Annotated in this window: 157 protein-coding genes and 4 pseudogenes (2 of these 161 cut by a window edge); 140 read left to right on the top strand and 21 right to left on the bottom strand. The window is 45.1% G+C overall.

The window, feature by feature from the left end; translation table 11 throughout:
• The 6 genes and pseudogenes from ASG89_RS19395 to ASG89_RS19375 all read left to right on the top strand — a co-directional run.
• Window positions 1-5620, top strand: partial view of a pectinesterase family protein gene (locus ASG89_RS19395; protein ID WP_057312603.1) — the 3' portion only. Its footprint begins 965 nt before the window's first position; 5620 of the gene's 6585 nt are visible here — the last part of the coding sequence; its start codon lies off the left edge, out of view; its stop codon occupies window positions 5618-5620.
• Between the two features lie 79 nt (window positions 5621-5699).
• Window positions 5700-7265 carry a glycoside hydrolase family 43 protein gene (locus tag ASG89_RS19390; RefSeq protein WP_057312602.1) on the top strand — a complete coding sequence of 522 codons (1566 nt, stop codon included), beginning with the start codon at window positions 5700-5702 and terminating at the stop codon, window positions 7263-7265.
• 34 nt (window positions 7266-7299) lie between these two features.
• Window positions 7300-8643 (top strand): annotated as a pseudogene (locus tag ASG89_RS38680) (glycoside hydrolase family 28 protein); the annotation flags it as partial.
• Between the two features lie 240 nt (window positions 8644-8883).
• Window positions 8884-10431, top strand: coding sequence for a glycoside hydrolase 43 family protein (locus ASG89_RS38675; protein WP_057312681.1), 1548 nt, complete (start codon window positions 8884-8886; stop codon window positions 10429-10431).
• Window positions 10432-10524: 93 nt separating this feature from the next.
• Window positions 10525-11619: a glycoside hydrolase family 105 protein gene (locus ASG89_RS19380; RefSeq protein ID WP_321166520.1), complete on the top strand. Its 1095-nt coding sequence runs from the start codon at window positions 10525-10527 to the stop codon at window positions 11617-11619.
• A gap of 267 nt (window positions 11620-11886) precedes the next feature.
• A complete protein-coding gene (locus ASG89_RS19375) occupies window positions 11887-13320 on the top strand; it encodes a DHA2 family efflux MFS transporter permease subunit (protein ID WP_057312600.1) in 1434 nt (477 codons plus the stop codon).
• Between the two features lie 125 nt (window positions 13321-13445).
• On the opposite strand, the gene ASG89_RS19370 is transcribed toward ASG89_RS19375, so the two are convergent.
• Window positions 13446-14462: a LacI family DNA-binding transcriptional regulator gene (locus ASG89_RS19370; RefSeq protein WP_057312598.1), complete on the bottom strand. Its 1017-nt coding sequence runs from the start codon at window positions 14460-14462 to the stop codon at window positions 13446-13448.
• 175 nt (window positions 14463-14637) lie between these two features.
• Between ASG89_RS19370 and ASG89_RS19365 the strand changes: the two genes are divergently transcribed.
• The 5 genes from ASG89_RS19365 (at window position 14638) to ASG89_RS19345 (ending at window position 20842) form a co-directional block, all read left to right on the top strand.
• Complete coding sequence (locus tag ASG89_RS19365) at window positions 14638-15978, top strand: maltose ABC transporter substrate-binding protein (RefSeq protein ID WP_063868001.1); 1341 nt, start codon at window positions 14638-14640, stop codon at window positions 15976-15978.
• Between the two features lie 23 nt (window positions 15979-16001).
• Entirely contained in the window at window positions 16002-17315 is a 1314-nt protein-coding gene (locus tag ASG89_RS19360) for a carbohydrate ABC transporter permease (protein WP_057312594.1), read from the top strand.
• The gene (locus ASG89_RS19355; protein WP_057312592.1) at window positions 17312-18136 is read left to right on the top strand and encodes a sugar ABC transporter permease; all 825 of its coding nucleotides are present in this window, start codon (window positions 17312-17314) and stop codon (window positions 18134-18136) included. The genes ASG89_RS19360 and ASG89_RS19355 overlap by 4 nt, the downstream gene beginning before the upstream one ends.
• 27 nt (window positions 18137-18163) lie before the next feature.
• Window positions 18164-19951 (top strand): glycoside hydrolase family 13 protein, encoded by a 1788-nt coding sequence (locus tag ASG89_RS19350; RefSeq protein ID WP_057312590.1) that lies wholly within the window; start codon window positions 18164-18166, stop codon window positions 19949-19951.
• Window positions 19952-20062: 111 nt separating this feature from the next.
• The gene (locus tag ASG89_RS19345) at window positions 20063-20842 is read left to right on the top strand and encodes an aminoglycoside N(3)-acetyltransferase (protein ID WP_057312589.1); all 780 of its coding nucleotides are present in this window, start codon (window positions 20063-20065) and stop codon (window positions 20840-20842) included.
• A gap of 95 nt (window positions 20843-20937) precedes the next feature.
• On the opposite strand, the gene ASG89_RS19340 is transcribed toward ASG89_RS19345, so the two are convergent.
• Window positions 20938-21840 carry an AraC family transcriptional regulator gene (locus ASG89_RS19340; RefSeq protein ID WP_057312587.1) on the bottom strand — a complete coding sequence of 301 codons (903 nt, stop codon included), beginning with the start codon at window positions 21838-21840 and terminating at the stop codon, window positions 20938-20940.
• Window positions 21841-22008: 168 nt separating this feature from the next.
• On the opposite strand from ASG89_RS19340, the gene ASG89_RS19335 reads away from it, so the two are divergent.
• The 5 genes from ASG89_RS19335 (at window position 22009) to ASG89_RS19315 (ending at window position 28780) form a co-directional block, all read left to right on the top strand.
• Complete coding sequence (locus ASG89_RS19335) at window positions 22009-24711, top strand: UxaA family hydrolase (protein WP_057312586.1); 2703 nt, start codon at window positions 22009-22011, stop codon at window positions 24709-24711.
• Between the two features lie 31 nt (window positions 24712-24742).
• Entirely contained in the window at window positions 24743-25708 is a 966-nt protein-coding gene (locus ASG89_RS19330) for an aldo/keto reductase (protein ID WP_057312584.1), read from the top strand.
• 224 nt (window positions 25709-25932) lie between these two features.
• Window positions 25933-26769 (top strand): amidohydrolase family protein, encoded by an 837-nt coding sequence (locus ASG89_RS19325; RefSeq protein WP_057312582.1) that lies wholly within the window; start codon window positions 25933-25935, stop codon window positions 26767-26769.
• A 51-nt stretch (window positions 26770-26820) separates the two neighbouring features.
• Window positions 26821-27498: a GntR family transcriptional regulator gene (locus tag ASG89_RS19320; RefSeq protein WP_057312580.1), complete on the top strand. Its 678-nt coding sequence runs from the start codon at window positions 26821-26823 to the stop codon at window positions 27496-27498.
• Between the two features lie 178 nt (window positions 27499-27676).
• Window positions 27677-28780, top strand: a complete 1104-nt coding sequence (locus ASG89_RS19315; protein WP_057312578.1) for a mandelate racemase/muconate lactonizing enzyme family protein — start codon at window positions 27677-27679, stop codon at window positions 28778-28780.
• 232 nt (window positions 28781-29012) lie between these two features.
• On the opposite strand, the gene ASG89_RS19310 is transcribed toward ASG89_RS19315, so the two are convergent.
• Window positions 29013-30101 carry a Gfo/Idh/MocA family protein gene (locus ASG89_RS19310; protein ID WP_057312576.1) on the bottom strand — a complete coding sequence of 363 codons (1089 nt, stop codon included), beginning with the start codon at window positions 30099-30101 and terminating at the stop codon, window positions 29013-29015.
• A 357-nt stretch (window positions 30102-30458) separates the two neighbouring features.
• On the opposite strand from ASG89_RS19310, the gene ASG89_RS19305 reads away from it, so the two are divergent.
• From ASG89_RS19305 to ASG89_RS19265, 9 genes are all read left to right on the top strand, one after another.
• Complete coding sequence (locus ASG89_RS19305) at window positions 30459-31601, top strand: ABC transporter substrate-binding protein (RefSeq protein WP_162259715.1); 1143 nt, start codon at window positions 30459-30461, stop codon at window positions 31599-31601.
• Between the two features lie 23 nt (window positions 31602-31624).
• On the top strand, window positions 31625-33424 hold the full coding sequence (locus ASG89_RS19300; protein WP_057312573.1) for a sensor histidine kinase: 1800 nt from the start codon (window positions 31625-31627) through the stop codon (window positions 33422-33424).
• 16 nt (window positions 33425-33440) lie between these two features.
• Entirely contained in the window at window positions 33441-34973 is a 1533-nt protein-coding gene (locus ASG89_RS19295; RefSeq protein ID WP_057312571.1) for a response regulator, read from the top strand.
• 251 nt (window positions 34974-35224) lie between these two features.
• On the top strand, window positions 35225-37933 hold the full coding sequence (locus ASG89_RS19290) for a beta-galactosidase (RefSeq protein ID WP_057312569.1): 2709 nt from the start codon (window positions 35225-35227) through the stop codon (window positions 37931-37933).
• A 123-nt stretch (window positions 37934-38056) separates the two neighbouring features.
• A complete protein-coding gene (locus tag ASG89_RS19285; RefSeq protein WP_235549831.1) occupies window positions 38057-38926 on the top strand; it encodes an ABC transporter permease in 870 nt (289 codons plus the stop codon).
• Window positions 38927-38975: 49 nt separating this feature from the next.
• Window positions 38976-39884: a carbohydrate ABC transporter permease gene (locus tag ASG89_RS19280; RefSeq protein ID WP_057312566.1), complete on the top strand. Its 909-nt coding sequence runs from the start codon at window positions 38976-38978 to the stop codon at window positions 39882-39884.
• 41 nt (window positions 39885-39925) lie between these two features.
• On the top strand, window positions 39926-41503 hold the full coding sequence (locus ASG89_RS19275) for a DUF3502 domain-containing protein (protein ID WP_057312564.1): 1578 nt from the start codon (window positions 39926-39928) through the stop codon (window positions 41501-41503).
• A gap of 82 nt (window positions 41504-41585) precedes the next feature.
• Complete coding sequence (locus ASG89_RS19270) at window positions 41586-42602, top strand: LacI family DNA-binding transcriptional regulator (RefSeq protein ID WP_057312562.1); 1017 nt, start codon at window positions 41586-41588, stop codon at window positions 42600-42602.
• Window positions 42603-42892: 290 nt separating this feature from the next.
• A complete protein-coding gene (locus tag ASG89_RS19265; RefSeq protein WP_057312560.1) occupies window positions 42893-44056 on the top strand; it encodes a DUF4317 domain-containing protein in 1164 nt (387 codons plus the stop codon).
• A 305-nt stretch (window positions 44057-44361) separates the two neighbouring features.
• On the opposite strand, the gene ASG89_RS19260 is transcribed toward ASG89_RS19265, so the two are convergent.
• Window positions 44362-45012: a hypothetical protein gene (locus ASG89_RS19260; protein WP_057312558.1), complete on the bottom strand. Its 651-nt coding sequence runs from the start codon at window positions 45010-45012 to the stop codon at window positions 44362-44364.
• Between the two features lie 436 nt (window positions 45013-45448).
• On the opposite strand from ASG89_RS19260, the gene ASG89_RS19255 reads away from it, so the two are divergent.
• The 6 genes from ASG89_RS19255 (at window position 45449) to ASG89_RS19230 (ending at window position 54645) form a co-directional block, all read left to right on the top strand.
• Window positions 45449-47203 (top strand): sensor histidine kinase, encoded by a 1755-nt coding sequence (locus ASG89_RS19255; RefSeq protein WP_057312555.1) that lies wholly within the window; start codon window positions 45449-45451, stop codon window positions 47201-47203.
• Window positions 47196-48764: a response regulator gene (locus tag ASG89_RS19250; RefSeq protein WP_057312553.1), complete on the top strand. Its 1569-nt coding sequence runs from the start codon at window positions 47196-47198 to the stop codon at window positions 48762-48764. Before ASG89_RS19255 ends, ASG89_RS19250 begins: the two co-directional genes overlap by 8 nt.
• 181 nt (window positions 48765-48945) lie before the next feature.
• Window positions 48946-50295: an ABC transporter substrate-binding protein gene (locus tag ASG89_RS19245; protein ID WP_057312552.1), complete on the top strand. Its 1350-nt coding sequence runs from the start codon at window positions 48946-48948 to the stop codon at window positions 50293-50295.
• A 249-nt stretch (window positions 50296-50544) separates the two neighbouring features.
• Window positions 50545-51450 carry a carbohydrate ABC transporter permease gene (locus ASG89_RS19240; protein WP_057312550.1) on the top strand — a complete coding sequence of 302 codons (906 nt, stop codon included), beginning with the start codon at window positions 50545-50547 and terminating at the stop codon, window positions 51448-51450.
• Between the two features lies 1 nt (window position 51451).
• Window positions 51452-52300, top strand: a complete 849-nt coding sequence (locus ASG89_RS19235) for a carbohydrate ABC transporter permease (RefSeq protein ID WP_057312549.1) — start codon at window positions 51452-51454, stop codon at window positions 52298-52300.
• A gap of 41 nt (window positions 52301-52341) precedes the next feature.
• Window positions 52342-54645 (top strand): glycoside hydrolase family 2 TIM barrel-domain containing protein, encoded by a 2304-nt coding sequence (locus ASG89_RS19230; RefSeq protein ID WP_057312548.1) that lies wholly within the window; start codon window positions 52342-52344, stop codon window positions 54643-54645.
• Window positions 54646-54693: 48 nt separating this feature from the next.
• Here ASG89_RS19230 and yicI read toward each other — a convergent pair whose 3' ends face one another.
• Entirely contained in the window at window positions 54694-57015 is a 2322-nt protein-coding gene (gene yicI / locus ASG89_RS19225) for an alpha-xylosidase (protein WP_057312546.1), read from the bottom strand.
• A gap of 131 nt (window positions 57016-57146) precedes the next feature.
• Here yicI and ASG89_RS19220 point away from each other — a divergent pair, with 131 nt between their 5' ends.
• The 14 genes from ASG89_RS19220 to ASG89_RS19155 all read left to right on the top strand — a co-directional run bounded on the left by ASG89_RS19220 (window position 57147) and on the right by ASG89_RS19155 (window position 79661).
• Entirely contained in the window at window positions 57147-58070 is a 924-nt protein-coding gene (locus ASG89_RS19220; protein ID WP_057312544.1) for a helix-turn-helix transcriptional regulator, read from the top strand.
• Between the two features lie 41 nt (window positions 58071-58111).
• Entirely contained in the window at window positions 58112-59860 is a 1749-nt protein-coding gene (locus ASG89_RS19215) for a sensor histidine kinase (protein ID WP_057312680.1), read from the top strand.
• On the top strand, window positions 59853-60977 hold the full coding sequence (locus ASG89_RS19210; protein WP_057312542.1) for a response regulator transcription factor: 1125 nt from the start codon (window positions 59853-59855) through the stop codon (window positions 60975-60977). The genes ASG89_RS19215 and ASG89_RS19210 overlap by 8 nt, the downstream gene beginning before the upstream one ends.
• Window positions 60978-61137: 160 nt before the next feature.
• Window positions 61138-62853 carry an extracellular solute-binding protein gene (locus ASG89_RS19205; RefSeq protein ID WP_057312540.1) on the top strand — a complete coding sequence of 572 codons (1716 nt, stop codon included), beginning with the start codon at window positions 61138-61140 and terminating at the stop codon, window positions 62851-62853.
• 75 nt (window positions 62854-62928) lie between these two features.
• On the top strand, window positions 62929-63819 hold the full coding sequence (locus ASG89_RS19200) for an ABC transporter permease (protein WP_057312538.1): 891 nt from the start codon (window positions 62929-62931) through the stop codon (window positions 63817-63819).
• A gap of 17 nt (window positions 63820-63836) precedes the next feature.
• Window positions 63837-64721 carry a carbohydrate ABC transporter permease gene (locus ASG89_RS19195; RefSeq protein ID WP_057312536.1) on the top strand — a complete coding sequence of 295 codons (885 nt, stop codon included), beginning with the start codon at window positions 63837-63839 and terminating at the stop codon, window positions 64719-64721.
• A 267-nt stretch (window positions 64722-64988) separates the two neighbouring features.
• Window positions 64989-69827 (top strand): S-layer homology domain-containing protein, encoded by a 4839-nt coding sequence (locus ASG89_RS35145; RefSeq protein WP_063867997.1) that lies wholly within the window; start codon window positions 64989-64991, stop codon window positions 69825-69827.
• Between the two features lie 188 nt (window positions 69828-70015).
• Window positions 70016-71809: a sensor histidine kinase gene (locus tag ASG89_RS19185; RefSeq protein WP_057312535.1), complete on the top strand. Its 1794-nt coding sequence runs from the start codon at window positions 70016-70018 to the stop codon at window positions 71807-71809.
• The gene (locus ASG89_RS19180; RefSeq protein WP_057312533.1) at window positions 71787-73385 is read left to right on the top strand and encodes a response regulator; all 1599 of its coding nucleotides are present in this window, start codon (window positions 71787-71789) and stop codon (window positions 73383-73385) included. Before ASG89_RS19185 ends, ASG89_RS19180 begins: the two co-directional genes overlap by 23 nt.
• 273 nt (window positions 73386-73658) lie before the next feature.
• Window positions 73659-75002, top strand: coding sequence for an ABC transporter substrate-binding protein (locus tag ASG89_RS19175; RefSeq protein WP_057312532.1), 1344 nt, complete (start codon window positions 73659-73661; stop codon window positions 75000-75002).
• 75 nt (window positions 75003-75077) lie between these two features.
• Window positions 75078-75983: a carbohydrate ABC transporter permease gene (locus ASG89_RS19170; protein ID WP_057312531.1), complete on the top strand. Its 906-nt coding sequence runs from the start codon at window positions 75078-75080 to the stop codon at window positions 75981-75983.
• Between the two features lies 1 nt (window position 75984).
• Window positions 75985-76821: a carbohydrate ABC transporter permease gene (locus tag ASG89_RS19165; RefSeq protein WP_057312530.1), complete on the top strand. Its 837-nt coding sequence runs from the start codon at window positions 75985-75987 to the stop codon at window positions 76819-76821.
• Between the two features lie 30 nt (window positions 76822-76851).
• On the top strand, window positions 76852-78006 hold the full coding sequence (locus ASG89_RS19160; protein WP_057312529.1) for a glycoside hydrolase family 88 protein: 1155 nt from the start codon (window positions 76852-76854) through the stop codon (window positions 78004-78006).
• A 29-nt stretch (window positions 78007-78035) separates the two neighbouring features.
• Entirely contained in the window at window positions 78036-79661 is a 1626-nt protein-coding gene (locus tag ASG89_RS19155) for a glycoside hydrolase family 43 protein (protein ID WP_057312528.1), read from the top strand.
• A gap of 31 nt (window positions 79662-79692) precedes the next feature.
• On the opposite strand, the pseudogene ASG89_RS37760 reads toward ASG89_RS19155, so the two are convergent.
• Both ASG89_RS37760 and ASG89_RS19140 read right to left on the bottom strand, forming a co-directional pair.
• Window positions 79693-80469, bottom strand: a pseudogene (locus ASG89_RS37760) (helix-turn-helix domain-containing protein); the annotation flags it as partial.
• A gap of 335 nt (window positions 80470-80804) precedes the next feature.
• A complete protein-coding gene (locus ASG89_RS19140; RefSeq protein WP_057312522.1) occupies window positions 80805-81371 on the bottom strand; it encodes a helix-turn-helix domain-containing protein in 567 nt (188 codons plus the stop codon).
• Between the two features lie 217 nt (window positions 81372-81588).
• Between ASG89_RS19140 and tdh the strand changes: the two genes are divergently transcribed.
• From tdh to ASG89_RS19100, 8 genes are all read left to right on the top strand, one after another.
• Window positions 81589-82683 carry an L-threonine 3-dehydrogenase gene (gene tdh, locus ASG89_RS19135; protein WP_057312521.1) on the top strand — a complete coding sequence of 365 codons (1095 nt, stop codon included), beginning with the start codon at window positions 81589-81591 and terminating at the stop codon, window positions 82681-82683.
• On the top strand, window positions 82661-83836 hold the full coding sequence (locus tag ASG89_RS19130) for a glycine C-acetyltransferase (RefSeq protein ID WP_057312519.1): 1176 nt from the start codon (window positions 82661-82663) through the stop codon (window positions 83834-83836). Before tdh ends, ASG89_RS19130 begins: the two co-directional genes overlap by 23 nt.
• Window positions 83837-83969: 133 nt before the next feature.
• Window positions 83970-84983, top strand: a complete 1014-nt coding sequence (locus ASG89_RS19125; RefSeq protein ID WP_057312517.1) for a M14 family zinc carboxypeptidase — start codon at window positions 83970-83972, stop codon at window positions 84981-84983.
• Between the two features lie 213 nt (window positions 84984-85196).
• A complete protein-coding gene (locus ASG89_RS19120) occupies window positions 85197-87404 on the top strand; it encodes a helix-turn-helix domain-containing protein (RefSeq protein WP_057312515.1) in 2208 nt (735 codons plus the stop codon).
• Between the two features lie 138 nt (window positions 87405-87542).
• A complete protein-coding gene (locus ASG89_RS19115; protein WP_082593420.1) occupies window positions 87543-90701 on the top strand; it encodes a glycosyl hydrolase in 3159 nt (1052 codons plus the stop codon).
• Between the two features lie 233 nt (window positions 90702-90934).
• Window positions 90935-92464: an extracellular solute-binding protein gene (locus tag ASG89_RS19110; protein WP_057312511.1), complete on the top strand. Its 1530-nt coding sequence runs from the start codon at window positions 90935-90937 to the stop codon at window positions 92462-92464.
• A 72-nt stretch (window positions 92465-92536) separates the two neighbouring features.
• Window positions 92537-93445 (top strand): ABC transporter permease, encoded by a 909-nt coding sequence (locus ASG89_RS19105; RefSeq protein WP_235549822.1) that lies wholly within the window; start codon window positions 92537-92539, stop codon window positions 93443-93445.
• Between the two features lie 8 nt (window positions 93446-93453).
• Entirely contained in the window at window positions 93454-94326 is an 873-nt protein-coding gene (locus tag ASG89_RS19100; RefSeq protein ID WP_321166519.1) for a carbohydrate ABC transporter permease, read from the top strand.
• Between the two features lie 49 nt (window positions 94327-94375).
• Here ASG89_RS19100 and ASG89_RS36490 read toward each other — a convergent pair whose 3' ends face one another.
• On the bottom strand, window positions 94376-94639 hold the full coding sequence (locus ASG89_RS36490) for a hypothetical protein (RefSeq protein ID WP_235549821.1): 264 nt from the start codon (window positions 94637-94639) through the stop codon (window positions 94376-94378).
• Window positions 94640-94834: 195 nt separating this feature from the next.
• Between ASG89_RS36490 and ASG89_RS19095 the strand changes: the two genes are divergently transcribed.
• From ASG89_RS19095 to ASG89_RS19075, 5 genes are all read left to right on the top strand, one after another.
• Window positions 94835-95578 carry a phytanoyl-CoA dioxygenase family protein gene (locus ASG89_RS19095; RefSeq protein ID WP_057312509.1) on the top strand — a complete coding sequence of 248 codons (744 nt, stop codon included), beginning with the start codon at window positions 94835-94837 and terminating at the stop codon, window positions 95576-95578.
• A gap of 169 nt (window positions 95579-95747) precedes the next feature.
• A complete protein-coding gene (locus ASG89_RS19090; RefSeq protein WP_235549820.1) occupies window positions 95748-96560 on the top strand; it encodes an SDR family oxidoreductase in 813 nt (270 codons plus the stop codon).
• 42 nt (window positions 96561-96602) lie between these two features.
• Window positions 96603-96932, top strand: a complete 330-nt coding sequence (locus ASG89_RS19085; protein WP_157276714.1) for a hypothetical protein — start codon at window positions 96603-96605, stop codon at window positions 96930-96932.
• A gap of 93 nt (window positions 96933-97025) precedes the next feature.
• Window positions 97026-97238 (top strand): alpha/beta-type small acid-soluble spore protein, encoded by a 213-nt coding sequence (locus ASG89_RS19080; RefSeq protein ID WP_057312504.1) that lies wholly within the window; start codon window positions 97026-97028, stop codon window positions 97236-97238.
• Between the two features lie 186 nt (window positions 97239-97424).
• Window positions 97425-98627, top strand: coding sequence for a multidrug effflux MFS transporter (locus ASG89_RS19075; protein ID WP_057312502.1), 1203 nt, complete (start codon window positions 97425-97427; stop codon window positions 98625-98627).
• Window positions 98628-98719: 92 nt separating this feature from the next.
• Here ASG89_RS19075 and ASG89_RS19070 read toward each other — a convergent pair whose 3' ends face one another.
• Entirely contained in the window at window positions 98720-99502 is a 783-nt protein-coding gene (locus ASG89_RS19070; RefSeq protein WP_082593417.1) for a helix-turn-helix domain-containing protein, read from the bottom strand.
• 150 nt (window positions 99503-99652) lie between these two features.
• On the opposite strand from ASG89_RS19070, the gene ASG89_RS19065 reads away from it, so the two are divergent.
• The 14 genes from ASG89_RS19065 to ASG89_RS35135 all read left to right on the top strand — a co-directional run bounded on the left by ASG89_RS19065 (window position 99653) and on the right by ASG89_RS35135 (window position 130786).
• Complete coding sequence (locus ASG89_RS19065) at window positions 99653-100426, top strand: phytanoyl-CoA dioxygenase family protein (RefSeq protein ID WP_057312498.1); 774 nt, start codon at window positions 99653-99655, stop codon at window positions 100424-100426.
• A gap of 238 nt (window positions 100427-100664) precedes the next feature.
• Window positions 100665-106112 (top strand): family 43 glycosylhydrolase, encoded by a 5448-nt coding sequence (locus ASG89_RS19060; RefSeq protein ID WP_162259714.1) that lies wholly within the window; start codon window positions 100665-100667, stop codon window positions 106110-106112.
• 30 nt (window positions 106113-106142) lie between these two features.
• Window positions 106143-107195 carry an S-layer homology domain-containing protein gene (locus tag ASG89_RS19055; protein ID WP_057312494.1) on the top strand — a complete coding sequence of 351 codons (1053 nt, stop codon included), beginning with the start codon at window positions 106143-106145 and terminating at the stop codon, window positions 107193-107195.
• Window positions 107196-107796: 601 nt separating this feature from the next.
• Window positions 107797-110601 (top strand): family 43 glycosylhydrolase, encoded by a 2805-nt coding sequence (locus ASG89_RS19045; RefSeq protein ID WP_057312489.1) that lies wholly within the window; start codon window positions 107797-107799, stop codon window positions 110599-110601.
• Window positions 110602-110812: 211 nt separating this feature from the next.
• A complete protein-coding gene (locus ASG89_RS19040) occupies window positions 110813-111844 on the top strand; it encodes an ABC transporter substrate-binding protein (RefSeq protein ID WP_057312488.1) in 1032 nt (343 codons plus the stop codon).
• Between the two features lie 105 nt (window positions 111845-111949).
• Entirely contained in the window at window positions 111950-113470 is a 1521-nt protein-coding gene (locus ASG89_RS19035) for a sugar ABC transporter ATP-binding protein (protein ID WP_057312487.1), read from the top strand.
• The gene (locus ASG89_RS19030; protein WP_057312485.1) at window positions 113457-114497 is read left to right on the top strand and encodes an ABC transporter permease; all 1041 of its coding nucleotides are present in this window, start codon (window positions 113457-113459) and stop codon (window positions 114495-114497) included. The genes ASG89_RS19035 and ASG89_RS19030 overlap by 14 nt, the downstream gene beginning before the upstream one ends.
• Entirely contained in the window at window positions 114481-115509 is a 1029-nt protein-coding gene (yjfF, locus tag ASG89_RS19025) for a galactofuranose ABC transporter, permease protein YjfF (protein ID WP_057312483.1), read from the top strand. The genes ASG89_RS19030 and yjfF overlap by 17 nt, the downstream gene beginning before the upstream one ends.
• 51 nt (window positions 115510-115560) lie before the next feature.
• Complete coding sequence (locus ASG89_RS19020) at window positions 115561-117348, top strand: sensor histidine kinase (protein WP_057312480.1); 1788 nt, start codon at window positions 115561-115563, stop codon at window positions 117346-117348.
• An 11-nt stretch (window positions 117349-117359) separates the two neighbouring features.
• Window positions 117360-118562 (top strand): response regulator transcription factor, encoded by a 1203-nt coding sequence (locus tag ASG89_RS19015; protein WP_057312478.1) that lies wholly within the window; start codon window positions 117360-117362, stop codon window positions 118560-118562.
• Between the two features lie 4 nt (window positions 118563-118566).
• The gene (locus ASG89_RS35140; protein ID WP_157276713.1) at window positions 118567-120468 is read left to right on the top strand and encodes a substrate-binding domain-containing protein; all 1902 of its coding nucleotides are present in this window, start codon (window positions 118567-118569) and stop codon (window positions 120466-120468) included.
• Window positions 120469-121425: 957 nt separating this feature from the next.
• Complete coding sequence (locus tag ASG89_RS19005) at window positions 121426-122022, top strand: TlpA family protein disulfide reductase (RefSeq protein ID WP_162259713.1); 597 nt, start codon at window positions 121426-121428, stop codon at window positions 122020-122022.
• 117 nt (window positions 122023-122139) lie between these two features.
• Window positions 122140-126297 carry a family 16 glycoside hydrolase gene (locus ASG89_RS19000; RefSeq protein ID WP_057312474.1) on the top strand — a complete coding sequence of 1386 codons (4158 nt, stop codon included), beginning with the start codon at window positions 122140-122142 and terminating at the stop codon, window positions 126295-126297.
• A 259-nt stretch (window positions 126298-126556) separates the two neighbouring features.
• Window positions 126557-130786 carry a PA14 domain-containing protein gene (locus ASG89_RS35135; RefSeq protein WP_063867995.1) on the top strand — a complete coding sequence of 1410 codons (4230 nt, stop codon included), beginning with the start codon at window positions 126557-126559 and terminating at the stop codon, window positions 130784-130786.
• A gap of 67 nt (window positions 130787-130853) precedes the next feature.
• On the opposite strand, the gene ASG89_RS18990 is transcribed toward ASG89_RS35135, so the two are convergent.
• Genes ASG89_RS18990 through ASG89_RS18980 form a run of 3 tightly spaced genes read right to left on the bottom strand, consistent with a single transcriptional unit; the run spans window position 130854 to window position 134230 of the window.
• The gene (locus ASG89_RS18990; protein ID WP_057312473.1) at window positions 130854-132407 is read right to left on the bottom strand and encodes an extracellular solute-binding protein; all 1554 of its coding nucleotides are present in this window, start codon (window positions 132405-132407) and stop codon (window positions 130854-130856) included.
• A gap of 52 nt (window positions 132408-132459) precedes the next feature.
• The gene (locus tag ASG89_RS18985; protein WP_057312471.1) at window positions 132460-133311 is read right to left on the bottom strand and encodes a carbohydrate ABC transporter permease; all 852 of its coding nucleotides are present in this window, start codon (window positions 133309-133311) and stop codon (window positions 132460-132462) included.
• A 13-nt stretch (window positions 133312-133324) separates the two neighbouring features.
• The gene (locus ASG89_RS18980; RefSeq protein WP_057312469.1) at window positions 133325-134230 is read right to left on the bottom strand and encodes an ABC transporter permease; all 906 of its coding nucleotides are present in this window, start codon (window positions 134228-134230) and stop codon (window positions 133325-133327) included.
• 506 nt (window positions 134231-134736) lie between these two features.
• On the opposite strand from ASG89_RS18980, the gene ASG89_RS18975 reads away from it, so the two are divergent.
• Entirely contained in the window at window positions 134737-140652 is a 5916-nt protein-coding gene (locus tag ASG89_RS18975) for an S-layer homology domain-containing protein (protein ID WP_057312466.1), read from the top strand.
• 45 nt (window positions 140653-140697) lie between these two features.
• On the opposite strand, the gene ASG89_RS18970 is transcribed toward ASG89_RS18975, so the two are convergent.
• Window positions 140698-142977 carry a helix-turn-helix domain-containing protein gene (locus ASG89_RS18970; RefSeq protein WP_057312464.1) on the bottom strand — a complete coding sequence of 760 codons (2280 nt, stop codon included), beginning with the start codon at window positions 142975-142977 and terminating at the stop codon, window positions 140698-140700.
• A gap of 654 nt (window positions 142978-143631) precedes the next feature.
• On the opposite strand from ASG89_RS18970, the gene ASG89_RS18965 reads away from it, so the two are divergent.
• From ASG89_RS18965 to ASG89_RS18915, 11 genes are all read left to right on the top strand, one after another.
• Window positions 143632-144492 (top strand): DUF421 domain-containing protein, encoded by an 861-nt coding sequence (locus ASG89_RS18965; protein ID WP_157276712.1) that lies wholly within the window; start codon window positions 143632-143634, stop codon window positions 144490-144492.
• Window positions 144493-144748: 256 nt separating this feature from the next.
• Complete coding sequence (gene hutH, locus ASG89_RS18960; RefSeq protein WP_057312462.1) at window positions 144749-146317, top strand: histidine ammonia-lyase; 1569 nt, start codon at window positions 144749-144751, stop codon at window positions 146315-146317.
• Between the two features lie 30 nt (window positions 146318-146347).
• Entirely contained in the window at window positions 146348-148024 is a 1677-nt protein-coding gene (gene hutU, locus ASG89_RS18955) for a urocanate hydratase (protein ID WP_057312461.1), read from the top strand.
• Between the two features lie 15 nt (window positions 148025-148039).
• Complete coding sequence (gene hutI / locus ASG89_RS18950) at window positions 148040-149347, top strand: imidazolonepropionase (protein ID WP_057312460.1); 1308 nt, start codon at window positions 148040-148042, stop codon at window positions 149345-149347.
• Window positions 149344-150312 carry a formimidoylglutamase gene (gene hutG, locus ASG89_RS18945; protein ID WP_057312457.1) on the top strand — a complete coding sequence of 323 codons (969 nt, stop codon included), beginning with the start codon at window positions 149344-149346 and terminating at the stop codon, window positions 150310-150312. The genes hutI and hutG overlap by 4 nt, the downstream gene beginning before the upstream one ends.
• Before the next feature lie 260 nt (window positions 150313-150572).
• The gene (locus ASG89_RS18940; RefSeq protein WP_063867993.1) at window positions 150573-152405 is read left to right on the top strand and encodes an FAD-dependent oxidoreductase; all 1833 of its coding nucleotides are present in this window, start codon (window positions 150573-150575) and stop codon (window positions 152403-152405) included.
• A 39-nt stretch (window positions 152406-152444) separates the two neighbouring features.
• Window positions 152445-152858, top strand: a complete 414-nt coding sequence (locus tag ASG89_RS18935) for a tannase/feruloyl esterase family alpha/beta hydrolase (protein WP_057312455.1) — start codon at window positions 152445-152447, stop codon at window positions 152856-152858.
• Window positions 152792-153499 carry a tannase/feruloyl esterase family alpha/beta hydrolase gene (locus tag ASG89_RS18930; protein WP_082593412.1) on the top strand — a complete coding sequence of 236 codons (708 nt, stop codon included), beginning with the start codon at window positions 152792-152794 and terminating at the stop codon, window positions 153497-153499. The genes ASG89_RS18935 and ASG89_RS18930 overlap by 67 nt, the downstream gene beginning before the upstream one ends.
• Window positions 153500-153699: 200 nt before the next feature.
• Window positions 153700-154554 carry an AraC family transcriptional regulator gene (locus ASG89_RS18925; protein WP_057312452.1) on the top strand — a complete coding sequence of 285 codons (855 nt, stop codon included), beginning with the start codon at window positions 153700-153702 and terminating at the stop codon, window positions 154552-154554.
• Window positions 154555-154647: 93 nt separating this feature from the next.
• Window positions 154648-155487, top strand: a complete 840-nt coding sequence (locus tag ASG89_RS18920) for a sugar phosphate isomerase/epimerase family protein (RefSeq protein WP_057312450.1) — start codon at window positions 154648-154650, stop codon at window positions 155485-155487.
• Window positions 155488-155511: 24 nt separating this feature from the next.
• Window positions 155512-156528, top strand: coding sequence for a hydroxyacid dehydrogenase (locus ASG89_RS18915; protein WP_057312448.1), 1017 nt, complete (start codon window positions 155512-155514; stop codon window positions 156526-156528).
• 146 nt (window positions 156529-156674) lie between these two features.
• On the opposite strand, the gene ASG89_RS37755 is transcribed toward ASG89_RS18915, so the two are convergent.
• Window positions 156675-156866: a hypothetical protein gene (locus ASG89_RS37755; protein ID WP_235549819.1), complete on the bottom strand. Its 192-nt coding sequence runs from the start codon at window positions 156864-156866 to the stop codon at window positions 156675-156677.
• Window positions 156867-157059: 193 nt separating this feature from the next.
• Between ASG89_RS37755 and ASG89_RS18905 the strand changes: the two genes are divergently transcribed.
• The 10 genes from ASG89_RS18905 to ASG89_RS18860 all read left to right on the top strand — a co-directional run bounded on the left by ASG89_RS18905 (window position 157060) and on the right by ASG89_RS18860 (window position 169627).
• On the top strand, window positions 157060-157977 hold the full coding sequence (locus ASG89_RS18905) for an aldo/keto reductase (RefSeq protein WP_057312668.1): 918 nt from the start codon (window positions 157060-157062) through the stop codon (window positions 157975-157977).
• Between the two features lie 146 nt (window positions 157978-158123).
• The gene (locus ASG89_RS18900) at window positions 158124-159914 is read left to right on the top strand and encodes a histidine kinase (RefSeq protein WP_235549818.1); all 1791 of its coding nucleotides are present in this window, start codon (window positions 158124-158126) and stop codon (window positions 159912-159914) included.
• Window positions 159907-161553 (top strand): response regulator, encoded by a 1647-nt coding sequence (locus tag ASG89_RS18895; RefSeq protein ID WP_057312441.1) that lies wholly within the window; start codon window positions 159907-159909, stop codon window positions 161551-161553. Before ASG89_RS18900 ends, ASG89_RS18895 begins: the two co-directional genes overlap by 8 nt.
• A 244-nt stretch (window positions 161554-161797) precedes the next feature.
• Window positions 161798-162667 (top strand): ABC transporter permease, encoded by an 870-nt coding sequence (locus ASG89_RS18890; RefSeq protein ID WP_082593440.1) that lies wholly within the window; start codon window positions 161798-161800, stop codon window positions 162665-162667.
• 11 nt (window positions 162668-162678) lie between these two features.
• Window positions 162679-163644 (top strand): carbohydrate ABC transporter permease, encoded by a 966-nt coding sequence (locus ASG89_RS18885; protein ID WP_235549817.1) that lies wholly within the window; start codon window positions 162679-162681, stop codon window positions 163642-163644.
• A 52-nt stretch (window positions 163645-163696) separates the two neighbouring features.
• On the top strand, window positions 163697-165232 hold the full coding sequence (locus ASG89_RS18880; protein WP_057312439.1) for an ABC transporter substrate-binding protein: 1536 nt from the start codon (window positions 163697-163699) through the stop codon (window positions 165230-165232).
• A gap of 9 nt (window positions 165233-165241) precedes the next feature.
• The gene (locus ASG89_RS18875) at window positions 165242-166156 is read left to right on the top strand and encodes a phytanoyl-CoA dioxygenase family protein (protein ID WP_057312438.1); all 915 of its coding nucleotides are present in this window, start codon (window positions 165242-165244) and stop codon (window positions 166154-166156) included.
• Window positions 166157-166340: 184 nt separating this feature from the next.
• A complete protein-coding gene (locus ASG89_RS18870) occupies window positions 166341-166916 on the top strand; it encodes a hypothetical protein (protein WP_057312437.1) in 576 nt (191 codons plus the stop codon).
• A gap of 7 nt (window positions 166917-166923) precedes the next feature.
• Window positions 166924-168519: a sugar-binding protein gene (locus ASG89_RS18865; protein ID WP_057312436.1), complete on the top strand. Its 1596-nt coding sequence runs from the start codon at window positions 166924-166926 to the stop codon at window positions 168517-168519.
• A 43-nt stretch (window positions 168520-168562) separates the two neighbouring features.
• Complete coding sequence (locus ASG89_RS18860) at window positions 168563-169627, top strand: peptidylprolyl isomerase (protein WP_057312435.1); 1065 nt, start codon at window positions 168563-168565, stop codon at window positions 169625-169627.
• Window positions 169628-169703: 76 nt separating this feature from the next.
• On the opposite strand, the gene ASG89_RS18855 is transcribed toward ASG89_RS18860, so the two are convergent.
• The gene (locus ASG89_RS18855; RefSeq protein WP_057312434.1) at window positions 169704-170621 is read right to left on the bottom strand and encodes a hypothetical protein; all 918 of its coding nucleotides are present in this window, start codon (window positions 170619-170621) and stop codon (window positions 169704-169706) included.
• 136 nt (window positions 170622-170757) lie between these two features.
• On the opposite strand from ASG89_RS18855, the gene ASG89_RS18850 reads away from it, so the two are divergent.
• From ASG89_RS18850 to ASG89_RS18795, 12 genes are all read left to right on the top strand, one after another.
• Window positions 170758-171735, top strand: a complete 978-nt coding sequence (locus ASG89_RS18850; RefSeq protein WP_057312432.1) for a hypothetical protein — start codon at window positions 170758-170760, stop codon at window positions 171733-171735.
• Window positions 171736-171805: 70 nt separating this feature from the next.
• Window positions 171806-173560 (top strand): sensor histidine kinase, encoded by a 1755-nt coding sequence (locus ASG89_RS18845; RefSeq protein ID WP_057312430.1) that lies wholly within the window; start codon window positions 171806-171808, stop codon window positions 173558-173560.
• A gap of 71 nt (window positions 173561-173631) precedes the next feature.
• A complete protein-coding gene (locus tag ASG89_RS18840) occupies window positions 173632-173841 on the top strand; it encodes an alpha/beta-type small acid-soluble spore protein (RefSeq protein ID WP_056615159.1) in 210 nt (69 codons plus the stop codon).
• 143 nt (window positions 173842-173984) lie between these two features.
• Window positions 173985-174752: a sugar phosphate isomerase/epimerase family protein gene (locus ASG89_RS18835; protein ID WP_057312428.1), complete on the top strand. Its 768-nt coding sequence runs from the start codon at window positions 173985-173987 to the stop codon at window positions 174750-174752.
• Between the two features lie 166 nt (window positions 174753-174918).
• Window positions 174919-175365, top strand: coding sequence for a chemotaxis protein CheX (locus ASG89_RS18830; RefSeq protein ID WP_057312426.1), 447 nt, complete (start codon window positions 174919-174921; stop codon window positions 175363-175365).
• Window positions 175366-175383: 18 nt separating this feature from the next.
• Window positions 175384-175740, top strand: coding sequence for a response regulator (locus ASG89_RS18825; protein WP_057312424.1), 357 nt, complete (start codon window positions 175384-175386; stop codon window positions 175738-175740).
• A gap of 336 nt (window positions 175741-176076) precedes the next feature.
• Entirely contained in the window at window positions 176077-176481 is a 405-nt protein-coding gene (locus tag ASG89_RS18820; protein WP_057312423.1) for a hypothetical protein, read from the top strand.
• A 21-nt stretch (window positions 176482-176502) separates the two neighbouring features.
• Window positions 176503-178074 carry a methyl-accepting chemotaxis protein gene (locus ASG89_RS18815; RefSeq protein ID WP_082593403.1) on the top strand — a complete coding sequence of 524 codons (1572 nt, stop codon included), beginning with the start codon at window positions 176503-176505 and terminating at the stop codon, window positions 178072-178074.
• Between the two features lie 16 nt (window positions 178075-178090).
• Entirely contained in the window at window positions 178091-178534 is a 444-nt protein-coding gene (locus ASG89_RS18810) for a chemotaxis protein CheW (RefSeq protein WP_057312421.1), read from the top strand.
• A complete protein-coding gene (locus ASG89_RS18805; RefSeq protein ID WP_057312419.1) occupies window positions 178527-181028 on the top strand; it encodes a chemotaxis protein CheW in 2502 nt (833 codons plus the stop codon). The genes ASG89_RS18810 and ASG89_RS18805 overlap by 8 nt, the downstream gene beginning before the upstream one ends.
• Window positions 181029-181044: 16 nt before the next feature.
• Complete coding sequence (locus ASG89_RS18800; RefSeq protein WP_057312417.1) at window positions 181045-183195, top strand: EAL domain-containing protein; 2151 nt, start codon at window positions 181045-181047, stop codon at window positions 183193-183195.
• A 189-nt stretch (window positions 183196-183384) separates the two neighbouring features.
• On the top strand, window positions 183385-183933 hold the full coding sequence (locus ASG89_RS18795; protein WP_057312415.1) for a GNAT family N-acetyltransferase: 549 nt from the start codon (window positions 183385-183387) through the stop codon (window positions 183931-183933).
• Window positions 183934-184101: 168 nt separating this feature from the next.
• Here the strand turns inward: ASG89_RS18795 and ASG89_RS35700 are convergent, their stop codons facing one another.
• Window positions 184102-184296 carry a helix-turn-helix domain-containing protein gene (locus ASG89_RS35700; RefSeq protein WP_162259712.1) on the bottom strand — a complete coding sequence of 65 codons (195 nt, stop codon included), beginning with the start codon at window positions 184294-184296 and terminating at the stop codon, window positions 184102-184104.
• Between the two features lie 307 nt (window positions 184297-184603).
• Here ASG89_RS35700 and ASG89_RS37175 point away from each other — a divergent pair.
• The 11 genes and pseudogenes from ASG89_RS37175 to ASG89_RS18745 all read left to right on the top strand — a co-directional run.
• Window positions 184604-185197, top strand: a pseudogene (locus tag ASG89_RS37175) (family 16 glycoside hydrolase); the annotation flags it as partial.
• 3 nt (window positions 185198-185200) lie between these two features.
• Window positions 185201-186508 carry a right-handed parallel beta-helix repeat-containing protein gene (locus ASG89_RS37170; RefSeq protein WP_414813279.1) on the top strand — a complete coding sequence of 436 codons (1308 nt, stop codon included), beginning with the start codon at window positions 185201-185203 and terminating at the stop codon, window positions 186506-186508.
• 183 nt (window positions 186509-186691) lie between these two features.
• Window positions 186692-187702: a glycoside hydrolase family protein gene (locus ASG89_RS18780; protein ID WP_057312411.1), complete on the top strand. Its 1011-nt coding sequence runs from the start codon at window positions 186692-186694 to the stop codon at window positions 187700-187702.
• 175 nt (window positions 187703-187877) lie between these two features.
• Window positions 187878-190166 carry a chondroitinase-B domain-containing protein gene (locus tag ASG89_RS18775; protein ID WP_157276709.1) on the top strand — a complete coding sequence of 763 codons (2289 nt, stop codon included), beginning with the start codon at window positions 187878-187880 and terminating at the stop codon, window positions 190164-190166.
• Between the two features lie 155 nt (window positions 190167-190321).
• Window positions 190322-192103: a MerR family transcriptional regulator gene (locus tag ASG89_RS18770; RefSeq protein WP_057312409.1), complete on the top strand. Its 1782-nt coding sequence runs from the start codon at window positions 190322-190324 to the stop codon at window positions 192101-192103.
• Window positions 192104-192192: 89 nt separating this feature from the next.
• On the top strand, window positions 192193-192393 hold the full coding sequence (locus ASG89_RS35695) for an AraC family transcriptional regulator (RefSeq protein ID WP_082593398.1): 201 nt from the start codon (window positions 192193-192195) through the stop codon (window positions 192391-192393).
• Window positions 192394-192447: 54 nt separating this feature from the next.
• Window positions 192448-193161, top strand: a complete 714-nt coding sequence (locus tag ASG89_RS18765; RefSeq protein WP_057312408.1) for an MOSC domain-containing protein — start codon at window positions 192448-192450, stop codon at window positions 193159-193161.
• A gap of 53 nt (window positions 193162-193214) precedes the next feature.
• On the top strand, window positions 193215-193970 hold the full coding sequence (locus ASG89_RS18760) for an IclR family transcriptional regulator (protein ID WP_057312406.1): 756 nt from the start codon (window positions 193215-193217) through the stop codon (window positions 193968-193970).
• Between the two features lie 154 nt (window positions 193971-194124).
• The gene (locus tag ASG89_RS18755) at window positions 194125-194898 is read left to right on the top strand and encodes an SDR family NAD(P)-dependent oxidoreductase (RefSeq protein ID WP_057312404.1); all 774 of its coding nucleotides are present in this window, start codon (window positions 194125-194127) and stop codon (window positions 194896-194898) included.
• A gap of 46 nt (window positions 194899-194944) precedes the next feature.
• Window positions 194945-195853, top strand: a complete 909-nt coding sequence (locus ASG89_RS18750) for a fumarylacetoacetate hydrolase family protein (protein WP_057312402.1) — start codon at window positions 194945-194947, stop codon at window positions 195851-195853.
• 102 nt (window positions 195854-195955) lie between these two features.
• A complete protein-coding gene (locus ASG89_RS18745) occupies window positions 195956-196156 on the top strand; it encodes a hypothetical protein (protein WP_057312401.1) in 201 nt (66 codons plus the stop codon).
• Here ASG89_RS18745 and ASG89_RS18740 read toward each other — a convergent pair.
• Complete coding sequence (locus ASG89_RS18740; protein WP_082593396.1) at window positions 196147-196893, bottom strand: helix-turn-helix domain-containing protein; 747 nt, start codon at window positions 196891-196893, stop codon at window positions 196147-196149. The genes ASG89_RS18745 and ASG89_RS18740 overlap by 10 nt on opposite strands.
• A 168-nt stretch (window positions 196894-197061) precedes the next feature.
• On the opposite strand from ASG89_RS18740, the gene ASG89_RS18735 reads away from it, so the two are divergent.
• From ASG89_RS18735 to ASG89_RS18695, 10 genes are all read left to right on the top strand, one after another.
• The gene (locus ASG89_RS18735; protein ID WP_057312399.1) at window positions 197062-197979 is read left to right on the top strand and encodes a nucleoside hydrolase; all 918 of its coding nucleotides are present in this window, start codon (window positions 197062-197064) and stop codon (window positions 197977-197979) included.
• Between the two features lie 29 nt (window positions 197980-198008).
• Window positions 198009-198869, top strand: coding sequence for an AraC family transcriptional regulator (locus ASG89_RS18730; RefSeq protein ID WP_057312397.1), 861 nt, complete (start codon window positions 198009-198011; stop codon window positions 198867-198869).
• A 77-nt stretch (window positions 198870-198946) separates the two neighbouring features.
• Window positions 198947-200329 carry an ADP-ribosylglycohydrolase family protein gene (locus ASG89_RS18725; protein ID WP_057312395.1) on the top strand — a complete coding sequence of 461 codons (1383 nt, stop codon included), beginning with the start codon at window positions 198947-198949 and terminating at the stop codon, window positions 200327-200329.
• Between the two features lie 34 nt (window positions 200330-200363).
• The gene (rbsK, locus tag ASG89_RS18720; protein WP_082593395.1) at window positions 200364-201263 is read left to right on the top strand and encodes a ribokinase; all 900 of its coding nucleotides are present in this window, start codon (window positions 200364-200366) and stop codon (window positions 201261-201263) included.
• 351 nt (window positions 201264-201614) lie between these two features.
• On the top strand, window positions 201615-202961 hold the full coding sequence (locus ASG89_RS18715; protein WP_057312393.1) for a hypothetical protein: 1347 nt from the start codon (window positions 201615-201617) through the stop codon (window positions 202959-202961).
• 1019 nt (window positions 202962-203980) lie between these two features.
• Window positions 203981-204997: an NAD-dependent epimerase/dehydratase family protein gene (locus ASG89_RS18710; protein WP_057312391.1), complete on the top strand. Its 1017-nt coding sequence runs from the start codon at window positions 203981-203983 to the stop codon at window positions 204995-204997.
• Window positions 204997-206070, top strand: a complete 1074-nt coding sequence (locus tag ASG89_RS18705) for a dihydrodipicolinate synthase family protein (protein ID WP_414813277.1) — start codon at window positions 204997-204999, stop codon at window positions 206068-206070. Before ASG89_RS18710 ends, ASG89_RS18705 begins: the two co-directional genes overlap by 1 nt.
• A gap of 75 nt (window positions 206071-206145) precedes the next feature.
• Complete coding sequence (locus tag ASG89_RS18700) at window positions 206146-206943, top strand: polysaccharide deacetylase family protein (RefSeq protein WP_057312389.1); 798 nt, start codon at window positions 206146-206148, stop codon at window positions 206941-206943.
• A gap of 128 nt (window positions 206944-207071) precedes the next feature.
• A complete protein-coding gene (locus ASG89_RS35690; RefSeq protein WP_082593394.1) occupies window positions 207072-207242 on the top strand; it encodes an aspartyl-phosphate phosphatase Spo0E family protein in 171 nt (56 codons plus the stop codon).
• Between the two features lie 199 nt (window positions 207243-207441).
• A complete protein-coding gene (locus ASG89_RS18695) occupies window positions 207442-207894 on the top strand; it encodes a VOC family protein (RefSeq protein WP_057312387.1) in 453 nt (150 codons plus the stop codon).
• A 155-nt stretch (window positions 207895-208049) separates the two neighbouring features.
• On the opposite strand, the pseudogene ASG89_RS18690 reads toward ASG89_RS18695, so the two are convergent.
• Window positions 208050-208409, bottom strand: a pseudogene (locus ASG89_RS18690) (spore germination protein); the annotation flags it as partial.
• 284 nt (window positions 208410-208693) lie between these two features.
• On the opposite strand from ASG89_RS18690, the gene ASG89_RS18685 reads away from it, so the two are divergent.
• Window positions 208694-209326 (top strand): SGNH/GDSL hydrolase family protein, encoded by a 633-nt coding sequence (locus tag ASG89_RS18685; protein WP_057312383.1) that lies wholly within the window; start codon window positions 208694-208696, stop codon window positions 209324-209326.
• 174 nt (window positions 209327-209500) lie between these two features.
• Complete coding sequence (locus tag ASG89_RS18680; RefSeq protein WP_057312381.1) at window positions 209501-211354, top strand: heparinase II/III domain-containing protein; 1854 nt, start codon at window positions 209501-209503, stop codon at window positions 211352-211354.
• Window positions 211355-211447: 93 nt separating this feature from the next.
• On the opposite strand, the gene ASG89_RS18675 is transcribed toward ASG89_RS18680, so the two are convergent.
• Both ASG89_RS18675 and ASG89_RS18670 read right to left on the bottom strand, forming a co-directional pair.
• A complete protein-coding gene (locus ASG89_RS18675) occupies window positions 211448-212278 on the bottom strand; it encodes an AraC family transcriptional regulator (protein WP_057312378.1) in 831 nt (276 codons plus the stop codon).
• Window positions 212279-212383: 105 nt separating this feature from the next.
• Complete coding sequence (locus ASG89_RS18670) at window positions 212384-213148, bottom strand: phytanoyl-CoA dioxygenase family protein (RefSeq protein ID WP_057312376.1); 765 nt, start codon at window positions 213146-213148, stop codon at window positions 212384-212386.
• A gap of 286 nt (window positions 213149-213434) precedes the next feature.
• On the opposite strand from ASG89_RS18670, the gene ASG89_RS18665 reads away from it, so the two are divergent.
• The 6 genes from ASG89_RS18665 (at window position 213435) to ASG89_RS18640 (ending at window position 219588) form a co-directional block, all read left to right on the top strand.
• Entirely contained in the window at window positions 213435-215081 is a 1647-nt protein-coding gene (locus ASG89_RS18665; protein ID WP_057312374.1) for a GGDEF domain-containing phosphodiesterase, read from the top strand.
• Between the two features lie 106 nt (window positions 215082-215187).
• Window positions 215188-216156, top strand: coding sequence for a quinone oxidoreductase family protein (locus ASG89_RS18660; RefSeq protein WP_057312373.1), 969 nt, complete (start codon window positions 215188-215190; stop codon window positions 216154-216156).
• Window positions 216157-216288: 132 nt separating this feature from the next.
• Window positions 216289-217353 carry a Gfo/Idh/MocA family protein gene (locus tag ASG89_RS18655; RefSeq protein ID WP_057312371.1) on the top strand — a complete coding sequence of 355 codons (1065 nt, stop codon included), beginning with the start codon at window positions 216289-216291 and terminating at the stop codon, window positions 217351-217353.
• A gap of 30 nt (window positions 217354-217383) precedes the next feature.
• On the top strand, window positions 217384-218244 hold the full coding sequence (locus tag ASG89_RS18650) for a sugar phosphate isomerase/epimerase family protein (RefSeq protein WP_057312369.1): 861 nt from the start codon (window positions 217384-217386) through the stop codon (window positions 218242-218244).
• Between the two features lie 33 nt (window positions 218245-218277).
• Window positions 218278-219150 (top strand): sugar phosphate isomerase/epimerase family protein, encoded by an 873-nt coding sequence (locus ASG89_RS18645; RefSeq protein WP_057312367.1) that lies wholly within the window; start codon window positions 218278-218280, stop codon window positions 219148-219150.
• A 135-nt stretch (window positions 219151-219285) separates the two neighbouring features.
• Window positions 219286-219588, top strand: a complete 303-nt coding sequence (locus tag ASG89_RS18640) for a hypothetical protein (RefSeq protein WP_057312365.1) — start codon at window positions 219286-219288, stop codon at window positions 219586-219588.
• A 522-nt stretch (window positions 219589-220110) separates the two neighbouring features.
• Here ASG89_RS18640 and ASG89_RS18635 read toward each other — a convergent pair.
• Complete coding sequence (locus tag ASG89_RS18635) at window positions 220111-220947, bottom strand: AraC family transcriptional regulator (RefSeq protein ID WP_057312363.1); 837 nt, start codon at window positions 220945-220947, stop codon at window positions 220111-220113.
• A gap of 131 nt (window positions 220948-221078) precedes the next feature.
• Here ASG89_RS18635 and ASG89_RS18630 point away from each other — a divergent pair, with 131 nt between their 5' ends.
• From ASG89_RS18630 to ASG89_RS18610, 5 genes are all read left to right on the top strand, one after another.
• The gene (locus ASG89_RS18630; RefSeq protein ID WP_057312361.1) at window positions 221079-224225 is read left to right on the top strand and encodes a glycoside hydrolase family 2 TIM barrel-domain containing protein; all 3147 of its coding nucleotides are present in this window, start codon (window positions 221079-221081) and stop codon (window positions 224223-224225) included.
• A gap of 756 nt (window positions 224226-224981) precedes the next feature.
• Window positions 224982-225863 (top strand): NAD(P)-dependent oxidoreductase, encoded by an 882-nt coding sequence (locus tag ASG89_RS18625; RefSeq protein ID WP_057312359.1) that lies wholly within the window; start codon window positions 224982-224984, stop codon window positions 225861-225863.
• A gap of 34 nt (window positions 225864-225897) precedes the next feature.
• Complete coding sequence (locus ASG89_RS18620) at window positions 225898-227049, top strand: glycerate kinase (RefSeq protein ID WP_057312358.1); 1152 nt, start codon at window positions 225898-225900, stop codon at window positions 227047-227049.
• Between the two features lie 145 nt (window positions 227050-227194).
• Window positions 227195-229276, top strand: coding sequence for a right-handed parallel beta-helix repeat-containing protein (locus ASG89_RS18615; RefSeq protein ID WP_057312357.1), 2082 nt, complete (start codon window positions 227195-227197; stop codon window positions 229274-229276).
• Window positions 229277-229307: 31 nt separating this feature from the next.
• Window positions 229308-230686 carry the 5' portion of an AraC family transcriptional regulator gene (locus tag ASG89_RS18610; RefSeq protein WP_057312355.1) on the top strand. The gene runs 958 nt beyond the window's last position, so 1379 of the gene's 2337 nt are visible here — the first part of the coding sequence; the start codon lies at window positions 229308-229310; the stop codon falls past the right edge of the window.

Raw genomic sequence — 230686 nt, 5'->3', positions numbered from 1 at the left:
AGTCCTCAGCATGTATGTGAATGAGAATACGACGGTACAGTGGTCGATTGCGTCGGAAAGTATGCTGATGACGTCGCATCAGAAAGGCCGTCACGGCTATGCGGGAATTTGGGGCGGCAACAACGCCACGTTCCATCACAATCTGATTGCGCATAACGTCAGTCGGAATCCCCGATTTGCCGGGTCTCCGAACTTTCCTACGGATATGTATAACAACGTAATTTATGATTGGGGCTTTTTCTCTTCCTATGGCGGGGAGCAGGGCCGCTATAACTTGCGCAATAATTACTACAAATTTGGACCGAGCACGTACCGTAACGCCCGCGAGATGATTTTCCTCGATGTGAGCGCGGACACCCGCCTCTTTGTCGGCGGCAATATCATGCATGGCTCTCCTGCCGTTACGGCGGACAATTGGAAGGGGGTAGGAACTCTCGCGAATCCAGCTTCGAAGCTGAATTCACCGGTTGTTATGCCGCAGCCAGTAACGCCTGAGTCGGCAGAAGATGCCTATGCGCACGTGCTTGCACAAGCTGGAGCGTCTGTACCTAAGCGGGATGCGACGGATGCCCGTATTGTTCAGGACGTCCGAAATGGAACTGGGCGCCATATTAACTCACAGCGTGAGGTTGGCGGATACCCCGAGTTTGCGCAGGCGGTCTCAACGCAGGCGGACAGCGATCATGACGGCATGCCGGATGCGTGGGAGCTGGCTCATCAGCTGAACCCTAACGATCCTGCAGACCGCAATGCAATGCACGCGACAGGCTACCGCAACCTGGAAGTCTACTTGAACGGCATCACTGGTAACGGATCGGTGAATCCGACGGCGGCTATCGCGTCTCCTTCGGATCATACACTTGTGACAGCTGGCACAGATGTTGAGATCACAGCGGGCGCAGCGGATGTCGACGGTTCCGTGGCGAAAGTGGAATTTTATCTGAACGATGTAAAGTTGGGCGAGGATGCAACCGCTCCGTACACGTATACGTGGAAAAATGCCCAGGACGGCACGTATTTCCTTACGATCCGCGCCATTGACAACACGGGTACGTCCACGCAGTCGAGCAATGTTGCAGTTCATGTGAATAAATCGGGCAGCATCGCGCCGTGGCAGTCCCAAGATATCGGGACCCCTGGCATTGCTGGCCACACGCAAATAGGGGCATCGGCGACAGAGGTTACGGTGAAATCGGCGGGGGATATCTGGGGAGCTGAGGATAACTTCCATTTTGCTTATCAGCCGTTGACTGGCAACGGCGAGATTGTGGCTCGTGTCGACAAGATTACGGCAACCGATGACGAGGCCGAAGCCGGTGTGATGATTCGTGAGAACCTGAGCGCTTCTTCCAAATTTGCGGCGTTGATGGTCTCCTATGTGAAATACGGCAAGAAGAGCATCGTATTCAACCGTACATCGGAAGGCGGTACGGTGAACCGCGTGGAGCCGGAGGATTTTATCAGTACGCCCTATTGGGTGAAGCTCGTTCGATTAGGCAACCAGTTCACTTCCTTGGTTTCGGAGAATGGAACAGACTGGTTCGTTGTTGATATGACCACGCTGCCGATGGCAGAGACCGTCTACGTCGGTCTGGCGGCAGATGCCGCCAAAGTGGACGATGATGTGAATAAATACAACGCCTCGGATTTCTCAGAAGCAGCAGTACATTCGCTGGATAAGGACTTTCCGACGGCGCCTAGCGGATTGACGGCGTCAGCAGGGACCAGGTCTGTAAGCTTAGCTTGGACTGGAATTTCAAGTGCGGCTGCCTATCACATCTATCGCAGCGAAATGCCGGGCGGCCCTTATGCGAAGATTGCAGAGGGGATTGCTGCACCGACTTATACGGATTTGAACTTAATTCCGGGCAAATCTTATTACTATGTCGTTACGGCTCAGAATGCCATCGGCACCAGCTTTAACTCTCCGGAGGTAAGTGCAGTTCCAGATGGTGAGCCGGAGACGATCTATTATGTCGACGAAGATTTCGAGGTGGAGACGCTGGATACGACACCTGCGGGCTACACGTTCTCGCCGATCCCTCAGGATGCCGATCACAAAGTCGTCGTGACCGATGCTCCTGCGAGCATGACAGGCAATACGTCCAAGCAAGCGTTAATCCTGTATGACAATGGTGTTGGCAGTACAGAGCTCATCCGTAAATTTGCTCCACAAACAGGGAAATTCGTCCTGGAGGTCGATATCGCCTCGTCAGGATGGCCGGGAACTTCGAGTGTGCTTAATCTGCAGGATGAGTCAGGCAGCAAGACGGCGCTGTCGTTCCAGCTGCGCAAGCCGACTGCGCCTGCTGCGGAAGCGAATTATACGCTTGTGTATAAGAAAAATAGCGCAGATTATAAGTTGATCGACCCGCCTGCGAACAATCAATGGCTCAACTTGAAGGTGGTTGCCAATGTCGGGGCGCAAACAGCGGACATTTACATCAATAACAACTTAGTTGAACAAGCGCCGTTGCAAGCGGATCTTCGAACATCGGGCATTGCCCGCATTTCGGCGAAGACGCCGGGAACAGGCAAAGGGACGATGTATTATGATAATTTGAAAGTCTACGTAGAGCCGGTTGAGACGCCAAAAGGATTGACAGTGACTGCTGGCAACAGCAAAGTGCAATTGGCATGGTCCGCAGCCGACGGAGCGTCCACCTATAATGTCAAGCGGAGCACAACGGACGGTGGACCGTTTGCGACGGTCGCTGCAGGACTCACCGACGTTTCGTATGTCGATGAAACAGTCGTCAACGGCACGACTTACTACTATGTCATCACAGCTACAGGCGTGACAGGGGAAAGCGGCGTTTCCAATCAAGCAGCGGTGACGCCTTCGGTATCGGCCGTGAAACCAGCTGCGCCTGCAGGGTTAACGTCGGCAGGGCGCAATGCACAGGTGGATCTGGCCTGGGAAAACGTAACGTATGCGACGAGCTATACGGTTAAAAGAAGCACAAGCCCGACAGGTCCGTGGACCTCGGTGGGCAGCGGCATCACGACGATGTCCTATCGTGACGGTGGTCTTGATAATGGAACGACTTACTACTATGCCGTTTCGGCAACGAGTATCGGCGGTGAGGGGGCAGATTCGGCCGTCATTACTGCTACACCTTACGGCCACCTTGCCACGCCAGTTGTAATGGCACAGCCGATGCAACAAGCGGCTAGCCTCCAGTGGGGAGCGGTCGCTGGCGCCGAGTTCTATACTGTGCAGCGTTCGCAGCAGGCGAATGGGCCTTTTGCAGTCGTTGCCGATCATGTAACTGGAACTTCCTATGTAGATAACGGATTAGTGAACGGTTCGCCTGCCTACTACCAGGTGACTGCAGCGAATAGCCATGCGAACAGCTTAGCTTCGGATGCGATTGGTGTACGTCCATCGGCCGAAGACGGTACATTGGCTGGTCCGGCGGGTCTAGCTGCAGACCCAGGGAACGGCAGTATCACGCTCAGCTGGACAGCAGTACCTGGCGCGGCTTCCTATACCGTGAAACGAAGCGATTCGCCGGATGGGGCTTATGCCGCCATCGCGCAAGGCTTGACCGCAGCGCGCCTTACGGACACGGGGCTGATCAATGGCAAACCGTATGTGTATCGCGTGACAGCGTTGAATGACGCTGGCGAAGGGCAAGGCTCCGCGACCGTTCAAGAAGCGCCAGCATTGGTTCTGACCGTTGCGGCGGATGGAAGCGGGCAATATGCGAAGGTGCAGGACGCTATTAATGCGGTACCGGCGAATAGTGCTGCACCAACGATTATTAAGATCAATAACGGTGTTTATCGTGAAAAGCTGGATCTCCCGTCCTCGAAGGTCAAGGTACGGATGATTGGCGAAAGCCGAGACGGTACAGTGCTTGTCTACGGGGATGCAGCCAGCACGTTGGATGCGAATGGCAATGCGGTGGGAACGTCTGGCAGCTACAGCTTCCGCGTACAAGCGAGCGATTTCACAGCAGAGCATTTGACGATTCAGAACGATGCCGGCATCACGGCCGGCCAGGCTGTTGCGCTGTACGCGAATGCGGATCGACTCCTTTTCCGCGATGTTCGGTTATTAGGCTACCAAGATACGCTCTACGCGAACAACGGCCGGCACTATTATGTCGACAGCTATATTGCGGGCACAGTGGACTTCATATTTGGAAATGCTGCGGCAGTGTTTGAAAACAGCACTATGCACAGCTTAGGTGGCGGCTATGTGACGGCGGCATCGACGGCGGCAGGTAAGCCGGGCTATGTGTTCCTGAATAGCCGGATTACTGCGGAGCCGGGCATTACCGGCGTTGCGATGGGCAGACCTTGGCGTGCTGATGCCAACGTCATCTATATCAACAGCTACCTCGGTGAGCATATTGCGCCAACCGGCTGGAATAACTGGGGAAATCCGCTCAACGAGAAATCAGCACGCTACGGTGAATTCGCCAGCTATGGCCCTGGAGCGAATGCGAAGAGCCGCTTCAGCTGGGCGAAGCAATTGACGCCGGAGGAGGCAGCGCTTTATCTGCCGGCTAACGTGTTTAGCGGCATCGACGGTTGGAATCCGCTCGCGCAGGCAGCGCTGCCAGACGGCAACCGTGAGCTTGCGAGTCTAACAGTGAACGGCGTCTCCGTACCTGAATTCTCGCCAATGAAGACGATGTATCAGATAGATCTTACAGCTGTAGGCATCGTTCCTGTCGTTGCCGCAACAGCATTGTCAGGGGAATCCCGTGTTGTCGTGCTTCAAGCGTCAGCAGTGCCGGGTACGGCGGTTGTTCGCGTCACAGCACAAGACGGCAGCGAACGGACGTATCAAGTTGTCTTTGCGACGCCGGATCAAGAGGCGCCAACAACGAATGACGACGCTCCTGCGGGTTGGGTGAATCAGGAGGTTGTCGTGATACTCTCGACTTCCGATAACTTGTCGGGTGTTTCGGCAACGTATTATGCCATCGATGGAGGTCCTTTGCTAACGCTGAAGGAAGGCAATTCGATCCGCTTCCAGGCAGAAGGAAAGCATACACTGACCTATTATAGTGTCGATGCGGCAGGGAATACCGAAGCTGCGCATACGTCCAATATTTGGATCGATCGAACGCTGCCAACGGTGATCGCATCGGTATACGGGAAGCCGCTCGGCAGTGCTCTCGACATCTCGGACAGTCAGCCATTTGCACTTCAACTGCAGACATCAGACGTTTTGTCAGGTGTGAAGCAGCAATCCGTGACGGTGGATGCGCAGCCTTACGAGCTGGGAACTACGCTGGATTGGGCGGGTCAGCTCGGAAACCATGTGATTGTGGTGACGGTTGTGGATAACGCCGGCAATACATTTGCAGCGCAGTATACTGTCAAAGTCGTCACTAGTGCGGAGTCGATCCGCAATCTGATCGAACGCTATCGTCAATCAGGCGATGTGCGAGGGCCAATGCTGGCGCAATTAAGCAACAAATTGGATCAAGCAGAAAGTGGGTGGAGGAAGGGACATGGGAATCAGGCGGAGAAGCATTTGCAGGATTTCCTAGAACATTTGAATAACAAAGCCCTGCAGCAGCATGTCTCCGAACAAGCGAAGGCGATTCTCGGCACGGACGTGAATGCCCTGATTGCCAGTTGGACGAAAGGTAGTTAGAGGGAGTGATCAAACTCTGGGGTCCTGATGAGACTCCAGAGTTTCACTTCATGTTATAGGTACTAAAGGAGCTGAACTTATGCGAATGTTTCGCAATCCAATTCTGCCAGGATTCTACCCGGATCCTTCGATTTGTCGTGTTGGTGAAGACTATTACATGGTCACGTCGACGTTTGAATATTTTCCCGGCGTGCCGATTTTTCATAGCAAGGACTTGGTCAACTGGAGGCAAATCGGGCATGTGCTCGATCGGCCTTCGCAGTTAAATTTGGACGGAACGCCTGCGTCCCGCGGGATTTATGCGCCGACGATCCGGTACCATGAAGGTATATTTTACATGATCACCACGTTTGTGGAGAGCGCCACTGGAGCGCGGAAAAATTTCTTCGTCACCGCCGCTGATCCTGCTGGAGACTGGTCGGAGCCGTATTGGTTAAACGATGCGCCTGGTATCGATCCCTCCTTGTTTTTTGACGATGACGGGAAGGTGTATTACACCGGAAATCGTGTCCCTCCTGAGGGCCAGCAATATCCGAAGCATATGGAGATCTGGCTGCAGGAGCTGGATCTGGAGACGAAGCAGCTGACGGGGCCGAAGCTGAGCTTGTGGGACGGCGCCCTGAAGCAGATTCATGCGCAGGAAGGACCGCATTTGTACAAAATCAACGGCTATTATTATCTGGTCATTGCCGAGGGAGGAACCGGTTTTACGCATTCCGTAACGATTGCCCGCAGCAGCTCTCTTGCAGGACCTTATGAGAATTGCAAAATGAACCCGATTCTAACCCATCGGCACCTCGGAAGCCAATACGGTATCGTCAATGTCGGTCACGCCGACCTTGTGGAAACGCAGCACGGCGAATGGTGGATGGTCTGCCTTGCCTCGAGGCCTTATGGGGGGCCTTACCGGAATATGGGCCGGGAAACGTTCCTCGTGCCTGTTGCGTGGGAGAACGGATGGCCGGTCGTTAATCCTGGTCGGGGTATAATCGAATGGGAGATGCCAAGTCCGAATTTGCCTGAAAAGCGTTGGCCGTCTTTGCCGGTCTGTGATCATTTCGACGCGCCAGTGTTGGAGGAGCGGTGGAATTTTATTCGAACACCGCGAGGGCAGTTTTGGAATCTGACGGAGAATCCCGGACATCTTCGCTTGAAGCTCAAACCTGAGTCGATGACCCAGGAAGTCAATCCAAGCTTTGTCGGCCGAAGGCAGCAGCATATCTCCTATGCTGTACGTACGGCGATGGCATTCACGCCGAAGGGAACGACGGAAACCGCCGGCTTCGTGGCGCTGCAGAATCACAATTTTCAATATCGGTTCGAATGTGCCATGTTGAGCTCTGGTAAAGCCGTCGTTCGCGTCATCTGTCGAGAAAATGGCATTGAAACGGAGCTTGGTTCCAAAGTGATAGAGGCAGGAAAGATGTTCTTGAAGCTCGAAGCCATTGGGCAATCGCTGCGGTTCGATGTTGCGAAAGAAGCGGAGCAGTGGGAGACGGTGGTCGAGCAGGCGGACGGGACCGTGCTAAGTACGGATAAAGCAGGCGGCTTCGTCGGGGCGTATATCGGACTGTTTGCCAGCGGGAATGGAGAGGCGAGCTCGAATTACGCGGACTTCGATTATTTTGAATACGTAGGTTTATAGTTAGGGTAAATATCTTGGAGATGAGAGAGGTACGATGATGACAACGATGCTGGAGAAGATTGCTGCTCCCAAATGGGAGATGCCGGAAGTGCTGCTTCCGGAAATTCCTGATTTTACGGTGAACTTGACGGATTTCGGTGCGGTAGGCGATGGACGAACCGACAATACGGAAGCTTTTCGCCAGGCGATTGAGGCGTGTTCGCAAGCGGGTGGAGGCAAGGTGAACATTTCGGCAGGGTTATGGTTAACTGGACCGCTTACACTCACGAGTCGATTGGAGCTGCATACGGAGATTGGGGCCGTCGTGCTGTTCAGCAAGCGATTTGAGGATTATTCGCTGATCGCGTCCACTTTCGAAGGGAAGCCGTCGGTCCGTTGTCAATCCCCGCTGAATGCGGAGGGCGTGGAACATATTGCGCTGACGGGGCAAGGTGTTTTTGACGGAGGAGGCGAAGCGTGGCGGCCTGTAAAGCGTTGGAAAATGACGGATCTCCAGTGGGAGCGTCTAGTCGGCTCTGGCGGCATCGTCGATGAAGCGGACGAGATGTGGTGGCCGTCCAAGGCGGCGATGGCGGGGCGCGCCAATGTCGAGCGGTTGATACAGGAAGGTCAGCAGGATGTGGAAGCTTACTTGCCGTATCGCGATTATTTGCGTCCGAATCTACTTAGCTTCCGGAGATGCAGCCGTATTCTGCTTGAGGGTCCGACGTTTCAGAACTCGGCGGCGTGGAATCTGCATCCGTGGGGGTCTGAACATGTTACCATCCGCCATGTCACGGTAAGGAATCCATGGTTCGCCCAAAACGGGGACGGACTTGACCTAGAGTCCTGTCGCTACGCGATCATCGAAGGGTGCACGTTCGACGTAGGGGACGATGCGATCTGCTTGAAATCGGGCAAAGACGCACCCGGACGCGCGCTAGGCATGCCGTGCGAATACGTCACGATTAAGCACTGCACTGTCTATCATGGACACGGCGGTTTCGTCATCGGTAGCGAGATGTCCGGCGGTGTCCGGCGCGTTCATATCAGTGATTGCACATTCATGGGGACGGATATCGGGCTTCGCTTCAAAAGCGCCCGCGGGCGCGGAGGCGTCGTCGAGGATATTCTAGTCGAACGGATTCGTATGACGGATATTGTCGGTGACGCCATCTCCTTCAATCTCTTTTATGCTGGGGTAGAAGGTTCAGGGATTATGCAGGAAAATCGGTATGCGGTTACGGAGGAAACACCGGTGTTCCGCGATATTACGTTTAGGGATATGGATTGTACAGGCGCGGAGCATGCCTTTTTAGTTAATGGACTCTCGGAAATGCCGCTTGAAGGCGTGTCCGTCTACAATTACAACGCGACAGCACAGACGGGTGTCGTATGCAACAACGCGAAGAAGCTTAAATTGGAAGACCTCCAGTTGCACACCGAGGAGGGACCGCTGGTGAAGCTGCACCAGTGCCAAGACGTAGAACTGACACGTTTAAGCGGAACGGGAGCGCAGGGGCAAGACACGATGGTGGCGGTGTCCGGTAATTTGTCTTCTGGGATCATCTGCCGCGATCCGCTGACAGCACCGACTCTTCGCCTTGTACGGGAAGGGGACGAGGTTCAGACCAAGGTTGTGCAAACTTCAGCTTGGTATGCCGATCTGGGTAATGGGCGGTTTCGTAATCCAATTCTGTACGCAGACTACTCGGACCCGGATATCGTGCGTGTCGGGGAAGATTTCTATATGACGGCTTCCAGCTTTGCCAGCTCGCCAGGGCTTCCAGTTCTGCACTCGAAAGATCTCGTGAATTGGACGCTGATCGGGCATGCGGTGGATAGACTTCCCGGGGGCTATGACGATGGCGTTCGGCATGGCGATGGCGTTTGGGCGCCGAGTATCCGATACCATGAGGGGAAATTTTGGATCTTTTTCAGCGCGCCGGATGAGGGCATTTATATGACGACGGCTGTAGATCCTGCGGGGCCTTGGACACCGCTGCATATGGTAAAAGAAGTCAAAGGATGGATTGATCCATGTCCGTTCTGGGACGATGATGGCCGGGCGTATTTGGTTCATGCGTTTGCCAATAGCCGCTCTGGGATCAAACATAAGCTCAAGATGTGCCGTATGCATCCGGAGGGAACATCGTTGCTGGACGATGGAGAGATCGTATTCGATGGCACGCAGGCGCATCCTACGCTGGAGGGACCGAAGCTTTATAAGCGTGGCGATTACTATTACATCTTTGCACCGGCAGGGGGCGTGCCGACAGGTTGGCAGGCTATTTTCCGTTCAAAGCACATTATGGGGCCTTATGAGGATAAAATCGTCCTGCACCAAGGCGACACGGAGGTAAACGGTCCGCATCAGGGCGGCTACGTCGACCTCGATTCTGGGGAATCGTGGTTCGTTCACTTCCAGGACTGCGAAGCGTACGGGCGAATCGTTCATTTGCAGCCGATGCAGTGGGCTGACGACTGGCCGATCATGGGTATTGATACGAACGGGGACGGGATCGGCGAACCTGTGCTTGAGCTTGCGAAGCCGAATGTTGGGCGTGAATGGCCGTTTGCCGTTCCGGCGACGAGCGATAACTTCGACAGCCAGGTCCTTGGCTTGCAATGGCAGTGGCAGGGGAATGCTAGGCCGGAATGGTACTCCCTGCACGCGAAGCCAGGGCATTTACGGTTGTATGCGCAGGAGCTTCCAACAGGCGTACGCACGCTCTACCCGGCGCCGAATGTGCTGTGTCAGAAGTTCCCTGCCCCGGTTTTTACGGCGACTACGAAGCTGACGTTTGCTTCAGCGAACCAGAACGAGCTCGCTGGATTAACAATATTCGGTCATGATTATTGTTATCTTGCGTTGCAGCCTGCTTCGAGTGGAATGAAGCTTGTTTTCGTGCAGGGGCGGGGGAGTATGAAGGGATCATCTGAGGAAATACAGGCTGAACGATCGCTTCCGGCCAGTGTGAACACGGTGTACCTCCGCGTCAATGTCGTACTGGAAGCCTTATGTACGTTTGAGTATAGCTTGGACGGCATCTCTTATTCGCCGATTGGCGACTCCTTCGAGGCGGTTCCCGGCGGCTGGGTGGGGGCCAAAGTCGGTCTGTTCTGCATCCGTCAGGGTACAGGAACTGGCAACGGTTACGCTGATGTAGATTGGTTGCATTATTAACTTTCATGTTTGCGTACTCATTTAATATAAATATTTGTCATGCGCTTAGAAGGAAGGCGAAAGGAACAGATGAACAATAACGTAAATTGGTCAGTGAAAACTGCAAAAACCATTATGAGAAACTCAAATGAACAAGGTTTTCATCCAGAGTTGGAGCAACGTTGGATGTATGTGAATGGCATGACATTAAAGGCTTTGCTTCATGTAGGTGAGCAGACGGGAGATGACTCATACGAGACATACGTTAGAAAGCATATGAATTTATTCGTACAAGAGGACGGTTCTATCCGTACGTATACGCTGGAAGATTATAATCTTGACCAAATCAACCAAGGTAAAGTGCTTTTTTCTCTTTGGAAAAATACGTCTGAACAGAAATATGCCAAGGCTGCTGCCAACCTGATTCTTCAACTAAAAGGGCATCCCAGAACAAGTGAAGGAGGTTTTTGGCATAAAAAGATATATCCTTATCAGATGTGGCTCGACGGTCTCTATATGGCGATACCCTTCATTGCCGAGTATGCGAAGATTTTTGATGTTCCGGCGCTTTTCGATGAGGCGGCAAGACAATTGCTGCTTGTTGAAAAGAATACGCGTGATGCACACACTGGCTTGCTATATCATGGCTGGGATGAAAGCCGTGAGCAGCGTTGGTGCGATGCCTTAACAGGGAAATCGAGGAATTTCTGGAGCAGGGGCATGGGCTGGTATTCAATGGCGATCGTAGATACGCTGGAGCATTTTCCGATCGATCATCCGCAGCGGGGGACGCTTATGGGTATTTTTGAAAGGTTGATAGGCGCGCTAGAGAAGGTGCAAGATCCAAATACAGGTTTGTGGTATCAGGTGTTAGATCGTGGAAAAGATGGATTAAACTATTTGGAGGCATCGGGAAGTAGTATGTTTGTCTATAGTGTATCTAAAGGTGTACGATTAAAATATCTTTCAAAATCATTCATTTCGGTAGCTCAAAAAGGGTATCAAGGTCTCATTAGTGAGCTTGTAGAGGAAGATGATCTAGGTGTACACGTGAACAGCATTTGTCATGGGGCAGGTCTTGGTGGAAGTCCTTATAGAAGTGGCAGCTATGAATATTACCTGCAAGAGGCAGTAGTTAGCGATATATTCATGGGAATGGCGCCTTTTCTGCTGGCTAGTGTAGAGATGGAAAGATTACAAATGGAGTAGCAACCTATGTATCGAGGATTGAGAAGCGGGCGCTGATGAAGCTGTATCATGAGTTTTATTAAAGAAGGCAATAGCAGTGACTAGGTGATCAAACGGGCAAATGCCTGTTTGATCTTTTTTTTGTTTTTACGATAGAATCGAAGGGTAGAAAATTGTTTAATTTGTTTTTGGACTTGTATAAGTGCTCACTCTGTTGTATTTTATATCGGAACGGTGTAGATAGAGAACTATTCAAAATAGTTGTCAGGAGAGGGAAGTGAAATTAATATGAAGAAATATAATACGAGGGCTATAATGGCGTCTCTGCTCATTTGCGGCTTCGTAGGCATGTTCAGCGAGACAGCACTCAACATAGCAATTAGTAATTTAATGGACGTTTTCCAAATTTCAGCCGCGACTGCGCAGTGGTTAACGACAGGCTTTTTGCTGACTCTCGGAATTCTGATGCCGATGACAGGTTTACTGCTACAATGGATGACTACTAGGCAGCTATTCATTGTTTCGCTTGTAAGCTCGATCGTTGGGACATTGATTGCAGCGCTTGCTTTCAATTTTGAAATGCTGATGGTCGCTCGCGTTCTGCAGGCAGCCGGCATGGGTTTATTGATTCCGCTCATGTTTAATACGATTCTCGTAGTTTACCCTCCAGAGCAGCGCGGGGCAGCGATGGGCTTCGTTGGTCTCGTCATCATGTTCGCACCGGCGACTGGCCCTACTGTGGCGGGTCTTTTAATTGAATATTTAACATGGCACTACATTTTTTGGCTGTCTCTTCCTTTTTTGGTCATAGGGTTGTTGATAGGATTGAAATTCCTGGAAAACGTCACTGAGGTCACAAGACCGAGGATTGATCCATTGTCCATTATTTTGTCATCACTAGGCTTCGGCGGCGTAGTCTTTGGTTTCAGTAAGGCAGGCGAAGGGGATGGAGGCTGGACTAGTGCGATCGTGCTCTCATCGATCGTTATCGGCCTAATCGCGCTTGTATTGTTCACACTTCGCCAGATGTTCATGCGTGGGCCGATGATGAACTTGCGAGTCTTCAAGTACCCTATGTTTATTGTGGGGCTGCTTCTTGTGCTTTCGTGTATGATGATTATCTTATCGAGTATGATTATTTTACCGATGTATCTGCAGAACGGGATGAAACTATCCGCGTTTGCTACCGGGCTCATGCTGCTGCCAGGCAGTGCGTTGAATGGTATCTTGTCGCCGCGCATGGGACGCTTGTTCGATAAGTACGGGCCTAAGTGGCTTGTTATCCCCGGCCTTGCCATCGTAGCGGTGATGTTATGGTTTTTTTCCAGTATATCAGTTGCCTCTTCTGTAGCCTTTATCGTTACCTTGCATATTGGTCTCATGATTGGTATATCCATGGTATGGATGCCGGCGCAGACGAACGGGCTTAACCAACTGCCGCCAGAACTTTACCCGCATGGAACGGCAGTCATGAACACGCTGCAACAGGTCGCAGGTGCGATCGGAACGGCAGTCGCAATCAGCATTCTTACCAAGGGCATGGAAAAGTATTTGATCAGCTCCCCGATGCCGAGTGAGCCGGCCGAGATGGCTAAAGCCATGATGTTCGGTTCCCAGAACGTGTTCATGTTCGCAATGACGGTTACACTCCTCGGGCTAGCCGCGGCGTTCTTCATCCGTCGTGTCGTCGTTAAGCATGCGACGATGAATGCGATGCATTGATATTCCATTAATAATAGGAGTATTCACTAATAGATTCAGAAAAAGGAACACGAACCCATTACGGGATTAAGTGTTCCTTTTTTTATTTCATCTTTTACAGGAATCCAAAGCACTTTTTCTCATGTTTACTGTCTACGGGTCGATTCACGAATAATCAAACTAGGTTCGATTGATCTGATTTCTACGGGTGTATGAGGATCGGCAATCCGTTGCGTCAGCATGGTCCCCGCGGTGACCCCCAGCTCGAAAGTGTCCAGATCGAGGCAAGTGAGTGGTGGAGTTGTATAGGGGGCAAGCGGGTAATTGTCGAACGTAACAATTCCGATCTCATCCGGTACAGACAGCCCATGCTCACGTATGGCCTTTAATACACCGAAGGCGGTGTAATTGTTAATACAAACAACCGCATCAGGCGGAGAGGCTTGTGCCAGCAGTTCCTGCATCAGGCGGTAGCCGTTCTCTTCGTTAGCGAAACCCGTCTTAAGGTGGTCGCCACGGATCGTTTTACCGACTCGTTGAAGCGTCCGCTTCACGCCTTCGTATCGGTTTTTGAAGAGGGGACTATGCGTCTCACCGCCAATAAAGGCGAAGTTGTTGTATCCCTGCTGTAATAGATGTTCGGTGATCATCCCCGCTCCCTGGATATTATCGATATCTACCCAACTCACCGAATCGACACCTGCTAAACCGCCAAGTGATACGAAGGGGAATCGCAAATCATTCAATTGCTGAGCTAGCGACGCGGTTAGAATCGTGTTATCCATAATGAGACCGTCTACTTTTTTATTCAAAACGAGTCGTTCCAAGAAGTTATTTTCACTCTGGGCATGAGAATTGCAGATGGTTAGTTCATAATTTAGTGTGCCAATCACATTTTCTATCCCACCGATAATGGTATAAAAGAAATGATTCAAGAAATCATGTTTTCGTGACATATCAATCAGCACGCCGATATTGAAGCTGCTTTGTTTAGCCAATTGGGTTGCAATACTGCTCGGGATGTAATTCATTTCTTTCATGATATCTCTAATTTTTATCTTGGTTGCTTCCGGTATCGTAGGAGAATCGTTCAATACTTTCGATACGGTAGATTTCGCGACATTGGCAGCTTTGGCAATATCATTAATTGTAATTTTACTCATAGTTCCCCCAACGCTCAAAAAAATAGTTTGATTTACGAAAACGGATATGTTATTTTAAATCTAGGAAACCGGTTTCCTAAAAGGTCATTGTTTATTTTTCTCTACACTATAGCACATCAATAATCAGAATGGTATTGTCGCTTTTCATCTGATAATAGAAGGGGTAATGCTGCGAATGAAGAAGAAAATGTTAGTTCTGCTAACTGCCACACTAGTTGTGAGTTCACTCACAGGTTGTTCATCCATAGCGGGTGATAATCCATCAAGTTCATCTCCCGTGAAACCTGCCAATGAAGCAACCAAGCAGCCTGAAGGAACAGATAAGGGTAAAAATGATAACGCTGCCAATACGAATGCTGCTATCAAACCGGAGCCTGGTGCCTCTCTGCTTGTATGGGAGGATGGTGCTGAAGTTGCTTTTGTTAAAGAATTAGCTGCTGCTTTCAAACAACAATATAATGTCGATGTGAAAGTGGAGTCTGTCCCTGCCCCTGATCAAGCAGGAAGGCTTGCTAATGATGGACCGGCAGGACTTGGTGCAGATGTGGTGATGTTCGCTCACGATAAACTTGGGAATGCAGTAACGGCTGGCCTGGTTCTGCCTAACGATGTGTTCCAAAAGGAAATGGAAACGGCCATGGACAAAACAGCGCTTGAGGCCTCCTCGTATAATGGGAAGCTTTACGGGTATCCCAAATCGGTAGAAACGTACGCCCTCTTTTACAATAAAGACATAGTGAAAGAGTTGCCGAAGACATGGGATGATATTATAGCTTTTTCTAAAACGTTCAATGATCAAGCCAAGAAAAAATATGGCATCATGTGGGAGACGAAGATTACGTATTACAACTACATTTTCATGGCATCGTTCGGTGGTTATATGTTTGGCAAAAATGGAACGGATGCGAGCGATATCGGACTGAATAGCGATGGAGCTGTGGAAGGTATTAAATATTACCAAAGCCTGCATGATATTCTTCCTGTTAAGGTCGAGGATTTGAGTTACGATGTGAAAACGCAATTGTTTCAAGAAGGCAAGCTAGCCTTTAACATTGACGGACCATGGTCCATCGGTTCATTTAAAGATAAAGTCAACTTTGGCGTCATGCCGTTGCCTGATTTCCCAGGCGGGAAGAAAGCCATATCGTTCTCTGGTGTCCGCTCCTACTATGTGAATTCCTATACGAAATATCCGAAGGCGGCGAAGCTGTTCGCCCAGTTCATTACGAACAAGGACAATGCGCTGAAGAATTTTAAAGCAACGGGCATCCTTCCTGCTAATACAGAGGCGTCCCAGGATCCCCTCATTGCGAATGATCCGCTGTTAGGTGGATTTATCAAGCAATTCGCGCAGTCGCAGCCTATGCCAACACTCCCTCAAACGGCTAATGTATGGACACCGATGGAAGGGGCATTTACCGCAATTTGGAACGATCATGGGGATGTGCGCAAGAAGTTGGATGAAGCGGTGAAAACGATTAAAGAACAAATTGCATCAACTCCGGCCAAAAAATAAAAAAGGAAAGAAGCGCAATCGACATGCAGAACAAGTACACCGGCAAAGCCGTAGGGCTCTCCCTCCTCTTCATGGGTTTCGGACAATGGTACAATAAGCAATTGTTCAAAGGATTTCTATTGTTTATCTTTGGCCTTGCGGGAGTCGCATTCATGGTTTCCCAGGGATTCCAACGTATTGTAGGGTTAATCACACTGGGGGATACCCCGCGTTCCATCGTTCTATCGGGGGATGTCTACACGCCGGTTGCAGGAGATCATTCGGTATTTCTAATGGTGGAGGGACTCATTTCTTTGCTTGGTGTGATGTTCATTCTACTTGTGTATGTCCTGAATGTGCGTGATGCGTATAAGGTGGCCGGATTGAGAGAGAGAGGGGCTCAGCCCCACTCTTTCGCTCAGACGCTTCGGCATATCCGATACCGGCATTTTCCTTATCTCATTCTCGCCATCCCTGCCATTTTCGTTGTTTTCCTAAATGTGATGCCGCTTATCTTTAGTATTCTAATTGCCTTTACCAATTACGCTGCCCCGGTACTGCCTCCGGCTAATCTTCTGGATTGGGTAGGATTTCGCATATTCCAGAACCTGCTCACACTCAAAACGTGGAGTAGAACTTTCTATGGTGTGCTGACTTGGACGGTGATATGGGCTGTTTTGGCAACGGCAACGACCTACGTAGCAGGCACATTGGTAGCGGTGTTGGTTGCTCAGAAGGATGTCCGTCTTAAGAAAATGTGGCGAACGCTGCTCATCGTTCCTTTCGCAATTCCTAACTTGGTGTCGTTGCTTGTTTTCCGAAACTTGCTCAACAGCGAATTCGGTCCGATTAACCAGTATTTAAAATGGTTCGGCCTGCAAGGGTTACCTTGGTTAACAGACCCTTTATGGGCGAAGTTTACCGTGCTTATGGTGAATTTATGGCTGGGTATGCCGTTAATCATGGTACTTGTCTCGGGGATTTTGACGACGATACCAAGAGATTTATATGAATCAGCGGAAGTAGATGGAGCCAGGGCTTGGGATAAATTCAGGCAAATCACACTGCCCATGGTCATGTTCTCGGCAGCTCCGGTACTCATTATGCAATTTGCCTCCAACATTAATAACTTCAACGTTATCTTCATGCTCACAGATGGCAATCCGCTTATATCCAACTATCAATACGCGGGAGCGACAGATTTGCTTGTGACATGGCTGTATAAGCTAACGCTTACGAACAACCAATACAACTTCGCTTCGGTAATCGGGCTAATTATTTTCATTTTGATTGCTGGTATTTCCATTTATAATTACCGCAAAACGCAATCCTACAAGGAGGATGATATCATTCAATGAAAATTCGCCTCGTGGTGACCTATTTGATCCTGACCGTTCTTTCATTGGCGAGCGTGTATCCTGCCTTGTGGATCGTCATGTCTTCCTTGAAAACAGGAAACAGCTTATACAGTGATACCTTCATTCCACGTTCGCTCACACTGGATCATTACAGTGACTTGTTTACAAGTCCGATCCACCGTTACCCCATATGGTTTATGAATACGCTGAAAGTAGCTTTCTTCTCCACATTATTTGGGAGCTTGCTGACCACGCTTGGTTCGTACGCCTTGGCCAGGTTTCGGTTTCCCGGCAGGAAACAGGGGTTAATGCTACTGCTTATTCTAAATATGTTTCCCGGATTTATGGCGATGATTTCCATCTTCATCCTGTTGTCCCAAATTAAAATGTTGAATAATCACTGGGCGCTCATCTTGGTATACAGCTCAGGTGCATTCGTTATGAATATGTTCGTGGCAAAAGGGTTCTATGATACAATTCCGCGCAGTTTGGAGGAAGCGGCTTTAATCGATGGGGCCACGCATAGCGTCGTATTCTGGAAAATTATTTTCCCCCTATCCAAACCTATGCTGACCTACGTTAGCCTCGTTATTTTCTCAGGAGCTTGGGTTGATTTCATCTTTGCTAGGCTCATTCTGCGATCACAAGAAAAAATCACATTAGCTGTAGGGCTCTATGAAATGGTCAGCCAAAAGAACTCAACAGAATTTACGATGTTTGCGGCTGGCGCGGTACTCTTGGCAGTTCCGATTATTATTCTTTATTTTTGGCTGCAGCGATACTTAATAGACGGTCTTACGGTCGGTGCATCCAAAGGCTAAGTCACGCGTACTAGAAGGAGATCATGAATGTTCGAGTCTATATATCATACAAGCGAGGCCCCTTATGCTTTCGCCTTGAATCAAACCCAACTTAAGGTCCGTATTCGGATGAAAAAAAACACGACACTATCTTGCTATATCCTACATGCGGATCGTTACCACTCGCCGGGAACAGAACTGCCGCAGGAGATGGAGAAGGTCGGGTTTACCCGGCATTTTGACTACTATGAAACGATTGTAGAGCTTCCCAAGCGGAGACTGCGGTACTTATTTATGGTTCGAACACGAGAAGGCAATGATGTTTGGTACGGGGAGCGTGGCGCTTCCATGCACCGGACGGAGGCAGGTTACTTCCAATTTTCCTATATTTGTGATGCGGATATTCCTCAGGTTCCATCGTGGTTGCCTGAAGCTATCGTCTACCAAATATTTCCTGATCGCTTTCATAATGGCGATCCTGCTAACGATCCTCCAGGTTCTCAGTCTTGGACGTCAGAGGCTAAACCGAAAAGCGACTCCCTATTCGGAGGGGATATTCAGGGTATCATCGAAAAACTGCCTTATTTGGCCGAGCTCGGAGTGAATACGATTTATCTGACACCGATTTTCAAATCACCCACGAATCACAAATATGATACATCGGATTATTACCAGATTGATCCCTCTTTCGGAGATATTGGACTATTGAAGTTACTGAAATGGTCAGCTAAGCAGCATGGGATGCGTCTAATTCTGGATGCTGTATTTAATCATTCAGGAGACCAATTTTTCGCATTTCGCGATGTATTGAAATCAGGGGATGCTTCACCATACAAGGACTGGTTCCATGTTCATAGCTTTCCTATTGTTCAGAAGCCGATTCCAAGTTATGAGACATTCTCTCATGCCGAATCCACAATGCCGAAGTTGAATACATCCAATCCGGAGGTTGTCGAATACCTGCTGAAGGTGGCGCGCTACTGGATCGAAGAAGTGGGGATCGACGGTTGGCGGCTTGATGTGGCAAATGAGGTTGATCAGCAATTTTGGCGCCGGTTGCGGACAGAAGTGAAGGGCATTTGCGGCGAACTTGCTCTAATTGGCGAAATTATGCACGAAGCAGGACCATGGCTGCGAGGAGATCAGTTCGATAGCGTGATGAACTATCTGTTTCGTGAAGCTGTACTTGATTTTTTTGCCCGCCAAACGGTAGGTGCGACCCGCTTTCTGGAGGAAATCGTTCACATTCAGATGAGCTACACGGATCAGGCGAACTCAGCTAATCTTCAACTGCTGGGAAGCCATGATACGGAGCGGTTTCTCACCGCCTGTAGCAAGGGGGGCTGGGGTTGGAATAAAACAGAAACGGCAGTTGCTCGGATGAAACTGGCAGTTTGTTTTCAATTCACTTATCTCGGGATGCCGATGATCTATTATGGCGATGAGATAGGAATGACGGGTGAAACCGATCCGGATTGCCGCAAACCAATGATCTGGGAGAGCTCAGCGCAGAACGGAGAGATGCTGACTTTATATCGCAAACTCATCGCGATTCGCAAGCGTTACGTCGCACTCACACGCGGCAGCTTTCGACTATGGTTCGTTGATGAAGCACGGAACGCGTTGGGCTTTCTGCGCGAGTATGACAGTGAACGCGTTGCGGTCATCATCCATCATTCCCCGAATCCGCAGGAATTGGCGGTTACAGTTCCATGGTCAGCCTCCAATAATCAGGTTACGGATGTTCTTAATGAAGTAGATTACGCGGTTAGCGAATCGGATAGACATTTGACTGTGCAGCTTCCGGCATTTGGTTGTGCAATTTTGACGGCTTAGATAGTAAAGACTATGTCACTTAGTACTCATAAGTCTGGACACTTGTAATAAAGTGTTCAGACTGTAGGTACCTTTTTGTATACGAGACTAGGTAGCGGAAGGATTACTAGAATGATATTAACCAAAGACGATTTAATCACACAGTTTACAAACTGCGGATTAACAGAAGGACAGACTATACTTGTACATACTTCGTTAAATAGTCTGGGCTTTGTAGTAGGAGGGGCTGAAACGTTAATTAGTTCACTTCTAGAAATAGTGGGAGTAGAAGGAACTTTAATGATGCCGTCTCAAACGTGGAAAAATCTAGATCCATCAACTGGGGTTCATGGGGAAGTACCACAGGAATGGTGGCCTATAATTCGCGAAAATTGGCCTGCCTACGACAAAGATATTACACCCGCAATTGGAATGGGTATCGTAGCCGAAATGTTTAGAAAGTGGCCAGGAGTATTAAGGACAGATCACCCGGCAAGGTCACTAGCAGCAGTAGGAAAACATGCAGAATATATGACAAAAGAACATGATTTAAGCAATATTTTTGGTAAAAACTCTCCAATAGATAAATTGTATGAATTAGATGGATATGTATTATTAATTGGGGTCGGATATGATAAAAATACATCGCTGCATTTAGCTGAAACTAGAGCAAACTTTCCTACTAAAAGATATATTGATGAACGTAGTGCAATAATCAAAGATGGAAAGAGAGAGTGGGTTACTTACACTACTCAAGCAGTAGATGACGTAGATTTTGTAAAGTTAGGACATGAATATGATAAAGAAAATAACATTAAGATTCATCAAGTTGGTAATGCTGATGTAAGATTTATGAAGCAAAAACCGTTAGTTGACTGGGCAGTTGAATGGATGGAGAGAAATAGGTGTTAGTTAATATTCTAACAAATTCTGAAATAATAATAACGGAGCACCGCTGGTTTGCGGGCTCCGTTTTTTAATTCTGGAATATCACATTTTTCACATTTTTATGTCATATTGTCTATTTGGAAGCTAAGTTCTTTCATCACTTTTCTTCGATATAGGCCTGGGGTTACACCAGTGAATTTCTTAAATAATTTATGAAAATAAGGTAAGCTCTCGTATCCGCAATTGTGTGCGATCGTATCAATACCTAAGTCAGTAGTTAAGAGCAGCTCTTTGGCAGTTGAAATTCGCTTGGCATTCACATAGTCGGTGATGTTCATCCCTGTTAATTGTTTAAACACCCTAGATAAATGAGCTGCTGAGACTGAAGTCTGCTTTGCCAAATACGAAAGTCCAACGATTTGGTCAGTGTGAAACTGATCTAAGTGTTGAAGTATGTTTAGTAGCCAGGAGGGGCCGACATCGGACTCGGCTAGCTGATGATGGGGGTCTTTTAATATCAAACGATTAATGATGATCAGAAGGCTATTTAAATGTAGTTGAACCGCGTATCTAAAACCAGCTTCGTGTCGTTCCAATTCTTCATGCAGCTGGTTGAGTTTTTCTTCAAGATGAGGGCGCATGGCTGTTGGGACAACAAGCTTATAGCTCTTATATTTTCGGGCTCGCTCAAAAACTTGCATATTCGTAAACGAATCACCTGCTGAATAATGTCCGATCAGTTGCGGATCAAAATAGACAGCAGTGGCTGTAATAGGAGATTCCGAATCTGGCAATGCCTGATGAATGGTATTACCAGGAATGATGAAGAGGTCTCCTTCATTCATTTCATAGAGCATTTGGTTTAAGAAAAACGTACCTTTTCCACTATAAACATATACCATTTCATAGCGATCATGAAGATGTTCGGGTAGTTCTCGATTTGGTGTTTTTATGTCCTTAAATACAATGTCAAACGGCAGGAGGTGGTCGTTAAAAAAATTCTTAATAAGTGGATTTTGCATTTGGTTCACCTCCCCAGATCATCTCGCTTCATAAAAATATCTTACTTATAGAATATCAAAATAGAGTATGTTTTTGCAAAGGTAAAGAATTAACAAATGCCATAATCTTGGTACAATATGATGTATACGCACCGAAATAGAAATTTTCATCAAAGGAGCCAAACATCGATGGACGTCGTTTACCAATTTGAAGAAGTAGCGAGACTTCCCTTGCCCGGGGATAACTGCGCCGTTGCGATTCGCCAATTGAACGCGGGTACCGTCATTCAATATGAAGGCCAATTCCTCACACTGGATTACACAGTTATGGAAGGCCATCGATTTGCGGTGAAAGCGATTGCTCCTGGCGAAGAGCTGCTTTCGTGGCATTTGCCTTTCGGCGTGGCGCTTAAACCAATTCAGCCTGGCCACTATGTGATCAACGAAACTGTACTGGGAGCGCTTAGCGTGCGCCAGTTGACATTTGCGGTGCCAGATGAGCCCAATTTCGGTGATCAAATTCCTCCTTATATCTTTGACGAGGAGAACTTTCGGCCAGCTCCGGCATCCCCAGCATTTACGGAGACGCCTACTTTCATGGGGTATCGCCGTCATGAAGATCGCGGTGTTGGCACTCGGAACTACATCGTTCTACTCGGCACCACTTCGCACACGGGGAGCTACGTGAATGAGCTTGCCGCCCGCCTACAAGCCGAATGGAAGAACGATTCAAATATTGACGGGATAGTTCCCGTCGCGCACACGGAAGGCGGCACGAAGAAGCCGAATAATGTGGAATTGCTGCTACGGACGCTCGCGGGTTTCATGGTGAACCCGAACGTTGGTGCGGTATTGGTCGTCGATTATGGCAATGAATCGGTTACGAACAAGATGGTGGAGGCTTATGCCCACGAGCACAACTACCCGATCGAAGACGTGCTGCACAAGTTCGTATCGCTCACAGGCAGCTTTGAAGAGGAGCTGGTTAAAGGTGAAGCGTTAGTAAAGGAATGGCTGCCAACGGTCAATGCCATGCAGCGTACGCCTGAATCGATCAGCCACTTGCGGTTCGGCTTGCAGTGCGGCGGTTCAGACGCATTTTCTGGTGTATCTGCGAATCCACTGCTCGGCTGGATTTCGGAACAATTGGTTCGTTACGGCGGTGCGGCTAGCCTGGCCGAAACCGATGAGTTGATAGGCGCTGAGCCCCATGTCCTGTCGAAAGTACGCAACGTGGAAACCGCGCGCAAATTTCTGGAACTTGTGAACCGATTTAAGGAGCGCACGTCCTGGCACGGCACTAGCGCGGAGGGTAACCCGTCTGGCGGCAACATGTATCGAGGCTTGTACAACATCTATCTCAAATCCATAGGCGCCGCTATGAAGAAAGATCCCATAACGCGGATTGATTATGCAACCGAGTACGGGGAGATCATGAAGGATGGCGGCTACTATTTCATGGACAGCCCTGGCAATGACCTGGAGAGCATCGCCGGACAGGTGGCAGCAGGCTGCAATGTCATCTTCTTTACGACGGGAAATGGTTCGATTACGAACTTTCCATATGTGCCAACAGTCAAGGTGGTAACGACAACTCGCCGCTTCCAATTGCTCTCGAACGACATGGATGTGAACGCGGGGCAGTATCTGGAAGGCAAGTCAATGGATGAGCTGGGCAAAGAGGTATTCGAGCTGGCGATCCGAATTGCCTCTGGCCAGCGAAGCGTCGGCGAGAAGGCGGGTCATGCCCAGGTACAAATTTGGCGCAATTGGCAGCAGAACGATGCCAGCCAGCTGAAGACGCTGCTTCACACCCCCGTCCCGACAGGGGCTCCGATAGAAATTCAAGATGATACCGTAGCGATGGTTAACCCGATTCAATTTTCCTTTACTCAATATCGCGATCGGCAGTCCAGTGACAACATCGGCTTGATCGTCCCGACCAGTCTTTGTGCCGGACAGGTAGCGGGCATGATCACACGGAGTTTGAACAAACAAGGAGCAGGACAGCCCGAGCTCTCGCGCTTTGTCACATTGGCGCACACGGAAGGCTGCGGCACCTCGGGAGGGCCAGCCGAATCGCTGTTTGCCCGCACGATGATCGGTTATATTACGCATCCAATGGTTGAGCATTGTTTGCTGCTAGAGCATGGCTGCGAGAAAACGCATAACGACTACATGCGCCATCAGATGGAAGTGATAGGCGTTGATGCGAGCCGGCTCGGTTATGCCAGCATCCAGCTCGACGGCGGAATTGCCAAGGTGAGCGAGAAGGTCGAAGCCTGGTTCGCCGATCGATTGGCTGCGGCCAATCCTGCAGAAAAGGTGACGGTCGGTTTGGAAGGGCTGCGAATCGGGATCGTAAGTGTTGGTGCTATTACCGAAGATGCCGGCGAGCAGCTGGCGCTACTAACCAAGATGATTGTCGTCGCAGGAGGCTTGGTCGTCGTTCCCGAGAACAGCGAGTTGCTTGCATCAGCTGCTTTCGGTCAACATCTATTTACTACATCTCAAGTTCGGCCGACTATCGCCTATGGGGAACACGTCCGCCGAAACGGCTTCCACGTTATGGAGACCCCGACAACGCATAGCGTAGAGACGACAACAGGACTCGCTGCTACAGGTGTGGAATTAATCATCGCGCTAATTGGTGACCGTCCGATGCAGACGCATCCTTTCGTCCCGATGCTGCAAATAACGTCGGAGCAGGCCGTGCTGCATAACTATCAGCAAGATATCGACCTGGAGCTCACGGGCAACCCGAGCTTGTGGGGGAATCAAATTCTCGAACGCAGCAAACAAATTTTGGAACATACTTATGTGCCGAGTCTCTATAAGCAAGGTAATATCGATTTTCAAATGACGCGGGGCTTACTAGGCGTGTCGTTATAATACAGACAATATCAAAAAGCGAGGAATGCATATGACGAATGCTTTATTATCCAAACGGCCGCTTGGCAGTACTGGCTTGCTTATATCACCGCTATGTCTTGGGGCCGCTCCGCTCGGGGATATGCCGGAGACCTTTCAGTATAGCACGTCGGAAGAACAGGCATTGGTGACGCTGCGCACCGCTTTCGAAAGCCCAATCAATTTTATAGATACAGCTGCGGCATACGGCGAAGGCGAGAGCGAACGGCGTATCGGCAAAGCCATTCAAGCGAATGGTGGACTTCCGGCAGGTTACGTGTTGGCCACCAAAGCCGACCGCGACTTTAAGACTGGCGATTTCAGCGGCGAACAGATCAAACGTTCCATCGAAGGAAGTCTCGAACGCTTAGGACTGGATCATCTGCAATATGTTTACATCCATGATCCTGAAAATACAACCTTCGAGAATGTTATGGGATCTGGCGGACCGCTAGAAGTACTGCAAAAATTTCAAGAGCAGGGAGTCATCGATCACATCGGTATATCTGGTGGACCGATCGATATGCTCATTCGTTATGTCGAAACGGGAGCATTCAGCGCTGTTGAAACCCACAATCGATATACGCTGCTCAATCGGGCTGCCGAACCTTTGCTTGATGTCGCGAGTCGCAGGGATGTGGCGGTCATTAACGCCGCTCCTTATGGCAGTGGCATATTGGCCAAAGGACCGGATGCCTATGCGCGTTATGCCTATAGCGATGCTCCGCCAATCGTATTGGAGCGAGCGCGCATGTACGCCAAGGTTTGCCAGGAATATAATGTTCCGCTGGCCGCTGCAGCACTTCAATTCTCGCTTCGCGACCTGCGGATTGCCAGCACGGTCGTCGGCATGTCGAAACCAGAACGGGTAGCCCAGACCATAGAACTCGCGAATTACCCGATTGCTCCTGAGCTGTGGTCGGCGTTTGATGCCATCGGCTACGATACGGAAGATCCTGAAGAGAATCGATTCGCGTAGTGGATAGAGGTGCGGCAGTCGATTCATAACCGAGTTGCCCAAGTGATTCACATGAATTGAATCCATAATCTCGTCCCTAAGATAATTCCTTTGGGGCGGGATTTTTGTTCCTCCAACAAGGCGTTGACAAAAAATAAAATGCCACCTAATATAAAATCATACACGATATATTAAATGAGATTCAGTGACAATTAATTCGAGTAGTAACGAAGGAGGATCCACAATTGAGAATTGATGCGCATCAGCATTATTGGAAGCTATCTCGTGGCGATTACGGATGGCTGACGCCAGAACTGCCCGTACTATATAGGGATTACATGCCTGATGATCTAACGAAAGAATTGATCCATAACGGAATTACTAAAACCATTGTTGTTCAAGCGGCGCCATCGGTAGAAGAGACATTGTTTCTATTAAGCCTCTGTGAGCGATATGATACATTAGCGGGTGTAGTAGGCTGGTTGGATTTTGAGGCTGAAACGTTTCAAGAGATGTTTACTTCATTACGTGCCAATCCATATTTCGTAGGGATTCGGATTATGCTTCAAGATATAGATGCAGCCTCCTATGTATTCCGCCCTCAGGTGATGGCCAACTTGAAGTTCTTAGCGGAGCAGGAGTTTCCTGTTGATTTGCTGATCAAGTCCAATCAATTGCCTACAATCGTTACAATGCTGGAGCTCATTCCGAATTTAAAAGCCGTCGTCGATCATATTGGAAAACCGCAGATAGCGATCCAAGAAAAAGAACCATGGCAAGTGTTAATCTCTGAGGTTGCAGCCTATCCGAATGTTTATTGCAAATTGTCAGGTATGGTAACGGAAGCTGATTTTACGAATTGGAAAGAATCTGACTTCACGGGTTATATCCGTCATGCTATTGAAGCATTTGGTACGAACAGAGTGATGTTTGGCAGTGATTGGCCCGTGTGTTTATTGGCTGCGAGCTATGCCCAGGTGTTTGATATTTTGAATAACAATTTGCCAATCGAGTTAACAGAAGAAGAAAAGGAAGATATTTTCGGTAACAATGCAAGTCGCTTCTACAATTTGATAAATTGAAAACGCTCCAGTATACATGATATATTCGGGGAAAGGAGTGGGATGGACGAGATGGGAAGTAAAATCAACCGTGTAAATGTAACGGAAGAAATCTATCGGATTGTAAAAGAAGATATTTTAACTCATAAATTACCTGCCGGTGAAAAGGTCAATATCGATCAGCTTGCCCGCACGTTAGAAGTAAGCAATATACCGATTCGCGAGGCACTTTCCAGGCTGCAATCGGAAGGATACTTACATATGGTTCCTTTCAAAGGGATGTATGTGAATCTGATGAGTCTTCAGCAATTAAACGAACTATTCGAGATCAGATTGCAGCTTGAGCCTCTTGCTGTAGAAAAAGCTGTCCTCCAAATTCCGGATGAAAAGCTTGCGAAACTAAGCGAAACCTTGAATGCGCTTCGTTCGAATCCGATCTCACGCGCAAATGACGGTCTTGCATCCGTTGTGGAAATGAACGCATCTATTCATGGTACGATCCTTGCATACTGCGATAATATCAGCTTGCAGAACTTGGTGCGAGGATACATTGAGCAGATTCAAAGATATCTAACGTTCATTAAAATCAATCTGGATGTAGACAATCGAGAAGTGGAGTGGGCTGAGCATAATGCCATTTTGCAGCGACTGATTCAGAGGGATGTCAATGGTGCTTCTACAGCCATGTATCTTCATATCAGCAATTCTCAAAAAAGGGCAAATGTCCAGTTTATGAAAACGGAAGGATAGGGGATGCAGTTACAAGGAACAGTGGTGATGATTACTGGCGCTGGTTAGAAAGACTGGCGGGCATCCCTTGGTTATTAATTGAGGTAGTAGTTGGGTTACTAGTAAGTAAAAACGACTATTAATCCATGCAATTAATCATACACGATATACTATAAATTATTCTAGGAAGGGTATTACGATGAAAATTACCAAAGTTGAAAGCTTTATCCTGCATGTCCCATTAAATCCGCCTATTACAGATGCCATTAATTCGCCTACCCATTGGGGATTGCCGGGTGTTCGTATTTTTACAGATGAGGGCATTGTCGGCTATGGGTATACAGGAACGTGTGCGCATGGCGATACAATGATCACGGATACGATTGATCACTACTACGCGCCAGTCCTACTTGGCAAAGATCCATTTCAGGTGAAAGAAATTTGGGATGAACTCCGTTTTGGTAAAATGCATTGGATCGGTCGCGCAGGTATCACGCATATGGCGCTTGCAGCTGTGGATATTGCGATTTGGGATATTATGTCCAAAGCAGCAAACAAACCGCTGTGGCAATATCTTGGCGGTCATAAGTCCAAAGATAAAGGCATTAAAGCCTACAATACGAATGGCGGCTGGCTGAACTGGACAAAGGAAAGATTGCTTAAAGACATTAGTTCCTATGTCGAAGAAGGCTTTACAGGGGTAAAAATGAAAGTCGGGAAGCCGAACACCCAGGAAGATTATGATCGCGTTAAAGCCGTTCGTGAATTAATTGGCAGAGATATTATCCTCATGATCGATGTGAATCAGCAATGGAATATCAATACGGCGATGACTTGGGGGAAAAAGTTGGAAGAGTTCGACTTGTTCTGGCTGGAGGAGCCGCTTAATCCGGACGATATTCTCGGACATAAAAAGTTGGCGGATGAACTCAACGTTCCGATTGCATTAGGCGAGCATGTCTACAATAAATATGCATTCCGCGATTATATTCACAATGGTGCGGTCGAGTACGTGCAAGTCGATTGCACGCGTGTTGGCGGTATTACCGAATGGCTTCAAGTAGCAGGGCTTGCGGCAGCCTACGATCTGCCAGTCGTTCCGCATGTCGGCGATATGGGACAAATTCATCAGCATCTTGTCGGTGCTACGCAAAATGCCATTATGTTGGAATACATTCCTTGGATTCGCGACATTTTCCTTGAGCCTGCAACAGTGAAAAATGGTCATTATATCCTTCCGGAAATGCCAGGTGCGTCGACAGAGGTGATTCCGCAGTATTTTGAGAAGTATCGGGTGAAATAAAGTGAGTGTACAAATACGGGATTCATAAGATCATGCATTTATATAGCGTTCAAATGACTGCTGTGTAGTCATTTGAACGCTATATGTGTTCTGTAACTCCAATCGGCCCCTGCCAATGCGAAATTATCGAAGATATCGGCATGAATCGCAGCCCATTCGCAGGCAAGAAAGTCATTTTCGAAGAGAAAGACACTTTTCAAAAGATGTATATCCTAGTGAGTGGGACGATTCCTCAGCAGAGAAGTGCCCATGGTTGCCGAATCGACACTACCGTCTCCCCAGATCTAATAGCTTGCTCAATCAGCATACCGATATAGTGGTCCTGAGAAGCTTCCGGAAGACCATAAAATCCGGGTCCTCCCTTGGCATAGACCGCCATTTTTTTCAAACAGTCTGCAATAGCAATCTCATCGTCATATAGCCTGGCAGGCATGTAAGGGTTTTCGTAAACCCAGCGTTCTCCCGCCATAATTCCTTTGAGGAAGTAGCCTTCAGCATTCTCATACTCACCTTTATTGATGCGCTTTAATTCCATTTGAATCTGGTTGCAAGAAGGATCTTGTATGCTAATCCGATTATCAAATATTTCCCCACGTTCCCCTCGAATACATAGATGGTTTGAACGGGTCCATGAACGATGTTGATCCTTGGTGAAATCGTAAATCCCCAGTTTTCCACCAAAATCCAACCAAGCTATATCTCTCTCTGACTTGATTAGCTTATCCTCTGTAGGCGGACCACTGCGGTTCGGCCCAGCGACCCAATCGGATTCAAATCTCATTCCCTTAATACGGACTTCTTCAAAGGACACTCCTAACATTTTCCGTATTAAGCTTACTGCATGATAATACTGAGATATGGATACAGTCACTTGATTAACCTTGCCTAATTGTCCTGACATAATAATCTTATGACGGGCTTCTTGTATAGGATGGAATTGATATTGTTCCGCAACTTGAATTCGAGCGCCTTGTCGAGTAAGTTTGTCGTGTATCTGAAGTAAACCATCTAAATTAGGTGCAGGAGGTGTTTCTGTAAGTACAGGAATTCCTCGTTTCGCCAGTTGCAGCATATAATCGATAGCGGCCGATGGATGGATTGATAGCACAACAAAGTCTGGTTGTTCATTTACCAAGAGCTGATCTAGTGTCCGATAAGTAGACACATGCCATAAGTCTTCCATCGCCTTTCCCTTGGATTCGTCACGAATGACCATGCCACTAACATTAAATTGTTCAGGAAGAGCCTGTGCAATTCTTAGAAAATACTGTGCGCGAAAGCCTCCACCGCCTATAATGCTGAATGTTATTGGTTTCCCCATCAATTACACCGCCTTCTTCAGTCTTAGCTTCGTTTTATCAAATATAAATTTCATAGTCAAGCTTTAGAATTAGTATAACTTGGTTCATAAAGTATAGAGGAAATTCATGCGTTAATGCGAATTATAAATAGACCAAATAGGATCAGAAATTGGACAACTCGTTCGAATACTTATGTAAACGCTATCAATAGAAAGAGTGATTGGATGAAATCTCGTTTCGTATCCCTTAGCCTATCGCTTGTCTTGGTGTTAACAGCATGCCAGTCACAGAACATAACCAAAATTCCCATAAGCCAGCCAAAGGTTGAAACACTCTCATGGGTCCACCATTTTGATGAGGAAGGGGCTCGGAAATGGTTGGAAATAGGGACACAGCTATTCAGTAAACAGCACCCTTCGTATTCATTCGCACTTACAGGTGTCGATGGAGGTAATTATCTGAGCTTGTTGCGTACGCGGGCGATTTCGGACAATATGCCGGATATGTATATGATCGATAATTTGGATACGGCTATCGATTTTATTCGTTCAGGCTATGCAATGGATTTAAGCAATCAGCCGAGTCTAGCCAATATCGATGAACGTTACCTAAGTGGCGTGAAGACAAGCGATGGGCGTATATGGGCTCTGCCGATTGATGTGAATGGGGTAGGTGTGATTTACAACAAGGAGGCATTTGCCAAAGCTAATATTAAGGAGCCGCCAACAACATGGCAACAATTTATCGAAGCCTGTCAATCCCTGCAAAATGTGGGGATCATCCCGATCGCAGCAGGCTATAAGGATGCTTGGACGATTAGTTGGGATCTCGCGGCGGATATGTTAGCGAATCAATATGCAGCCAATCCCACATGGTTTGCGGATATCGAAGCTGGTAAAACCTCCTTTAAGGACAATCAAATCCAATTCAAAGAGATTTTGCAGCGATTCGGCGAGCGTCTGAAATACGTCAATCGTAGACCATTTGAAACAGATTGGAATCAAGCGCAAATGCTTCTTGCCGAAGGGAAGGCAGGGATGATCATTAACGGCACTTGGACTGTGGATGGGGTGAAATCCAAAAATCCAGCGAGCAATTTGGGTTTATTCGCATTTCCTTACTCGACAGATCCGCAAAAGGCAATATTCGGTTTGAAATCGACAGGCGGTATAGTTGTGAATCCAAAATCACCCCATAAGGAAGCGGCTTTACAAGCATTGGAGCTGTTTGCTACACAACAAATGGGCAACATTTTCCAGACGAATAAGAAAGCGCTATCTGTCATTAAAGGGTTACCCAAAGATTTTGATCCGACCTATATCGAATTAGATTCAACTTATATCCAAACGGGTAAAACGTACGACTGGTCCTCCCTTTATATTGATTTTGTGAATCAAGATCTACAGAAGGTGTTCATTAATGCCATTACGAAATTCATTATTGACCCCTCACACAATGTGGACACCTGTATACAAGAGCTGGATCATGCGTTTAATCAACAACGTCGAGCATCCAAATGAGAGTGGGTAAGGAGCATGGATGAATGAGAGCTTTTCAGCCATTATCAAATCGTATCAAGGATTTTCGAATTCGCACGAAGTTTTTTCTTTCCAATATGATCCTCATTCTGTTCATCTCGACAACCGTTGGCGGGGTTGCGATTTACGCCTCAACCAAGTTTATTGAAGCCAATACCAAGGATCTCTCTATGCAGGTCATCCATCAAGTATCTGACAATATAGAGAGCAAAGCGAAGGAAGCCTTTACCTCCTCCGTTTATCTGCTCAGTGATACGAGTATTCGACAAATTGTGTCTGAACAAGGGGAAGATGTAACCAACGAGAACTATCCTGCCTTTCGTAGTCGTATGGAATTTTTACTTGCACAATATGGCAATGGTAATCCGTATCTGAATGCCATCATGATTCAAACGAGATCAGGGCAATTGTATTGGTGGGAAAATAAAAAGGGGTTAGATCATACACTGAATCATGATACCGTATCGGCAATGACGTTGAGTGCGGAAGCGTATCTGCATACACATAAGCTTAGTAAGGGATGGACACCTTCTTTACGTGAGCGAAATGAAGTGTTTCTAATCCGAGAATTCGTCGATGTGAACCACATAGATCGCAGCTTAGGAACAATTATTTATAGTCTTGATGCTAATTTTTTCCTTTCCTTGGGCAGCGGGAGTTCCATTATTAAGATGAGTAATGTTGCAATCCTCAACCCTCTAAACGAATTGCTGGTCGGCGGCGGAAGTCCAGAAACAGATAAACTTATCCGGAACAGTTTATCGAATGTGCTTAGCGAAGGGGATGCGGCCATGGCTACCGTGGAATATGCAGGCACGGACAGCCATTTATTCGTACAAGAACGAACCCCGACCTTGGAATGGCGTGTGCTATGTTTTATTCCAATGTCTGTATTACTGTCGGGTACGCAAATCATCGTTATGGTGATTGTACTTGTATCCTTGCTGGCCGTACTCATCTCGACAGCCATTGCCGCCATACTCTCCAACTCCTCTACGCGCAATATCAAAATTCTGGAGCAGACGATGCGACGCGTAGAAGACGGCAATTTAGATGTACGCATTGTTCCACTAGGTAAAGATGAAATTGGCAGTTTATCACTTCGGTTTAATTTCATGTTAGCGCGGATCAATGAGCTCATTAATATCGTATACAAGGAGCAAATCGCGAAGCAGCAAGCCGAATTCACTGTGTTACGGAGTCAAATTAATCCTCATTTTCTATATAACACCCTCGGAACGGTGAAATGGTATGCTCGCATGAACGAACAACCTGAGATTGAGCGAATGATCAGCTCCGTTATCGATTTATTGAAGTCATCCGTACGGCGTGTTGGTGAATTTCATACCTTGGACCAAGAAATAACGCAGTTAAAGAACTATATTTTTATACAAAAAATCGGGTATGGGGAAGCTTTTCAAGTCGATTATGAGATAGATGAGCAGTTGTTGGCCTGTGAAGTCCCCTATTTTATCCTGCAGCCGTTGGTCGAAAATGCTATTCTGCATGGAATCGAGATGTCGAAGGGAATTGGCATAATTCGATTAACAGCGAAGGTTGTTGAGCGAGATTTACTTCTGACCGTAGAAGACAATGGCAAAGGTATGGATACCGTACAAGTCGCGAATATCCTGCAAGTCGGCTTTCAAAAAGAATCAGTCCCAGGTGTTACAGGTATCGGCATTCACAATGTTCATGAGCGGATTCAGCTCTATTATGGACCGCAATATGGGCTTAGTTATGCGAGTGCTATAGGATTAGGTACCCAATCCATTGTGCGTATTCCTTTTAAAATAAAACGTTAGGAGGGGAAGGCGCCGTATGCTGAATGCCATGATCGTTGAGGACAATGCGATCTATCGCTATGCGATAACATCGATAATTCGTTGGGAAGATTACGGCTTTCATATCGTGAGTGAAGCTCTAAATGGTGTGCATGCGCTAGACTTATTGCAGCATCAACACGTTGATTTAATTCTGACAGACATATCCATGCCCGAAATGAATGGGATAGATTTGATTCAGAAGGTGAAACAACAGGATGATTCGATAAAAATTGTCGCGCTCAGCTCCTTTGATGATTTTCGTTTCGTGAAGGAGGCTCTGAAGCTGGGTGCTGAAGATTATTTGCTGAAACATGATCTGGAACCTGAATCCCTGCAGCACTTACTCCGGCAAATGAAAATGAAAATTGAAGATGGGCTTCATCAGAAGAGACAAGCAGCCATCCGAAATGAGAATTTGCAGGAAATGTGGCATTTACTAGGAAGAAAGCTCATATTCGGGGAATTGAAGACGGGGGAGGAGATGGAGGAGCAAGCGAGAGCGATACGATTCCCAGTCCCCACTGGCCCCATTGCCATAATGCTTATCGAGGGTGAGATTGACGCGATTTCCACGCGTGCCTTGCAATCGGAATTAGGTGAAGCCCCTATACAAGTTCCGATTTCAGAGCATCGCACCGTGTTTATGAGGCATTTTCCCAATGAGCATAGCGAACAAAAATGTAGAGAAGAATTGTTGCGGCAAGCTGCTTTATTCATCGAAAATAAGGGAGAACGTAGTACCTTGACTGTAAGCATCAGTTCAATCGGGCATGGATTAACGGATTGGACAAGGCTGTATCGTCAAGCAGAAATGGCTCTCGAACACGCCATCTATGATGGTGTCGGTCTAGTTTATTCCTTTTCAGGTAGTAAGCCTAGAGTAACAGAAGGTGGAGAGGTCTCGATAAAAGCCTACGCTTCTGCCGTACAAAGCGGTCAATTTGAAGCGGTAGAAAAGCAAACTGAGCTTTTCTTTGACTTGCTTTTGGCAAGAAGACTATCGTTGGAGGAATTGAAAGGCGTCATCCATGAAGCCGCCATATTAACGAAAGCTGATGCGATTGGCAGAGGCAAGTTTTCTTCAAGTGCGGAGTCAACCTATCGACAAGTGAATCGTGTACTCGAAGCTTTCCCAACATTACCCCAACTGAAGCAACTATTTCAGAAATGGCAAAAAGAATTGAGTTATGAATCGATGGGAAATGCGCCATTTCGCAAAGAGATACAAGCTGCTATTGCTTATATCGAAGAGCACTATGCGGATGATATCACCGTAACCAAGTTAGCTGAAAGTCTTCACCTTAGTTCTAATTATGTATCCAATTTGTTTAAAAGTGAGACAGGATTAAGATTCGTAGAATATTTGAATCGCTATCGAATTCGTAAGGCGAAGTTATTACTTCAGAATCCTACCTTGAAGGTATATGAAGTAGCAGAAAAAACGGGCTTTCAAGAAACTTCCTATTTCTGTAAAGTGTTTAAAGAGCTTGAAGGGAAAACAGTCAAAGAATTTAGATGTGAGTCCTAAAAGATAAGTGAATAATATAAGAAATCAGTGAAATTTGGAAGGCGAAGAGTTGTGAATTGCATTATAATTCACAACTCTTTGTTTTTTTTAGTTGTGGTGAACACTGGTGTTTTCTTATGTATTTAGAAGTTTATTTGAATGTAAGCGCTTTATATTTTAATTATACTGGCAATAGGGACAACATGAGACCTGCTTAGCGAATGAAACGGGTTTCATACGAGAGAAGAGCCCAACTGACGGGAGGATCACGTGTGCAGCAATCCATCAGCGAACATCAGATCATTCAATTATCGCCCGAGGCGATACGCATAGATGGCAAACCAGAAGTTATACTCTGTGCCTCTTTGTTTTACTTTCGACTCCCTCGTGGTGTTTGGAAAGAGCGATTACGTAAAGTGAAAGCCTTTGGTTATAACGCAATTGATGTATATTTTCCATGGAATTATCATGAAACCGAAGAAGGGGTATGGGATTTCGGTGGAGAGAAAGATGTTGCGCAGTTCCTTCAGGAAGCTTCGGACACTGGCTTATGGGTCATTGCAAGGCCGGGTCCTTACATTTGCTCTGAATGGGATGGTGGTGCATTGCCTGCCTATCTATTTGTTGAAGAAAACATGCGTATCCGGGACAATGACCCGCTTTTCTTAACGCATGTGGAGAGATGGTATGCACAGATTCTCCCCATATTACGGCAATATGAACACGGCCAGGGTGGTTCCATTATCGCTGTTCAGTTGGAGAACGAACTCGATTTCTATCCTTGTGAGGATCCCAAAGGTTATATCTCAGCTCTGAGAGATCTGGCCCACCAACATGGCATCAAGGTTCCTTTGATCGCATGTGCAGGGCAAGGAGGTTTGTTTCAAGCTTCCGGGTTCGCTGAAGGTGTTGTGCCCACCTGCAACTTTTACCCGAATGATCGCGATCCATCTTTTGAGGAAAGAGTTCACTACTATAGAGAAGAATTAGCAAGCAAGGGTTATCCTTTGCTAGTAACCGAAACCAACCGTTCACACTTCTTGCTGCGACGATTACTTTCCGCTGGGGCTAAGTTATTAGGACCTTATTTGCAAGCATCAGGGACAAACTTTGGTTTTACGAATGCCGCCAACAATTGGGGAGACCCACTCTCCTTCCTTACATCGGATTATGATTTCCATGGGATGATTACGCCAGAAGGGCATATCCGAGAAGAAGCGTACGAAGGCAGGTTGCTGCATCACATCATTCAAACCTATGGCGCTTCGCTAGCTGAGGCAACACCAAGTGAGCTGAATCATCTTCTTTTAAAAATGGGCGGCGAGCTCGTATTCGAATTGAACGTCTCGGTGTTAGAATGCCCGATCTTGCCACTTCGTGTGCCTTTACGTACATGGGAGATTGCTGGTGGCGGGCAACTCGATTATGCAACGGCAGAACTAATGCAAGTGAAGCATCTAGCGCATGAGCCGCATACGCTTTTCATTTTCCATACGGAGGGTGAAGGAGAAGTTCAATTTACCTTTGAGTCGGAGATTGAACTGAAGAATGCTGAGATGACAGGTTATGTTTCGCCATCCAAACGAAGTGTAACCTTATCCTTTCATTCTTCGGACAATGAAGCCAGAGCTTGGATTCACCTATCGGATGGGCATATTCTTGAAATCATCGGGATGAGCCGATCTCGTGCGCTTCGTTTGGAAAGTATCGATGCGGATGGGCAGCTGCGAATTGACATGATTGCGGTGGAAGTGAAGGAAAGTAAGGAAGTGGAGACGACATGGTGGTTAAGCAAGGTTGACCACGGATCTTTCTTTTCTGAGGAAGCGTTAACCCTAGGTGAAGATGCTGATCATTTAGAAAAACTCGGGATTTATCGAGGCTTCGCTTGGTATAACGCACAATTGCCGCAGACGGATGACAATTATCAGGGCTTCATTCTACAACGCGCTAGTGATGTTGTTTCTCTTTATACGGGAGAAGGGTATATGGGCACGGTAGCACCAGGCGGAACAAGCCGCTATCTGCCAATTCCTGATGGTGTACTGGTCATGCCTGATCTAACAGCCCGCACAGAGATTTGGGGACATACCAATTTCCACGACACGACACTTCCCGGCCTTCATTTGAACAGCCTGAAAGGACTTACCGGCATTGTGGGCGTCACGTCGACAAGGGAATTAAACCAAAACTGGCGATTCAAGATCATGCAAGCCGGTAGTATCAAAGACGAATATGCAGTTACGGATGTGGATGACGGGCAATGGCCGATCGTGAGCATAGGAGGCTGGCTATCCGCAGATCTACCTGCCCATCACTGCTATCGCAAGCACGTGAAGCTGGCGAAGCAAGCCGATCGATGGATTCTTCATATGCCAGGCAACTTCAGCCAAGCTTATGCTTATGTAAATGGACATTCACTCGGACAAGTGAATCCACATGATCCTTTTCTAGATCTTTCACCATTCGTAAAGGCGGGAGAAACAGCGGTTATTACGTTATTTTTGGATAAAACTTACGTCGCTATGAGCGGACATATCACCTTGTACGAAGGTACGTCGGCGAACCAGTGGACCGTAGTGGGTTGTCAGGAACAGGGCTTACTGCAACATGCGCAGTTCTCACGCATCGAAGCGCAGCCTGTTACAGAAGCGATAGCGATGAAACCTGGAGCCGTCGCATGGCTCTACAGCGAGCTCGATGATAGCAACCAAGGCTTGGGATGGCGCGTGTATGCCAAAGGCCAAGATATGAAGTTGACGGTGTTCTTCAACGGACATCTAGTCGGACGTTTATGGACCGAAGGCGGTGCGAATCGCCCCCAATTTCGTGGCGGAAGCGATGAATCTTTTTATTTGCCTGGGCCTTGGTTCCATGAACAAGAAGCGGGGAATGAACTTGCTATTTTGTTGGAAGCAGTAGCGATGGATGGGGATGCCATATTGGAACCGTTACGTTTCGTACCCGTCTCCGATAGTTAATTTGAAAGGAGCTAACGTATGAAAACTGCCACGACCTCAAAGACAATAGATGTCGTTTCACCTGTTGTCAGAAAGCGAACGACACCGCTGCGAAAATTTTGGTCACATCGAACGTTATTACTAATGTGCGTACCCGCTATTCTTTTTTTCTTAGTGATGTCGTATCTTCCTATGCCTGGGCTGTATCTGGCCTTTATCAACTATAACTACTCGGCCGGTATCTTCGGCAGTGACTTCGTTGGATTTGATAACTTCAAATTTCTAGTGACTTCAGGTGCGTTATGGAAGCTAACGTCCAATACCATCCTGTATAATCTTGCTTTTATCATATTCGGAAATATCCTACAGATCGGCATTGCTATTCTACTCAATGAGCTTCGTAAAAAGTGGTTCAAGAAAGTCTCACAATCTCTTATGTTTCTGCCTTACTTCATCTCATTCGTGCTTGTTGGGCTCATTGCTTATAACATTCTCAGTTATGATTACGGTTTGCTCAATGGCATTCTGAAATCGATCGGATGGGATCCTGTCAAAACATACTCGAACCCAAGTATTTGGCCCTTTATCATTGTTATCACGTATTTGTGGCAGTCCACGGGATATGGCTCTATCGTGTATTTTGCCGCCATTATGGGCTTAGACTCCGAAATCGTGGAAGCATCTGAAATTGACGGGGCCAATGCCGTTCAGCGAATTCGTTATATTGTGCTCCCATGGCTAAAGCCAACCTTCATTATTTTGTTTCTGTTCTCATTGGGGGGCATCCTCCGAGGCAATTTCGGCTTATTCTACAACTTAGTCGGCGCCAATAATACAGCGCTGTTCGATGCCACAGATATTATTGAGACATTCGTATTCCGCTCATTAATGAACAATTTTAACTTCTCTTTAGGAAGCGCTGTCAGTTTATATCAATCTGTATTTGGCTTCTTCATTGTCATTACAGCCAACTGGCTTGTGAAAAAGGCTTCACCTGAGAACACCTTATTTTAAAAAGAAAACGTGCTTATTTAAATAATGAATAGCTGAGGAGGGACTTCCCGTGGAGCAAGTCATCGCTCGCCAGAGGGGGACGGATGTATCGTCCGTGGCTATACGACTATTCGGCTACATCTTTATCGCTGTATTCGCACTATGCTGCCTAATTCCATTTCTTGTTGTACTCGGCACTTCGTTCACATCAGAGAAATCGATTACGCTGCATGGTTATAATTTATGGCCCAAAGAATTTAGTAGCTTTGCTTATAAAATCGTGTTTGAGAATCCCGGAATTATTCTTGGTTCATACGGTGTGACGCTGGGAATTACGATCGTGGGAACAACCATTGGGCTGTTCGTCGTCGCGATGACGGGATATTCCTTGCAGCGACCAGATTTTCCTTATCGCAACCGGATCTCCTTTTTCATCTACTTCACAACGTTGTTTCATGGGGGTGTTGTCCCATTCTACTTAATTATGACGCAATGGCTGCACCTCAAAGATAACTACTTAGCGGTTCTGCTGCCAGGACTTATGAGCCCATTTCTCATTATTATGATGAAAAGCTTCGTCACATCGATTCCTCATGCGATTACGGAGTCAGCTAAAATGGATGGAGCAGGTGATTTTAGAATCTTTACGAAGCTAATTTTGCCGATGACAACACCTGCTTTAGCAACAATCGGATTGTTTATTGCACTGGGGTATTGGAATGAATGGTACAATGCCATGCTGTTCCTATCACCGGATTTGAAATATCGACCACTTCAATTATTTCTCTATAATGTGGTCACCAGTGCTGATTTTATTAAGAATTCATCCGTTTCTTCCAATGTGCAACCGAGAGATATGCCGCTTGAGTCCATGAAAATGGCCACAGCGGTTGTTGCAACGGGCCCTGTCATCCTGTTCTACCCATTGGTACAGAAATATTTCATCAAAGGTATCACCGTTGGTGCTGTTAAAGGCTAACGTTATGCATACATCAAAAATGATAATGGGGAGGCAATTCCATGTTCAAGAAAAAGAAAGCGCTTAGTATTGCACTCGCTGCGACGCTCGCAGTAAGTTTGACGGCTTGTACGTCATCTAACAGCACTTCTTCAGATTCGACGGCACCTGCAACAGCTGCTGGTGGTAAAATCGATACATCTGAGTTTCAAACGATTTCTTATGTCATGTTAGGCGACAAGCCGAAGAATGGTCAGTTTGAGAAAGTCATGGAAAAACTCAATGCCATTTTGAAACAAAAGGTTAATGCCAAACTGGAAATAAAATGGGTGGAATGGGCCGATTGGCAAACAAAATACAATCTATTACTCGCCTCTGGGGAGCCTGTTGATTTAATTACTGTAGCAACCGACTGGTTGGATACGTGGCAAAATGCGCAAAAAGGCGCCTTCCAGCCATTAGATAAGCTCCTGCCAACGTATGCACCAATCACGTGGAAGGAAGTTCCGCCTGAGAACTGGGCAGAGACGAAATACAAGAATCAGATCATGCTAATCCCGGAAGATCATTATACACAATGGGTGAATCATGGTTTTCAATATCGTGGTGATTGGGCGAAGGAATTCGGTATAACGTCGCCAATTACAGATTGGAAGACTTTGGAGAAATACTTACAGGCTGTCAAGGATAAGAAGCCAGGTGTTATTCCTTGGGATACGAATGGAACCTCAGGAGGAAATATTGGCGGGTATATCAATTCCTATACGGATGCGATTGAACTCCCTATAAACACAGGTTTATTCGCATTAGTCTATGGCAAATCATTTAATGATAAGTATAAAGCGTATAGCCCTTTCCTGGATGATACGTTCATGGATTTTGCTAAAATGATGAAAAGCTGGGGGGACAAGGGCTTCTGGCGCGAAGATGTCTTGAACTACAAAGGCGACAACCGTGCGTTGCTCGAAGCGGGGAAAACGTCCGTAGATCAGCATCATACGCAAACTTACCTCGGCGAACGTATCAAAATGGATAAGCTGCAGCCAGGATCAGACCTACAATTCTTCCCATTCTCGGCGACTAAAAATAACCTTGTCTCAATGTCGATCACGCATGGCGGTACGTCCATTGGGGCGAAAAGTAAGCATCCAGAGCGTGCTTTGATGGTTTATGAGCTTATTCGTCAGGACCCGGAAATTTATAAACTGATGAACTATGGTCTTGAAGGCGTGCAATATGTTGTAGAAGATGGAAAGCGTTTCCGTCCGGATGGTTACGATGTCCAACGTGATGATTTCTACTCCAACTTCTGGGGTGGCCGTATCGATAAGAACGAAATCCCGAATGGCGAAGACTGGTCTGGCAAAGGCGCTTTGTATGCATCCTACGATAAAATCAAGAAAGCTTATCCGTATGGCCGATTTGTTTTCGATAAAGCACCCGTCACGAATGAGTTAACGGCAATTACACAAGTAGTCGGATCCAAGGGACCTGCGATCCTCTATGGTAAAGCTGGTGACCCTGTGAAAGCAGTCGAAGATTTCCGGGCGAGTTTGAAAGCTGCTGGTTTTGACAAAGTCATGACAGAAGTCCAAAAGCAATTGGATGAATTCAAAAAAGTGGTAGAAAGTACGAAATAAGAGAAATTCCACATCGAAGGTCTGTTTCAGAACAGGCCTTCGATCTTTCGCTTTTCATTTCGATGTAACGGAGAGTGAGCTCCTGGGAACCATTACAGTCTACGATATTGCTAGGGAAGCGAATGTTTCCGTCGCGACAGTTTCCCGAGTTCTCAATGATACAGCACCAGTAAGTGCATCTACTAGGCAGAAGATTATGGCCATTATTGAAAAACATAAGTTTCAGCCCAATGCCTTAGCACGCAGTCTGGTCAATAAGAAAACAGGCATGATCGGCGTATTGTTTCCGGATAGCAGCAATATGTTTTTCCCAGAAGTGTTCGGAGGAGCAGAGCGAGCTGCGCAAAAGCTGGGGTACACCCTTTTTTTATGCAACACCTTTAGCGATTACAGCAGAGAATCCGAATATTTAAATTTGCTATGTGAAAGGCAAGTAGATGGACTCATTCTCATGGGGGGCCGTATTAATGCACGACATTGCCCCGCATCGCTTGTGCAGGAAGTGGTGGATATTCAGAGGAGAATCCCCATTGTAATGATCAATGGCTCACTGTCAGGACATCCATGTCATCGTGTGAAAACAGATGAATATTTAGGCACCAAGCTAATTGTTCAGCATTTGATTGATCAAGGTCATCAGCAGATCGGTTTCTTAGGCGGAAGTGCAGCCACGACAACCACGATGGAGAAGTTGCAAGCTTACCGGCGTACGCTAGAGGCGAGTCAACTCCCTTACCGCAAGGAATGGGTACGCATGGGGAGTTTCTCTATGTCTTGCGGGCGCCAATTAATGGAAGCATTCCTTGCCATGTCCAATCGCCCTACAGCTGTTTTATGCATTAATGATTATGTGGCCATAGGTGCTATGAAAGCAGCCCTGTCACGCGGAATACGGATCCCAGAAGATATGGCGATTGCTGGGTTTGATGATACGCAATTGTCATCAGCGATGAATCCAGAACTTACGACGGTTTCGCAGCAAAGTGAACAACTGGGCAAGCAGGCGATGTTAATATTATCTAAATTGATTCAGAAAGAAAAAGTGGCGAAACTTACGGTATTAGCGCCTAATCTCATCATTAGGCAGAGTACACAATGAGAACAAACAGCTTAACGGAATAGTAGAAACAACAAAAACGGAGTGCCGCGGGTTTGCGGGCTCCGTTTTCTAATGAATGATGTATCATCACAATTATGATCATTTTTTGAAGATAGTATCTCAAAATTGTTGAGAAATTTATCATAATGAATTAACATACAGGAAGTAGTTCATGTTTGCAGTTCACTCTTCATTTGGCACGGAAATAAGGGAGTAACGGTGGAAGCCCTTCTCATGAAGGGCTTTTTCTAGTAAGGCTAATTCACTGCTTAGGAGTTGACTGTAGGTTCATGATAAAGAAAGAAATCGCACATATTCGCAAGCACTTTAGATTGGATAACGAAATGCTTAAAATTTACGATATTTTTAACGTGTATATCATGAAGGAAACCAACGAGATCTATCATTACGAGCGCCAACCGTTCGCCCTAGTGGACAGAGAGAAGCAGGAATTGTATATGGCTAATTTCAAAAAACTGTTGACGGGCGAATTAGATCAGAAGATGTACGAGTTAAGGTTTCAGGAGGAAGCAGAACAGCCTACACAAGTGCTTCTCCATCAAGGTTTGGTGACCGGTAATCCGGAAGAATGGCAAGATCTGATGCTATTGTTGGTGGATAAAATGTTGGCTGATACCATCTACGAACAGGATACAGTGATAACATTTGTTCGCGGCCAATATTCAAATCCAACCAAGAGCAGGAACGAAGATGCCATGGAGAGCGAGAAGAACGAGATGTTCTCGAATTTGTTCATTCTGTGCAGCGTGAATTCCACGGAACAACAGAAGAAAACGCTCATGTTTGACTATGTGGAGAGAGAATTTAAGTATAATGTTTTCGTGGATCCGATCATCAAATTGAACACGCCGGAACAAGGTTTTTTCTACCCAAGTGTGACTGACAACTATTCCGATGTGAATCGCATTTTGTATTGCTCAGGGAGAGCGCATGAACCGAATTGGCAGTTTATCGATCAAGTTTTGAATGCCGAGAAGACCGTGACAGCGTTAGAAGAAAGGGCCATTTTTGAAGACATCGTAAATGAATTGGCAGGCGATCAACTGGATGCCGCGACGATCGCTCATGTGTACGAGGAGATTCATCGGGTCATCGAGTCTAATGAGGAAGAAGAGCCTCCGAAGTTGGACTACAAAGATGTGGAACGCATTCTGGCGACGAGTGGTGTTGAAAACGTAACGGCGGAAAGGGTGGAACGAGCGTTCCAAAACGTCGTCGACGACAAAAACTATGAACTCAAAGCGAGCAGCGTTATGCCAAAGTTCACGTCGAAATCGATTAAGATTGATACGAAAGTAGCTACGATTACGGTTAGCCCGCAAGATTTAAAGTACGTGAGACAGGTGAGTTATCAAGGAAAACGATGCATCATGATCGAGGTTGATGAAGACGTCGTGATCGAAGGTTTTACGCTCAATACGGAGACGTTGTAGAGTAGGGAACTTTCACGCAGACGGTGCATGTGGAGTGCTGTTCACTATTAGTTTGGAACGGAAATAATGAGTGAGAAGTTAATGTGGGATTGCCCTCTTTAAACAAGAGGGTATTTTTTTGTCTTCATAAGGGAGTGGGAGCAGGATACCACATCAGCACTTAGAAATTAGGAACCGACTTCAAATAAAATCCCGCCATAGGCGGGGGTGGTGATGGTGGTGGTATCTTCTTATACTTCAATCTTTACTTAATCTAATACTTAACATACTTATGGTGACGAAAATGACGCTTTATTTAATGAGAGTCACCATCTGTTCCCACAACTAGAACACCAATTAATTGGGGTGTTTTTACCAATCAGCCCTCCTAGTAAGCCTACAGCACCAAAAACCAATCCCCCCACTGTAGCTTTCCCTAAGCTAAATCCCTTTTTTTCGGTACTGATGTTGGTTGAACTACATTTCGGACATTTAAGGGTAAAGTTTGTGCTTGGGTAATTAATATCTGTTACTGCGAATTTATCTGTGGCTTTCTGTTGCATTCTTTCACTAACATGTCTACTTGAAAGGGCTTGAATAACTTTATCTATCTTTTTGGGGTGGTACTTTAATATCGTCATATATTCTCTCATCATTGGAAATAACCAATCTTGTACTTCATCACTTCTAAGAGTACCGGAATTTATTTTTTGTGTATAACGCTGAACAAATATTGCTTTATGGCTCAGTTCTTTTCTTATATAATTTAATTCCTTTTCGCAACTTTGTATTTTATCTGCGGAATATCCTGCTTCTTTCATGTCGATTATCAGTTTTTGTTGTTTATTAAAATCAAGATGAGCGGGGTTTGTTTTATAAGAGTTCAACCTATTTTCAATACTGTTAATTAGATTTTTCTTAGAATCATCATTATGATTATTCTCTGTTTTTTCTGGAAGAGTATCTATTTCGTTCATCCCCTTTTGGTAAAATCGTGATAGTTAAAATTGGTTATGTATGTTTATCGTCAAGTTATAGTAAGATTTTTAGATGAAGATATACCTACAATAGAAAAAAAACTTAGCATCTTGACTAAGGTTCATGAATTGGTTAGTTAGCGGATACTCCCGCTTCTACTGGGAACATTTTTGTTATTAATGTATACTGTCACATGTGGAGTGTACAGTTTTCTAATTGAATATGGAAGATCTTGAGAGGTGGCGGCAGACTAGGAGAATTTCCATCCTAGCTACCGCTATATTTAGTTTTAACAACGCTTCAAAAAGTCTGAAAAGTACATAAGAATGCACGAATTTTTCTATGGGCATGGAATCCATAATAAGATAATCTAAGAAAAGACACTGACGATGCGGTCAGTGTCTTTTCTCACTTTGCGTGAAGGGGCTGAACACCTTGATTACAGACCGATTTCGTCGCATATCCTTCAAGGATATGAAGATTAAACATAAGCTTATGGTCGTCATGATGCTATTAATCGTATTTTTTTGCCTAGTGGTCACTTCATGCTTGCAATATGTCTTTCAAGCTTATGATGAAATGCTATATGTACAGTCTGCTCGAAGCATTAATAATTCAATTGGCGATATAGAGAATGAAATTAGCAATATTGAAAAGCTATCGCTGACGATCGCTACGGACGCTAGAATTCAAGATCAGCTTAAAAAAGTAAAGGAAATGACCAATGAATACGATCGGGCACAAGCGTTAACAGATTTCAAAAATAAGATTTTCGTCTATATTTTGACTGAAAAGAATATATCCTCGATTCGTTTTATTAATGATTTCGGATACGATTTGATGGTTGGCCAAAGTGCACAGATACCAGAGGAACGCAAAAAGGATGAGGTTATCATCAAAGCGAGGCAAGCAAAGGGAGCTAATGTGTGGGTAGAGCCCGATGCCGCTCATCCATATCTATTGGCCGCAAGAGAGATTCGTTCGACAGGAGCGGACTTGCTGGAGCCGTTGGGTACGCTTATTTTCCAAGTGAATTTAGATACCGTCGTGCAGCACCATCAAACAGCTATTCAAGAAAGCGGAATGCTCTACATCTGGAAAGGTAATGAGCCCATTTATACACCTGATCAAGCCTATCAGCCTGAAGCAGCTATTCGTGACGCCAAACAAGGCTATACGATTCAAAAAAATAATGGAATGAGCTCTTTTATTGCCTACACCACTTCTCATGAAATGGGATGGACCTATTATAGTGTGCTCTCCTATAACGACATTTTCAAGAAAAAGAATGATCTGCGATTTGCTCTTCTTGTGGTTGTGCTTCTCCTATTCCTAACGGTAATTGCGATTAGTTATCGCTTTGCCAGAGGGATCACGAAGCCAATCGAGCGATTAACTCAGCAGATGAGGTATGCAGAAAAAGGCGATTTTGAATTAATTGTTCCTAATTCCCCAGAAACGGTCCGATCCGATGAAGTCGGTTATTTGCAAAAACGTTTTTTTATTATGATTCAAAGAATTGATACATTGATCGAAGAGAACTATACCCGGCAAATGTTATTGAAGGATACGGAGTACAGGGCTTTACAAGCGCAAATTAACCCGCACTTCTTATACAACACGCTAACCTCGATCAATTGGATGGCAAGGACAAGCGGACAAGCAGCCATCTCAAATATGGTGGAATCTCTTAGCAGATTGCTGCGGAACGCCATCAGCAATAATATACAAGTCATTACTCTCGGTGAGGAGATTGGACTCCTTCACGATTATATGCATATTCAAAAGGTGAGATTCGAGAGCGAACTCCAATTTGTTCTTGATATCGATGAGAGATACTATAAATACCGAATACCGAAAATGTCTATTCAGCCAATTGTCGAAAATGCGATTAAACACGGTTTGGAAAATATGCTAGGCAACTGTACGATCACAGTCACTGCTGCTCAATCAGAGGAATCCATCGAAATATCCGTTATGGATAACGGTCCAGGTATGGACGAAAACGCACTAGAACAATTGAGAATATTCGCCATGCCTTCTAAAGGGACGGGGATCGGGCTCAAAAATATTCATGAGCGCTTACGGCTTATGTTCGGGGAATCGGCTGGACTTTATTTCGATAGTAAGGCGGGGAAGGGCACTCAGGTTACGATTAAGATTCCGAAGGAGAGTGAGGCAAATGTATAAAGTTCTATTAGTAGACGACGAGAAGTTATCCAGAGATAGCATAGCTGCTTTGATTCATTGGGATGAACACGGCTTGCAGTTGATTGGAGCTGCCAAAAATGGATTCGAAGCTTTAGATTGGGTCGACAAGGAGATGCCGGATATCGTGATCACCGACATCAAAATGCCTGTCATGAATGGTCTTGAACTCATTGGAAAGATTAAGGAGAAAAGAAGCGATACCGTGTTTGTCGTGCTTTCTGGCTATGACGAGTACGATTATATGAGCGAAGCTATGCGTTACGGCATCAAGCATTATCTGCTTAAGCCATGTAATGAGCTGCAAATCATTGATATTTTGAGCGAAATCAAAATAGAAATCGCCAATGTGAGCAGGGAGCGCGAGTTTTTCACAAAACTGAACAATAATTTTTATCGGGTGCTGCCTCACGTGAAAGAACAATTCCTGAGAGATATTGCCCTAACAGGTACCTATAACCAGCAGGACTTCGAAGAATTTATGGCCATGTTTCATATCCATGCGCAATCGTTTCAACTAGTTCTTGTTCAATTAGGCGAGAGCCGTGGCTACCTAGAGAAGTTCGCATTGAAAAATATTGCCGAAGATTTGTTTACCGCGGAGAAGCTTTATTTAAGTACGGTTGTTGAAGACAGTGTACTTCTATTGATACAAAGCATGGCGTTCGAGAATCTGGCGACGATTTTAAATGAAATCAGAGATATTTATAAGTCTTATTACCGATTAGAACTTTTTATGGGCGTTAGCGGAGCCGGAGGCTTCAAGGACATTCGAAGTATGTACAAAGAGGTACATGACGTACTTCGCTATCGTTTCTATTTTACAGAAGGATGTATGCTCACTAGTAGCGATGTCAAGGTTACGACAAAGGTCGCGTGGCAGGTTGATTTTAATTCGTCATTTGAAGCCATCGCCTCTTCCGTAAAGGCAGGAGATGTAAAAGATGTCACCCATAGACTTCAGTCTCTCTTCGACGTTTTTGAGAAGAATCGCATGGAGATCAACGAGGTTAAATCGCATTGTATGGAATTATACATGATTGTTATTCGTCAGGGCCAGCAGGCTCCGTCCACAGATAAGATGTTCCAGGTCGTCAAATTTCAAGAATTAGATACGCTGCATGCGACCTTTGAGTTTCTTCATGCGGTATCGGAAGAAGTAGCTATATCCAATTATCATCAATCGTCCACCAATCAAAACCAGATGATCTCGTCTGTCATTCGAATTATCGATGAGCATCTCAGCAACCCCGAATTATCGTTAACTTGGATTGGGAAAGAACTTCTTTATATGAACGTAGACTATTTGGGCAGATTATTCTCGAAAGAAACCGGGGTGAAATTTTCGCAATATGTCCTGGAACGCAGAATGGAGCAGGCGATCCGTTTGATTGAGCAAGCAGGTGATTTGAAAATATACGAAATATCCAAATTAACTGGTTTCAGAGAAGACACACAATATTTTAGTAAAGTGTTTAAAAAATATACGGGATTCACGCCTTCGGAGTTTAAACGGAATATCGATGAAGGAGTAAGGATGTAACTGAAACATGTGAAAACTCGAATTTTTGCATATAGGTCATCGAGTTATTGCATTGTTCCCATAGCTTCGCAGAGGTACGATGGTATAAAGACAAATGGTATTCTCAGGGCCCGAAAATAGCCATTGGTTATCGATCACATAGTTTCCCACAGGAATGTATATGACAGGAGGGTTTTTTGAGATGAAATATAAAGCGATAACACCGATTGTGGCAAGTATAGCTGTAACGATGGCACTAGCAGGTTGCTCCAGCGGAACGAAGGATGCAGGTACGGCAACAGCAACTGCAGCAGCAACAACATCAAGCTCGCCAAGTCAAACTGAGAGCGCTAAAGCAAGCTCTCTGCGCGTGCTATGGTGGGGATCTCAGCCTAGACACGATGCAACCAATAAAGTGATAGACATGTATAAGAAAGACCATCCAAATGTGTCTTTTCAGCCTGAATTTCAGGGGTTTGATGGTTATTGGCAGAAAGTAACGCTGCAAGCTGCGACCAACAATATGCCCGATGTGCTGCAATACTATGTAGGTTCTGCGGATACACAGCAGTTTATGGACAAAAATTTAATTGCGCCTCTGGATGATCTAGTGGTGAATAAGCTTATCGATGTAAGTGATATCAGTGAGAGTGCCTTGTCTAGCGGTAAGCTTGGAGGAAAATTGTATGGTATACCTCTTGGTGTTAATGCCAAAGCGATGGTTGTAGATCCAGAGGCATATCAAAAAGCAGGATTGACGATTCCGGAGAATGGCTATGCAACATGGGAAGATCTCGGGAAAGACTTGGTCAAGTTGAAGGCGGTTACCGGATCATACGGCGCTGACGATCTTCTTGGTGAAAACTTCATGTTCCCGTATTATGCTAGGCAGATGGGGCAGGTTCAATATGCAGATAAAACGGGCATTGGTTTTGATGAAAAGACCTATGTAGATTTCTATACGATGAAAAAGAATTGGAGCAAAGAGGGTTTGATCCCGCCGATTGATGTATTCCTCTCGATCAAATCACCGGAAGAATCCAATCTCGTAAAGAAGAAATCAGCTGTCAATATCATCTATACGAATCAGTTTGAGAGTATCTCCAAGGCGGCTGGTAAGGAGTTAAAACTTATCCCTCTTCCGGGACCTAACGGGGCAAAAGCAATGGATTTGCGCCCAGGCAATCATTTTTCAATTCCGAACAACTCAATCAATAAAGAAGAAGCAGCCAAATTCATCAGTTATTTCGTTAACAATGTAGAGGCGAATAAAGTTCTTAATGCGGATAGAGGTATGCCGGTGGCGGGTAAAGTAAGGGACGGCATTAAAGATGGATTTACGCCAGCGCAAAAGGTAGCCGCTGCCTATATTGATCAAGTTGCCAAAGCAAGCGCTCCAATGGATCCTCAACCACCTGCAGGCTCAACGGAGATTGAGAAGCTCATGCTGGATTTGGAGCAGCAAATCCTATATAACAAGACGACTCCAGAGCAAGCTTATGTAACGTTGAAAAGCGAATCCGTTAAAATTTTGGACAAGAATAAGAAATAATAACATCCAGTGAAATAAGATGAACTATGATCTTCAAGAAAAGGCAGCTTAACATGCTGCCTTTTTTTGTTTTGCCATTCCTATCAGCGAGCAGATAGGAGAATATCTCGACTTTTTGCACAGAGGTCATCGAGTTATTTCATTGTTCCCAAAGCCTTGCAGAGGTACGATTATACTAGGACGATTGATATTCCAAGGGCCCGGAATAGCCATTGCTTACAAGAAAGTAACGGAAGAGGTGGACGAGAAGTGAGAAAAACAGCTGTGCGCTCGGATTTTGAGAACGCGGCAGGTTATATGTTCATTTTGCCGTGGATTATTGGGTTTTTAGCTTTTACCTTAGTTCCTTTGATTTGTCTGATTTACTTTTCGTTTACGAAATATGATCTGTTATCTTCCCCCAAATGGTTGGGATTAGACAATTATGTTGAAATATTAACGAATGACCCCAAATTTATACAATCGTTGGAGGTGACTTTCATTTACGTACTTATTGCGATTCCTGCACGTCTGATCGTAGCACTCGCGATTGCCATGCTGCTGAATACGAAACATCGCCTTGTCGGGGTTTATCGCACAGTGTTCTATATTCCTTCTATCATCGGGGGGAGTGTTGCAGTTGCCGTCATGTGGAGACTGTTGTTCTCTAGAGAGGGGGCCGTCAACTCAATCATTGGGTATCTGTTCGGTAAGACCCCTGATATTTCTTGGGTCGGGGACCCGAGTACCGCGTTAGGTTCAATTGTACTGCTCAGCATGTGGCAATTTGGATCGCCTATGGTTATTTTTCTGGCGGGCTTAAAAAACATTCCTGCTTCGTACTATGAAGCTGCAGTAGTCGATGGTGCGAACGGTTGGCAAAGATTCATTCGGATTACCTTGCCGCTGCTCAGTCCTGTCCTATTCTTTAATTTAGTCATGCAAATAATCGGTGGTTTTATGACGTTTACACAAGGCTTAATCATTACAGGTGGAGGTCCTTTGGATAAAACGTTGTTCTACCAGCTGTATGTATATCGGAGAGGGTTCGAATTATTTGAAATGGGTTACGCCGCAGCTTTGTCCTGTATTCTGTTAGTGATTGTGGCGATCCTAACAGCCATCGTATTCAAAACATCAAATTCGTGGGTTCATTATGAATCAAAGGGTGAATGAAATGACATCAACTTGGAAATCGATACTGCCGAAGCTAAGTTTCCAGATCTTGTGCGTACTCATTGCTGTACTCTCGTTATATCCCGTAATATGGATGATTTCTAGTTCCTTTAAAGAAAGCGCTAGAGTTTTTGCCGAATCGCATTCCCTGTTACCGCAAGTATGGAACTTCTCTAATTATGCACGCGGCTGGAAGGGATTTGCCGGGATATCTTTTGCCACCTTTTTTACAAATACGATTATTATCGTCTTACTGTCAACATTAGGCGCCTTGCTATCTTGTTCTTTGATTGCTTATGGCTTTGCACGGATCAAATTTCGGTGGAAAGGGTTCTGGTTTGCAACCGTGATGGTGACCATGCTGCTGCCGTCTCAAATTATTCTAATCCCGCAGTATATCATATTTTATAAAATACATTGGATCAACACCATCCTTCCGCTCGTAGTCCCATCCTTTTTCGGAAGCGCGTTCTTTATTTTTCTTATCATGCAGTTTATTCGGACCATTCCGTATGAACTCGATGAGTCGGCGAAAATGGACGGCTGTAATCGTTTCGGTATTTATCTCAAAATTATTATTCCACTAATTGTACCGGCGCTGGTTACATCAGCGATCTTTGAATTTTATTGGACATGGGATAAATTCTATGAAGCGATGATTTATTTAGGGAAGCCAAAGATGTATACCGTAAGCGTAGCGCTGCGAATGTTTGCGGATCCTAGTTCACAAACCGATTGGTCAGCTATGTTCGCGATGGCAAGTTTATCCTTGCTTCCACCTGTTATCGTATTCTTTATTTTCCAGCGATACATTGTGGATGGTATAAGCACCACGGGATTGAAAGGTTAATAAGGGCAAGTAGAAGAAGTCACCGAAAGGATGTTATGAACATGACCCGAGTGGTAACAAACTTGATGCATGATTGGGAATTTACTTTAAAAGAGCCACTAGATCAAAACTTCGAGCCCGTAAATTTGCCTCATGATTGGGCAATTAATGCTCCTATTAATCGAACAATGGCCCAAGGGCTAGCGCAAGGATTTAGAGACCGTTGGGGGATTGGCTGGTATAGAAGAGTTATTGCTTTAGAAGAGATGAAGGAAGGTTATGTGTATCAGCTGCAGTTTGACGGTGTTTATGAAAACAGTACGGTCTTGGTCAACGGCAAAGAAGCCGGCGGGCAAAAATATGGATATTCTAGCTTTACGCTGGATATTACGGACTACCTCCATAAAGGGGAGAATCGAATCCTGGTTAAAGTGGATAACATGTCTTTTCCAGCAGATAGATGGTATTCAGGGGCAGGAATTTATAGAACCGTTAAGTTGCTTGAATTGAATGAGAATCATCTTAAACCGGAAGAGATCCAAGTGAAGACAGAAATGCATGGGGATGCAGCCATCGTTACCATTTTCACAGGAGTTTCTTCCCATGTAAAAGCAAGTATTTCTGATGGAACTATACGCTTCACTGGCGAGTCGGATAACGGAATGATCCGTGTTGAGATACCAAGTGTAAAGCTGTGGAGTCCTGATCGGCCGCATTTGTATCATTTGGAATTATCTCTTTTTGAAGGGGAGCGCCTAGCTGATGCATATGGATTGCGGATTGGCGTCAGAGAGATCGAGATGCTTGCCGGCAAAGGAATGTTTATCAATGGTGAATTGACAAAGATTAAGGGGTTATGCATCCACCAAGATGCGAGCTGTCTTGGAATAGCTGTACCTCCGGAAATTTGGAAAGAAAGGCTTATCAAATTCAAAGCGATGGGATGCAATGCCATTCGAACGGCCCATCACATGCCTGCATCTGAAATTCTAGATCTGTGTGATGAATTGGGACTGCTCGTTTATGAAGAGCCGTTTGATAAATGGACGGGAGGTTCCTATCGAAGATATTTTGAAACAGAATGGCAAAATGACCTGACATGTATGGTGAAAAGGGATCGAAACCATCCATGCATATTTATATGGGGCGTTGGGAACGAGGTTGAAAATCAAGGGCAGGCATCCATGATCAACATTTTGAAAATGCTTAGAGATCATCTGCTAACTCTCGATGATACCAGACCGATCTCTTATGCCATGAATCCGCACTTTAAATATGAGAGTAGTGTCGACCTCTCTCAAGTGAAGGATATTCAACAATTTGTAGATGAAGAAAGTGATACCGAAATTTATAATCTAGAAGAGCGAATCGAGCGTATCCGAAGAATTTCCGAACATGTAGATGTGCTAAGCTGCAATTATCAAGAGCAGTGGTACCCCGCCATTCACGAGGCTATGCCAGATAAATTAATTTTGGGATCAGAGACATACCAATTTTTTAGAGGCCACCCAGATCAGATGCAAAATTATAGCGATGAAGTTCCTTGGATGGATGTCGAGAAGCATGAGTATGTGATAGGCGGTATGCTTTGGACAGGCATTGATTACCTAGGTGAATCGATGGGGTATCCCGCCAAAGGATGGGCAGGTTCATTATTCTCGACGAACAATGAGCGTAAGCCGCTGTCTTACCTTTATGAAAGCTACTGGTCAGAGAGACCGATGGTATATTTGGCTGTTATGGATTATTCTTTGCAGGATGAAGGTGCGAAAGAACATTGGGATACGCCACGATATGCGAATCATTGGAATTTCCCGCAGTTTAACAAAACCGTTATTCCCTATATGATCGCAACGAATTGTGATGAAGTGACTCTGGAATTGAACGGCAAGCAGTTTTATGTACAGAAACCATCGGCTTATCCGAACAAAATGATTACAGGCTATCTTCCTTATTTACCTGGGACAATTACTGTGAGAGGGTTTAGTAATGGGGAAGAAACGTGTCAATATACATTAGCAACAGCTGGGCCAGCTGTTAGACTTGCCTTTGATACCGCTGATTTCAGTTTGGAAGCAAAGCAAGGTTATCAGCAGTTATTCACGGTTCGGGCAAAAGATCGTGAAGGAATCTCCGTATTTCGTGAAAGTTCAAAAGTTACTTTCAGGGTTACTGGTCCGGCTGAGATCGTTGGCGTTGACAATGGTGATCTATGCTCGAGTGAGACGTATGACAATCATTGGATGCATTTGTACCGAGGCTGTGTCAGTACAGTTATCAGATTAACCGGAGATAAGGGACGTGTAGTATTATCAGCGTTCTCTGAAGGCATGTATCATTCAGATCTTGTAATCAGTGTTGTTTAAGTAAAAACGGCTGACCCTGTTTGACAAACAGGGCCAGCCGTTTTTTTATTACAATTTTACAGCTATCTTCGATATGCCGGATTCGGGATTAAGCACAATGCCGGTTGCAGTACTTGTCCAAGATGCACCTTCTACGGATGTGACGGAATTGAAGCCTCTGAGGACAATGGTGTAGGGTTTAGTTCCGCCTTGAACAGAGATGTCGATAAGTTCAACATGGCGGACTGCTTTTACGGTTAATTGCAGATTAGCTTGCACGTCATAAATCGACGTTTCCGCGACTGCTCCATCCTCCAGTTCAAACAAATGAAGGGACACTCCGTCCACATAATCATAATCGGGCTTCTGATCGTTTACGCCTATGGCAAGCAGCGTATTAGGCTTAACTAACAGTGGAAGTGTCATATAGCCATGTGTTTCTTCCCGCCATTTACCGCCTTCAACCACTTGTCCGCTGAAGAAATCGGTCCAACGTCCTTCGGGAACATAATACATGACCGTTCCTTGATCATTAAAAATGGGGGCTACAAGCAGATTGTCACCCAACATGTATTGCGTATCCAGGTGATGTGTGGACGGGTCCGACGGGAAATCCAGCACCATTGCGCGCATCATTGGAATCCCAATTTCTGTGGATTGGATAGCACTTGCAAACAGATAGGGCATTAACGTACTTTTTAACTTTGTAAAATGTCGGAGCACATCTACGGCTTCTTCGTCAAACAGCCATGGAACACGGTAAGATTCATTGCCGTGCAGACGACTGTGAGAGGACAGCAGGCCAAAAGCTACCCAACGCTTATAAATATCAGGCGGTGCCGTTCTTTCAAAACCGCTGATGTCATGGCTCCAGAATCCAAAACCGGATAAACCGAGCGAAAGGCCTCCGCGAAGCGATTCCGCCATGGAGTCGTAATTGGCAGAGCAGTCGCCGCCCCAGTGTACGGGGAATTGCTGTCCTCCGGCCGTTGCGGAGCGGGCAAACAACATGGCCTCGTTCTTGCCGAGTTTTTCTTCTAGCACTTCAAATACGGCTTTATTGTATAGGAATGTATAGTAGTTATGCATTTTGAATGGATCCGAACCGTCGTGGTATTTGACATTGGTCGGGATGCGCTCGCCGAAATCGGTTTTGAAGGAGTCCACGCCCATATCAATTAACCGTCTTAAATGACCTTTGTACCATTCCGTTGCTTCCGGATTCGTGAAATCGACAAGCCCCATGCCGGCCTGCCAGAGATCCCACTGCCAAACGTGATCATCCAAGGTTTTGACCAAATATCCCTTGTCCATGCCTTCTTGAAAGAGCGGTGATTTCTGGCCAATATACGAATTGATCCAGACACAGATTTTGAGTCCTTTGTCTTTTAAACGCCCCAACATACCTACCGGATCAGGGAACATATCGGCATCCCACTCAAAGTTGGTCCATTGATATTCTTTCATCCAGAAACAATCAAAATGGAACACATGCAGCGGAAGGTCGCGTTCAAACATTCCGTCGATGAAACTGTTCACGGTAGCTTCATCATAATCCGTTGTGAAAGAGGTCGTTAACCATAGACCGAACGACCAGGCCGGCGGCAAAGCGGGTTTGCCGGTAAGTTTCGTGTAATTATTCAGAATATCTTTTAGAGTTTTACCCCCAACAATGAAATACTCCACACTTTCGCCAGGTACGCTGAACTGGACTTTGGACACAACCTCAGAGCCGACTTCGAACGATACGTGCTCGGGATGATTGACGAAAACGCCATATCCTTTACTAGATAAGTAAAAGGGCACATTTTTGTAGGATTGCTCACTACTTGTGCCGCCATCTTCGTTCCAAATATCCACGGTTTGCCCGTTTTTCACTACATTTGTAAATCTTTCTCCGAGTCCGTAAATATGCTCACCAATGCCAAGGTCAAGCTGCTCGCGAAAGTAAATCTCTTTGTTAGCTGTCGTTATATGCCCTGCACCTTTACTGTTGGTACCCGTTAGACGACGCTCCTCGAAAAAAAACTCGGTCCCCCACGTATTATGTTTGTTGACTTTGACGCTTAATCCGCCGGATTTCATGGTCACATGATCGGTGCTGTTATCGATTGAAACCGGGGTCTGCTGATTATCGAACAATTCAAAAGCGGGTCCTTGTGAACGTTTGCCTGCATGATGGGTCCAGCGCACACGGATGACATCAGGTAAAGGTGAGCTCAATTCACAAGTCAGCATCGCGCCATTTAAGGTATCCCCTTTTCGCTGAATCTTCCGTGCGGCAGCATATACAGTCAGACTGCTATCTTCTTGATGTACGTCGCGGACATCGACAGGATTAAGGACGGTGTACCCTTCTTTTGCCATCCAATAACCGTTAGAAAATTTCATTGCCATCATCCCTCCAAAGTGTTGTAATATAATTATATTGATTTAAAAGCTCTATTCCTTTCGTTATATTGTGAAATAATATCAGTATTTTGACATGTGATTTGATATTCTATAAAGGGGGAACTATCGCCATGCAGCAAGCCAGTTTAAAAGAGGACCGCATTCACGGTGATCCGCTGTATCCGATCCGAGTTTATGAAATCTGCTGCCAGCCAGGGGAAGAACTGCTTGAACTCCATTGGCATGATGAATTGGAGTTTCTCATGCTTAATAAGGGGAAGGCGGTATTCCGTGTTTCTATGGAGGACTATGAATTGGAAGCCGGGGAAGCGATTTTCGTGAATTCCGGTCAGCTTCATTCCGGTCGCATTTCTGCCAACGAAGAATGTTTCTTCACTGCCGTGGTGTTTCATTCGGATATTTTGGGAGGCGAGCGGTTCGACCTTATTCGTGAGAAATATATTAACCCGCTAATCCAGCAGAAATATGACGTTCCTGCCCACATCAGCTATCATACTGCCGGCGAGCGAGAGATATTGGCAATGTTGTTGCAAGTGTTTGACTTGAATATAAATGAAAGACCTTTATATGAACTTTCTACAAAAGGATTGCTTCAATTGATGATTTCAAAGCTAATTATGCTTGGAGGTCCTGCTTTTCGTGAACTTCCGCATTCTGTCAATCCTACACACATTGATCGCTTAAAGCTGATAATCGAATATATGCAAGTAAACTATAGCAGTCCGATTCGTTTGGAGGACCTCGCGGCGTTAATTTCTTTCAGCGAGTCTTATTTCTGCCGATATTTCAAGGGTTTTACAGGGAAAAGTCCACTAGAGTACTTAAACCAGGTGCGGGCGCAGCGAGCAGCTTTAATGCTGAAGGATACCAACATGAAAATTACAGAGATTTCACTTGACGTCGGCTTCAACACCTTGAGTTATTTTATCGGCGTGTTCAAAACGCATTTTGGTTACACACCTTCTGAATATCGAAAAAGATTAAGGACAAGCGAGGAAATAAGTGGACATTCAAGAGTCATTGTTTCTAGTTAAATTAAGCCTGATGGGGGGAGTGATGATCGTTGTTTGCTAAAATGCAGGAGAATGTGAAGTCATTTCTGTATGATTATTTAACCTTAAAAAAGAGGATTTTTATCATTTTCTTATGCAGTACACTGATTCCTTTTATTTGTATCGTTCTGATTTCGTATTACACGATTTATTCCATTCTGACCAACAAAATTCAGAGCGGTATTCAAAGTAATTTAAAACAAGTAGAGCTCTCCTTAGAAAGCACGATAAGCAATTTGAATCATGTCTCTCAGCAGCTTGCGTTTGCAGGAAGTGTGGGTAAGAAGTTGGATCAAATGTTATCGATTCCAGCTAGTCAATCTTTCGAACGCTCGCAAATGATAAGCGAATTAAAAGATGAATTAAGCTTAGTCACCTTTACCAATCCCAATATTGGTTTAACCTTGTACTATTTTCAAAATGACCATACCTATGATCTCGAGAATTCGGGTGTAAAGGAGAATTTCTCCCCTGAAAAACTGCCATTGCTTGCAGAATACTCAGGAATTTCTTACTACGGTCCTCATTTAAGCAACAATCAATTTGATAATAATTTTGTTTTATCTGCACGAAGGAAAGTGGATTTACCTCTTCGTGATGATGTCTATGTCTACATTGAAACAGGGTTTCATCTAGCGCAGAACATTCTGAATAATGATCAATTTGGGGGAGCGAATTTCCATGTTTTCCTAGATAATAATGGCAGAATTGCGTATAGTGAGCTTCCAGATACATTTGTAAAAGATACAATATTCCCTAGTTTCTCCAATGAAAAAACCTATGGCACACATAATGAGTTTTATTGGTTTAGGCAGGCAAGCAATCAAGGATGGAGTCTCGTGTCGGTCATTCCGAAAGCGGAATACAATAAAGAGATGAATCAATGGATTGTTCAAATTTTGCTGTTTGCGCTCCTTTTCCTAGGAATGAGCGTACTCATGGCCTGGCTTTTATGGAAAATGGTATATCGCCCGTTAAATGGCTTTAATAGAGAAATCAAGTTGATGGCACAAAACCGAGTCCAGACTGTTACGGTACGAACAAAAATACCGGAGTTTGATTTTCTATTGCATCAATTTAGGCAAATGAGAGAACAAATTTGGAATTTGTTTGCCGAAGTCGAGCGAAAAGAGAAGCGAAGAGTGGATCTTGAGGTAGAGAAATTGCTCTATCAAATTAATCCTCATTTTTTAATGAATACATTGGATACGGTGCATTGGTTAGCCGTCATGAACGGACAGAATGAGATCGATCGTCTTGTATCCTCCTTAAATAAGCTGCTGCATTATAATTTAGGCAAGCTGGGACAGGCCTCTACCATTCATGAAGAAATAGAAGCCTTAAAGCAATATTTGATTTTACAGCAAATTCGTTATGATTTTAAGTTTGATGTCCAGATGAATGTCGATGAAGAGGTATGGAACATGCCGGTCCCTCGCTTTATTCTCCAACCGCTTGTCGAAAACTCGCTTTATCATGGGTTAAGTGATGACGGATATATCAAGGTAGATGTTAGTTTAACGAATGCGATTCATATCTCGATTCATGATAACGGTTCAGGCATGTCGGAAGAAACGATTTATAACCTATTGCACAATCCGGAAGTTGAAAACAAAAAAGTTGGTATGGGGATTGGCTTAAATTATGTTAAGCGAATGCTCGAATCCCAATATGGCGATCAGGCGGACCTGAGTATTACGAGTGTTATCGGAAAAGGGACAACCATCCTTGTTTCCTTACCTAATCTGGAGGTGAAATCCCGGCATGATTAAAGTGATGATTGTCGATGATGATAAATTGGTTCGCAAGGGCCTTATATCCGCCATGCCTTGGCATGATTTTGACATGGAGGTTGTCGGGGAAGCCAGTAATGGCGAGAAAGCTTTGGAATTTATAGCAGCGAATGCGATAGATTTATTGCTGACTGATTTGGCGATGCCTGTTATGTCTGGGATCGAATTGCTGAAAATCGTGAGAAAGCAATATCCGAGTATTTATACGGTCGTGCTAACCTTCCATCAGGATTTTGAATATATCCAAGAGGCACTGAGACTTGGGGCTATTGATTACATTGCCAAGGTTCAACTTGAAAAGGAGCGCTTTGAGGAAGTGTTGGAGCGGATATACAAACGGATTAAGGAGGAGCAGAAGCAGGCACCTAATCCAACGGATATCTTCTATGATAATGAACCTTCGCATAGTGTAGGTTCCGCCGCTCATGAAGGGGATAATCACCAACTGGAAGCAGCTCCAAAAGACTTAAACGTAGTGAAAGAGCAATGGTCGGGTCACGAATGGGTCTATCAAGATAACTTATTTACAACTCATATCCATGATTTGAAACAGCTGCGTTTGCCTCAAACAAAGCTGATCGGGTTGTTATATGCGTTACTCGATAAATGGAATCTTTTATTTCATCCTGTTGATTTGGCGGAAATTCAATTGCCTGATTCATTTGAAAGCTGGCTTCAGGTTGAAGAATGGCTGAAGGCTACTCGTGAAATGATTCGCAAGGCGATTGATAAACCTTCTTTTTCACAAGAGGTAGTAGAGTGTGTGATGAAAGCTGTTTACATTGCAAATGAAGAGATGAAAGAGCAAATTACGGCCTCGAGTGTTGCGAAGCGGGTTAATATGAGCAGAAGTTACTTTAGTCAGTGCTTTAAAGAAATTGTAGGCATTAATTTTAGTGAGCATTTACGTCACAAACGCTTAGAGAAAGCCAAGGAGTATCTACTATACACGAACAAAACGATTCTCTGGATTGCAGAGAACGTTGGATATATGGATGAAAAGTACTTTAGTCGCACCTTTCGGGAGCAAACAGGCCTGTTACCAAGCGAGTATCGGCTGAAGAGTGTAACGGGTAGAGAAATGTCCGAAAACTAGAGGGTCAAATGCCGTAAATTCATAAGATAGAGGGGATTATCTGCGAATTCTCGGTCATTTACCCCTCTAAATGTGTAACCGTTTTCCATCCTAGTAGTGCGATGTTTCATGATACTTTTAGGAAGTAGATAAATTCTAAAAGCGAAAGAAGGGGCTTTAAATGAGACGATCTAAAAAGAGCATGATGCTGTTACTTGCAGGGATGCTAGTCGTATTATCCGCATGCTCAGAAACGGCGAAACAATCACCTGCAGCTTCTACATCTTCTACTGCACCGGCGCAAACGGGAGCAGCGCAAACGGCAACTGAGGCAGGTCCATTCACCAAATCTGCCAATCCAATTACGATTAAAATTGGTAAAGATGTAGATGCATCCGATAAGACCTTGCCAGCGGGAGACTCCCCTGAAAACAATCCGTATACCCGTTATATAAAAGAAAACTTGAATATTGATACCAAGATTGTTTGGCAGGCTGCCAGTGGTAAGGATTATGACCAAAAAGTGAATTTATCCATAGCCAGTAATGATTTGCCGGATGCGTTGGTTGTGAAAGATACACAGTTCAGACAAATGGTTAAAAGTGGTCAACTGGCAGATCTGACCGAAGTTTACAATAAATATGCCTCACCTGCAATCAAACATATCATTGAAACAACGAAAGGACTTGCGCTTAAGTCGGTTACAGTAGATGGGAAGATGTATGCCATTCCTAACGTCACGACAGAATCGGATATGGTTCATATGATGTGGATTCGTAAGGATTGGTTGGACAAATTAGGCCTTCAACCACCTAAAACGATCGACGATCTAGAGAAAGTGGCAAAAGCGTTCGTAGAACAAGATCCTGACGGGAATGGAAAAGCCGATACCATTGGGATAACAGGCCCGCAATTAGGCGGTTTACTGAATGCAGATTTTATCAATCCTAATAATAATAACTATGGTTTCGACCCTATCTTTTCTTCGTATCATTCATACCCAGGATTTTGGTTAAAAGGTGCTGATGGTAAAACAACCTATGGCTCCCTTCAGCCAGAAACGAAGCAAGCTCTCTCGAAGCTGCGTGATCTCTATGCCAAAGGCTTGATTGATAAGGAAATGACCATTCGGAAGGATGCGCAGGAACTGATCAAGAATGGAACTTCAGGCATTTATTTCGGATTATGGTGGGCAGGCGGGTATGGTCCATTAGCTGATGCCATTAAGAATAATCCGAAGGCAAATTGGCAAGCTTATACGGCACCATTGGATGTGAATGGTGAATTTACACCTCACATGGGGAATCCCTCCAATCAATATCTAGTTGTTCGGAAAGGTTATGAGCATCCAGAGGCCGCCATTCAAATGGAAAATCTTTTGCTGCGCGATGAATCCAAATTCGATGTTAAAGTGGCAATTGGAAACTATCCGCTGCGAATCGTTTTTGCTCCAATGGATGAAATGGATGTTACGTACAAGATGATGAAAGAGGTTCTTGCAGGCACCAAAAAGCCGGAGGATCTAGATCTGCCAGGATATAAATTACTAAAAGCCGATGCTGAAAAAGTGAAAAAAGTGAAGCTGGAACCCTATGACAAATATGATATTCAATACTGGGACCCTAACGCGGATTTAGGGACATGGAAACGTATGTATTCCACATTTGTAGGGATATCCCCGCTGCAGCAGCCGTTTAAGAAAACGTATAGTGTTACCTACGCACAGACGAAAACGATGGAAAGCAGATGGGCTTCACTCGATAAATTAGAAAAGGAAACATTCCTCAAAATTATCATGGGAGCTGCGCCACTGGATACCTTTGATAAGTTCGTACAAGACTGGAAGAAGCAAGGCGGAGATCAAATTCTGGCTGAAATCGATGAGAGCATCAAATAGTAAGAAAGCATGGATGGCGTCAGAGAACCCTGGCGCCTTCCCCTTACAATAGAGAGAATGGAAGTGATCGGTAGGATGGTTACGAAGGGGTTTGCCAAACATTACTATCTCATGCTTCTTCCTGGATTTATATGGTTGACGCTGTTTAGTATCGTTCCTATGTTCGGTATTGTCATTGCTTTTCAAGATTTTAATCCAGGCCTGGGCATGTTTCATTCTGATTGGGTCGGATTGGAAAATTTTAAGTATATGTTCACGCTTAATGATAGCAAAACAGTATTTTTTAATACGTTATTTATTGCCGTTATGAAAATTATCGCGAATATGATTGTTCCGCTTATCTTCGCTTTATTGCTGAATGAATTGCGCATTGCATTATTAAAGAGATGGGTGCAGACGATTGTTTATTTACCGCACTTTTTATCTTGGGTTATTCTATCTGGCATTCTATTGGATATTTTGTCTTATAAAGGACCTGTTAACGGGATCTTAGGCCTATTCGGTATAAGCCCTACGTTGTTCTTTGCCAAGGCGGAATTGTTTCCCTTTATCATCGTCGGAAGTGATGTTTGGAAGGAATTTGGATTTAATACGATAATTTTCTTGGCGGCTTTAACGGGAATCAATCCTTCTCTATACGAAGCAGCTGCAATTGATGGCGCCACTCGCTGGCAGCGATTACTTCATGTCACACTTCCTGGCATTATGACAACGGTTATTTTACTTTCAGTGCTCAGCCTAGGCAATGTCTTAAATGCTGGATTTGACCAAATTTTCAACCTCTATAATCCACTTGTCTATTCAAGCGGCGATATTATTGATACCTGGGTTTATCGGACAGGTTTATTGAATCTCCAGTATGGATTGGCAACGGCAATGGGACTATTAAAATCAGTCATCAGTTTTCTTCTCATTACAACTTCCTATTTCCTAGCTGCTAAGTTTGCAAATTATCGTATTTTTTAATATAAAGGAGCATGAAAATGGTCAAAGAAACAACAATCGGCTCCAGAGTATTCGATCTTTTCCTTATCGTGCTGCTGGTTGGCATAGCGCTATTATGTGTTCTTCCTTTATGGTATACCCTTGCTATCTCGTTAAGTGATAATGCAGCAGCATCCTCGGGGCGAGTTGGTTTATGGCCGGTGGGGTTTAATTTGAACGCTTATCAAGAGATCATGGGTGACAGTAAATTTTTCAATTCGTTTTGGATTTCCATACAACGAGTCGTGTTGGGATCGAGCCTTAACTTCGTGATTATTATTTTGATGGGTTACCCCTTATCCAAAAATGCGAAAGACTTACCGTTTAGAAATGTGCTGATGTGGATTTTGGTATTTACGATGTTATTTAACGGAGGCTTAATCCCTTGGTATCAAACGGTTAAGTCACTAGGCTTGATCAATAATATTTGGGCGCTTGTCCTAGGAAACAGTGTGCCGATTTTCAGTGTAATTCTCGTCATTAACTATTTCCGTAATTTGCCTAAAGAATTGGAAGAGGCGGCACTTGTAGATGGGGCAGGACCTTGGTATATGCTCCTTAAAATTTACATTCCGCTGGCAGTTCCCGTATTGGCAACCGTAACCTTGTTCAGCATCGTCTATCACTGGAATGAGTTTTTTAATGGCCTTGTGTTGATGTCGACTGCGGATCATTATCCGCTGCAAACCTACATTCAGCAACTGGTCGTGATTGTGGACGCCAATACCATGACCGCGGAACAAATCCAGAAGATGAGTGAACTATCTAATCAGACCTTGAACTCGGCTAAAATCTTTATTGCTATGATTCCGGTTCTCATCATTTATCCGTTTTTACAAAGATTTTTTATCCACGGAATTACGTTAGGATCTGTAAAAGAATAAACAAGTAGAGCCGGTTATGCTATGTATGCTGCAACTCAACTGAACTGTGATCCGAAGATAACACTTTGAAAAAGTGCTCATCTTTCGGATCTTTTTTTTTTTGACAGAAGGTACAAATGAAGCAAGATCGCCATGTCTCGTCCACATCGCTTTAAAAAGTGCACTCACGGCTTAAATTTCCGCACTCCCAAAAAGTTGCAACTTGTTTATAATGAGGGCGAGGTTCGTAAGGTTTTACCATTTTTTATAATCATGAGGAGGTTCGATATGAAGTTTAAAAGCGCAATTCACCGGCAGCGGGTTGGCACGCGGATTATGGCTGCCTTTCTAGCAATCATCATACTGGCAACCTTTGCGCCGATTGCAGCGCAAGCGGCTGTGGTGCCGATAGCAACGGATACGGTCTCAATCACCGAAACGACAGGCAGCAACGGATTCACTCATCCAGGTGTCGGCTTGACCAAGCTGATTTTGGATAACATGAGACAGCAGATTATCGACCAGAAGGAGCCTTGGTATTCGTATTACAAAGCAATGACGGTGTCGTCCAATGCGTCGACGACGGTCACGTCGAGTAACGCAAGTCCAACGGATCCAACTAAGCCGGCATCTGTCGAGGTTAACGGGAAGGGCCCTTTTGTTGCAGATGGATTGAAAGCGTATACACAAGCGCTCATGTTTTACATCACAGGTGATGAGGTGTATCGAGCTAATGCGATGCAGATTATCCGGATTTGGGAGCAAATGGACCCTACGAAGTATACGTACTTTACCGACTCTCATATTCATATGGGTATTCCGCTCAACCGGATGGTAACGGCGGCCGAAATATTACGTTATTCGAGCACGCAAACACCAACCTTGCAGTGGACGGCCAAGGATACGGACGATTTTACGAACAATTTAATTGTGCCAGTTACGGAGACGTTTTTGCATGGTAACAACTATTTTATGAACCAACATACTTATCCGCTGCTTGGCGCGATGTCGGGGTATATTTTTACCGATAACCGGGCGCGTTACAACGAGGGAATTGAGTGGTTTACCGTGAATAAAACTGCGGTAGATCAAGGTATTAACGGCTCGATCAAGCAGTTGTTCCGCTCCGTGGACACGAATGCAGTGACAGGCGAACATTTGGCAGAGCCGGTTATCCAGCACGTGGAAATGGGAAGGGACCAGGCGCATGGCGGCGGTGATTTGACGAATGCGGCTATTTTGGCGCGTTTATTAAACGCTCAGGGTACCAAAGTAGATCCGGTGGAAGGTACAGTATCTACCGCGCCAAATGCAGTGGATTGCTTTGATTTTTTGGATAATCGAATTTTAAAAACAGCAAATTACTTCTGGCAATATATGCTGGGCTACGAAACTCCATGGACACCGGTTGCTTATAAAATGGATGAAAACGGCGTCACGCAAGGTATTTATCGCGTTATTTCTGACTCCTATCGAGGGCGGATGACGACGACGCAGTTTTGGGATATTTATTATTACTATACCTATGTAAAAGGTGTTAACGTTGCAGAGGCTGCACCGTACTTCTATGAAGCTTTCACGAAGCGTATTCCGTCTAACTATTACTACCAGGGGACGCTTAGTCAGGCTTGGGAAAGTCCGGATGGCGGAGGCGATTTCTGGATTTATACACCGAAGGCAGCGGAAGCCGAAGGGGCGACTTATCTGCCCAAGGAAATGACCAGCGATGCGATCGTAGAGCTGGAGGATCGGTACACAGCCCTCGACAACCACTCGGAAACAAAGCAAGAAGGGTCTACTTCTTATATAGAAGTAACGGCAACGGCAGAGGGGAGCACGATCGCTCCACTAAACTTCTCGTATGCAGATCGCTCAACGTCACGGATCATCGGTATCAAGTTTCGGACGAATGGCACGGCTACGTTAGGGTTAAGCAAAGAGCGGAATTCTGCTCCGTTTTATAACGTAAGACTCCCTAACACGAACGGGGAATGGCGCTATGTGCTTTACGACATGGGCATCAGTCAAGTCACCTTAAGTCAAATTGACAGCGTATACAGTATCATGTACATGACGGTAAAAGGTGACGGCACGACGGTGGACCTCGATCATTTTCACGTGAAAGCGGGCACGCAGCTATCTGCACCGTCATTCAAAAGCGGCAAGTCGGCGACGACAATTATCTCCTCAGTAGGGATACCTATCTCGCTGGATTTCTCTGCGACAGATAGCAATCCGACAGATACAGTGATGTATGAGATGATGAACTCCCCGGCGGGAGCTAGTCTGAACGCGGGTAGCGGAGTCTTCACGTGGACGCCGGGAGTGGCGGGGAACAGCTCGGTTATCGTAGTGGCGAGCGACGGAACTTCGGTGACTACGAAGGAGCTTAACCTCGTTGTGACGAGCGACCGGCAGAGTGCGGTGAATGCGGCGATTGCGCCGTACAATCCAAGCGCTGGCTATGTGACGGCGTCACTAGAGACGTATCAGAATGCTTACAATGATGCGATGGCGCAGATCCAGACGGCAACGGATGCTGTGTTTTATACGAAGCTACAAACACTGCGGAGCGCAATGGTAGGGCTGCAGCTGTTGACTCCGCATTTGAGTGATGGCAGTCTCGATTACACCAAAATGGTTAGCTCCACCTTCGGTACATCAATTACCGATTTAATCGATAACAACGACAACACGTTCTCGGTGTATCAGTTGGCGGGGGATTTGTACCATACGATTGATTTCGGTTCGAATTTCAAAGTGACAACAAGCGCTTTCGAGATTCAGGGGAGAAGAAGCTTTCCAGAGCGGATCTCGGGACTGACGTTATTTGGCTCCAATGACGGTGAAACATGGACGCGACTAACGGAGGGGATGACGGATAATTCCGAAGATCTACAAATGCTGAACGTGAAAGAGGAGTACAAGAATTCGAAATTCCGCTTTATTAAAATGCAAGTGATTCAGCAACCGCCAAGCACGACGACGACCCCAACGAATATGCTAGAAGTCGCCGAATTCAGAATGTACGGTGAGCGGTATGAGACGGTCAGCACAATAGAATCGGTTAGCCTGAGCTCACCTCAGGCATTTATGAATCGGATTGTGCCAGGTAACACAATTAAGCTGGCTTGGACAGCGAAAGAGCCGATTTCTCAGGTGACCGTGAAAATAGGTGGGCAGGATGCTGCTGTCAGCTCTACGGACAACATCAACTGGTCGGCAACACTTGCAGCGAATACGACGATGGCGACAGGCATCGTGAAGTTCGCCATTAACTTCAAGAAACAGGATGGAAGCGATGGAGATACGGCGTTCTTGACAACGGATAACAGCAAACTGTTTCTTGTGGACGATTCGAAGCAGCTGGTTAATGTGACAGGAATTACGTATTTAATAGATCCGACTACTACAACTGGCAGACCAGGCAATACAGTGGAAACGCTTAAGCAGACGAACTACTTGTTTGATGCGAATGCCAGCACGTCTTCCGATTTCCGTAACGGCTCGAACGGTGCCGGGGGTTATGTGACGTTTGATTTTAAACAAGACTTCCGTGCTTTATTGTCGATGGTTGAAATTATGGCTAGACAGGATCAAGTGGCACGAATCAAAGGCGCCGTGGTGCAGGGCTCGAATGACAAAGCGACATGGGTGAATTTGACGGCAGGAGCAGCTTCTACCTCTGAATGGCAAAGCTTTAAGGTCAGCAACACGACGCCATACCGATATATCCGATTGTATAATTCTGCCTCTTGGTTCGGCAACATGGCGGAAGTGCGCTTCCACGGCAGTGTCATCGATGTGAATCAAGCGCCTGTCATTACGCCGATCACGTCCACCAGCATTGAGCTGGGGCAAACCGTGACGTATACCGTGTATGCTTCGGATGCGGAAGGCGAGGCGATTACCTTCTCCGGGGTTGATATACCGGCAGGTGCATCCATTGGGGCAGGAACGGGGCATTTCAATTGGACGCCGCAAATGGTAGGAATTTATCCGTTAACCTTAAAGGCAACGGATAGCAAAGGCCACGCCTCGACTGCGCAAACGTCCGTCATTGTAAGGCCGATCGGGGTACCGGACGTACTCGTGAATGACATTCAGATTTCTAGTGTGACGAATGCGGTCTATGTGGGCGATACCCAACAGATGGGGGCTTTGGTTAGCCCGGTTGATGCGACAAATCCGGAGGTAAACTGGTCCGTAACTTCAGTGGACGGTCAAGCGTCGATTGATCCAGTAACGGGTGTGCTCACTGGCATTTCGGCGGGGCGTGTCACGGTAACGGCAGCGGCCACGGATGCTTCAGGTGTGTTCGCGACTTATGATTTGACGGTATGGGATCCTGCTGGAAACGGTGGATCGGATACGCCAGATTCACCGGATACGCCAAATACACCAGAAACACCGGATTCAACGCCGGCCACAGGTCCGACACCGAGTCCGACACCTGGGCCGGAGACGAAGCCAGAACCGGATAAGGAGCTTGAGGATACATCGGAAACCCCATTTTCGTCTATCGTAGATGAGGAAACACTGGTTGCCGACATCAAGATGAAGCTTGAGCAACAGGAAGGGGGAGTAGCTACGTTCAGCGACACGAACACGCATTGGGCACAGGATACCGTGAACGTGTTTACGAAGCTCGGTGTTATTCAGGGCTACGCCGACGGATCGTTCCAGCCGGATGCAAGCATTACCCGCGGGGAATTTGCGACCGTAATTGCGAAGCTGTTCAATTTAACCGCTGACACGCCGGCATCCCTGTCTGACGTGCAGCAGCACTGGGCGGCCGGAGCTATTAATGCCCTAGCGGGAACGGGTATCATTAGTGGCTACGGTGACGGTACGTTTAGACCGAACCAGGAGATTACGCGCGCGGAGATCATCGCGATCATTGCGAAGCTGGTCGAGTTGAAACCGACAGCGACTAGCGCCGGGTTCACCGATATCGACGGCGCATGGAACAAAGCGCAGATCAGTGCTGCAGCGCAGATGGGCATCATCAGCGGCGTGGCTGAGGGTAGCTTCGCGCCAGGTAAAGAGGCGACACGCGCTGAGGCGCTGACGATTCTGCTGCGCGTATTGGAATTAAATAGCGAGTTGAAGGCGCTACTGCACTAGGATGTGGGCACGCTAACTGTGTGGCGTGCCTTTTTTAATACAATTTCGATGCGACTGTCTTTATTAACCGTCAGAGCAATCGTGCTCTGACGGTATTTTCTTCCACATAAAGTTCCAACGGTAGTATCGCGGACGAATTCTGTTAAAATAGACATATTCTAAACTTGAAAGCATGAGGCGGCTATCTGATGGCATCAAACCCTTTTCGGTTGCACAAAAGCATTTTTGCCAAATTCACACTATCATTCATTTCAGTTGGGCTGATCCCCCTGCTCATTCTCAGCTATATTTCACTGCAGACGTTCAGCGGGTTTATGGAGCGTTATGCGACGAATAATTATGAGCAAATGCTGTTGTTTGCCAGCCGAAATGTGGATGATATGTTTGTTAAGTACAACAGTATTTCCAAACTCATGTACTCTTACGGGGTTGGTGGGCAGTACGGCCAATTGGGACAAGCGATAGCAGCACAAAATAAAGAAAAAGATTACCGTCTAACGACGACGATTAACGATTTTTTGCAAACGATTTTATATACCGAACGTAATTTGCAAAATGTCTTTTTTGTTCAGCCAGACGGGACCTTTCAAAGTTTGACGAAGAACAACGTTGCTCTGGATTACCAATATCAATACCCAAGGACTGAGTGGAAGGAGCAGATGAAGGTCGTTCGTAACGGTCTCGGCTTTTTTTCGACGCATAAACAGGATTATTTTATTGGGGCAACGGATCAAGTCATGACGTTCAGTCGCAATCTAACTGATGTCTTGGGGTCATCCAAGGTTGAAGGCGAGATTGTCGGGACCTTTTACATGGACGTAGGGCTAGGCGTATTTAATGAAATTTTCAAGCAAATGGTTCTGAATAATCGAGATACCGTTTATGTCGTAGATAAACAGGGGATTATCCTATACAGCAATCAGATGGAGCACATCGGTACTGTATTTCACGCGAATACATCGGATGACTTCTTGCATCTGCAACAGGAAACAACGGAGAATAGTATCCAAATTGTCGGGGAGTTTTATAAAAAAGAACTGTTTCTCAAAGTAGAGCAGCTTATTCGGACGATTACGTTCGTCATTGGCTTGTGTATGGTGTCATTGATTGTGGTCGCAGTCTGGTTCTCTAATCGCTTCTCTAACCCGATTCGCAGTATTACACGAGAAATGGCGAAAGTGGAGTCTGGTAATTTCGATACAAAGGTGACCGTTAAGTCAGCGGATGAGTTGGGGCTCCTGTCTCATGGCTTTAATAAAATGGTATGGCGGCTGAAGGAATATATTGATGTTGTGTATGTTGCGCAGATTAAGCAGAAGCAAGCGGAGCTGAACGCGTTGAAAAGCCAGATCAGACCGCATTATTTGTACAATACGCTGGAAGTTATTCGGATGAGCGCCGTTGCGGAAGATGCGAATGAGGTGGGTGACATGATTTTGTCGTTATCACATCAACTTAAGTATGTACTCGATTACGGCGAAGAAACCGTTGCAATCCGGGCTGAGAAAGCAAACGTGGAGCAATACTTTCAATTGATGGCCATCAGATATGGCGATCACAGGTTAGGTCTTGACTTCCGGTTCGATGCGGACCTAATGGACTATGCGATCCCGAAACTATCCCTGCAGCCGATTGTCGAGAATGCTATTTATCACGGCATTATGCCTAGAGCAGGGAAAGGTACGGTTCGCATTTCAATTGAGAAGCTGCCAGATAACCTGCTTAGTGTCACAATAGATGACGATGGAGTAGGCATGAGCGAGGAAACGCTCACGCTGATTCGTCAGAAGCTGGCGAAGGGCAGTTCGCTGGATACGGGAAGCAGCATTGGGCTCATTAATGTCCATGAGCGCATTGTGGCGTTGTATGGGCATGGTTATGGCGTACAGATCAATAGCAGTCAACATATTGGGACTACCGTCCGTCTTGTCATACCTTTAACGAAAGAGGTGAGCGTCCGTGTTGAACGCCATTCTAGCTGATGATGAACCGATCATTATCAAAGGGTTAAAAAAGCTCATTCCATGGGAAGAGCTCGGCATTGCAATCATAGGTGAGGCGATGACTGGCAGAAGTCTGATGGAGCAGATTGTACTCAAACAGCCTGATCTCGTTATCACGGACATTAGTATGCCGGATGGCTCAGGTATCGATGTCATAAAGGAAGTGCAAAAACAGCAACTGCGGACGAAAATTATTTTCATCAGTGCCTATCAAGAGTTTTCCTATGCGAAGGATGCATTAGCTTTTGGTGCAGTCGATTATTTGGTGAAGCCGATTGAGAAGAGTCTGCTGCTCGAGGCAGTTGGCAAAGCAATGACGCAGCTGCAGGAGGCGAATAAAGACCAATCCTCCAAAGGTAAGCTTGCTGTGTATGAACAAAAGGATAAGAAAACGCAGCTCGAGGAGTTGTTCGACAGACTCACCCAAGGCGATATTCGGTGGGAAGAAGCTCAGCGTAAGCTTCAGAGCTTGAACACACATTTTCCAGGTGCATGTTTCAGCGTGCTATATGTGGAACTAGCTCATGTTCAGTTACAAGATGGCAGGTGGGGGGAGCATGAGAAGCGTCTATTAGTGTTTGCGGTATCTAATCTGGTGGATGAGCTGATCCAACTATATGGCAGCGGTCTCGTCATTCAAAAAGGTGAGAATTTATGCGTCATTGTGAACCACATGCGTGTTGAAGATGATATGCAGCGTCTAGCTAGTGAAATGCGGGATAAGCTGTTATTTTATCTTAAAATTCATTTGACGATCTGTATCGGTTTGCCAGTAATTAGCCTTCAGGACATCAGGGAATCCTATATGTCGGCCATTGAGACGATGAACTATAGCTATTTCGAAAAGGAAGGGACGATTCTGTCCTGGTCACAGAATGAACGACATAGCGGCTCAGATCATGTATTGGCAGATGCAAAGCAAGCCGTGATTAAAGCAGTCATTGCCAAAGATAAGCAGCAAGTGCAGGAACTGTTGGGAAGCTTCTTTGAACATGCAACAGTGGGCGCCAACGGTCGCAAAGAATCGGCGGTATTAATCGTATACGCCATGCTTACGGACTTAATGGAGGAAATGTCGGCTGTCGGGATTGACCTTAAGGTGTCGGCGGAACAACGGATTGACTGGCAACAGCGGATGCATCAATTTTACCGTTATCGTGATCTGACAGATTTCATAACCGTTACAATTTTGGAAATACTGGAACAAGTAAGCACGGCAGGCGGCAGCCGCGAAGCGCAGCAGATAAAGATTGTTAAGGAATACATTGAGGAGCATTATAGTGAAAATATAACGTTAGAAAGTATGGCTTCCCAAGTTTTTATGAATCCATATTATTTTAGCAGCTTCTTTAAGAAGCACACGCAAGAGAATTTTAAACAGTACGTCACGAACATCCGAATGAAAAATGCGGTTCGATTACTTTTGCAAACGGATTTGCTCGTTTATGAAATTGCTGAGAAGGTTGGTTATCAAAATCCACGGCAATTCAGCGATATGTTCAAGAAAAGCTATGGCAAGCTGCCCCATGAGTACAAGAGTCAAATCAAAGGGTGAATTGTCGGAATTTCTGTTATTCCTGTAGGCAGCTTCTGCTTTAGCTTCGATTCGAAGCATGGGTGGAAGCTGTTTTTCCATGTAGATCATAGATTGTGTATTCATTTTCACCTTCTTAAATTCATGCATATCGAGCTTAAAAAACTTCATTCTAAACGATTTGGGCGTATGTTAGTCTTAAATCAAGGAACAGAACAACACTTGATGAGTCGAAAGTACCAAGCTGGCGTTGTTCGCAAGAAGCTATTTACTAAAGGGAGGTTACTTTCTAACATGGTTAAAACATTTTCCAAAGTACTCGTAGGATCGACAGCTTTAGCACTCATTGTGGCAGGCTGCGGCAATAACAATGATTCCACAACTCCAACATCAAGCGCAGCACCGGCAGGCACAGCAGCAGCAACTGCGGCTCCGAAGAAAGATGTAACATTCAGTGTCATTTATGCAACAGGTGACCCCGCAACTAAGCAAGCGGTTGCCGATTCCATAACCGCGTTTACGAAAGCTAATCCTCATATCAAAATTAAAGATCTAAGTGAAACGACAACAGCTTCTTACTTAGATTTCATTAAAACAAAGGATGCAGTTGGGGAATTCCCGGATTTAATAGAAATGCGTGATACCCAATTGTTTGCGGATAGCGGAAAAATCGCTGAATTGCCTAAAGATTTGCAAAGCTTGTTCGACAGCGTACCTCAAGTAAACGGTAAGGTATATAATGCACCGATCGCTTTGCCAGCGCCACAAGGTATTATTTATAGCAAAAAAGCTTATGCGGATGCGGGTATCACTGAAGAGCCCAAAACGTATGCTGATTTTATTGCCGCGCAAGAGAAACTGAAAGCGAAAGGTATCTCACCAATCGTGGTTGGCGGTAAAGATATTTTCCACTGGGGCTTTTGGATCAATAAATTCTTTATGGACGAAATGCTCGCGCAAGATCCTCACTGGAATTCCAAGCGTTCGCAAGGAAAAGCAAGCTTCACAGACGCTGGTCCGATGAAAGCGATGACATTATTTACGGAGCTTTTCACCAAAGGTTATGTAGACAAAGGATTCATGAGTACGGCTGATAACCAAACAGCTTCGATGCTAGTAACGGGTAAAGCGGCCAGTCTTTATTCCGGGCCTTGGATGTTCCCGCAGATCGCTCAAGCAGATCCGAAGTTTGATTTCGGCTGGTACCCTGTACCTGATCAAAATGGTGTTGTCAATGTTGTTGGTCTTGCACAGCCATCCGGTTGGTCATTCTCAGCGAATGCCATTAAAGATCCTGACAAAACTGCTGCAATCAGTGAATTTATCAAATTCTTCTTCAGCAAAAATCAATATGCGAGCTATTTGAAAATAGCCAGTGCAATTCCAGCTACGAAAGAAAAAATTACGTATGAAGCAAGTCCGCAGCTTCAAGAAGTTCTTACGATGATGGCAGATCCCAAAGTCGTTAAAACCCTACAGATTAATAGTTTCTGGGGTGAAGACCAAATGCCGCCAACATGGCGTAACTGGTTCTATAAGCTAGCGCAAGATTGGTTAGTTAAGGGTGATTTCAGTGTAGATTATATGAAAAAAGCGGATGCGGAATGGGATGCTGCTATTAAAGCAATGAAAAAATAAAACTCGGCTTCAGATGGATGAACCTCTGCCCACAGCGGAGGTTCTCCTTCTCTAAGTCGATTGGAGCGTGAGAGAATGGCAACCACCATACAACAAGTAAAGAAAAAGAAGTCGTGGCTTTCCTACACTGTACTATTTTTGTTACCAGCTTTTATTTTATACACCTTGTTCGTTATTGTTCCTACTTTCGGCAGTGTGTATTTAAGCTTCACCTCTTGGGATGGCATAAGTAATGAGATCCGTTATATCGGTTTCGATAATTTTGTGGAAATGTGGCATAGTGATCGCGTGCATAACGCTCTCAAAAATACACTCATTCTTTCCATCGTATTGGTCGTTTTAGAGAATGTAGTTGCGTTAGCGCTTGCCATGCTGGTTGATCAAGTGAAATGGTTACGAAACCTATTTAGAAGCGTGTTTTATTTACCAGTTCTGCTTAGTGGTATCGTGTTGGGCTTCGTTTGGACCATTATTTTGAATTATAACTTTGGTGTGCTTACACAAATTCTTGATAAATTAAAATTATCATCCCTAAAGCTTGATTGGCTTGGAAATCCAGATTATGCACTCATTTCTATCATCATATTTACGATTTGGAAGGCATCTGGCTACTATATGATCATTTATTTAGCTGGCCTGCAAGGAATCCCGTCTGAGTTAACCGAAGCGGCAAGCATTGATGGTGCCAACCGCTGGCAGCAATTTAGACATATCACGTTTCCTCTTCTTGCGGGCGCCTTTACGGTTTGTATGATGTTATCAATGATTGGATCTTTGAAAATATTCGATCAAATTGCCGTTATGACCGATGGTGGCCCTGGATTTTCGACAGAGACATTGACGTACATCATTTATAAAGTAGGTTTTGGAGAACTGAGACAGGGTTACGGAACGGCACTTTCACTTGTTCTATTCATTCTGATCCTCATTGTTTCGGTTATTCAAATCAAAGTACTTCGCAATAGGGAGGTTCAGATGTAACATGCAAGCAGACAAAAAAATAAACGGCTTAGATGTGCTCCTCTTTGCAATAACGTTACTTATCGCAGTCATTTTCTTTTTTCCCATTTATTTTACACTGATTTCAGCTTTCAAAAGCAATGGCGAGATATTACGGGATGCGATCGCATTTCCAACCAGCATCTACGTGGAAAGCTTTAAGTATTTATTAACAAAAACTGATTTTCCCCGTGCGATGTTAAATAGTATTGGGCTAACGTTGGTTTCAATTATCGGCATGATTGGTATCATCCCAATGGCGGCTTATGCGATTGAGAGAGCGAATAAGTTGTGGACCTATCTCGTTTATGTTTACTTTTTAGCTGGTATGATGATTCCTTTCCAAGTATATATGATTCCTTTGTTTAAGGAGATGAAATTACTAGGTCTATATGGGAGTATGGGGGCCCCAATTCTCATCTATATTTCTGGTTCCGTTGGTTTCGGATGTCTGTTATACACCAGTTTCTTAAAGGGAATTCCTCGTGAGATTGAAGAAGCCGCCGATATTGACGGGTGCTCCAAATACGGTATATTTTGGCGCATTGTATTCCCTCTGCTAGGACCATGTACAGCTAGTATGGTTGTGCTTCAAGGGCTCGGTATTTGGAATGACTTCTTAATGCCAAGTCTTGTACTTCCATCCGATAAGCCCAAAACGATGATTGTTGAGATATTTGGGTTTGTAGGGGAGTACGCTTCCAGGTGGGATATGGTGTTTGCGGGTACGGCGATGTCTATCGTCCCTGTTCTAATTGCCTTTGTCGCGCTGCAAAAGTATTTCATCAAAGGCGTTGCGGCAGGAGCCACAAAGGGCTGATATCAAATGAAGGAAAGTAGGCAGAAACCTATGTTAACAGGTCAAGATCAAGTATGGCTGGATGAAGTCATTGATAGAATAACAACGAAAATGGACTGGGTCAGTGAAAAGTCCAAACATAAAATTCCGTTCACAACCATTAACGGTACACATGATAACCGCATCGTGGATAATCCATCTGATACGGTAACTGATGAAATCAATTGGTGGACAAACGGATTTTGGGGCGGCATGATGTGGCTGATGCATCACGAAACCGGCAACGAGAAATATAAAGAAATCGCGCAAATTTCCGAAAAAGAATTAGATCGTTGTTTTGATGAATTTTATGGCCTGCATCATGATGTTGGATTTATGTGGCTGCCAACCAGCGTTGCAAACTATAAAGTGACGCAGAATCCGGAATCTCGCAAAAGAGCGCTGCATGCGGCTAATCTGCTAGCTGGACGCTTTAATTTGGCAGGCGGTTATATTCGTGCTTGGAATGATTTAGACCACACTGATACCCGCGGATGGGCCATCATTGACTGCATGTTTAATATTCCATTGCTATACTGGGCTTCAGAAGAAACTGGCGACCCTCGGTTTAAGCAAATTGCGATGAAGCATGCCGATACGGGAATGACGGCATTCGTTCGCCCAGATGGTTCTGTGAATCATATTGTGGAATTCGATCCATTTGAAGGCGGCGTGGTCCGAACGTATGGCGGTCAAGGCTATGAAGAAGGTTCCTCTTGGACAAGAGGACAAACATGGGCAATGTATGGGTACATGATGAGCTATATTCATACGCAAAAGGATGACTATCTGCAAACCGCGAAACGGATTGCGAATTATTTTATTGCGAACATTCCTGCAGATGGTGTAATTCCGGTTGATTTCCGGCAGCCACAAGAACCGAAGCTTGAGGATGATACTGCAGCAGCTATCGCGGCGTGCGGTCTGATCGAGATTGCGAAAGTCGTAGGCGAGCATGAAAAAAATTTGTATCTGAACGCGGCGTTAAAGCTGTTACGGACATTGGATAGCTCTAGAAGCGATTGGACAACGGAGGATGATTGTATTATTAAATACGGCTCGGGTTCTTATCACGGGGCGAACCATCATCACGCGATTATCTATGGCGATTACTATTTCATGGAAGCGATATTCAAGCTTAAAGGGAACGATTTGTATCTCTGGTAGGGGGATAAAATGAAAGGGAGTACTATTGCATGATTCAAAATCCGATTCTGCGCGGCTTCAACCCGGATGCTTCGATCATTCGAGTTGAAGATGATTATTATATCGCAACATCTACCTTTGAATGGTTCCCTGGCGTGCTCATTCATCATTCCAAAGATTTAATGAATTGGCGCCCCTTAACGCGTCCGTTGGATCGGGTGAATCAGCTTGATCTTCGCGGAGTGCCTAGTTCAGGCGGTATTTGGGCACCATCTCTAAGCTACTGCGATGGCACTTTTTATTTGTGTTTTACGAATGTGGTAGGTAGAAAAGGCGTGTACAAGGATTTGCACAATTATATGGTGACGGCGCCTTCAATGGAAGGACCTTGGTCTGAACCGATCTATCTGAACTCCAGCGGTTTCGATCATTTTATGTTCCACGACACGGATGGACGCAAGTATCTGTTTAATATGCAGTGGGATTTTCGCAAAAACAAAAATCGCTTCGCCGGCATCATTATGCAGGAATTCTGTCCAGCTGAAGGCAAGTTGATTGGCGAGATTAAGCTGATCACGCAAGGGACAGAGTTAGGTGTTACCGAAGGACCGATGGTGTACCGAAAGGATGGCTACTACTATTTGCTGGTGGCTGAAGGGGGAACGGGGCCGATGCATGCTGCAACTTTGATGCGTGCGAAGTCGGTTGACGGACCTTACGAAGTCGATCCTGACTTCCCTTTGATCACGACAAGAACTACGCCAGATCATCCCTTGCAAAATGCAGGCCACGGCTCCTTGGTGGAAACGCAACTAGGGGACTGGTACATGGTGTTCATTTGTTCTCGTCCTCTGTTGGACGGGAGAGGGCTTAGTCCGTTGGGCAGAGAAACATCTCTGCAGAAAGTAGTTTGGACAGCAGATGGATGGCTAAGGCTTGCCGCAGGCGGTAAGCAGCCACAGCTGCATATTCCTGAGACGGAGCTCACGCCGCATCTGTTTGCGCCGGACCCGGTCCGCGATGATTTCGACGCAGCGAAGCTCAGTGTGCATTGGCACACATTGCGCGTACCAGCTGACGAGTCATGGTTAAGTTTAACGGATCGTCCTGGCTTCTTGCGATTGAAGGGGAGAGAGTCGCTTACCTCTTTGCACCAACAAAGCCTTGTGGCAAGACGAATTCAAAGCTTCCAGTGCGAGATGGTGACATGCGTGGCGTTTGAGCCTGAAACGTTTACCCAAATGGCAGGACTTGTGCTCTATTATGATGAGTCCGATCATTACTATCTTCGCATCTCCCACGATGACCAGATCGGCAAGCATCTAGCGATTATCGTAAGCGATCAGGGGCAGTATGATGAACTGGATGCGTATGTGCCGATTCCTGAAGGGAAGCGCGTTTATCTCAAAGCCGCAATGAATTTTGATAAGATTCAATTCTTCTATAGTTTAGATGGTCAGTCGTGGGAACCTATTGGTCCGACGCTGTACGCAGGCAATCTCGCCGACAGCTACCAAAGAAAGTTATCATTTACGGGTGCTTTCGTTGGGCTGTGCGCACAAGATTTGCGAGGAACACGCCTGCATGCGGATTTTGATTTTTTCGATTATGAGGAATTGGATCGCTTTGATGCGGAATCGTACAATAGAAAGCTTCACGAAATTCCCGGGGGGTAACTCCGGTTTTTTTCTTAAATAAGCGATGAAAAAACTTCAGATCACTATACCCCACCGCGACGCAAATCTCCCCTACACTCATGTTGGTAGTGGTGAGCTTTCCACAAGCGGCTTCCATACGGATGTTCTGCAGGTATTCGGTAAAGCTCATGCCGGTCTGGTGCCGGAAAAGACGGCTAAATTGTCTCTCGCTAAGATTGGCTTGCGATGCTAGCTTACTTAGTCTAATCTCGGCCGAATAATTGCAGTCGATGAAAGAGACCGCTTCATCTACGCTCAGCCATTGCGGTCGATATCCGGCATCTATACCAATCTGCAAGTGGTGTCGGTATAAGCGCATTAATATTCGCGAAACAAGTGAGGTTAGAACTACCAAGTAGCCAGGCGGTTTAGCAGAGAATTCTTGGTATAGCTCTCGGAATATGGCATGGTATTCCCCCGAAGTGTCTTGAATAGAGAACCAAGGCAAGGTTCCATTAATAAACAAGTCAAAGATTTCTGAAGCCTGTGGAAAGCTGGTTCGTAATTCCGACACATACGATACAGGAAACAAGCAATTGTAAACGATTAGAGGTAAGTCCTTTTTGGGGGTCTTGGGTCGAAACACATGGCTTTGTCCAACTGGAATGAAAAAGAGTGTTCCGTAGCCAACGGGAACTACCTCGCCGGCAATATAATGTACACCTGCGCCTTCACTGACGTATGTAATCTCGATAAACTCGTGAGAATGTTCGATCAGCTCGAACGTCTCGTTTGCGCGGTTCACATAGATAGGTATGCCCGGTTCAAAAAAATGTTCCCCTAACATGACAAAACTGCTGCGTTTCATGCTCATACCTATGCTCCTAACGTACTAAATCATTTGTATCTATCATACAGAATTTGATTATTACATGTCTAGATAGACCTATAAGGATGTCTGAATTGAACTCTTAAATTGGAAAAGGTGGAATCCGATTGTTACCTAGTCGTTGTTCCATGATCTGCATGAGTTGAGAATATCTTGTCATAACCGTAAAGCAGGTAGACCCATGTTAATGAGGGTCTACCTGCTTTTTTTGGTGCTATTTGTAAAATTAAGTGAATGGTTTAAGCATTCGAAACGGAGAACGATAGTGAAGGAGGGTTGATGAATTGCACCGTTTATGAGGGATACACAATTATCGTATGGTACATGGTCTTGACGTCTTCGGTATTCCGGTACGTATGCGGTTGGTCGGCCGAGAAATGAATAGCATCTCCCACGGTCATCTGAAAAGATTCTTGGTGAAACGTCACTTCGAGTCCGCCCTGCATCATAAGGATGTATTCCTCGACCCCTTCATTGTGCGGCTCCGACGCGTGGCTGCAGCCGGGATCCATTTCGACAGTATAAATTTCGAATTGCTTCTTCTGGTCGAAAGGAATGAGCGGGAATGCTCGATAGTGGCCGTCTTCCTCCATGAGAGGCTCCTTGTCTAAGAAGCGAAAATGCGTTACCTTAGGCTCCTCATCTTCAATCAGCGATGTAAAAGAAATATGTAGGCCATTCACGATCTTCCAAAGGATCGAGATGGTCGGATTCGAGTCTCCGCGTTCGATTTGCCCCAACATTGCTTTGCTTACACCGGTCAGCTCTGCCACCTGATCTAAGCTCAATGACCTAGCTTTACGAATCGTTTGTAGGCTTTTGCCGATTTTTTTATGAATCTGTTCGTGCTCTTGTTCCACTTATGGTTCCTCCTGTTAACGGAAACGGTCGATTTTATATTCCTCATTATAAACCAACCCAATCTATTGGCAAACAAATCGTAGGAATTTATTAAATCGTAGGCGAAACCACTATATACAATATAACGCACGTGTGTATAATATAATGTATAAGTATTATATAGCGCACATACGTACAGTATAACGTACTTGTGTACATGATCAGGAGGAAAATGCGATGGAAACGATGATGGGGTTGGTCAAAACGCATCGAGCGCCGGGAGCCGTTTTGAAGGAGTTGCCGATTCCAAGCTATGGACCGGATGAAGTGTTGGTACGGGTAAAGGCGACTTCGATCTGCGGAACGGATGTGCACATTTACAATTGGGATTCTTGGGCCGAAACCGCAGTCATTACGCCGAATGTATTTGGTCATGAATTCGCTGGTATCGTCGAAGGGGTGGGGATCCATGTGGAGAACGTGAAGCTTGGGGAGCATATCTCGGCTGAAGGGCACATCGTTTGCGGTGTCTGCAAAACTTGCCGTACGGGCAACGGACACGTCTGTCCGAACACGCGTAGTTTCGGGATTACGACGCCTGGCTGCTTCGCGGAGTATGCCGTTGTGAAGGCGTCTAACGTGATCCATAATCGCGCGGACATGCCTTACGAGATTGGCTGCTTGCAGGATCCGCTTGGCAATGCGGTGCAAACGGTGCTCTCAGGGGATATTGTCGGTAAGTCGGTTGCCATCATTGGCGTAGGGCCAATTGGGCTGATGGCTGTCGCCGTTGCTAAGGCGAGCGGGGCAGGTCTGGTCATTGCGGCCGACGTGAATCCCTACCGATTGGAGTTGGCCGAGCGGATGGGAGCAGACATCACGATCAACAGTACCATAACTCCGCTTGCGGAAGCACTAATGGCCGTTACTGGTGGAGAAGGTGCCGAGGTCGTGCTGGAGATGTCAGGCCATCCGGATGCCATTCGCGCTGGCTTTGAGGCTGCGGCTCCGGCTGCCCGATTATCCTTGCTCGGAATTCCGATCAAAGAAGTTTCGCTTGACTTATCCAAGCATATTATCTTCAAGGGGCTTCGGATAGAAGGGATAACAGGCCGCCGCATGTACCAAACCTGGTATCAGTTGAAGGGGCTGATTGACCAGAAACGTATTGATCTGCGCCCACTTATTACGCATACATTTACACTGGACCGTTATGAGGAGGCGTTTGCCCTGATGGCTTCCGGACTATGCGGCAAGGTGATATTCACACATGACAGTAAACCGCTGCGGCAGAAGGAGGAACTAGAATATGGCAAATTGGGGCTCGCTTGAGCGTGAACTGGAGCAGTTGAAGAAGGAGGGGCGTTATCGCCCAATTTCTGTTTGGGAGACAGGTTCTGACACCTGGATGAACATCGGCGGTCGTCGCGTGCTGCAGATGTCTTCGAATAACTACTTGGGGCTGACGAATCATCCGGATTTAAAAAAGGCAGCTATTGAGGCCATCGAGCAATATGGTGTTGGCAGCGGGTCTGTTCGAACGATAACCGGCACGCTGGACATTCATGACCAGTTGGAGCAAGAACTTGCGGCATTCAAGGGAACGGAAGCCGCTTTGGTTTTCCAATCGGGGTTTACAACGAACCAAGGTGTGATGACGATTCTTGGGTCTGACGATGTCGTCATCAGCGATGAGTTGAACCATGCCAGTATTATCGACGGGATCCGATTGACCAAGGCGCAGCGTCGCATCTATGCGCATAAGGATATGGACCAGCTCGAGGCTGTACTTCGGGGGTGCGGTTCGTTCGCGAAACGCGTCGTGGTGACCGACGGCGTGTTCAGCATGGACGGGGATATCGCGCCACTCCCGGCGATTGTGGAACTGGCGGAAAAATACGACGCCATCGTGTTTGTCGACGATGCACATGCGAGCGGCGTGTTGGGACGCAACGGCAAAGGGTCCACGGACCACTTTGGCTTGAACGGGCGTGTACACATTCAAGTAGGTACGTTGTCTAAAGCAGTTGGAGCGGTTGGTGGTTATGTTGCCGGAGAGCAGTTGTTGAAGGATTTCTTAATTCAGAAAGCGCGCCCTTTCCTGTTCAGCACCTCGGCGCCTCCTTCGGTGGCCGCAACCTGCTTAGCCGCGATTCGTGTGCTGAAGCAAAGCGAATCGTTGATTGGCCAGCTATGGTCGAACGCGACATATTTCCGCACCAATGTGCAGTCGCTTGGTTTCGATACTGGCGGCAGCGAGACACCAATCGTGCCGGTCATCGTCGGCGAACCGGCGAAGGCGATGTTGTTCTCAGATTTACTGCTGCAGCAAGGCGTATTCGCGCAAGGCATCGTCTTCCCGACGGTCGCGATGGATAAAGGTCGCGTGCGGTTCATTGTCACGGCGAAGCATACGCGAGAAGATCTGGATTTCGCTATAGATGCATTGAATATAGTCGGAAATAAGCTTGGGCTTTTGACATAGCTGGTCACTTTTGCGGAAACTGGTATTTTTTTTAGCTTACATCAAAAAAAGTTGAGCCATCTAAAAAACCGTCCATACACGAGTCGGATCGTTATCGTTACAATTGAGCTATCAAGAGAAGGAGGGACATCTCATGGATAGCTCATTTTGGAAAAGTACATTAACAGATATTGAAGAATGTTTATCAAACGTTACGAAGGGGACGGTAAAGCATCTCGTCTCATCGGCGGGCGGGAGAGATATCCATTGCGTGGAGTACGGCGCGAAAGAGGATTTTGGCCGGAAAGCGAATTATAATTCGGCCTGCGGAGCCAAAAATCCAGAACATTATGCACGCAAAGGACCCGATAATAAGCCTGTCCTTCTTATCGTAGGAGGCATTCATGGCGGGGAATTAGAAGGGATCACTGCTGTACTCAACCTTATTAAGCTCCTTGAAACAGGTGAAGATTATCGAGGAAAGCGCTACGAATATTTGATCGAACATGCACACCGATTCCGGCTCCTGCTTATTCCTTGCATGAACCCTGATGGTCGAGCGAGATTGCCGATTGATACGCTCATTGATGTGCCTGAAGAGAAGGTTGTGTATTACATGCAGGGAACATGGAAGGATGGAACGCTTTGCAGATGGCCGGACTGTAAGTCAGTTCATCCGATCAAGGACGCTTCGGATTTCCTAGGATCGTACTTTAATGACGATGGCGTTAATCTTATGCATGACAATTTCTTTGCGCCGATGGCGCGCGAGACAAGTGCCCTGCTGAGTCTTGCGGATGATGAGGCTCCAGATTTCACCATTTTGCTGCACAGCGGTGCCAATAACAACGTACACCTACCGCCAATCTATCATATTCCCAAATGGGTCATGCAGAAGCATCAGTCGTTTAATCTTCAGCTTGAAAGCGCCTATGCGAAACATGAGATTCCTTATTCTACTCTCGATCAGATCATGGTAGATGAAGGGAAGTATCCTTTTCCGGCAATCAATTTGACTTCTGCCATCCATCATGTTTGCGGTGGATTGAGCATTACATTCGAATCCAATACGGGGATGGACGCACCACCGCCGAAGTATACAGCTCATGAGATTTTGGATAGTCATCTTATTTTATTTGAAGAGATGCTCAAGTTTATGACCAAATAGGTAAACGATTCTATTAGATACAGCCCTAATCGTAAGGACAGCCGAGTGATCGACTGTCTATTAGGCGCTTTTACGAAAGCTGGTATTTTTTTTAGAAAACGACCATAACATAACGGATAAAACGTTTACACGATTCTAACCGTTTGTTAAGATATGGTTACCACTGGGAATAAAGAAAACTGCAGTGATTATTCATGATAAAGTGGAGGTTGTATGAAAACTCTTCAACCGGTACTTTTCATTCGGAATAATTCAAATTCTCTTTTTATACGGCTTATCGCGGGATTCCTTTGTATCATCGTTTTGTTCGCATCCCTTACGCTTTACTCCATGTCCGTTTCCAAAGAAAGCGTCAGGAAGGAGATTGTTAAATACAATACACTGATGCTTGAAAATACGAAGGGAAATTATGAAAATCATTTTAATCTGATCAAAAAGCAAATGCTTCTGTTTTATTATAGCAACGAAGTGCAAAATCTCCATAAGTCCCCAAGTTATCGTAATTTCCCTCTGATCGTGCGTGATATTACGACTTGGGTCGGCAATCCTTATTTGTTTATAGAGAACATAGCTATTTATTCCAAGCAGAACGATATTGTCCTGGAAAAAGGCACGAGCACGAATGCGGAAGACATGTTTAGTAAGTTTTATTCAAGCAGCGAATATCCACTGGCATTCTGGAGGCAGCAATTCACCGAAACCTACTCGAATCGGATTTTTCCATCTGCTACAATGGTTAATACCATTTTTCGTGACCAGCCGCAGATATTGGGCGAGCTCATTCCAATTATATTCCGAGACAATGATCATCCGGATTTCTACATGGTTGTTTTTCTCAATGCCCAAAAAATGTACAAGGCGTTTCATCAAAGTATCTACGATGACTTTATCATTTACAATGATCTCGGCCAAGCGATCGTCGAGAGCCCGAACCAGGAGCCCTTCCTTTCCTATGATGAATTGCAGACACGTGGTGGCGTCGGTGAGTTCGTCCATGATGATAAGTATTATTTTATGATGAAGGGTGACGTGACCGGGTATCAATATGTGTATCGGGTGCTCGTTAAACGTATTGCCAGTCAGTATCGATTGAACATTACCCTGATTGTAGCCGTGGTGGCGGCAATCTTGCTAAGCATATTGTTTTCTTTCCTATTTACAGCGCGGATAAACAACCCGCTCAAAAAAGTACTAGAATCGATTCGTGACATGAACGAAAATGTACCATATCGCTCGAATATCAAAGAATTTAACATTATAAGTAACGAACTTCACGGTAATCAGATGGTTCGCAAGCAGCTGTCGTTTATCCATCATTTGAAAGCGATACGCAGCTCTGATCACGACACCGTCAGCCTTGATTTTACCGACAAGCCATTTGTTTTCATTCTGTTTCAGATCAAGGCTAATAATATAGATGCCATCACGCAGCCTGTGTTTCAGAAATGGCTCTATTACATGAAGACATTCATTGACAGCAAGCTCAAGCCCGCATTTCCAGATTTACTGACGTTTCAGGTTGAACACGATCAAATTTTGAGCTATGTGTTTACCGAAGCCATGACGGATTTAGACGAGCTGCTGAACCAAATGAAGTATGTTTTCGATCATGATAGAGATCACGGTATCGTAACCATTGCGATTTCATCGATCCATTCAGCTTCAAATCACTTAACGAAAGCCTATGAGGAAGTGCAGGATCTGGTAGGAGAACGTTTGTTAATTAATGAAACACAAATCATTCGTAAACGTGCGGCCAGGCAAATGGCGGTTGGTTTCTCTCTGGATCAGGATAAAGAGTTTGAAGCGAATTTGAAAGAAGGGAACACTGCGCAGCTGACTGCACTTATGGAACGTCTGTATGCCAGATGGCAGGGTAAGGAATTTACTGCGGCTGTGCTGATGCGCTTTGCGGAATCGATGGTAGGTAAACTTCGGAATGCCGTGGTTCCTAACTTTGTTGAATCGGACCGTATGGAGGAAATCTTGCATGATTCGGATGATAGAATCCAGCTATGCAATACGCTTCGGGATTTGGAGCAATTGTTGTTAGAATGGGTAACGCAGACAGCTGAAGCAGTTCGAGAAAAAAAAGAGGAAAAGTATCCGATTACTTCCTTCGTGATCGAATATATCAACGAGCACTTATCGGAAGAGATCTATTTGGATGTTTTGGCTGAAAAGCTAAAAATGAGCAGTGGCTACTTGTCCTCCTATTTTAAAGGGAAAACCGGCAAAAATATCGTGGATTATATCAACGAAACCCGGATTGCCAAAGCGGCAAGCCTACTAGCGGATAACCGCATCAAAGTTCATGACGCCGCCAAGACTGTCGGGTATCAGAATATTACCTCTTTCAATCGGATGTTTAAAAAATATACGGGAGTAACGCCAAGCGAATATCGTAAGAGGCTTGGTTAAACTAAAGTCACTAGAAGAAAGGTCTATTGAGCTTGTGCTCATTAGGCTTTTTTGCGGATATTGGGATTTTTACGAGAAATCTTAAATATCTTTTAACTTGATGGATTCAGACGATTTACCCTGTATCTCTGATCTTCTATGATGGGTTTATTGGAGGTTGAAACTACTATGGAGAAATCAGGAAAACATGCAGAATCAGTATCAATGGGGCTATTTGGTCATGCCGAGCTCATCGAGAAATTTACGAATCCTCCCATAGAGCATCGCTCTATCCCGTTCTGGTCGTGGAATGGCAGGTTGGAGCAAGAAGAATTGAATACCCAAGTTGAAGGCTTCAAGGAACAAGGAATGGGCGGGTTCATGATGCATGTACGGGAAGGTCTTGAAACCCCATACATGGGTCAGGAGTTCATGGAGCGTATCAAAGACACCGTTGCCAAGGCGAAAGCCGAAGGTGTATCTGCATGGTTATATGATGAAGATCGCTATTCGTCCGGAATGGGCGGCGGTATGGTGCCTCGCATTGGTGGCGATGCCGTACGCGCCAAGGCATTGGCGCTTACCATATGCCGAAGTTTCGAACCGGATGAATCGATTCAAGCTGTTTATCAAGCGATAATTAATGGGAATGAGCTGGTCAGCTGCGTGAGGCTAACGGATTTTCATGCAGGCTGCAGCACACTTAACGGAGAAGATGTTTACTTAGTTATGAGACGCCTTATTGCTTCTCCGAACGATTGGTGCCACGGTGATACGTACACGGACACCATGAACCCGGAATCGGCCCGGATATTTATCGAAACGACGTATGAACGTTACAAGGAAGCCGTCGGAGAGGAATTTGGGCATACCATACCTGGTATTTTTACAGATGAGCCCTTTATACTCGGCTTCAGAGAGAATTTGAATGAACCGGAATGGACATGGATCGCGTGGTCGCAGTACATGCCTCAAACCTTTGCTGATAAAAATGGGTATGAGATTTGGGACACGCTTCCTTACTTTTTTTTCCACGGCGAGCCCTCCTCCAAGATCAGGTACGATTACTGGAAGACGGTCACCGACATGTTCTGCGAGGCTTACACGAAGCAAATAGGGGACTGGTGCAGAGCGAATGGGATTTCATTTACCGGACATTACTGCTGCGAAGAAGATGTGGTAGAAGCAGCTCGGTATGGTGGTGCCGTTATGCCCCATTACCGATATATGGATATTCCCGGTATCGATACGTTGTGCGAACAAACCAACGAAAGCTTGTCGATCAAAGAGGTGTCGAGTGTAGCTCATCAGTATGGGAAAAAGAAGGTCATTACCGAAACTTACGGAGTTACGGGTTGGGCGTTATCGTTCGAAGGCCGCAAATGGATTGGCGATTGGCAATTTGTACTTGGCGTCAATGTACTAACCCACCATTTGGCGCTTTATACACTGCGCGGATGCCGCAAAAGGGATTACCCGCCTTCCTTTAACTATAACGTGAATTGGTGGGAGCATAATCATGTGATGGAGGATTATTTTGCCAGACTGGGTTCGGTGCTGAGCGAAGGAGATGTAGTTAGAGATGTCCTAGTCATCCATCCTACCGCATCGGTATGGGCTAAGCTCGGTAAGGATGTACAAGCGACGCAGTGGCGTAATCAGGGCGGTAATTCGGAAGAGCTTAGCCAATATAGCCTTGCATTTAACAATTTTATTCGGCAGCTACTGGGGGAGCATTATGACTTTGATTTGGGAGATGAGCTGATCCTTGAAGAGGATGGAAGTATTGAGGGAGAGCAACTAAGGGTTGGGGAAGCCACCTATCGAGTTGTTGTGCTTCCCTCACTATCCAATTTGTTAAGATCCACATATAAGCTGCTGCTCGATTACTTGAATGCTGGGGGACATCTATTTTCATTCGGGGACGTACCGGTCATGTTGGAGGGGGAAGTGTCGGAGGAGTTGCAACTTTTGACTGGGCATCCGCGGTTTAAGCAGCTTCAGTCCAGACATTACCTAGCCGTAGAAATAGAAGCTATCGTTCCGCGCACGGTTAGTCTATTGGATCGCAATGGACGTGAAGATGACCGACTTTTGTACATGCGCCGTGAACTTAAGGATTGTACGATTGTATTTGTCGTCAACAATGACCGGGAAGCTGCACACGATGTGGAGGTTCGCATCCTAGGAGGCGGACGGGTTGAGGAGTGGAATCTGCTTTCCGGTCAAAGGGTAGAGAAAACGGCGGTGCAAGCTCGGAACGGCTACGTCGTGATGCAGGAAAGTTTTGGGCTAACTGATTCTAAGCTGTACGTTATTTCTCACCATGATGAGCTTTCATCAGTAGGTCAGCAGTCTCAGGGTAAGCTGGAGCCTCTGACAGCTCTCGGACCGATTGCTTCATTTTCGCGGACGGCGCTTAATGCCCTGGTTCTGGACCGTTGTCAATATCAGCTCCAAGACGAAACTTGGTCACCATCCATGGATGTATGGCAAGCGCAACGGGAACTTCGTGAGAAGCTGAAGATGAGACAGATTTACATGAATAGCAATTATCAAAGATATTTGTGGATTCACGAGCCGCACGAAAATGATGGCACTCCTGTTACTTTTCGTTGGGTGTTCAGTGTGAAGGATATTCCAACAACAGACACATTCTTGGCTTGCGAGCAGGGGGAACGCTTCCGCTTCAGATTAAATGGTCATCTTCTTACGGAGGTGCCGAGTGGCTGGTACTTGGACAGGTGCATGTCGACCCTTAAGCTGCCAGCTCTGATTGAAGGAGAGAATGTGCTGGAAATCCTTTGTGCGTATACGCATGATATGGAAATTGAGAATGTGTTTCTTCTAGGCGATTTTGCCATTGACTACAACCGATGTCTAATTAAAGAACCTAATAAGCTCCGATTCGGAGATTGGTGCCTGCAGGGCTATCCGCATTATTGCGGAAGCATGGTTTATCATTTTGATCTTGATATAGGTGAAACAGATAGCAAGAGAACGTTTCTGGAAATAGGTCCTTATGAAGCAGTTACGTTAAATCTCAAGGTAAACGGGAAGCAGGAGCGATCGATTCCTTGGCGATCAGCTGGAACAGTAGATCTTACCGATGACTTGGTCAAAGGAATGAACCGGATCGATATCGAGGTGGTGGGGAGTCCCCGCAATTTGCTGGGACCTCTTCATGAAATCCGTACGAACCAGGCTTGGACGGACTGGTGGTCTTATCATTCATCCGGAAAGGAATATACGCAGGAATATAACCTGCATCCCTATGGCTTGTTGGGACAAATTCATATGTATCAAATGGATAACTGAGCATGTGTACGGGGTTGGCAGAGGCTGATCAAACATAAGCGTTTTTACGAAAGGTGGTATTATTATTAGAAAATCTAAAAGTAGTTGATGTTTTAGCAGTTGTGTTGATTTACGGACGTTGAACGGCTGCCATATGATAGCGTTATCAACGGGGCCAGATGTTAGACAGTTCCTTCAATTGTCCTGATGATAAGCCAAATGAATTAACAAAAGAGGGACGGTGTATTCAACTTATGTTAAAGAAAAAGGTTACAAAAGGAGCCATTGTATTCACACTGACAGCAGCGCTTCTTGCAGGTTGTACCGGTAATGGAGGAACGGAAGTTCAAACGAGTTCTCCTAATCCAAGCACGCCAGCCGGTACAACGACTAAAGCGCCTGAAGCGGCAACTTTACGCTTACTAACGGATGCTTCTACCGCATGGCCGGCTAAGAAGGATTGGGCCGTGTGGAAATGGGTGAAGGAAAAGACGAACATTACGATTAATCAGGAGCTGCATACAGGTCCTGAGTCCTTGGCTCTTGCAGTCGCTTCCGGTGACATGCCAGATATTATGTCTGTGTTCCCTGCAGAAGCTCAGAAGTACGGTCCGCAAGGTGCTTTTCTTGATCTGTCGAAGCACTTGGACAAAATGCCTAATCTGAAAGCTTTCCTGACATCCCGACCCGATGTCGCTCGTAGAATGACATCGCCAGGTGGCGAAATGTACCATGTACTGAATGATGGCGCTGGTGCCGGGAATAGAATGGCCTTTTTATATCGGGACGATATCTTCGCGAAACACTCGCTGAGTGAGCCAAAAACTTGGGATGAGATGTATGAGACAGCGAAGAAATTGAAGCAGCTATACCCAGAAAGCTATCCATTTGTTTTCCGTCATGGGATTGGCACAATGAATTCATTTGCTCCGCAGTTCGGTATTTATCCATTTTTCTTCGAGGATCCAACGACTGGAAAGATTAAGCTTGGGGTTACGGATCCAGGTGCCAAGAAGATGGTCGAGATGCTGAATAAATTTTATAAAGATGCTTTGATTCCACCAGATTGGCTTTCGATGGATTATAAGGCGTGGACGCAATTCATTCTAAACAACAAATCGTTTATAAGCATTCAATTCATCGGTCAAATCGAAATCATGAACACGCAGCTTCAGAATGGCGCTCATTTGAAATTCATGCCTCCTCCTTTAGGTTATGGATCTAAGGCCTATAGTCCGAAAGGTGACTATGAAGTTTATGGCCTCTCCATATCTTCCAAAACCAAAAATTTGGACGCTGCGCTGCGTTATCTCGATTTTATTTATTCCAAGGAAGGAATCGATATTCTAAGCTGGGGTAAAGAAGGGGAAACCTACACGGTTGTTAATGGCAAAAGGAAGTTCTTACCTCAGTTTAAAGAGCCTAATGACTTACGCAAAGAACTGGGTATTATGACAACAGGAGCGTATGGTTATGCTGATTTCGAAGCTTCCAAGTCGCTCAGTAATGCAAATGAACAATATTCCCACACAGAAGCAGCTAAATATGATTACCCTGTGATTAACAGTTTACCTCCGCTTAGCGGGGAAGAGAAAAGCGCAATTTCGACGATAGAAGATCAGCTCCTCAAATATTATGAGAGCTCTTTGGCCAAATTCATTATGGGGGAAACCCCAATGACACAGTGGGACGCCTTTCTTGCTGAAATGCAGAGGATTGGTTCGCAAAAGGTGATTGATACTTACCAAATTGGACTTGATCGCCTCAAAAAGAACTCGAAATAGTTGGTGAAATAAGCAGGGCCGAACATGAGTAGGATCGTTGCGGCCCTATTTCTTTAGAAAGGAGACTCGCCAGTGAAGCTATCCATTCTCAAGCAAATGAAGCGTGATCACATTTTTTTACTAATGCTTGCACCCGTGTTGGTGTACTATATCATGTTTAGATATGTGCCTATGTTTGGGATTGTCATCTCATTCATGGATTACAATTTGTTCAAGGGGTTAGCGGGGAGCGAATGGGTTGGTCTTAAATATTACAAGTTATTCTTTGCCAACCCAGATGCCCTTGTGATTATCAAAAACACGATACTTCTTGGAGGATATAAGCTCCTATTTGGCTTCCCGGCACCGATCATTCTAGCCATTTTAATCAATGAGCTGCGGAATAAGATATACAAAAGAGTCATACAAACGGTCAGTTATCTGCCATACTTTTTATCTCTTGTGGTAGTTTCAAGTATCATTGTTATGTTTTTGTCCCCAAGCAATGGCTTGGTTAACGAGTTGCTCCAAAAGATGGGATTCCCAGCGATAAATTTTCTACAGAAATCTGAATGGTTTCGAACGATTTATGTCGGCTCGGAAATTTGGCAACACACGGGTTGGAACTCTATTATTTTCCTAGCTGCCATCACGACCATTGATCCTCAGCTTTATGAGGCGGCCAAGATGGATGGAGCGGGCAGGTTTAGGCAAATCTGGCATGTAACGCTGCCGGGGATGGCCACGACAGTCGTTATCATGTTCATTGTGCAGATTGGCTACGTACTGGAAATCGGGTTTGAGAAAGTGTTTCTATTGTCTAATGCTGCCACTTACGATAAGGCGGATGTTATAGCAACTTACGTATACCGCGTGGGTATCTTGCAAGGCGGATTCAGTTACGGTACGGCTATTGATTTATTTATGGGAGTTATTGGATTCCTACTTGTTTATTTGAGTAATAAGCTCAGTCGTAAATATGGGGAAACTAGCCTATGGTAAGGGAGAAGATGAGGTTGAGAAAACGGATAAGTCTGTTTGATATTGCAAACGTCCTGCTGTTGGGAATCTTCGCCTGCTGTATGTTATTTCCCTTCATCCATATGGCAGCAGTTTCCATAAGTTCTGCAGAATATGTGACTTCTAATCGGATCAGTTTTTGGCCCAAAGGGATTCATTTGGATGCCTACAAGTCCGTTCTAAAGGATAATCGTATACTGATCGGGTACAAAAATACACTGATCTATGTAACGGTGGGAACCACCCTTTCGCTTATATTTACCACATTGGGAGCTTATGCCTTATCGAGGAAAGGTCTCGTCTTTGGCAGAACGTTTATGTTGCTCATCGTATTCACCATGCTGTTCAGTGGCGGCTTAATTCCAAATTATCTCGTTGTACGCAGCTATGGCTTATTAGATACGCGCTGGGCTATTATCTTGCCATCACTTGTATCTTCCTATTTTCTGATCATTATGCGTACGTTTTTTCAAGGCATTCCAAGTGAACTAGAGGAATCTGGAAAAATAGACGGACTATCTGACCTAGGCAACCTGTGGAGGATCGTTCTTCCGCTGTCCAAACCCGTCATGATGACGATTGGTTTATTTTATGCGGTACAAATATGGAGTAACTTTTTCTCTGCGCTTATCTATATACGGGATGCAAGTCTGTACCCGCTCCAAGTTACCATTCGGAATATCGTTCTGATCGGTCAGGTTTCGGATACAACTGTAACGACAGCTATGGGAGATAAGCCAATCGTCTTGGAATCTCTGAAATATGCGGTTATTCTGGTTGGTACATTGCCTATATTGTTAATATATCCTTTCATTCAGAAGCATTTTGTTCAAGGCGCGACGTTGGGGTCGGTCAAAGGGTAATAAGAGGATGAATGGGTCGGTGACAGACACGAGGGCAACATTGGCCGGATTACCTTCCGCATACTTTGTCCAGCCTGTCGGCATACTTCCGGTCACCTGCTCGCCTCTGGTCATTTTTGATGACAATTGGAAGCAGTGTCCGACTACCGACTCGGGTTCTTCCGTCAAACTCAGCAAATGTAGAAGCAGGAAGTACCTGAAACTTATAAGGCAGATCAAATTGGCTGTTCCAGAATGTGGTTGTGTAGTCAGAGCTATTGTAATAGCGTGAAAACATGACCTCAGTATCGGCTCCGCCGGCATTAATCCTCACTGATCTCGATATTTAGCAACAAGCTACATTATAGCAAATCATTTGATACACTTGGCTCTATTTGTACCTTAGCAGTCAAAATATCAATTACAGATACAAAGTTGATAACGACAGACATTGTTGATTACCGGCTTTTTTTCTATACTACAACTAAGAGAATAAGATTCACAAACCTATAGAAAAGAGGGATCGACAATGCTAAAAACAAGAGAACCACTTCTAACGCCAATCACGGAAGAGCAGTACAAACAATTCGAGCGTGATGGCTATTTATTGCTTAGAAAAGGTTGCAGTGCGGATCTGATCCGTGCTTTCAATACACATATTTATGAACTTCGAAATCAAGTTGAGGTGCCGAAATGGGCAGATTGCGAGGAAAGCAAGAAGTTTTCTTTGCGTCTGTTCAATCCACATAAACATGATAGCTTTTCTCGTCAGATGATGAAGCTGCCACTGATTCGCGGTGTTCTTGCTCAATTAATGGGGAAAGAAGCGAATTGTGTACAAAGCATGTACTTCTATAAAGAACCAGGATCACCAGGGCAAGCTTCGCATCAGGACTATTACTATATTAAAAATGATCCGATGACAATGATTGCCGCTTGGGTTGCACTAGAGGAGAAAGTAGATGTGGAAAATGGATGCCTATGGGTAATTCCAGGTACACATACGTTAGGTTTATTGCCTCACGGCGATGTGAAAAACCTGGAAGAACACGAATCTTGGACGCAAGAAACAGAAGGTATCGATTTAACCAATCAGATCCCTGTTGAGATGGAAGCTGGAGACATCTTGTTCTTTAGTGAACTGTTAATTCATTCATCCAATAAGAATCGCAGCAAAGATCGTTGGCGCCGTTCATACGTCTGCCATTACATTCGTGAAGATTCGTTCGTGACACAACGAGAAGATTTGCGAGAGAAGTTCTCACTTTACTAAACCTTCTGAGGTGAAGGCCGGTTCCCGAGAGGGGCCGGCTTTCTTTGTATGTTTTAGCCATCGAATGAGTTTGGATGATGCGGAGCATGGGTATAGTAATTTTAGTAGGAAGTTAACCTAGAGGAAATGGATACAGTATACCAATTCAGGTTAGGAGTGAACCAAAACCATGCAAAGCGTACAGAAATCTATGATGGTATTACCGGATTTAAAGGACAAGGTTGCATTGATTACCGGAGGAGGATCCGGTATTGGACGGGCTGCCGCCGTGCTGCTAGCGCAGCAAGGAATGAAGGTATGCCTTGTGGATCTGAAGGACGATCGGTTGGAGCAGACGAAACAAGAGATTGAAGCAGCAGGCGGCAAGGTTATGACGGTCGACATCGACATCTCCGATCCGAAACAAGTTGAACAGGCGTTTGAGCATACGGCACAAACGTGGGGGCGGATCAATTTTGTTTTTGCTAATGCTGGCATCAACGGTGTGTTGGCGCCAATTGAAGACATGAAGTCAGAGGATTGGGATCGCACGCTTTCCGTCAATCTAAAAGGGACGTTCCTTTGCATAAAACATGCGATACCTCATATGAAAGAAAATGGCGGCAGCATAGTGATCACGAGTTCCATTAACGGAAGTCGCACCTTCTCAGGGTTCGGTATGACGGCCTATAGCTCATCTAAGGCAGGTCAAGTTGCATTTGCCAAAATGGCCGCATTAGAATTGGCTCAGTACAGAATACGGGTTAATGCCATTTGCCCAGGCTCAATAAAGACCCACATTGGTGAGAATACACAGCCGACGCCAGAGCTTGAGAAAATTAAAATTCCGATCAAGTACCCAGAGGGTAGCCAGCCATTGGAACATGCGCCTGGACAGCCTGAGCAAGTTGCCAATCTGGTAGCTTTCTTTGCCTCAGATGCCTCTAATCATATTACGGGCACAGAACTGTTCATTGACGGCGCTGAATCTTTGTTAAGATGATAAGAAATCATGTAATAAGTAAAGCAATTCTTTCTTGATCATTTGCCTACAGATAAGGTGCCCTATTGGGATTTTCGCTTGCCTAAGGATTCGGATGACGCGCCTCGGGATTCCTCGGCAGCCGCAATTGCTGCTTCAGGGCTCTTAGAGATCGCCTCTCTTGTGGGAGAGGGTGACGGATTAAGCTATAAACACGCTGCTGAAGAGATATTGATCTCTTTGCACAATACTTACACGCAAGGGCAGGAACAATCAGAGGGATTACTGCTGCATGGGACCGGATATTATATGAAAGATATTTATGTGGATGCTTCACTTATTTATGGTGATTATTATTATGTTGAAGCCTTATTGAAACTTAAGTATGCCTAGAAACTGAGGGGATTTCAAAAAAAAAAAAATATGTATAATATTTTGCAAACTCCACATGATAATATCACACCAAGAAAAGGAGTGAATAACATTATGGCTAACAACACATTGGCAGTTCCACAAGCAAAAGCAGCACTGGATCAACTGAAGTATGAGGTAGCACAAGAGTTAGGAATTCAGCTTCAAGCATACAATGGAAATCTAACATCACGCGATGCTGGCTCCATTGGTGGTACCATTACAAAACGGTTAGTGCAAATCGCAGAACAACAACTTTCTGGATCGGCAGGAAGCTTCAGACGCTAAGTTGATCGTATTCACAAGCGAACACAAAAGACTACAAGCACCTATTCCTCCTTGGGTGAATGCAGTCTTTTTTTTGTTTGATTTCCGAATTAACTGTTGTCATAAACTATACAGTTATGTTATGGTGTAACCAAATACAGAGAAAAGTTCCGGATATGGAATTGGCGTTTAGGAGAAACTTATAAAATGACAAACAAGAATAATCAGCATGTGGTTAGATTAGCACTGCTGCTCGGTTTATTTTCGACACTCGGCCCTTTTACCATCGATATGTATTTACCAGCCTTTCCTCAGATTGTGGAGAAATTCGGTACGACTGCATCCCTTGTCCAGCTCAGCCTAACTGCCTGTTTACTCGGACTTGGTGTCGGCCAAGTGGTTATGGGGTCGCTCAGCGACGTCTATGGCAGGCGCAAACCGCTGCTCATTTCCATGGTTCTCTATGTTCTGGCATCTATAGCCTGTGCGATCGCGCCAAGTATATGGCTGCTGATCTTTGCACGACTAGTGCAAGGGTTTGTTGCGTCAGCGGGTATAGTCATTTCCCGGGCAATTGCACGCGATATGTTTAGCGGCCACGAGCTTACCAAGTTTTTCTCGTTGCTATTGCTTGTCGGAAACTTGGGCCCACTTGTAGCACCAGTGATGGGTAGCGGTGTTCTAGCAATCACGAGCTGGATTGGAGTCTTCATTGCTTTAGCGTTCCTGGGGATGTTCCTCTTCGCTATGACAAAATGGAGTCTCAAAGAAACGCTGCCTGTCGAGCGCCGCAGTCCAAGCAATTTTGCACAGCAGCTTCGCAATTACGGATCGCTTTTGCGTGATCGTTCATTTACAGGCTATATGCTCGCGCAAGGGGTTATGATTGCCGGGGTATTTGCTTACGTTTCAGGTACACCTTTTATTTATCAAAATATTTACGGGGTTTCCCCTACGGTATTTGCCCTGTTGTTCGGTTCCAACGGTATCACTTTGGTCATTGGTTCGCAGCTAGTAGGTCGGATGTCTCACCGTGTGTCGGAGCAGTTCTTCCTGCTGATGGGTCTATGGCTTGCTGGCGCTGCCAGCATTGCCGTGTTATTGGTAGCTATTTTTCACGGGCCGCTGTACGCACTCGTGATACCCCTTGTTTTCTTTGTAGCGTCCATCGGTATTACTTCCACGGCTGCATTTCCGCTGGCGATGGAGAGCCAGGGGCACATGGCGGGTAGTGCAGCTGCGCTGATGGGTGTCATTCCCTTTTTGCTTGGCGCGGTGGTTTCACCGCTAGTCGGCATTGCCGGGGAACACACGGCGGTTCCACTTGGAGTTATCATTTTAACAACTAGCACTGCAGCGATGTTGTCTTACTTCCTTTTAGTGAAAAAAGGGGCGAAAGAGGCGGCTTGAGGGAATTCATAATTATTCAATAAATGACATGCTGATCATATAGCGGTAGTCTAGGACTTTATTTTCAGTCCAGGGCTGCCGCTATTTCTATTTTAAACGCGATAATTCTTACGATATACCGAAGGGCTAATTCCCATATGCTGCGAAAAAACTCGACTGAAATAAAAAGCATTCTGAAATCCGCACTGCTCTGCAATACGATCCAACGACTCAGGGGTTTCTACGAGTAGAAGACGTGCCCGTGTTAGTCGTACTTTCGTTGCAAAACGCACAGGTGATAGGCCATAGGTAGCTTGGAAACGTCGCGTGAGCTGAGAGGCACTTATGCCAAGTGATGTTGCAAGCTCCTGTAAAGACAGTTCGTGCTCACATGTCCTCGTTTCAATATAGGCGGCTGCTTTACTCATTAAAGGGTCGATGGTTCCAGCTTTACTATGTTGTGCCTTGAATTGTTCGAGCTGGGCTTGGATAATAAGATCCTCGATCAGGTGTTGAGCAACTTCGGAGTTCTGTTGGTTAAGATCTTCTGTCTCTTGCGACTCTTGCAAATATTGAAACGTGGATCGAAGTCTGCTGATATCTTTCATTCGTACGACTTCGGGCAATGTCCAGTCACCACGATATGTGAATTCACAAAAATGAAAGGACAGTGTCTGCAGAACAGATCGTTTCAATGTGTGGTTCGGCGGACAAAAGATCAATTCACCAAATTGAGCCATGTGTTCTTTAGTATCGTCTCCCTTATTAATCGTGTACGAAAAGCTGCCATCCTGGGCTGCCAACATAACCCAACCTTGATAAGTATCTTCAGAGAGTGAAAACTGCTCTCTTTGTTTCGCATAATAATAGCGTGATAATTGGATGTTTTGCATCATGTGATTGCTCCTTCTGTCATGCAAAAAAGTATATGATTTATTATAACTTCGTGCATGGATTAAAGGAAGTGTTGGCTGTAATATAGGGATATAAACAAATGAATCAACAAAAGTTGAAGGCAAAAAAACAAATGAGAGGTAGGGAAAACTATGAAAAAGAAGTCCTTGAATATCTTGACAGAAGAGCAATTGAAAACGTATAACGAGCAGGGGTATTTGGTCTTGCGAAACGTATTTACGGAGCTGGAAGCGAAAGTCATTCAAACAGAATGTGATCAATTGCTCACATTAGGCGAATATACGGATAAATTCAATATCCGCGCAGGGCATAAGAATTATGTCGATGGCTCAATTGCGATTGAACGCCTTGATCCTGTACATGACATCTCAGCTGTGTTCGCTAATTTAGTGAAGGATGAACGATTATTAGCTCCATTGCGCGATATTTATTTGGATGAGCCGTTACTTTTCAAAGATAAACTGATCTATAAGCTTCCAGGGTCAAATGGTTACTCGATGCATCAAGATGCGGCTTGGTGGCAAGGATTCCCTATTGAAGGACTCATCTCTGTCATGGTCGCCATTGATGGCGCAACAACCCTGAACGGAGGACTTGAATTGTTCCCTGGATACCACGGACATTTGCGTTCGACACCAGGTGAACTTCGTAACATGAATGCAGATGAGATTGCTGAAATTGATGCGAAGACAGGCGTTATCGTGGAAACAAACCCAGGTGATGTTATCATTTTCCACTCCTTTACACCTCACCAAAGCGGGGCTAACACATCTACAGTAAGTCGTAAGCAGTTGTATTTAACATATTCCCCAAGTAAGAATGGGGATTTATATAAAGCGCATTATCAGCATTACCAACGCTACAATTTGAAAGGGAAAGACAAAACTAGCTATCATTTCTTGTAGAAATGCCACCTCTTACCTTAGTCACCAATTCGTGAAGAGTTTTGGTGCCAATATGATGCCATTACCAAGTGTATTGGCCAACATGAGTCTCCTGATCTGGGAGGCTTTTTTTGTTTTACATATCAATTGTCGGAAAAGTATAAAGGAATGCCAAATAATCTAAATACATGAAAGTCATCATCCGTCAAAATAAGGATAAGCACGAATGACATTGTTGATTGTAGAGGGAGGAAATCGGTTGAAACGTGTAATGGCTTTTCATCGCAAACAGATTCGACAAGCTTGGGCGTATATGCTGCTATTATGTATGACAGTTTCGTTATTGCCTGCTGCGTCTGTCTCAGCAGCACCAGGCGATCCATTGCCTGTGTTTAGGGAGGATTTCAATGATGGACTTGCAGACGGCTGGACTACGTATGGGTCTGATAATGCAGGGAACAGAGGGTCTTGGACAGTCAATGGATCGAAACAGTATAGAACGATGGGCTCACCAGGCTCCAAGACGGTGTTTCAGTCTACTAATTTTAAAGATTTCGTTTATGAAGCGGATCTTCAAGTTTCCGGTATCAATTCAGATCAATCGGGGTTATTATTTCGAGTCACTTCGCCGACTGGTGACGTGGCTGATGGCTATAATGGTTATTTCGCTGCACTGCGTGTAGACAAAAAGCTTATGCTCTCCAGAGTTGTTGGTGCAGGCGGTAATGAATATAAGGAATTGACAAATGTCTCATATCCTTATAGTAGTGGTCATATGAAAGTTGTTGCGGTAGGCAATCACATTCAAGTATTTGTCGATGATATGATTACGCCGAAGATTGACTTTGTTGATAATGACGGCAAACAAATTACTTCCTCAGGTTCTATTGGTCTTCGAACGTGGTGGGGGACAACGAACTTTGATAATCTCGAGGTTAAAGAGTATGCGGCATCAGAGACAGCAGCCCCAGTGTTCGGTACACCTGCTGGTGTTTACAATAGTGAGCAGCATGTTGTACTCACAACGCCAACCGCAGGGGCAACGATCCGATATACGCTGGATGGCACACTGCCGAATGCAACTTCTCCAATTTATACGTCACCAATTGTTGTGACATCGGATGTGATTGTAAAGGCTTATGCGGAAAAAGCAGGCGAAATGGTATCAAATGTCGTGACGTCTTCCTATATTATTGCGGAAACTACACCTGCGTTTACTGATGACTTTAACGATGGCGATGCGCAAGGCTGGACGAATTATTTGGGCCAACCTGTCGCAACGTCATGGTCCGTAACGCAAAGCGTTTATAACTATGTGGCTGTTAATCCAAGAGGGGCCAAGTCTGTCGTGGAGGGAGTCTATCAAGATTTTCTTTTTGAAGTCGATATGAACCCGCAGGACGCAGTAGCTTCCAATAGCGGCGTGGTTTTCCGGGCATCGGCGCCAGGTGATGGTGTGGATAAAATAAATGCTTACTACGCTGGTATGAATGCTGCCGGGAAACTTCAAATCGGTAAGATGAGCGGGGCAGGAGCGAATGGGGCATGGACAGAAATTGCCTCAACGGTTGTCAGCGGCGTCAAGCCGAATGACTACAATCATCTGAAAGTGATTGCTATTGGCACGCATTTTTACATATATGTCAATGAAATGCTAGGCTACGATTTTACAGATGCTACGTACTCGGTGGGGTCAGTTGGACTGCGAGCATGGAATGAGAATCAACAAGTCTCTTATGACAATGTTTCACTCAAACAGTTAACTCCTGTTGTGCTGCCAGTGGCAGCACCGGTGATTAATCCGAATTCGGGTTCGTTCCCTAGTACGCAAACCGTCACAATATCGAGCCCGACAGTCGGTGCCGACATTCACTACACGATAGATGGCAGCACGCCTACAGTGGCGTCGACACTATATAGTGGTCCCTTCACCTTGTCTGCAACAACCACGGTAAAAGCGATTGCAACTAAAAATGACATGCTTAATTCCGCGGTTCAAAGTGAGACGTTCACATTAGTCAGCCATACATTCTCGGATGATTTTAACGATGACAATGCGAACGGGTGGACGACTTATCAAGGAACATGGAATGTAACAGGAAAGGGTTATCAAATAACGGATAAAGGTCCTGGTTTTAAGTCCGTTGCGAATGGGACTTCTTTCGATAACTTTGAATACGAAGCTGACATTACGTTGAAAAATGGTGTGAATAACGATAATGCAGGCTTAATTTTCCGAGTTACGGATCCAAGTAATGGTGGAGATAACATGAAAGGTTACTATGCGGGTCTTACCTCTAATGGACGTGTGCAGTTGGGGAGACTGAATAACAATTGGAAGGAACTCGCGTCGATCATTTATCCAGTCACGCAAAATACAGTCTATCGTATGAAGGTGAAGGCAGTAGGCAGCCATATCGATATTTATATCAATGATGAACATATCGTAAGTGCTGTAGATACGACCTATACGACTGGGGCGATTGGCGTTAGAGCTCATTATGTCGCCACTAACTATGACAATTTGCATGTTAAAGACTTAGGCGAAGTTCAGATGCCGACGTACGACTGGTCTTGGGTACAAGGCGCGGTTTTCGTGCCAACGAACGTTGTGAATCAGATTCAGCAATGGAATGAATACGATCATGATATTAACGATAGAGAATTAGGTTATGCGGCATTGTATGGTATCAATTTTGTACGTGTATTCGTACATAACTTGTTGTGGGAAGACGATAGCACGAGGTTGCTAGCCAATTTGGAAGATTTCTTACAACTTGCCGATAAACATGGCATCAAAGTGGAACTTGCCTTTTTCGATGACTGTTGGAATGACAATCCTGTTATGGGGCCGCAATTAGCTCCACTTTACGGTGCGCATAACAGCCGGTGGGTAGAGGGCCCTGGCGATGCAGTTAAATCCAACTATGCAGCGAATAAAGAAGCATTGAAAGCGTATGTGCAAGGTATTGTCAGTGCGCATAAAAATGATTCGCGAATTGCTTTCTGGAACATCTACAATGAGCCGAGCAATGGCGAGAGCGGACTTATGGATCAAATCACGAAGCAAATTATGAACGATGCGCGCATGTGGATCAAAGAGATCGATACGAATCATCCGGTATCCTCCACTGGCGGCCAATTTAGCGGTGATCCTACATCAGATTTCATAACTTGGCATCCATACGAGTCCGATTACCCGACACCATATGGAATCAGCAAGGGAATTCTTGCAGATGAAGCGATGAATAGATCAACGCAAACGGTACCAGGCATTGTGGAACATTATGGTCAGAAAGATATCGGTTTCGTCATGTGGGAATTCGGTATCGGCCGGGATAACACACGTTTCCCTTGGGGATCGGATACGAATCCATTGACTTCTGAGCCGACGATGCCTTTCCATGGGATCGCTTATCCGGACGGTCACCCATGGGATGTGAACGACATTAAGGCATTAACAGGAACAGCATTCAATACGCTGCCTGTTTTCAACGTAAGCTACTTCAAGGACGAAAACTTTACAACTTTAGCTAAATCATCGTTCACACCGAAAATTGATTGGGATCTTGGGAATGAGAAGGGAACTGGTTCCCCAGACCCGACCGCAGGCATCGGTGAGGATCATTTCTCCACACGCTGGATGGGAACGGTGCAGCCGACGAATTCAGGGACACATACGATTTATGTGGATAGCGATAATGTCGCTAAAGTGTGGATTGGCGAGACATTGGTCGTGAATAAAACAAGCAGCACAAGAGAGGAAACAACCGGTACAATCGCCCTAACAGCTGGAGAGAAGTACCCGGTGAAAGTGGAATATGTTCACGCAACTGGAGATGCCAGCTTACATGTCAAATGGTCACATACCTTGCTAACCAAACAAGCAGTCACCCCTATTTATGCAGGGAAAAGTGTAGATGCTGTTTCATTAGATACATCAGCACTGACTGTAAAAGTGGATGAAACGAAAAAGCTCACGGCAACAATTTCACCTGCTGATGCTTCCAACCAGTTACTTACGTGGAGTTCCAGCCACACAGGTACTGTGCAAGTGGATACGAGCGGTAACGTGAAAGGAATTAATAAAGGAACAGCGACGGTTACGGTCACAGCGGCTGGTGGGAAAACAGCTTCTGCTGTCATTACGGTGACGGATAGCGGTATGTTCAAGAACCCAATCGTACCTGTTTCAAGCGGGGGTGGTTCAGCTGATCCGAGCGTAGTTTTCAAAGATGGCTACTATTATTATGTGAAGTCAGAAAATGATGCTGCGATTCAGGTTGTGAAAGCGAAACGTCTTCAGGACATCGGAATCGAGCCTCGTGTTACGGTCTATACGCCGCCTAGCGGTCAAATGTATTCCAAAGGATTATGGGCTCCTGAAATTCAGAACATCAATGGGAAATGGTACATTTATTTTGCAGCGGATGATGGCAATAACAACAATCACCGCATGTATGTGCTTGAAAGCGATACGGCTGACGCTCAAGGCAGCTATACGTTAAAAGGAAAGATTGCTGATGCCTCAGACAAATGGGCGATTGATGGCACTGTTTTAGTGAAAAACGACAACGCCATGTACTTCGTATGGTCTGGTTGGGAAGCCGATACGAATGTGAGTCAAAAGATTTACATCGCGCCGATGAGTAATCCATGGACGATCAGTGGACCTCGCGTGCTGTTATCTTCACCTGATCAAGCTTGGGAGCTTGATGGTACGCCGACGATTAATGAGGGACCGGAAATTCTGATGAAGGACGATAAGATCTTTATCGTATATTCAGCAAGCGGAAGTTGGACAGATAATTACAATTTAGGGATGCTCACGAATACCGATGGGGATGTTCTAAATCCAGCTTCATGGACGAAAACAGGTTCCGTGTTCAGCAAATCTGCGGGAGCATTCGGTCCAGGACATAACTCATTCACGAAGTCGCCGGATGGTTTGGAGGATTGGATTGTGTATCACGCCGATCTTAAATCGGGCGGAAGCTGGGGAAATCGTTCTGTTCGCGCACAGAAGTTCGCTTGGAATCCGGATGGCACGCCAAACTTTGGCACTCCAGCCGCTTATGGGGCGTTGCTTCAGGAGCCATCAGGTACACCGTCGATCTCCATGTACAGCTATGAAGCAGAAGAGGCTATTCTTGGAGGTACGGTGAGAATTAACAATTCCGACGAAGCTTCGGGCGGCAAAGTGGCTGGTCATGTAGACACAGCTGGAAGCGACTATATTTTGTTTAATGTAAACGTTGAGAAAGCGGGCACTTATCAAATGACAGTCATGGCTGCCAATGGAACCGGAGGCACAGTTATTGCTCAGCAAGATGTTTCCGTTAATGATGGAGCCAATCAAGTTATTGATTACAAGCAATACGGATGGGGACGTTATAATCCATCTGCCATCACGATCACCTTGAATCAAGGTTTGAATACGATCAAGTTAACGAAAAAGACGAATTATGCCGAGATCGACAGACTTATTCTTAAACATTTACAGCCTGAGGGTCCACCTGTCTATCATACGGACATCAATGGAAGTGTTGGTGTTACAATCGGCGATTTAGCTATGGTAGCGGCTTCTTATGGCAAGCAGCAAGGCGATGCAGATTGGGATGCAGATGCAGTGAAAGCAGATATTAATAAGGATAACCAAGTAGATATCGAAGATATTTCCATTGTTGCTAGTGAAATCATGCAATAAGGATAAAGGTATGGGAGGAAGCGTATCGACATGAAATTTCATAAATGGTTTGTAGGTTGTCTAATGTTGATTACCACGACAAGTGCTGTTATTCCTAGTGCGTTTGCGGAAACCGAAACGGCAACGCCTTCTTACACACTTACAATTTCAAACCCAAGTCCATCGCAAGGGGAGAAGGTAGAAGTGGTCATCAAGGGACATGAGTTAAACGATCTTTATGCGTATGAATTGAATGTTGACTTCGATCCATCACTTCTAACGTTGAAGACCGCTACGACGCAAATCCCAGGATTCTCCGTTCCTTATGTCGTGAAGGATAACCACATCCAACTTGCACACACGCGGGTAGGGAAAGTGGATGGGGACAGCGGCGATCAAACTTTGTATACCTTGGTGTTCGAGGCAATTGGTCAAGGGAAAGCTGAAATGTCGCTAAGTAAAGTGAAATCGGTCGATTCCCACCTTGCTAGTACCAATCAGCAGCCAGATGTTAAGGCAGAATTCCGTATCGACAGCTCGCTGCCGTTTGATGATTTAGGTGACTTCAACTGGGCGGAAGAAGCGATAGCCTTCTTAGCGGAGAAAGGTGTTGTAAACGGGACTGGCGATCGTATTTTTAGCCCAGAACTTCCTGTTTCGCGCGCTGACTATGTAGTTCTTTTGATGAGAGCGTTAAATCTGAAGGGAGCTGCGGGAGCACATTTTGCAGATGTTGAACAGGGGAAATACTATGAGGAGGCTATCAACGCGGCCAGAGAATTGGGAATCGTCGAAGGGGATGAGAGCAATCGCTTCCATCCACAAGCTTCTGTAACCAGAGAAGACATGATGGTACTTACCGAGCGGGCTTTGGCTAAAATAACGAAACTTGCGAGCCAACAAGACGCGGCGGCCTTGCAAGCATTCAACGATGTCTTGGATATCTCAGATTATGCGTTAAACAGTGTATCCACCCTGGTCAAATTGGGGCTTGTTCACGGTTACGGGGATGGGATTCACCCGAAAGATTCAACGAATCGTGCGCAAGCAGCGATGCTGATTTATAACATTGTGAAGACACCAGACATATTACCAAAGAAATAATGTAGAGAAGGCCTTCAGGGTACGCAACCTGGAGGCTTTTTTGTCGGGGGAGTGAAGATGGGCCAGTTGAGTAGTGAAATTTTCGATTAAATGTAAAATGTACAGCTAATTTCACCGTATTACTTGAGATTTAGTGAATAGATGGAAAGAATCCATCTAATTTGAGATAGATTGGCTGATTGGTGCATTTTAGAGGAAATTAACTGTAGAAAATCCATCTATTGCTCCAGAAGGGAGAAAATCAGCAGAAATAACAACATAAAATACATCTGATTTGTTTGTGGCGGTAGAGGAATGTTCAGCACCACCGCCCGCACAGCCCCTCTTTCGCACAGTTCCCCCCCGCTGCACAGCTCCCCTCGCCCGCACAGCCCCTCGCCTGCACATCACACCTGTTCCCCTCAATAAGTAAAAGGAAGAAAATTGAACAAAAGTGCGGGATATTACAAATCTAAATTTGGATAAATATGCTAAGTTTAAGGCATGCGTTAAGTATGGGAGAAGGAGGATTATACGGGCAAGTGTAGGAATCCAATCGGTTGTTTTACTAGTGTGTAATGTAGTGATAGAAATGAATTCAAGAACGTAGGAGGAGCAACAAATGAAAAAAGCAGTCATCGGCATACTCATGGCCTGCATCCTTGTCACAGGCACGGTAAACTTTTCATTGAATGTTCGCGCAGCAGATCCAAGTTCGGATGGTCATGGATTGATGGGAGATTTCTATAAATGTGAAAAAAATCCGAATGATCGTCAAGATATTACGGTGTTTAACTTTGATAATTTTCGAGGAGAAAGAGCTGTTGCTAATCTAAATGGGGATTCGTTTACAAGTATTTTCAACCAATTGTCGGGGACTCCCGATTACAATACTGCGCGGTTTACAGGAACTATTGTCCCTAAATACACAGAGGACTACACGTTCCATATGGTTGGTGATGATGGTTTCCGATTATGGATTAACGGTGAGAAGATTATTGACTTCTGGCAACAAACCTGGGATAACCCGCAAGATAGTGTTGCCATTTCGCTAGAAGCAGGCAAGCATTATGATATTAAAGTTGAATATCTGCAAGGCTGGGGCGGTTCCTGGCTGCGCATGGAGTGGGAAAGTGCTAGCCAACAGCGAGAAGTCGTGCCCGAATCAGCGCTGTATCTGCCTTCTGATCATATCCTTCCCTCGAAGAAAGAGGATTTGACGGCAGAGATTCAAAAGATTGATTATTTAACCGACAACTTTGCAGGTGAAGTAACCCCAGGTGCCTTAAACGACCTTCAAACAACGAAGGTTACTGCCGAGACAACGCTAAACACCATTGATGCCCAAACGATGACGGATGATGAAAAAGTGGCACTGCTCTCGCAAGCGATCCAAAACGTATCCGTTGCCAGATCCGATTTTATGAAAGAAATGGGTGTTTCTAGTTCAACGGTATTTAGCAAGTTTAATAATCCGCTTTATCAAGGGCAAGACCCTTTCGTCACGTATCATGACGGTTATTATTATTTCGTATCCTCGAGCAATTTGGATTCCAATAATAAAGTGTATGTATCTAAGTCGCGCACGCTAACCGATCAAGGTGAAAAGGTGCTGGTATTTGATTCACTAGGGACACAAACACGTATCTTTGCACCCGAAATATTCTTCTTTAATGGCAAATGGTACATCTATTACTGTGCAGATCGGCAGGATTACGGGTATCAGCATATGGCAACAGTACTGGAATCTACTACTTCAGATCCTCAAGGCCCATTCGTAGATAAAGGGGCTATTTATGCCGGTGAGAATGGCATTAATAAGCAAGCGAATGACTTTACGGTCTTTGAGCATCAAGGTCAATTGTATGCCGTGTGGGGAACATTGGGTGCAGGTGAACCGATTGGACCCGCTATCGCCCCGATGGATAATCCGTATACGATTTCAGTAGATCGCTCCTTCTTACCAGGGGGAGGCGGTGAAGGTCCCCGTGTGTTACAAAAGGACGGTAAAGTATTTATCACCATGTCAGAAGGTGACTATGCGTCCAATGGCTATCGGTTGTCCTATTTTATGAATACCGATGGGAATATATTGAATCCGAGTTCTTGGTCTCGCACGAATGATGTTTTCGTAGCAACAAGTGAAGTGTCTGGCCCTGCTAGAGCAGGATTTGTGAAGTCTGCTGATGGCACGGAAGATTGGATGATCTATCATTCACGTGTGTACAAAGATACAGGGCGCAATTGGTGGCGTGAAGTGAATATGAAGAAATTTGGTTGGAATCCAGATGGTACACCTAACTTTGGCCAGCCAGTTTCACCTAATGAATGGCAAGATCTACCTTCAGGAGATCCAGGTCAAGGAGATATGTACCAAGCTGAACATGCAGTTCTTTACGGTGATATTACCTCGGACCATACGCATACCAATTATCAAGGAACTGGTTATATTCATTTGCCGACAACATCTGGGGCTGAAGCGAGCCTCGTCGTACAGGCCCAGGAAGCCGGCGATTATATCGTTGGTACACGTTATGCCTATGGGGAACAAATCAATGGGGAATCCACGAATAACCCGACAACACAATTGCCAGGCAGAGCCAAAATCAATGTTTATGTGAATGGCTTATTTGCAAAATCTATTTTTCCTGATAAAACAGCCATTAGTTGGGATGAATGGTTTACCGATTCGCAGCGTTTGCGTCTGCAAGCAGGTGAAAACGTCATCAGTTATCGCATTGATAACCGTTCAATTGGTAATGTGAATTTGGACTATCTGACAATGTATAAGGCAGATGTACCGAATGTCATCGAAACGAACGAAGTAGCGGGGACATTGTCAGGTGCAACGGCTGTTCATGCTGGCCAACAATTCGAGATGACGTATGGCTTGACCCATGTGTCGAGTAGAGCGGAAGATGCGGTATACGCTCAGGAACTGCTCATTAATTATGATGCAGATAAGCTTGATCTTCACAATGCCGTATCGAAGAAGGAAGGTCTCACTGTTCTTGGATTTAAAAAGGTTGCCCCAGGGCAAGCGCATATTCTCCTTGCAAGTCTTGGCGCAGCGAATACGGTAACCACAGACGGCGACTTGCTCACGCTGCAGTGGAAAGCACTACAAACGACAGACAGTACGAGCATATCCATGTCTCCAGCGCGAATTGCCAATGCAAAGGGCGTGGAAACGTTGTTGGCACCGGTTGCGTTCGATGTGCAAGTGACTGGCGGGGGAACTCCGACATCGCCGGATGTTAACGCAGATGGCAAAGTGAGTATCGGTGATCTTGGTATTCTCGCCTTCAGCTATGGCCTCTCCTCATCCAGTCCGAATTGGGCTGAGATACAGAAGTTAGATTTGAACCATGATGGTGTCATTGATATTGTCGATTTGGCGGCATTAGCAAGAGCTATTATTCAATAACATGGAATAGATTTTGCGCGGTTACATAGAGAAGGAGGACCCGAAGGCCATATTGGCTACGAGGGCCCTTCTTTTTTTGCTCATAGGAGTGAATGCAGTTTTCAGTGGGTATGACGGAAAAGTGCAAAAAATCACTTTTGCGTGTAAAGACGCTTACACCGCAGAAAGCTACAATGACATTGTAAGCATTTAATTAGAGGAGGAAACACAAATGGTGCAAAAAAAGAGATTCATGGGGGCCCTAGTGGCAGCAACGGTTTTAGCAACATTGGTATCCGGATGCGGGACCAAAACAGAAACAACTTCGGCAACGAAAGCGCCTGACACGGCAAAGGCAACGGAAGCGCCAGCCAAAGCAGGCGACAGCAAGCTAGTCATCGGTTTCTCGCAAATTGGTGCGGAAAGCGGCTGGCGCGGGGCGGAAACGCAATCCATTCAAGATACAGCTAAAGCTGATCCGACAATTGAATTGAAGTTCTCCGATGCTCAACAGAAGCAAGAGAACCAAATCAAAGCAATTCGTTCTTTCATCGCTCAAAAGGTTGATGTCATCGCCATGGCTCCTGTTGTTGAAACAGGTTGGGAAGCTGTTCTAAAAGAAGCGAAAGACGCCAAAATTCCAGTTATTCTAGTCGACCGTGGTATCGATAAGAAAAATGAAGATTTGTACACAAGCTTCATTGGTTCTGATTTCATCACAGAAGGCCAGAATGCGGCCAAAGCATTGGCTGAGCACATGGGTGATAAAGGGAATGTCGTCGAGCTTGAAGGAACTGTTGGCGCAAGCGCAGCGAATGATCGTAAAAAAGGCTTTGACGATGAAATGAAAAAACATCCAAATATTAAAATCGTTAAATCACAAAGCGGTGATTTCAACCGTGCAACAGGTAAACAAGTGATGGAAGCGATTCTGAAATCGCCAGAAGGTAAAGATATTCAAGGCGTGTACGCACATAACGATGACATGGCACTAGGTGCGATTCAAGCGATTGAAGAAGCAGGCAAAAAGCCAGGCACAGATGTGAAAATTGTTTCCATCGATGGCATCAAAGAAGCTTTCGAAGCAATTAAAGCTGGCAAATTGAATACGGTTGTAGAATGTAACCCATTGCTAGGACCACAATTGTATCAAGCGGCGAAAGATTTGAAAGCAGGCAAAACGGTTCCGAAATGGATTAAATCCAATGAAGACGTGTTCTCTGGCCAAAAAGCAATCGATGCGCTTCCAAATCGCAAGTATTAATTAGTTAGTTAACCAGATATAGGAGTTATAGAGAGAAAACGAAATCAAGAGCGGGTTCGATGCTCTTGATTTCGTTTCATAAATCGATAGAGGAGCGAGTGCCATATGCAAGAACATCCCTTGTTAGTAATGAGCGGAGTCAGTAAATTTTTTCCTGGTGTCAAAGCTTTAACGAATGTGGATTTTCAGCTTCGTAGAGGAGAAATTCATGCATTAATGGGACAAAATGGCGCAGGAAAATCCACCTTGATTAAAGTTTTGACAGGTGTCTATGAGATGGATAAAGGGACAGTTTTCCTAAACGGACAGAACGTACTTATTAAATCACCGAAAGATGCGCAAGCACTGGGGATTAGCACGGTGTATCAGGAAGTTAATCTCTGCCCGAATATTTCTGTCGCGGAGAATTTGTTTATCGGTCGGCAACCACGCAAAAAGGGAGGTGCCATCGATTGGGCAGTGATGAATCGCAAATCGGAGGAGCTGCTCGAGCGTCTGAGCATCCGTCTTGATGTCACGAAGCCGTTGGCCGAATTCTCCATCGCCCTCCAACAAATGATTGCGATTGCCCGTGCGGTCGATATTTCATCAGGTCTCTTGATTTTAGATGAGCCGACTTCAAGTCTCGATCAACAAGAGGTCAAAGAGCTATTCCGAATTATGCGTAAATTGAAAGATGAAGGCATGGCGATCGTCTTCGTCACCCATTTCATGGATCAAGTGTATGAGGTGTCTGATCGAATTACCGTGCTTCGAAATGGTGAACTTGTTGGGGAGTACCCAACGGAAGAACTTCCTCGCATGCAGTTAATTTCCACAATGATTGGCAGAGAGTGGAAAGAAGAAGAGAATAAGAACAAAGTAGTCAGCATGAAGAAAAGCGAAGTATGGGTATCAGCGAATCAACTTGGCCGCAAAGGTTCTATCAATCCGTTCGATTTAACGTTGCATAAAGGTGAAATTCTAGGACTTGCTGGGCTGCTTGGCTCGGGGCGGACAGAAATGGCTAAGCTGATCTTTGGTATTGATAAGGCGGATGAGGGAGCTCTATCCATTGGTAGTGAACAGATGAGAGCGATGTTTCCCATGAAAGCGATTGAACATGGGTTTGCCTTTTGCCCAGAAGAACGTAAGGTTGAAGGGATTGTCGGCGAGTTGACGGTCCGGGAAAATATTGTTCTCGCCTTGCAAGCTAAACGTGGATTGTTCAAGCCGCTATCCCTGCGTAAACAGCAGGAGATTGCCAACCATTATACGGATCTTCTGCATATTAAAGCGTCCAGTATGGAACAGCGCATTGATCAACTGAGTGGGGGAAATCAACAGAAAGCCATTTTAGCTCGTTGGTTAGCAACGAATCCCAAGCTGCTGATCTTGGATGAACCGACACGGGGAATCGATATTGGCTCCAAAGCGGAAATTCGTAAATTAATATTGTCGCTCGCAGCGGACGGTATGACGATTCTGATGATCACATCGGAATGGGAAGAGATTATTGGGTGCTGTGATCGTGTCATGGTACTGCGAGATCGCGACATTATTGGCGAGTTGAAGGGTGAAGAAATTACGGAGCAACGGATTATGCATATGATCGCAGAAGGAGGGAGCAGAGATGAAGCCATTTAACACCCTATACGAGAATTTGGCACAAAAGAAGTTATTATGGCCCTCTGTCGGCATTATCATCATTTTGATCTTTAATGCTTTTTTTACACCGGGTTTTTTCAATATTCGCATGCAAGATGGTCACTTATTTGGGAGTCTCATTGATATTCTAAATCGTGGAACACCTATCTTAATTATTGCGCTTGGGATGACGCTTGTTATTGCGATGGAGGGCATCGATATTTCCGTTGGCTCTGTACTGGCCATTTCTGCTTCCTTGGCTGCATTTCTTATGCAAAAGCACGTTCCGTTCGTCTTCGCCTTAGGAGCAGGTTTAGCAATTGGTGCCCTTTGCGGCTTCTGGAACGGCATACTGGTCGCCAAGCTGAAGATACAGCCGATGATTGCGACACTGATTCTGTTGACCGTAGGGCGTGGGATCGCGCAGTTGATCTCAGGAGGTCAAATTATTACGATTTCCAATAAAGCCTATCGGTTTGTAGGTGGCGGCTATTTGCTAGGGATACCATTCTCTGTTGTTATTGCAGCCTTTGTTTTCCTAGTTCTTTACTTTGTTACACGTAAAACAGCGTTTGGCTTATTTGTGGAATCGGTGGGATCCAATCGTGTTTCCAGTGAGTTTACAGGCATTCACGCAAGCCGAATTATGTTGACGGTTTATATGATCTGTGGATTTTGCGCCGGGCTTGCTGGTATTATCGTTTCCTCCAATATTACGGGAGCGGACTCCAACAATGCGGGGCTATGGTTTGAACTAGACGCCATCCTAGCTGTCGTCATTGGGGGCACCTCGATGCGAGGAGGCCGGTTTTACTTGGGAGGTACGGTCTTAGGAGCACTCTTCATTCAAACCATGACGACCACGATCTATACATTAGGCGTCCCCTCGGAATCCGTTATGGTCGTCAAAGCTGTCGTTATTATACTTGTAAGCTTGGTTCAATCTGAAGTATTAACTTTGAAATTGAACAGTCTGTTCCATAGAAAAAGTGAAAAGAAGGTGCTTGTTAATGAAACTACGATTTAGAATTACATCGGCTAACATCACCATTCTTGCGACGATTGTTTTGTTCCTCTCGCTGTATGCTGCGGGTTCAGCGATGTTTGATAGCTTTTTTTCCATGCAAGTGTTTCTTAATTTATTTGTAGATAATGCTTTTCTTATTATTGTAGCAACGGGAATGGCCTTCGTCATTATTACAGGCGGAATTGATTTATCGGTTGCCTCCTTAATTGCTTTAATCAGTGTTATTTCAGCCGTGATGCTTCGAGCAGGCATTCATCCATTTGTCGTGATGCCATCTGTGTTGGTGCTTGGTACAGGATTTGGCTATGTACAAGGGTATCTGATTTGCCGTTTTAACATCCATCCATGGATCGTTACGTTAGGTGGTATGTTTTTGGCGCGAGGTACGTGCTTTTTGATCAGTCCTGAAAGTATTGTGATTGACAATCCGATTTATAGCGCAATTTCGAACTACCGAATTCCAATGCCAGGCAGCGGTTCTATCTCGGTTGGGGTTGTTATCGCCTTAGTTACGGTAGCAGCAGCTATTTATGTGTCCAAATTCACAGCGTTTGGCCGTAATGTGTATGCGATTGGCGGGAATGAACGTTCCGCTGAACTTATGGGTCTGCCCGTGTATGCAACGAAAATGGCTGTGTATACGATCAGTGGCTTTTGCTCCGCTTTAAGCGGTATCGTGTTTACTTTCTATATGCTTTCTGGTTATGGCTTGCATTTGATGGGCGGAGAGATGGATGCGATTGCGGCTTGCGTCATTGGCGGTATTTTGCTGACAGGCGGGTTCGGTTATTTAGTTGGCCCTATGCTAGGGGTATTGAGCGCAGGAGTCATCCAAACGATTATAATGTTTCAAGGCTCCCTAAGTTCATGGTGGACGAAGATCGTCATTGGTTTCCTACTGTTTGCTTTCATCGCGTTACAGCGTGTCATTGTTGCTAGAAGGGAAAGGAACCGCAATCCAGCCACTAGCAAGAAGTTGAAAAAGCGAATCCAAAATGCCGTTGAGATATGATAGTATTAGAAGAACTGGAAAGAGAGGAAGATACGACAGAGGAGGATCGGGGTGGGTGTACTCATTCGTTACTGGCAGGATCGCAGCATCCGATTTAAGCTGAATAGTATCTTTCTAATTATCATTCTCATTTCGATTCTTGCGTTAAGTTTATGGGGGAGCAGGGCCTACAGCACTTTCTCTGAAAATCAAGCAGATGCGAATACGCTGCAAATGATTCATCAAGTTGAAAGTAATGTCGATCTCTATATCCGTCACCTAGAAGATGTGCTCTCCTATATTAGTGAGGATGCATCTTCCAGTCAGTTTTTGAGAATGACTACGGTTTCAGGACCATCAACTGGAGACAATTCACAGATTACGAAAATGATGACGATGTATGCAATGAGAAACGAGGAAGTAACTGGCATCATGCTCGTTAATCAAAAAGGGGCCTACGTGTCCTATGAAATGGATCGGATTACACGAGACTCACTAACGGAAGAAGACTGGTACCAGGACGCGATTAAAGCACCAGGCGAAACGTTGATCATTAGTAACCCCATTGGACGCAATGTTGCCACCTCGCAAAACTACAGCTCCTACGATGTATTATCGTTAGTTCACGCTGTGCAGGATCCGCAAAGTCATGAAATCCTAGGTGTCGTTCTAATGGATCTTCGCATGGATATGCTGAAATCGATATTTGAGAATCTTAAACTAGGTAAGTCTGGATTTATGTACATACTCGATTACCAAGACCAAATTTTGTATGCGCCAACGAACAATATTGTGTATCGGATTCAAAGCGAGATGCTGCATAATGGTCAGCAAGGCAGCTTTACGCAAACGATTAAAGATCAGCGATATCGCATTCTGTATAATGACTCCAATACGAATAATTGGAAGTTTATTGGTGTCATTCCGAATGATGACTATGAGAAGGTTATTAAGGATATTCAACTGTACACCCTGATTGTAACCATTATTACCTTGGCGCTGGCCGTCTTCTTATCGACGTATTTTACGGGAACACTTATTCGACCTATACGTAAGTTAATGAGTTTGATGACCAATGTCAAGAATGGGGAATTAAATCAGCGTTTCGTTCCAAAAAGTAAAGATGAGATTGGTCAATTAGGGAACAGTTTCAATCATATGTTGGAAGAAATTAACAATTTAATTAACCTTGTTTATGTGGAACAGAAGAAAAAGCGGGAAGCCGAGCTGCAAGTGCTACAAGCGCAAATTAAGCCGCATTTCCTTTACAATACGCTGGATACCATTCAATGGATGGCACAAGAATACGAAGCTGACGATATTATTGAAATTATTGGGGCGCTGACGAATTTATTCCGAATTGGCTTGAATAAAGGCTATGAGTGGATTCCTATTCGTGACGAAGTGAAGCACGCGGAAAGCTACATGATAATTCAGATGTCACGTTATATGGATAAGCTGGATATTCAGTTTGATATTTCGGAAGAACTGTATCGGTATTTTGTGCTGAAACTTATTCTGCAGCCCTTAATTGAAAATGCGATCTACCACGGGATCAAAGCGCGAACAGGGAAAGGTACGATCAGCATTAGTGCGGAGAGGCAGTTTGATACGATCTTTTTCCGAATACAAGATGATGGGGCAGGTATTCCGCCAGAGAAATTGGAAGAGCTTAATCTGATTTTACGTGGTGAGAAGCAGCGTTCAGAGCAGTATGGCATCGGTTTGTTCAACGTGAATGAGCGGATACAGCTCACCTACGGTATGGCTTATGGCCTTCAAATTTTTAGTGAACTTGGCAAAGGGACAACCATTGAAGTGAGGCATCCTTTGATACATGTTGTTAAAAAAACAGGATGAGGTGACGACGGATGTTGAAACTGATGATTGCAGACGATGAGCCTCGCATTCGCAATGGTCTGTGTAAAGCGTTGCCATGGGGAGATATGGGGATACAGGTTGTGGCGGAAGCTGAGAATGGCCGGCAGGCGCTTGAAACAGCAGTTACCGTGCGTCCTGATCTCATGTTTGTCGATATTAATATGCCCATTCTGGGTGGGTTGGAGCTTATTGAACACCTGCAACAGGAGGTTCCCGGATGCTTAGTCATTGTGATTTCGGGGCATGATGAGTTTGCTTATGCGCAACAGGCGGTTAGACTGAATGTCTTCGATTATTTACTGAAACCAGTTCAGAAATCAGAACTTCAAGCCGTTGTGAGCAAAGCAGCAGAGGTACTAAACAAGGATCGGATTCAGCAAAGATACACACAGTGGATGAATCATAAATTTGAAGACAAAGCCGTGACCATGCGTGAAGATTTTTTGCGTAGTTGGATTACGGAAAGACTGACCCAGGATCAGTTTGAAGAGGATCATGAGTTCTATCAGCTGCATTTTCAAGGACCTCTCTCTTTACTTCTTGTGAAATCTCTGGGCAAAATGACGCTCAATGCGCCGGCGAAGACATGGGATCCGCAGTTGCTCGAGTTTGCAATCAAAAATATTTTAACCGAAATGCTGCCTCAAGTCCCGATTTCTGCTGTTCTCAGCGTCGAACATGGATTTATTGCTGCGATCTCACAAGTAAGCGATCTCACGGGGCTGCATGGGAAGTATGAAGAGTTTGAACATTCGGTGCAGCAATATTTGGGTGTCAGCATGCTCCTTACACATGTTGTCACCGAGCAACTGGAAGAGATCCCTTCGCTTTATCATGAGTTGAAGAACAGCCTCAGCAAGGAAAATACCTTGACACCGATTGTCATGATGACGAAAAAATATTTGGAAACCTACTACTATAGAGAAGATCTATCCCTGTCTGAGGTTGCCGAGCAGATGAATGTGAATGCGACGTATTTAAGCAAATTGTTAAAAAGAGATCTCGGCAAATCATTTATTGATTGTCTCACGGATATCCGAATTAAAAAGGCGATTCAATACTTGAATGACCCCACATCTAAAATGTATGAGATTTCGAGGCGAGTGGGTTATCAATCTCAGCATTACTTCAGTCATACGTTCAAAAAAGTGATGGGTGTTTCGCCATTGGAATATAGAAGACGTGGGGAATAGACATATGACGGGGAACTCACAGAAGCGTTTAGTTGGATATGGATTACTTGGAGTGATGGCGCTTACGGCCATCATTCTAGCTGTTTTTGGCGTTGTTAGTTTAAAGTCGGATAAGGCCGACAAGGATTTCTTGATCGGGATCAGCCAGCCGAACTTGAATGAATCCAGACAAATTGCCATGTACAATGAAATTCGCAATGAGGCAGAGAAGCATAAGAATGTCAGACTTATTTTTACGGATGCCGCTGAGAATAGTGAAAAGCAAATCAATGATGTGCAAAAACTTTTACATTATGGGATTGATCTTCTCATCATCTCTTTAAATGATTCGGAGAAGCTAACCCCAATCGTCAAAGAGGCTTATAAGAATATGCCGGTTATCGTACTTGGCCGAGGCGTCACGGGGTATGATTATTCAATGTTCATTGGTTCTGATAATTTAGCGATAGGTAAGAAGTCGGGGAAGTTGGCTGCTGATTTATTAGGCAGTAAGTATTCGAAAATTGTTGAGATCAAAGGAGCGATAGACTCCTCTTCCGTGGAGGAAACAAGTCTCGGTTTCCGTGCCTACTTGGATCGGACACCAGCGCTGCATATTACCAAAGTCATTGATGGCAATTGGCGGCGTGATCAGGCGGAAGATGAGTTGAAACGAACATTAACGGCAGAGCCAGATATCAAGCTCGTATTTGCTCACAGTGATGCCATGGCGCTTGGGGCGTATCGCGCTGTGGAAACGCTAGGCTTGCATGATGTGAAAATCATCGGAATTGATGGACTCGAGACGATGAACGGTGGTTACGATCTGGTCAAGCAAGGCACACTTAGCGGCACGGTAACAAGTCCAACTGGTGGGAAAGAGTCAATCCAGTATGCCCTTGATATTTTGAATCAAGAAAAGGTCATTCCGAAGAAGATTATTTTACGCAGTCATGTGATTACAAATGATAACGCTTACCCTGGTAAGGGGGACGGTGACGAAGTTGAGTCCTTGCCAAAAGTCCCTACGGGGACTGGAAACATGAAGAAGATTAAGCTTGGCGTTGCCGTTGTTGGCTCCGAAAGCAGTTGGCGTGCAGCGAATACGGAATCGATTATGACTACTGCGGGTAAAGATCCTGCCATTGATTTGCTCATCCAGAATGCAGAAGGAAATCAAGAAAGACAAATAGCCATCATTCGCAACTTTATTAAGTCCAAGGTGGATGTGATCGCATTTACGCCGTTTGTGGAGTCAGGCTGGGATGAGGTTTTGGCCGAGGCCAAAGCTGCGGGCATTCCGATCATATTGACAGATCGCAAGGTGAGAGTCGAGGATGACTCCTTATGGACGACGTTCATAGGATCTGACTTTGTTGAAGAAGGTCGCCGCGCTGCGCGTTGGCTTGTCGAGAATAAGAAAAACGTGAGTGGGGTCACAACAATTGCAGAATTGCAAGGAACGTCGGGTTCTGCTCCAGCGATTGAACGGAGACAAGGCTTTGAGGAAGTACTTTCTCAGCAAGCCAACTTCCGTATTATTGCCTCGGAAGAAGGCGATTTTACGTATGCAAGCGGCCAACAATTAATGGCGAAGATCATTGCTGAGGGTCAGGTGCCTCAGTATGTGTTTGCTCACAATGATGATATGGCCCTTGGCGCAATCAAGGCCATTGAACAGGCGGGGATGAAACCTGGCAAAGATATTGGCGTGATTTCTGTGGATGCCACGAAGCTTGCTTTTCAGGCTATGACCGCTGGTAAGTTGAACATGTCTGTGGAATGCAATCCGCTCTTGGGACCGCAAATTATTAAAGCTGCCAAGGAGCTTGCCGCAGGGAAAGAAATTCCGGTCAATATTATTACAGCCGAAGGGATTTTTGCGCAAGAAACAGCCAAACGGGATGTTACGACACGGAAGTATTAAGGATGACAAGTCTAGTAAAGGGCGTACGATGGTGCCCCTTTGCTAGGCTTGTTTTTTTATACCAGTTAGGGAGCTCTGTCGGCCAGTTGCGAGTCCCGTAACTCGATTTTATCGAGTTAGGGAGCACTGGAGGCCAGTTGCGAGTCCCGTAACTCGATTCTTCCGAGTTAGGGAGCACTGGAGGCCACGTGCGACTCCTGTAACTCGATTTTTTCGAGTTAGTGAGCACTGGAGGCCACGTGCGACTCCCGTAACTCGATTTTTTCGAGTTAGTGAGCACTGTCGGCCTGCTGCGAGTCCCGTAACTCGATTTTTTCGAGTTAGTGAGCACTGGAGGCCACGTGCGAGTCCCGTAACTCGATTTTATCGAGTTAGGGAGCACTGGAGGCCACGTGCGACTCCCGTAACTCGATTTTTTCGAGTTAGGGAGCTCCGGCGGCCTAGTGCGACTCCCGTAACTCGATTTTTTCGAGTTAGGGAGCTCCGGCGGCCTAGTGCGACTCCCGTAACTCGATTTTTTCGAGTTGGGGAGCACTGGAGGCCAGTTGCGACTCCCGTAACTCGATTTTATCGAGTTAGGGAGCACTGGAGGCCACGTGCGTCTCCCGTAACTCGATTTTATCGAGTTAGGGAGCACTGTCGGCCTGCTGCGACTCCCGTAACTCGATTTTTTCGAGTTGGGGAGCACTGGAGGCCAGTTGCGAGTCCCGTAACTCGATTTTTTCGAGTTAGGGAGCTCCGGCGGCCACGTGCGAGTCCCGTAACTCGATTTTTTCGAGTTAGGGAGCACTGTCGGCCTGCTGCGACTCCCGTAACTCGATTCTTCTACCAATCTAAATGCCGACTGTTGACAGGGGGAGCAAACTTATATCAGAATCACGTACATTATATCTGTATTGTGTAAAGACGGCTTTTTTTGAGATTACTATAATGTTAGTAACGGAAGGGGAGCTATATGTGAACTTGAAAAAAAATACTATTTTGCTCTGCGGCATTATGCTATTAAGTTGTCTGCCCTTATATTTATTGATCTCTCATAAGAGCACCGATCCCATTGTGAGTGAGGGAGATCGGCTTGATGTCCATAAACTGGAAAACATCGTGAATTTGGCAAGTTCGCACGAAAAAGCTGGTCCCGATGGTGTTAAAGCGCCAACGTTTACACTGAAAGCATTAGACGGTTCCTATTCGACGATTGGCGGCAAACGGGATAAACCGCTCCTCGTTCATTTCTGGGCGAGTTGGTGCGAAGCATGCTCCGTTGAAGTCCCAACGTTAAGAAAGCTCTATGAGCAATACAAGAGTCAAGTTGATTTTGTAGGGATTAATGTAGCGACAGAAGAGAAATTAGAGAATATTCAAAAATTTGTTTTGACGAATCATATTTCATACCCGGTACTCCTCGATGAAAATAAACATGCAGCTGATCTGTATGAACTCCATGCACTGCCAACTGTATTCCTAATAGATACGAGTGGATACATTGTGGATACTTTTCATATGGTTGACCCGCTTGAGCTAGAGGAGAAGGTTGGACGTTTAGCCAAGCGTTAAATAACAAGTATGGTGAACCTGATACCCCGTGCAGGAGGAGTGATAGATAAGAATAGTAAGCAGCAGGAATAACGAAAGATTTGAAATGAATTCATAAAGGAAAGAGGTGTCACGGAGATGAAAATAAAGACGTTTATCGTCCAATTATTAGTTATTGCCTTGTATTTAACCGTTATTTCGCCATACCCTCCTGCCAAAGCGGCAGAGGCAGAACCACTGCCAGGCTACTTTGCTGATCATTTCGATAAGGTGACGATTGATGGCAAATGGCAAGTCATCGAAGGACCTTGGGCCATTGATGCAGGAAAACTATCTGTCGCTAAAGGGCAAGGATTCAAGGCCATAACGAGTGAAGATCAGTCATTTGGTGATATGACCGTAGAGAGCGATATCAGCTTGGGGGACAGATCTGGTGATGCGGGCGTATTATTCCGAACCATCAGCGCAACGCCAGGGGCAGACAATGTAAAAGGATATTACGCAGGGATCAGCGCAACGGGAACAGGTGTCGTGACGCTCGGGCGCATGAATAATAGTTGGATAGAGCTCAAACGGGCTTCTGTTACGATTAACCCGAACATGAGTTACCACCTGAAAGTATCTGCTGTTGGTGATCTTATAAACGTCTATGTGGACGATGTATTAGTTCTTACGCAGTCTGACAGCACCTACACATCGGGTAACATAGGTGTAAGGATGTACAATTCCCTGCCGACTTACGATAATCTCGTAGTTAAATCTACCGTGGTAACAACGTTATTCGAAGATACCTTCGAAACGCAGGCAGAGCAAAGTCTTGGTCAGTGGAGTCAAATTGATGGCAATTGGAAGCTGCAGGCGGGTACGATTACAGTCAATAGCGGCGATGGCTATAAAGCGTTGGTCAAAGAAACGGAATTCGAGGATATGACGCTTGAAACTGATATTAAGCAGCCAAGCGGTTCTGGAAATGGCGATGCAGGTGTGCTGTTCAAAACGCAAAGCGCTGCACCTGGCGCGGACAACGTCCGTGGCTATTACGCAGGTTTAAGCAATAATGGTACCGTTATTCTAGGCAGAATGAACAACAACTGGCAGGCGTTGAAGACGGTGAAGGCGCTGCCGAGCATTGATGCGAACCGTTTTTACCACTTGAAGGTTGTTACCGATCAGAATCGAATCAAAGTGTATGTGAATGATACGGTGAAGCCGATTATCGACTATACCGATGACAGTGCGGATAAGTACACCAAGGGTGGCATTGGTTTGCGAAGTTATCGCTCGGTACCGCAGTTCGATAACTATATCGCGAGTGAATATGTGGTGCCTGACAAGTCTTTCGTGGCACCAGTAACGAATAAAAGTCCACTTGTCCAAACCCCATTTACTCCGCTTCCATTAGGTTCCATTGAGGCGAAAGGCTGGCTGCTCAAGCAACTTGAGCTGCAGCGTGACAATGATACGGGCTATTCTGAGGACCTGTATAGTGAGCTTGGCACCAACGCGGCTTGGCTTGGCGGCACAGCACCAGATTCCGATTGGGAGCGTCCGGTTTACTACTTGAAAGGGCTTGTACCCTTGGCTTACACGTTAAAAGACAAAGATCTCATTGCCAAATCACAGAAATGGATTGAAGCGATTCTTGCCAGTCAGCATGCGGATGGCTCCTTCGGTCCTGCGAGCAGTGACGATTGGTGGCCTCGGATGGTCGCACTTTATGTCATGAAAGACTATTATGAAGCGACCGATGATGCGCGTGTGCTGCCGTTCATGACGAAATATTTTCATTATCAAGTGGCTCAATTACCTGATCGTCCTTTGAGGGATTGGGGCAAAATACGTGTCGGCGATAATATTGACACCGTGCTGTGGTTGTATAACAGGACGGAAGATGCCTTCCTGCTCCAGTTAGCAGATACATTAGCTGACCAGGGTTATCCGATTTCGGATATTTATGCCAAAGATGAATTCCAGAACTTCGGTAATGATTTCCAACCGACCCATGCGGTCAATGTGAATGAAGCGATCAAAATGCCGACGATTTACTATCAAAGATCGCATGATGAACAAGATCGTGATGCTTTCCAAAAAGGAGTAAGCAATCTAGCTAAGCATGAACAGATCACGGGTATGCAATCAGGCACCGAGATGTTGGCGGGAATTGGGGCTACACAGGGTGTGGAATTATGTGCCATTACAGAACGGATGCAAAGTAACGAAGAAGCAGCCATGATTCTAGGAGATCCGCATATTGGCGATGCACTTGAGAAAATTGCCTTCAACTCCTTGCCTGGCGCGATGGATAAAGAGCTGAAGAACCATCAGTATTATTCCTTACCGAATCAGGTTGAGAGTAATATAGCGGATCATGGCTATAAACAGAATTATGAGAATGGAACGATGCCTTCCCCGACATCGGGTTTTCCTTGTTGCCGGTTTAATATGCATATGGGATGGCCGTATTTTGTGAAAAATATGTGGGGCGCCACACCTGATGGTGGACTCGGTATTATCGCATATGGGCCAAGCCGGGTGTCAACCAAAATCAAAACTGCTAACGTCACGATTGATGAAACGACGAATTATCCATTCGAGGAGCAAATCGGATTCGATGTGACGACGTCGGAAGCGGTAAGCTTCCCGCTCAAGTTAAGGATTCCGGCATGGGCGGATCAACCGATGGTAACGGTAAATGGTCAAACGCAGCAAGGCGTTCTTGCTGGCGAGTATATGACGATCGACAGAACGTGGTCGACGGGTGACCGTGTGGTATTGACCGTGCCAATGAAATTGAAAACAACGACTTGGGTGAACAATTCGGTTGGGATTGAACGCGGCCCGCTTGTGTTCTCCCTGCAAATTCAAGAAAATTGGCAAGTGCAATCCAATCCAATCGCAGCGATTCCTGGCTTTGACGCGGGCGCTCTTGGCTTTAGTCAATATCGTGTAACATCAAGCAGTCCGTGGAACTATGGATTAGTGATAGATCGTGCACATCCGGAGGAGTCGATCGAAGTCGTGAAAGGGGATATGCCTGAAAATCCTTTCATCCAAGCTACGAGTCCAATTAAATTAATTGCGAAGGGGAAGAAAATTCCTACTTGGGGGAAATCGGCTAATAACGTTGAAGCGACAGAACCCCCTGTAGGGCCGATCTTATCGACTGAACCAACGGAAGAGATCACATTAGTTCCTTATGGCGCAGAGAATTTGAGGGTTACGTATTTCCCGGAGGTGACGGAACAAGCAGAAGCAACCGTGACGATGAAATATGAAGCTGAGCAAGCCCAAATTGGACACGCAAAAATTAATCTGAACAATAATCGTGCGTCAGGAGGCAGCTATGTCGGTGAGATTGATTATCCAGACAGCTATGTTCTCTTCAACTCGGTTCAAGTTCCTTCTTCAGGCAAATACAATATGGATATTTGGTTTGCTAATGGCGGTGATTATACAGCGGCTACGGGGAAAGTTCTCGTTAACGGCGAGGAGCAGTTGATCAAGCTTCAGGGGACACAAAACTGGGGGCGCTTCATGGCCATTCCGCTAACCGTTGATCTCCAAGAGGGAACGAACACCATTCAGTTTATGAAAAGCGAGGGCTTCTACGAGCTAGACTATGTGGTTGTCAGACCGCTGGAAGTGAAAGCACTTGAACCTACGCTGCCTGTCGTCGCTAGCTTGACGGGTCCAGAAGCGGTTCAAGCGAATCATACCTTCGATGTAGAGATGGGAATTACGAATGTTATACAAAGTGTGTATGCACAGGATGTAACCGTGACTTATGATCCTAATCAATTGGAATACATTGGTGCAGAAGCTATGACAGAAGGGTTTGCATTGATTGGCAAATCAGAGTCGACAGGTCAAGTTCGCTTCCTAATGGCGAAAGTTGGTGAAGTAGACATGGAAGGTTCTTTGCTCAAGTTGAAATGGAAAGCCAAATCTATCCCCCACACAGCGAACACGGTTATTTCGTTAGCGAATGTCATCATTGCAGATCAACATGGGGCAGAAACAACGTTAGATACCATCGGACATACGATGCAACTGACTGCTGCTACAGGCCACGTGGATCCAATAGACAACAACGATACAACCGATCCAACACCTTTAGTGGGTGATCTCAACAACGATGGCAAATATTCCAATGATGATTTAGACATCTTAGCTGCGTTCTATGGCGTACTGTCCAACAGTGCCTCGTGGGAGCAACTAAAAAATCTAGACTATAATCATGATGGTCAAATTGATCTTGTTGATCTTGCAGCCATGGCACAAATGATTTCGCAGTAAGACATAGATTATCGGAATCCCGCATATTGACGATACAACATGTATCGTTATATGTGGGATTTTTGTATAAAAAAGCTTATTCGTGTAAATACAGGTGTATCTGTATTTCCCTATAATAAAGAGGCTCTTACGTTGATAATCAAAGGAAGGAGGCAGCACGAGGAGACTGAATATACCAACATGAATCTTTACTTAGCTAGGAAAGGCCTCCCCAAATGTGATACGTTATGCATCTAAAATAAGAGAGGTTGGTTCAAGCATGAAGTTGAAAGACGTGCAGAAATTGTTATTAATGTTTGTCATGGTTGTGAGTTTGTGTCTTCCATCCCTATCGATTACACATCAAGTTCAGGCTGCAGAAGCTGAAACGCATGGCTTGAAAGGTGACTATTATACGAGCTCAGGCTCACCTAGCTTTAATTTTGGAACTTTAAAAGCAACGACGGTAGATGCTAACTTGGATTTTAGCTCCCTGGAAACTGCTTTGAAGCTGATGACAGGGCAAAGTGATAATGTGAATGTGAGATGGACGGGATCGATCGTTCCTGCCTATTCTGAAAATTATACATTCTCCATCATCGGCGACAATGGATTCCGCTTGTGGGTGAATAACCAACTTGTGCTTGATCATTGGGTCAACGATTGGGATAAAGAGCAAACGGGCACGCCAATCGCGTTGGTCGCAGGCCAGAAAGTTGATTTCAAGCTAGAATATTTCGAGGCAATTGGCGGATCTAATCTGCATGTAAAATGGTCGAGTCCTTCGCTTGTCAAACAATCGATTCCTACAGAAGCGTTGTTCACACCTGCTGGTTATAAATCCGCTGGCCGCATCTCCGCGGATGGAACAAAGGCAGAGATCAACTTCGATAATGCGTTAACCGCTCCGCCTTCAGGTGGTTTCGGCACACATTTGAAGGTGGATGTTGCTGGATCGAACTGGCCAATTGCATCGGCGGCACTTCAGAATGGGAATAACAGCGTTCTCGTACTCACTTTTGAGAATCCGATTTACTCCAAGGATGTTTCACAGGTGGGGATTCGTTATGACGGGAATGGCGATCTGCTTAATGGGGACGGAAGTTCCATTGCGGCTTTCTCCAAATTTTTGAAAAATGATTCGACGTATCAAATCATGACGCCTTGGGCAGAACAGCTGGACCCAGCTAACGTGCTGCCTGAGTATCCAAGACCTCAGCTCGCGCGTGAGCAATGGATGAATCTCAATGGTGAATGGGAGTTCCAAGCGGCCAAGGCTAGCGATGCACTTCCGACAGGGCAAACTTTAAAAGAGAAGATTCTCGTCCCATTTGCAGTAGAGTCGATTCTTTCTGGCATTCACCGAACTGAAAGCTTAATGTGGTATAAGCGATCCTTCGCGATTCCTGACAGCTGGAGTGGTCAACGTGTAAAGCTGAACTTCGGAGCCGTAGATTATTTGGCTACGGTCTATGTCAATGGGCAGCTTGTTGGCAGTCACAAAGGTGGATTCACAGCCTTTAGCTTGGATATCACAGATCAATTGCAGACAGGACAAAATGAATTGATCGTGAAAGTGCTCGACAACACAGATACAGGGGAAGATCAAGCGGTAGGGAAGCAAACCGTGAAGAAGCTGGGTGGCATTTGGTATACGTCAAGCTCTGGCATCTGGCAAACGGTTTGGATGGAGCCTGTCGCTACTGCGCATATTGACAAGCTTGACATGGTACCGGATATTACCAATCAAGTGCTGAAGTTGAAAGTAGCCGCTTCAGGTGCCCAAGGTGAAACCGTAGAAGCGATTGCAAGCATGAATGGGCAAGTTGTTGGTACAGCGACAGGAGCTCCAGGTACGGACATTGCCATTCCTGTTCCAAATGCAAGACTTTGGTCACCTGACGATCCGTTCTTGTATGATCTTAAGGTGACATTGAACAACGGGATACAATCCGTAGATCAAGTAAATAGTTATTTTGGGATGAGAGAAATCAAGACAGGTCTGGTTGACGGTGTTATGCGAACGTTGCTGAATGGCAAATCCGTCTTTATGATGGGTCCTTTAGATCAAGGGTACTACCCTGATGGAATTTACACCGCACCTACCGAAGAAGCTCTGCAATTTGACTTGGCAACTATTAAACGTATTGGCATGAACACCGTGCGCAAGCACATCAAGATTGAGCCGGCACGTTGGTATTACTGGGCAGATAAAATGGGCTTGCTGGTCTGGCAGGATATGCCTAGTTTAGAAGATCGACAAGGGAATAAAGGCAGCGATATTTCCCAAGCGGCCAAAACGCAATGGTTAAAAGAATATAAGGAAATGGTCGACCAACTGCGAAGCACGCCTTCTATCGTGACATGGACGGTGTTTAACGAGGGTTGGGGCGAATTCGATCAAGGCGGGCAGCTTTCCAAAGATGCTGTCAATACCGTGAAAAGTTGGGATGCCACACGCCTCATTAACGGCAGCAGCGGTTGGTGGGATACAGGTGTTGGCGATCTGAACGATGCGCATAGCTACCCTGCACCAGCATCACCTGCGCGTTCGGCGAATCGAGCATCGGTCATTGGCGAGTACGGTGGACTTGGCTTGCACGTGACCGGTCATGAATGGACACCGCTTACTTTCTCGTATCAACTAATGAACAGCAAACAGGAAATAACGGATAAATATATTGGCTTTATTGATTCCCTTAAGCAGCAGAAAGCGAATGGCTTGAATGCAGCGATTTATACGCAAATTACGGATGTGGAATATGAAATTAACGGATTACTTACGTATGATCGCAAAGTAGAGAAGCTTGATTTTGACCGAATAGCCAAAGCACACCGCGAGTTGATTGGTACGGCGAATAAAGCGGATTTGACTACTCAAATTGTTGCAGAAGATAGCTTCCTTGGCGCGATACACATCGGCTCACAACCTGGCGCGTATCCGCAGGCTGCCGTTGATCAGTTTACGACAACATTGAATGCGGCTAAAGCGGTTAATCAAGATGCGAACGCAACGGTAAGTCAAATTCAAGGGGCACTAGATAGCTTAGTGGCGGCACATCAGCAGATGTTAACTGCTGTTTATGCTCCTATTCCTAACGGTTTTACGACAGATTCATTTGATTCCACAACGCTGGCGCCTGGTTGGACGATCTTCCGTCCGGATAGCAGTAAATGGAGTCTGACAGCGAATCCGGGGAGTATCCGATTGCAATCATTGGCTGGAGATATGTTCGGAAATTCCAACGCAAGTAAAAACGTTTTTCTGCAGAATGCACCTGCTGGAGATTTCGTGATAACCACCAAAATCACAGGTTCGGTGAACAAGAATTATGAGCAAGGCGGTTTGCTCGTTTGGCAGGACGAAGACAACTATGTGCGAATCGGGCATGTGTGGGATACTACGGGAGCAACTGGTAAAAATTTGGAAAGTGCCTTCGAGAAGAATGCTGTGTATACAAAAGCAACGAATGTCGCGAAGCATCCTGGCACAGATTCGGTATACCTGATGATCAAAAAGGTAGGCAATGTCTACACGACATCCTTCTGGAATGGTACCGCTTGGCAGCAAGCGGCTGATCCGATGACCGTCAATTTATCGAATATCAAAGTGGGCTTCTATGCGATGTCGGCAACAGATGGTACGTCAATTCCTGTCGATTTTGATTACTTCTCGGTAGGTCCTGCTGTGGATCAGGCGAAATTCACATATGCTGGCCCAACTGTTGTTCCCAGCGGGCAGCCATTTAGTGTGACATTAAGTCTTGGCTCGGTGACAGAAGCTGTTTACGCGGAAGATCTGACCGTGACGTATGATCCGACACAACTTGAATTTGTCTCTGTGGAGGAGTTACATGAGGGTATTACCGTGGTGGATAAAGCCGTGACACCGGGTAAAGTTCGGTTAATCGTTGCGAATATCGGTGCAACCGAAGTGAATGGCGACATGTTTAAGCTCAATTGGAAGGCCAAATCGTTGACCAGTACTACGAATGCAACGATTCTACTGTCGAATGCGGTGCTTGCGAACGGTGCTGGTCAAGAAAAGACATTGGATCAAGCGAGTTTCTCTGTTCAAATTACAGGACTTGTCAATAAAGCAACATTGAACGATCTCATTTCACAAGCACAAAGCAAACATGATATGGCCGTTGAGGGAGGCTATGCAGGACAATATCCGAATGGCTCCAAAGCCGCGCTTCAAACAGCGATTCATAGAGCTAAGGCTGTGGCTGAAGATGCAGGCGCAACGACAGAGCAAGTTGCTCAAGCTGTGAATGAACTACAGTCTGCGTTGAATCAATTCTTAGCAAGCGTGCATACTGCAACACCTGGTGACATCAACACCGACGGCCATTTCTCCGTCGGAGATTTGGCACAAGTCGCTGCCGCATACGGTAAAACGTCGGCTGATCTCGATTGGGATCAATACAAGCAAATGGACGTCAATGGCGATGGGATCGTCGATATTGAGGATTTGGCAGCGGTCGCACAGTTGATTTTGCAGTAAAGTTGTGAGAACATAAAAGTCCGCTGTCTCCCGAATGGGAGGCAGCGGATTTTTGTAGGATATCAAGTTATTTCAAATTCACATTGCTAGCACGAGCTTTAGCTGCCTTATACGTATCAATGATTTGTTGTACGCCTAGCTTTTTTGCGCCATCGACATATTTAGCCCAATCATCCATGCTGGTTGTACCAAGAATGAATTTAGCGATGGATTCGTTGCGATTTTTATCAATTGCTGTGCCGACGGTTGACAAGAGTTCGAACTCTTTTTCGTTATATGACGGTTGTGGTCGGTATGGACCATCAAACTTCCTTGCTTCCACATAAGCTGCTTGCAATTCTGGGGTAGCCATCGATAAATGAGCATCATAATCAATCCACGTGTACGTTCCGTTCGTCGCTAAGCCTGTTTTCTTGCGCAGATCAGCCACATCGATAAAGTCAGTTTTCATTTTCTTTTTACCGGCATCGAGTGTGTACGTTTCGCCTTCTTTCCCCCAGCTGGCAATATTTTTGCCCTCTTCGGAATAGAAGAAATCGATGAATTGCATAACATCTTTCACATTTTTGGATTTCGAAGAGACGGTCATGCCTGATTCTACAATTTGTGTATAAGGGTTTTGCTGTTTACCGCCTGGAATACCAGCCGGTGGTGCCATAAAGGCCAAGTTGTAAGATGGATTATCTTTTCTTAGCGCTTTATTAAAGAAATCAATGCGTCCAATATAATCAATGGTGATAAAGGCTTGGTCTGTTGACATCTGATCTTGCCATTGCTTTGTTTCAAGCGTTAACCAATCGGGTGGAATAAGTCCTTCTTTGTAAAATTTGGATAAGTAAGACACCATGGTTTTGTAGTTATCTTCAACAGGGCCGTACTTCACTTCTTTCGAAGCTTCATCCATATAGTACCCTTCATTGGTAGCGAAGTTCGGACTCAAGTGATTGAGTATACCGCCATTAGAGCCTGTACGGAACGTTAATGGATAACTTTTCGGATACAGTTCTTTGAGCTTCTTAAGAACGGTATAGAGCTCATCATACGTTTTAGGCGCAGTTAAATTGTTTTTCTTGAAAACATCTTCTCTGTACAACCAAATGATACGATTCGTTTCTCCGAATCCCTCATTCGGGAAGAGATACATCTTGCCATCAGCTGCGATATTGGCTTTTGTAATATCCGGATATTTTTCCATCCACTTTTTAAAATTAGGCATCTGATCTTTATAATCTAGGATGTTAGCGAGAGCGCCTTGCTGGCCATATTTATTCGCTAGTGTAAGATTCATCATGAATGTAATATCTGGCATATTTCCGGAAGCTACATTGAGATTAATCGTATCTTCTGACTTTCCTGCAGGTACTTGCATATCAATGGTAACGCCAGTTTTCTCTCCAATGAGTTTCCAAATTAACCAATCCTTCGAATAAGGCCAGGTTGCCGCTGATTCAGCCATCATGGAAAACGTTTTCTTCGTTTGTGCATTGGTTGCGGGTGCATTGGTTGCGCTATCTCCTGTGGACGGTGTTTCTGTCTTGGACGTGCAGGCCACAAGTGAGGTAATTGCTAATGAGCTTATTAAGCCGATCACCAATGCTTTCGAAATTGCTTTGCTTTTCATTCGAGCACTCCCTTTTAATTAATTTTCCCGTTAAGTTATATTACCTTATATATTAACCCTTGACTGCACCAATCATTGCTCCTTGTACGAAATACTTTTGGAGGAATGGGTAAACCAAGAGAATGGGAACCGTTGACACCATAATGACTGTATATTTTAAAGATTCATCGACAATTTCCACATCGCCGCCTAAGCTGGTTACTTGACCCGCAAGAACGATGTTTCGAAGGATAATCTGTAGTGGAAATAAATCCGCATCCCGTAAATAGAGTAGTGGGAGCATAAAGTTATTCCATAGCGATACGGCATAGAACATGCCAATGGTTGCAAACGCAGCTTTGGACAGTGGCATAACGATGCGGAAGAAAATGCCTAGATCCGTTAAACCATCCATTCTTCCAGATTCTTCGACCTCCGTGGGAATATTCGCATAAAAGGTTCGCATCACCAACAAGTTCCACGTACTTACAGCTCCTGGCAATGTCATTGCCCAGATGGAATCCATAATGCCGTAGGATTTGAGTACGAGAAAGGTAGGAATTAAACCACCACTAAAGAACATGGTGAAGATAATCATGAAAGTAAGCGATTTGGAGAAGGCCATCTCTTTCTTCGAAATCGCATAGGCACCCATAGATGTAATAAGCAGGGCAATCGTCGTACCAACAATGACGTAAAGAATGGTGTTAATGTAAGATTGCAAAATACGTGGATCGTTTAATACTAATTTATAAACTTCCAAGGTAAGACCTTTGGGAAACCATGTGATTTCTCCACGTATAACGTAGTTGTTGGAACTAAGGGACACTGCTGCCATATAGATAAAGGGGTATAGTGTGCTAAAGACTAACCCGGTTAGCAGGATGAAGTTTACAATCTGAAACAAGCTGATTTTTTTTCTCATCGTAGTCCTCCTACTACCATAAACTAGTGTCACCGAATTTACGGCTCGCATAATTGGTACCTAAAATCAATATGAGGGAGATAATTCCCGTAAATAAATCAATGGCAGAAGCATAACTGAAGCTTCCCTGCGTCAAACCGACGCGATAGACATACGTACTAATAATGTCCGCTGTTTCGTATGTGGCTGGATTGGAGAGGAGATATACTTTCTCAAATCCCACTTCTAGCACATGGCCGACATTCAGAATTAAGATAATGACGATAGCGGGCATAATGCCTGGGAGTGTGACGGCTTTCATTTTCTGCCATCGGGAGGCACCATCAATCTCAGCAGCTTCATAGAGCATAGGGTCAATCGCTGTAAGTGCGGCTAGGTAAATGATCGTTTCCCATCCTACGTGCTGCCATATTTCGGATAACGCGTAAATGGGTCGAAATAGTTCGGCCTTCACCATGAAGTTAACGGGTTGAAATCCTAAGGATTCAATCATGCGATTGACGACACCACTGGAGGGAGACAAGAACATGATCACCATACTGGCAACTACGACATTTGAGATAAAATGAGGCAGGTAACTGACGGACTGGACGAACCGCTTGAACAGCTTATGTGTTAATTCATTTAAAAGAAGAGCTAAGATAATTGGCGCTGGGAAACCAACAATTAATTTGTATAAGCTTAATAGAAAGGTGTTTCGCATGAGAATGAAAAAATCCGGGTTTTTGAAGAACTGCACGTAGTATTTGAAACCAACCCAATCACTTGCCCAGATGCCCTTGTATAAATTGTAGTTTTTAAAAGATATCACGATACCGAACATGGGGAAATATTTGAACATGACATACCAGATAAAGCAGGGCAAGAATAATAGTAATAAATAGCGGCTTCTACTTATTTTTTTCAACGTAAGCTCCATCGTGAATTCCTCGTTTCGTTCTTGTGATTGCCCTCATCATACCGAGAACCCCTGGGAAATTAAATCCTCATTTCTATGGATTACATTCAATTATTTATATAAGAGATGAAATGTTAAGTTTATGGGGAGATGTATAAATAAGAAAAAGAGCCGTTCCATAAGGCCTCAAGGACCGAAGGGAAAGCTCGTTGATAATTAAGGGACTAACCAGTTGCTTTGGAATGTAGGCCAGTCGACAGCCCAGCTTGCAAATCCATAAGCGTTCGTATCGGCGAGGTCATTGGTGCCATTCGTATGGGAAGCACATACTGCCAATTCCAGATTTGTGTACGCCAACCCCTATAGACAGATAGTCAATCTACAGTTTTTCAACCTGTACTCATTTTTATGGCTTTGAATAAAAGTGGTTGAATTCTAGCAACGTGAACATTCTCAATCCCCTCCGATTCCTTTAGGATGAAGCTAGTCATCACAAGATCAACTAAATTCGAAAAGGGGAGTTATAGTTGAATAAAATACGTTCAAAATGGGTTGCGATTTCAATTTTATCTTCACTGCTCATTGCTTATGTACCTAAGGGAGGAGAGGTGTATGCAGCTTATACACCAGCGCCGATCAGCGATAACTTTGACAGTTTAGCTAGCGGGGATGCCCCAAGTGGAAGTCCGGCAATTTTGGCCGACTATACCATTAACGCGGGTGGTTCGGGTGCCCCGGTAGGACCGGAGCTGAATGCGTTCATTTCCAATGTTCAGCATGTAAGCGGTTCAAACAGTTTATCGATGGTCGATACTACGGCTAGTTATTGGTTGAAAGCAAGAAAGAGGTTCACAGCAGCTTCTCCAACGACCAATAAGTTTATTGCCGAAGCGAAAATAGTTAGACTATCATCAGAAGCTAGCGCTTCAATTGAAGTGAATCTCTCGGACAATGCGGGGAATGCCATCGCAAGAACCGTAACTTCAGGAGCGAACTTAAAGGCTGGCAACTCCACTTCGTTACTTGACGGTGTTTCGCTTCCGCTTGGGCAATGGTATACGTTTCGTGTAGAAGCAGATGCGGCGTCAAAGGATTTCGATGTGTATGTAAATGGCACAAGAGTGGTATCTGATTCACCATTTATTAACCCTACGAAAGTCATAGACAGTATACAATTTGCCACAGGTACATCGAATAAAGCTAATTTTTACATTGATGATGTGATCGCACGAGAAGCGCAAGGTACAACACCGGCATTAACAGCCGATTCCGAGCTTAATACGGTGCAGACCCCGATCGATCTGCCATTTGCGGCAAATACAGCGTGGCAGAGCAATATTACGGGCGTTACCGTAGATGGCGTGCGGCTTAGTGAGGCTTCCTATACCATCACAGATGGTCATATTCTTCTTCAACCACAAGTGTTTCCAACGGCCAAAACGTATACGATCAGCGTTGAGGCTAATGGTTATTTCAATGCGCGTGTAGATCAGACGATCGTGGCTGAAGCTCCTAAAGCAGCTCCAACCTTAACGCCAGACGTGGAAGGCAACACGACGGGCAGCTCCGTGGACATCGGATTTACGGAAGATCCTGATTGGCGGTCGTCGATTATAGGTGTAACCGTGGATGGTGCAACCGTATCCGGTGCAACGTATGCCGTTACACCAGGTAATCTACATCTGGATGCAAGCCTTTTTAGTGTCGCCAAAGGGTACGGCATTCAGGTTAATGCAACAGATTATTCACCAGCACTGGTTACGCAGCAAATGACAGCGCCGGAAGGTGCAGTTGCCCCTGTTACGGCAGACCATCCTTCCAAGCAGTATCCGTCGAACATTCAGGTAGCGTTGGATTCACAGACGGCAGATGCGGCTATATATTACAAGATTGACGGAGTTGATGCGGATTTCACCCTCTATTCAGAACCAATAACGGTGCGAGGCAGCGCACAGATTGTAGCCAAAGCGGTGAAAAATGGGGAAGAGAGTGCAGAGTCGAGCTTCTATTACTCGATTATTTCCGATAGCAGACCAGCTATTACGAACTCGGAAACTTTCACGGGATGGACCAATAAAGTTCTTGATACGACACATGTGAAGGAAGGTGCGAGCTCAGTCAAATGGAGCAATCCAGCGGTAGCTGTCAACGTCAACGATATTACAGCCGACTGGAGTCAATACGACCAGCTCGAGGTATGGGTGTACTCGGGGAAAGCAACGGGGAACAACATTTATATGATTATTGATACGGATAACAACACCGTATCGGGTTACGATTATTTTATCGCTCCGGATAAAGTGGATTGGGTGGGATGGAAGAAAGTTGCGATTCCGCTTGCCAAATTCACGAAATCTACAGCTCGCACAACGTTAGCCGAGTATCGCAGACTGATCATTCATCCAAGATGGTATGCGAATGATCCGCCTCTGGATACCTCGTTGGAGTTATATTTTGACGATATGGTGTTATCGAAGAAAGTAGTCGACTTGTCCACGGACAATATTAGTCAATATGCCAAGCCTGGGGTTGATTTGGATTATACGTTTACGATTACGAATAAATCGAAGGCAGCTACGTCATATCAGCTTGCAATGAACCCAGGCTTCACGACCTTCGACAGTTCGTACACCGTGACATACCCAAGTCAGACGGAGCAGGTCGCTCCAGGTGGCGAACTTCAAGTGGACGTCCATGTGAAAGTGCCAAGTACTGCGGCTGTGAATGACGTGAAATATGGTACTTTGAAAGTCACTTCAAACACGGATGGCAGCGAAACTTCCGTGAAATTACAATCGCAAGTTGTGGATTGGGCATCTTCCGTTCAAGCGCATCCGAATACAATGGTCACACAAGCTCAACTCGCTCAAGCGAAAGAGAAGGTAGGCAAGTACCAATGGGCGAAGGATTACTTGGCCGCCGTCAAGAACAAAGCGGGCACTTGGCTGAATACAACATTCTATTACCCCGACCGCCCAGGTGGTCATTCCATCTGGTATTACTGTGGGGATACGCCTTTAAGTTATGATTACAACGAGCCTCATAACCATACTTGTCCTGACGACGGCAAAGTGTACAGCGGTGGAGATTTCGATTTTGCATGGCGATCTACCACACACCGCAAAAATATCGATGCAGCCAAAGCGCTTGCCGTAGCGTATTCCTTAACAAAAGACGAGCGTTATGCGGAGAAAACAAAAGAAATTCTGATGGCGTACGCCAAGTATTATCCTAGTTATCCGCTTCAATCGAGGAATGGAAGACTATATTGGCAATCGTTGGACGAAGCAGTCCAAATCATCAAGCTTGCACAAGCATATGATCTGACTTTAAACAGCGGACTGTTCAGTGGCGACGAACAATTCAATGTTGAGATGAATTTGTTCAAGCAATCCGCCGAAACGTTGAAGGGCGTTGATAATGGTACGTCCAACTTCCAAACGTGGCATAACGCTGCAATTGGCATTATTGGTGTGCTGCTTGGTGATGACTCCCTCATGGATGTGTCCATTAAAGGGAAAAGTGGCTTCCTATATCAAATGCAAAACAGTGTGCTATCCGACGGGTTCTGGCTAGAAGGAGCAATAGGCTACCACTTCTACGTCCAAGGAGCTTTGTTTATGCAAGCTGAAGCGCTAAGCCATGCGCTCACGAATGAGCACCCAGAGAGAGATCTGTATGCACATCCAAACTTCAAGAAAATGTTTGAAGTTCCGCTCCAATATGTGTATCCAGACTTGGGTGTCAGCAACAACAATGACTCCGGCGGATATCCTTCATCACTCGTTGGCAGCAAACTGCGCACACCTCCTGTCGATTACGAAGGGGTGTATGCGCATTATAAAAACAATGATCAGGGATATGCGTTTTTGCCGGAATACGAATCATTGCTAAGTATGATTTATAACGATAATCACCAAATTCGCGGTGGGAAACTGAACCCAGAAGATGGTAACATCGATGCTTACATCGGGGAACAGGCTGTATTCTATGGCCCCAATGAGATTCCCGTTGCGCCTGCGTTAAAGCTCGGAAGCAACAACTTCGATGGCATCGGGCACACCGCATTGAGAGCTGGTACAGGCGAAGATGAGATGTTTGCTCTCGTAGACTATGGACTTCACGGCGAATCACACGGCCATTTCGACAAACTAAATCTGGATCTCTTCGGAAAAGGGACGCGGCTTGCTCCAGATTTCGGAAGTACCGCGACTTATGGTATCTCCTTATATAGTCAGTATTATAAGAAAACGTTCAGCCATAACACGGTGCTTGTAGATGGTCTGGATCAATCTATTTACAAAGTAAAGAATGAGGAAAGCTTTGAACCTACGACGATGTTTTTAGACTCTGACCGTTTCGCGATCAGTACCAATACAGCTAATCATGTCTATAACGGTGTTAACCAATATGAACGAACAGTTGCATTAACGAATCATTATACGATTGATTTCTTCAACGTGAGCTCTGCATGGGATCACCAATATGATTGGGTCCTGCATGGGCTAGGCAGTTTTCAAACCGATATGGCATTGGAACCAGTAGCACCAGACAGTATCGGGACCACGAATGGCTACCAGTATTTGCGGAACACAAGGCAAGGTCAGCAAGTTGGTGTATGGAGCGGGACGTGGAAGAATGAACAGGATATCGGGCTGAGAATTATCGGGCTAAACGATGTTTCTTCGGATGTAATCGTAGGCGAGTTGCCGGGTCCTGCCACCCAGATTGATGCCTACTATGATACGGTCATTAATCGCATCAATGGGAAGAACGCTTCGTTCGTATCCATTCTGGAGCCTGTCAACGGCAGCAGCAAGATCGCAAGTGTAAACCGATTGGATGATGAGAGCTTTATGGTAGAGCTGAATGACGGTACGAGCAATTATATTTACCATAATTCGAATACGAACGTTGGCAAAATGAATTATATGTACGCGGAAGGGACTAACTTGGATCCTGCGCTAATGGATTCAGTCAACACTTCGATCAACAATGCTGTTTTAACAATAGATTATCCGTTCACAGACAATATGAAGAGCGTTACGTCGATCGTATATGCACCTCAAGTCACATCGGTTATGCTTAATGACGCAGTTGTTCCCTATACGAATAACAATGGTTATATCATGGTGCAACAGGCAGCGGCAGTGTCAGATCCTGAGTCAGACCCATCTTCACCATCCTTACCATCCTCAGGTTCAGGAATTCCTCCTATATCTAACGATGTTGTAGCAAGTGGTGAAACAACGACGATTACTGTACAGACTGTCAAGGATAGTAAAGGAACATCAACTGCTACTATTACCGCTGCGCAGTTATCAGATGCCTTATTAATGTTAAATGAATCAGCAGGGAAATCAATCGTTCTTGAAATTAAAGCAACAGTAGACGCGACATCCAAAGAAGCGGTCATCAAATTACCTGGAGAATCGCTCCTACAAGTTGCAGACATCCTTACCATTGCAATCAAGCTAAACCTTGGTATTGGCACAGTAACTTTGGATAAGAATGTGCTTTCTACCATCGCTTCTACAGCGACGACAGGAGAGGTTTCGCTTTCCATCGCTATTGCGGATGTATCTACGGTTACACAGGATATGGATGCCAATGAAAGAAATGCAATTATTGCGGCAATTGGCGACAGACCTATTTTCGACTTCACCCTGACAGCAGACGGCACAACGGTTTCCACGTTCAATGGCGGTTCGGTCGAAGTTCAAGTTCCTTATAAACCGATGACCAATGAAGATACGAATGCGATTGTCGCTTATTACATCGCTGATGATGATGAGCTTGTCAAAATGACAAATAGCTACTTTGATGCGGCGACAGGAATGTTAACTTTTAAAACTAGCCACTTTTCCCAGTACGCAGTGGGCTACTCACCAGTTCTGTTTGATGATACGTCAGCAAGTTTCGCTAGAAGTTATATCACGTATTTAGCGGCTCGTAACATTATCAATGGAACTGCCGCTGGACAATTCTCACCAACTGCACAAATCACGCGTGCCGATTTCACACTAATGCTGGCTCGAATGACTGGAGTGAAGCTTGAAGCCTATTCATCATCAAGCTTCCGTGATGTGAAGATGGACAGCTATTATGCCACTTCTGTGCAATGGGCATTCGAGAATGGCCTTACAAGCGGTGTAAGCGAGGGGATGTTCGCACCAGAGGCTCCTATCTCACGGGAGCAAATGGTCACCATGATCGCGCGGTTTGCCCATCTGCAGAAGCTCACCTTGCCACAAGTGGCAGACGCACTATCTTTTACAGATGGAGCTGAGATCCCAACATTTGCGGTAGAAGCGGCAACATGGTTACAGCAAGCTGGCATTATTTCCGGGAAGCCGGGGAATCGCTTTGCACCTAAGGATGAAGCATCTCGCGAAGAAGCAGCAAAGATGCTGGGAATGCTTATGCAGCAAGGCGTTAAATAGTACGGAAGGATGACAAAGAACAAAAAAAGCAAAACCATCGCCAACTTATAGCGATGGTTTTGCTTTTTGTGCATCCCCTTTACGAAACTCTCCAGGTGGTATGCCTGTTACCTTCTTGAACATGCGGATAAATGAATTCACGTTGTGATACCCGACGCGCTCGGAAATTTCTTGGATTTTCAACTGGGTATTTTCGAGCATTTCCTTTGCTCTGTCCATGCGATAGTTGTTGATGTAATCACTGAAATTAATACCGTTCTTCTCCTTGAAATACGTGGATAAGTAGGCACCTGTAATATTCAGCTTCTCTGCCAGCAATTCGAGTGAAATGTCTTCACCGTAATGCGACTCCACATATTCGGTGACAAAGTCGGTGAAGTAATCGGCTTGAGATTTCTTGCGTTTGATCCGCTCCGAGGCCGATGTCAGCAGCTTCTCGAACAAATTCTGAAATTGTTCCACGGTATAGCATTCACTGAGTTGTTCGGATACTGGCTGCTCGCCAAGTAGTTGATCTGTTTCAATGCCCGAAGACTGAAGGAGCTTCGTTACACGAGCTGCGATGTCCCTTGCGAATTCAGTGAATTGCAAAGCGGTTGCTCGTTTCTTGTGCATTTGGTTAAGTATACGATTCACGATCGAGATGACAGCCGTGCTGTTACCTGCAGATAGATTTGCCGTAAATTCTTGTTCTTCGGCGACACTAAGTGCGAAACCGTTAGGTGCTGGCTCATCTTCACTTACAATGAGGGTCTCATCAGCAAGTCTTCGCTGGTTGGCACGCTCTATGACATGTTCATAGGCTACAGCTAAATCCACCGATTCATGCTGCAGCGGACTTGTTGCAATTGTAATTAGGCAGTATGCCAAGTCAAGGTCGAAAACCTGTTTCAAACTATGCAAGCTTGCGTCCAGATCAAACGATCTGCCAGGCTCAATAAAGAGGAGTGATAGGATCTGATCTTTTTCAATTTGAAAAGTTAGCGATTCTTCTAGAGACCTTGTGAAATGATAATGAACATATTCACGAATATAGTACATGGCCTTATTCTTTTCCATGTCGGACTGTTCATGAAAGGCTTGTTTCATTTGCATCTGGAAAAGGACTAATTGGTAAGGCTTATCACTGCTCATAGGTATCTTAACCTGTTGACCACCGCCATGTATCATCTTAAGTTTGTTCATGTACATATAATGCTGAAGAACCGAGTTCTTACTCGTCAAATCGTCGCGAATGTCTCGGTTCATTCGCTGCAAATCGTACAACTTATCGCTGATTAAATCGAATTCCTTAATCTGACTGCGTGGTGAGGATGGGCCGTTTATATGGCTGATCGATTCAATGATTCTCGCGATTGGATGATTTAATTTGATCGTAAAGAAAATGGAAGCGGCAATTCCAATCACAACGGAAATGACGAGAAGTCCAATCAATATCCAGTTCAGCTTCACAATTTGTGAGGCAATTCGTTCTGCAGGAATCGTATGAACATACGTGTAGCCTGTTTCGGATCCTTTCTGATAAAAGACATAACTTTGATCGATTTGTCGGAAACCTTGTTGTCCTGTCATTTGATTGAGCGGCAGATCAGCCTTCGTAATATTCCCATTAGAAGAAAATAGCGGTTGTTGATCTTCGTCTAGGATAAGAAATCGGCTGCTTCCTGGAGGTTGAAGGGCCTCGTACATTTTACTGCTATCTAGCAATACGATGATGCCGAAATTTTGATTATATATGTTCTTAATCAGAATGGGCATGAAATCGCCTTTTAAGGTAGGCTTCTCGGGGCTTTTTTCAATAAAAGGGGAATTTGGATATATTTTGAAACTAGTTGGCTTCGTTAGTTGTTCTGTCCAAAAAGGCAAACTATAAGACTCGTTGTAGTAAAATTTGGAAAACATGATTTCAGCTGTGCTTGTGCCTTCCTTTTCAATGACATAGGAGCTGTCCTTGAAGAAATAAATAATATTGTGTAGATATAGAAATGGGGTTGTTAAGGTTGACTGTAACTCTTTTCGAATTTGTGCCATCATTTCATAATTCAACTGCGGTGATGTGCTTTTCATGATTTCAGTTTTTTCGTTGAAATAGAGATTGAAGCCTAAGTTTTTAATGAGAACGAGTTGTTTCTCGTAATTATTAACTGCCGTGTTTAAATTCAAACGGTTATTGTTAATGATTTCATCCTGGATGTTCGTCCGGAAGAATGTATAAGAGAGAAAGTTGAATGAAACTAATAGTAAGATAATGATGGCAAAGCTTGTCAGCAATTTGAAAAATAACGAGCTGCTTTTATTTTTCCATAAGTGCGTAAATTGTGGCAATTAGGGCTCCCCCTCACTTTTTCTATTAGCTATAGAGAAATAAATTATAACACCTGAATTCGTGATTGCCTATCAAATAGGCGGTCTTGGTGGGCAAAATGAATATGCAATTTTATAACTGGTTAACACTATTATTGATTTAAATAAAAGTGCTGAACTACTAAATTAGTGTCCATATCTTTTATCGTCAGAAAAAGATAGTATGAAGCAATGTAAATAAAAAGCAAGATGAGGAGTTGCTTTGGTGACAGCAATGGGGGAAGGATATGGATCATATTTACTGTGTAAATTGTGAAAAGCTTATTCCAATACTGCATGCATCTTCAGTTTTCAAAACGGGGTTTTACATGAGAAAAACAAATCTAGGGCTATGCAAGAGTTGCTATTCCAAGTTTTTTTGCAATTGAAAAAAGGAAACCAGATTTCGTGCTCATACGACGCCTCCCCACATTCATAGTGAAATCATTCGAACATGTCTGGGGTATGTAAAGTATAAGGTTTGAGAATGATGAGGAGTTGCTTCGGCAACTCCTTTTTTGCATGTATGCATGTACAGCGGTGATTGGAATAATTTCCTTTTATTTGCATAAATTTCACGAGTTCAACAAACAATTGATACAATTGGAATTCTACTTACTCAAGAGGAGGATTATCGTGTTGGATTGGGTTGAAATAGTATTACGCACATTTTTATCAATTGTGGTGCTTTTCCTTATGACTAAGCTGTTAGGTAAAAGGCAAGTGACTCAGCTCTCCTTCTTCGAATACATAACGGGGATCTCCATTGGTAATCTCGCAGCGTACATATCGTTGGACACGGATACGAAATGGTATCTAGGGTTGGTCTCTATAGGGGTATGGGTGACTTGTACATTAGGCATTGAATTTCTGCAGATGAAAAGTAAAAAAATGCGGGATTTCATCGATAGCAAAGGGACCATTCTCATTAGAGAAGGCAAAGTCATGGAAGATAACTTAAAGAAAGAACGCCTAACCACAGATGAACTTATGGAGCAATTGCGCAAAAGGTCGGTATTTAAAGTGGCCGATGTGGAATTTGCTATTATGGAACCTAGCGGAGAAATTAATGTCCTCTTAACGCGCGAGAATCAACCGCTGACGCCTAAACATTTAGGCATACAGGTTGCGCCCGAGAAGGAGCCACAGGCAGTAATCATGGATGGTGTAATCATGGATGAACCTTTGGCTACCCTAGGTTTTAGCCGAGGATGGTTGAATACGGAGTTAGTTAAAATAGGTGTCACGGTCGAAAATGTATTTCTAGGTCAAGTGGATTCCTACGGCCAAGTGTTTGTTGACTTGTATGACGACAAGATCACAGTTCCTGTCCCACAGGAAAAAGCAACGTTATTTGCAACGTTAAAACAGTGCGAAGGCGATTTAATGTTGTATGGATTGTCCACCAATAATAAAAAGGCCAAAGAGATGTACGAGCAATGCTCGAAGCAAATGGAGGACATCATTGCACAATTGAAGCCGATACTTAAGCGGTGATACAAAATTCGACAAGACATCCGGTGACACTGGGCTTTCAGCCATCTTGACACTTCTCGAACCTGCGTGTGAAAATAAGGTTAGGCATAAATATCATAATGATAAAGTGAGTGATCGCGATGAAGGATCGGCTGGAGCTTGATACCGGACAATCGCATACAACCCTCTTTTATAAAATGGGACCGTATGGAAGCTAACAACTTCCGTATGGTCCCTTTCTTTTGGTAAAGCGAGAAAGGAAGGAGTCTGAGTTGACATGGCGATCGAATATAAACAGCAGGAAGGCAGCTTAGAAGCGACTCCGGTTTTATTAGATGGGGCGCAATTGATACCAGAGTTAGTAGCGGCGGTTGTTTATGATAATGTGCCGGTCGAACTAGATGAACAATCACTGAGGCGTGTGAGTGCCTGCCGCAAAATGGTAGACGAACTGGTTGATGCTGGCCAAGTGGTTTACGGGGTCACGACGGGGTTCGGAAAATTCAGCGACGTGACAATTTCACCGCAAGACGCTGTTCAGCTGCAAGTTAATTTGATCCGCAGCCATGCCTGTGCTGTCGGCAGACCGCTGCCAGAACCGACGGTTCGGGCTTTGATGCTGCTGCGCGCAAACGCGTTGGCCAAAGGACATTCCGGCATTCGCCTAGAAACGTTGCAGCTATTGATCGATTGCATCAACCGCGGTGTACACCCCGTCGTGCCGGAACAAGGCTCACTTGGTGCTAGCGGGGACTTAGCTCCACTGTCTCATTTGGCCCTCGTGCTGATGGGCGAGGGGGAGGCATTTTACCAGGGGGAACGCTTGTCGGGTCAGAAAGCGCTCACCAATGCAGGGCTCAAACCGATTAGCTTGCAGGCGAAAGAGGGGCTTGCGCTTATTAATGGCACGCAGATTATGACGTCCATCGGTACGTTGGCGCTTATCCAATCACAACGACTTGCGAAAATCGCTGATATGATCGCATCCTTGACATTGGAATGTTTGCGCGGCATTCCAGATGCCTTTGCGGAAGAGGTACATCAGGTACGCCCGTATCCAGAACAAATCGGTGTGGCAAAGAACTTGTGCATGCTGTTGAGAGGCAGTAAGTTGACAACTCGCCAAGGCGAGCTTCGGGTACAGGATGCTTACTCGCTGCGCTGTCTTCCCCAAGTACATGGTGCGACACGTCAAGTTCTTGCCTATGTAGAGGATAAGCTTGCAATAGAAATGAATGCAGCGACTGATAATCCGTTGTTATTCGTGGATAAAGGTCTCGTCATCTCCGGCGGTAATTTCCATGGGCAGCCGATCGCTTTCGCGATGGATTTTCTGAAAATAGGTATGAGTGAGCTCTCTAACATTTCGGAGCGCCGTACTGAACGGCTAGTCAATCCAGCGCTATCCGGGGGACTGCCAGCTTTTCTGAGTCATCATCCAGGGATGAGCTCCGGCATGATGATCACACAGTACGTAAGTGCATCTATCGTTTCGGAAAATAAAGTGCTCGCCCATCCGTCAAGCGTGGACTCGATTCCGTCTTCGGCGAATCAAGAGGACCATGTGTCTATGGGAACAACAGCAGCACGCCATGCCGCTCAGGTCATTGACAACGTGTCCAAGGTGCTGGCGATCGAGTTGATTTGTGCAGCTGAGGCTGCAGAATTCGTAGGGACTGAGGGACTTGCTCCGGCGACACGAATTCTGTACGACAAGCTTCGGGTGCTCGTTCCCCCCGTTGTGGAGGACCGATCTACTTCCCGTGATATCGAAAACGTGGCGAATGCTTTGCTGGAAGGCGAGTGGCTGCAAGCAGTTGAGGCTGTGACTGGAAAGCTATTTTGACTAAAAGAGTAAGATAGAAGGAGATCGCTTATGACGAATTCGAATCCTCCCAAAAGAGTAATTCGTGCCCCTCGCGGTACAGAGCTGTCCTGCAAAGGCTGGGTACAGGAAGCTGCTATGCGCATGTTGATGAACAATCTTGACCCGGAAGTCGCAGAGCGACCGGAAGATCTCGTCGTCTATGGCGGTATCGGTAAAGCGGCTCGCAACTGGCCTTCCTTCGATGCCATCGTCCGCGAGTTGCAGCGTCTGGATAGCAATGAAACGCTGCTCATTCAATCCGGAAAGCCGGTCGGCGTTTTCAGAACGCATGAACGTGCACCGCGTGTGCTGCTCTCTAACTCGGTTCTCGTGCCCAAATGGGCGAATTGGGAGCATTTTCGTGAGTTGGAGCAGAAGGGGCTAATGATGTACGGACAAATGACTGCGGGCAGCTGGATTTACATTGGGACGCAAGGCATTCTACAAGGTACGTATGAAACCTTTGCCGAAGCGGCTCGCCAACATACAGGCGGTTCACTCAAAGGTACGTTGACATTGACCGCGGGTCTTGGCGGCATGGGTGGCGCACAGCCGTTAGCAGTCACCATGAATGAAGGCGTGGTCATTGCGGTTGAAGTTGATCGAGCGAGAATTGAGCGCCGAATCCAAACACGCTACTGCGATGTGCTTGCTGAAACGCTGGATGAAGCGCTGTTGCTGGCAAGTAAAGCGATGGAAGAGAACAAGGCGCTAGCCATCGGGCTGCTGGGGAATGCAGCGGACATATATCCCGAGTTCGTGCGCCGCGGCATCAAGCCGCATTTCGTGACAGACCAGACATCGGCACATGACCCCCTGATTGGCTATATCCCGATTGGACTTACGTTGACCGAAGCAGCGCTACTTCGTGAGACCGATCCTGAGCAATATGTGAAGCTTTCAAAAAGCAGCATGGCGATCCATGTGCAAGCGATGCTCGACCTGCAGCAAATGGGCTCTGTCGTATTCGATTATGGCAACAATATTCGTCAAGTCGCTTTCGATCAAGGTGTAACAAACGCGTTCGATTTCCCAGGCTTCGTTCCAGCCTATATTCGGCCGCTTTTTTGTGAAGGCAAAGGACCTTTCCGCTGGGTAGCGTTATCTGGCGATCCCGAAGATATTCGTAAAACAGACGAACTTGTGATGAAGCTTTTCCCAGAAAATGATCACTTGCAGCGATGGATTACAATGGCAAGTGAGCGTGTCTCGTTCCAAGGTCTCCCGGCGCGTATTTGCTGGTTAGGCTATGGTGAGCGTGAAAAATTCGGTCTGGCATTGAACGAAATGGTGAGAAATGGCGAATTGAAAGCACCGATTGTGATTGGTCGCGATCATTTAGATTGTGGCTCCGTAGCATCGCCAAACCGTGAAACGGAAGCGATGAAAGACGGCTCCGATGCCGTTGGTGACTGGGCGATCCTGAATGCCTTGATCAACACGTCAGCAGGCGCATCTTGGGTTTCTATTCATCATGGCGGTGGTGTAGGCATGGGTTATTCGCTACACGCAGGGATGGTTATTGTTGCGGACGGGACGGATGCGGCAGATGAGCGTCTCCGTAGTGTTCTGACATCTGACCCCGGCATGGGAGTAATCCGTCATGTGGATGCAGGCTACGACGAAGCGATTGACACTGCGGAAAAACACGGCATTCGCATCCCCATGCGTGAGCAGGAACAGTGAAGGAGGAATGTGGAGATGGAACGGATTGATTTGCTCGTTACGGGGATTGGTCGTTTGGTTACTCCTCCCGGAGATGACCCGCGCTGCGGGCAACAAATGAAAGAAGTTCATGTGATTATGGACGCAGTGGTAGCAATTCGCGAGGGTAGAATCGTTGCGTTTGGTACAGCCAAGGATGTGTTGGACCTCCTGATAGACGCGGAGATCGCAGAAACGATAGATGTTGGCGGACGAATGGTCACACCGGGATTGGTTGATCCGCATACGCATCTCGTTCATGGCGGCTCCCGTGAACATGAGCTGGGGATGAAGCGGTCCGGCATTTCCTATTTGGACATTTTGGCACAGGGGGGCGGCATTCTAAGCACGGTGCAAAGTACACACATGGCAAGTGAGCAGGATCTCTATGATAAGGCGCATCGAAGTTTGAATGAGATGCTGTTGCATGGTGTGACGACAGTTGAAGCGAAAAGCGGCTACGGACTTTCCCTAGAGGACGAATTAAAGCAATTGCGTGTGGCAAAACAGTTGAATGATACTCATCCGCTAGATATTGTCTCTACGTTTATGGGGGCTCATGCGGTGCCGCTGGCGTATAAAGGGCGTGCTGATGAATATATAGATCTCATCGTCGATGAGATGCTTCCCAAGGTAGCGGAAGAGAAGCTTGCGGAGTTTTGCGACGTGTTTTGTGAGCAAGGGGTATTTTCCGTTGAGCAGTCACGCCGAATTTTGCTAAAAGGCAAGGCGTACGGTTTACTTCCCAAAATACATGCAGATGAAATAGAATCACTGGGTGGAGCAGAGCTGGCGGGCGAAATTGGTGCGATTTCCGCTGAACATTTGCTGGCTGCAACCGATATAGGCTTGGCTGCGATGGCGAAACACGGCGTGATTCCGGTGCTCTTGCCGGGCACTTCTTTCAATCTAGGCCTGGTCAAACATGCGCGTGCACGCGATATGATCGACACGTATGAACTGCCGGTGGCACTCGCAACGGACTATAATCCGGGCTCTTGTCCGACTGAGTCCATCCAGCTCGTCATGATGCTGGCGTCTCTGAATCTGAAGATGACCCCGGAGGAGATTATAACGGCATGCACAATCAACGCGGCGAATGCGCTGGGACGCGGGGATCGTATCGGTTCGATCGCGGTGGGAAAGTGTGCGGATTTAACCATACTTGATGCGCCGAATCTCGCTTATCTTCCATATCATTTTGGGATTAACCATACGTTTGGGGTCATCAAAGACGGAAATGTGATCGTATGGGACCGTACCATTGTGGCAAAAGAATCAGGTAGGGAGGAGGGTGCACGATGAGCCGCGAAATCCCCTTTCTCAAACCGCCAGATCAAGCTGCTTTCAGAGATCATATGGAAACCAAGGTCGCCAACTGGATTCACCAGTGGGACGGTCAAGAGCCACTGCTTGCAGGAATCATCGGAATCCCGTTGTCGAAGCCGTCGATTTCGCATTCAGGCGCTTCGACGACGCCGGCCGCGATTCGAGCGGCGTTCAAGTCGTTTACGACATACTCAATGGAGTATGGTGTGGATCTGCAAGATTTAGCCGTTCGCGATCTCGGCGATATCCAAATGCATGTGACCGACATCGTGGAATGTCACCGCCGCATCGAGGAAAGCTTGCGCGCGCTGTATCACGCTCAGCCGGACTTGATTCCGATCATCTTCGGCGGCGATCATTCGACGAGCTGCCCGTCGATCAAAGCCTTCGTGGACCGTCACCCTGGCCAAAAGGTAGGTATCCTTCATTTTGATGCCCATCATGATGTTCGTAATTTTGAGGATGGTGGCGTGACCAATGGTACTCCGTTCCGGGGCATCCTCGAATCGGGTTTGGTAGAGGGACATCATATCGTACAAATCGGTATTCGAGGCTTCATGAATGCCAAACCGTATCATGACTACGTAAAGAGTAAAGGCGTACTTGTATTTACGTCACGTGATATACGTCGGATTGGCATAGATGCGGTACTCGATCAGGCCCTTCAATTTGCAGGGAATGGCACGGATGTGCTGTATGTGAGTTTCGATGTAGATGTGATTGATCAGGCATTTGCACCGGGCTGCCCAGCGATTGGTACCGGCGGAATGGATCCGTGGGATGCGCTGGATGCCCTCTATCGTCTAGGATCACTACCGCAGGTGCAAGGTTTGGACTTCGTCTGCATCGATCCGACCATCGATGTACGTAATGTGACCTCGCGTCTAGCGGTACAGTTCATGCTCAGCTTCTTGGCAGGGGTCGCTGCGCGCTCCAAATAAAACGCCGCTAGTTCCAAATTGTTGGAGCTGGCGGCGTTTGTTGTTGATTCCGCAATGCCACAATATTTTTGAAAAAAAATTATACTATACTAGAGGAAGAAGGGTTAAGATGAAAAAGAATGTATATGCACCAATTCTCGCAATCGGAAGAAAGGCAGTCTTGCAGGATTGTATGCGCTTCCGAAAGCAGTAGAGTAATTCCATGGTGGGCTTTATCTCTTTCTGTCATTCAAAAAAACTGGTCGTGGGAGAGAACAGCAATGATGAGTGGAGATAGCAAGAAACAGCAAGTTCATACAGATATTCTGGTTGCCGGAGGCGGCATTTCGGGTGTAATAGCTGCCATTGCGGCTGCAAGGAACGGTGCTAAGGTTGCGCTTTGTCAGGATCGCTCGGTGCTAGGAGGCAATGCCTCTTCCGAGATCCGTATGCATATTGTCGGGGCGGCGCATTCCAAACGGGGGACGGCATTAGAAACTGAAGCAAGAGAGGGGGGCATCCTCGAAGAAATTCTTCTGGAGTGTGCTGTTCGCAATCCACAGCGAAGTGCTTCGATGCTGGATCTCCTCTTATATGAAAAGTGCAGAGCGGAACTGAACCTAACGCTGATGCTGAATACGGCAATAATTGGGGTGCGCATGAACGGCAATCGCATTGTGTCAGCTTGGGCAACGAGGGAAAGCACGGAACATAGTTTTGAAATTTGTGCGGACATTTTCATGGACTGTACGGGAGACGGCCGTCTCGGCAAAGAAGCAGGAGCGCAATTCACGACTGGACGTGAGTCTTCCGAGCAATATGGAGAGTCTTTCGCTGGCGCTGTGGCTGATACATATCGTCTCGGTTCTTCGTTGTTATTTACCGCTCGAAATATGGGGAAACCGATGGCATTCATCCCCCCTGTTTGGGCGAAGCGCTATTCCGAGGAGGATTTGAAATACCGCAGTCATGCGTCATGGGAATACGGGTATTGGTGGGTAGAGTTCGGCGGACTATTGGATACGATCTCTGATAATGAATTCATTCGTGATGAACTTCTGGCCATTATGATGGGCGTGTGGGATCATATCAAAAATAGTGGTCATCATCCAGAGTCTGAGAACTGGGCGCTGGATTGGTTCGGCTTTGTACCTGGCAAGCGGGAATCTCGTCGATTCATCGGGCGACATGTGTTGACACAAAGGGATCTGGAAGAGTCGGTTCATTTCGAAGATGTCATCGCGTATGGGGGGTGGCCTATGGATACACATCCACCACAGGGGATTGAGGCCAAAGAGATCGATCCCTGCCATCAACCGCACACAAACCATGTATATGGCATCCCCTTAAGGTCATTGGTCAGTGCTAATGTGGACAATTTGATGTTTGTTGGACGCAATATATCCGCTACTCACATTGCATTTTCAAGCACGAGGGTCATGGCTACCTGTGGTGTTATGGGACAAGGTGCGGGAACATTCGCCGCTTTGGCCATTGAAGAAGGTATTTCACTTGAGATGGCGTATACGAATCAATCTTTGATTCGGAAAACACAACAACGACTGCTTCGGCAGGATGCGTTTCTTCCTGGTATTCCGGCGAGCGGTAACTTGTCTAGCCAAGCGAAAGTTCGAGCCTCTTCCGAACAACCTCAAGGCCAAGCATCTTATGTAATAGACGGCTATACCCGTGCGATGCATGGCACAAACGGTGTAAGGCTTGACCTCGTTGCTCCAGGCTCCCATAGATGGATGTCACAGCCTGAAGATCAAGCACCTTGGATTGAGTTAGCATGGGAAACACCGGTTTCTATCAGCGAGATTACGATCGTGCTTGATACAGGCATGCACCGAAGACTGACACTGACACAAGAGGATCAGTTGCATAAGAAAAATGAATGGGGACCACAACCTGAAACGTTGAAGGATTTCCAAGTCATTGCTTATACTGCGAATCCAGACGAGGATGCTCATCAAGTGATGATGATTCAGGATAATTACCAACGGCAAGTAACACGCCATGTAGAGTTAGAACAAGTATGCAAGCTTCGCTTGGAAGTCTTAAACACGAATGGATTGGATCATGCTCGCGTATTTGAAATCAGATGTCATTGAAGTAGGTATGGTGGACATCGCTATGAGGAGGATGGCGTTTTGGCAGGGGTTTTTGACAATGCTAACATCTCAGGCTGTACGATTACGGATGTTCAAATGGTGCCAGAAGGTAGTCTCACGCTAGAAGACGGAAGAATCTTTACGGATTTACCAGCATTTTGCCGAGTTTCCCTCGAACTGAAGCCAACTTCGCAGTCTAACATTCGAGTGGAGCTTTGGCTGCCACAAGATTGGAATGGCAGATTCCTCGGCACGGGCAATGGAGGTAGCGCTGGTTCTATTAGTTACACTCCGCTAGCAATGGGGGTGCGGCGAGGATTCGCGACAGCGAATACGGATATGGGCACCTCGCCCAATGCCTATGAGGCGATTGGACATCCTGAACGATGGGTGGATTTCGGTTATCGTGCAACTCACGAGATGATAACTTCTTTACTGACCCGAGGCTTCTAGAATTTGCCCCAGAGACGCTGGCTGCTTCACAGATTGACAATGACAGGGTTAGCCTTACTGACGAACAGATATCAGCACTGAAGCTGATTTATGCGGGGCCAACCAATCCGAGAACAGGCGAACGTATCTATACGCCACTGCCATATGGGAGTGAGGATTGTTGGGGAGGGTTGGATCTTCAACAAGATCCAGAACAGTTGCCGTCATCGCTGTTATATCCATTTCATTGGGTGTTCGGGCCGGATTTCGATTATTCGACATTTGATTTTGATCGGGATTTGGATACGTTGAATGAGCAATTAGCACCGATTCTTAATGCGAATAATCCCGATGTCAGCGAGCTGAAAGCTTTAGGTGGGAAAATTTTGTTGTACACCGGGACTGCGGATCCGCTTGTTCCGTTTCAAGATGCACTCCATTACTATGAGCGAGTGATTGAACATCAAGGCAGCCTTGATCAAACCCAGGATTTCTTCCGGTTATTCCTTGTGCCAGGAATGGGTCATTGCGGAGGTGGACCGGGGTTGAATGAGATAGGTTTCAGAGGCGATTCCAGTTTTCCAGTGGATAGCGATCATGACATTTTAGCCGCAATGGTTGACTGGGTTGAGCATGGAAAAGCGCCGGATACACTTATTTGAGCAGATTGTCGGATGCGGGCATTGAGGTTATTCGTGTATATCCGTTGTGGCCGGATTTTCAGCCGATTGAGTGATATCCATCAGATTTACCTATTGGCTCGGCATCCGAATTGTGGATGTCGGGCTTTTTTCAAATGAGGTGAAATGTTATAATTTCTTTACGATACGCTGAACTTAGAGAGGGAGAGACGGGAACGAGAATGAGCACTCACCAAATCTATTATTATCGTGATTTCATGGAGAAGGACTTCCCATTTAAACTGGATTTCCGTCTCGAGACTAATTTAAATCAGCAAGCACATGCCCATGAACATGTCCAAATTTGCTATGTTATGCGTGGAACATGTTTCCATTATACGGCTAATCAGACCTTTATGATGACCAAAGGGGACATGCTGGCGATTCCGCCGTACGTACCTCATTATTTTGAACCCTACAAAGATGAGAAGGTCGAGCTTGTACAGATTGATTTCATGCCGCTGGTTATTGACGAAACGGAAACAGGTTCAGAATCCTCACTCTCGAATCAATTTTTTCCGAAAATCCAAATATCTTCCCACACGCAAGATGTTGTTGAGGGGCTTATCTCCAGCATGAGACGGGAGAATGAGCAGAAGCAATCCGGCTACCATTACTTAATCAAAGCGGATTTAATTCGATTGCTTGTGACCATTTTTAGAGAAGGTACGAAGGAAGGTCCTTCCGCTAAAGCGAAGGATACGACAGGAAGACGGTTGTTTCATGAAGCTGTTAGTTATATTGAAGAGCATTACGCAGCAAATCTCCAGTTAGAAGATATAGCGCAGCGAGCGGCTATGTCTCCGACCTATTTTAGCTATATGTTCAAAGTGCTCAAGGGTCAACCGTTCGTTCAATACGTGAATGACGTGCGCATTCGCAAAGCGATTGATTTACTGCGAATGACCGAAATGAGTGTATTGCAAATTTGCTTTGAAACGGGCTTTAATAATGCGAGTCATTTTAACCGAATGTTTAAAAAAGTGACGGGGATGACACCGCTGAAATACCGTCAGCAATCGGAAGAACAATCCTAAAAAAGGTGTGTTTTTTCGTAAGATACTGCATGTAATACCCATAACCTCGAGGTATAGTAGACGTATGTCAACTACACGTGGAGGTTTTTTCATATGAAATTATCCTTTAGCACGCTGCCTTGTGAAGGGTGGAGTGTCGATTTACTCATTGCAAGCTGTCAAACTCTTGGATATACGGGGATAGAGCTCAAGGAAGACCATTTAAATGCAGTTAGTTTAGCAACACCAGAGGCTGAATTAGTCCAGATTGCTGCGAAGTTTCGCCAAGCTGGCATTACAATTACGAATATAGGAAGCAAAATTATTCTTAATGGTATTCGATCGGATGAAGAGAAAGCACTCACAGAACTTAAACAAATCATTGGGATGGCTTCTGTACTTGGGGCAAAAGGCGTACGTATTTTCTTAGGTTCGTACCTCCGCTTTGTGGAGCAACGCGTACAGCCCAAGGATGAGGTGCAAATTATTGCGTACGTACAGGAAGCTTGTGATTATGCCTTGGCGAATGGTGTGGAGATATGGCTCGAAACTCACAATGAATATTCAACGGGGGCAGTTCTGAATCAATTCCTTCAACGCGTGGATCGAACAAATTGCAAAGTGATCTATGACATCATTCATCCATATGAATTTGGAGAAAAACCTGAAGATACGATTCGACTTCTTGGAGATCGCTGTGCACATGTGCACATGAAGGATGGTGTACCATTTGAGGATGCGAAGATCCATGAATGGAAGTACACGCCAATAGGGGAAGGACAGTTGCCGCTACGCTCGATCGTTTCACTTTTACTAGGGAGTGGATATGACGGTTACTTCTCATTCGAATGGGAACCGAAATGGCGTCCAGAATTAAAAGAGCTCCAGTTGGAAGTACCATCGGTTCTAGCTGATTATGTAACGTATATGAAGCAACTTGCTGTCTACAAATAAACGCATGAAGAGGAGAGTTACAGGATGAAAACACTACTTGCAATTAAGGATCCCTATTTAAAAGAACTTTTTTTCCATGACGCGGTTATCGAAAAATTACTGGCATTCTCCGATGTTACTTGGTATGAATCTACGGGAGAAGAGTGGAGCACGGATGGATTAGCTCGCCTGATCGGCGAGTATGATGCGTGTCTGACTTCATGGGGGACGCCATTTTTCACGGGGGAAGTACTTGCGAATGCAAGTAAACTGAGATTTATCGGTCATGTGGCCGGCTCACCTACGTCTGTAGTCGATGAACGTGCATTCCACCATGGCATTACCGTTGCTACAGCGAATACCGTTTTGGCTAAATCAACCGCTGAAGCTGCTTTTGCCTTGATGATGGCGGGGGCTTGGGACTTATATGGATATAGTACGAGACTGAAGCGCGGTCAGTGGGGAAATAACAGCAGAGACACCGTTATGGGTGTATCGAACCAAGTGATTGGCTTGATTGGATTGGGTGAAATATCCAAAAATGTCATCGGTATGCTAAGCGGATTTCCTGTTCGCATTAAGTTGGCCTCACGCTATTGTACGGAAGAACAAGCTAGAGCACTTGGTGTAGAGTTGTGTTCGTTAGACGAACTGTTGCAAACGAGCCAAATTGTCTCGCTGCACAGCACACTAACACCATCCACAGTAGGTTTCATTGGAAAACGAGAACTCGCTCTACTTCAGGACGGTGCCTTGTTCGTTAATACCGCACGTGCCAAAATTGTAGATGAAAACGCAATGATGGACGAGTTGCAGTCTGGTCGTTTCTTCGCAGCTTTAGATGTGTTTCACGAGGAGCCTGTACCTGCTAGTCACCCCCTTCACAGTTTGGATAATGTCCTATGTGTGCCACATATCGGTGGGTTTGCTAGAACGTTCAAAAGATCCATGGGTGAGTTTGTTGTGGACAACTTACAATGCTTTACGCAGGGGGGAAAAGAACTCCCTGGTGTAATCTCATTGGAAGGGTATGGGCGTATGACGACGATTAATCTGCAATAATAGAGTAACTAACTTCACATGTTAACGATTGCCTATCTTTAAGGTAACTTGAAACTCGATTCACTAGGTATTAATTGAAATTAGATCCCAGAAGAAGCTGTATCTACGGAAAATGCGTAGGTACAGCTTCTTAGTCATTATATGGACTACCTGGTCATATGTTGAAACTGTTCAAACGGGACGCGATAGAGCAGCTCTTCTTCCCGCCCGAAACGCGCTATTTCTTCCACTATCGTGAGACTCAGCTTCTGCACTAAGAGGGGATCAAGACGGGATTGAGGTCTATCTTGATGGACTACTTGACCCAATACTTCTCCACATTCACCATGGATCTCCATTTTTATTACCTTAGTTACTTTCATCAGTTGTTTAAAGGGAGATTTGGGATGAGTCCAGTGAAATATCGGAAGCGACAAGCATGAACCGCGATTCTTGAATATGAGTTGGCAATGTGTGACAATGGGAGAGGTAACTCAGTAACGTGGGAGCACCTAATAAGCGTTGCAGTGTTGAAGGAGGAATAATTAGATGATAAAAACAATGAAGCTTGGAACCAGTAATCTAGAAGTTCCGGTTATTGCAGTAGGCTGTATGAGAATTAACTCGTTGGACAAGCTGGAGGCGGAACGCTTCGTACAAGGAGCGATGGATATCGGAGCTAATTTCTTCGACCATGCAGATATATACGGTGGAGGTAAGTGTGAGGAAATCTTTGCAGATGCCATCCATATGAACGCTAGTGTTCGTGAACAAATCATTTTACAATCCAAATGCGGGATTCGAAAAGGGATGTTCGACTTCTCCAAAGAACATATTTTGGAGTCCGTTGACAACATACTGAAGAGACTCAAAACGGATTACTTAGATATTCTACTTCTACATCGTCCAGATGCTTTAGTTGAGCCTGATGAAGTTGCTGAAGCGTTTGACTTACTGGAAAGCTCGGGGAAAGTCAGACATTTCGGTGTTTCCAATCAGACACCTCTGCAAATTCAATTATTAAAGAAATCAGTGAAGCAGCCGCTTGTTGCCAATCAATTGCAGTTAAGCATCACCAACGCAACGATGATTTCGAACGGTATCAATGTGAATATGCTCAATGATTTCGCAGTGGATCGTGATGGGGGCATTCTTGATTTCTGCCGATTGAACGATATCACGATTCAGCCTTGGTCACCTTTCCAATATGGATTCTTTGAAGGTGTATTCCTTGATAACGAGAAGTTCCCAGAGTTGAATGGGAAAATTGATGAAATCGCGGCGAAATATGAAGTATCCAATACGACGATTGCGATTGCATGGATTCTTCGCCATCCAGCACGGATGCAGCCGGTTACAGGTACAATGAACATCAATCGATTAATCGATTGTGCCAAAGCTGGCGATATTCAATTGACTCGTCAAGAATGGTATGAGATTTATCGTGCGGCAGGGAATGTTCTTCCCTAGTGGTTAGAGTTTGCATAGAAGCGTTCACTCCGATGGGGTGGGCGTTTTTTTGTCATCTGAACCGAAAAGATTCTCCTATTCTCCTAGTTGCTTTTGGAATCATTTGCTATAAACTAGATACGAAGACTCTATTAAAATGTAATCAAATGGTAGATTTGGTACAGAGCGGGGAGACGATAGGATTGCAGGGAGTCAGTTTAATTTTTAAAGTATTGCTTGGATTTGTCGTTATTACTGCGGCGCTCATTCTATTTCTCTACTACAATAACGCCTATGGGATGAAGATCCTGCGTGAAGAAGTGTCCAAAACCAATTATACCTTATTGCAATCACACGGCTTACAGATGGATAGTGGACTGCAGGAAGCGACGTATTACCTGCTCAGATTAATTACAAGTGATACCTCGTATCCAGATTTGATAACGCTTTCGCTATTTCCGATGGATTCGAGTAACTACTTTTTTGCGAAACAGCGAACGATGAGATCGTTCACAAATAATTTAGATGTATTTCGAGAGGTAGATATCTTTTTCGTTTATTCCAAAACGACGGATGATGTAATCTTTGCCACGCGAGATCAACACTTACTAACAGAATCGGATCAAATGATTCGTACCGAAATGCTCCAAACGGCAGACGATCCGAACAAAAGCTGGAGATCTACGAAGCAGGGGGATCACAGATATTTATATCGCACTGAAAAAATAAGCCCGGAAATCATTGTCGGTGCCGTTGTTAATGTAGGTACTTTCCTGTCGCCGTTAGGTGATGTTCGATTCGGAGATAAAGGAATGGCCATGCTGCTTGATGCCAACAGGGAACCAATTAACGATAGTGCGATACCTGCTGAGCAGATGGCAGTCGCTAGAGGAGCCAAAGGCTCTGAACCGTTAGGGGATGGAACCTACCGAATGAGCTATGAGGGAGTACCGTATTTGTTAATCGGGTATCCATTGAAGGAAACGGGGCTTGAATTAGCAGCTATTCTGCCAGAACAGGATTTGTTGCGAAGATTGACGTTCTTCCAGCGGATGATCTATATGATTCCGATTGCAGGTACGTTGGTTCTCATCTTGTATTTTCTATTTTTGAAAAAGGTACTGCAGAAACCGCTCCAAGACTTAATGAACGGGATGCGCAGCATTATGCGCGGTAATCTGGAGTTTCGAATCGCTGCGGGAAATGTACGGGAATTTGTGTTTCTAACAGATACTTTTAATAAAATGGTCACACAGATTCGATATCTCAAAATGGATGTCTATGAAGAGCAGCTGAAAAAGAAAGAAGCTGAATATAAGCATCTGCAAGCGCAAATTAATCCGCATTTCTATTTGAACTCACTCAATCTCATATACAGCCTTTCGGAACTGGAGGAGAACGCATTAGTTCAAAAAATGACGGAGCATCTGGCTGCTTATTTCCGCTTTATTATGCGAGGCAGTCGAGAATATGTGACAATCGAAGAAGAAACAGCGCATATCCGTGATTACTTAGAGATTCAAAAGCTCCGTTTCCCGAGCAAAATGTTCTATACCTGTGAAATTTCCGACAAGCTTCTGGAGATCCCGCTTCCACCACTAAGTATTCAACCATTCGTTGAAAATGCGGTTGTTCATGGGATGAAAAAGCCTGGGCATGTGTTTCGATTAGATATCCAAATTAAACAGTCTGACTCGAACTTGGCGTGTATGGACATTCGGGTAGCGGATAATGGACCTGGATTTCCACCTGATCTTTTACGAGCTCTGCAAGAAGGCAGCTACGCGGGTAACAGTGCTGTGAAGCATCTAGGGATATGGAATGTGCAAGAGAGGCTTAGGCTGAAATATGGGCAAGCGGCAAGCTTCGCATTTGAGAATCTGACTACTGGCGGGGCAGAAGTGACTCTAACTGTACCAATCGAGCAGCGAAGAGGAGACGAGGATACTCATGATTAATCTGTTAATTGTAGATGACGAGGAATATACAGTGAGAGCGCTGTATAAGGCGATTGATTGGGGGGCTGAAGGGATAACAACAATTTACGATGCCGCAGACTCCGATGAAGCAATGTCGATTATTCAACAGCATAAAGTTGATCTCATGATATGTGATATTGAAATGCCAGGCATGAACGGACTGGAGCTTCAAGAATGGGTGAACGTCTTTGCACCATCCATGGTTACGGTGTTCTTAACCGGACATGCTGACTTCACATATGCACAAAGAGCGATTCAACAGGGAGGCTTCGATTATCTGCTGAAGCCTGTGAAGAGAGATCATTTACGTAAAGTCGTAGAAAAAGCAGTGAGCCAAGTTAAACAAGAAAAAGAATGGCAGCATTACAACGAAAATGTTCAGAAGTATACGACAATATGGGAAAAGCAGAAGCCTGTTATCATTGAACGTTTCTGGCAGGATGTCCTTGACGAGAGAATCCGTATGAACGCGTATGAACTTGAGCAATCGTTAGTCGCCTCTGAACTGGCACTGACCACGACAACGTTAATCGTTCCTATTTTAATCAGTGTTGAACGTTGGGATAAAGAATTTACGCTTCGTGATGAAGAAATTATGAATTATGCTTTGCGGAATGTAGCTAGTGAGATGTTGCTGGGAGGCCATGCAGGAACTGTCATTCAAGATCGAAGCGGGTTGAACCTTGCTTTGTGCTATGTGAATGAGAATCTGGAAGCTTTACCATGGCAGGATTGGGAAAAAGCTTGTACGGAGTATGCGCATGCCTGCGCGCGCTATCTGTATTGCACCGTATCGTGTTTTATCGGCAAACCTACGGTACTGACCCATATTTCTCAAACTGTATATGAGTTAATTGATACAGAGCATGAGCACGTATCTGGTCATAGTATCATTCGGCTTGTTGACAGCGAGGTGCAGAAACCAACGAATGTGCGGCAATTCACTATTCCGGTTGCATGGGAGGAATGGATCAAGTTATTCGAGAGCGGCAAACGAACGGAATTAACAACGAGACTTCAGGCCTTGTTTGTGGAACTTCGTGAATCGGATGTGGATGCGGAGATCATTAGTGCGGTGTATCATTCCTTGTTAAATTTCATTTATCATGCCGCCCATAAGAAAGGATGGCCTGTCAAAATGCTGCTGCCCGGAGGAAGACGAGGTGAGGAGAAGAATCCGCCACGTTCTCTTAATCAATTACAAACGTGGGCAGAACGACTTTTCTCGGCGGCCATGAAGCAAATGGCGGAGAGTGGCGTGGAGAATCTCGCCTTAATTGAGACGATTAAAGCGTATATCCAGGAAGATTTGAACGGGGTGACACGCGAAAGAATTGCCGCTTATGTGCATCTCAATGCCGCCTATTTATCCCGAATTTTCAAAAAAGAGACGGGACAATCCATGATGGATTACATCATAGCTGAGAAAATGAAGCAAGCCAAAGTACTGCTCATTGAATCACGCACTCGAATCAGTGATATCTGCGAGCAATTAGGATATGAGAATTTCTCTCATTTTAGCAAAATGTTTAAACGTGTTGCGGGCATGACCCCTCAGGAATATCGCAAGAGCTATCAAAGTCTTTACCTGGATTCAGGGAGCAGCAGTCATTTTTAATTTGGAGTTGAACAACATGAAAGGCCGAAGCGGAATGGATTCCTGTTTCGGTCTTTTTGACCTGGAAATTCAATCAAGTCATAAAAGCAGTAATAATGTCATTTGACTTCGTAGTTCAGAATCTCTTCCAGCGATAAACTAGCTATATAAAGTTCAACTGGAGAGAGAGGCGGCACACGTGTACAAAGCGATACATGTCAAATTATTATTTCGTAAAATCATCAAGGATCGATTTTTGCTATTGATGTTGCTTCCTGGGACGCTGTACTTACTGATCAATAATTACGCGCCCATGTTCGGTACATTAATTGCCTTTAAGAGCATCAATTACGCGGATGGCATTCTGAGAAGCCCTTGGGTGGGATTTAAAAATTTCGAGTTTCTATTCCAAACGACAGATGCTTGGTTGATTACGCGGAATACGCTGCTTTACAATTTTACCTTTATTGTATTAAATCTCATTTTCGGTGTAGGCGTCGCAATTGCGCTTAACGAGCTTCGAAGTCGGTTTATGGCAAAAATGTATCAGAGTATCTTGTTTTTACCTTACTTTTTATCTGCGGTCATTGTAGGATACTTGGGTTTTTCCCTTTTGAATCAAGAGTATGGATTCATCAATAAGGGCATTCTTGAGCCGTTAGGCTTCGATGCTATTGCCTGGTACAGTGAGCCCAAATGGTGGCCATATATTCTTCCCCTCGTGCAACTCTGGAAAAATATTGGCTACGGAAGCATTATTTATCTAGCTGCTATTATTGGCATCGATGGCGAATATTATGATGCGGCCTTGATGGACGGAGCTTCGAAATGGCAGCAAATCACGAAGATAACCATTCCGATGCTGAAGCCGATCATGATCATTCTCACGATATTGGCGATTGGACATATTTTAAATGCGGATTTCGGCTTATTCTACCAAGTGCCGTTGGACGCGGGGGCATTGTACTCCACAACGAATGTCATTGATACGTATGTATATCGTGCCTTGCTTCATCTGGGTGATATTGGAATGGCTTCTGCGGCTGGTTTATATCAATCAATGGTAGGATTTGTTGTTGTAGTCGTTGCGAACAGCATTGTTCGTAAAATAAACCGCGAACATGCGCTATTCTAGGAGGGTTCAACATGGATTCAATCGCAATGGAAATGAAAAAACAGTCGAAAGCTTCCCCTATCACACGGCGTTCACGAGACCCGAACAGCATCTCAAGACCGGCAAGCATGGTGCTGAATCTATCCTTTATCTTGTATTGCGTAATCAGCTTGGTACCGGTTCTGCTTGTCTTATCCGTCTCTTTCTCGGATGAAAATGCCATCGCTTTACATGGTTACAGACTTATTCCAGAATCCTTTAGTCTTGCTGCTTATCAGTATTTATGGCAAGATGCTGCGCACATTGCTAAGGGATATAGCATTTCCATTTTCGTCACATTGGTAGGTAGTTTATTGGGGTTAACAGTTACCGCTATGTTCGCCTACCCCCTTTCGCGTATGGATTTCAACTTTCGTGGATTTTTCTCCTTCTTCATCTTTTTTACGATGATCTTTAGCGGCGGACTGGTACCTTGGTACCTCGTCTATACGAAGCTGTTTCCCATCAAGGATACGTTATTCGCGCTGATCATTCCGAATCATCTCATGAATGCATTCTTTGTCATCATGGTGCGTACTTTTTTTCAAACGACAATCCATCCTTCATTAATTGAGTCTGCGAGTATGGATGGGGCAAGTGAGATGAAAATATTCCGGAGTATCGTTCTCCCCTTATCTCTGCCAGTGCTTGCGACGGTGGGATTATTCTACACCATTGGTTATTGGAATGATTGGTTTAATAGCTTGGTATTCATCAACAATGATAACCTGGTGAACTTGCAATACATGATGTACAAGGTTATGAGGAACTTACAGTATTTGACTGCGAATGCTCAAGTAAGTGGAAGTGTAAATATTTCATCTGAAATTGCTAAGCTGCCCAATGAGACCGTTCGTATGGCCATGTGTATTACAGGAATGGGACCTATTGTACTCGCATTTCCGATGTTCCAGAAGTATTTCATTAAAGGCCTCACGGTAGGCGCAATTAAAGGCTAGATCCGGCAGTAACCGGTTAGCATATATGATGTGTACTAATAGGAGGGTTCATATGGTAAAAAGAAAGGCGATTCCAGCAGTATTGGCTTCAGCTGTATCGATGTCACTGTTGTTCAGTGGCTGTACCTCATCGAATTCGAGTGAAGGCAACAAAGAAACTAGTGCGCCAACAACCGCGCAAGCGTCACCAGGAGCGACTGCGAAAACACTTGCTCCATACAAACTAAGTATGTACATTCCAGCAGCAGGAGCGCCTGCCGATTTGAAGTTGGTGAATGAGGAAATCAGCAACTATTTAAAAGAGAAGATCAATGCGACTTTCGAGTTGAATGTGTTAGCTTGGGCCGATTGGCAGGACAAAATGAATTTGAAATTTGCTTCTAGCGATGCTTTCGATCTGATTTGGACCGTGGCATGGGATAATTTCACGACCAAAATTCAACAAGGCTCGCTCATTGATATGACAGCACTTATCGATCAATTTGCGCCCGATGCGAAGAAGATTATTAATCCTGCACTGCTGGAAGGCTCCAAAATTAACGGCAAAAATTACTCGCTTCCCGTGAATAAGGAGTTAGGTAGTCAACGTGGCATCATGCTGCGTAAGGATTTAGTTGAGAAATATAAGATTGATCTTACACAAATTAAGTCCATGTTGGATCTGGAACCCATTTTCCAAATGATCAAAGAGAAAGAGCCAAAGGTAACTCCGCTTTATATTAATAAAGACAGCAATGTTGTGTATACCCAGAATGTAGCTAATTTCGACGGTAATCTGTTACGGAATGCAACGGACTTCAAGGTTGTTAACTTGCTTGAAACAGCGGAATATCGCAAATCACTGGATTTGGCACGGAAATGGTATGTCGGTGGCTACGTCAATAAAGATGCTGCCACACTGACGGACATGATGAGCGGTCTGAAGTCTGGTAAAGCGTTCTCCTTCTTCGAATGGTTGAAGCCTGGGAAGGATGCGGAAGTCAGCAACTCTATAGGTATTGATTGGGTGCAAGTGCCATTGACGCAGCCTCTGATTGCGACGAGTGACACGACAGGTTCCATGATCTCTATTTCCCGCACATCTAAGGATCCGGAACGAGCTGCGATGTTTTTGAATTTGTTATACACGGATAAGAAATTGTTGAATATGCTTGTATTCGGAATTGAAGGCAAACATTACGCCAAGGTAGAGGGTAAGAACGATGTCATCGATTTCCCTAAGGGTGTAACAGCACAAACCTCAGGCTATAACCTGAACCAAGGCTACATGTTTGGCAATCAGTTTAATGATTATCTTTGGGCGAATGAAGATCCAGCGAAATGGGAGAAATTCAAATCGTTCAACGAAAAGGCGGAAACCTCAAGGCTGCTTGGCTATTATTTCGATCAATCTAGTGTGAAAAATGAAATGGCTGCCATCACTAACGTGAAAAAAGAATTTGAACCAGGCCTAGTGACGGGTACGCTTGACCCGAATGAGATTCTTCCGAAATACATCGAAAAAGCGAAATCGGTCGGTCAAGAAAAAGTGTATGCGGAGCAGCAGAAGCAAATTGATGAGTGGGTTAAAACAAAAGGAAAGAAGTGAATCTAGACAATGATAACGAAGGTCCTGACGACAGAAGAAATTGAGCAATTTCAGGAACTGGGATGGGTCAAGGTTGCACAAGCATTTAGCCGTGAGAAGGCGCTGGCTTGTCAGGATTTCCTATGGAATAAGGTTGAAGAAGCCTATGCCGTAAAGCGTGATGATCCGGTTAGCTGGATTCGCTCTCTTATTTTTCACCAAGTATCCTACAGAGGTCCTGAGTTTGATATCTGCAATACCCAACGAATGGCCGATGCGATTGAGGATTTGGTGGGCGAAGGTCGTTGGCGAGAGCATGTGGTCTACAAGGAGAGAGATGCCGACTACCCAACTTGGGGCTGGTGGCCTGTTAACTTCCATCATGGAAGAGATAAGCCGTGGGATGTTCCTACGGAAGGTTGGCATTGGGATGGTTCACATTTTCACCACTTTGTGGATAGTCCCGATCAAGGATTACTTTGCTTGTGCTTGTTTTCTGACGTGGGTTCACAAGCAGGAGGCACTTTAGTTGCAGAAGGTTCGCATAAGGTGGTGGCAAAGTTTCTTGCGGACTACGCGGAAGGTATTGACCTTGGTGAAGGGATTCAAACGCTCAATGCTAAGCATCCTTGGTTATCCGAATTGACGGGACTATCGCCAGCGGTATCTGATCATCAATCACGCATAGATCGGTTTATGAATCAATTCACGACAGATGCAGATGGTTTCAAGCTGCGGGTACAAGAAGTGACTGGGGAACCTGGCGATGTGATTCTGTGTCATCCATTCCTATATCATGCACCGTCACAGAATCATAGCGATAAGGTACGCTTTCTGTGTAATCGAACGACACCTTTGTTTGAACGGTTGAATCTGGATAGAGCTGATGAAGCAAACTATTCACCATTGGAAAGAAGTGTTCGAACTGCTTTAGGAAAGGCTTAATCGGTAGCTGTGAAGGAATTACTTCCATCGGTTTCAACATACAAGTGCCGATGGAAGTAACCATAGTTCAAATTAGCTGGAGAGGGGTGATAGCATAAAAAAGGTTTTCTAAAGCACTGAATGAAAACGCTCTCAATTTAGTCCAATTCAGTCTTATGATTTACATCCAATAGGAGGCGAATGAATGAATCTAGTGATTAACAAACGATTCGTAGCGCGACTTATCTCCCTGTTCCTTGTTGTGACGCTAATGGGGGCACAGTTGCTGCTTGTTGCACCTGCGTCTGTATCAGCAGCTGCAACAACTTATTATGTAGATTCCGATGCTGGAAATGATACGAATACGGGCATAAGTTCAGCATCCCCCTGGAAAACATTAGCCAAAGTGAACAGCATAACCTTTGGTGCAGGAGACAAAGTGCTATTCAAATCAGGATCCTCGTGGACGGGGACCTTACAGCCGAATGGATCAGGCAGCAGCGGATCACCTATTATTTTCGATAAATATGGAAGCGGGCCTAATCCTGTTCTGAACGGCGCGGGAGCAGCCTCAACGGTGTACCTTTACAATGTTCAATATATAACGGTACAAAATTTGGAAATCACCAATGATGCAGCAACGGTTGCTAAACGTAGTGGAATCCTAGTAGTAGGTAAAGGCTCTGGTATCTTAAATAGCATTCATCTTCGGAATCTGAACATCCACAATATCAAAGGAAGCTCAAACCGCGACACCGATATGTACTTGAACTTGCTATGATATCGGGGTGAATGGCACGAATCATCGTTGGATAGCTGGCATATGGACATGGGCAACCAAGGATGCGACGATTCAATACAATGAAGTGGCACGAGTACATTTCCAAGCGGGTACAGATAATGATTCAACAGCCTTTGACAGCGATATTCATACCTACGGCACACATACGTATCAATACAATTATTCCCATGACAACTCGGGTGGTTTCTTCATGAGTATGGGGGATTTGAGAAGATTTGGCGGGCAAAATATCGTGCGCTATAACATTAGTAAAAATGATAATCATTTACATTGGGCTGACGCTACGTTTTCGAGTGCTGACCAAGAAGCTACACATGTCTATAACAATACCTTCATTCAAAACAGCGGCAATGGCTTTAAAATTCAAGGGTTGAAATCTGTTTCTTGGGAAGGCAGCTATTACAACACGAAATTCGAAAATAATATTTTCTCCATTTCAGGTGGCGGGCCAATCGATTTCCCATCGACGCACATTTATGACAGTAATTTGTATGATGGTTTCACTCCGCCAACCGATGCGAATGGGGTGATCGGAACACCACAATTCGTCAATAGCAGCTTAGGCGCTGATGGTCGGGCAACGACAATCGGTTACCGGTTACAAGCCACTTCACCAGCAATTGATGCCGGTAAACTTATTGCGAACAATGGCGGCCAAGATTTCTGGGGCGGTCCTGTCGGTAGTAGCCCAGATATCGGTGCGAATGAATACAATGCAACCTACACCGATACGCAAAACCCAACGGCTCCAGTTAATGTGACAGTCGCGAGTGTGACCGACGTTTCGGTTAAACTCACCTGGAATTCCTCCGTGGATAACTTTGGTGTGATGGGCTATAACGTGTATAAAGATTATAATGCCATTGCGCTTACGCCTGCATCTGCTAATTCCACATCTATCGTTGGACTTCAGCCGAACACAACGTATGTATTCTATGTGAAGGCTGTAGATGCAGCATGGAATTATTCCTCTGGAGGCAGTGCATTGACGGTGACAACGAAATCGGCACCACCTGCCGTATCCGCGGTTCATTCTGCTACCCCAGTGACGATTGACGGCAATTTAAATGAAGCAGATTGGCAAATTACGACGCCACTTAGCAAAACGGTGAGCGGGGTCACCTATACGAGTTCCCAATTCGGTGTGATGTGGGACAGTACCTATTTATATGTTGGTGTGAACATCACGGATCCTGCACTTTTTAACGATTCCACCAATATCTATGATGACGATTCCTTTGACATTTATATCGATGCGAATCATGATCGGAATTTCACATACGATGCTTTCGACCGTCAATTCGCGTTTGGTTACAATGATTTGACAGGCTCCGAGAAGAACGGTCATCTCACAGGCGTGTTGTTCAAAACTTCACCAATCACAGGTGGATATAGTCTAGAAGCCGCTATTCCTTGGAGTAATTTAGGCATTACACCATATGCAGGTCTGAAAATCGGGTTTGATATTGCGAATAACGACGACAGTAATGGCGGCGTGCGTGATAGTCAGACGATGTGGAATGGAACAGGAAACAATTGGACGAATACCTCTGCATTTGGTGATGCGCTGTTACTGCCATAAATCCTAAACGATAGTAGGAACCAGAATGGAAGGGAGCCGCTGTATGAAGAACAAAGCGATCTATCCTCGAACCGTTTCAGGTAATGGAAAAGGTGCAAGGAAATCTATAGGCCGTCCTCATCTAAGGTTGTTCGCGGCCTGCCTGATCGGAGTTACTATCGTAGGGATCCTATGGTGGAACTTGACTGGGGCGCAAGCAACGGTCTCAACCAGTGACAAGGAAGAGGTTATTGCCACGGTAGATGGAGAGTCCATCGTGGAGCAGGAGCTCCAGTGGCAGATGAAGAAGCTGCGTTCTCATACAGATGGTAATCTGGCAATGAAAACGAATCTGACTGACAATCGTGAACAGGCTTTGAAGGCTAGTATACAATTGAAAGCGCAGCTCCTAGAGGCGAAGCGAAGAGGTATCGTGGAATCGGTTCGTTATGCGGATTTCGTGTCGAAATGGCAATCAGAGCAGTCAAGAAGGAAGGATGCGGCATTGAGCAACGGGGTTGTATATGGCCCTATTCAAGTCGAGGAAGAACAGTATTATGATTTCTTCGTATCGGATATCCTTGCAAAATTGCGAGATGACATGTTAGCAGAGAAACCATTCGCACAAGAGGACATTGCTGCTTATTACAATGAGCATCTAGCCCAGTACAAAAAACCGAATCGCCTTCAAACGAATATGTTTGTGGTAGCGTTCGGCAACGATGTAACCAAGGATGCGGCATTTCGCACTGCTCAAGCGATTGCAGATGGCTTGAAACGCGGTGAAGAGGCGGAAAAGCTGCTTCAAGTGAACAGCAGCAAGAAGGTTGTTCTGCAACAACGAGCATTTAACGAGCAAACGGCCAAGCAAGATACGATGAATGGAACGCAAGTGTGGCGTAGCGTTCAAACGTTACGAGAAGCTGACGTTTCGAACCCGATTGAGGAAAACGGCAGCTATTATATATTCCAATGCTTAGCGTTGGAGGACACAGGTTTCTTGCCACTGGAGAAAGCTAGCGCGGGTATAAACATCGTGCTTATGGAGGCAGAATTTCCAAGGATGACGGAGCGCTGGGTTAAGGCATCTACAATTGAACTCAAATCATCTACTAAACAAGCTGAATAGTATGACTTAGCATAAAGAAATAACGACCATCGTTTTCTCCTTCTGGGAAAGATGGTCGTTATTTTTCTCATCTGACTTAATTGGAAGTCGTATCCAGTAATGTTCGGACATAGGCATCAATACTGAACCACCGCGTATCTATGGTAACAGGGACTTTATTCTCTACCATTTCAATGGCTTCTCTTGGATGGAGCAGATCATATCGAGGGCTATACATTTCGGTGAACGGAGGCAGATCAGCTCGTCCCTTAGGTGCAATTGGCGTAGCACCTAGCAGCTGGGCTTCATAGAGTGCCAAGGTTAGACTACCACCTATAGTAACTGAAACGGCTGCTGTTGCCTTCGATAATAGTTGATAATACTCAGCATGTGGCAGCCTTCCTACTTCAATCCCTAATTCTCTCCACATAGCCACAGGATAGTGGGACAATGGGGTTACAGGCGAGGCTATAACTACCCGATAACCTAACTCCATAAATTCAAATGCCAAGCGGACAGAGAGATAAGGTTGATAAAATTCATTCATTCGGCCTGGGAAGACAATTAATTTCTCCCGTTCATCTGAAGATTGGATACCCTTCAAAGTATCATTCACATAGTCATGATCATAAGGAAAACCTGCTGCGATAACTTCGACTTGGGAACCGGCAGGCAGGCAACGTTTGCCCCAAGGCACCATGCTGGGGTTCGTATAGAAAATAGCTTTCAAAGAAGGATGATGGAAAATCCATAATGACTCTAAATCTAATACGTTGGTAAAAGGGTTCCAGACATCATGTTCTTGAATATACAGACGCTGGGGAACAGGATTCGCTTCTTTGATCATATCAAATAGAGTAAAGCGTGTAATCAAAACAGGAATCTGGGGGTCCTCCGGCAGTTTAGTGGAAAAGGTATAGGGAACTCCCGCGGACTCAAGCCCTTTGTGTAAACCGCTGAGATAATTGGGATACCACGCTGTTTGATCATTGTCGTCTACAAGTACATGTAACATGATATGTAAGCCTCCATGGGATGATGAATTGACTTTATATGCAAAATATATCATATTTTCTTATGGATATCATGCCTATTAACTTTTGTGATATGGTAAGTTTAGATAATGAGCAGGACTAGGACGGTGATAAATCATGGCAGCTATGAATGAGAGAGTCTTCTTAGAATCAGGCAAGATACGTGATGGTATTCCGCATACAAGAGAAGTTATCTACGTGGGACGTAATGGTCAGAAGGTTGAGCGGATTCAGGTGAGTGAAGATCATACCATGACTAGCTTTATTTATAAACCACTCACGAATTATCCCAATAAGGGAAAAGAAGTATGGTTGCAAGAGAACTTGAACTTCCGAATTCCAGAAGTACATATCCCTAAGATCCTCTATTATTCTCGAGCGCTGGAGCCGGAGGATGAGTGGATGGTATTTGAAGATCTAGGCGAACTGAAACATAACTTTAGCAGCGATATCATGCTAAAAACGTCAGAGTTCATGCCCTATTGGCATCTCATGCCGACATCACTTCTCCCTGAAGACTTTGAGGGTCATACTCCGAGAATGAAAGATATTCAAAGTATTATTATGGCGAAGGATGTGCAACTGAGGCAATTATTTAATCGTCTAGGATTTCCGGATGACCACATCACCTACTTTTATGAGGAAATCTTACGCCAGGATCAATTCGAAAATGAAATCGTTATTTCGCATGGTGATTTATATCCATTAAATATCGCTGAAGTGAATAATAAAATTTTCATTTTCGATTGGGAGTACGTTCATACGAATAGCGTATTCTGGGATCTGTATACGTTGATGGACATTACGAGCCCGCAATACAGCCGCTTCGTCATTAGTCAGGAATCACGTCTAGCTATTCTTGCTAGATATATCTCTGTTAGGGAGAGCCTTCAATCTCCAACACGTGGAAACTTCATCAATGATTATCACAAGTACAGCGCCTTGTATTCTGTGTGGCTGTTGCTTTTAATAGAAGAGGATCTCACCCAAGATAAATTTGAAAAGTCAGCACTTATACGGCAGTATAAGGAAACATGTGAGATTCTGAAAATCGTTTTCGATTATCTAAATTACACCAATGGACAATTATTTTAAAAAACCTGCAAAATTCGACAAAATTGCATTATAATAAGGATACAAAATGCTGTTGAGGGAGATCGTAAGCATGTTTTCATCATTAGATAAGTTCCCATTAAAAACGATATTAATTTTCTTAATCGCTATATTAAGTATGAATTTAACGTATTTTCAACATTCCAAGATTCTTCTGAATAATCATCAAAAAGAGAAAATAAATCTTGTCATCTCTACGATTTCTGCCGAACTTAGTAAGCAAAGTGAAGTTGAGGCAACCTATGATGAAATGCTTGGTCATGAACTGAGGACCGCTTCTATTGTTATTCAGAAGTCCTTACATCCTGACTTCAACCAAGTTACTAACGATCAGCTAGTCGAATTGTCGAAGGAATTGAAGATAGATGGGATTACGTTATTTGAGAGACGTGGTGATGACTTTATTGGGGTAAGATCTTCGGAGCCCAAAGAAATCAATGCTAGCTCGAAAACGTGGGGAATTGTCTATTCTGCTCAATTACAGTTAACGGATCGTAAACGTGTCGATGTAGGAACGGGATTGACCCTCGACAATTTTTGGAGCGGGCCCATTGATACGGCTTCGACAGATCAAGCAAACATCAGAAAATGGGGAGAATATTACGATGGTACAACGAATTACATAATTAATCCCTATTTGAATGTATCCGGCACTCTTGAACATTATCGTGAAAAAGTAGGTGTGGATGCAAGCATCCAAGAGCTCCTTGCTAATAACAAAGGAAATTTAATCGAGATTGGCGTCCTGAATCCGGAGAAGATCTTCGATAAAACCCCGACACCTAACAATAGATCCAGCTGGTATTCTGAGCGACTATTATTAAACGGCAGCTATAAGTATAGGGACAGTGTTGAAGAGAGTAAAATCAAGGAAGCATTGACTAAGAATAGTACGGTATTTTACAATGTGAATTTGGATGGGACGAACATTCTGAAAAGCTTTACACCGATCGTCACAACAAATCTGAAGTACAAGCGTGATGACTTACCCAAAGTGGTTATGGTTGCAACCGATTACACACAGATCGAAAAAACATTACACCAACAGTTTCGTGAAGTTTTCATATTCATGAGCATTGTCACGCTATTAGTTTGTGTTGTTATAATTATTCTGTATTCGATGACGCGGAAAAAGAATGAAGGAGCTGTGAAAACAGTTCAAGATGTATATCTAGAGAACATTAATTCGATTGTTCAGTCGATCAAAGAGCAGCGTCATGATATTATCAACCATATTACGACCATCTCCTGGATGATTAAATTGAAGAAATATGAAAGTCTGCAAGACTATATCGATCCTTTAATCCAAGAAGCGAAAATGATGGATAACAAAATTAAAGCGGTTGAAATTAATATTCCAGCATTAAGCGGAATTATCCAAGCTAAGTTGGCACAATCCGAAGTTCATAACATTGACATGCAGGTTGATTTTAAAAATATGGAAAATTTACGACTTACGACGATTAAGACCACGGATTTAGTCCGCATATTAAGTAATTTGATCGATAATGCGTTTGACGCAACGATCGAGCTGCCTGTTAATGAAAGGTTAATCAGTGTGGAAGGTATCGTTCAAGCCAACCAACTCACGATTCAGGTGCAGAATTCCTGTTATCCTGTTACTCCTGACATACACACAAAAATATTTGAATCAGGCTTCTCGACCAAAAAAGGCAAGAACAACAAAGGTCTGGGGCTTCATATCATCAAGCAGTTAATTGAGCGATATAAAGGAAAGATTGATTTCACTTCGCAAGAGGCTGGAGTTACGTTCTCCATTGTCATTCCATTAAAACATGAAAAATGAGAATTTGAATGTATAAGATTTCCTTACACTCCACATCCTAAGCTTACACCACGAGAAGGAGTGATTTACGAATGGCTAACAACAACACTTTGCTAGTTCCACAGGCCAAAGCCGCTTTAAATCAATTGAAGTATGAAGTTGCTCAAGAATTAGGGATTGCCTTGCAACCAAATGGTTATAATGGAAATCTCCTTACACGTGACGCAGGTTCAATCGGTGGTACGATCACGAAGAGATTAGTGCAAATCGCTGAACAGCAGCTGCAAGGTTTCAAACGCTAGATCATTTTGGTTATAGGTGAAAGTTTTAAAAAGACTGCAATCACTCTTCCTACTCGGGTGACTGGAGTCTTTTTTTCTTTACAAATTTAATGGTTTAGGGAATTATGTAATTGGAGACTATGTCAAAGCGAGAGGAAGCAACTATGATATCACCGGGAATTGTATCCGTCACATTTCGTGAACAATCAGCACTTGAAATACTTGAATTAAGCAGCCAATGTGGGCTGAAAGCAATTGAATGGTCGGAAAACGCGCATGTTCATCCTGGGGATGAGGTTGGCGCAAACAATCTGTACTTAAGAACAATTGATTGCGGCATGAAGATAGCAGCATATGGTTCCTATTTCCGTCTTCTTGCGAACCAACATCCTGAGCAAGTTTTTCGAGAGAGCCTGCGTGCCGCGAAAGCCTTGCGTGCCCCGCTCATTCGGATATGGGCAGGAACCTTACCCTCATCGACAGCAGATTCCGAATATGCTGCTCGCCTTGCTAAGGAAGCTAAACAGATTGCTGAGATAGCTGCAGCAGAAGGAATAAAAGTTGCGCTTGAGTGGCATAGAGGAACATTAACGGACACGAATCAATCGTCTATGCATCTGCTGGAAGAGGCAGATCATGCCAATCTCTATTGCTTGTGGCAGCCAACACCAGAACTTTCCATAAATGAACGTTGTGAAGGGCTGCATGAATTAGCGGCGCGTAAGAAGCTTTTAAACCTGCACGCTTATTATTGGGAAGGAGATACTCGCAGACCATTTGCAGAGGGGATTCACGAGTGGTCGCACTACTTGTCACAGATCGATAGCCATGAAGATCGATATATACTCATGGAGTTTGTAATGGGAAATACAGTTGAACAATTTAGATCAGATGCCGCAGCATTAACGCAATTATTAAATGATTTATCTTAACTTGATTACTTAATAAACGGAGCAGCGCGAATAAGCGGGCTCCGTTTATTTCATTCACACACATCTTTAACAATTAGGAGTGTAGTTACCTAACAAATATAGGCTAAAGTGAGTGTATTGAACGAAGTCATACCCGGTTACATAATATTGGATAGGGGAGAGAAGCATGACTCAGAATTTGCAAAATTTGTTACTAGATAGTGTTCGTGTGTCAATAGGCAACATGCTGCCGCAATCACTAGATCAAACCGAAGTAAGTACAAGCAATGAACCAATCCGTAAGGATGAAATCGGTGTCTCCATCAATTTCACGAACAGTGAGTATTGTATGATTTTAGATGGGCAGCGTGTCGTATTTAGCCGAATGAGCGAAGCCATTTTTGGGATGTACATGGAAGGTGAAATGCTAGATAGCTGTGTGAGTGAAATTGCCAACATAATTGCAGGCAGAACCACCACGATTCTAGGTGAACAAGGTGTTGAACTGGATATTACACCGCCGTCATTATTGGAGGAAAATTACCATTTTGACAATCAGGCTAACAAGCTGATGTTACCCATTTCCATTCAGACGGTTGGAGATATCCGTGTCGTTTTATTGAAAGAGCAATGATAAGAGGAGTGATAGATCATGGCAAAAATTTTAATCGTAGATGATGCAGCTTTCATGCGTATGATGCTGAAGGATATTTTGACGAAAGGCGGGCATGATGTGGTTGGTGAAGCGGAGAATGGCTTAGTAGCTATCCAGAAGTATCAGGAGCTTAAACCGGATATAGTTACGATGGACATCACGATGCCCGAGATGGAAGGCGTAGAAGCCGTTAGGGAAATTAGGAAAAAAGATGCGAATGCGAAAATTGTGATGTGCTCAGCAATGGGGCAGCAAGGCATGGTCGTACAAGCGATTCAGGCTGGAGCCAAGGATTTCATCGTCAAGCCATTCCAAGGTGACCGTGTTTTGGACGCCATACGCAGAGCTATATAATACATATAGAAGAACGCTCATCCTTTGCTGAATTAAGCACATGGATGGGCGTTTTTATTTAAGTTTGATGTGTGGGCATTTCATGAACTCGGGTGTAAAGTCTTATATTTGTAAGGGAAGATATAGGTCTAAAGACTTCGATTTACGATAAAATCCTTACAAAATAGGACTTTTATCGTTATTTTTACCCAATTTCATGTAAACATTAGCTAATTATTAGCAAAAAACATGTTTATCTAAAATCCTCGATAGAAGTTTTACAACAATTCATCGGTAAGATAAGGATATTGAGAAGTTAACAAACTTTGTTATGGAATTGCGAGGGACACTACAACAATGAATCTAATTCACTACTACCGCGAGCAATTTATCGAATTAAAATCACAATTCGAGCCTAATTGGGAGGAGGATCCCTTATATAAGTTTGGGTATCGATGGAATGCAATTACAAAGAATATGTATAAAGAATTTTTCCTAATCACACAAATGCAAGATGAACCATTGTGCTTAATGTATGTGATTGAACTTCCTGAGAAATACAAAAAGACGAATATAAGTGAAGTTGTTAAGAATGTATCTTCGTCCTACGAGCTTTCCATGTATTATAACTCGGAAAAAATTCTTTTAGCTTCTTGTATCTCGATCGAAAATTTACAACAAACATCATTAGGATTTTTAAATCAAGCACGCGGGGAGATCATTGATCTTGTGTTCTCAGCGATTCAATTAAAAGACATGTAACCATTAATAGGGGGATTTAATGTGAAGGCAACAATTAAAATGAAGTTATTAGCAGGATTTATCCTTGTACTCCTACTCACGTTTACAGTAGGGCTAGTGGCTATTATGAGTATGAATTCTATTCAGAAATCAGCAGTAAACGTTCAGGGGAATTGGCTGCCTAGTATTCTCAAGATTGATCAAATCAAAACTGATTTTTTTGAAGTCAGAGTGGCATTTCATCAAATCATTCTTGAATCAGACCCAGATAAAATTGCAAGTGCTCAGACACTCATTCAACAAAACAAAGAAAATGCATTGAAAGAAATGAAAGTGTATGCTGACTTCGTGAACTCAGGGGAAGAGAAGAACATCTATGATGCTATTTTGGCTTCTATGACAACTTATTTTAACCAAGCTGATACGATTATTGGGCTGGCAAGCAAGAATGAAGATAAGATGGCTTATGAAGCGATCACGCAAGTAAGACCAGCTCGTTCACAAACAACAGATTTATTTGAGAAGTGGATCCATTATAATGAGGTAGGCTCTAAGGCAGAAGTAGATGCAGCCGTATCCGACAATCAATCAGGCACATTAACGATTATTTTACTTGGTGCATTCGCGATCCTGATTGGTATTAGTGTGGCATTGTATATGTCAGGCAGTATCTCGAAAACAGTTCAATCTCTGTTATCCGTCGTCACGAAAGCATCTGAAGGCGACTTGAGAGAGAAAGCAACATCGAAAACAAAAGACGAGCTTGGCTCATTGGCTGACGCTTTTAATGATATGTTAGAAAATCTTCGTGTGCTCATCAGTAAAACGGTATCTTCCTCACAAAATGTTGCAGCTGCTGCGGAAGAAATTTCTGCGACAACGGAGCAAATTGCCAAAGGAAGCATGCATCAAGCTGAATCTACGCAAACCGTAAATAGCTTGTTTAAAGAACTTTCACTTGCCATTGATTCTGTTGCTCAAAATGCAGAGGTCGTTGCGGAGCTGTCAGAACAAACTAGAAATGGTGCCAAAGAGGGCGGAATCGCTGTACAAGCTTCTATTACTTCGATGGGGAATGTATCGAAGCAGATGGCTTTGCTCGAGCAAGATGCAGAGAAGATTGGTCAAATTATTGAGGTCATTGATGATATTGCAGACCAGACAAATTTATTAGCACTTAACGCTGCGATTGAAGCGGCAAGAGCAGGAGAACAAGGCAGAGGCTTTGCGGTGGTTGCGGAAGAGGTTAGAAAATTAGCTGAACGCAGTGGTGAAGCGACGAAACAAATTGCCATTATTATTAAAGGCATGCAAACAAATACGGATTTGAGTGTCAAAGCTGTTTCAGAAGCAGCCGATTTGTCGGAACGCACAGGGATTCAATTTGATAATATCGTTCGCATGGTTGCGAATACGGCACAGCAAGTGACAGAAATCGCTGCCGCTAGTGAGGAGCAATCCGCACAATCGGAGGAAGTCCTAAGTTTCATTCAAAATATTGCATCTGTGAGTCAACAGTCTGCAGCTGCTGCAGAGGAAACGGCAAGCTCTTCCCAATCATTGGCTACCTTAGCAGATGATTTGAATCAATCCGTTTCGAATTTCAAAGTGTGAGAAGGCGGGGTTGCACATGACAACGACGGTCACTCCCTTATATGTTGAAGGTCAGATTGGGCAAGAGCACTATGCTTTCTCAATCGTGTATATTCAAGAAATCATTAAGATGCATGAAATTACAGTATTGCCGGGAAATAAGAAGAATTTGCGTGGGGTCATCAATTTGCGTGGCATTATTATCCCCATCTATTGTTTGCGCTCTATGTTGCAAATTAAACCAGTCATGGATACGAAGCATACACGCATCATGATTGTTCATCTAGCAGGTAAAACACTGGGGCTTGTAGTGGACTGTGTGAGCAGGGTGATCGGATTTACGGAAGTTAAGCCAGTTTCAGAGGAATTTGGTCAACAAGGCAGCATCTATTTACAAGCTATTGGTGAAATTGATGGCAGCTTTGTTGGAATATTGGATATTGGTGAGCTGTTTCTCCAGGAGGTCAGAGGCAATGAGTGATTTTCAAATGGAAGTCTATATGGGTGTGTTTCTGGATGAATTGAGTGAACAGCTTCTTCTCTTGGATAAGAGTCTATTAGAGCTTGAGGAGAACGGAAGTAAGCCGGAAACGATTCAAACCATTTTTCGTATCGCTCATACGCTCAAAGGTTCTGCCGCTGCCATGGGGTTTGACAAGCTGAAAGAGATGATGCATAAACTGGAAAATATTTTTGATCATCTTCGCAATAACCGGATTCAAGTTCATACAGAACTTATGAATGTGTTGTTCCAAAGTATTGATTATATGAAGCACCAAAGAGAGCTCTTCCTGAAAGGGAATTATGAAGAGCAAGCGGTGGAGCATCTCATTGCAGTTCTTGAGCAGCTTTCTCACGGAGAACGAGTTCTTCTGGATACAGCACATGTAGCAGCATCAGAATCAGTACTTCTAGAATCAGCCACGGCTGAGCCGGAACTCCTATCTATTCGCATCTTAATTGAACCAGGCTCTGTGATGAAAGCAGTCCGAGCAGTGCTCGTGCTTCGAGAGCTGCAAGAAATGGGCGATGTGTTATCGACACAGCCGAGCTTCAATGCGTCGAGCACAGATGAAGATCTGGAGGCTCCAATCCATTTCCTTGTTTCAACGAACTATGCTCGCAACGAGCTTCAAGAAAGAATCAATCGTATTTCGCAATTATCCGAAGTGATTGTAGCACCATTTCATAGTCAGCCTGAGGTAAAAGGAAGCGAATCTACGCTGCCATCGACTTCAACACCGAATGTTGAGCACAAATCAGCTAAACCAGCACCAGCTGTGGTGAAAGATGCCGCTGCAGTTTCTCATACCGTACGTGTGGATGTTCAGCGGTTAGAGCATTTAATTAATCTAGTTGGTGAATTGCTGATTGATAATACACGGCTTGTTGAAGTTAAGAAACGGTTGCAAGACAAATATAAACAAGATTCCGATATTCATTTACTCGAAGATATTACCCACCATTTAGGCAAAATCGTCAGCAATATGCGTGATGGCATGATGAAGACGCGGATGATACCCATTGAGCAGCTTTTTAGCAGATTTCCCCGCTTAATCCGAGATTTATCACAAACTGCCAATAAAGAGATTACTCTTACGATCGAAGGGAAAGAAACGGAGCTAGATCGCACGTTAATTGAGGAAATCAGCGATCCGCTGATACATATCCTCCGCAATGCGGCAGACCACGGGTTGGAAACACCTGACCAGCGGGAAGCAGTAGGGAAGCCACGAAAAGGGCATATCCGAATGAAGGCAGCGCATGAAGAGAACTCCATCGTGATTACGGTCACAGATGATGGTCGTGGGATAGATGCGGATCGAATCCGGAAGAAAGCAGTGGATAAGGGGTTTATTTCGGAAGAAGAATCGCAGCTTATGACCGAGAAGGAGCTTATTAAACTCATCTTCCACTCGGGTATGTCAACGGCAGAGCAAGTAACGGAGTTGTCGGGCAGAGGCGTTGGGATGGATATTGTCCGTTCACATATTGAGAAGTTAAATGGACTCATTGACATCGAAACCGAAATGGGTAAAGGAACCACGATTACCTTGAAATTGCCTTTAACGTTGGCTATTATTCGCTCCCTGCTGGTTCGTCAAGGTCAACGGACGATTGCAGTACCACTATCGAACATTATTGAAATTTTCAGATACAATGAACAGGAAATTCAATTGCTTCATGGGCAAGAGATTTGTCATGTACGGGGTGAAATTCTGCCATTACTGCGTTTGAATACCTTACTTTCACCTGGGAACAGCATGAACGATGGGTCAGCTAAGAACAAGAAGTCGATCCTTATGATCGGTATGGCAGAGAAACGTATTTGTCTCGTCGTGGACCAATTAATTGCGAACCAAGAAATTGTCATTAAATCTTTGGATGAGATAGTTGGCCATATTCCGTATATCGCTGGAACTACGATTCTTGGTGATGGATTGGTTGCCCTCATTCTAGACGTGAACGCGATTATGCAGAAATCATCTGCTGGTCATGTACGGTTCGGCATGAAGGATCGCGTAAATAAAGACAAACATAACACGAAGCGAGAGCTGGTCACGGTTTATCTCGGTGCGGAGTGGTACGGCTTCCATCTTGAACATGTGCAAGAAATTTTGGCGATGCCGTCTTTGACGAAGATTGCTGGGGCTAATTCTAACGTACTGGGCATCATGAATATTAGAGAAGAATTGCTGATGGTTTATGATTTGCGAAGCAGTATGGGGTTGTCACCACAATCCAGTTCTGCGAAATCTCGTGTTTTACTTGTACGCGATGACGAACAATCCATCGGCATTGCTGTGGATTCCGTAACTGAAATTGTAACGGTATTTGAGCACGATACGAATGAAGAGATTGTTCAAAGCAAAGCCTCGCTTTCTACGATTCGAAGTATTTATAAGAAAGATGATCGGCTTATCCAAGTTTTCGATCGAGAGCAGCTCCTCTCGCAGTTGAAGATGAATACTTAAGAATTAGGTGACAAGTATGAGAACATTCCGTGTCCTAATTGTCGATGACTCCATCGTAATGCGTAATATGATTGCCAAGCTCTTTGATCAAGATCCGCAATTTACGGTGGTGGGATTCGCGGTTAATGGTGCTAATGCCTTGGACAAAATCGTAGAACTGCAACCGGATTTGGTTACACTCGACATCGAGATGCCGGTGATGGATGGTTTAACGGCTTTGGATCAAATTATGACGTTCCATCCGGTACCGGTTATTATGCTGAGCAGCTATACGGAAGAAGGCTCGAACGCGGCGATGAAAGCGCTGGAGTACGGAGCGATGGATTTTTTTCAAAAGGAAACTCTTTTTCAGAAAACACGCAATGCCCTGACAGAAGAAGAATTTCTGTTAAGGTGCAAAACGGCCATGAGAAAAAAGTTATTCCTGCGTAATGAGACCAACATGGTCGGGAAGGAACAATCCGTCAAAAGTCATATCGAAATGCTCACCTTTCTTCTCAAAATGGAAGAGGATCTGCTTCAATTTCGAGATGAGCTTCACCAGAAGATTAGGCAGCAAAACGGATTGTTAAAGAAATTCCGAAAAGAACAGGATGAATTTATTTATTCTACATGGCAGGGTTCCTTGTTCGATCGACTTGGGATTAAAGAGACACAAGCCGTTGGTAAGGATATCCATGCCATCTTCCCCCAATACATGGCAGATCACATGGTACACTACTATGAAATGGCCTGGTCCATGGCAGAGGTTGTCGATTTCGAAACGGAATGGCATGGCTATTATTTCTTAACCGTGCTTCGACCGATCAAAAACGATGGTGTTATTCGCGAGATCATCTCACTAACCGTCGATATAACGGAGTCGCGGAGTATGGAGGAGCGAATTCGGTATTTGGTCCATCATGATCCCTTAACAGGACTTCCCAATCGACAAGTATTAACGAAATGGATTGAAGATGCTATTGTACAGCAGGAGCGCTTCGCCGTGGTATTCGTGAATCTAGACCAGTTCAAATTAGCTAATGAAACGTTAGGGCATGATATTGGTGATCGCATTCTTCAGGTCATCGCGCGGAGGTTGAAGAATAGTTTTCTGACTCAAAATCTGCATGTCTTTCGCGTTGGCAGTGATGAATTTATCGGACTCGTGAAGCATAAGTCGAAGGATGAGCTAGATGTCTATACGCAGAACTTTGTTCAATGTATCAATCAGCCGATTCGGATCCAGGAGCATGAGATTTATATTTCGCCTTCCATTGGGATAAGTCAGTTTCCAGAAGATGATCAAGATCCTGAAACACTCATTCGTTTCGCAGATATCGCAATGGATTACGCAAAGGAGCTCGGCGGAAATCAAGTTCAGTATTTCAGTCCTCATATCTATGCCAAAATCGAGAGACGGATGACGCTTGAAAAGCATTTGCGAAAAGCGTTGGAGAAGAACGAGTTTATCCTGATGTACCAACCGCAGGTCAATGTAACTGAAAATAAAATTGTCGGCTTTGAAAGCTTAATCCGTTGGGATAGCCCACAGCTAGGGCGGGTTTCACCCTTAGAATTTATTCCGATTGCGGAAGAAACGGGTCTTATTTATCCCATTGGCAAATGGGTGATTGAAAAGGCATGTGCTCAGAATAAGCACTGGCAGATGCAAGGTTTACCGAAGGTGTCCATGGCTGTGAATTTATCATCAAAGCAGTTCTACGATAGATCACTATGTGAGCAAATCGCAAATATCCTACAAGCTACAGGACTCGAGCCTCAGTACTTGGAGTTAGAGATTACAGAAAGTATGACGATGGATGTTCAAGTCGCACTTGCGACATTAAATAGCTTTAAGAATATGGGTTTGAAGATTGCTATGGATGACTTTGGGACAGGGTACAGCTCATTGAGTTACTTGAAAGAATTTCCCATTCATCATCTGAAAATCGATCAATCTTTCGTGAAAGATATATCAGTAAACCCGACACATGCAGCCATTGTGAATACGATCATCGCCTTAGCGCGCAATCTGAAGATTAATGTGATTGCAGAAGGGGTAGAGTATGAGGAAGATTTACATGTGTTGCAAGACTTTCATTGCGATACGGTACAGGGCTATTTGTTTGGCCAGCCGGTTGAGGCAAGCGATGTTCCTGAGATTTTTGCTAGGTTTGGAAGATAACCGTTGGAAAGCAGATAGTAGAATTCCCTGAGCGATGCCAAGTGGCAATCGCTTTTTTTTGTGTGATTTGGAATGCCGAAAGGGATACCACTTTTGGGCTTAGTTGCTCTCATCGTTATAGCTGAATTTGAACCATTCTTTATTCCGACGTATAATAACAGGACTTCTAGATAAAGGATGATGGAATTCATGAATAACAATGGTGGAAGAGTCTATATCCGATTTCTGGATGTTAATGACACAGAAGATTTGCTGAATCTGATGTTGCGCAACCGTCAATTATTTGAGGGAGTATGCCCTAAGCGCAATGAATCTTTTTATACAAAAGAAGTACAAGAGCTGGGCATTGAAAGCTGTCTCAAACATAGGCAAGAAGATAAACGATACGCTTTTGGCATTTTTCTGAATGAAACAGGGCAGCTCATTGGTGATATTTCGCTATTTGAGGTACAACGAGGGCCGCACCAGAAGTGTATTCTAGGTTACAGCATGGACCAGGCGCACAACGGAAAAGGGTACATGACAGAAGCGATTCATCTTATCATGAAATTTGCGTTTGAAGAAGTAGGATTACTGCGTGTAGAAGCAAGTGTCATGCCGCGTAATGTGGGATCGATGCGTGTTTTGGAAAAGGCTGGCTTCCGGCAAGAAGGGCTGGCTCGTAAGTTGTTGGAGATTAATGGGGTGCGTGAGGATCACATGATGTTCGCTATGCTGGCAGAGGACTACTTGCGATGAGTCAGTACTTATTTACAAATAAATGGAAAATATCCAGTTGATTCATAAAACAATGAAGAATCGGCGGGAATAGATGTACATTTCCATCTAATCTAGTTGAGTTCCTCAAGGTATTGCTATATAGCTGCCGCAGATCACTGATCTGCGGTTGTTTTTCTTTGCAAGAATTCAACGCTTGCGGTACTCTCGCGGGGTCAAGTGGTGGAACTCTTTGAACACTTTATTAAAATAACTCGCTGACCCGAAGCCACAAGTTAAGGCAATGTCCGTAGTGGATTTCGATGTGGCATGGAGCATGTGACCGGCATCGGCATATTGAAGCCGTAACCGTGCTTCTTGCAGTTGATCGCGGTTATGCATCATATAGTACCTTTGCATATGAACAAGAGCATACGCTCAATATAACCGAATTTGGAGCGGGCTGTATGTTCACCTTGCCAATGGATATTGACAGAGTGTAGCATAAGCCGTTTCATTGCATAGCAGGGCTACAACCTCAAAACTAACCAAATGATTATCATCTGAGGAAGTGATTATGGCTGGTTAATGAGACCTATTTTTACAATAGAAAGTTAATTTATGTAAAAATGATTATTGCCGCACCTGGTAATCACTGGATATAGTCGGATAGTATTCCTTAAGCAAAAAAATTCTCAAAGGAGGAAATTTAATGATGAAAAAGTTTAAACCTGCACATTCTCTTACTGCACTAGTAACATCCTCGCTAATTGCTGGCGTGTTGGTCATTCCTTCTGTCTTCGCAGCAAATCTACTCAGTGATAATTTTGATGATGGGAATGCAAGCGGCTGGACAACGCAGAACGGCACCTGGACGGTGGTTCAAGATAATGGTTCTTATGTGTATCGTCAAACAAGTTCGAGTGAAGGTCGCGCGTCAGCCGGAACTGCGACTTGGACGGATTACGCTGCCCAATCCAAAGTCAAAATTGATAATTGGAATGGATCCAATCGAGCGTATGTTGCGGGTCGTTATCAAGACGGAAATAATTTCTATGCGGCATCCTTGTACAACAGCAATGGCGGGAAACTTGAAATTCGTAAAAAAGTAAGCGGTTCCACAACGACGTTGGCTACGTTGGATTATCCACTTACAGTAGGAACTTGGTATACCATCAAGCTAGAACTAGCTGGATCGACAATTCGTATGTATGTGAATGGCACCTTACAACTTACAGCAACAGACTCGAGCTTAAGCGCGGGTGGCATTGGTTTAGTTGGCTATAAAGCGGCGGTAAGCTTTGATGATATTCTTGTTTCGGATATCGCTGGCTCGACGTCGACCCCAGCACCGACACAGTCGCCTACGCCTTCACCATCAACCTCTCCATCACCATCGCCATCGTCTTCACCATCACCGTCTCCTACGCCTCCTCCAACGGCGGGCGCGGTCTATGTGGATCCGAATGGCTCAGCAAGCAACCCAGGGACATTGACAAGCCCGACGACATTGAGCTCAGCGCTCACAAAGGTAGCTCCCGGCGGCGTCATTTATTTACGCGGTGGAACTTATAGCTACAACAGTCAAATTACAATTGATCGTACGAATAATGGTACTGCAAGCGCGATCAAGCAAATCATGCCCTATGGATCTGAGAAGCCAGTCTTGGATTTCTCTTCACAGAGTTACAATGTAGTAGATGTATCCCTGAATGCAAGAGGCGTACAAGTGAATGGCAGTTACTGGACGATTAAGGGGCTTGAGATTAAGGGGGCCGCTGATAATGGTGTATATGTAGCAGGCAATAACAATCGATTGGAGAATTTGGACGTTCACGACAATCGGGATACTGGGGTTCAGCTTGGTCGTTATGCTTCCACAGCAACCCGCAGTGAGTGGCCTGCAAACAATTATATTGTAAACGTGTACTCACATGACAATTTCGATCCCGATAACGGGGAAGATGCGGATGGATTTGCTGCTAAGCTGACCACGGGACCAGGCAATGTGTTTGATGGCTGTATTTCATCTTTCAACACGGATGATGGTTGGGATTTGTATACCAAATCAGATACGGGACCGATTGATCCGATCACAATTAAGAACAGCGTAGCGCATCATAATGGTCAAACGTCATCCGGGAACTCGACAAGCAACAGCGACGGGAACGGCTACAAATTAGGCGGGGAAAAAATAGCACTCAACCATATTGTGATCAATTCCGTCGCCTATCTCAATAAAAAACATGGATTTACGTTTAACAGTAATCCTGGTTCTATTACGTTGACGAATAATACATCATTTAGTAACGGTGAAGGCAATTTTACTTTTGACACCGGCACACATACATTCACGAACAATTTGTCTTACAAAGGAAATTCGAGTGACAAGACGAGCGGAACGGATGTAGCTAGCTCGAATGTTTGGTGGAAAAGCGGGAAGAGTACCAATGCTGCAGGCCTACTTGCTAGTGATGCAGATTTCGTAAGTCTATCGCCAACACTCACACGGAATGCCGATGGGTCTCCGAATTTAAGCAACTTCTTGAAGCTTGCCGCAGGCAGTGATTTGATTGGCGCAGGAACACCGAGCGGAACTAATATTGGTCGGAATTAAAATAAAAGTGAAGATAGTGACAAAGAACCGTCTAGGTAGATGACCTAGACGGTTCTTCCTGTAATAAGCAGCTCTCCATCATAAAAAAAGACATAGTGGTGTAAGTATGGACAATGACAAAGGGGAACAAGACGAGTAACATCAAGTCGAAACGTATGTTGAACAAAAGAAGGAGAGTGAGCAATGCTTCACAAATTTATGCCTGCACCTGTAAACGGAGGCTTCCAAATGGATGATTACTGGGTCTGGTGTGGATCCGCCGTTCAAGGTGAAGATGGCAAATTCCACCTGTTTGCCTCGCGGTGGCCGAAGTCACTTCCGATGCATCCAGGTTGGCTTGTCCAGTCGGAAATTGTTCGTGCGGTTGCCGAGAGGCCTGAAGGGCCTTATTCGTTTCAGGAGGTCGTTCTACCTGCACGAGGAGCCGAATATTGGGACGGTCGTAGTACACATAATCCACATATTGTTAAGCATAAAGGCAAATATTTATTGTTTTATATGGGGTCAACGCATCCGTTTCCTGATCCCATTGATGGAGATGGATATGACCTCCAAGATCCAAGATGTATTGTAGCTCGAGCTAACAAGCGCATTGGATTAGCCATATCGAACAGTGTTGCTGGACCGTGGGAGAGACGGGATGTTCCTATTGTATCAACAAGGCCAGGGAAATTTGATAGCTTCTTAACGTCCAATCCCGCACCTTGCGTAGAGGAAGACGGTTCTGTGTTATTGATTTATAAAGCTAGACAGTATGAAGGTCATGTGCATGGGAAAATGACGTTTGGCGTTGCACGTGCACCACATTACGAAGGCCCTTATCAGGTGCTAAGTGAAAATCCACTGTTTCCACCTGACGTTCATTTGGAAGACCCTTTCGTTTGGCGAACAGAGGAAGGTTATGAATTGATAGCCAAGGACATGGACGGGAATTGGTGTGGTGAAAAGTATGGCGGTGTACACGCGTCTTCCACCGATGGATTGAATTGGCGTATCCATCCAGCACTCGCCTATTCCAGAAATGTGCGTTGGGATAACGGAGTTACTCGCACTATGGGGAATTTGGAGCGACCATTTCTATTGTTTCAGGAGGGCAAGCCGACACATCTATTCGCAGCTACATCGGATGGTACCAAGGGTTTCCTGGATGCCTCACAGACTTGGAATATGGTAATTCCGATAGCCCTCGAATGAATAACAACAGGAGTTTGGATTTTGAAGATGCATTCACGATTGTGATGATGCTTATTTTCCACGATGTGTATTAAATTGGAGGAGAGTGCACGCACTCAACTTGAATGAAAGGAGTTCAAAGCTTAGAGCGGATACTTTGTTTGATTGAAAATCCAAATTAAGGGAGGATGTATTTATGGGTAAAGGTAAAAAAGTAAGTATTGTTATGCTATTAATTAGTTTGTTTCTTGCCATGATTCCGTTGGCAGGTTATGCGGCAGACACGAAATTCACGATCACGGCATCTGGGGTGACGGCAAGCAGCGATGATGGGAATGTGCCAGCCAATACGGTGGATGGGAGCTTAACGACACGTTGGTCTGCAAGCGGAGATGGGCAGTGGATAAAATATGATCTTGGCGCGGTGAAGAAGGTATCTTTCATTAAAATCGCTTTTATTAGTGGAGATACGAGAACCTCCACGTTCGATATTCAAACATCTACAGACAATATTACTTTTACGACGGTTCAGGCCAATGTGACGAGCAGCTTAAATACAAGCCTGCAGACATTTGATTTTCCTGATGTAGATCCAGCTCGTTATGTGCGGATTGTCGGTCATGGCAACTCTGCGAACTTATGGAATAGTTATACCGAGGTCGAAATTTACGGTGATTCTTCTGCAAGCGCTTCCGTTGAATCGAAGTTCTCCATCGCTGGAGCTTCTGTATCTGCAAGTGCGGATGATGGGAACGTACCTGCTAACACAGTGGATGGCAACTTAACCACCCGCTGGTCAGCAAGCGGCAACGGTCAATGGATCAAGTACGATTTAGGTTCAAACGTTAGGGTTGCCTATATCAAAATAGCCTTTATAAGCGGGGATACAAGAACCTCCACGTTCGATATTCAAACGTCCACAGATAATGTGAATTTCTCGACGGTTCAGGCCAATGTGACGAGCAGTTTAAACACAAGCTTACAAACGTTCGACTTCACGGATGTAGCGTCAGCCCGCTATGTGCGAATTGTTGGCCACGGCAACTCCGCCAACTTATGGAACAGCTATACCGAGGTGGAAATTTATGGTGATGCTCCCGTGATACCGGGTGTTTCTGTTTCCACTTCTGCACAGCTAGCAACTGCTTTAAGCAATGCAAGTGCAGGTACGTCAATCGTGCTGGCCAATGGGACTTACTCGCAAACAGGACCTTTTGTCTTAAGCAACAAAAATGGTACAGCGAGCAACCCAATCACGATCAAAGCAGCTAATTCAGGTCAAGCGATCATTTCTGGCGGTGCCTCTCTTCACATTCAAAATTCGTCTAATGTCGTTATCGAGGGCTTGAAATTCACAAACTTAGGAAATACAGCCTTACTTTTAGATAGTTCCAATAACATTCGAGTAACTCGAAATCGATTCGCACTACAAGCAACAGGAGGAACTCTCATCTGGCTGCAGGTTAGTGGCGTCAATAGTCATCACAATCGAATAGACCATAATGACTTTGGTCCGAAGAGCGATACGGATCCGCTTATTGCCTATCAAGGTGACGGGAACGGTAACATTTCTCAGTATGACGTTATTGAATATAATTATTTTCATGATGTGGGTCCATGGGTCGCGAATGGCAAAGAAACGATTCGTCTTGGCTTATCCGGAATCTCCTTGTCCAATGGGTATAACACCATCCAGTACAATCTATTCGAGAACTGTGATGGCGAACCGGAAATCGTTTCTGTGAAAAGCAGCAACAACACGGTTCGTTATAATACCTTCAAAACTTCCAAGGGTGGGCTCACCTCCAGACATGGGCATAACAACTCTTTTTACGGCAATTATTTCATTGGTGATGGTGTAGAATCAGAACAAGCGGGTATTCGCATTTATGGAAATGATCATAAGATTTATAACAATTACATGGAAAATCTAACCGCTAACGCGATCATTCTTGATAATGCTGATTATGATGGTGGTACAGGTGGTTATCCTTCCAATCCATCAGCGGATGACTTGAGAGAGCAATGGAAAATATACCGAGCACAAGTCGTCAACAATACAATTGTGAACAGCACGACGGGGATCATCGTTGGTTCTGGTAAACCCTTAGCTCCACAGGACAGCAGGGTAGCTAATAATATCGTAAAAAATTCTACGGGAACTCTATATTATGAAGTTGGCACCACCAACACGGTATTTGAGGGGAACATAGGAAACGGCAGCACAGTAAGCAACAACGGTTCGAGGACTACTGCTCAAATATGGGCAACAAATCCATTATTCACAACGGTAAACGGATTGCAAAAGTTGTCATCGACCAGTCCTGCAATTAACGCAGCGGTGGGAACCTATTCCTATGTGACAGAGGATATGGATGGGGAAGCACGTTCCATGACCGATATAGGTGCAGACGAACGGTCTACAAGCACTTCTTTTGGGAAACATCCACTGGCAGTAACAGAGGTTGGACCCAATGCGCCATAAGTAAGGTATAATTTGAGGCTGTCCTACTTCGGGGCAGCCTCTTTGCGTTGCTAACAATTTCACGCATTCATTGTCATTTGTATAGGGTCTTGAATACCATGTTACAGATGCCTAAGCCTACGGGATATAAGAAGAAAGGATATGATCGTTAACAAATGAAAAGAACATATAAGGTCAATGAGATCGCACGTTCCCTTAGAAAAACGCAAGGAACTATCGTGGAATGGTCCAAACAATTTGCTGTATTTCTTCCGACCACCACTGTTGCAGGAAGCTTAAGATATACAGAAGAGGCTGTCGAAGTTTTTCGAATGATTTCAAAATTGAAAGATGCCAATAAATCACTTAAGTTTATTCATGAACATTTGCAAGAAATGTACCAGAAAGGAATTCATACGCCTAGTGGTGAAGAGACGCTTGACACTCCTTCACCTGCGACTCTTCTGGAATTGAACGTACCACTTGTAGAAAACAAGGCTAACTCGCCTGCAAGTAATGAAATTTTAGAATTACGTAACCTGGTACAATTATTATCGCAAAAAATAGAAGCAAATAAAACGCCGAGGCGTATCAACGAACAAGTAGATGATGGTCAAATGGTTGGTATATCTGCAATTTCCAGTGGTAGACAAGTAGCGCCAACTAAAAGCTATGTCAACGTTCTGTTCGATGAGCTTACGAATGAAGTCACGGAACTTCGCAATATTGTTCTTACTTTTATGGAAAAGATGATTGAAGTTACGAAGGATGCCAATCAGGATGAACGTATTAATGAACGTATTACAAAAATAGCTGAATCATTAAATCTTCAATTTAATGGCGTTTCCGAGGAAGTTGCCGAGCTGCGTAGTATCCTCAAGATTTTTACTTGCAAGGTAGCTGAGGTCATTGAACAAGACGACAGCAACGAAGTTGCCGCTAACGTTGATGTACTCAACATTCAATATAAAAGTGTTTCAGAGCAGGTTAATGAACTACAGCATGTGCTCTATACCGTTCAGCCTAAGCTGATCGAAACACTGGAGCACGATCTCAAAGGTGAAATACTTGCAGGGACACAGAAGCTGCAGGAGCAGCAACTTGAAAGTTTCACGAAGTTAGAAGATGAGCTCCAGGAACTCAATGTGAGTCAGCCCAAGATGGTGGAAGCTCTAGAGCAAAAACTCAAAGGTGAAATGTTGGCTGCGACAAATGAGTTACAGAAGCAGTTTTATGAAAGCGTCTCGACGTTGGAGCAAGAACTCCATGAGTTCTACATGGTTCAGCCAAAGCTAAGAGAACTGTTGGAGCATAATCTTAGAGGTGAAATGCTTGCTGCGACAAATAACGTACAGAAGCAGTTTCATGAAAGTGTCTCGGCGTTGGAACAATCACTCCAAGAGCACCGTACTGTTCAATCCGAGTTGACTGAAGCTCTGGAGCACAATCTCAAGGGTGAAATGCAAGCAGCGACAAGTGAGTTACAGAAGGAACTTCAAGAAAGTGTCTCCAAGTTGGAACAGGAGCTCCAGGAGCTCAATACGATTCAGCCTAATTTGACAGAAGCACTGGAGCACAATCTCAGGGGTGAAATGCAGGCAACTACAAGTGAGTTAAAGAATCAACTTCAAGATAGTATCGTGAAGATGGAGCAAGAACTCGATACCATTCAACCCAAGATTACAGACGTTTTGGAGCAAAATCTAAGGAATGAAATGCATGCAGTGACCTATGAATTGCGAAAGCAGCATAAGGAAAGTATTACAGAATTAGAGCAGGAAATGCGTAATAATTATGCTATCAATGCTCAAAAATTAAATGAGCTTATAGATGAAGCAGTTACCAATCAAGTTGTTTCAAACGAAGAATCACTTAACGATCGATTTGACAATATTTCGATACAGATAGCTTCCCAACAACGATTGCTTGATAAGCTTGCCAAATTTTTAGGTATTTAAATAATGAAGGCACCCATAACGTCACACGAACAGTGTGGCGTTTTTTCACGTTTTTTTTACGTGAAAATGCCAACTAAAATTAACTATTTATCCAGCATCACTTCCGTGAGAAGCTTACGCTCCATGAGGTTGCCGCGAGGGTGAATCTTTCGCCGAATTATTTCAGTGAGCAATTCCGCAAAGAAACCGGCATTACGTTTCAAAGCTATATGTTGGAGATACGTTTGGATTATGCACGATCCTTGTTCAAGGTTTGTGAATGCCTGGCATCACCTAGCTCTGCGGTGTAAGTAGTGGTAAAATGGTTGCGTGCGCGGAATTTAAGGTTGATGGAGGATCTACTTGTGCAAGTGACCATTGGTAAAATAAGTGAAATCAATCGGTATCCCGTTAAGTCATTCGCAGGAGAGCAATTGACATCGTGCGAGATTGAAGACTATGGGATGTTAGGGGATCGGTTTGTGTCCTTCTATGATGAATCCAAATCGGGCTGGTGGCGGTATGTGACTGCACGCAATATCCCTAATATGTTAACCTATCAAGCAAGGTATCACGATGGAGATATCCAAATAACAGCAGGGGATGGGCGAGTATTCGGCTGGGACGATGCACTTTTGCAGGAGATACAAAGTCAAACAAAGACTACCCTTACAATGTCGCGATTAAAGGCGCCGCATCCAGAGCATCCACAACTGTTTTCCGTTGATGGTGCCAGCATTCTTCTTATCACAGATGCTAGCTTAAGAAAACTTGAGAGTCTGCATGGCAAGGACTTGGATCAACGTCGGTTCCGTGGCAATTTCGTAATTGCGTTAGATGACCATGCCTGCTCCGAAGGAGAATGGATAGGTCGACAGATTGCTATAGGCGAAGTACAATTGCAAGTAGACAGCTTCTGTGATCGATGTATGATGATTACGATAGATCCAGATACGCTGGATAAGGATCCTTCGGTACTCAAACAAGTAAACGAAGGCTTCGATCTGCGGTTTGGTGTCTATGCTTCTGTCGTGAAAACAGGTCAAATTCGACTTGGCGATACGGTCAAGTTACTGTAATTCAGCAGCGGTTGGAACGGTTATGGACAGTCGAGTTTAAGTGAGGTATACACATGGAAAGAAAATATTGGGTCCCAGCACTGGAAAGAGCACAAGATGTTCTCCAGTTAGTAGCGGATCAGCCTTCGCAGCTTAGGTTGATGGATTTGAGCGGTGCAACAGGGATTAATAAGAGCACGATGTTTTCGCTTTTACATACGATGGAGACGTTGAATTGGGTCATTAGGGAAAAAGGGGATACCTATGTGCTCGGCTCCTTTTTCGGTGTCATTGGCAACGCCTATTTCGCAGGCATGTCGCTAGTAAAGTTATTTGAGGAGAAAGTTGCTCGTTCCGTGGAGCGACTCGGTGAAACCTTTCAGTTGGCTAGATTGGAGAAAGGTGAACTCGTGTATTTGGCCAAAAAAGAGGCGCCAGCGCAAGTTCGTCTCATCTCAGAGCCTGGCATGCGTTTGCTTGCTTACGCAACGGCGATGGGTAAAGTACTGCTGTCTGCTTTGGAGGATTCACAGGTCCTCGCCTTGTACGAAGAAGGCAGCTATCAAGCGTTCACGCCGAATACCGTTCGAAGCGGGGAAGAACTGCTGGAACAGCTGCACATGATAAGAAAACAAGGCTACGCAGTGGATCAAGAAGAAATCGTGCTCGGCTTCTGCTGCTTGGCCATGCCGATTGTTGATCGTAACGGCAAGTGGATAGCGGCTGTAAGTTGCTCAATGCCTGTACATCAATGGACGTATAAACAAGAACTAGTGAAGGAAGAGATTCGTATTCTCGCACATGCGATATCGTCAACGTTACCGGTCTAGCTTCTAAGATGAGAATATAGATAAACCAGTTAACATCCGGGCATCGGGTTGTATCTGGTTTTTTTTGCGTTGACGCCAAGGATAAGGGATGCTAGACTTAGTATATAAATTTTATAAACTAAGTTTATTATAATAAACTATGAGGTGAAACCAAATGAGATTACAACATAAAGTAATCCTAATTACAGGTGCCGGATCAGGCATCGGGCGAAGCACAGCGTTACTATTTGGCCAAGAAGGAGCACATGTGATCGTCAATGATTTGGATGCGGTCAAAGGTGAGGAAACAGCATCCGAAATTCGAGCTAACGGTGGAGAAGCGCTCTTCCTGCAAGCCGATGTGACGGATCCTGATTCCGTGAAAACGATGGTCGACCGAGCAATCGAAGCGTGTGGACGAATTGATGTACTTTTTAATAATGCAGGGATTAGCGGTGTTGGTGCCTTACATGAGCTGGAACCGGAGCAATGGGATCGTGTAATTCGTGTGAATATTCGCGGCGTTTTCTTGCCGTCCAAATACGTTATTCCGCATATGATGGCAAAGCGCAACGGGTCCATTATCAACATGTCCTCCTGCATTGCGGAGATTGGGTTAGCTAGACGTGCCTCCTATGCAGCTACCAAAGGAGCTGTGCTGGCATTGACGAAATCAATGCAGGTCGATTATGCCCCATACCAAATTCGGGTGAATGCGCTGCTGCCGGGCACGATTTTAACACCTTTTGTTGAGAATTATTTGAAAACCTCTTATGATGATCCTGAGGCCGCTATTGCTGCTCTGAAAAGTAGACAACTTAGCAATGAACTTGGAACACCAGAGGATGTAGCGCAAGCTGCCTTATTCCTAGCATCTGATGAATCCAAATTCATGATGGGCTCACCTTTGTATATTGATGGTGGCGCTGTGTTCGGTAAGAATGCGTAAATAAAGAAGCACATTTCCTATTTATTGATAAGAGAGGATGTTCATTTTGAAACTAGTCACGATTAACCATCCAGGTAGCATTCATCTTGGTGTGAAGTTGGAGAACAACGTATTCGATATAACAGAGGCATTGAAAGCGTTCCCTGAGGAAGGGATTCCAACCGACATTATGTCCGTCATCGCTCATTCAGAAACAGTGATTCCTGCGCTCGAGCGTTATATTGCAAGAGTTCTTGAAGGGGCAACAGCGGAAAGTCCATACCTTTTGGATGAATCCCAAGTAAGCTATGGCCCTTGTGTCACCAATCCAGGTAAAATCATCTGCGTTGGCTTGAACTATCGCAAGCACGCTGAAGAAACGAATGCGGCAATTCCGCAATATCCTATTTTGTTCAACAAGTTTAGTAATACGATTGCTTCGCACGGTGATGATATTCCTCTTCCGAATCGTGTCACAAGTCAGGTTGATTATGAAGCAGAGCTGGTCATCGTCATCGGAAAACAAGCGAAATATGTGTCCAAAGAGCAGGCATTAAGCCATGTGTTTGGTTATTGCAATGTGAATGATTTGTCAGCGCGTGATCTACAAATGCGTACACAACAATGGCTGCTGGGGAAATCCTGTGATAAGTTCAGCCCACTTGGCCCATATTTGGTAACGGCGGATGAAGTTGGGGACCCAAATCAGTTAACAATCAGTTGCACGGTTAATGGTGAGACGAGACAGAATTCGCATACATCGGATATGATTTTCCACTGTGATGAAATCGTCAGTTATATTTCCCAGCATATGACGTTGTCGCCTGGTGATATTATTTTGACAGGAACGCCTGAAGGTGTTGTGCTTGGAAAGCCTGTAGATCAACGTGTGTATTTGAAGGATGGCGACGTGGTTACGATTGCGATTGAGAAATTAGGCTCGTTGACGAATCGCATGGTGGATGAGCAAGTATAGCTGAATTCGGTGATCGCTTGCATAATAAAAGCATACCGCTTAGTGAGAGCAAGAGACAACCTGCGGGTTGTCTTTTTTCTTTCCAACGAAAGGAAAGACTGTATGAATCAGATCCGGTTGCACACGGGGTATTTTCAATTCATTCGAGATATGGGGAAGACATTAACGCAAGAAGGCTGGATCCATCCGGACCGAAATGCAGATTTTAATGTATTTATTTTTGCCATTAAGGGTCAAATGCAAGTAGTAGAAGAAGGCAAAGAGTATTTCCAGCAGGAAGGTACGGGCTTCTTTCATTGTTGAATGCGATACCGGCGAGGAGAGAGTCCTGTCACTTTCTTAAAAAGGGAGCAGAACTGCGTATCGTTGGAGAAACCACTCTCATTTGAAACGGCGGATATGGAGAGATCTGTTTGTTTCAACAGTCGTTTGGCTAGTTCGAAGCGCTTGGACATCAAGTATTGCATAGGTGAAAGACCATATTGTTCTTTGAAAAGATGACGGAAACGATCATAGCTGTAGCCAACTAAATCTGCTAATGTTTCAACACTGATTTTCTGACTGACATTCTCATCGATGTAGTTTTTGGCATAAATGACCTTATCGACAGATGGCTCGGAGGTAGTGAATTCATCATACCGGAGGAGTTCAATAATCAATTCACCAACAAGATGATTTAGCTTAACCGTATAGAATGAGCGTTTATTCTGCATCTCAATGATCATTTTTTGCAGCAAAGCAAGAATCGCTCCTTCCGATTGGTCGATATATAAACCTTCTCGAAGTGGATATTTGCCGAGCTCCGCTTGAAATCCAACAAATAGAACTTCGCTGTCAGTCGCATGTTTCTCATCATGCAGTGTATGCGGCTTAATTAACGTGAAGGTGTCATCGTGAAAGTGGTGCGTGTACTCTCCTACTCGAGTTGAGCCACTTCCTTGCATATAATAAACCAATTCATAGCACTGGTGTCTATGCGGATGGATCATCCAATCTTGGGGCCTCGTTGTTCGAAAAAGAAAATCCAAATGTCCGTTCACTACAGCTCCTCCTACCACTTATAACTTAACATAGATAGCCGAATCGTATAAAAAATAAGCCGATCTATGATAAAAATATAGCATGAATTTAGGTAGAATATCTCTATATTCTTATTTGTTGAGTAAGTAGATGAGCCAATTCATGATATAAAATGGAGGAGTTGTCCCATGCAATATCCAGTAATTACCGAAGCGCAACGCGTTGAACGCTTGAATTCAAGAACCGGTAAGATAAGAATGGTGCTTGATACGGATACCTTTAATGAAATTGATGATCAGTTTGCTGTCGTATATGCCTTGCAATCGCCAGAAAGACTTCAAGTAGAAGCTTTCTATGCAGCACCATTCTTTAACGATCTATCGACAGGACCGAAAGATGGCATGGAGAAGAGTTATCACGAGTTGCATAGAATCCTAAAACTGATGGAACGCACAGACATTCCTATTTATAAAGGGTCTGAGGCGTATCTGCCAGGTTCCGAAACACCGGAGGTGAGCGATGCAGCCCGCAATTTGGTGGAACGCGCAATGGCTTCATCGCCAGAGGATCCCTTATACGTAGTAGCCATCGGTGCAATAACGAACGTGGCTTCCGCTATTCTGATGGAACCACGCATTATCGAGAACATCGTTGTGGTTTGGCTAGGAGGGCATGCGCTGCACTGGCAAAGCACGCGGGAATTTAATTTGGAGCAAGATATTCCTGCAGCACGAATTATTATGAATAGCGGTGTGCCGCTCGTATTAATCCCCTGTATGGGCGTCGCCTCACATTTGAGTACAACATTATCCGAGATGAGAGATTATGTGAAGGAATCAGGTGCGATAGGTGAGTATCTCTATGAGACGTTCCGACAAGTTCATCCTGATCATTACGCCTACTCTCGTGTGATATGGGATATTTCAACGATTGCCTATCTTGTGAATGAACGAAGCACACCAAGTGTACTTCTATCAAGCCCGATCGTATCTGACGAGGCAAGATGGAGCCAAGATCAGTCACGACATCTCATTAGGTATGTTCACTATATTGATCGGGATCAAGTATTTCGAGATTTGTTCCAGAAGCTGCGCAGCTCCATCTAGGATATGATGGCTCAAGGGGAGGCAACCAAGTGAAATTAGCAGTTACTTTTCCGAAAGAACTAAAGATGATTTCCTTCATTTGGACGCCTCATACGAGGAGGGAAAGACCACATTATCATGACAGTTTAGAAATTGGCGTGTGCTTGCGGGGAAAAGGTCAATTTTATTATGCAAATAAGTGCTATGAGGCTTCCCAAGGGGATGTGTTTGTTGTTAATCATCGTGAACTTCATATCGCTGTTTCCGATCAGCGTGATCCGAGTACGTATTTATTTCTAAAATGGGATCCGCGCATACTTCTGAAGGAAAATGAGTTATTGTTGCTTCCTTTTACATATAGCTCTGTTCATTTCTGTAATCACATACCGGCGCACGAGAAGGCAGCACAGCTGCTTTCTTTGCTCATGCAGCAACTGCATCAAGAGCTGCATGAGCAGCAAGAAGGATATGAGAGCGCTGCTAAGGGATATCTTTTGCAGATTTGTGTGTCCTTGCTTCGTCATGTATCTGAAGGCAGTGATCAGAATGACCGTGGGGGTCAAGCGCAGGCTTTTACACGGATCAAAGGGATGCTAGCTTATTTAGAGCAACACTACCGGGAGCCGATTGCCCTCCAAGATTTGGCGGAACAGTATCACATCAGTTCATCTCGTATCTCACATGATTTCAAAGAAGTGACAGGTAAAAACTTCAAAGATTATGTGATGCATCTTCGAATCGAACATGCTAAGGCTAAGCTGGTTGCGACAAATGAAGCCGTGACAGAAATATGCTTTGATGCAGGTTTCCAAAGTATTCCGAGCTTTTATCGGGCATTTGCTATGCATGTTCATCTCTCACCGATTGAATATCGCAATCAATTTGCCGGATTCGCAATTTGTGATAATTAGCAGGCAGGAACTGATAAGCGTAATCGGAAGCCAGGACGTATAATCACTTATAAATATAAGTGTAAAGGATGATTCTTATGGCGGGTTGGTCGCAATTAAGAGGTTTGGTCAAAGGTGAAGTGACTCAAAGACGTGAAGAAGGTTGTAATGTCGAAGAAATCCAAGCGGAGATTCAAGCATCGCCTAAGTTAACCGACAGTCAGTTAATGGAAATCTATCAAAGGCTAATGGCTTTAAAGCCAAGTTCAGAGTTCCCTTTTCAAGAGCCGAATGGTCTAGAGGAGATCAGAGGACTACGACCAGAAGGTCCAAGGAAATTGACCTATTCGTTGACGGAAGAGCAGTGGAAGGATAAATTTTATGGGGCATGGTTAGGTCGATGTTCAGGCTGCGCATTGGGACTTCCTTTCGAGAATCCAACATATATGTCCGGTGATGAGACGTATGCAGGCTGGCAGTATGTAGAGAAGTGGTATAAAGGGGCGAATGCATGGCCAATGAACAATTATGCCCCTTTTCATTCTGAAGCTGAGAAAACACATAACATTCGTATTTTTCCATTTCATAAGCCTGCTACAAGAGAGCATATTACCTTCATGCCAACTGATGATGATATCAGGTACACCGTGCTAGGTCTCATGGCATTAGAGCAGTTCGGTTTTGACTTTGATACGTGGGATATTGGAAAGCTATGGCATCGCATATTGCCGTATCAATCTGTTTGTACAGCGGAGACAAAGGCATATTTGAATTTTGCCCAAGTGACCCATCATTATTATGATGAGAAGCCGGAAGATTGGCGAGAGAAGCTGGAGTGGGTTCGCATGCACTTGAATCCGTTCCGTGAGTGGATTGGTGCCCAAATTCGAGCGGATGGCTTTGCCTACGGGGCAGCGGGTAACCCGGAGTTGGCTGCAGAACTAGCTTGGAGAGACGCTTCTTTATCTCATGTGAAAAATGGGATTTACGGTGAAATGTTCGTGGCAGCAATGATCTCAGCGGCATTTGTTGAAGACGATATCGAACGTGTTATTCAAATTGGTTTGAGCGAGATTCCTAGCACGTCCCGACTAGCAAAAGATATTAAGATTGCCATTGAGATAGCTAAGTCTACAACGGATCAGTTAGTATTAGTTGAACGCATTTGGCATGCATTCAATCATTATCACCCTGTACACACGAATAATAATGCAGCTTTAGTTGTTGCTGCGCTCATTCATGGTGGAGGAGATTTCACCAAGGCGATGACCACGGCTGTCCTAGGAGGCTGGGATACGGACTGTAACGGGGCCACCGTGGGCTCAATTATGGGTGCAATGCTTGGCAAGGAAGGAATTCCTGCCCACTGGATCGAACCATTAAATGACACCTTGTATTCGCAAATTCCAGGATTCCATCCCATTTCGATACAAACCTGTAGTGAAAGAAGCTTTGAAGTATTTAAGAAATTAAATCGTTAGTACATTGTTGGATTAGAGAAGGAGTCTATCTTGTATGAAGAGTGTAAGAATTGCTGTTGTAGGCAGCTTGAATATGGATTTAGTCGTGTCTATGAGCCGAATGCCTAAGATTGGTGAAACTTTGCAGGGGGATGAATTGCATACGATCCCTGGTGGTAAAGGGGCCAATCAAGCCGTCGGTTGTGCGAAGCTTGGCGCACAAGTTGCCATGATCGGGGCGGTAGGCCGAGATGGCTTCGGGGATGTGCTGCTTGCCCAAATGACCGCGCATGGCATTCACACAGAAGCCATTGTTCGCAGAGAGGATTGTTCCACGGGCACAGCAACCATCTTACATACCAAGGATGACAATTGCATCGTCATTGTGTCAGGAGCTAACGGCAAAGTAACGCCCGAGCAAGTGCATCAGCATGCTCAGCTTATTCAAGAAGCAGATGCTTTGCTAGTGCAGCTCGAGATTCCTCTGCCGGCTGTGCAGGCGGCACTTGAGATTGCGCGCGGAGCTGGCGTTCGCACCGTGCTCAATCCGGCGCCAGCGGTTGAACTGCCTTCAGAGTTGCTGCAGCTCGTTGACTTTATCACACCGAATGAAACGGAATTTGAGCTGCTCAGCGGAACTGCTTACGCTAGTGAACTTGAGCTGGTGGCGGGGATGCAGCAATGGGAAACGAGGGGACCGCGGTTGCTGCTCACTCGAGGCGAGAAGGGCGTAGCTATGATGGTGGCGGGGAACCTGACCACGATTCCAGCACCACGCGTCCAAGTTGTGGATACGACGGGAGCGGGGGATGCGTGTAATGCAGCTTTCACTGTCGCACTTGCTCAAGGCAAAGAGGTGCTGGAAGCAGCAACGATTGCTGTTAAAGCAGCCTCGTTGTCGGTGACGCGCTTTGGAGCACAGGCGGGGATGCCGCTGCTTGCGGAATTAAGCTAGAACGTAAGAGGTTGGGCGCGTGAATCTCGCAGCTGGGCTTTGGGCTAGGGGAGACATAGATGAACTGACATGCATCCCAGATTGCATCCAATGAGCAGAAATCCTTACACCTTCGCCGGAAAACAGCGATAGTCCATAGTACCGAATTTAAATGAGAATTCCTTTTCAAAATGGGGGAATAGTTCGATTCTTGCGAACTATTTCCCCATTTTCTTTGTGTGAGGGGTATTTGCGGCCGATTGCATCATATAAATGCCAATTTTCCGATTTAAAGACAGAATAATGATTTGTCTTTTATTGTTGAACAGGGGTATACTTGATCATATTAATGAAGCAAAGGAGCCGTCACACATGGATATTCCGAATCGAATTGCCATTGGGATATTAGGGCCAGAGGCTCTGGTGAATAAAGTATTGAGTGTGATTGCGACGTCCTTCCCATCCTTCGAGCCTATCGCACGTGCATGTTCAGCAGAAACAGCATCAGAGATTGCCGAGAAGCTGCTCTTAGAGGTTGAAGTGCTACTAGTAACAGGACCGACACTCTATCGACGAGTAAAGGAGCATGTACTTACACACTTACCCGTTCATATGATCCCGTTGACTGACACCGGGTTATTTAGTGCGTTATATCGGTTACGCAGTAAGCCGGAGTTGAATGCGGTGGATGCGATTTTTAGCATTGATTCGTTTACATCATCTACACTAAGCAGGCACGTCAAAGAGATTGGTGAAACACCTGCTAGTTTTCTCATCTATGATGGCGTACCTTACCCGCAAGTGGAGATGGTAACGCAATTCCATGAGGATGCCTTCCGCAGGGGAGCAACGAAAGCAGCGCTAACGACAGACATTCAGGTCGCTGACGTGCTGAATAGGCTGGGGATTCCGTGTGAGTGGATTACACCGACCGATCAGAACATTACAGTGGCATTGGAACGTGCACTTCTTTCAACAGAAACACGGCGCAGTAAAGAAGCACAAATCCTAGTAGGTATGATCAACGTGGACGAATTCGGCAAAAAGCTGCAGCAGCAAAGTACAGAGCACGATATTCAGCGCTTCAAGCTGGAAGTGCATCGAAAACTGATCGACTATGTGGAGTCGTTAGATGGTTATTTAACACATCTAGGCGCGGATGAGTATTTGTTTTTTACGACCCGGGGGATTTTCGAACGCGAGACGGTTGGCTATAAATCAGTTCCACTCGCTCGGGAAGTTTGGAAATCACTAGGGCTCTCTCTTAGTATGGGCATCGGCTTCGGTCGCAGTGCGAATGAAGCAGGTACGCATGCTCGCCTTGCGCTGCGCAGATGCAAAGAAGCCGGAGGCAATACCTGCTTTATTGTGCGGGAGGACAAGACATTAATTGGCCCTCTAGAGATGGCAGACCCACTGAGCAGAGACTTGTCGATGACAGATCCTGAGCTGCTGAAGAGTGCAGAAGATGCTGGGATGACATCGACGTATTTGAGTCGTTTAATGACGACTGTGGCAAGGACGAGCAAGCTGGAATACGAAGTGCATGAGTTAGCGGGTATCCTTGGCGTAACTGTCAGAAGTACGCATCGTCTTCTGCTGCAATGGATGGATCATAACTTGATTTCGAGTGTTGGCTATGTGAAAGTGCCGAAAGGCAGGCCAAAACAAACGTTCCGACTTCACTTTCTGGAGAATTTGGCGGCTGATCCCAGCTGAGCAGAAGTGATAATGATAAACCGTTCCAGTGCTGCCTTCAGCCGCATGGAACGGTTTCATTTTGTTTAAACAACTGGCGCTGTCCCTCCCGTCCCCCCTCGAAAGGGAACTAGGATGTCCTAATCACGGATAAATAGGCGAAATCATCATCGAAGGGAACTACAGTGCCCTATTTTGCCGAAAATCCCGATAAATCAAGAAAATCAGTCATTTAGCGCATCTACGTTCCCCTCGGATTCGATTTCAGTCGACTTCATCCAAATAAGGCATCTAGGTTCCCCTTGTGCAGAATTAGTAACCATTTGATCAACGACGGTAGTGGTTCCACTTATGAGATTGCCTCTTCCTTTATCATGCGTGATGATGTGAGATATGTGATTTGCAAGAAGAGAGGGAGAGTTGTAGTTGTCGGAGTAGGAGTAGATTCGTAAATCTCCCGTGCTCCAACCAAATAAATGGATTTTCTCCAGTTAAATTTTGTGATTTCCTGGTCAAACTCAGTTTAGATGGAAAACATACAGTTAATTTTGTGATTTTTAACCGATCGGAACAAAAGAGAAGAGACGCTTTTAACTACATATTTTACAGTTAAATTAATTTTTCGGGAGAATTTCGCGTAAATAGATGTATATTTTACAGTTAATGGTATCTTTCCGCAACAGTAGCTGCTTCAAACCACAAACACCACCAACTATGTCCCCGCTCACCAATCTCGCTAATCGCGTCCCGAGCCGCGCTCGCCGATCACGCGAATCCGCATCCCGAGCCGCGCTCGCCGATCACGCGAATCCGCATCCCGAGTCCCGAGCCGCGCTCGTCTATCACCCGAATCACATCCCAAGCCGCGCTCGCCAATCACCCGAATCGCATTCCGATTTCCGCTCGCTAATCCCCGAAGAAAGACGCTAGATGTTCTGCTCATTTAAAGACAACATAAAGATTTGTCTTTTATATTTGAGAGTCCGTATACTACAGTCAGGAAGCTTAAACATAGATCATGATGTGAGGAGAATGCGAGAATGAGAACATTAGAAGATTTGGATAAGGTCATGTCAACACCTTCACCTGCTCTAATACAGTTTATGCAGGAACTAGAGGGAGATATTATGCTGCTTGGCGTCGGTGGGAAAATGGGGCCGAGTCTTGCTAGGCTAGCGATGAATGCCATTCGGGCAGCAGGTGTTGATAAAAAGGTTTATGGGGTATCGAGATTCTCCGAAAGTGGTTTGCAGGAAGAACTACAATCTTCCGGGGTAGAAACGATTGCTTGTGACCTGTTAAATGATGAAGCGCTTCAAGCGTTACCAGATGTTCCTAATGTGATTTACATGGCTGGCACGAAATTTGGGACTACGGGTAAGGAGCATTTCACTTGGGTGATGAATGCCTACCTGCCAGGTCGAGTTGCTGAGAAATTTAGTAAATCCCGTATCGTCGTATTCTCTACAGGCAATGTATATCCTTTCACACCGGTAACGTATGGTGGAGCTCATGAAGCGATTAGTCCAGCTCCGATCGGGGAATACGGTCAGTCCTGTCTTGGACGTGAGCGGATGTTCGAGCATTATAGTCACAAGAACGGAACACCGGTTTTGATCTATCGTTTGAATTATGCCATTGATTTGCGCTATGGAGTTCTGTTGGAAATTGCGAAGTCCTTGAAGGAAGGCCGCGCCATCGATCTATCCATGGGACATTTCAATTGCATTTGGCAAGGGGATGCGAATGAAATAGCAATCCGTTCTCTATTGGCTACGCAAAGCCCAGCTAATTTCTTAAATGTAACGGGACCAGAGACCGTATCCGTGAAATATGCGGCACAGCAGCTCGGGCAGCGACTGGGGATTGAGCCTATTTTCAAAGGTCAAGAGTCGGAAACAGCGCTACTTAGCAATGCAGCGAAGAGTATGCAGCTATTTGGATACCCACAAGTTTCTTTACTCCAAATGTTCGACTGGGTAGCAGAGTGGATTGAGCATGGGGGCAGTATGATTAATAAACCTACTCATTTTCAAGAGCGAGAGGGGAAATTTTAATGATGACGGTACGTAGGGAATTAACGAATGAGCAACGTATTGCATTGCATGAAGGGCTCGTCATACCGGCCCATCCGCTTGCCTTAACTGCAGATCGCCAATTGGATGAACAAAGTCAACGGGCATTGACACGTTACTATATGGCTTCGGGTTCTGGAGGTATTGCAGTTGGTGTGCATTCCACACAATTTGAAATTCGTGATCCGAAATATAATTTGTACGAAAAAGTACTTCGTATGGCTGCTGAAGAGGTGGACCGCGCAGGATTGACTCGTCCCTTTATTAAGGTTGCAGGCATCTGCGGCCCTACGGATCAAGCGGAGCATGAGACTGACATCGCGATTTCGCTTGGTTATGATGCTGCTTTACTATCTATGGGAGGCTTGACTGGTTGGACAGAAGCACAAATCTTGGAACGTACTGCTCGTATTGCCGAGAAAATGCCTGTCATTGGCTTCTATCTGCAGCCATCCGTTGGAGGTAAGGTATACAGCTTCGATTTTTGGAAGCAATTCGCGAACATTCCAGGCATTATCGCTATTAAAATGGCCCCCTTCAATCGCTATCAAACGATCGATGTGGTGCGTGCCGTCTGTTATTCAGAGCGTCGCGATGAGATTGCTCTCTATACGGGGAATGATGATAACATTATTAATGATCTTCTAACTGTTTATAAATTCCAAGTTGAGGGTAAGAACATAGAGAAAAGAATTGTAGGCGGTTTACTTGGACATTGGGCCGTATGGACGCAAAAAGCAGTGGAACTGTTAGATGAAATAAAAGCGGTGCGAATGAATCCTACACTTGCATCCGAGTGGCTTACTCGCAATATCGAAGTTACGGAAGCGAATGCAGCGTTCTTTGATCCTGCCAATGGCTTTGCTGGATGTATTCCGGGTATTCATGAAGTGCTCCGTCGACAAGGGTTGTTGAAAGGCACGTGGTGTTTGAATCCACATGAAGAATTGTCCCCAGGACAATCAGAAGAAATTGATCGCATGTACATGGACTATCCACATTTGAATGATGATGCATTCGTGAAAGCGAATCTCTCGAATTGGTTAGCCGAGTAAGGAAATGATAGCCCACCAGAGAAGTTTCTGTTACATTGAAAGAATGTAATAGACTTATTTTTTGGAGGGATTCCTATGCGCATTCGATTAGATCGGTTTCCACAAGGTGTTACCAAAGCATTAACGCTAAGTTACGATGATGGAAGGATACATGATCGCAGGCTTGTGCGTATATTGAATGAATACGGGCTTAAGGGAACGTTTCATTTGAACAGCAGTTTCTTGGGGAAAGAAGGCTATATTGAGGCATCCGAAATCGCATCCTTGTTCGAAGGTCATGAGGTATCTGCTCATACCATTGATCATCCTTTTTTGGAGCAATCGCCTATGGATCAAATCGTTCGAGAACTCTCGCAAGATCGCGAGTCATTAGAATCGTTAGTTGGCTATCCTGTGCGTGGCATGAGCTACCCGTTCGGAACCTACTCAGATCGCGTCATCCAGGCGCTTCCTACACTAGGCATTGAGTATGCGCGGACGGTTGCAAGCCACGGCAGTTTTCAAATGCCGAATGATTTCTTACAGTGGCACCCATCGTGTCATCATAAGAACATGCTTGAGCTTGCAGATACGTTCGTGCAGTTAGAACAAAGACATTCACGCATGGCGTTATTATATGTATGGGGACACAGCTATGAGTTTGAGAACGATAACAACTGGGAGATCCTTGAGCAATTTGGTGAGAAAGTAAAGGGCAGATCTGACATTTGGTTTGCAACCAATGCTGAAATTGTGGCCTATATGAAAGCGGTTGAAAACTTGCGGTTCTCTGCTAATTGTCGTATCATTCATAATCCTTCGGCCATCGCGGTTTGGCTAAGTGCTGAAGGCGAAATCGTGGAAATTCCTGCAGGTCAATTGGTTAAAATGTAGAAATTTTCTGAAAATTTTGTAAATTCGTTAGATTTGCTAATAGTTTCTTAACATTAATCAATTATGATATAGGTAACAAAACGTGTGAGTTATCCACAATAGGAATTTCAAAAATCGGAGGGATCAATATGGGATATCGATATGAGTTGGAAGAGAAGATTGAGGCATTACGCAATGAACTGAATCTTGCTAGTCAAACATACGGCCTATTGTCTGAAACGGTATTGAAACTTTCTATCGAGCTGGATGAACTGTTGAATGCCTATTATCAGTTTCAATTTCTCCGAACCATCGCTTAATTAAGTTGACCGAGTTTACACTTGCGGGTGTGCATCTCGGTTTTTTTATTTTTTGGTTACGTTAAACCTTGTTGTGACTTATCTTTGTTATCATGAACTGTGACAAGTTATTAAACGCTTGGAAGGAATTAGTAATTTTTGATAGAATGAATAGGAAGATGATCGGGGAATAAATTTGTACACATAAGGAGATAAAATTATGGAAAAAAACAAACTACTAAGAATGGACAATGTTAGCATTGTTGTAGAATCCCTTGATAACGCAATCTCTTTCTTCCAGGAGATTGGCTTGAAGCTTGAAGGGCGAGCTACTGTCGAAGGTGAATGGGCTGGTCGCGTAACTGGGTTGGGTTCACAGTGTGTAGAGATTGCTATGATGGTTACCCCAGATGGCCACAGTCGAATTGAACTTTCGCGATTTATCACACCGCCTACGATATCAGATCACCGAACCGCACCTGTAAATGCCCTCGGTTATCTACGCGTCATGTTCACCGTTGAAGACATTGACGAACTGGTATCCAGACTTACTAAGCATGGTGCTCAGCTCGTTGGCGAAGTGGTTCAGTACGAGAACTCATATCGCCTCTGCTACATTCGTGGAAATGAAGGACTTCTAATCGGTTTGGCGGAACAACTCGGTAATAAATAAGTGACGTTTAAGCAGTGTGAAAGACTAATGGGTACGAAGCTCAATAAGCCGCCTCTTCAAAGAGGCGGTTTTCTTGTCGTAAAACAACTTCAGGATTTAACATAGCCTTATTATTAAGAGCAGAGATTCGCCAAAGGTGATCCTTGGAAGGTTCCCATGAGCAAGGCTTCTACAAGCGCAGGAAAAGGAATATCTTCACGTGACTTCGCGATGCTAAGCAACAACGAAGTCGGAACCATTTCTTGATGGAAAGTTAGAATAGCGATATAGAGGGATGGTAATAAGAGCGTTGTAAAGAAAAAACACATAGCGCTGCGTGTGTGTACCAATCGTGTAAGCGATCATTTTCATCGCTGGACTCTTGATTTTTCTGCGCAGCATGGAGGTATTGATCGGAAGTGTTTCCGTAAAACCCTCACGAGGTCCTCGTACGACGGCTTCAGTACTTGGCTCGTTAATTGCGCGTTTCCCCATTTGGCCAAGCCTAATGCGAAGCAAGTGGAAACACCTTGAACAAAAAGTCCAACACAACCGCAAGATAAATGGGAAGTCAACTCATCCATATGTACAATTTCAGTGATATTCGAGATAGAGACAAGAGTAGATAAATCCTTGGCCGTGTAGTTCCACTCTTTTTTGTCCAAATTTGTCAGTGTTTAAACGCATGTGCGTAAAATGCATCACATCTTTCATTGATATTCGTTGTACACTCGCTCCCTAGGACATGGTATAATTTGTGAGGGAATTATAGGTATGTTACTAGATGCAGAAGTGGTAAATCAAAGGAGGATTCGTTCGAATGGCAGTATGGTTAGAGCAAGGAGATGTCGTACTATTTCAAGGAGATAGTATTACAGATGCTGGACGTATTCGTGACAATGGCAATGATTTAGGCAGAGGCTACGCACTTATGACAGCTGCTCAATTTTCAGCGAAATATCCAGAGAAACAAGTTAAATTCTTAAACCGGGGGATATCTGGCAATCGTGTGCCTGATCTTCAAGGTCGGTGGCAAGAAGACTGTCTGGATTTAAAACCTAATCTCGTTTCGATTTATATTGGTATCAATGATACTTGGCGCAGATTTGATCGTAATGATGGTACTTCGACTGAAATGTTCAAAGAGGGATATCGTCAACTTTTGGATCAAACGGCGAGTACAGGAGCGAAACTGCTTCTCATCGAGCCTTTTGTACTGCCTGTACCGGAAGATCGTAAGCTGTGGAGAGAAGATTTGGATCCGAAGATTACCGCTGTGCGTGAATTAGCAAGAGAATTCGGCGCGCGTTTAGTATGTTTAGATGGATTATTTGCACAAGCGTCAACGCAAGCTGACAGCGCTTTCTGGGCACCGGATGGTGTACATCCATCACCTGCTGGCCATGCATTAATTGCCAATGCATGGCTGAAGGCAGTCGGGGCAGCAGAGTAATTTATATGATGGGGTGAAGAAAAGCTTCCGCTTGTTAGCGTGAGGCTTTTTTCTTTGGAAGCGAAGAGGTCAATTTATGACGGATAGAGGTAAAGATAATAGCTAGTTCGCTGTCATCGTTTGCGGTTATATTTAAAGGTAAACATAATCCGATGTGAATGGAGAGGTATATCAATGAATAGTCGATATCTATTAGCTGCTTTGCTAGAAGCTGAAAGCGATCAGGGCAGTTTGTTTCAAGAAGGTTTACAAGTGGTAACAACACCTATAAGGCATACGGAAAGTCCTTTACTTACTGCTGTCTATAACGAGATTTCACCACTGATCAGTGAGTTCGGGAGCAAACCCATTGCAGCATTACCCTTTAGAGAGTGGGATTTGTATCGTTCAGTAGGAACGAGAATCGAATTCGAAGCGCTCTATTTCGATCGTCGTCGACGGTTAGCGGCTTTGGTTGTGGCGGCGCTGAAGGATGGCGTGGAACCTTATTTGGCCGCTTTGGAGAATACAATGTGGGCTATTTGTGATGAATATACATGGTGTCTGCCTGCTCATTTGATGAATCATGATGCTGCCGCAGAGGGAGAAGAATATAAACATATTGATTTGTTTGCTTCAGAAACGGCTCATGCGCTAAGTGAGACTTGCCATATGTTCCGTGCTCAGTTAAATGATCTCGTGGTGAGAAGGGTACAACGTGAAATTATGGCGCGGGTACTCGAGCCTTATATGACACTCAAGAGAGCCTTTTGGTGGGAAACGTGCGATATCAATTGGTCTGCTGTTTGTGCGGGGAATATCGGTATGACGGCAATCTACCTCATTCAGGATTCGAAAGCACTGATGCCTGTCATAGCGCGAGTTCTCGCATCGATGGATTGCTTTCTTGAAGGTTTTTCGGAAGAAGGCGCTTGTTTGGAAGGCTTAGGCTACTGGTATTATGGTTTCGGCTACTATGTGTACTTTAGTGAACTTCTGAAGCAGCGTACAGGCGGCAAAGTGGATATTCTTCAGTCGAATGTCAAAGCTCGCAAAGTGGCTCAATTCCCACAAAGCTGCTTCCTGCAAGGCAATCATATTGCAAATTTCTCCGACTGCTCACGGAAAAATGGCATCCAAATTGGCATCTTCAGCCGTTTGTGCGAGCAGTTTGCTGAGATTAGGATTCCGACTTTGGACAATCAGCCAGTAACGATTGATCATTGTGGCCGCTTCGCTAGCGCGATACGGAACGTGGTGTGGTTGAATGAAGATCTGCTTCGTGAGCGAGAAGGAATGCCGTTGCAGACGGATGTCTTGCCAGAAGCACAATGGATGGTGAGCAGGGCGAAGGTGGGCAGCAAGCTCGTTAGCTTTGCAGCCAAAGGCGGCCATAACGATGAGCCCCATAATCACAATGACATCGGACACTTTCTATGGATCGTAGATGGGATCAGATGGTTTGAAGATTTGGGGGCAGGTCTATACACGAAGCAATATTTCGGTGAGGAGCGGTATTCAATCCTTTGTAACAGCTCAGCGGGTCATAGCGTTCCAATCATCAACGGTAAACACCAGGAAGCAGGCATCCAGCATCGTGCGCAGGTACTTGGAGTGGCATGCAGCGATGCAAGTGACCGGTTCCAGCTTGAGCTCAGTCAAGCTTATGCTGTGCCAACCCTGGAGAAGCTTGAGCGAAGTTTTGAGTTTGATAAACTGCGAGGCAAGTTGACTATTTCGGATTCCTTTGAGTTCCGTGAGTCTGGCGCTTCGGTAACGGAACGTTACATTACACAGCACAAGCCAGTTATCGTGCAGGAAGGTGAAATCCGATTGGAGCTTGGTTTGCGTGAGGATGATATGCAGATGCAGGCTCGGAAAGGTAAACAACAACTGATTCGATATGATGCGAAACAGTTGAAAGCTTCGATTCAAGCCGTGGAGCATCAAAACCACCAAGGCGGAACAGAGCTTGTCTACTTAATTGATCTATCTGCGGTTGAGGTGGGAAATCAGGTGAGTATACGGGTTACGTTAGAGCTGGAGTAGACTCGAGGGTAATTAGATGGAGAACCTACAGCATTCTTGGGTATCAGCTGATAAAGCAGAGATCAGCCCGAATTAACTGTAGGTTTTACTATCCTAATCGTTCAACCACAGCCCGAATTGCTGCCGATACTGCAGTGGGGTTAGGCTGGTTTTGATTTTGAACATACGAGAGAAATAGTTCGCATTCTCAACACCAAGCTCATAAGATATTTGAGAAATCGGCTTCACGCTAGTAGCGAGGAGCTTTTTGGCTTGTTCAATTTTGATGCTGTGTACGAAATGAAGCGGTGCCTGCCCGGTTTGTTTGATAAACAATTTACGCAAATGAGAATCACTCAGCTGAACCAGCTCCGCCAGCTCCTTAATTTCAGGCATCAGTTGTGGATGCGAATGTAGAAAATGGATGATCGTATGGATTCGCTTATCCAAGTGTGAATAACTGGAGCTCATCTCCGTCACATCTCCATGATTCAGCAGCTCATATAATATGCGAAGCAATGAAGACTGCTGCAGTAAATGCACATAAGCTGTCGCATCATTCTCAGGAATAAGCATCTCGAGGACAATACGTTCTACCCTGTTAGTCTGATCCTCATATACATTCGGAAGATTCAGAAGCTGTAACCAACTGCGGTTGCTGACTAAGGAGATTTCGGCATCGAAATTAATGCTAGTTAGCAATAACTCATCCGAAATGGCGTGAAAGCTAATCAAGCTATGAGCAGGCAGAATGATGATTTGACCTTCTTTGCACCGAAAGGAAGATTGATCAATATCGAGTTGGAAGCTTCCTTGATGCACATACCACATTACACAGTGACGTAATCTGCGCTCTTTGCCTTGCCAACGATAATCTAGTTGATACTGTGTAATATGCAGAAATCGGATTTCTAGCGCTTCGATCATCATCTGCAAAGAATTCATTGCGCATCCCTCCGCACCACGGATCTCGTCATTTCCTATTATTCTATCATGCTCGTCTCAACTAAACGATACACATGTTGGGTGCAGAGGAGGCACTGAATTCGTTTAATCCTGAGGCACGACGCCCTTAATTTCTTCGTTGCGGTTTAACCGATCCTCACCATTGACTAGGAAAGTGCGGATACGCGATGTATCGCCGCCCCATTCGTCGATTTTGAACTTGACCTCAGGCGTTGTATAGCGAACTGAAAAGGCTACACGCGGTATATTCGATGTGTTATTTTCAGAACCATGAAAGGTAGCTTCATTGAAGAAGGCAATCTGACCCGGTGACATCTCAAGATCTATCGCTAACGATTCATCGATTGATTCCGCTGGCAAGCCTTGCTCAAAAGCACTTTGATCAGTTCCCGTCGAAACATGCTCAACGATTGACATGTGTGTGCCAGGAATCACGCGAAGACACCCATTTTCACGAATCGACCACCCTAAGCTCACCCATGCTGTTGCATTGATCGCTGGTTCCATTGGCCAATAATTGATATCCTGGTGCCATGGGATGAATTTATCATTATTAGGCTCTTTGTACCAGAAGTGCATGGCCCACAGCACCAAGTCATCTCCGAGAATCTGCTTCATCGCGTTAACGATACTTGGGTGCGTAGCTAGCGTATAGGCCCAATGATGCCGTTGATGCCAGGCGGACAGATTCATTTTGGTAGGACCTGGTTCGAATTTATTCTGTTCAATTACTTCGAAAAAACGGTTATAGTACAATTCGGATTCCTCAAGTGATAGTCCCTGCATAGGACCGCTATAACCTTCGTTGACATATTGACTGAGTGAGAATGGGTTCCCTTTAGTTATCATGCGTGTAACCTCCCATATTTGCTAGCTTATATTACTTGCATAAGGTAATTGTAAGCTTCTCGGCACTTTCGAATAAGGAGGTAAAACGATTATGAATAGCACAAAACGATTGTTTTGATGGCAGCTTTTGATCTCCCTTCGGTGTTAACTATTCGATCCCCTACACCAATAGAAGAAAGATTGTAGAACTTTAGGAAGGGATACCAAAGAACTATGTCGAATAGATAGTACAATAGGCCTATTAAGGGCAAATAGCTTAGGTTATTCGGATAAAGGAGTCCTACGGATGACAATTCCTGCAACGACAACATTGGATTTGAATTTACTGCAAATGATGCTGGATGATATTGAAGACTCTATTTACATTATGAAAGTGACAGGTGCGGAGATCACGTATTACTACGTTAATAATGCCGCAACGAAATTTAGTGGAATCACGATGGAACAAATGGGAACAACTTTTTTTGAATCGAATTCGAGCTGTATGGCAAATTACTTATATAATAAATATGCCAGAGTAGTCGATGAACGTCGAACGATTCGATACGAGGATGGCGTTAAATTACCTAATGGGACTGTAAGCGGCGAGAGCATTTTAACGCCTATATTGGATGAGCATGGGAATGCTAGTTTTATTTTTTCCGTGACTCGGGATATTACTGAGCGCAAACTGCATGAGAATACGCTGTACAATTATGCTTATCAAGATGATCTCTCTAACCTGTTCAATCGGAGATATTTACTCGAGCATGTATTGGAGCCGCCTACGATTTATTTAATGGATTTGGATAATTTCAAAAATATAAATGATACTTTCGGCCATCAGGCTGGAGACTCGGTACTTGTTGAAGTCGCTTGTCGACTAATCGAGGTGTTTGGAGATAGTCGTTATACGCTTGTGCGCTTAGGCGGTGATGAATTCGTAGTTGTGGATTCCATTCCTTCTGCCCACATTAAAGAGACGGCGGAGCAGTTGAGCGAGCTGTTCCATGAACCGTTCCGTGTAGATGAACATGCAGTTAAAGTGAATGTGAGTATCGGGATTGCCGAGCGTAAGCATGATGAAACGATTCAAGATCTGCTAAAGCAAGCGGATATAGCTTTGTACACAGCCAAGGGAACGGGTCGCAAACGCTATCATTTGTATGAAGCATCTTCAAAATACGATCATGTCGAGAATTTCATCCACGAGTTAGCACTTTCGCAAGCGATGGATAAGGATGAACTTCTTTTGCATTATCAGCTTATTTATAATCCAGCATCAGCAAAGGCGATTGGTGCGGAAGCGCTCTTAAGATGGCATTGCGAGAATGGCGGGTACATACAGCCAGGTGACTTTATTCCAATAGCTGAGAAAACAGGGCTTATTGTGCCTATCGGCTACTGGGTTATTCGTCAAGCCTGTAAAGATTGGCATCAATTAAAGTCTGTTTACGATCCTTCGTTCAAAATATCCGTCAATATCTCACGCATCCAACTCAATGAATTGAATTTTGTTGCCCAAGTCTTGCAAATATTGCAAGAGGAAGGGGTAGACCCAACCGCCATGGAACTTGAGATTACAGAAAGTACGACTTTGCACTCGCTGCAAGAAGTACAACTCATTCTGGGGAAGCTGCGACATGCAGGCTTTACCATCGCATTGGATGATTTTGGAACGGGATATTCATCATTAAGTATGCTAACGCATCTGCCGATTGATAAGCTGAAAATTGATCGCGTTTTCATCTCAGATGGCAATGTGCCATTAATTGCGGCTATTCTAGCCATGGCGAAGGCTCTGAATTTATTGGTTGTCGCAGAAGGCATCGAAACAAGTGATCATTTCCAAATGCTCGCCGACATGCAGTGCTGGGGCATTCAGGGCTATTACATTAATAAGCCTATGCCTTATATGGATCTACCTACCCACCTAGAGATTATAAATCGGTAATTTTCAAGTGTCTTCATTCGCTGTTGAGCGTTTGGGGGCACTTTTTTTGGTTCTGTAATCGGTTATGATAAAATAACAACGGTTAATTAAGCCTGGGAGGTCACTTATGAAAGCATTAATCTTCGAACAATTCGGCGGTCCCGAAGTTCTTCAATATAAAGAAATTCCAGACCCTACGGTAAATGGGGATCAAATTCTGGTTAGGACGAGAGCGATAGGTCTTAATTTTGCAGATATCTATCGTCGCAAAGGAAATTATCATTTGGCTGGTAATCCGCCGTATATTCTTGGGTATGAAGGTGCCGGGGTCGTCGAGTGGGTGCCTGAGCACATTCAGCATATTCAGATCGGCGATCGGATCGCGTTTGCTGACGTCCCATTTGCTAATGCAGAGCTAATCACAGTTCCTGTAGATCGTGCGATTCCGCTGCCTGCGGACATCTCATTTGAACATGCAGCTGGTCTGCTACTGCAAGGCATGAGTGCGCATTACTTGGTGAACGACAGCTATCGCGTCCATGCTGGCGATGAAGTTCTGATCCATGCCGCTGCGGGCGGTGTGGGTCAGCTTTTGATCCAATTGTGCAAAAGTAAAGGTGCAAAGGTGATCGGACTCACCTCATCCGAGGCTAAAAAGCATGTCGCGTTAACCGCGGGTGCAGACGAAGTCTTCCTCTATTCTGCGGACTGGGTCCAGGAAGTGTTGAAGTGTTCTCATGAAAAAGAAGGTGTCCAGGTAGCTTATGATTCTGTTGGGTCCACCTTATCTGACAGCTTCGCTGCGGTAAGAACGAGGGGGACTGTCGTTTTCTATGGAATGGCAGGAGGTGACCCAACACCTGTGGATCCAAGAATGCTGATGGATACGTCCAAGACCTTAACCGGTGGTGACCTCTGGAATCACGTAACTAGCCTAGAGAATCGGATCCGTCGAGCGAATGTTTTGTTAGGAGCACTTCGTGAGGGGAGTCTGAAACTGGATACACTGACGATGTTCTCACTGAAGGATGGCGCTGAAGCCCATCGCTTACTCGAGAGTAGACGGAGTACAGGCAAAATTGTACTAATACCATGAGAGGAAAATGGTAACTTCCACGGGAGAATTTTGAACATATAGTCCATGGAGCTGCTTATCTTAGGTATTCTCGCTATGTCCAAAGCATGTTAACTTTAAGTGGTAGTTATTTAAAGGAGGCTGGAATGTGCAATGAGCATAAACAAATTGAGAATTGGTGTTATCGGTGCAGGTTCAATTTCAGATTTGCACTTTGCGTCATATACGAAATCAGAGGATGCTGTTATTGTCGCTGTCTGTGACCTTAATCGTGAACGAGCAGCCGCGAAAGCAGAGAAATATGACATTGCGAACATTTATACCGATTATAACGAGCTATTGGCTAACCCTGAGATTGACGCTGTGAGCATTTGTACATGGAACAATACGCATGCCGAGATCAGTATCGCTGCTCTTCATGCTGGCAAGCATGTGTTGGTTGAGAAGCCGCTATGCAAGTCCGTAGAAGAAGCTATCCGTATACAAGACGCAGTTCATAAAACAGGGAAGATTCTACAAGTTGGATTTGTGAGAAGATATGATACGAATGCTCAGCTAGTGAAGCATTTTATAGATAATGGTCAATTAGGTGAGATTTATTATGCGAAAGCCTCTTGCCTTCGTCGATTAGGTAATCCAGGCGGTTGGTTCTCGGATGTTGAGCGCTCTGGCGGCGGACCGTTGATTGATATTGGCGTACACGTCATTGATGTGTGTTGGTACTTAATGGGCAAGCCGAAGCCAGTAGCGGTGAGCGGACATACGTATAACAAGCTTGGTAATCGGAAAAATGTGAAAAACTTATCCTTTTATAAAGCAGCGGATTATGATGCAGAACGCAATACCGTTGAGGATTTGGCGAATGTGTTGATCCGTTTTGACAATGGGGCTTCCCTCATGGTGGACGTTAGTTTCACACTTCATGCTAAGAAGGATGAAATCACTATCAAGCTCTATGGTGATAAAGGCGGCGTTGAGCTAGAGCCTGAAATTGTGCTCGTAACGGAGATTTTGGATACGATTACGAATGTGACGCCACAGATCAATAACAAATCGATCGATATCAACAGCGCTTTTCAAAATGAAATCAATCATTTCGTAGCTTGCTGCCAAACTGGTGAGACGCCGATTAGTCCGGTTGAAGATGGTCTTGAAATCATGAAAATCCTATGCGGTATTTATGAATCCGCAGCGAAGGGTCAAGAAATTAGATTATAGCCCGAATGAATCGGAGCAGGAGGAACGCATATGAAGTTAGGGGTTAGCACATATAGCTTGTATCAGGCGTTAAAGTCTGGCGAAATGTCGATCATGGACGTCATCGATTGGATTGCGGATCAGGGAGGTGAACATGTCGAGATTGTACCATTGGGGTATGATTTACCGGGTAACTTTGCGCTTGCGGATGCGATTCGTGAGAGGGCTCAGGCTCGAGGTATTGATATTTCCAATTATGCCATCGGCGCTAATTTCCTAACTGAGACAGAGGAACAGTATCAGCAGGAAATCGAGCGAGTGAAGGGTGAGGTCGATCTTGCTGCTAGATTAGGTGTTACCAAAATGCGGCACGACGTTGCTCGAAGTGAGGATCTCTCGATTCGTAATTTCAATGCCAACTTGGATCGTTTAGCAGAAGCTTGTCGTCAAATTGCTGATTATGCGAACCAATTTGGGATTGTTACGAGCGTTGAGAATCACGGCTTCTTCGTGCAGCATAGTGAACGTGTTCAAGCCCTGATCCATGCTGTTGATCGTGCGAACTTCCGGACAACCTTGGATGTAGGTAATTTTGTATGTGTAGACGAGGATTCCGTTGCCGCGGTGACGAATAATCTTCCTTATGCTTCAATTGTTCATGTGAAGGATTTCTACATTCGTCCCTCTAATCAGAATCCAGGAGAAGGCTGGTTCAAGTCATCGTACGGTACCTATTTGCGCGGAGCGATTGTGGCTCAAGGTGATTTGAATATTCCTGAAATTCTGCGTGTGGTCAAAAGCTCAGGCTACGATGGTTACATCTCTCTGGAATTTGAGGGGATGGAAGAGTGTAAGCGAGGCACATTGATCGGATTACAAAATATCCGAAGAATTTGGGACGAAATTAACTAAAGCTAAGCTCGCGATAAGGAGTGTTTATACGAAATGCTAATCAATCCAATTGGTATAATGGTAGATAGCCTGCGTCTCGGACTACGAGATGGATTAAAGAAATCGAAAGAGCTTGGCGCCGATGGTGTCCAGATTTATGCAGTTTCTGGAGAGATGGATCCTGCTAACTTAACGCCTGGAGCGCGTAAGGAGTTACGTGACTACATCGCGTCATTGGATCTTCAAATCTCAGCCCTGTGCGGTGATCTAGGTGGGCATGGCTTTCAAGATCAAACTGTAAATGCAGCAAAAATTGAGAAATCGAAGCGCATTCTTGATCTAGCTGTTGAGTTGGGTTCGAACGTGGTGACGACGCACATCGGTGTTGTACCAGAAGATCGGAACGGCCCCATCTATCAAACGATGCTGCAAGCATGTGAAGAACTGGGTGTGTATGCGAGCAGCTTAGGCGCATATTTCGCCGTAGAAACAGGGCCGGAAACGTCGGCGCATTTGAAAAGCTTTCTAGATAACCTATCCACCAAAGGTGTCTCCGTTAACTTTGACCCAGCGAATATGGTAATGGTGACTGGGGATGATCCAGTTCAAGGTGTCTATACGCTGAAAGATTATATCGTTCACACGCATGTGAAGGACGGCATTCGCCTTCGTCAAGCTGATCCGCGTGAAGTGTATGGTTCACTTGGCTATAAGCCAATGTCACACGAGAGCATCGCTGAGGCGGCAACATCCGGCGATACGTACCGCGAGCTAGCGCTAGGTGAAGGGCATGTTGATTTCGGACGCTACTTTGCGGCGCTGCAAGAAATTGGCTACAAGGGTTATTTAACTATTGAGCGTGAAGTTGGCGCACAGCCAGAGAAAGATATTGCCAGTGCGATTGCTTTCATTCAAAAGTATAAATAAAGTGGTAGGGACCTCGCCGTTGGCGAGGTTTTTTGCATATAGTAACGACGTAGGATCAACACCCAATATTTACAAATTGGGCTTCTTAATCTTCCAAAATAAGAGTAAAATAAAGGACAAGAGGAGGATTGATTTATGATGAGTACACTCAGGAGTTTCACGGATTCGGAACAGCAGATTTCGTTGGAATTGAGAGATGATCATTTGACGGTGCTTCGTTTCTACGGTGAAACATCCATTTTTCCTTTCAAAAATATTTCACTTGCCTCTGATCCCATTCCCGAATACCCCCTTAATCGTGTTGCCCTAACGGTTATTGATTTCAACACGGGTGTAACCGATTTCAAATTTTCGTCGAATTTACTAGACTTTGAGATTTTCGTCCAAAAGCTGCTCGACGTGCATAGTGAATTTATTCCGAATCATTCAATTTCATAAGCTAAATGTTTGTAAAAACCGCCTCAGCGGTTTTTTTGTGTCTAGTCGTGGAAATCTCGAGCGAATGGAGGAGAATATTCTCGCATTCTGCGCGAATTCCACTATCATCACCATACTAATCAGAAACATTGAGTAGCAGTAACACCAGTAACAGTAGCGCCAGTAGCAACACCAGTAACAGCACCAGCACCAGCACTAACACAGCACAAGCCCTAGCACCAACACAGCACAAGCCCTAGCACCAACACAGCACCAGCACCAGCACCAACACAACACCAGCCACACTAACTGGAAAACATACATCTAATTTCACTTGAAACGTCGAAAAATTTCAAATAAATGTAAAAAGTACAGTTAAAATCGGGCTTTTGCGTCAATTTGGCAGGAATCCAGAGAAATAGCTGTACAATTTCCATCTAATGTCTTAAATGGGGTGAAACCAGTGGAAATAGATGGAGTTTTTCCAGTTATTTCAATCGGCGGTGATGGAATGTGGCTGCACTTAACCAGCATAAGTTACGTTTACTTTAAATACGGATGCCGGAATACATCCGGCGTCTGTCCAACTGCTTTGCGGAAGGTCGAAATGAAATGAGATGCATCGAGAAAGCCCGTTGCCTCGGCGATTTGCTTGACTGTCAGATCAGGCTGCGCGATCAGCAATTCTTTGGACTTCTGCAGGCGCAGCTGGAGCAGGTACTGGTACGGAGAGAGTCCGAATGCGCGGCGAAATAAGGTATTCACATGCTGCGCAGAGACACCGAGCTGTGTCGCCATCCAGCTAAGCCCGACGTGAGCGGCGCCGAAGCTATGCTCCAGCTCTAGCAAAAGCGGCAGAAGACGCTCATGGCTTTGCGAGAAGGAGGCACTCTTGTTGATAATGCCGTGCTTCTTCAGCAACGTCAGGAATTGATAGATTTCTATGGAACCGTTGGTTCCGGTGAAGTCGTGACTATCGCGATATTTATGATAGTAATACTCATGAATACTAGCAAGCGGCGTCTCGGATCCCCAACTAATAGGTGTAGAAAGCGGGATTTCCAACGCATGCACAATAGAAGCAGCTAATGCACCATCGAAGGTTAAATACCAAGTCGACCAAGAGCTGTCTGGCACTTGATAGGCATGAGGGACGCCAGCTGCTAGCAGCATACCTTGCCTTTCACTCAGCTTGACAGGACCGCTGTCTAGTATAATTTCGCCACTGCCGGAGATCGTTTGCAGCCAATGAAAACAAGGATAACCCTCGTCTCGTTCATAATGTTGCTGTTCGCACTCATATCCGATCGTTTCGAGAATGAGAGGGAGCTTGCGGTCCGTTTCAGTAATGACAAAAAACTTTCTATAGTCAATCGCCAAGGAGTAACCATCTCTTTCATTTTTTAATATATAATGCGTCGTTTCTTATATTTTAAAAGAAATAATTGTCTTGTACAATAAGGGGGTAAACTAATTTCTTATCTAATCATGTAAAGTGAGGAATATCATCCATGGCGAATAAATTTGTATACACAGCTCCTACAAACGGTTACCCCGAATGGAATAATAATCCCCAAATATATCAATTGAATCGCTTGGAAGCACGCGCGACCCTCATGCCTTATCATACAGAAGCAGAAGCGCTGGCTGGCGTGCGGGAATCATCGCAATTTTATCAAAACTTAAATGGGACATGGAAATTTCATTGGGCAGAAAATGCAGAAGGTCGTCCGGAGGAGTTCTACAAAACAGACTTTGACACCACCAATTGGGTGGATATGCCTGTGCCGTCACATTGGCAACTGCATGGTTTTGATTTCCCGCAGTACACGAATATCATTTATCCATGGGTCGGACATGAGGATCTTAAGCCTCCATTTGCCCCAGTGAAGTATAATCCTGTTGGCTCTTATGTGCGCAGTTTTTCGATCCCTGAGGGTTGGAATGGTCAACCGGTATATCTGAGCTTTCAAGGTGTGGAGTCCGCGTTCTATGTATGGGTGAATGGTGATTTGGTTGGCTTTAGCCAAGATTCGTTTACACCAGCGGATTTTGATATTACACCATATTTGATAGATGGTGAGAACAAGCTAGCCGTAGAAGTGTATCGATGGAGCGATGCAAGCTGGTTAGAAGATCAGGATTTCTGGCGTTTGAGCGGAATCTTCCGTGATGTGTATCTGTATACGACACCAATAGCACATATTGCTGATTTCAAAGTAAATACGAATCTGGACGGGGCTTGCGAGGATGCTGAACTGCACATTCAAGCTACGATCACCAACTATGATGGGAAGAGTCAAGGTGTACATCATGTGGAAGCGATGTTATATGATGCTGACCAGCAAGCCCTATGGGAAGAGCCGCTTCGTGTAGGCATTCAAACTAGCAACAATATGAGCCAATCCGTGGAATTGTCTGCGCATATGGATCGACCAGCCAAATGGAGTGCTGAAAGTCCATACCTGTACACGCTTGTTCTTCGATTGTGGGATGAAGAAGGAAAGCTCCTAGAGACGGAAAGCTGTAAGGTTGGTTTCCGTAAGTTTGAAATTGAAGATGGTTTGATGAAAATTAACGGCGAAGTTATTGTGTTCAAGGGTGTGAACCGTCATGAATTTGACTGCGATCGTGGACGTTCAGTCGATGCGGAAAGTATGCTTGCCGATATTTTGCTCATGAAACAATATAATATTAATGCTGTACGGACTTCACATTACCCGAATAATCCGCTATGGTATGAACTTTGTGATCAATACGGGTTGTATGTCATTGATGAAACAAATCTAGAAACGCATGGTTCCTGGTCGTATGGGCAGGAGGAATTGGGGGAAACGGTGCCAGGAAGCCGACCTGAATGGACAGGTGCTGTACTGGATCGAGCGAACTCGATGCTGCAAAGAGACAAGAATCATCCCTCTATCGTGATCTGGTCGCTAGGCAACGAGTCTTCAGGCGGGGACAATTTCTTGAAAATGCATGATTTCTTACGTGAAACCGATCCTTCTCGTGTTGTTCACTATGAAGGTGTATTCCATTGGAGAGAATCCGACCGAGCATCAGATATCGAAAGTCAAATGTATTCCAAAATTGAAAAGATCGAAGAATATGCCAAAAATAATCCGAAAAAGCCGTTTATCCTCTGTGAGTATAGCCATGCGATGGGGAACTCTTGCGGTAACCTAAATAAATATTGGGAGTTGTTTGATCAATATCCTATCCTACAGGGCGGCTTCATTTGGGATTGGATCGATCAATCCATTCGCACAACGACCCCTGATGGCGTCACGTATCAAGCGTATGGCGGCGATTTTGGTGACGCACCAAACGATGGCAACTTCTGTGGCAATGGCTTGATCTTCGCTGATCGCTCAGTGTCGCCGAAGCTATACGAAGTGAAGAAGTGCTACCAGAATGTGAAGTTCGAAGCGGTAGATGCAACTAAGGGGCAAATCAAAGTTACGAATCAATTCTTGTTCACTAACTTGAATGAATTTGATTGGATTTGGACGATTTCACGCAATGGTGTTGTAGAAAGCCAAACGTACAATGGATCATTTGCGGTCGCGCCTGGTGAAACGACTACAATTGAGTTGGCACTTGACGCTGTCAACAGTCGTTTCCCTAACGATGAATTCGTGTTATCGCTGAGTTTGGTTTTGAGCGACGATACATTATGGGGAGTTAAGGGGCATGAAATCGCATGGGAGCAGTTTATTCTTCCGGCAGTGAATGTTGCGGCGAATGCACGCAACTGGGAAGCGGAAAAAGAATCCGCGGCTACACTCTCTGCAGAAGCAGCTGTTCAAGTCGTGTTTACAGCAGATGGTATCAGCTTGCAAGGAGAGCGTTTCGTACTCCAAGTTGACGCAAGAACTGGCAATATCAGTTCCTATTTGTTTGACGGGGTCGAACTATTCCAAACAGGTCCAGTACCTAACTTCTGGCGTGCCTATACTGACAACGATCGTGGAAATCAGCACCACATTCGTTGTGCACCTTGGCAAGAAGCAAGCAGCGGGCGTAAGCTCATTTCCTTGAACGCGAAATCATTGGATGCAGGGCGTGCTGAGGTTCGGGTAGGTTATGAACTGGCGACTAAGCCTGCTTCTGAGGTGCAGCTTGTTTACACAGTGTCCGCAAACGGAGAAGTTGAAGTTGGCATGGGATTAACGCCGGGTGATAAATTGCCAGAAATTCCTGAAGTAGGCGTCATGTTCGAACTAGATGCTGCTTTCGAGCATTTAACGTGGTACGGCCGCGGGCCGCACGAGAATCACTGGGATCGTAATAGCGGCGCAAAGCTTGCGCTTCATAACGGGACAGTCGCCGAGCAATTCGTTCCGTACTTGCGTCCACAAGAATGCGGCAATAAGACGGATGTTCGCTGGGCGACGATAACGAATGCGGCTGGGCGCGGACTCCGAATCGCGGGCTTGCCAACGGTTGAGCTCAATGCTTTACCGTACTCGCCATCCGAGCTGGAGGCGCACGATCACCCGTATAAGCTGCCTGCGAGTGATAAAGTTGTGGTACGTGTGAATTACAAGCAGATGGGCGTTGGCGGAGACGATAGCTGGGGAGCAAGAACACATCCTGAGTTTACGCTATTCGCGAACCGAACGTATGCATATAAGTTCACATTCCAAGGCATCTAGTAGATGAGAAAAGCCGTTCCAAGGTGGTTTCGCCTGTGGAACGGCTTTTTGGATATTTATTTGGGATTTGGTGCAAGCGAAGCAGACCGTTTGTTTATTGGGATTGAGGTCTACAGGAGTGAGATAGTCGAAAAAATCGACTATCTCGAGTGAAATGAGCGCTTGTGGGAGTGAGATAGTCGAAAAAATCGACTATCTCGAGTGAAATGAGCGCTTGTGGGAGTGAGATAGTCGAAAAAGTCGACTATCTCGAGCGAAATGAGCACTTGTGGGAGTGAGATAGTCGAAAAAGTCGACTATCTCGAGTGAAATGAGTGCCTGTGGTTCTGAGATAGTCGAAAAAATCGACTATCTCGAATGAAATGAGTGCCTGCGGTTCTGAGATAGTCGAAAAAATCGACTATCTCTAGCGAAATGAGCGCTTGTGGTTCTGAGATAGTCGAAAAAATCGACTATTTCTAGCCAAATGAGCGCTTGTGGTTCTGAGATAGTCGAAAAAATCGACTATCTCGAATGAAATGAGCACTTGTGGTTCTGAAATAGTCGAAAAAATCGACTATCTCACCACGATGTAAGACCATCAGGAAACGTAACAGACGGTTTTTCGCATTTATTAATACTCCACCGAGTTAGAGAGCTAAGGCGGCAGCAACTAATACAATAGAGCGATTCGCGTTTGACCAGAATGAGCGTGGGTGATAAGTTTAATGGAGAATTATATGACAGCTAGGTATCGGGAGAAAGGTGGATTTACACATGACAGAACATACATCTAAACCAGTTATAGGACTTATCGGCACAGGGGTTATGGGGAAAAGCATGGCGGGACATTTTATTGAGGCAGGTTATGAGGTTCATGTATATACACGTACAAAAGCCAAAGCGCAGGAGCTAATGGAAAAGGGCGCAAATTGGCAGGACACGCCTGGCGCAATAGCTCAGAAGTGTCAGGTCATTATGACTATGGTTGGATTTCCAAGCGATGTCGAGGACATCTATTTCGAGCAAAATGGCATCCTTGCCATGGCAGAGCCAGGTAGCTTCCTGATTGATTTGACGACGTCGAGCCCGTCTCTAGCCAAACGGATTTATGAGGAAGCGCTGACGCGTCAGCTATTCTCCTTGGATGCACCCGTTTCAGGTGGAGATATTGGGGCAAGAGAAGCGCGATTGTCCATTATGGTCGGTGGCGCTCGTGATGTGTTCGAGCAGATGCTGCCTATTTTCCAAAAGATCGGCACGAATATCGTCCATCAGGGTGAAGCAGGTGCGGGGCAACACACGAAGATGTGCAATCAAATTGCGATTGCAAGCAACATGATGGGTGTCGTCGAAGCGCTTGTCTATGCGAAGAAAGCGGGACTGAATCCGACAACTGTGCTGCAAAGTATTGAAACAGGTGCCGCGGGCAGCTGGTCCTTAAGTAATTTGGGGCCTCGCATGATTGCAGACAATTTTGCGCCTGGCTTCTATGTGAAACATTTTATTAAAGATATGAAGATTGCTTTACAATCGGCAGAAGAAATGAACGTAGAGCTTCCGGGCTTGACGCTTGCCAAATCACTCTATGAACAATTAGCTGCAATGGGCGAAGAGGATAGTGGTACCCAAGCGTTGTATAAATTAATTAATAAATAAATAAACGTGTGCTTGTCCACATGGAGGTCGATTTATGAAAATCGTGATTGCACCTGATTCGTTTAAAGGCAGTCTTAGCTCTGAAGAAGCGGCGAAGGCGATACGAGAAGGGATTCTGCGGGCTATGCCAACAGCAGAAACCGTCCTCATTCCGATGGCTGACGGGGGAGAGGGAACCGTAGATAGCCTTATACAGGCGACGCACGGTAGCAAGATCTCTGTTCCCGTGCGAGGACCGTTGCAAGATGAGGTAATGGCCTCATATGGCGTCCTAGGAGATGGCGTTACGTGTGTGATTGAAATGGCGTCAGCTTCCGGACTCGTGCTAATTCCAGCAGAGCACCGAAATCCACTGCTGACGACAACCTACGGCACAGGTCAGTTAATTCGCCATGCGCTCGATCATGGCTATCGTTCTTTCATTCTTGCGCTTGGTGGAAGTGCAACAAACGATGGTGGAAGCGGCATGCTTCAAGCGTTGGGCTTGCAACTCCTAGACGCGGATGGGCGCGAGATTGGTGCAGGAGGACAAGCCCTGTCTCACCTAAAGCGAATCGATGCCTCGAAGTGGGATGAACGAGTCATCAGTGAATCGCGGTTTATCATTGCATCCGATGTCACGAACCCATTCATTGGTCCGCATGGGGCATCGCATATCTTTGGACCGCAGAAAGGTGCGACACCGGAGATGGTTGAAGCCCTCGATGCAGCGCTCACCCACTTCGCAGATTTGATGGCAGCTCATACGGGGATTGCTGTGCATCATCTGCCTGGGGCTGGAGCCGCGGGCGGGTTAGGCGGTGCGTTTCAAGCTTTCTTCCCTGCAAGCACGAAGCGAGGGATCGACGTGGTGATCGAGATGACCAAGTTAAATGAGCAGCTGCAGGATGCCCAGCTCGTCATCACCGGTGAAGGACAGACGGATGCCCAGACAGCCTCAGGCAAAGCGCCGATGGGGATTGCGCAGGCTGCTTCGAAGCATGGTGTGCCTGTTATCGTTTTATCAGGATCCGTTGGGCAGGGCATTGAGAAGCTTTATGAGTATGGCATGACGAGTATTCTCAGCATTGTGAACGGCCCGATGACGCTTCAGGAGGCGATGCGTCGCACGCCTGAGCTAATAGCACAGAAGGCTGAGCAAATCATGCGTACTTTTCTGGCAGGACAACGGATGAACAACGGATAGTTCTACCCAAACGAGAGATCTGATTCGAGAAGAGTTTGCTGCGAAGGGCTTATCTTATATGCCAGGCTCTTAGCGAATGAAAGAGGTATACCCAGAAGCTCCTAGTCATAAATAAGGTTATTATGATGTGTAAAGGAGTAAGCTCATGACAATGGCAACCCATTTGTATGTAGCGACAACTGGAAATGATAATCACGATGGAAGTAAAGAAACGCCATTCTTAACGATAGCCAAAGCACAGATGACAGTTCGAAGCATCATCCAAAATGGGATGAACGACGATGTCATCGTCTTTGTGTTCGGCGGTACGTACTATTTAGACAATACATGGAAATTGGATGAGCGCGATTCAGGTCGAAATGGCTACCACGTAAGGTATTGCAATGTGCCTAGTGAAGAAGTCAAAATCGTTGGTGGAAGACCTGTTACGAACTGGGAACCATATAGTTCCGACTTGTGGCGGGCGTGGATAGGATGTGGAAGTAACTTCCATACCTTATATGCGGATGGCGAACGCCTAGCTAAAGCACGATTGCCAGCAACGGGGTACTTTCTAGTGGATGGGGAACCTGAGGCCGCCTTCCGAGATGGTATTTACTATCGTGAAGGAGACATTCCAGATGGGTGTGACCTTAATCAAGCTCAGGTATTCATTTGGCCAGGGAAAGGGGAATGGAACTGGTTTTCAGAGCTGCGATCCTTGAAATCTCATGATGTTGAGGCTAGATATGTGGCATTTCAGCAACCTTCGATTTGGGAAATAGGCGAAGGTTCACGCTATTTTATTCAAGGCACACTTGATTTTCTTCAAGCTCCTGGCCAATTTCACTATGAGGAAAAGGACGGATGGCTCTACTACAAGCCGAGAAAAGGTTCTCCGTTACACCAAGAGATTATCGCACCAACGGTCACAAGGTTGATTGAGATGAAAGGTAAAGATCACGATGAGCCTATTCAGCATCTTCACTTTTATGGACTCCACTTCTCCTGCACAGACTTCTGGTTGGATTATCAAATGATTCATGAAGACGAGGGTTTGAGTAATGTTGAGCGGGATGAACACCGAGAAGGATTGGTTTACATGCAGAATGCGACGGATATCGAAATCTCGCACTGTCAACTAATCAACGCTGGAAGCTGTGGAATTTTCTTGGATCATCAAACGCGAAGCATTCGGATCCAAGGCAATCTTATAGCGCATTTGGGGTATATGGGGATATGTGCCTCAGGCTTTTCACCGCTTCAAGGTTCATTTACTTCAGCAGGAGCCTCTTACACCAATAAAGAGCATCGTATAACGAATAACGTGATTCGGTATGGTGGTGAGCTGATCGGGCATGGCTGCGGAATTCTGCTGTATCAAAGTGGACATAACGAGATTTCCCATAATCAGATATCACATATGCCGCGCTATGGTATCTCCTTGAAAGGCTTGCGTCACAAGGTTATGCCAGCAAACATTTACGGAATGTCAGTTACTTGGGAGAATCATTGGGATTTCCTGCATACTAGGAATAATTACATTGCTTATAACGATATTTCGAATGTCATGATCGACAGTCAGGATGGCGGCATGATTGAATCATGGGGAGTTGGGACGCAGAATACGATTCATGGGAACCGCTTACATAACAGTGGGATTCACTTTTCTTTCGGCTTTGGCATTTATTTGGATGATGCTTCAGATTACTTCACGGTTTCCCAGAATGTACTGACGGGTCTCTATAGCACAGGCGAAGGGAAGCTCTGGATGCTCATTTTTTCCAAAGGCATTGGCAACCTCATTCAAGGAAATTTGCTCGTATCCAATCCAGATGCTATAGCTGCTATTGGTACACAAGAGATGGCAGGCGAAGACAATAAAGATGTCGCGGTGAAAGGGAACATCATTTATAATTCAGGCTACCTCTACTACTTCGTCAATTGGCGGGATGATAAGTTTGCTGAAGCAGATTGTAATCTCTATTGGTCAGATCTGGCTAAAGGCGTTTGTCAGGTTGCAGGGAAACTACCATTGCCATCATTAGGTACAGATTTGTTAGGTCGAGATGTCTATGACTGGCAGGCGTGGCGCTCCTTACTCGGTGGCAAATTCGATACACATTCGCTCATCGCGGATCCGCAATTGAAACAATTACCAGATGGGAAAATTCTCCTTGAGATAACGTCACCTGCCTATGCTCTTGGTTGGGTTGAGATCGAAGACAAACAAATAGGGCCAAAGTAAATTCATCATAATGAGAGGGGGCTTGGTACTTATGAAAGGATTTGGCTTCTATAAATCCAAGAAATATTTGCAGCGCGTACTGAGCTCGATCATGTTAGCGATGGTTATTGTCCTATTAGCTTCCTCATTTGCCAACACGTATCTGCTGGAAAAATCAGTTAAACGGATGCAAGAAGACTCGAATCTCAAAATTCTCACACAAATGCAATACAATTTCTCTTACATGAACGAAATCATCACGCACTTATCCTACTTTGTTTTAAAAGATAACTTGCTCATTCCGTTGATGTTCGATGAAACCTTACCCAAAATGGATTTAATCCGCAGCTACCAACGCATGTCCAGTATCATGGACAGTTCCTCTTTCTTACATTCTATGGTGGTCTATAATCATTCGCAAAATGAGATTTACGGGACGACTAGTAATTTCTTATTGGATGGTGGTGTGACCAAAAAGAAAATTACCGATTGGTTGCTCGATCCCACCAACCAGCACGATACTTCGAGGCTCATTCCTGTCAGTCTCGAACAAGAGGATGGTCAAATTGATGCTTTCGCATTCGTCGTAACCGAATCGTTGAAGTCTTTTTCACGCGGTGAATCCGCTGTTGTTCTGTATATCAAGTCCGATTGGGTCTTCGATAGCTTGAAGAAGATGAACGATACAGGCAGCCGATCGCAAGGTGAGGTTCTGATGGCAGATCAGGAAGGTCGCTTATATTCCTCTCACAACATAGATGCGTTCAGTAGTAAAGCAACACAGGAAACCATTCATACCTACATTAGGAATCATAAGGAAGCAACGAATGAACCTTCCGGATTCGTTATTGGGGATGTTGAAGGTGAGAAAAGCATGATTACCTATATGGCAAATCCGATTCCGAATTGGACGATTCTGTATGTGCAGTCGTATGACCAATTGATGGCAGAAGTCACGCAGACACGTGTGAAATCATTAGTTGTTTCTGGCGTTCTCCTATTGATTGCAATTGGCATATCAGTCTGGTTGTCCTACAAGTTGTATCATCCCATTGAAGATATGCTGCATCGAATTCGGTTTCAGCATCTGCGTGGTGAACCTACGAGGAAAACTGAGGGCGATGAGCTTCACGCCATGAGTGAGCATTATTTGAAATTGTCTCATATCCTGCAGGAAATCAGCTCAGAGCACATCGTCAATAAATATTACATTCGTAAATTCATGACAGACAGTCAGATGTTCTCACAACACGATATGATTAGCTTAATTGACAAACATCTGCTGAATATTGCGTACCCGGCCGAAATTATCGTTGGTGTCCTACGCTTGGATCATTTTCAAACGTACGCGAATCATACAGCTCTTGCGATGAAGAAAATGCATAGCTTTGCTATCACGAATATCGCGCAGGAAATGATGTCCAAGGCATT

Source organism: Paenibacillus sp. Soil766, from assembly GCF_001428105.1.
Classification (GTDB): Bacteria; Bacillota; Bacilli; order Paenibacillales; family NBRC-103111; genus Paenibacillus_E.
This window is presented reverse-complemented; position numbering and strand designations above follow the sequence as displayed.

Coding starts and splice junctions, on each gene's coding strand:
- ASG89_RS19350 (WP_057312590.1), top strand. CDS start 18,164: ATGTTCGAGTCTATATATCATACAAGCGAGGCCCCTTATGCTTTCGCC.
- ASG89_RS19030 (WP_057312485.1), top strand. CDS start 113,457: ATGAAGCCATTTAACACCCTATACGAGAATTTGGCACAAAAGAAGTTA.
- ASG89_RS18675 (WP_057312378.1), bottom strand. CDS start 212,278: ATGAATTCTTTGCAGATGATGATCGAAGCGCTAGAAATCCGATTTCTG.
- ASG89_RS18900 (WP_235549818.1), top strand. CDS start 158,124: ATGGTAGATTTGGTACAGAGCGGGGAGACGATAGGATTGCAGGGAGTC.
- ASG89_RS18755 (WP_057312404.1), top strand. CDS start 194,125: ATGAGATTACAACATAAAGTAATCCTAATTACAGGTGCCGGATCAGGC.
- ASG89_RS19335 (WP_057312586.1), top strand. CDS start 22,009: ATGGACGTCGTTTACCAATTTGAAGAAGTAGCGAGACTTCCCTTGCCC.
- ASG89_RS19310 (WP_057312576.1), bottom strand. CDS start 30,101: ATGGGGAAACCAATAACATTCAGCATTATAGGCGGTGGAGGCTTTCGC.
- ASG89_RS19160 (WP_057312529.1), top strand. CDS start 76,852: ATGTTAACAGGTCAAGATCAAGTATGGCTGGATGAAGTCATTGATAGA.
- ASG89_RS19100 (WP_321166519.1), top strand. CDS start 93,454: ATGAGGTTGAGAAAACGGATAAGTCTGTTTGATATTGCAAACGTCCTG.
- ASG89_RS18670 (WP_057312376.1), bottom strand. CDS start 213,148: ATGATAACTAAAGGGAACCCATTCTCACTCAGTCAATATGTCAACGAA.
- ASG89_RS19120 (WP_057312515.1), top strand. CDS start 85,197: ATGAAAACTCTTCAACCGGTACTTTTCATTCGGAATAATTCAAATTCT.
- ASG89_RS19330 (WP_057312584.1), top strand. CDS start 24,743: ATGACGAATGCTTTATTATCCAAACGGCCGCTTGGCAGTACTGGCTTG.
- yicI (WP_057312546.1), bottom strand. CDS start 57,015: ATGAAATTTTCTAACGGTTATTGGATGGCAAAAGAAGGGTACACCGTC.
- ASG89_RS35140 (WP_157276713.1), top strand. CDS start 118,567: ATGACGGGGAACTCACAGAAGCGTTTAGTTGGATATGGATTACTTGGA.
- ASG89_RS37755 (WP_235549819.1), bottom strand. CDS start 156,866: ATGGAGATCCATGGTGAATGTGGAGAAGTATTGGGTCAAGTAGTCCAT.
- ASG89_RS19110 (WP_057312511.1), top strand. CDS start 90,935: ATGTTAAAGAAAAAGGTTACAAAAGGAGCCATTGTATTCACACTGACA.
- ASG89_RS19315 (WP_057312578.1), top strand. CDS start 27,677: ATGAAAATTACCAAAGTTGAAAGCTTTATCCTGCATGTCCCATTAAAT.
- ASG89_RS19320 (WP_057312580.1), top strand. CDS start 26,821: ATGGGAAGTAAAATCAACCGTGTAAATGTAACGGAAGAAATCTATCGG.
- hutG (WP_057312457.1), top strand. CDS start 149,344: ATGAGCCGCGAAATCCCCTTTCTCAAACCGCCAGATCAAGCTGCTTTC.
- ASG89_RS18625 (WP_057312359.1), top strand. CDS start 224,982: ATGACAGAACATACATCTAAACCAGTTATAGGACTTATCGGCACAGGG.
- ASG89_RS18845 (WP_057312430.1), top strand. CDS start 171,806: ATGTTTTCATCATTAGATAAGTTCCCATTAAAAACGATATTAATTTTC.
- ASG89_RS18710 (WP_057312391.1), top strand. CDS start 203,981: ATGAGAACATTAGAAGATTTGGATAAGGTCATGTCAACACCTTCACCT.
- ASG89_RS19185 (WP_057312535.1), top strand. CDS start 70,016: ATGGCATCAAACCCTTTTCGGTTGCACAAAAGCATTTTTGCCAAATTC.
- ASG89_RS19260 (WP_057312558.1), bottom strand. CDS start 45,012: ATGAACGAAATAGATACTCTTCCAGAAAAAACAGAGAATAATCATAAT.
- ASG89_RS18940 (WP_063867993.1), top strand. CDS start 150,573: ATGATGAGTGGAGATAGCAAGAAACAGCAAGTTCATACAGATATTCTG.
- ASG89_RS19015 (WP_057312478.1), top strand. CDS start 117,360: ATGTTGAAACTGATGATTGCAGACGATGAGCCTCGCATTCGCAATGGT.
- ASG89_RS19285 (WP_235549831.1), top strand. CDS start 38,057: ATGTGCGTACCCGCTATTCTTTTTTTCTTAGTGATGTCGTATCTTCCT.
- ASG89_RS19370 (WP_057312598.1), bottom strand. CDS start 14,462: ATGAGTAAAATTACAATTAATGATATTGCCAAAGCTGCCAATGTCGCG.
- ASG89_RS19170 (WP_057312531.1), top strand. CDS start 75,078: ATGGCAACCACCATACAACAAGTAAAGAAAAAGAAGTCGTGGCTTTCC.
- ASG89_RS18760 (WP_057312406.1), top strand. CDS start 193,215: ATGGAAAGAAAATATTGGGTCCCAGCACTGGAAAGAGCACAAGATGTT.
- ASG89_RS19195 (WP_057312536.1), top strand. CDS start 63,837: ATGGTCAAAGAAACAACAATCGGCTCCAGAGTATTCGATCTTTTCCTT.
- ASG89_RS18665 (WP_057312374.1), top strand. CDS start 213,435: ATGACAATTCCTGCAACGACAACATTGGATTTGAATTTACTGCAAATG.
- ASG89_RS18680 (WP_057312381.1), top strand. CDS start 209,501: ATGAATAGTCGATATCTATTAGCTGCTTTGCTAGAAGCTGAAAGCGAT.
- hutI (WP_057312460.1), top strand. CDS start 148,040: ATGGAACGGATTGATTTGCTCGTTACGGGGATTGGTCGTTTGGTTACT.
- ASG89_RS18890 (WP_082593440.1), top strand. CDS start 161,798: ATGTTGCTTCCTGGGACGCTGTACTTACTGATCAATAATTACGCGCCC.
- ASG89_RS19355 (WP_057312592.1), top strand. CDS start 17,312: ATGAAAATTCGCCTCGTGGTGACCTATTTGATCCTGACCGTTCTTTCA.
- ASG89_RS18930 (WP_082593412.1), top strand. CDS start 152,792: ATGGGTGGATTTCGGTTATCGTGCAACTCACGAGATGATAACTTCTTT.
- ASG89_RS18695 (WP_057312387.1), top strand. CDS start 207,442: ATGGAAAAAAACAAACTACTAAGAATGGACAATGTTAGCATTGTTGTA.
- ASG89_RS18840 (WP_056615159.1), top strand. CDS start 173,632: ATGGCTAACAACAACACTTTGCTAGTTCCACAGGCCAAAGCCGCTTTA.
- ASG89_RS18645 (WP_057312367.1), top strand. CDS start 218,278: ATGCTAATCAATCCAATTGGTATAATGGTAGATAGCCTGCGTCTCGGA.
- hutH (WP_057312462.1), top strand. CDS start 144,749: ATGGCGATCGAATATAAACAGCAGGAAGGCAGCTTAGAAGCGACTCCG.
- ASG89_RS19245 (WP_057312552.1), top strand. CDS start 48,946: ATGAAATATAAAGCGATAACACCGATTGTGGCAAGTATAGCTGTAACG.
- ASG89_RS19035 (WP_057312487.1), top strand. CDS start 111,950: ATGCAAGAACATCCCTTGTTAGTAATGAGCGGAGTCAGTAAATTTTTT.
- ASG89_RS18920 (WP_057312450.1), top strand. CDS start 154,648: ATGAAATTATCCTTTAGCACGCTGCCTTGTGAAGGGTGGAGTGTCGAT.
- ASG89_RS18830 (WP_057312426.1), top strand. CDS start 174,919: ATGACTCAGAATTTGCAAAATTTGTTACTAGATAGTGTTCGTGTGTCA.
- ASG89_RS19115 (WP_082593420.1), top strand. CDS start 87,543: ATGATGGGTTTATTGGAGGTTGAAACTACTATGGAGAAATCAGGAAAA.
- ASG89_RS35145 (WP_063867997.1), top strand. CDS start 64,989: ATGAAGTTTAAAAGCGCAATTCACCGGCAGCGGGTTGGCACGCGGATT.
- ASG89_RS19155 (WP_057312528.1), top strand. CDS start 78,036: ATGATTCAAAATCCGATTCTGCGCGGCTTCAACCCGGATGCTTCGATC.
- ASG89_RS18835 (WP_057312428.1), top strand. CDS start 173,985: ATGATATCACCGGGAATTGTATCCGTCACATTTCGTGAACAATCAGCA.
- yjfF (WP_057312483.1), top strand. CDS start 114,481: ATGAAACTACGATTTAGAATTACATCGGCTAACATCACCATTCTTGCG.
- ASG89_RS19250 (WP_057312553.1), top strand. CDS start 47,196: ATGTATAAAGTTCTATTAGTAGACGACGAGAAGTTATCCAGAGATAGC.
- ASG89_RS18780 (WP_057312411.1), top strand. CDS start 186,692: ATGCTTCACAAATTTATGCCTGCACCTGTAAACGGAGGCTTCCAAATG.
- ASG89_RS19165 (WP_057312530.1), top strand. CDS start 75,985: ATGCAAGCAGACAAAAAAATAAACGGCTTAGATGTGCTCCTCTTTGCA.
- ASG89_RS18640 (WP_057312365.1), top strand. CDS start 219,286: ATGATGAGTACACTCAGGAGTTTCACGGATTCGGAACAGCAGATTTCG.
- ASG89_RS19090 (WP_235549820.1), top strand. CDS start 95,748: ATGCAAAGCGTACAGAAATCTATGATGGTATTACCGGATTTAAAGGAC.
- ASG89_RS18700 (WP_057312389.1), top strand. CDS start 206,146: ATGCGCATTCGATTAGATCGGTTTCCACAAGGTGTTACCAAAGCATTA.
- ASG89_RS19055 (WP_057312494.1), top strand. CDS start 106,143: ATGAAATTTCATAAATGGTTTGTAGGTTGTCTAATGTTGATTACCACG.
- ASG89_RS18630 (WP_057312361.1), top strand. CDS start 221,079: ATGGCGAATAAATTTGTATACACAGCTCCTACAAACGGTTACCCCGAA.
- ASG89_RS19200 (WP_057312538.1), top strand. CDS start 62,929: ATGGTTACGAAGGGGTTTGCCAAACATTACTATCTCATGCTTCTTCCT.
- ASG89_RS19175 (WP_057312532.1), top strand. CDS start 73,659: ATGGTTAAAACATTTTCCAAAGTACTCGTAGGATCGACAGCTTTAGCA.
- ASG89_RS19040 (WP_057312488.1), top strand. CDS start 110,813: ATGGTGCAAAAAAAGAGATTCATGGGGGCCCTAGTGGCAGCAACGGTT.
- ASG89_RS19360 (WP_057312594.1), top strand. CDS start 16,002: ATGCAGAACAAGTACACCGGCAAAGCCGTAGGGCTCTCCCTCCTCTTC.
- ASG89_RS19365 (WP_063868001.1), top strand. CDS start 14,638: ATGAAGAAGAAAATGTTAGTTCTGCTAACTGCCACACTAGTTGTGAGT.
- ASG89_RS18800 (WP_057312417.1), top strand. CDS start 181,045: ATGAGAACATTCCGTGTCCTAATTGTCGATGACTCCATCGTAATGCGT.
- ASG89_RS19210 (WP_057312542.1), top strand. CDS start 59,853: ATGATTAAAGTGATGATTGTCGATGATGATAAATTGGTTCGCAAGGGC.
- ASG89_RS19130 (WP_057312519.1), top strand. CDS start 82,661: ATGGCAAATTGGGGCTCGCTTGAGCGTGAACTGGAGCAGTTGAAGAAG.
- ASG89_RS35690 (WP_082593394.1), top strand. CDS start 207,072: ATGGGATATCGATATGAGTTGGAAGAGAAGATTGAGGCATTACGCAAT.
- ASG89_RS19220 (WP_057312544.1), top strand. CDS start 57,147: ATGCAGCAAGCCAGTTTAAAAGAGGACCGCATTCACGGTGATCCGCTG.
- ASG89_RS18825 (WP_057312424.1), top strand. CDS start 175,384: ATGGCAAAAATTTTAATCGTAGATGATGCAGCTTTCATGCGTATGATG.
- ASG89_RS19075 (WP_057312502.1), top strand. CDS start 97,425: ATGACAAACAAGAATAATCAGCATGTGGTTAGATTAGCACTGCTGCTC.
- ASG89_RS18615 (WP_057312357.1), top strand. CDS start 227,195: ATGACAATGGCAACCCATTTGTATGTAGCGACAACTGGAAATGATAAT.
- ASG89_RS35135 (WP_063867995.1), top strand. CDS start 126,557: ATGAAGTTGAAAGACGTGCAGAAATTGTTATTAATGTTTGTCATGGTT.
- ASG89_RS19080 (WP_057312504.1), top strand. CDS start 97,026: ATGGCTAACAACACATTGGCAGTTCCACAAGCAAAAGCAGCACTGGAT.
- ASG89_RS19205 (WP_057312540.1), top strand. CDS start 61,138: ATGAGACGATCTAAAAAGAGCATGATGCTGTTACTTGCAGGGATGCTA.
- ASG89_RS19340 (WP_057312587.1), bottom strand. CDS start 21,840: ATGCAAAATCCACTTATTAAGAATTTTTTTAACGACCACCTCCTGCCG.
- ASG89_RS18885 (WP_235549817.1), top strand. CDS start 162,679: ATGGATTCAATCGCAATGGAAATGAAAAAACAGTCGAAAGCTTCCCCT.
- ASG89_RS19375 (WP_057312600.1), top strand. CDS start 11,887: ATGAAGAAATATAATACGAGGGCTATAATGGCGTCTCTGCTCATTTGC.
- ASG89_RS18655 (WP_057312371.1), top strand. CDS start 216,289: ATGAGCATAAACAAATTGAGAATTGGTGTTATCGGTGCAGGTTCAATT.
- ASG89_RS18860 (WP_057312435.1), top strand. CDS start 168,563: ATGAAGAACAAAGCGATCTATCCTCGAACCGTTTCAGGTAATGGAAAA.
- ASG89_RS19000 (WP_057312474.1), top strand. CDS start 122,140: ATGAAAATAAAGACGTTTATCGTCCAATTATTAGTTATTGCCTTGTAT.
- tdh (WP_057312521.1), top strand. CDS start 81,589: ATGGAAACGATGATGGGGTTGGTCAAAACGCATCGAGCGCCGGGAGCC.
- ASG89_RS18745 (WP_057312401.1), top strand. CDS start 195,956: ATGAATCAGATCCGGTTGCACACGGGGTATTTTCAATTCATTCGAGAT.
- ASG89_RS18810 (WP_057312421.1), top strand. CDS start 178,091: ATGACAACGACGGTCACTCCCTTATATGTTGAAGGTCAGATTGGGCAA.
- ASG89_RS19215 (WP_057312680.1), top strand. CDS start 58,112: ATGCAGGAGAATGTGAAGTCATTTCTGTATGATTATTTAACCTTAAAA.
- ASG89_RS19065 (WP_057312498.1), top strand. CDS start 99,653: ATGAAAAAGAAGTCCTTGAATATCTTGACAGAAGAGCAATTGAAAACG.
- ASG89_RS19390 (WP_057312602.1), top strand. CDS start 5,700: ATGCGAATGTTTCGCAATCCAATTCTGCCAGGATTCTACCCGGATCCT.
- ASG89_RS18990 (WP_057312473.1), bottom strand. CDS start 132,407: ATGAAAAGCAAAGCAATTTCGAAAGCATTGGTGATCGGCTTAATAAGC.
- ASG89_RS19300 (WP_057312573.1), top strand. CDS start 31,625: ATGAGAGCTTTTCAGCCATTATCAAATCGTATCAAGGATTTTCGAATT.
- ASG89_RS19070 (WP_082593417.1), bottom strand. CDS start 99,502: ATGATGCAAAACATCCAATTATCACGCTATTATTATGCGAAACAAAGA.
- ASG89_RS18650 (WP_057312369.1), top strand. CDS start 217,384: ATGAAGTTAGGGGTTAGCACATATAGCTTGTATCAGGCGTTAAAGTCT.
- ASG89_RS18925 (WP_057312452.1), top strand. CDS start 153,700: ATGAGCACTCACCAAATCTATTATTATCGTGATTTCATGGAGAAGGAC.
- ASG89_RS18770 (WP_057312409.1), top strand. CDS start 190,322: ATGAAAAGAACATATAAGGTCAATGAGATCGCACGTTCCCTTAGAAAA.
- ASG89_RS18805 (WP_057312419.1), top strand. CDS start 178,527: ATGAGTGATTTTCAAATGGAAGTCTATATGGGTGTGTTTCTGGATGAA.
- ASG89_RS19265 (WP_057312560.1), top strand. CDS start 42,893: ATGATAAAGAAAGAAATCGCACATATTCGCAAGCACTTTAGATTGGAT.
- ASG89_RS18715 (WP_057312393.1), top strand. CDS start 201,615: ATGGATATTCCGAATCGAATTGCCATTGGGATATTAGGGCCAGAGGCT.
- ASG89_RS35700 (WP_162259712.1), bottom strand. CDS start 184,296: ATGATGCATAACCGCGATCAACTGCAAGAAGCACGGTTACGGCTTCAA.
- ASG89_RS18660 (WP_057312373.1), top strand. CDS start 215,188: ATGAAAGCATTAATCTTCGAACAATTCGGCGGTCCCGAAGTTCTTCAA.
- ASG89_RS19345 (WP_057312589.1), top strand. CDS start 20,063: ATGATATTAACCAAAGACGATTTAATCACACAGTTTACAAACTGCGGA.
- ASG89_RS18685 (WP_057312383.1), top strand. CDS start 208,694: ATGGCAGTATGGTTAGAGCAAGGAGATGTCGTACTATTTCAAGGAGAT.
- ASG89_RS19275 (WP_057312564.1), top strand. CDS start 39,926: ATGTTCAAGAAAAAGAAAGCGCTTAGTATTGCACTCGCTGCGACGCTC.
- ASG89_RS18735 (WP_057312399.1), top strand. CDS start 197,062: ATGCAATATCCAGTAATTACCGAAGCGCAACGCGTTGAACGCTTGAAT.
- rbsK (WP_082593395.1), top strand. CDS start 200,364: ATGAAGAGTGTAAGAATTGCTGTTGTAGGCAGCTTGAATATGGATTTA.
- ASG89_RS19125 (WP_057312517.1), top strand. CDS start 83,970: ATGGATAGCTCATTTTGGAAAAGTACATTAACAGATATTGAAGAATGT.
- ASG89_RS18620 (WP_057312358.1), top strand. CDS start 225,898: ATGAAAATCGTGATTGCACCTGATTCGTTTAAAGGCAGTCTTAGCTCT.
- ASG89_RS18850 (WP_057312432.1), top strand. CDS start 170,758: ATGGCAGCTATGAATGAGAGAGTCTTCTTAGAATCAGGCAAGATACGT.
- ASG89_RS18895 (WP_057312441.1), top strand. CDS start 159,907: ATGATTAATCTGTTAATTGTAGATGACGAGGAATATACAGTGAGAGCG.
- ASG89_RS18915 (WP_057312448.1), top strand. CDS start 155,512: ATGAAAACACTACTTGCAATTAAGGATCCCTATTTAAAAGAACTTTTT.
- ASG89_RS19095 (WP_057312509.1), top strand. CDS start 94,835: ATGCTAAAAACAAGAGAACCACTTCTAACGCCAATCACGGAAGAGCAG.
- ASG89_RS19045 (WP_057312489.1), top strand. CDS start 107,797: ATGAAAAAAGCAGTCATCGGCATACTCATGGCCTGCATCCTTGTCACA.
- ASG89_RS18725 (WP_057312395.1), top strand. CDS start 198,947: ATGGCGGGTTGGTCGCAATTAAGAGGTTTGGTCAAAGGTGAAGTGACT.
- ASG89_RS18705 (WP_414813277.1), top strand. CDS start 204,997: ATGATGACGGTACGTAGGGAATTAACGAATGAGCAACGTATTGCATTG.
- ASG89_RS19295 (WP_057312571.1), top strand. CDS start 33,441: ATGCTGAATGCCATGATCGTTGAGGACAATGCGATCTATCGCTATGCG.
- hutU (WP_057312461.1), top strand. CDS start 146,348: ATGACGAATTCGAATCCTCCCAAAAGAGTAATTCGTGCCCCTCGCGGT.
- ASG89_RS18820 (WP_057312423.1), top strand. CDS start 176,077: ATGAATCTAATTCACTACTACCGCGAGCAATTTATCGAATTAAAATCA.
- ASG89_RS19230 (WP_057312548.1), top strand. CDS start 52,342: ATGACCCGAGTGGTAACAAACTTGATGCATGATTGGGAATTTACTTTA.
- ASG89_RS18985 (WP_057312471.1), bottom strand. CDS start 133,311: ATGAGAAAAAAAATCAGCTTGTTTCAGATTGTAAACTTCATCCTGCTA.
- ASG89_RS18795 (WP_057312415.1), top strand. CDS start 183,385: ATGAATAACAATGGTGGAAGAGTCTATATCCGATTTCTGGATGTTAAT.
- ASG89_RS18870 (WP_057312437.1), top strand. CDS start 166,341: ATGAATCTAGTGATTAACAAACGATTCGTAGCGCGACTTATCTCCCTG.
- ASG89_RS19235 (WP_057312549.1), top strand. CDS start 51,452: ATGACATCAACTTGGAAATCGATACTGCCGAAGCTAAGTTTCCAGATC.
- ASG89_RS18775 (WP_157276709.1), top strand. CDS start 187,878: ATGGGTAAAGGTAAAAAAGTAAGTATTGTTATGCTATTAATTAGTTTG.
- ASG89_RS18875 (WP_057312438.1), top strand. CDS start 165,242: ATGATAACGAAGGTCCTGACGACAGAAGAAATTGAGCAATTTCAGGAA.
- ASG89_RS18980 (WP_057312469.1), bottom strand. CDS start 134,230: ATGGAGCTTACGTTGAAAAAAATAAGTAGAAGCCGCTATTTATTACTA.
- ASG89_RS18855 (WP_057312434.1), bottom strand. CDS start 170,621: ATGTTACATGTACTTGTAGACGACAATGATCAAACAGCGTGGTATCCC.
- ASG89_RS18880 (WP_057312439.1), top strand. CDS start 163,697: ATGGTAAAAAGAAAGGCGATTCCAGCAGTATTGGCTTCAGCTGTATCG.